The sequence below is a fragment of the Microbacterium sp. AK009 genome (assembly GCF_013410955.1).
Taxonomy (GTDB): domain Bacteria; phylum Actinomycetota; class Actinomycetes; order Actinomycetales; family Microbacteriaceae; genus Microbacterium.
Map to the genome: position 1 here is coordinate 531,033 of NZ_JACCCG010000001.1, position 230,686 is coordinate 761,718.

General features: G+C 69.9%; 196 protein-coding genes, 3 pseudogenes and 1 riboswitch (1 of these 200 running past the window's edge). Of the genes and pseudogenes, 111 read left to right on the forward strand and 88 right to left on the reverse strand.

The window, feature by feature from the left end:
* On the forward strand, positions 1-769 hold the 3' portion of the coding sequence (locus HDC37_RS02570; RefSeq protein ID WP_179558804.1) for an ATP-dependent DNA ligase. The gene continues 293 nt to the left of window position 1, outside the view; 769 of the gene's 1,062 nt are visible here — the last part of the coding sequence; its start codon lies beyond the left edge, outside the window; the stop codon is at positions 767-769.
* A 278-nt stretch (positions 770-1,047) separates the two neighbouring features.
* The gene (locus HDC37_RS02575) at positions 1,048-1,302 is read left to right on the forward strand and encodes a hypothetical protein (protein WP_179558805.1); all 255 of its coding nucleotides are present in this window, start codon (positions 1,048-1,050) and stop codon (positions 1,300-1,302) included.
* 180 nt (positions 1,303-1,482) lie between these two features.
* Here HDC37_RS02575 and HDC37_RS02580 read toward each other — a convergent pair whose 3' ends face one another.
* Positions 1,483-2,670, reverse strand: coding sequence for an AI-2E family transporter (locus HDC37_RS02580; RefSeq protein WP_179558806.1), 1,188 nt, complete (start codon positions 2,668-2,670; stop codon positions 1,483-1,485).
* 201 nt (positions 2,671-2,871) lie between these two features.
* Here HDC37_RS02580 and HDC37_RS02585 point away from each other — a divergent pair, with 201 nt between their 5' ends.
* Positions 2,872-4,173 carry an acyl-CoA dehydrogenase family protein gene (locus HDC37_RS02585; protein WP_179558807.1) on the forward strand — a complete coding sequence of 434 codons (1,302 nt, stop codon included), beginning with the start codon at positions 2,872-2,874 and terminating at the stop codon, positions 4,171-4,173.
* A gap of 3 nt (positions 4,174-4,176) precedes the next feature.
* On the opposite strand, the gene HDC37_RS02590 is transcribed toward HDC37_RS02585, so the two are convergent.
* Positions 4,177-4,851, reverse strand: coding sequence for a TetR family transcriptional regulator (locus HDC37_RS02590; protein ID WP_179558808.1), 675 nt, complete (start codon positions 4,849-4,851; stop codon positions 4,177-4,179).
* 126 nt (positions 4,852-4,977) lie between these two features.
* On the opposite strand from HDC37_RS02590, the gene HDC37_RS02595 reads away from it, so the two are divergent.
* Complete coding sequence (locus HDC37_RS02595) at positions 4,978-5,724, forward strand: FAD-dependent oxidoreductase (protein WP_179558809.1); 747 nt, start codon at positions 4,978-4,980, stop codon at positions 5,722-5,724.
* Between the two features lie 76 nt (positions 5,725-5,800).
* On the opposite strand, the gene HDC37_RS02600 is transcribed toward HDC37_RS02595, so the two are convergent.
* A complete protein-coding gene (locus HDC37_RS02600; protein WP_257021284.1) occupies positions 5,801-6,247 on the reverse strand; it encodes a small multidrug efflux protein in 447 nt (148 codons plus the stop codon).
* Between the two features lie 203 nt (positions 6,248-6,450).
* On the opposite strand from HDC37_RS02600, the gene HDC37_RS02605 reads away from it, so the two are divergent.
* The 7 genes from HDC37_RS02605 (at position 6,451) to HDC37_RS17480 (ending at position 13,239) form a co-directional block, all read left to right on the forward strand.
* Complete coding sequence (locus HDC37_RS02605; protein WP_179558811.1) at positions 6,451-7,686, forward strand: histidine kinase; 1,236 nt, start codon at positions 6,451-6,453, stop codon at positions 7,684-7,686.
* A complete protein-coding gene (locus HDC37_RS02610) occupies positions 7,683-8,285 on the forward strand; it encodes a response regulator transcription factor (protein WP_179558812.1) in 603 nt (200 codons plus the stop codon). The genes HDC37_RS02605 and HDC37_RS02610 overlap by 4 nt, the downstream gene beginning before the upstream one ends.
* A 195-nt stretch (positions 8,286-8,480) precedes the next feature.
* Positions 8,481-9,644 (forward strand): ADP-forming succinate--CoA ligase subunit beta, encoded by a 1,164-nt coding sequence (gene sucC, locus HDC37_RS02615; protein WP_179558813.1) that lies wholly within the window; start codon positions 8,481-8,483, stop codon positions 9,642-9,644.
* A 28-nt stretch (positions 9,645-9,672) separates the two neighbouring features.
* Complete coding sequence (sucD, locus tag HDC37_RS02620) at positions 9,673-10,575, forward strand: succinate--CoA ligase subunit alpha (RefSeq protein WP_179558814.1); 903 nt, start codon at positions 9,673-9,675, stop codon at positions 10,573-10,575.
* Positions 10,576-10,580: 5 nt separating this feature from the next.
* Complete coding sequence (locus tag HDC37_RS02625; RefSeq protein ID WP_179558815.1) at positions 10,581-11,030, forward strand: nitroreductase family deazaflavin-dependent oxidoreductase; 450 nt, start codon at positions 10,581-10,583, stop codon at positions 11,028-11,030.
* A gap of 80 nt (positions 11,031-11,110) precedes the next feature.
* Positions 11,111-11,647, forward strand: a complete 537-nt coding sequence (locus HDC37_RS02630; protein ID WP_179558816.1) for a hypothetical protein — start codon at positions 11,111-11,113, stop codon at positions 11,645-11,647.
* A complete protein-coding gene (locus tag HDC37_RS17480) occupies positions 11,644-13,239 on the forward strand; it encodes a polysaccharide deacetylase family protein (RefSeq protein WP_179558817.1) in 1,596 nt (531 codons plus the stop codon). The genes HDC37_RS02630 and HDC37_RS17480 overlap by 4 nt, the downstream gene beginning before the upstream one ends.
* A 36-nt stretch (positions 13,240-13,275) precedes the next feature.
* Here HDC37_RS17480 and HDC37_RS02640 read toward each other — a convergent pair whose 3' ends face one another.
* Positions 13,276-14,817, reverse strand: coding sequence for an NCS2 family permease (locus HDC37_RS02640; protein WP_179558818.1), 1,542 nt, complete (start codon positions 14,815-14,817; stop codon positions 13,276-13,278).
* Between HDC37_RS02640 and HDC37_RS02645 the strand changes: the two genes are divergently transcribed.
* From HDC37_RS02645 to purH, 3 genes are read left to right on the forward strand one after another with little or no spacing between them, the layout of a single operon-like run.
* Positions 14,816-16,273 carry a DUF6350 family protein gene (locus tag HDC37_RS02645; protein ID WP_179558819.1) on the forward strand — a complete coding sequence of 486 codons (1,458 nt, stop codon included), beginning with the start codon at positions 14,816-14,818 and terminating at the stop codon, positions 16,271-16,273. The genes HDC37_RS02640 and HDC37_RS02645 overlap by 2 nt on opposite strands.
* 4 nt (positions 16,274-16,277) lie before the next feature.
* Positions 16,278-16,904 (forward strand): phosphoribosylglycinamide formyltransferase, encoded by a 627-nt coding sequence (gene purN / locus HDC37_RS02650; RefSeq protein WP_179558820.1) that lies wholly within the window; start codon positions 16,278-16,280, stop codon positions 16,902-16,904.
* Positions 16,905-16,944: 40 nt separating this feature from the next.
* Complete coding sequence (purH, locus tag HDC37_RS02655) at positions 16,945-18,549, forward strand: bifunctional phosphoribosylaminoimidazolecarboxamide formyltransferase/IMP cyclohydrolase (RefSeq protein WP_179558821.1); 1,605 nt, start codon at positions 16,945-16,947, stop codon at positions 18,547-18,549.
* Between the two features lie 39 nt (positions 18,550-18,588).
* On the opposite strand, the gene HDC37_RS02660 is transcribed toward purH, so the two are convergent.
* Both HDC37_RS02660 and HDC37_RS02665 read right to left on the reverse strand, forming a co-directional pair.
* Entirely contained in the window at positions 18,589-19,089 is a 501-nt protein-coding gene (locus HDC37_RS02660) for a GNAT family N-acetyltransferase (RefSeq protein ID WP_218869270.1), read from the reverse strand.
* 309 nt (positions 19,090-19,398) lie between these two features.
* A complete protein-coding gene (locus HDC37_RS02665) occupies positions 19,399-20,832 on the reverse strand; it encodes an NAD(P)/FAD-dependent oxidoreductase (RefSeq protein ID WP_179558823.1) in 1,434 nt (477 codons plus the stop codon).
* Between the two features lie 255 nt (positions 20,833-21,087).
* Between HDC37_RS02665 and HDC37_RS02670 the strand changes: the two genes are divergently transcribed.
* From HDC37_RS02670 to HDC37_RS02715, 10 genes are all read left to right on the forward strand, one after another.
* Complete coding sequence (locus HDC37_RS02670) at positions 21,088-22,110, forward strand: LacI family DNA-binding transcriptional regulator (RefSeq protein ID WP_179558824.1); 1,023 nt, start codon at positions 21,088-21,090, stop codon at positions 22,108-22,110.
* A gap of 41 nt (positions 22,111-22,151) precedes the next feature.
* Positions 22,152-23,441, forward strand: coding sequence for an extracellular solute-binding protein (locus HDC37_RS02675; RefSeq protein ID WP_179558825.1), 1,290 nt, complete (start codon positions 22,152-22,154; stop codon positions 23,439-23,441).
* A gap of 103 nt (positions 23,442-23,544) precedes the next feature.
* Positions 23,545-24,429, forward strand: coding sequence for a carbohydrate ABC transporter permease (locus tag HDC37_RS02680; RefSeq protein WP_179559101.1), 885 nt, complete (start codon positions 23,545-23,547; stop codon positions 24,427-24,429).
* Entirely contained in the window at positions 24,426-25,265 is an 840-nt protein-coding gene (locus HDC37_RS02685; protein ID WP_179558826.1) for a carbohydrate ABC transporter permease, read from the forward strand. Before HDC37_RS02680 ends, HDC37_RS02685 begins: the two co-directional genes overlap by 4 nt.
* The gene (locus HDC37_RS02690) at positions 25,262-26,350 is read left to right on the forward strand and encodes a glycosidase (protein ID WP_374939123.1); all 1,089 of its coding nucleotides are present in this window, start codon (positions 25,262-25,264) and stop codon (positions 26,348-26,350) included. Before HDC37_RS02685 ends, HDC37_RS02690 begins: the two co-directional genes overlap by 4 nt.
* Before the next feature lie 28 nt (positions 26,351-26,378).
* Entirely contained in the window at positions 26,379-28,418 is a 2,040-nt protein-coding gene (locus HDC37_RS02695) for a hypothetical protein (RefSeq protein ID WP_179558827.1), read from the forward strand.
* A 198-nt stretch (positions 28,419-28,616) separates the two neighbouring features.
* Complete coding sequence (locus HDC37_RS02700) at positions 28,617-30,308, forward strand: DNA-3-methyladenine glycosylase 2 family protein (protein WP_257021237.1); 1,692 nt, start codon at positions 28,617-28,619, stop codon at positions 30,306-30,308.
* Positions 30,305-30,820 (forward strand): methylated-DNA--[protein]-cysteine S-methyltransferase, encoded by a 516-nt coding sequence (locus HDC37_RS02705; protein ID WP_179558828.1) that lies wholly within the window; start codon positions 30,305-30,307, stop codon positions 30,818-30,820. Before HDC37_RS02700 ends, HDC37_RS02705 begins: the two co-directional genes overlap by 4 nt.
* A gap of 257 nt (positions 30,821-31,077) precedes the next feature.
* Complete coding sequence (locus HDC37_RS02710; RefSeq protein WP_179558829.1) at positions 31,078-32,970, forward strand: ABC transporter ATP-binding protein; 1,893 nt, start codon at positions 31,078-31,080, stop codon at positions 32,968-32,970.
* The gene (locus tag HDC37_RS02715) at positions 32,967-34,784 is read left to right on the forward strand and encodes an ABC transporter ATP-binding protein (RefSeq protein ID WP_179558830.1); all 1,818 of its coding nucleotides are present in this window, start codon (positions 32,967-32,969) and stop codon (positions 34,782-34,784) included. The genes HDC37_RS02710 and HDC37_RS02715 overlap by 4 nt, the downstream gene beginning before the upstream one ends.
* A 199-nt stretch (positions 34,785-34,983) precedes the next feature.
* On the opposite strand, the gene HDC37_RS02720 is transcribed toward HDC37_RS02715, so the two are convergent.
* A complete protein-coding gene (locus tag HDC37_RS02720) occupies positions 34,984-35,436 on the reverse strand; it encodes a GNAT family N-acetyltransferase (RefSeq protein ID WP_179558831.1) in 453 nt (150 codons plus the stop codon).
* A gap of 177 nt (positions 35,437-35,613) precedes the next feature.
* Between HDC37_RS02720 and HDC37_RS02725 the strand changes: the two genes are divergently transcribed.
* Complete coding sequence (locus HDC37_RS02725) at positions 35,614-37,833, forward strand: NADP-dependent isocitrate dehydrogenase (RefSeq protein ID WP_179558832.1); 2,220 nt, start codon at positions 35,614-35,616, stop codon at positions 37,831-37,833.
* A 36-nt stretch (positions 37,834-37,869) separates the two neighbouring features.
* Here HDC37_RS02725 and HDC37_RS02730 read toward each other — a convergent pair whose 3' ends face one another.
* The 3 genes from HDC37_RS02730 to HDC37_RS02740 all read right to left on the reverse strand — a co-directional run bounded on the left by HDC37_RS02730 (position 37,870) and on the right by HDC37_RS02740 (position 40,985).
* Positions 37,870-38,838: an acetylxylan esterase gene (locus HDC37_RS02730; protein ID WP_179558833.1), complete on the reverse strand. Its 969-nt coding sequence runs from the start codon at positions 38,836-38,838 to the stop codon at positions 37,870-37,872.
* Between the two features lie 40 nt (positions 38,839-38,878).
* The gene (locus HDC37_RS17380) at positions 38,879-40,390 is read right to left on the reverse strand and encodes a L,D-transpeptidase (protein WP_308472059.1); all 1,512 of its coding nucleotides are present in this window, start codon (positions 40,388-40,390) and stop codon (positions 38,879-38,881) included.
* A 97-nt stretch (positions 40,391-40,487) separates the two neighbouring features.
* Complete coding sequence (locus HDC37_RS02740) at positions 40,488-40,985, reverse strand: hypothetical protein (protein WP_179558834.1); 498 nt, start codon at positions 40,983-40,985, stop codon at positions 40,488-40,490.
* A gap of 121 nt (positions 40,986-41,106) precedes the next feature.
* Between HDC37_RS02740 and HDC37_RS02745 the strand changes: the two genes are divergently transcribed.
* From HDC37_RS02745 to nagB, 6 genes are all read left to right on the forward strand, one after another.
* Positions 41,107-42,288 (forward strand): ROK family transcriptional regulator, encoded by a 1,182-nt coding sequence (locus HDC37_RS02745; protein ID WP_179558835.1) that lies wholly within the window; start codon positions 41,107-41,109, stop codon positions 42,286-42,288.
* A 71-nt stretch (positions 42,289-42,359) separates the two neighbouring features.
* Positions 42,360-43,598: an extracellular solute-binding protein gene (locus tag HDC37_RS02750; RefSeq protein WP_179558836.1), complete on the forward strand. Its 1,239-nt coding sequence runs from the start codon at positions 42,360-42,362 to the stop codon at positions 43,596-43,598.
* A gap of 77 nt (positions 43,599-43,675) precedes the next feature.
* Positions 43,676-44,671: a carbohydrate ABC transporter permease gene (locus tag HDC37_RS02755; RefSeq protein ID WP_179558837.1), complete on the forward strand. Its 996-nt coding sequence runs from the start codon at positions 43,676-43,678 to the stop codon at positions 44,669-44,671.
* Positions 44,668-45,549, forward strand: a complete 882-nt coding sequence (locus HDC37_RS02760; RefSeq protein WP_308472060.1) for a carbohydrate ABC transporter permease — start codon at positions 44,668-44,670, stop codon at positions 45,547-45,549. Before HDC37_RS02755 ends, HDC37_RS02760 begins: the two co-directional genes overlap by 4 nt.
* Positions 45,549-46,520, forward strand: coding sequence for an ROK family protein (locus tag HDC37_RS02765; protein ID WP_179558838.1), 972 nt, complete (start codon positions 45,549-45,551; stop codon positions 46,518-46,520). Before HDC37_RS02760 ends, HDC37_RS02765 begins: the two co-directional genes overlap by 1 nt.
* Positions 46,513-47,292, forward strand: a complete 780-nt coding sequence (gene nagB / locus HDC37_RS02770; protein WP_179558839.1) for a glucosamine-6-phosphate deaminase — start codon at positions 46,513-46,515, stop codon at positions 47,290-47,292. The genes HDC37_RS02765 and nagB overlap by 8 nt, the downstream gene beginning before the upstream one ends.
* Here nagB and HDC37_RS02775 read toward each other — a convergent pair.
* The 5 genes from HDC37_RS02775 to HDC37_RS02795 all read right to left on the reverse strand — a co-directional run bounded on the left by HDC37_RS02775 (position 47,280) and on the right by HDC37_RS02795 (position 52,404).
* Positions 47,280-47,693, reverse strand: coding sequence for an NUDIX domain-containing protein (locus HDC37_RS02775; RefSeq protein ID WP_179558840.1), 414 nt, complete (start codon positions 47,691-47,693; stop codon positions 47,280-47,282). The genes nagB and HDC37_RS02775 overlap by 13 nt on opposite strands.
* Positions 47,690-49,063: an FAD-binding oxidoreductase gene (locus HDC37_RS02780; protein WP_179558841.1), complete on the reverse strand. Its 1,374-nt coding sequence runs from the start codon at positions 49,061-49,063 to the stop codon at positions 47,690-47,692. Before HDC37_RS02780 ends, HDC37_RS02775 begins: the two co-directional genes overlap by 4 nt.
* Positions 49,060-49,467: a YrdB family protein gene (locus HDC37_RS02785; protein ID WP_179558842.1), complete on the reverse strand. Its 408-nt coding sequence runs from the start codon at positions 49,465-49,467 to the stop codon at positions 49,060-49,062. The genes HDC37_RS02780 and HDC37_RS02785 overlap by 4 nt, the downstream gene beginning before the upstream one ends.
* A 63-nt stretch (positions 49,468-49,530) precedes the next feature.
* A complete protein-coding gene (locus HDC37_RS02790) occupies positions 49,531-51,354 on the reverse strand; it encodes a glycoside hydrolase family 2 protein (RefSeq protein WP_179558843.1) in 1,824 nt (607 codons plus the stop codon).
* A 42-nt stretch (positions 51,355-51,396) separates the two neighbouring features.
* Positions 51,397-52,404 carry a LacI family DNA-binding transcriptional regulator gene (locus tag HDC37_RS02795; protein WP_179558844.1) on the reverse strand — a complete coding sequence of 336 codons (1,008 nt, stop codon included), beginning with the start codon at positions 52,402-52,404 and terminating at the stop codon, positions 51,397-51,399.
* 136 nt (positions 52,405-52,540) lie between these two features.
* Here HDC37_RS02795 and HDC37_RS02800 point away from each other — a divergent pair, with 136 nt between their 5' ends.
* Genes HDC37_RS02800 through HDC37_RS02815 form a run of 4 tightly spaced genes read left to right on the forward strand, consistent with a single transcriptional unit; the run spans position 52,541 to position 56,656 of the window.
* Positions 52,541-53,848, forward strand: a complete 1,308-nt coding sequence (locus tag HDC37_RS02800) for an ABC transporter substrate-binding protein (RefSeq protein ID WP_179558845.1) — start codon at positions 52,541-52,543, stop codon at positions 53,846-53,848.
* A complete protein-coding gene (locus tag HDC37_RS02805; protein WP_179558846.1) occupies positions 53,845-54,804 on the forward strand; it encodes a carbohydrate ABC transporter permease in 960 nt (319 codons plus the stop codon). Before HDC37_RS02800 ends, HDC37_RS02805 begins: the two co-directional genes overlap by 4 nt.
* The gene (locus HDC37_RS02810; RefSeq protein ID WP_179558847.1) at positions 54,801-55,715 is read left to right on the forward strand and encodes a carbohydrate ABC transporter permease; all 915 of its coding nucleotides are present in this window, start codon (positions 54,801-54,803) and stop codon (positions 55,713-55,715) included. Before HDC37_RS02805 ends, HDC37_RS02810 begins: the two co-directional genes overlap by 4 nt.
* On the forward strand, positions 55,712-56,656 hold the full coding sequence (locus HDC37_RS02815; protein WP_179558848.1) for a glycoside hydrolase family 43 protein: 945 nt from the start codon (positions 55,712-55,714) through the stop codon (positions 56,654-56,656). The genes HDC37_RS02810 and HDC37_RS02815 overlap by 4 nt, the downstream gene beginning before the upstream one ends.
* Positions 56,657-56,666: 10 nt before the next feature.
* Here the strand turns inward: HDC37_RS02815 and HDC37_RS02820 are convergent, their stop codons facing one another.
* Positions 56,667-58,196, reverse strand: coding sequence for a family 20 glycosylhydrolase (locus HDC37_RS02820; protein ID WP_179558849.1), 1,530 nt, complete (start codon positions 58,194-58,196; stop codon positions 56,667-56,669).
* Between the two features lie 187 nt (positions 58,197-58,383).
* On the opposite strand from HDC37_RS02820, the gene glyA reads away from it, so the two are divergent.
* The 3 genes from glyA (at position 58,384) to HDC37_RS02835 (ending at position 61,140) form a co-directional block, all read left to right on the forward strand.
* Complete coding sequence (gene glyA, locus HDC37_RS02825) at positions 58,384-59,658, forward strand: serine hydroxymethyltransferase (RefSeq protein WP_308472077.1); 1,275 nt, start codon at positions 58,384-58,386, stop codon at positions 59,656-59,658.
* A gap of 162 nt (positions 59,659-59,820) precedes the next feature.
* A complete protein-coding gene (locus HDC37_RS02830) occupies positions 59,821-60,705 on the forward strand; it encodes a bifunctional methylenetetrahydrofolate dehydrogenase/methenyltetrahydrofolate cyclohydrolase (RefSeq protein WP_179558851.1) in 885 nt (294 codons plus the stop codon).
* Positions 60,706-60,837: 132 nt separating this feature from the next.
* Complete coding sequence (locus HDC37_RS02835; protein ID WP_179558852.1) at positions 60,838-61,140, forward strand: hypothetical protein; 303 nt, start codon at positions 60,838-60,840, stop codon at positions 61,138-61,140.
* 143 nt (positions 61,141-61,283) lie between these two features.
* Here the strand turns inward: HDC37_RS02835 and HDC37_RS02840 are convergent, their stop codons facing one another.
* The 5 genes from HDC37_RS02840 to HDC37_RS02860 form a co-directional block, all read right to left on the reverse strand.
* Positions 61,284-62,018 (reverse strand): amino acid ABC transporter ATP-binding protein, encoded by a 735-nt coding sequence (locus HDC37_RS02840; protein WP_179558853.1) that lies wholly within the window; start codon positions 62,016-62,018, stop codon positions 61,284-61,286.
* Positions 62,015-62,866, reverse strand: coding sequence for an amino acid ABC transporter permease (locus tag HDC37_RS02845; RefSeq protein ID WP_308472061.1), 852 nt, complete (start codon positions 62,864-62,866; stop codon positions 62,015-62,017). The genes HDC37_RS02840 and HDC37_RS02845 overlap by 4 nt, the downstream gene beginning before the upstream one ends.
* Before the next feature lie 35 nt (positions 62,867-62,901).
* The gene (locus HDC37_RS02850) at positions 62,902-63,774 is read right to left on the reverse strand and encodes an ABC transporter substrate-binding protein (RefSeq protein ID WP_179558854.1); all 873 of its coding nucleotides are present in this window, start codon (positions 63,772-63,774) and stop codon (positions 62,902-62,904) included.
* A gap of 764 nt (positions 63,775-64,538) precedes the next feature.
* On the reverse strand, positions 64,539-65,090 hold the full coding sequence (locus tag HDC37_RS02855) for a hypothetical protein (protein WP_179558855.1): 552 nt from the start codon (positions 65,088-65,090) through the stop codon (positions 64,539-64,541).
* Between the two features lie 40 nt (positions 65,091-65,130).
* Entirely contained in the window at positions 65,131-65,928 is a 798-nt protein-coding gene (locus tag HDC37_RS02860) for a transglutaminase family protein (RefSeq protein ID WP_179558856.1), read from the reverse strand.
* Positions 65,929-65,993: 65 nt separating this feature from the next.
* Here HDC37_RS02860 and HDC37_RS02865 point away from each other — a divergent pair, with 65 nt between their 5' ends.
* Positions 65,994-66,755, forward strand: a complete 762-nt coding sequence (locus HDC37_RS02865) for an enoyl-CoA hydratase/isomerase family protein (protein ID WP_179558857.1) — start codon at positions 65,994-65,996, stop codon at positions 66,753-66,755.
* A 170-nt stretch (positions 66,756-66,925) separates the two neighbouring features.
* Here HDC37_RS02865 and HDC37_RS02870 read toward each other — a convergent pair whose 3' ends face one another.
* Positions 66,926-67,636, reverse strand: coding sequence for an IclR family transcriptional regulator (locus tag HDC37_RS02870; RefSeq protein WP_179558858.1), 711 nt, complete (start codon positions 67,634-67,636; stop codon positions 66,926-66,928).
* A gap of 168 nt (positions 67,637-67,804) precedes the next feature.
* Here HDC37_RS02870 and HDC37_RS02875 point away from each other — a divergent pair, with 168 nt between their 5' ends.
* The 3 genes from HDC37_RS02875 (at position 67,805) to HDC37_RS02885 (ending at position 72,628) form a co-directional block, all read left to right on the forward strand.
* A complete protein-coding gene (locus tag HDC37_RS02875; RefSeq protein ID WP_179558859.1) occupies positions 67,805-69,736 on the forward strand; it encodes an FAD-dependent monooxygenase in 1,932 nt (643 codons plus the stop codon).
* Between the two features lie 117 nt (positions 69,737-69,853).
* The gene (locus HDC37_RS02880; protein ID WP_179558860.1) at positions 69,854-71,326 is read left to right on the forward strand and encodes an NAD-dependent succinate-semialdehyde dehydrogenase; all 1,473 of its coding nucleotides are present in this window, start codon (positions 69,854-69,856) and stop codon (positions 71,324-71,326) included.
* A gap of 240 nt (positions 71,327-71,566) precedes the next feature.
* A complete protein-coding gene (locus tag HDC37_RS02885) occupies positions 71,567-72,628 on the forward strand; it encodes a winged helix DNA-binding domain-containing protein (protein WP_179558861.1) in 1,062 nt (353 codons plus the stop codon).
* Positions 72,629-72,640: 12 nt separating this feature from the next.
* On the opposite strand, the gene HDC37_RS02890 is transcribed toward HDC37_RS02885, so the two are convergent.
* Positions 72,641-74,104 (reverse strand): XRE family transcriptional regulator, encoded by a 1,464-nt coding sequence (locus tag HDC37_RS02890; protein WP_179558862.1) that lies wholly within the window; start codon positions 74,102-74,104, stop codon positions 72,641-72,643.
* Between the two features lie 115 nt (positions 74,105-74,219).
* On the opposite strand from HDC37_RS02890, the gene HDC37_RS02895 reads away from it, so the two are divergent.
* Positions 74,220-76,097: a phosphoenolpyruvate carboxykinase (GTP) gene (locus HDC37_RS02895; protein ID WP_179558863.1), complete on the forward strand. Its 1,878-nt coding sequence runs from the start codon at positions 74,220-74,222 to the stop codon at positions 76,095-76,097.
* A 109-nt stretch (positions 76,098-76,206) separates the two neighbouring features.
* On the opposite strand, the gene HDC37_RS02900 is transcribed toward HDC37_RS02895, so the two are convergent.
* Positions 76,207-78,153 carry an ABC transporter ATP-binding protein gene (locus tag HDC37_RS02900; protein WP_179558864.1) on the reverse strand — a complete coding sequence of 649 codons (1,947 nt, stop codon included), beginning with the start codon at positions 78,151-78,153 and terminating at the stop codon, positions 76,207-76,209.
* 23 nt (positions 78,154-78,176) lie between these two features.
* On the reverse strand, positions 78,177-78,392 hold the full coding sequence (locus HDC37_RS02905) for an AsnC family protein (protein ID WP_179558865.1): 216 nt from the start codon (positions 78,390-78,392) through the stop codon (positions 78,177-78,179).
* A 633-nt stretch (positions 78,393-79,025) separates the two neighbouring features.
* Between HDC37_RS02905 and HDC37_RS02910 the strand changes: the two genes are divergently transcribed.
* The 4 genes and pseudogenes from HDC37_RS02910 (at position 79,026) to HDC37_RS02925 (ending at position 82,358) form a co-directional block, all read left to right on the forward strand.
* On the forward strand, positions 79,026-79,967 hold the full coding sequence (locus HDC37_RS02910) for an ABC transporter ATP-binding protein (RefSeq protein WP_179558866.1): 942 nt from the start codon (positions 79,026-79,028) through the stop codon (positions 79,965-79,967).
* Between the two features lie 11 nt (positions 79,968-79,978).
* A pseudogene (locus HDC37_RS02915) lies at positions 79,979-80,841 on the forward strand (ABC transporter permease).
* A complete protein-coding gene (locus tag HDC37_RS02920; protein WP_179558867.1) occupies positions 80,838-81,659 on the forward strand; it encodes an ABC transporter permease in 822 nt (273 codons plus the stop codon). Before HDC37_RS02915 ends, HDC37_RS02920 begins: the two are co-directional and overlap by 4 nt.
* A gap of 69 nt (positions 81,660-81,728) precedes the next feature.
* A complete protein-coding gene (locus HDC37_RS02925) occupies positions 81,729-82,358 on the forward strand; it encodes a LysE family translocator (RefSeq protein WP_179558868.1) in 630 nt (209 codons plus the stop codon).
* Positions 82,359-82,361: 3 nt separating this feature from the next.
* Here HDC37_RS02925 and HDC37_RS02930 read toward each other — a convergent pair whose 3' ends face one another.
* From HDC37_RS02930 to HDC37_RS02960, 7 genes are all read right to left on the reverse strand, one after another.
* Positions 82,362-83,849 (reverse strand): MFS transporter, encoded by a 1,488-nt coding sequence (locus HDC37_RS02930; RefSeq protein WP_179558869.1) that lies wholly within the window; start codon positions 83,847-83,849, stop codon positions 82,362-82,364.
* A gap of 4 nt (positions 83,850-83,853) precedes the next feature.
* The gene (locus HDC37_RS02935) at positions 83,854-84,204 is read right to left on the reverse strand and encodes a Fe-S protein (protein ID WP_179558870.1); all 351 of its coding nucleotides are present in this window, start codon (positions 84,202-84,204) and stop codon (positions 83,854-83,856) included.
* A 115-nt stretch (positions 84,205-84,319) separates the two neighbouring features.
* A complete protein-coding gene (gene ribH / locus HDC37_RS02940; RefSeq protein ID WP_179558871.1) occupies positions 84,320-84,796 on the reverse strand; it encodes a 6,7-dimethyl-8-ribityllumazine synthase in 477 nt (158 codons plus the stop codon).
* Positions 84,793-86,067 (reverse strand): GTP cyclohydrolase II, encoded by a 1,275-nt coding sequence (ribA, locus tag HDC37_RS02945; protein ID WP_179558872.1) that lies wholly within the window; start codon positions 86,065-86,067, stop codon positions 84,793-84,795. Before ribA ends, ribH begins: the two co-directional genes overlap by 4 nt.
* The gene (locus HDC37_RS02950) at positions 86,064-86,708 is read right to left on the reverse strand and encodes a riboflavin synthase (protein WP_179558873.1); all 645 of its coding nucleotides are present in this window, start codon (positions 86,706-86,708) and stop codon (positions 86,064-86,066) included. Before HDC37_RS02950 ends, ribA begins: the two co-directional genes overlap by 4 nt.
* Positions 86,708-87,754, reverse strand: a complete 1,047-nt coding sequence (gene ribD / locus HDC37_RS02955; RefSeq protein WP_179558874.1) for a bifunctional diaminohydroxyphosphoribosylaminopyrimidine deaminase/5-amino-6-(5-phosphoribosylamino)uracil reductase RibD — start codon at positions 87,752-87,754, stop codon at positions 86,708-86,710. Before ribD ends, HDC37_RS02950 begins: the two co-directional genes overlap by 1 nt.
* A 69-nt stretch (positions 87,755-87,823) precedes the next feature.
* Positions 87,824-87,985, reverse strand: a riboswitch (FMN riboswitch).
* A gap of 36 nt (positions 87,986-88,021) precedes the next feature.
* Positions 88,022-89,041 carry a sugar-binding transcriptional regulator gene (locus HDC37_RS02960; protein ID WP_179558875.1) on the reverse strand — a complete coding sequence of 340 codons (1,020 nt, stop codon included), beginning with the start codon at positions 89,039-89,041 and terminating at the stop codon, positions 88,022-88,024.
* A gap of 116 nt (positions 89,042-89,157) precedes the next feature.
* Between HDC37_RS02960 and HDC37_RS02965 the strand changes: the two genes are divergently transcribed.
* The 3 genes from HDC37_RS02965 to glpK all read left to right on the forward strand — a co-directional run bounded on the left by HDC37_RS02965 (position 89,158) and on the right by glpK (position 93,348).
* The gene (locus HDC37_RS02965; protein ID WP_179558876.1) at positions 89,158-90,891 is read left to right on the forward strand and encodes a glycerol-3-phosphate dehydrogenase/oxidase; all 1,734 of its coding nucleotides are present in this window, start codon (positions 89,158-89,160) and stop codon (positions 90,889-90,891) included.
* Between the two features lie 113 nt (positions 90,892-91,004).
* The gene (locus HDC37_RS02970) at positions 91,005-91,763 is read left to right on the forward strand and encodes an MIP/aquaporin family protein (RefSeq protein ID WP_179558877.1); all 759 of its coding nucleotides are present in this window, start codon (positions 91,005-91,007) and stop codon (positions 91,761-91,763) included.
* 70 nt (positions 91,764-91,833) lie between these two features.
* Entirely contained in the window at positions 91,834-93,348 is a 1,515-nt protein-coding gene (gene glpK, locus HDC37_RS02975) for a glycerol kinase GlpK (protein WP_179558878.1), read from the forward strand.
* Between the two features lie 78 nt (positions 93,349-93,426).
* On the opposite strand, the gene HDC37_RS02980 is transcribed toward glpK, so the two are convergent.
* Genes HDC37_RS02980 through sdhC form a run of 10 tightly spaced genes read right to left on the reverse strand, consistent with a single transcriptional unit; the run spans position 93,427 to position 103,666 of the window.
* The gene (locus HDC37_RS02980) at positions 93,427-94,317 is read right to left on the reverse strand and encodes an Fpg/Nei family DNA glycosylase (RefSeq protein WP_179558879.1); all 891 of its coding nucleotides are present in this window, start codon (positions 94,315-94,317) and stop codon (positions 93,427-93,429) included.
* 32 nt (positions 94,318-94,349) lie between these two features.
* Positions 94,350-94,919 carry a GNAT family N-acetyltransferase gene (locus HDC37_RS02985; RefSeq protein WP_179558880.1) on the reverse strand — a complete coding sequence of 190 codons (570 nt, stop codon included), beginning with the start codon at positions 94,917-94,919 and terminating at the stop codon, positions 94,350-94,352.
* A gap of 19 nt (positions 94,920-94,938) precedes the next feature.
* The gene (gene trpS / locus HDC37_RS02990) at positions 94,939-95,943 is read right to left on the reverse strand and encodes a tryptophan--tRNA ligase (protein ID WP_179558881.1); all 1,005 of its coding nucleotides are present in this window, start codon (positions 95,941-95,943) and stop codon (positions 94,939-94,941) included.
* A 24-nt stretch (positions 95,944-95,967) separates the two neighbouring features.
* Entirely contained in the window at positions 95,968-97,869 is a 1,902-nt protein-coding gene (locus HDC37_RS02995) for a hypothetical protein (protein WP_179558882.1), read from the reverse strand.
* A 55-nt stretch (positions 97,870-97,924) separates the two neighbouring features.
* The gene (locus HDC37_RS03000) at positions 97,925-98,812 is read right to left on the reverse strand and encodes an exodeoxyribonuclease III (RefSeq protein ID WP_179559105.1); all 888 of its coding nucleotides are present in this window, start codon (positions 98,810-98,812) and stop codon (positions 97,925-97,927) included.
* A gap of 36 nt (positions 98,813-98,848) precedes the next feature.
* Positions 98,849-100,063: a YihY/virulence factor BrkB family protein gene (locus tag HDC37_RS03005; RefSeq protein WP_308472063.1), complete on the reverse strand. Its 1,215-nt coding sequence runs from the start codon at positions 100,061-100,063 to the stop codon at positions 98,849-98,851.
* Positions 100,064-100,121: 58 nt separating this feature from the next.
* Entirely contained in the window at positions 100,122-100,928 is an 807-nt protein-coding gene (locus HDC37_RS03010) for a succinate dehydrogenase iron-sulfur subunit (RefSeq protein WP_235014665.1), read from the reverse strand.
* On the reverse strand, positions 100,928-102,733 hold the full coding sequence (gene sdhA, locus HDC37_RS03015) for a succinate dehydrogenase flavoprotein subunit (protein WP_179558883.1): 1,806 nt from the start codon (positions 102,731-102,733) through the stop codon (positions 100,928-100,930). The genes HDC37_RS03010 and sdhA overlap by 1 nt, the downstream gene beginning before the upstream one ends.
* Positions 102,734-102,782: 49 nt before the next feature.
* Positions 102,783-103,235 (reverse strand): succinate dehydrogenase hydrophobic membrane anchor subunit, encoded by a 453-nt coding sequence (locus HDC37_RS03020; protein WP_179558884.1) that lies wholly within the window; start codon positions 103,233-103,235, stop codon positions 102,783-102,785.
* The gene (gene sdhC / locus HDC37_RS03025) at positions 103,235-103,666 is read right to left on the reverse strand and encodes a succinate dehydrogenase, cytochrome b556 subunit (protein ID WP_141937552.1); all 432 of its coding nucleotides are present in this window, start codon (positions 103,664-103,666) and stop codon (positions 103,235-103,237) included. Before sdhC ends, HDC37_RS03020 begins: the two co-directional genes overlap by 1 nt.
* A gap of 241 nt (positions 103,667-103,907) precedes the next feature.
* Here sdhC and HDC37_RS03030 point away from each other — a divergent pair, with 241 nt between their 5' ends.
* The 8 genes from HDC37_RS03030 (at position 103,908) to HDC37_RS03065 (ending at position 113,524) form a co-directional block, all read left to right on the forward strand.
* Positions 103,908-105,023, forward strand: coding sequence for a mannose-1-phosphate guanylyltransferase (locus tag HDC37_RS03030; RefSeq protein WP_179558885.1), 1,116 nt, complete (start codon positions 103,908-103,910; stop codon positions 105,021-105,023).
* A 179-nt stretch (positions 105,024-105,202) separates the two neighbouring features.
* Positions 105,203-106,315, forward strand: a complete 1,113-nt coding sequence (locus HDC37_RS03035; RefSeq protein WP_179558886.1) for a BMP family protein — start codon at positions 105,203-105,205, stop codon at positions 106,313-106,315.
* 82 nt (positions 106,316-106,397) lie between these two features.
* The gene (locus tag HDC37_RS03040) at positions 106,398-107,930 is read left to right on the forward strand and encodes an ABC transporter ATP-binding protein (protein WP_179558887.1); all 1,533 of its coding nucleotides are present in this window, start codon (positions 106,398-106,400) and stop codon (positions 107,928-107,930) included.
* Positions 107,927-109,288, forward strand: coding sequence for an ABC transporter permease (locus tag HDC37_RS03045; RefSeq protein WP_179558888.1), 1,362 nt, complete (start codon positions 107,927-107,929; stop codon positions 109,286-109,288). Before HDC37_RS03040 ends, HDC37_RS03045 begins: the two co-directional genes overlap by 4 nt.
* Positions 109,285-110,583: an ABC transporter permease gene (locus HDC37_RS03050; RefSeq protein WP_374939124.1), complete on the forward strand. Its 1,299-nt coding sequence runs from the start codon at positions 109,285-109,287 to the stop codon at positions 110,581-110,583. The genes HDC37_RS03045 and HDC37_RS03050 overlap by 4 nt, the downstream gene beginning before the upstream one ends.
* 71 nt (positions 110,584-110,654) lie before the next feature.
* A complete protein-coding gene (locus tag HDC37_RS03055; RefSeq protein WP_308472081.1) occupies positions 110,655-111,068 on the forward strand; it encodes a cytidine deaminase in 414 nt (137 codons plus the stop codon).
* The gene (locus tag HDC37_RS03060) at positions 111,065-112,375 is read left to right on the forward strand and encodes a thymidine phosphorylase (RefSeq protein ID WP_179558890.1); all 1,311 of its coding nucleotides are present in this window, start codon (positions 111,065-111,067) and stop codon (positions 112,373-112,375) included. Before HDC37_RS03055 ends, HDC37_RS03060 begins: the two co-directional genes overlap by 4 nt.
* Positions 112,376-112,408: 33 nt before the next feature.
* Positions 112,409-113,524 carry an adenosine deaminase gene (locus HDC37_RS03065; protein ID WP_179558891.1) on the forward strand — a complete coding sequence of 372 codons (1,116 nt, stop codon included), beginning with the start codon at positions 112,409-112,411 and terminating at the stop codon, positions 113,522-113,524.
* A 116-nt stretch (positions 113,525-113,640) separates the two neighbouring features.
* On the opposite strand, the gene HDC37_RS03070 is transcribed toward HDC37_RS03065, so the two are convergent.
* The 8 genes from HDC37_RS03070 to HDC37_RS03100 form a co-directional block, all read right to left on the reverse strand.
* Positions 113,641-114,081, reverse strand: coding sequence for a DUF559 domain-containing protein (locus tag HDC37_RS03070; RefSeq protein WP_179558892.1), 441 nt, complete (start codon positions 114,079-114,081; stop codon positions 113,641-113,643).
* A 591-nt stretch (positions 114,082-114,672) separates the two neighbouring features.
* Positions 114,673-115,488 (reverse strand): alpha/beta hydrolase, encoded by an 816-nt coding sequence (locus HDC37_RS03075; RefSeq protein WP_308472064.1) that lies wholly within the window; start codon positions 115,486-115,488, stop codon positions 114,673-114,675.
* 70 nt (positions 115,489-115,558) lie between these two features.
* Entirely contained in the window at positions 115,559-116,713 is a 1,155-nt protein-coding gene (locus tag HDC37_RS03080) for a mannitol-1-phosphate 5-dehydrogenase (protein ID WP_179558894.1), read from the reverse strand.
* A complete protein-coding gene (locus HDC37_RS17040; protein ID WP_257021239.1) occupies positions 116,710-117,147 on the reverse strand; it encodes a PTS sugar transporter subunit IIA in 438 nt (145 codons plus the stop codon). Before HDC37_RS17040 ends, HDC37_RS03080 begins: the two co-directional genes overlap by 4 nt.
* A 111-nt stretch (positions 117,148-117,258) precedes the next feature.
* Positions 117,259-118,815, reverse strand: coding sequence for a PTS mannitol transporter subunit IICB (locus HDC37_RS03085; RefSeq protein WP_257021240.1), 1,557 nt, complete (start codon positions 118,813-118,815; stop codon positions 117,259-117,261).
* The gene (gene ptsP, locus HDC37_RS03090; RefSeq protein WP_374939130.1) at positions 118,812-120,458 is read right to left on the reverse strand and encodes a phosphoenolpyruvate--protein phosphotransferase; all 1,647 of its coding nucleotides are present in this window, start codon (positions 120,456-120,458) and stop codon (positions 118,812-118,814) included. The genes HDC37_RS03085 and ptsP overlap by 4 nt, the downstream gene beginning before the upstream one ends.
* Positions 120,459-120,529: 71 nt before the next feature.
* Positions 120,530-120,805, reverse strand: coding sequence for an HPr family phosphocarrier protein (locus HDC37_RS03095; protein ID WP_179558896.1), 276 nt, complete (start codon positions 120,803-120,805; stop codon positions 120,530-120,532).
* A 43-nt stretch (positions 120,806-120,848) separates the two neighbouring features.
* Complete coding sequence (locus tag HDC37_RS03100; RefSeq protein ID WP_306457530.1) at positions 120,849-121,286, reverse strand: PTS sugar transporter subunit IIB; 438 nt, start codon at positions 121,284-121,286, stop codon at positions 120,849-120,851.
* Between the two features lie 120 nt (positions 121,287-121,406).
* Between HDC37_RS03100 and HDC37_RS03105 the strand changes: the two genes are divergently transcribed.
* Entirely contained in the window at positions 121,407-123,338 is a 1,932-nt protein-coding gene (locus HDC37_RS03105; RefSeq protein WP_179558897.1) for a transcription antiterminator, read from the forward strand.
* Between the two features lie 368 nt (positions 123,339-123,706).
* On the opposite strand, the gene HDC37_RS03110 is transcribed toward HDC37_RS03105, so the two are convergent.
* The 5 genes from HDC37_RS03110 to HDC37_RS03130 are packed head-to-tail and all read right to left on the reverse strand — an operon-like array spanning position 123,707 to position 129,506.
* Positions 123,707-124,966 carry a hypothetical protein gene (locus HDC37_RS03110; RefSeq protein WP_179558898.1) on the reverse strand — a complete coding sequence of 420 codons (1,260 nt, stop codon included), beginning with the start codon at positions 124,964-124,966 and terminating at the stop codon, positions 123,707-123,709.
* Complete coding sequence (locus tag HDC37_RS03115) at positions 124,918-125,502, reverse strand: GNAT family protein (RefSeq protein WP_308472065.1); 585 nt, start codon at positions 125,500-125,502, stop codon at positions 124,918-124,920. The genes HDC37_RS03110 and HDC37_RS03115 overlap by 49 nt, the downstream gene beginning before the upstream one ends.
* Before the next feature lie 43 nt (positions 125,503-125,545).
* Positions 125,546-126,961 (reverse strand): MFS transporter, encoded by a 1,416-nt coding sequence (locus tag HDC37_RS03120; RefSeq protein ID WP_179558900.1) that lies wholly within the window; start codon positions 126,959-126,961, stop codon positions 125,546-125,548.
* Positions 126,958-128,664, reverse strand: a complete 1,707-nt coding sequence (locus HDC37_RS03125) for a phospho-sugar mutase (RefSeq protein ID WP_179559109.1) — start codon at positions 128,662-128,664, stop codon at positions 126,958-126,960. The genes HDC37_RS03120 and HDC37_RS03125 overlap by 4 nt, the downstream gene beginning before the upstream one ends.
* Before the next feature lie 8 nt (positions 128,665-128,672).
* Complete coding sequence (locus tag HDC37_RS03130; protein ID WP_179558901.1) at positions 128,673-129,506, reverse strand: purine-nucleoside phosphorylase; 834 nt, start codon at positions 129,504-129,506, stop codon at positions 128,673-128,675.
* Positions 129,507-129,587: 81 nt separating this feature from the next.
* On the opposite strand from HDC37_RS03130, the gene HDC37_RS03135 reads away from it, so the two are divergent.
* Both HDC37_RS03135 and HDC37_RS03140 read left to right on the forward strand, forming a co-directional pair.
* The gene (locus tag HDC37_RS03135) at positions 129,588-131,042 is read left to right on the forward strand and encodes an NAD(P)H-quinone dehydrogenase (protein WP_179558902.1); all 1,455 of its coding nucleotides are present in this window, start codon (positions 129,588-129,590) and stop codon (positions 131,040-131,042) included.
* A 171-nt stretch (positions 131,043-131,213) separates the two neighbouring features.
* On the forward strand, positions 131,214-132,335 hold the full coding sequence (locus tag HDC37_RS03140; protein ID WP_179558903.1) for an alpha/beta hydrolase: 1,122 nt from the start codon (positions 131,214-131,216) through the stop codon (positions 132,333-132,335).
* Between the two features lie 182 nt (positions 132,336-132,517).
* Here HDC37_RS03140 and HDC37_RS03145 read toward each other — a convergent pair whose 3' ends face one another.
* Entirely contained in the window at positions 132,518-134,284 is a 1,767-nt protein-coding gene (locus tag HDC37_RS03145) for a biotin carboxylase N-terminal domain-containing protein (RefSeq protein WP_179558904.1), read from the reverse strand.
* A gap of 93 nt (positions 134,285-134,377) precedes the next feature.
* Positions 134,378-135,028 carry a nucleoside triphosphate pyrophosphatase gene (locus tag HDC37_RS03150; protein ID WP_179558905.1) on the reverse strand — a complete coding sequence of 217 codons (651 nt, stop codon included), beginning with the start codon at positions 135,026-135,028 and terminating at the stop codon, positions 134,378-134,380.
* A 50-nt stretch (positions 135,029-135,078) separates the two neighbouring features.
* Here HDC37_RS03150 and HDC37_RS03155 point away from each other — a divergent pair, with 50 nt between their 5' ends.
* The 4 genes from HDC37_RS03155 to HDC37_RS03170 are packed head-to-tail and all read left to right on the forward strand — an operon-like array spanning position 135,079 to position 139,362.
* Complete coding sequence (locus HDC37_RS03155; protein ID WP_179558906.1) at positions 135,079-136,386, forward strand: class I SAM-dependent RNA methyltransferase; 1,308 nt, start codon at positions 135,079-135,081, stop codon at positions 136,384-136,386.
* 9 nt (positions 136,387-136,395) lie between these two features.
* On the forward strand, positions 136,396-137,076 hold the full coding sequence (locus HDC37_RS03160; RefSeq protein ID WP_179558907.1) for a response regulator: 681 nt from the start codon (positions 136,396-136,398) through the stop codon (positions 137,074-137,076).
* Positions 137,060-138,313: a sensor histidine kinase gene (locus HDC37_RS03165; protein WP_179558908.1), complete on the forward strand. Its 1,254-nt coding sequence runs from the start codon at positions 137,060-137,062 to the stop codon at positions 138,311-138,313. Before HDC37_RS03160 ends, HDC37_RS03165 begins: the two co-directional genes overlap by 17 nt.
* Positions 138,310-139,362, forward strand: coding sequence for a hypothetical protein (locus tag HDC37_RS03170; protein ID WP_179558909.1), 1,053 nt, complete (start codon positions 138,310-138,312; stop codon positions 139,360-139,362). The genes HDC37_RS03165 and HDC37_RS03170 overlap by 4 nt, the downstream gene beginning before the upstream one ends.
* 253 nt (positions 139,363-139,615) lie before the next feature.
* Here HDC37_RS03170 and HDC37_RS03175 read toward each other — a convergent pair whose 3' ends face one another.
* The gene (locus tag HDC37_RS03175; RefSeq protein WP_308472066.1) at positions 139,616-139,888 is read right to left on the reverse strand and encodes an acyl-CoA carboxylase subunit epsilon; all 273 of its coding nucleotides are present in this window, start codon (positions 139,886-139,888) and stop codon (positions 139,616-139,618) included.
* Positions 139,885-141,483 carry an acyl-CoA carboxylase subunit beta gene (locus HDC37_RS03180; protein WP_179558910.1) on the reverse strand — a complete coding sequence of 533 codons (1,599 nt, stop codon included), beginning with the start codon at positions 141,481-141,483 and terminating at the stop codon, positions 139,885-139,887. Before HDC37_RS03180 ends, HDC37_RS03175 begins: the two co-directional genes overlap by 4 nt.
* 361 nt (positions 141,484-141,844) lie before the next feature.
* Here HDC37_RS03180 and HDC37_RS03185 point away from each other — a divergent pair, with 361 nt between their 5' ends.
* The 8 genes from HDC37_RS03185 (at position 141,845) to HDC37_RS17580 (ending at position 150,853) form a co-directional block, all read left to right on the forward strand.
* A complete protein-coding gene (locus HDC37_RS03185; protein ID WP_179558911.1) occupies positions 141,845-142,642 on the forward strand; it encodes a biotin--[acetyl-CoA-carboxylase] ligase in 798 nt (265 codons plus the stop codon).
* A 75-nt stretch (positions 142,643-142,717) separates the two neighbouring features.
* A complete protein-coding gene (locus HDC37_RS03190) occupies positions 142,718-143,302 on the forward strand; it encodes a PH domain-containing protein (RefSeq protein WP_179558912.1) in 585 nt (194 codons plus the stop codon).
* Positions 143,303-143,478: 176 nt separating this feature from the next.
* The gene (locus HDC37_RS03195; RefSeq protein WP_179558913.1) at positions 143,479-144,612 is read left to right on the forward strand and encodes a 5-(carboxyamino)imidazole ribonucleotide synthase; all 1,134 of its coding nucleotides are present in this window, start codon (positions 143,479-143,481) and stop codon (positions 144,610-144,612) included.
* Between the two features lie 413 nt (positions 144,613-145,025).
* Complete coding sequence (gene purE / locus HDC37_RS03200) at positions 145,026-145,493, forward strand: 5-(carboxyamino)imidazole ribonucleotide mutase (protein ID WP_179559111.1); 468 nt, start codon at positions 145,026-145,028, stop codon at positions 145,491-145,493.
* Positions 145,490-146,941, forward strand: coding sequence for an LCP family protein (locus HDC37_RS03205; protein ID WP_374939125.1), 1,452 nt, complete (start codon positions 145,490-145,492; stop codon positions 146,939-146,941). The genes purE and HDC37_RS03205 overlap by 4 nt, the downstream gene beginning before the upstream one ends.
* Positions 146,941-148,074, forward strand: a complete 1,134-nt coding sequence (locus HDC37_RS03210) for a glycosyltransferase (RefSeq protein ID WP_179558914.1) — start codon at positions 146,941-146,943, stop codon at positions 148,072-148,074. Before HDC37_RS03205 ends, HDC37_RS03210 begins: the two co-directional genes overlap by 1 nt.
* A 377-nt stretch (positions 148,075-148,451) precedes the next feature.
* Positions 148,452-148,766 carry a hypothetical protein gene (locus HDC37_RS03215; protein WP_179558915.1) on the forward strand — a complete coding sequence of 105 codons (315 nt, stop codon included), beginning with the start codon at positions 148,452-148,454 and terminating at the stop codon, positions 148,764-148,766.
* A gap of 824 nt (positions 148,767-149,590) precedes the next feature.
* A complete protein-coding gene (locus tag HDC37_RS17580; RefSeq protein WP_374939131.1) occupies positions 149,591-150,853 on the forward strand; it encodes an LGFP repeat-containing protein in 1,263 nt (420 codons plus the stop codon).
* A 61-nt stretch (positions 150,854-150,914) separates the two neighbouring features.
* Here HDC37_RS17580 and HDC37_RS03225 read toward each other — a convergent pair.
* Together HDC37_RS03225 and rfbB are read right to left on the reverse strand one after the other, a co-directional pair.
* Positions 150,915-151,466, reverse strand: a pseudogene (locus HDC37_RS03225) (dTDP-4-dehydrorhamnose 3,5-epimerase family protein); the annotation flags it as partial.
* 1 nt (position 151,467) lies between these two features.
* Positions 151,468-152,466 (reverse strand): dTDP-glucose 4,6-dehydratase, encoded by a 999-nt coding sequence (rfbB, locus tag HDC37_RS03230; protein ID WP_179558918.1) that lies wholly within the window; start codon positions 152,464-152,466, stop codon positions 151,468-151,470.
* 68 nt (positions 152,467-152,534) lie between these two features.
* On the opposite strand from rfbB, the gene rfbA reads away from it, so the two are divergent.
* Genes rfbA through HDC37_RS03245 form a run of 3 tightly spaced genes read left to right on the forward strand, consistent with a single transcriptional unit; the run spans position 152,535 to position 157,277 of the window.
* Positions 152,535-153,407 (forward strand): glucose-1-phosphate thymidylyltransferase RfbA, encoded by an 873-nt coding sequence (gene rfbA, locus HDC37_RS03235; protein WP_179558919.1) that lies wholly within the window; start codon positions 152,535-152,537, stop codon positions 153,405-153,407.
* Positions 153,408-153,426: 19 nt separating this feature from the next.
* Positions 153,427-155,400, forward strand: coding sequence for a rhamnan synthesis F family protein (locus HDC37_RS03240; RefSeq protein WP_179558920.1), 1,974 nt, complete (start codon positions 153,427-153,429; stop codon positions 155,398-155,400).
* Entirely contained in the window at positions 155,397-157,277 is a 1,881-nt protein-coding gene (locus HDC37_RS03245) for a rhamnan synthesis F family protein (RefSeq protein ID WP_179558921.1), read from the forward strand. The genes HDC37_RS03240 and HDC37_RS03245 overlap by 4 nt, the downstream gene beginning before the upstream one ends.
* 32 nt (positions 157,278-157,309) lie before the next feature.
* Here the strand turns inward: HDC37_RS03245 and HDC37_RS03250 are convergent.
* The 3 genes and pseudogenes from HDC37_RS03250 to HDC37_RS03260 all read right to left on the reverse strand — a co-directional run.
* Positions 157,310-157,981: pseudogene (locus HDC37_RS03250) on the reverse strand (DDE-type integrase/transposase/recombinase); the annotation flags it as partial.
* Between the two features lie 94 nt (positions 157,982-158,075).
* On the reverse strand, positions 158,076-158,927 hold the full coding sequence (locus HDC37_RS03255) for an NAD(P)-dependent oxidoreductase (protein ID WP_257021241.1): 852 nt from the start codon (positions 158,925-158,927) through the stop codon (positions 158,076-158,078).
* The gene (locus HDC37_RS03260) at positions 158,924-160,003 is read right to left on the reverse strand and encodes an NAD(P)-dependent oxidoreductase (RefSeq protein WP_179558922.1); all 1,080 of its coding nucleotides are present in this window, start codon (positions 160,001-160,003) and stop codon (positions 158,924-158,926) included. The genes HDC37_RS03255 and HDC37_RS03260 overlap by 4 nt, the downstream gene beginning before the upstream one ends.
* Positions 160,004-160,082: 79 nt before the next feature.
* Between HDC37_RS03260 and HDC37_RS03265 the strand changes: the two genes are divergently transcribed.
* The 4 genes from HDC37_RS03265 to HDC37_RS03280 all read left to right on the forward strand — a co-directional run bounded on the left by HDC37_RS03265 (position 160,083) and on the right by HDC37_RS03280 (position 164,389).
* On the forward strand, positions 160,083-161,300 hold the full coding sequence (locus HDC37_RS03265; RefSeq protein ID WP_179558923.1) for a glycosyltransferase family 2 protein: 1,218 nt from the start codon (positions 160,083-160,085) through the stop codon (positions 161,298-161,300).
* Positions 161,301-161,349: 49 nt separating this feature from the next.
* Complete coding sequence (locus HDC37_RS03270; RefSeq protein WP_179558924.1) at positions 161,350-162,270, forward strand: ABC transporter permease; 921 nt, start codon at positions 161,350-161,352, stop codon at positions 162,268-162,270.
* A 162-nt stretch (positions 162,271-162,432) separates the two neighbouring features.
* Positions 162,433-163,509 (forward strand): ABC transporter ATP-binding protein, encoded by a 1,077-nt coding sequence (locus HDC37_RS03275; RefSeq protein WP_306457531.1) that lies wholly within the window; start codon positions 162,433-162,435, stop codon positions 163,507-163,509.
* A gap of 127 nt (positions 163,510-163,636) precedes the next feature.
* On the forward strand, positions 163,637-164,389 hold the full coding sequence (locus tag HDC37_RS03280) for a glycosyltransferase family 2 protein (RefSeq protein ID WP_179558926.1): 753 nt from the start codon (positions 163,637-163,639) through the stop codon (positions 164,387-164,389).
* 7 nt (positions 164,390-164,396) lie between these two features.
* Here the strand turns inward: HDC37_RS03280 and HDC37_RS03285 are convergent, their stop codons facing one another.
* Positions 164,397-166,205, reverse strand: a complete 1,809-nt coding sequence (locus HDC37_RS03285) for a hypothetical protein (RefSeq protein ID WP_179558927.1) — start codon at positions 166,203-166,205, stop codon at positions 164,397-164,399.
* Positions 166,206-166,355: 150 nt separating this feature from the next.
* Positions 166,356-167,327: a glycosyltransferase gene (locus HDC37_RS03290; RefSeq protein WP_179558928.1), complete on the reverse strand. Its 972-nt coding sequence runs from the start codon at positions 167,325-167,327 to the stop codon at positions 166,356-166,358.
* A 115-nt stretch (positions 167,328-167,442) separates the two neighbouring features.
* On the opposite strand from HDC37_RS03290, the gene HDC37_RS03295 reads away from it, so the two are divergent.
* Positions 167,443-167,937 carry a GtrA family protein gene (locus HDC37_RS03295; RefSeq protein ID WP_179558929.1) on the forward strand — a complete coding sequence of 165 codons (495 nt, stop codon included), beginning with the start codon at positions 167,443-167,445 and terminating at the stop codon, positions 167,935-167,937.
* On the opposite strand, the gene HDC37_RS16900 is transcribed toward HDC37_RS03295, so the two are convergent.
* Complete coding sequence (locus HDC37_RS16900) at positions 167,926-169,077, reverse strand: glycosyltransferase (protein WP_218869273.1); 1,152 nt, start codon at positions 169,075-169,077, stop codon at positions 167,926-167,928. The genes HDC37_RS03295 and HDC37_RS16900 overlap by 12 nt on opposite strands.
* 1,070 nt (positions 169,078-170,147) lie before the next feature.
* Here HDC37_RS16900 and HDC37_RS03305 point away from each other — a divergent pair.
* From HDC37_RS03305 to HDC37_RS03325, 5 genes are all read left to right on the forward strand, one after another.
* Positions 170,148-171,095, forward strand: coding sequence for a glycosyltransferase (locus tag HDC37_RS03305; RefSeq protein WP_179558931.1), 948 nt, complete (start codon positions 170,148-170,150; stop codon positions 171,093-171,095).
* On the forward strand, positions 171,068-172,939 hold the full coding sequence (locus tag HDC37_RS03310) for a glycosyltransferase (protein WP_179558932.1): 1,872 nt from the start codon (positions 171,068-171,070) through the stop codon (positions 172,937-172,939). The genes HDC37_RS03305 and HDC37_RS03310 overlap by 28 nt, the downstream gene beginning before the upstream one ends.
* Before the next feature lie 78 nt (positions 172,940-173,017).
* Positions 173,018-174,154 carry a UDP-galactopyranose mutase gene (gene glf / locus HDC37_RS03315; protein WP_179558933.1) on the forward strand — a complete coding sequence of 379 codons (1,137 nt, stop codon included), beginning with the start codon at positions 173,018-173,020 and terminating at the stop codon, positions 174,152-174,154.
* Positions 174,155-174,178: 24 nt separating this feature from the next.
* Complete coding sequence (locus tag HDC37_RS03320; RefSeq protein ID WP_179558934.1) at positions 174,179-174,988, forward strand: ABC transporter permease; 810 nt, start codon at positions 174,179-174,181, stop codon at positions 174,986-174,988.
* A complete protein-coding gene (locus tag HDC37_RS03325) occupies positions 174,988-175,725 on the forward strand; it encodes an ABC transporter ATP-binding protein (RefSeq protein WP_179558935.1) in 738 nt (245 codons plus the stop codon). Before HDC37_RS03320 ends, HDC37_RS03325 begins: the two co-directional genes overlap by 1 nt.
* Before the next feature lie 85 nt (positions 175,726-175,810).
* Here the strand turns inward: HDC37_RS03325 and HDC37_RS03330 are convergent, their stop codons facing one another.
* The 3 genes from HDC37_RS03330 to HDC37_RS03340 are packed head-to-tail and all read right to left on the reverse strand — an operon-like array spanning position 175,811 to position 179,780.
* Positions 175,811-176,806 carry a glycosyltransferase gene (locus HDC37_RS03330; protein WP_179558936.1) on the reverse strand — a complete coding sequence of 332 codons (996 nt, stop codon included), beginning with the start codon at positions 176,804-176,806 and terminating at the stop codon, positions 175,811-175,813.
* A 50-nt stretch (positions 176,807-176,856) separates the two neighbouring features.
* Positions 176,857-178,182, reverse strand: a complete 1,326-nt coding sequence (locus HDC37_RS03335) for an O-antigen ligase family protein (protein ID WP_308472067.1) — start codon at positions 178,180-178,182, stop codon at positions 176,857-176,859.
* Positions 178,179-179,780 carry an O-antigen ligase gene (locus HDC37_RS03340; protein ID WP_179558937.1) on the reverse strand — a complete coding sequence of 534 codons (1,602 nt, stop codon included), beginning with the start codon at positions 179,778-179,780 and terminating at the stop codon, positions 178,179-178,181. The genes HDC37_RS03335 and HDC37_RS03340 overlap by 4 nt, the downstream gene beginning before the upstream one ends.
* A gap of 43 nt (positions 179,781-179,823) precedes the next feature.
* Here HDC37_RS03340 and manA point away from each other — a divergent pair, with 43 nt between their 5' ends.
* From manA to HDC37_RS03360, 4 genes are all read left to right on the forward strand, one after another.
* Entirely contained in the window at positions 179,824-180,978 is a 1,155-nt protein-coding gene (gene manA / locus HDC37_RS03345; protein ID WP_179558938.1) for a mannose-6-phosphate isomerase, class I, read from the forward strand.
* A gap of 181 nt (positions 180,979-181,159) precedes the next feature.
* Entirely contained in the window at positions 181,160-181,483 is a 324-nt protein-coding gene (locus HDC37_RS03350; RefSeq protein WP_124294400.1) for a WhiB family transcriptional regulator, read from the forward strand.
* Between the two features lie 95 nt (positions 181,484-181,578).
* Positions 181,579-184,455, forward strand: coding sequence for a glycosyltransferase (locus tag HDC37_RS03355; RefSeq protein ID WP_179558939.1), 2,877 nt, complete (start codon positions 181,579-181,581; stop codon positions 184,453-184,455).
* On the forward strand, positions 184,452-185,894 hold the full coding sequence (locus HDC37_RS03360) for a DUF5719 family protein (protein WP_179558940.1): 1,443 nt from the start codon (positions 184,452-184,454) through the stop codon (positions 185,892-185,894). The genes HDC37_RS03355 and HDC37_RS03360 overlap by 4 nt, the downstream gene beginning before the upstream one ends.
* A gap of 21 nt (positions 185,895-185,915) precedes the next feature.
* On the opposite strand, the gene HDC37_RS03365 is transcribed toward HDC37_RS03360, so the two are convergent.
* On the reverse strand, positions 185,916-186,353 hold the full coding sequence (locus HDC37_RS03365) for a metallopeptidase family protein (protein ID WP_179558941.1): 438 nt from the start codon (positions 186,351-186,353) through the stop codon (positions 185,916-185,918).
* 61 nt (positions 186,354-186,414) lie between these two features.
* Here HDC37_RS03365 and HDC37_RS03370 point away from each other — a divergent pair, with 61 nt between their 5' ends.
* Together HDC37_RS03370 and ahcY are read left to right on the forward strand one after the other, a co-directional pair.
* The gene (locus HDC37_RS03370) at positions 186,415-186,621 is read left to right on the forward strand and encodes a DUF3499 family protein (protein ID WP_124292740.1); all 207 of its coding nucleotides are present in this window, start codon (positions 186,415-186,417) and stop codon (positions 186,619-186,621) included.
* Positions 186,622-186,708: 87 nt separating this feature from the next.
* The gene (ahcY, locus tag HDC37_RS03375; RefSeq protein WP_179558942.1) at positions 186,709-188,217 is read left to right on the forward strand and encodes an adenosylhomocysteinase; all 1,509 of its coding nucleotides are present in this window, start codon (positions 186,709-186,711) and stop codon (positions 188,215-188,217) included.
* A gap of 106 nt (positions 188,218-188,323) precedes the next feature.
* Here ahcY and HDC37_RS03380 read toward each other — a convergent pair whose 3' ends face one another.
* Positions 188,324-189,229, reverse strand: coding sequence for an RDD family protein (locus tag HDC37_RS03380; RefSeq protein ID WP_179558943.1), 906 nt, complete (start codon positions 189,227-189,229; stop codon positions 188,324-188,326).
* Between the two features lie 16 nt (positions 189,230-189,245).
* Between HDC37_RS03380 and HDC37_RS03385 the strand changes: the two genes are divergently transcribed.
* From HDC37_RS03385 to katG, 3 genes are all read left to right on the forward strand, one after another.
* Entirely contained in the window at positions 189,246-190,241 is a 996-nt protein-coding gene (locus HDC37_RS03385; protein WP_179558944.1) for a stage II sporulation protein M, read from the forward strand.
* A 476-nt stretch (positions 190,242-190,717) separates the two neighbouring features.
* Positions 190,718-191,185: a Fur family transcriptional regulator gene (locus HDC37_RS03390; RefSeq protein WP_179558945.1), complete on the forward strand. Its 468-nt coding sequence runs from the start codon at positions 190,718-190,720 to the stop codon at positions 191,183-191,185.
* 74 nt (positions 191,186-191,259) lie between these two features.
* A complete protein-coding gene (katG, locus tag HDC37_RS03395) occupies positions 191,260-193,569 on the forward strand; it encodes a catalase/peroxidase HPI (protein ID WP_179558946.1) in 2,310 nt (769 codons plus the stop codon).
* Positions 193,570-193,670: 101 nt separating this feature from the next.
* Here the strand turns inward: katG and HDC37_RS03400 are convergent, their stop codons facing one another.
* The 6 genes from HDC37_RS03400 to HDC37_RS03425 all read right to left on the reverse strand — a co-directional run bounded on the left by HDC37_RS03400 (position 193,671) and on the right by HDC37_RS03425 (position 200,128).
* Positions 193,671-194,489 carry an aquaporin gene (locus HDC37_RS03400; protein WP_179558947.1) on the reverse strand — a complete coding sequence of 273 codons (819 nt, stop codon included), beginning with the start codon at positions 194,487-194,489 and terminating at the stop codon, positions 193,671-193,673.
* Positions 194,490-194,603: 114 nt separating this feature from the next.
* Positions 194,604-195,905: a DUF58 domain-containing protein gene (locus HDC37_RS03405; RefSeq protein WP_179558948.1), complete on the reverse strand. Its 1,302-nt coding sequence runs from the start codon at positions 195,903-195,905 to the stop codon at positions 194,604-194,606.
* Positions 195,906-195,907: 2 nt separating this feature from the next.
* Entirely contained in the window at positions 195,908-196,939 is a 1,032-nt protein-coding gene (locus HDC37_RS03410; RefSeq protein ID WP_179558949.1) for a MoxR family ATPase, read from the reverse strand.
* Positions 196,936-198,141 carry a DUF4350 domain-containing protein gene (locus tag HDC37_RS03415; protein ID WP_179558950.1) on the reverse strand — a complete coding sequence of 402 codons (1,206 nt, stop codon included), beginning with the start codon at positions 198,139-198,141 and terminating at the stop codon, positions 196,936-196,938. The genes HDC37_RS03410 and HDC37_RS03415 overlap by 4 nt, the downstream gene beginning before the upstream one ends.
* Positions 198,138-198,809, reverse strand: a complete 672-nt coding sequence (locus HDC37_RS03420) for a DUF4129 domain-containing protein (protein ID WP_179558951.1) — start codon at positions 198,807-198,809, stop codon at positions 198,138-198,140. The genes HDC37_RS03415 and HDC37_RS03420 overlap by 4 nt, the downstream gene beginning before the upstream one ends.
* Complete coding sequence (locus HDC37_RS03425) at positions 198,806-200,128, reverse strand: glycerophosphoryl diester phosphodiesterase membrane domain-containing protein (RefSeq protein ID WP_179558952.1); 1,323 nt, start codon at positions 200,126-200,128, stop codon at positions 198,806-198,808. The genes HDC37_RS03420 and HDC37_RS03425 overlap by 4 nt, the downstream gene beginning before the upstream one ends.
* 202 nt (positions 200,129-200,330) lie before the next feature.
* Between HDC37_RS03425 and mtrA the strand changes: the two genes are divergently transcribed.
* The 5 genes from mtrA (at position 200,331) to hpf (ending at position 206,049) form a co-directional block, all read left to right on the forward strand.
* Positions 200,331-201,011, forward strand: coding sequence for an MtrAB system response regulator MtrA (gene mtrA / locus HDC37_RS03430; protein ID WP_179558953.1), 681 nt, complete (start codon positions 200,331-200,333; stop codon positions 201,009-201,011).
* A 20-nt stretch (positions 201,012-201,031) separates the two neighbouring features.
* Positions 201,032-202,804, forward strand: a complete 1,773-nt coding sequence (mtrB, locus tag HDC37_RS03435) for an MtrAB system histidine kinase MtrB (protein ID WP_374939126.1) — start codon at positions 201,032-201,034, stop codon at positions 202,802-202,804.
* Positions 202,801-204,501 (forward strand): LpqB family beta-propeller domain-containing protein, encoded by a 1,701-nt coding sequence (locus HDC37_RS03440; RefSeq protein WP_308472068.1) that lies wholly within the window; start codon positions 202,801-202,803, stop codon positions 204,499-204,501. The genes mtrB and HDC37_RS03440 overlap by 4 nt, the downstream gene beginning before the upstream one ends.
* 88 nt (positions 204,502-204,589) lie before the next feature.
* Entirely contained in the window at positions 204,590-205,258 is a 669-nt protein-coding gene (locus tag HDC37_RS03445) for a ComF family protein (RefSeq protein WP_179558954.1), read from the forward strand.
* A gap of 131 nt (positions 205,259-205,389) precedes the next feature.
* On the forward strand, positions 205,390-206,049 hold the full coding sequence (gene hpf / locus HDC37_RS03450; protein WP_179558955.1) for a ribosome hibernation-promoting factor, HPF/YfiA family: 660 nt from the start codon (positions 205,390-205,392) through the stop codon (positions 206,047-206,049).
* A gap of 701 nt (positions 206,050-206,750) precedes the next feature.
* Here the strand turns inward: hpf and HDC37_RS03455 are convergent.
* Both HDC37_RS03455 and HDC37_RS03460 read right to left on the reverse strand, forming a co-directional pair.
* A complete protein-coding gene (locus tag HDC37_RS03455) occupies positions 206,751-208,100 on the reverse strand; it encodes a hypothetical protein (RefSeq protein ID WP_179558956.1) in 1,350 nt (449 codons plus the stop codon).
* Between the two features lie 101 nt (positions 208,101-208,201).
* Positions 208,202-208,780: a PadR family transcriptional regulator gene (locus HDC37_RS03460; RefSeq protein ID WP_179558957.1), complete on the reverse strand. Its 579-nt coding sequence runs from the start codon at positions 208,778-208,780 to the stop codon at positions 208,202-208,204.
* A 140-nt stretch (positions 208,781-208,920) separates the two neighbouring features.
* On the opposite strand from HDC37_RS03460, the gene secA reads away from it, so the two are divergent.
* The 3 genes from secA (at position 208,921) to HDC37_RS03475 (ending at position 213,505) form a co-directional block, all read left to right on the forward strand.
* Positions 208,921-211,743: a preprotein translocase subunit SecA gene (secA, locus tag HDC37_RS03465; RefSeq protein WP_179558958.1), complete on the forward strand. Its 2,823-nt coding sequence runs from the start codon at positions 208,921-208,923 to the stop codon at positions 211,741-211,743.
* Positions 211,744-211,821: 78 nt separating this feature from the next.
* Complete coding sequence (locus HDC37_RS03470; protein WP_179558959.1) at positions 211,822-213,048, forward strand: pyridoxal phosphate-dependent aminotransferase; 1,227 nt, start codon at positions 211,822-211,824, stop codon at positions 213,046-213,048.
* A gap of 109 nt (positions 213,049-213,157) precedes the next feature.
* A complete protein-coding gene (locus HDC37_RS03475; protein WP_179558960.1) occupies positions 213,158-213,505 on the forward strand; it encodes a hypothetical protein in 348 nt (115 codons plus the stop codon).
* A 12-nt stretch (positions 213,506-213,517) separates the two neighbouring features.
* Here the strand turns inward: HDC37_RS03475 and HDC37_RS03480 are convergent, their stop codons facing one another.
* A complete protein-coding gene (locus tag HDC37_RS03480; RefSeq protein ID WP_179558961.1) occupies positions 213,518-213,958 on the reverse strand; it encodes an Rv3235 family protein in 441 nt (146 codons plus the stop codon).
* A 129-nt stretch (positions 213,959-214,087) separates the two neighbouring features.
* Here HDC37_RS03480 and HDC37_RS03485 point away from each other — a divergent pair, with 129 nt between their 5' ends.
* A complete protein-coding gene (locus HDC37_RS03485) occupies positions 214,088-214,693 on the forward strand; it encodes a hypothetical protein (RefSeq protein WP_179558962.1) in 606 nt (201 codons plus the stop codon).
* 13 nt (positions 214,694-214,706) lie between these two features.
* Here HDC37_RS03485 and HDC37_RS03490 read toward each other — a convergent pair whose 3' ends face one another.
* Entirely contained in the window at positions 214,707-214,988 is a 282-nt protein-coding gene (locus tag HDC37_RS03490; RefSeq protein ID WP_179558963.1) for a helix-turn-helix domain-containing protein, read from the reverse strand.
* A 114-nt stretch (positions 214,989-215,102) separates the two neighbouring features.
* Between HDC37_RS03490 and HDC37_RS03495 the strand changes: the two genes are divergently transcribed.
* The 3 genes from HDC37_RS03495 (at position 215,103) to HDC37_RS03505 (ending at position 218,619) form a co-directional block, all read left to right on the forward strand.
* The gene (locus tag HDC37_RS03495; RefSeq protein WP_179558964.1) at positions 215,103-215,741 is read left to right on the forward strand and encodes a flagella basal body P-ring formation protein FlgA; all 639 of its coding nucleotides are present in this window, start codon (positions 215,103-215,105) and stop codon (positions 215,739-215,741) included.
* Positions 215,738-217,036 (forward strand): P-loop NTPase, encoded by a 1,299-nt coding sequence (locus tag HDC37_RS03500; protein ID WP_179558965.1) that lies wholly within the window; start codon positions 215,738-215,740, stop codon positions 217,034-217,036. The genes HDC37_RS03495 and HDC37_RS03500 overlap by 4 nt, the downstream gene beginning before the upstream one ends.
* Positions 217,037-217,134: 98 nt before the next feature.
* Positions 217,135-218,619 carry a sensor histidine kinase gene (locus tag HDC37_RS03505; protein WP_179558966.1) on the forward strand — a complete coding sequence of 495 codons (1,485 nt, stop codon included), beginning with the start codon at positions 217,135-217,137 and terminating at the stop codon, positions 218,617-218,619.
* Between the two features lie 195 nt (positions 218,620-218,814).
* Here the strand turns inward: HDC37_RS03505 and HDC37_RS03510 are convergent, their stop codons facing one another.
* The gene (locus tag HDC37_RS03510; RefSeq protein ID WP_124292764.1) at positions 218,815-219,063 is read right to left on the reverse strand and encodes a WhiB family transcriptional regulator; all 249 of its coding nucleotides are present in this window, start codon (positions 219,061-219,063) and stop codon (positions 218,815-218,817) included.
* A 210-nt stretch (positions 219,064-219,273) separates the two neighbouring features.
* Here HDC37_RS03510 and HDC37_RS03515 point away from each other — a divergent pair, with 210 nt between their 5' ends.
* On the forward strand, positions 219,274-219,681 hold the full coding sequence (locus tag HDC37_RS03515; protein ID WP_179558967.1) for a histidine kinase: 408 nt from the start codon (positions 219,274-219,276) through the stop codon (positions 219,679-219,681).
* A 12-nt stretch (positions 219,682-219,693) separates the two neighbouring features.
* On the opposite strand, the gene bcp is transcribed toward HDC37_RS03515, so the two are convergent.
* From bcp to aroA, 3 genes are read right to left on the reverse strand one after another with little or no spacing between them, the layout of a single operon-like run.
* Positions 219,694-220,164 (reverse strand): thioredoxin-dependent thiol peroxidase, encoded by a 471-nt coding sequence (gene bcp, locus HDC37_RS03520; RefSeq protein WP_179558968.1) that lies wholly within the window; start codon positions 220,162-220,164, stop codon positions 219,694-219,696.
* On the reverse strand, positions 220,161-221,252 hold the full coding sequence (gene rsgA, locus HDC37_RS03525; RefSeq protein ID WP_179558969.1) for a ribosome small subunit-dependent GTPase A: 1,092 nt from the start codon (positions 221,250-221,252) through the stop codon (positions 220,161-220,163). Before rsgA ends, bcp begins: the two co-directional genes overlap by 4 nt.
* Positions 221,253-221,259: 7 nt before the next feature.
* Positions 221,260-222,591 (reverse strand): 3-phosphoshikimate 1-carboxyvinyltransferase, encoded by a 1,332-nt coding sequence (gene aroA / locus HDC37_RS03530; protein WP_179558970.1) that lies wholly within the window; start codon positions 222,589-222,591, stop codon positions 221,260-221,262.
* A 37-nt stretch (positions 222,592-222,628) separates the two neighbouring features.
* On the opposite strand from aroA, the gene HDC37_RS03535 reads away from it, so the two are divergent.
* Both HDC37_RS03535 and HDC37_RS03540 read left to right on the forward strand, forming a co-directional pair.
* Complete coding sequence (locus tag HDC37_RS03535; protein WP_179558971.1) at positions 222,629-223,297, forward strand: sigma-70 family RNA polymerase sigma factor; 669 nt, start codon at positions 222,629-222,631, stop codon at positions 223,295-223,297.
* Complete coding sequence (locus tag HDC37_RS03540) at positions 223,294-223,536, forward strand: zf-HC2 domain-containing protein (RefSeq protein ID WP_179558972.1); 243 nt, start codon at positions 223,294-223,296, stop codon at positions 223,534-223,536. The genes HDC37_RS03535 and HDC37_RS03540 overlap by 4 nt, the downstream gene beginning before the upstream one ends.
* Positions 223,537-223,628: 92 nt before the next feature.
* Here HDC37_RS03540 and HDC37_RS03545 read toward each other — a convergent pair whose 3' ends face one another.
* Positions 223,629-227,372, reverse strand: a complete 3,744-nt coding sequence (locus HDC37_RS03545; RefSeq protein WP_179558973.1) for a multifunctional oxoglutarate decarboxylase/oxoglutarate dehydrogenase thiamine pyrophosphate-binding subunit/dihydrolipoyllysine-residue succinyltransferase subunit — start codon at positions 227,370-227,372, stop codon at positions 223,629-223,631.
* 177 nt (positions 227,373-227,549) lie between these two features.
* Here HDC37_RS03545 and HDC37_RS03550 point away from each other — a divergent pair, with 177 nt between their 5' ends.
* Positions 227,550-229,007: a GuaB1 family IMP dehydrogenase-related protein gene (locus tag HDC37_RS03550; protein ID WP_179558974.1), complete on the forward strand. Its 1,458-nt coding sequence runs from the start codon at positions 227,550-227,552 to the stop codon at positions 229,005-229,007.
* A 6-nt stretch (positions 229,008-229,013) separates the two neighbouring features.
* Here the strand turns inward: HDC37_RS03550 and HDC37_RS03555 are convergent, their stop codons facing one another.
* Positions 229,014-230,510: an aldehyde dehydrogenase family protein gene (locus HDC37_RS03555; protein WP_179558975.1), complete on the reverse strand. Its 1,497-nt coding sequence runs from the start codon at positions 230,508-230,510 to the stop codon at positions 229,014-229,016.
* Positions 230,511-230,686: the final 176 nt, after the last annotated feature.

Consider the following 230,686-nt stretch of genomic DNA (forward strand, 5'->3'; position numbering starts at 1 on the left):
CGCGGCGAGCCGCGTGAACCTCCTCGCCACCCAGACGCCGGCGTCGTTCATCGCCTTCGATCTACTGGCCCTCGGCGACGACGACCTCACCGGCCGCCCCTTCTCCGAGCGCCGGGCCCACCTCATCGAGGCGCTGTCGGGCGTCGAGCCGCCGGTCTACATCACTCCCGCGACGGGTGACCCTGCCGTCGCGCAGGAGTGGTTCGAGACCTTCGAGGGGGCGGGCCTGGACGGCGTGATCGCCAAGCCCCTTGACGGCACCTACCAGCCGAACAAGCGCACGATGTTCAAGATCAAGCACGAGCGCACCGCCGACTGCGTGGTCGCGGGATTCCGCTGGCACAAGTCCGGCCCGATCGTCGGCTCGCTGCTCCTCGGCCTCTACGGCGACGATGGCAGCCTGCATCACGTCGGGGTGACGGCATCCTTCCCCATGGCCCGGCGCAAGACCCTGCTCGATGACCTCGCGCCCTACCGCGATGTCGACCTCTCGGCGCACCCGTGGGGAGGCTGGGCCGAGCATGCCGCCGACGGCACGCAGCTCGCCGGGGCGGGCAGCCGGTGGAACGCCGGCAAGGATCTCTCCTTCGTGCCCCTGCGCCCCGAGCTCGTCGTCGAAGTCGCCTACGACCACATGGAGGGCGAGCGCTTCCGCCACATCCCGTCGTTCCGGCGCTGGCGCCCCGACCGCGACCCGCGCTCGTGCACCTTCGCGCAGCTGGAGGTGCCGGCGAGCTTCACGCTCTCCGACATCCTCCCCGGTCTCTGACCGCAGCGCGGCGCGCTCCCGCCGCCGTCGCCGCTCCCGCTCGGCCGCCCACGCGGAGCGGGTCGCTCCGCGCGTGAGCGGGTCGCTCCGCGCGTGTCCGAGAAGGTGCCGGATGCCGCGGCTCCACCACGCCGCTTCTGCGACACGCCCCACGGTGATGTCGCAGAAGAGCCGACCGGAGGCGTGGGAAAGCCGCAACTTGTGGGACACGGCGCGGTGGGTAGGGCCGGTGCGGCGGGCGGCGCGGCGGCGCGGCGGGCGGCGCGGCGGGGCGGCGGGTGGCGGCGGGTGGTGCCGCGGGCGCCGCGGCGGTGGACGGCGCGGCGGGGCGGCGGGTGGCGGGTGGTGCCGCGGGCGGCGCGGCGGTGGACGGTGCGGCGGGGCAGCGGGGCGGCGGGTGGCGGGTGATGCCGCGGCAGGGTGCGCGGGCGGGTCACCCCTGGGGCGTGTCCGAGAAGATGCGGGATGCCGCGGCTCTACCACGCCGCTTCTGCGACACGCCCCGCGGGGATGTCGCAGCAGCGGCGACGTGAGGCGTCCAGAGCCGCACCTTGTGGGACACATACGGTGGGCGGGGACGGTGGTGGCGGCGGCGGGGGGATGGCGGCGGCGGGGGGACGGCGGGGCGGCGGGGCGGCGGCGGCGGGGCGGGGCGGCGGGCGGCGGTCAGTGTAGGGCGGCCGTCGCGCGCCGGGCGGCGCGACGCGCCCCGATCATCCCGCCGGTTCGACCGCCTTCTTCTGCGCCCAGCGGGCGGGCTCGTTCGGCCCGTTCCACACCTTGATGATTCCCCAGACGACCGCCGTGATCGGCACGGCGAGCACCGCGCCGAGGATCCCGCCGAGTACGGTGCCGACGGTCAGGGCGATCAGGATGACGAAGGCGTGGAGCTTGAGCGTCCGCCCCATGAGGACGGGCTGGAGGAAGTTGCCCTCGAGCTGGTTCACGAGCACGACCACGCCCACGACGAAGAGGGCGTTGACCCAGCCGTTCGCGACGAGGGCGACGAGGGCCGCGAGGATGCCGGCCACCGTCGCCCCGACGATCGGGATGAACGCCAGCAGGAACACCAGCACCGCCAGCGGCAGCGCGAGGGGCACCTGCAGGATGACCAGGCCGATGCCGATCCCGACCGCGTCGACGAACGCGACCGCGGCGGTGCCGCGCACGTACGACCCGAGCGTCACCACCGTCTTGTCGCCGATGCGGCGCGCGCGCGCCTCGTTCTCGCCGCGGAAGGGGCGCAGCAGGAACTCCCAGAGCCACGGGCCGTCCTTCAGGAAGAAGAAGAGCACCACGATCATGAGCACGAGGCCGGTGACGAAGTTGGCCAGCGCGCTCACCCCGGCGATGGCGCCGGTGCCGAACTGCGCGCTCGTGATGAAGTCGATGATCTGGTCGCGCCACTGCTCGATCTGGTTGTCGGAGGGGGCGAAGGGCAGGGTGTTGATCCAGGCGAGAAGCTCCTGGAAACCCGCCTCGGCCTGCGAGTAGAGGTCATCCCACTGGTTGCGCACGGCCCAGACGATGAGCCACCCGGCCAGCCCCAGCACGACGACGACGGCGAGCAGGGTGATGAGGGTCGCGAGCACGGAGGGCACGCCGCCGCGGCGCAGCCACGACATCAGCGGCGCGAAGGCGCAGGCGAAGATGAGGGCGATGATGATGGGGATCCACACCACTGTCACCTGCTGCAGACCGAGGACGGCCAGCGTGGCGATGCCGATGACGATGAGGATCTGCAGTGCGCGGGTCGCGACCTTGCCGAGCCCGTCGGCCCACAGCCCGATGGCGACGGGGGCCTTGGCGGCCTTGGCGGCCGACGACGCGGCCTTCTCGGCGGAGTCGGATGCGCGAGGGTCGAAGCCGTGTGGGCGCGGAGCGCGGCGGAAGAGTCCCATGGCTGAACCCTACGGCCGGGCCCGGCGCACGCCCGGGTGCTTGCGCGGCACGTCGCGGGGGCCTAGGGACCCGTCCGTCGTCGGACCCTGGGGGCCGTCACGCGAACCCGTCGTCACGGTCACCCGCCAGGGCAGACCCTCCCGGACGACTCCGCGTCACACCGTTGAGACTCAGTGTCAGTTCATGCGAGACTCGATGTCATGACGTCTGCGCCGACCCCCACCGCGACCGACAGCACCGACAGCACCGACAGTACCGACAGCCCGGGCACCGACACCGGCGCCCTCCCGGGCGACCGCGCCGGCGCGTACCGGGTGACCGATCCGCTCGACACCGACTACTACGGCGTCTTCGCCGACATCGGCGGAGCCGAGCGCGACGCATGGTCGCGCGCCCGGGTGCTGATCTCGGAGTACGGCGACCGGTCGGCCGCGCAGTGGGATGCCGGGGAGTACGACGTCTCGATCGTGCGGCGCATGGGCGAGCTCGACCTCTTCGTCGACGGCATCGAACACGACGGGCTCACCGCCCTCTCACCGCTCGCGGCGGGGCTGGTCAACATGGAGATCTCGCGCGGCGACGGATCGCTCGGCACCGTGCTCGCCGTGCAGGGCGGCCTGGCGCTGCGCACCCTGGCGCTGTTCGGCAGCGATGCGCAGAAGGCGCAGTACCTGCAGCCGCTCGCGCGCGGCGAGGTGCTCGGCTCCTTCGCCCTCACCGAACCCGACCACGGCTCGGACTCCGTCTCGCTCGAGACCCGCGCGACGCGCGCCGCCGACGGCGGCTGGATCATCGACGGCGCCAAGAAGTGGATCGGCAACGGCGCTTCGGGCGGCGTCACCTTCGTCTGGGCGCGGGTGGAGTCTCCCGGCGCCGACGACCACGGCAAGGTGCGCTGCTTCCTCGTGCCGCAGGAGGCCGAGGGCTATCACGGCGCGCCCATCACCGGGAAGGCGTCGCTGCGCGGCATCCACCAGGCGCACATCACCCTGCGGGGCGTCCGGCTCCCCGCCGACGCGGTGCTTCCGGGCACTCACAGCTTCAAGGACGCCTCGACCGTGCTCTACGCCACGCGGTCGGGGGTCGCCTGGTCGGCGCTCGGGCACGCGACAGCCTGCTACGAGGCGGCCCTGCAGTACTCCCAGCAGCGCGAGCAGTTCGGCAAGCGCCTCGCGGGGTTCCAGATGGTGCAGGAGCGTCTCACCAAGATGCTGTCCGAGCTCACTGCGATGCAGCTGTACTGCCGGCACCTCGCCGACCTCGAGGCATCCGGGGGTCTGCGGCCGACGCAGGCGTCGCTGGCGAAGTACCACAACACCCGCACCGCCCGCCGGATCGCCGCCACCGCGCGCGATCTCCTCGGTGGCAACGGGATCCTGCTCGAGTACGGCGTGATGCAGCACATGGCCGACATCGAGGCGATACACACCTACGAGGGCACCGAGTCGATCCAGGCGCTCCTGCTCGGCCGCGACATCACCGGTGTGAGCGCGTTCGCCTGAGCGCTACTCCGACAGTGCGTCGCGCAGGCGCCGGGCCACCTCGGCGCTGGGCGTCCGGCGCGGGAACACCGCGACCACGAAGTCGTCCGGCGCCGGTGCCGACTCCTCGGGCAGCACTCCGAAACGCCGGCGCGCGTCCTCCAGCGCGCGCTTGAGCACCGACACCGGCACGCGCTTCGGACCGCGGATCAGCCGCCGCAGCACGTGGTTGTGCACGGCGGTGACGAGAGCGGAGAACCCCACTGCGTCGAGAGGGTCGAGCCCGGGTAGCGCCTGACGCAGGTACTCGTCGAAGAGGCGCTCGTAGCGGAACACCGTCACGATCTCGCGGTCGCGCAGCGCTGGGATCTGCCGCACCACGGCGTACCGCCGCCGGGCGAGCTCGGGGTCGGCGGCGAAATGCTGATACACCTGCACGGATGCGTCGCACACGGCCGCCCACGGGTCGTCATGGGGCTGAGCGAGAAATGCCCGGAGTTCTTCGAGCAGGCCCTCGTGGTCGGCGAAGACCACGTCTTCCTTGCCGCCGTACTGACGGAAGAACGTCGAGCGCGACATCCCCGCCGTCCGCGCGATCTGATCGACCGAGGTCTGATCGAACCCCTGGGTGTGGAACAGCTCGACCGCGGCCGCCACGACACCGGTGCGGCCGACGAACGCAGGATCGGCGTCGCTCACGGTCCGAGCTTAGCGGCGGGGTCCGGCGGGTGATGTGGACCCGGTGCAACAACCGGATCCAGGAGAACTGCGCGCGTGTTTGTCAAGGCCATGGTCCGGTTCGGTTCATGGTCCTTCACTGTGTTCATGTCTCTTTTCGCCGACGCCGTGAACACCACCGGTCAGGCGCTTCCGCGCGGTGAGCGCTACGACGTCGTGGTGGTCGGGGCCTCGCTCACGGGGCTTGTCGCGACCCTTCTGCTCACGCAGTCCGGTCGCCGGGTGGCCCTCGTCGAGGCCGGGGTGATCAGCCCGGCCCGGCCCGGTGCGGGCCGGGACGCGAACGAGGAGACGGCGCTGGCGGCAGCACTCGTCGCCGCCGGCGCGGCCCTGCATACCCGCACGTTCGTCCAGGCCGTGACCTCGGCGAGTCCCTGCCGGATCGACACCGAGCACGGTCCGCTCTTCGCCGACCAGGTCATCCTCGCCACCGGCGCACGCGACGCCGACTCCGTCTACCGCCCCGGCCCGACTCCGTCGCGCTGGCGCCCAGCGTCCTATCTGCTGCCGGCCGCGAGGTCGACGGCTCGGAACACGGATGCCGGGTCGCGGCGCATCTCCGAGGCCACCGCGTCGATCGGACCCGCGCCGACGGTGGGCAAAGCACCGCGTTCGCTCGGTCGCATCCGCTTCGTGACCTCCTGCCACGGACGGGGGCGGACGCGGGCGGCTCCTGCGGCGCTCGAGGTCGTCGCCGACATCCTGCAGCTCGCCCGTGTCGACCGGCCCGGGTGGAAGGTGACGCTTCAGAAGGCCCAGGCGGAGCAGAAGGCGCAGGTCGTGACGGCCGCCCGGAAACCCGACGCCCCGCCCGCGACCTCGTCGGTCGCGTAGCGGGGCAGCAGAGCTCTCGCGGAGCGGGGCGACGGAGTTTTCGCGCAGCGGGGCGTCAGGGTCGGCGAGCCCCCACTCAGCCGACGAGGGTGATCACACCGAGGATCCCGAGTGTGATGAGGGTCGTCCACATCGCGATCGCGACGGCCTGCCAGAACAGCACCCGGCCCGGGGCGACGCCGGTGGACACCAGAGCGGCGGCGGTGAACTGCGTCGGCACCAGCAGGGGGCCGAGGAGGCTCACGCCGGGGGTGCCGTAGCGCTCATAGGCGCGCATGATCTTCTGACGACGCGGCGACAGCTCCTGCGGCTCGCGCCCTCCGCGAGTGGTCACCGCGGTGCGCACGCGGGCGCCGGCGAAGACGATCACGGCGACGCAGAGGAAGTTCCCGGCGAAGGCGGCGATGGCGGCGACGACGGGGTGGATGCCACCGATGATGCCGATCGCCGAAGCGCCCTCGCCCTCGATGAAGGGCACGGCGCCGGCGAGGGCGACGATGAGCGGCCGGAGAAGCTCGGGCATCTGGGCGACGAGGTTCTGGAAGCCGAGAATGAGGTCGGCGATGGGGTTCACGGTGTCTCCTTGACTTTGCGGATGGGCGGTCATCGGACGGTGATTCCATCGCACGCGATCGCGGCCCGCAGCGGCAGTGTCGGAGCGTCACCTCCGCCCGGGAGGATGCCGTGGACGGGGGGTGACAAAAGTCATGGTCGTACTCTGGCGGTGTGAGCGATGCATCCCGTCCGACCGCCGCGCCCGCGCGGCATCCGGCCGCGCGCGCCCTCTCACGCGGGGTGACGGCGACCTGGTGGTACACGGCGGGGTCGGTGGTGCTGTTCCAGGCCATCACCCTCCTCTGGCTCGTGTCGGCGCTCGCCGACGGCAACGACCTGCAGGTTGCGATCTACCTCGCCGCGGCGGCGGTGTCGCTCGCCTCGAGCGTGCCGCTCCTGGCTCGCTACGGCCGTCGTCGGAGGGTCGACGACGGCGACGACGAGGAGCGGTTCTCGGCCACGGTCTTCTGGTCGTTGGCCGCCTCGGCGGCCGCGGCCGCGGTGATCGCGGTGATCACGGGATCCGTCCTGTCGGCTGCGGGGCTCGTCGCTCTCGCGGTGATGCTCCTGCGCTGGCGCTCGGGCGTGCGCATCCGTCTGCTGGGCGGGGTCATCGTCGTGATCGCCGCGATCTGGATCAGCGAACGCCTGCTCTCCGGTCCCGACCTCGGCGGCGATGCCCAGTTCGTCAACAACCTGTTCGCGCTGCTCCTGCCGCCCACGGCCGTGCTCTGCCTGTGGTGGTGGGACATCGTCCTCGCCCTTGATGAGGCCCGCGTCGCCGAGGGGCGGCTCGCCGCCGCGCAGGAACGACTCCGGCTCGCCGGAGACCTCCACGACCTGCAGGGCCACCACCTCCAGGTGATCGCCCTCCAGCTCGAACTCGCCGAACGGATGCTGCCGCGCAACCCCGAGGCCGCCGCCGAGCAGGTGCGGCTCGCGCGCGCGTCGGTCGACGAGGCCCGCTCGGGCACACGCGCCCTCGCCGCGCGATTCCGCGGCGTCCCGCTACCTGACGAGCTCGCCAACGCGGCCGATCTGCTTCGGGCGGCCGGCCTCGACGTCGAGCTCGAGGTCGATCCACGAGCCGGGGCCGCACCCGCCGAGATCCTGGGTCCGGTCGTGCGCGAGTCGACGACGAACATCCTCAAGCACGGAGGTGGCGCGCGGGCGCGGTTCCGTCTCGTCCTCGACGAGGGCGCCCACGGGCGGGTGTGGCGACTCGGCGTCAGCAATGACCTGCCCGCCACCGCCGCGCCGCCGCCCGCGGCGCCCGCGGGATCGGGGCTCCCGGGCATCGTCGAGCGGGTGGGATCGGTCGGTGGCGCCGCGGAGTGGGATGCCGCGCAGGAACGCTTCACCCTCGAGGTCAGCGTGCCCGCGGCATCCGTCGGCGGTCTGTCATGATCCGCATCCTCATCGCCGACGACGAGGACATGATCCGCTCGGCCCTCGCGGCGCTGCTGCGGCTCGAGGACGATTTCGAGGTCGTCGCCGAGTGTCGCGACGGCGAGGAGGCCGTGGCCGAAGCCGCGCGGCTGCGCCCCACCGTGTGCCTGCTCGACCTCGAGATGCCGGGGCTCGACGGCGTCGACGCCGCCGCACGCATCCGCCGGCAGGCGGGGTCGAAGTGCGTGGTCGTGACGCGGCACGCCCGACCCGGGGTGCTGCGCCGGGCGCTCAGCGCCGGGGTCGACGGGTTCCTTCCCAAGTCGCGCCCGGCGCAGGACGTCGCGGCGGTGATCCGCGACGTCGTCGCCGGCCGGCGCTACGTCGACCCCGAGATCGCGGCCGACGCGCTCACCGACGAGCGGAGCCCGTTGACCGATCGCGAGCTCGACGTGCTGCGCGCCGGATCGCGCGGTGAGACGATCGCCGAGATCGCGGCGACCCTGCACCTCTCGCCCGGCACGGTGCGCAACCACGTCTCGGCGGTGCTCGGCAAGCTCGGTCTCGCGACGCGTCAGCAGGCCGCGATCCTGGCGCGCGAGCGCGGCTGGATCTGACGCGGCGACACCGCCCTGCGCTGAGCACGGGGGCCGTGAGCGCCACCCGGCCCCGCATGTCGGAGAAGCCCGTCGTCGAGACACCCGGGATGAGGCGGTCCGCCGCCGGTAGTAGGGTAGGGGACTGGCTGATATCTCGATATCGAGATTTCTTCGGCCCACACACCCCACCGTTCGCCCAGCGAAGGACTCTCTGTGGATCTCTACGAGTACCAGGCCCGCGATCTGTTCGAGAAGTACGAGGTGCCGGTTCTCGCCGGCATCGTCGCCGACACCGCCGAGGAGGCGAAGGCCGCCGCCGAGAAGCTCGGAGGCGTGGTCGTCGTCAAGGCGCAGGTCAAGACCGGAGGCCGCGGCAAGGCCGGCGGCGTCAAGGTCGCCAAGACCCCCGACGAGGCCTACGAGGCCGCCCAGGCCATCCTGGGCCTGGACATCAAGGGCCACGTCGTCAAGCGCGTGATGATCGCCGCCGGCGCCCGCATCGCCCAGGAGTTCTACTTCTCCGTGCTGCTCGACCGCGCCAACCGCTCCTACCTGTCGCTGTGCAGCGTCGAGGGCGGCATGGAGATCGAGCAGCTCGCCGTCGAGAAGCCCGAGGCGCTCGCTCGCATCGAGGTCGACCCGCTGACCGGCATCGACCACGCCAAGGCCGTCGAGATCGCCCGCGCCGCGAACTTCCCCGACGACCTCGTCGAGAAGGTCGCGAACGTGTTCGTGAAGCTCTACGACGTCTACAAGGGCGAGGACGCCACCCTCGTCGAGGTCAACCCGCTCGTCCTCACCGAGGAGGGCGAGGTCATCGCCCTCGACGGCAAGGTCACCCTCGACGAGAACGCCGAGTTCCGTCACCCCGGCCACGCGCGTCTGGAGGACAAGGACGCCGCCGACCCGCTCGAGGCCAAGGCCAAGGAGAACGACCTCAACTACGTCAAGCTCGACGGCGAGGTCGGTGTCATCGGCAACGGCGCGGGCCTGGTCATGTCGACCCTCGACGTCGTCGCCTACGCCGGCGAGAACCACGGCGGCGTGAAGCCGGCCAACTTCCTCGACATCGGCGGCGGCGCCTCCGCCGAGGTCATGGCCGCGGGGCTGGACGTCATCCTCGGCGACCCGCAGGTCAAGAGCGTGTTCGTCAACGTCTTCGGCGGCATCACCGCCTGCGACGCCGTCGCGAAGGGCATCGTCGGCGCTCTCGCCGAGCTCGGCTCCACCGCCACCAAGCCCCTGGTCGTCCGCATCGACGGCAACCGCGTCGAGGAGGGCCGCCGCATCCTCCAGGAGGCGAACCACCCGCTGGTGACGCTCGCCTCGACCATGGACGAGGGCGCCGACAAGGCCGCCGAACTCGCCAACGCCTGACCCGCCGCATCCGGATAAGGAACAAGAAATGTCGATCTTCCTCACCAAGGACTCCAAGGTCATCGTCCAGGGCATCACCGGCGGTGAAGGCACCAAGCACACCGCCCTCATGCTGAAGGCGGGCACCGACGTCGTGGGCGGCGTCAACGCCCGCAAGGCCGGCACCACCGTGCTGCACAAGGACAAGGACGGCGCCGACGTCGAGCTTCCCGTCTTCGGGTCGGTGGCCGAGGCCATCGAGAAGACCGGTGCCGACGTCTCCATCGCCTTCGTCCCGGCCGCGTTCACCAAGGCCGCGATGATCGAAGCCATCGACGCCGAGATCCCGCTTCTGGTCGTCATCACCGAGGGCGTGCCCGTGGGCGATTCGGCCGAGGCCTGGGCCTACGCCACCTCGAAGGGCAACATCACCCGCATCATCGGGCCGAACTGCCCCGGCATCATCACCCCCGACGAGGCGCTGGTCGGCATCACCCCGGCCAACATCACCGGCAAGGGCCCGATCGGCCTGGTGTCGAAGTCGGGCACCCTGACCTACCAGATGATGTTCGAGCTGCGCGACATCGGCTTCTCCACCGCCATCGGCATCGGCGGCGACCCGATCATCGGCACCACCCACATCGACGCACTCGCCGCGTTCGAGGCCGACCCCGAGACGAAGGCCATCGTCATGATCGGCGAGATCGGCGGCGACGCCGAAGAGCGCGCGGCCGACTTCATCCGGGCGAACGTGACCAAGCCCGTCGTCGGCTACGTCGCCGGCTTCACCGCGCCCGAGGGCAAGACCATGGGTCACGCCGGCGCGATCGTGTCGGGCTCGGCGGGCACCGCCCAGGCGAAGAAGGAAGCGCTCGAGGCCGCCGGTGTCAAGGTCGGGAAGACCCCGTCCGAGACCGCCGCTCTCATGCGCGAGATCATCGAGGGGCTCTGAGTCCGGTGCCGCTGAAAGGCGAGTACAAGCCCAGCACCTCGCAGTGGGCGCGTGAGCAGGCCGAGCAGTACGAGGCCTCGGGCGGAACCGAGGCGAACCTCCTGCGCGGTGTGCCGATCATCGTGCTGACCACCGTCGGCGCGAAGAGCGGGGGACTGCGCAAGACGGCGCTCATGCGCGTCGAGCACGACGGCCGGTACGCGGTCGTGGCGTCCAAGGGCGGCGCCCCCGACGAGCCGGCGTGGGCGGCCAACATGCGCGCGCATGCGCACGTCGAGCTGCAGGATGGCGCGGTCAAGCGCGACTACCTCGCGCGCGAGCTCTCGGGCGACGAGTACACCGAGTGGTGGAACCGCTCGGCCGAGGTGTGGCCCGATTACAACGAGTACCAGAAGAAGACCGACCGGAAGATCGCGGTCTTCGTGCTCGAGCCGTTCGACCCGCCCGCGGAGTGAGCGCGCCGTAATCCCGAGAAAAATCCGAGGATGCCGCGCCGCGGCGCGGTGGCGCGAGGGGGCCGGTCTACGATCGGGCCGTGAAGTCGGAGACTGCTCTCGTGCTGGCGAGCGTGGGCGCTCTCGGCGCTGCAGCGGGGATCGGCCTCGCCGCGGCGGTCGCCATCCCGCCCAGCCTGGCGAACCTCAGTGCCACGGTGTACCAGACGCCGACCGAGGTGACGATCGCGGACGCCTCGGTCATGCTCACGGCGCCGGCGGGATGGGTGGTCCGGCGCCCGCCCTTCGACGGTGACGACCTGACACTCACCAGTCCCGACGGCCGACTCGAGATCGCGGTCACCGAACTGAGCGGGGGCTTCGACACCGCGTATGCGGAGCTCGTTCGCGCCAGTGGCGCGCAGGGCGCCGCGGCCGTCACCGAGACCCTGTCCTCGGGCTCGCGCACCCGGCACACCGAGGTCTCGGACGACGACGGCGGCGCTGTCCTCGCCGCCGTCGGTGACGAGCGCGGTCCGGTCAGCGCAGGGATCGTCGCGCGGGTCACCGACGGCAGCATCGGCGACTACCGCTACGCGATCGCCGAGGTGCTCGACACCGTGCGGGTGCCGTCGTGAGTCGGCGCTCCATGCGGCGTCCGGGGTCGCGCCGATCTCGCGGCAGGCGCGCCGCGCTCCCTGTCGTCCTGATCGGCGCGTTCGCGCTTTCCGCCTGCGCACCGGCGACGGATGCCGCGTGGCGGCCCGCCGCCTTCCCCGCCGCCCGGGTGGCGGTGGCGGAGTTCCCCGCCGCCATCGACCCGGCGGAAGTGCCGGCGCTACGTCCGATGCGTATTCGCAACGACGAGGTGGGGGTTCAGGCGCGGGTCGCTCTGCCTCCCGGACGGACGCCCCTGGGAGACCGCGTCATCGGCGCCGTGCGGGACGCGATCGGGGGCCGCGAAGCGGCCACAGGCCTCGCCTACACGCCGCAGGCGCACCCGCGCGGGGCGGGACTGGGCGACCGCGGGTGCATCGCCGGATCCACGCGGCTCGCGGCCGCCGAGCTGCTTGCCGACCCGCGACTGGGGCCGGCTAACGGATCGGGCACCGCGGTGGCCTGCGACATCGTCGCCGCCGCCGGACCCTACCTGGGCGTGCGGCTGCGTACGGTCTCGGGCGATGCGACGGCGATCAGCGGTGACACCTCGACCACCCTCTACACCGACCTCCGCACCGGCGAGACCGTTGCGGCCGACGCGCTCTGGACCCCCGAGGCCGGCCCCGCGCTGTGGGGCGACATCGTCGAAGCCCTCCGGCGCGACGCGGGCGCCCTGAGCCTTGCCCCCGTCCAAGCCCCCGATGAGGCAGGGCTCGCGGTCATCGGCGCGGCGCTCGCCCGCTCGGTGCCTGTCGGCGGCGCCGTCGTCATCGAGGTGCCGGCCGGGTTCAGCCCGCCTGAGCTGCAGGCGCTCGGGATCGCCGCGACGACCGAGCCGATGGCGGTCGCCGTGCCCCGGGAGGTCGCGACGCCGTATCTGACGCCGTTCGGAGCGGGTCTGGCCGGCGCCGTGGCATCCGCCCTGCCCTACGAGGCACCGACGACCGTCCCCGCCGGTGCCCAGGCGATCGACTGCGAGCTCGTGCCGTGCGTGGCGCTGACCTACGACGACGGTCCGTCGGAGTACACCGCCGGCATCCTGGACGAGCTGAGGGCACGCGACGCCGCCGCGACGTTCTACGTGCTCGGTCAGCTCTCCCGGCCGTACGCCGACACCCTCCGCCGCATGCGCGACGAGGGGCACGAGATCGCCAACCACTCGTGGAACCACCCGAGTCTTCCCTCGCTCACCGATGAGCAGGTCGCCGCCCAGCTGCGCGACACCAGTGCGGCGATCCAGAGCGTCGTGGGGACGCGTCCGACGAGCTTCCGGCCGCCGTACGGCGAGTACAACCAGAACGTGCTGCGCATCGCGGGACTGCCGGCGATCCTGTGGGACGTCGACACGTTCGACTACCAGCGACCCGAGGTCGACACGCTCATCGCGCGGGCTGTCGACGGACCCCGGCCCGGCTCGATCGTGCTCATGCACGACATCCACCCCGGCACCGCTGCCGCTGCCGCCGCCACCTACGACGGGTTGCTCGACCGCGGCTTCTCGCTGGTGACGGTGACGCAGATCTTCGAGGGCGCCATGCCCACGTCGGGAGCCTGGACCTCCGGGCGCTGACCTGCGGCACGGACCGGGAGCAACCTCCGGGGGATGTCAGGCGCCCAGGAAGGCCTCGATCGGTCCGCGGGCGAAGAAGACGACGAATCCGGCCGAGACGACCCACAGGAGGGGGCTGATCTCCCTCGCCTTCCCGGCGAAGACCCGCACGATCACCCAGGAGACGAAGCCCGCGCCGATGCCGTTGGCGATGGAATAGGTCAGGGGCATCACCGTCACGGCGAGGAAGACGGGCAGGAGCACCGAGAAGTCGCTGAAGTCGATCGCCCGGATCTGCGACATCATCAGGGCGCCGACGATCACCAGAGCGGCCGCCGCGACCTCGGTCGGGACGATCGACACCAGCGGGGTGAAGAACATCGCGACGAGGAAGAGCCCACCGGTGACGAGGTTCGCCAGCCCCGTGCGGGCTCCCTCCCCGATGCCGGCGCCGGACTCGATGAAGACCGTGTTGGACGACCCGGACGTGTACCCGCCGGCGACCGCTCCCACCCCCTCGACGACCAGTGCAGAGCGCAGACGCGGGAAGTTCCCGTGGGCGTCGGACAGCCCCGCCTCTTTCGCCAGGCCCGTGAGGGTGCCCATGGCGTCGAAGAAGTTGGTGAAGACCAGGGTGAAGACGAGCATGAGGGCGGCGAGGACGCCGATGCGGGCGAATGCGCCGAACAGATCGACCTGACCGACCAGCGCGAGGTCGGGCAGGCTCACCCACTGCGCGGGGAGCTCGGGCACCGAAAGCCCCCAGCCGCCCGGAGCGTCCACGGCCGAGCCGAGATTCCACACCGCCTCGACGATGACCGCGACGACGGTGCCGCTGACCAGTCCGATGAGGATGCCGCCCCTCACCCGGCGGGCCATCAGGATGCCGGTGAGCAGCAGCGTGAACACGAACACCAGCGCCGGCACCGTGGCGATCGACCCCTCCACGCCGAGTCCGACCGGGGGTGAGCCGACACCGGTCGCGGTGACGAACCCGGCGTTGACGAATCCGATGAAGGCGATGAACAGGCCGATGCCGACCGTGATCGCGAGCTTCAGCTGCAGGGGCACGGCGTCGAAGATCATGCGGCGCAGACCCGTTGCGGCCAGGAGCACGATGATGAGGCCGTTGATGATCACCAGGCCCATCGCCTCGGGCCACGTCACCTCGCCGACCACCGACACGGCGAGGAAGGAGTTGATGCCGAGGCCCGCGGCGAACCCGAAGGGGAGCCGGGCGACGAGGCCGAACAGGATCGTCATCACGCCCGCCGTCAGCCCCGTCACCGCGGACAGTTGAGCGAAGTCGAGGCTGTTGCCGTCGACGTCGACGCCGCTGGAGAGGATGATCGGGTTCAGGATGACGATGTAGGCCATCGTCACGAACGTGACCACCCCGCCGCGCACCTCCGCGGCGACCGACGAGCCCCGCTTGCTGATCTCGAAGAACCGGTCGAGCCGGTTCTTCGCGGTGCCGTCGTCGTGCCGGTTCGATGTTGCGGCGCCGATCGTCGGCGCGTCGGATCTGTTGCTCACTGAGACCTCCCCCTCGACGTTAGCGGGTTCCGCCGACGCCGATCGGTAGGGTCGTTGAGGCATGCAACGCTTCGTGGTCGCTCTTCTCGCCGCCGTCGACGCCGCAATCGCGGCGGCGGTCGGCCTTGCGCTGATCCTTGCGCCGGCGACGCTGCTGTGGGTGTTCGGCTTCGGCGCCCAGGCCGACTGGTCGGCGCTGTGGGCTGCGACGACCTCGGTGTGGCAGCTCGGTCACCTCGTGCCGCTGGATGTCACGCTGCCCCCGATCTACCTCACCGCCAGCGGCATCGACGAAGCCGCGGCATCCTTCTCGCTCTCGCTCGCACCGCTCGCCCTGGCCGCCCTCACCGCGGGCCTGGCGGCGCGCATGGGCGTGCGGGCCTCGCGATCGGAGGCGTGGGGGAGCGGGCTCATCGGCGGGATCGTCGTCTTCACGGCGCTCGCCGCCGGCATCGCGCTCACCGGAGCGAATCCGCTCGCGGCCGCGCCGACGTGGCTCGCGATCGCCCTCCCGGCCCTCGTCTTCGCGATTCCCGCGACTCTCGCCGCGGTCGTCACCGAGTGGCGGGAGGCTGATGTCGGGCTGATCGCCCGCGGTCGCGATGGGCTGGAGGGCCGCATCGGCGAGTCGGGCCTCGCGGCGGTGTCGGAGACGACTCGCGGGGTGGGAATCGTCGTCACCGGATTCGTCGGGGCGGGCGCGGCGCTGCTCACCGTGGCGCTGGTCGCCCGCGGGCCGCAGGTGGTCGCGCTGTCTCAGGCCGGCAATGCCGACGTGCTCGGCGCGAGCGTGATCGCGCTCGGCCAGCTCGCGTACCTGCCGACCTTGGTCGTCTGGGCGGCGTCGTTCATCGCCGGCCCCGGCTTCGCCGTCGGCGCGGCGACGACGGTCGCCCCGGCCGGCACGCAGGTGGGGGTGCTCCCTCCGGTGCCGCTGCTGGGCGTCATCCCCGAATCGACGACCTCGTGGCTCCTTCTCCTCGCCCTTGTACCGGTCGCGCTCGGCGCGCTCGCCGGATGGATGGTGCGCTCGCGCCTGGTCGCCGACCATCCGCGTGCGATCGCCGACGGCTGGGGCCTGCGCGCCGTCATCGCCGGATCCATCGCGGTGCTCTCCGGGGGTGCCGCGGCGCTTCTCGCTCAGCTCGCCGGTGGGTCGATCGGGCCGGGCGCACTCGCGCAGGTCGGACCGGTTCCCGGCGCGGTCGGTCTCGCCGTCGGCGTCGAGGTGCTCATCGGGGCGGCGATCCTGCTGGCGCTGCCGTCCGGGCGGGAGCGCGGTGACGACGCGGATGCCGACGAGTGGGGGGTGTGGGAACCGGAGCCGTCGGGCGAGTCCGAGACCCCGACGACGGATGCCGCGGCGGATACGGCTCCCGTCGATGACGCCCCGCGCGTCGAGCCGCCCGAGCCGCCCGAGCCGCCCGAGAGTCCCGAGCCGCCCGAGAGCCCCGACCAGACCGACACTCAGCCGCTGTTCCCGCACCCCCGGCGCGGCGGGGGGTCGCCGCTAGACTGAGCCGGTGCTCACCGTCGCGGTCCTCATCTCGGGCGCGGGGTCCAATCTCCGGGCGCTGCTGGAGGCAGCGGGCGAGTCCGACTACCCGGCGCGAATAATCGCCGTCGGCGCCGACCGCGAAGCAGACGGGTTCGCCCACGCCGAGACCTTCGCTGTGCCGACCCTCCTCGTGCCCTGGCGCGGCGCCGCCGAGCGGGAGGCGTGGGGAGCCGAACTCGACGCCCAGCTGCGCGTCTGGAACCCCGATCTCATCGTGCTGAGCGGGCTCATGCGCCTGCTTCCCGCCGCGTTCGTCGAGGCGTGGAGCCCCCGCATCATCAACACCCACCCCGCGTATCTCCCGGAGTTCCCGGGGGCGCACGCGGTGCGCGACGCACTCGCCGCCGGGGCGACCGAGACCGGCGCCAGCGTCATCCTCGTCGACGCCGGCGTCGACACCGGGCCGATCCTCGCCCAGGAGCGCGTGCCGATCCTCCCGGGTGACGACGAGCGCCGCCTCCACGAGCGCATCAAGCCCGTCGAGCGACGCCTGATGATCGACGTGGTGCGCCGAATCGCCACCGGCGAGCTCGACCTCGCTCGCGCTGCGGCGACCGCGACGCCGGCGTCACCGACATCCGCTCCTGCCTGAACCCCCGCACCCCATCCCGCACGCCTCGAGAAGGAGACCCATGGCCGGCCCGAGTCACGACCCGTCCCTGTACCGCGACCGCGACGTCGTGCCGATCCGCCGCGCGCTGGTGTCGGTGAGCGACAAGACCGATCTGCTGCCGCTGGCCGAGGCGCTCGCCGCGTCCGGTATCGAGATCGTCTCGACCGGGTCGACGGCGGCGACGATCCGCGACGCCGGGTTCCCCGTGACGGACGTCTCGGCGGTCACCGGCTTCCCCGAGTCGCTCGACGGGCGCGTGAAGACGCTGCACCCCGCCGTGCACGCGGGTCTTCTCGCCGACCTGCGGCTGGAGGACCACGAGCGTCAGCTCGGCGAACTCGGCATCGCCGCGTTCGAGCTCGTCGTGGTGAACCTCTATCCCTTCGTCCAGACCGTCGCGTCGGGCGCTGAGGGCGACACGGTCGTCGAGCAGATCGACATCGGCGGCCCGGCGATGGTGCGCGCGTCGGCGAAGAACCATGCCAACGTCGCCATCGTCGTCTCGCCGGAGTCGTACCCCGCGATCATCGAGGCCGTCCGCGGCGGCGGCACCACACTGACCCAGCGGCGCGAACTCGCCGCCCGCGCTTTTGCGCACACCGCGTCGTACGACACCGCTGTGGCGGCCTGGTTCGCCGAGGGGACCCTCGCCGAGGAGGACCTCCCGGCCCACCTGACGATCAAGGCAGAGCGCCTGGCCACCCTCCGCTACGGCGAGAACGCGCATCAGCGCGCGGCGATCTACACCCGCGTCGGCGGGCACGGTATCGCCCAGGCCACGCAGCTGCAGGGCAAGGAGATGTCGTACAACAACTACGTCGACGCCGACGCGGCGCTGCGTGCGGCGTTCGACATGGTCAAGCCCGCGGTGGCGATCATCAAGCACGCCAACCCCTGCGGCATCGCCGTCACGGCGCCCAACGCGCTCGACCCGATCGCCTCCGCGCACCTGCGCGCACACGAATGCGACCCGGTGTCCGCGTTCGGCGGCGTCATCGCCGCCAACCGCACCGTCACGCTGAAGATGGCCGAGAACCTGCGCGACATCTTCACCGAGGTCATCGTCGCGCCCGACTTCGAGCCGGCGGCGCTGGAGGTGTTCCGGCTGAAGAAGAACCTGCGCATCCTGCAGCTGCCCGCCGACTGGCGGCAGGAGCGGATGGACGTGCGCCTGGTCTCCGGCGGTCTGCTGCTGCAGGACGCCGACCGGTTCCCCGACGACATCGAGTCGGTCGCGAAGGACTGGCAGCTGGTGTCGGGGGAGCGCCCCGCAGAGGAGGAGATGACGAACCTCATCTTCGCCTGGAAGGCCTGCCGCGCGGTGAAGTCCAACGCCATCGTGCTGGCGAAGAACTCCGCCACCGTCGGCATCGGCATGGGACAGGTCAACCGGGTCGACTCCTGCCGTCTCGCCGTCGAGCGGGCGGGCGACCGCGTGACCGGGTCGGTCGCGGCATCCGATGCCTTCTTCCCCTTCGCCGACGGACCGCGCGTGCTCATCGACGCCGGCGTCTCGGCGATCGTGCAGCCCGGCGGGTCGGTGCGCGACGACGAGGTCATCGCCGCTGCCCGCGATGCCGGCGCGACGATGTTCTTCACCGGCGAGCGGCACTTCTTCCACTGAGCCGCGGGCGGGCCAGCCGAGCTTGTGCTCACCGGCCGTCTACGCGGGATGGAGTTCCAGGGCCCACACTCGAGTGCGGAGAACGGTGCCGCGGAACGGGAAATCACGCTCACCGTGATCAGCGAAACCCGCGGAGCGGCACAGAGCGTTCGAAGGGGCGTTGTCGACGGACGGGTAGGCGTACGCGCGCGGGAGAGGCGGCACGTCCGAGCGGAGAATGTCGACCACGATGCTGAGTGCTTCGCGTGCGATCCCGCGACCCTGCCATGCGGGGAGAACGTTCCACCCGACTTCGTATGCCGCTTCGCCGTCGTGCTCCGTCGTCCAGAAGCCGATGCCGCCGGCCCCCTCGCCGTCGGCCTCGATGGCGAACATCCACTCCTGCCCGCCGTCGCGCGACCGGAGGTAGTTCTGGTGTCGACGCAGGACGGCGTCCTCACCCTCAGACCCGCCGAGGAATCGCGTCATGTCCGCGGTGTCGGCAGCCAGGAGCAGCGGAAGGTGCTCGGGGGCCCAGGGCCGGAGGATCACGGTCGCCATCGGGGCAGTCAACCACACCGCGCCGACCTCGATCACTCCGGTCAGCGACCTTTCGTCGACGGTCCTGCTCGTGGCATCCGCCCCGCCCTTCACCGAGAGACCACGCTTCCGCGGAGACCCGGCTCAGCGCGGGAGGTCTCGACGGAGATGCGGCTTCTCGGCGGGCCCGGGACGGGTCGCACGCCTCGAGCCGCCGCGATCGTGACGACCCACCCCGCCAGGTCGGGTGGCTCGACGCGATGAGGGTGGCTCGGCGAGGGTGAGGTGCCGTGTGCGGATGCTGCCGGGGAATCGCGCCCCGACGCCCCTTCAGCCCGCCGTCGGGCGGCCGTACTCCTCGAGGAAGCGCAGCCACACCTCGCTCACCGTCGGATACGACGGCACGGCGTGCCAGAGGCGCGACAGCGGCACCTCCCCGACGACGGCGATGGTGGCGGAGTGGAGGAGCTCGGCGACATCGGGCCCCACGAAGGTCGCGCCCACGAGAACCTCGCGCTCGGTGTCGATGACCGCCCGCGCGCGGCCGACGTAGTCGTCCGACACGGTCGACGCACCCGCGACCCACGACAGGTCGTAGTCGATGACGCGCACCGGCAGACCCGCCCTCTCCGCCGCCGCGGCGGTGAGGCCGATGGAGGCGACCTCGGGGTCGGTGAAGGTCACCTGCGGCACCGCCGCGTGATCGGCCGTCGCGACGTGCACGCCCCAGGGCGCGTCGTCGACCGGCGCGCCCTGCGCGCGCGCGGCCATCACGTCGCCGGCGGCGCGCGCCTGGTACTTGCCCTGGTGGGTGAGGAGGGCGCGATGATTGACGTCGCCGACCGCGTAGAGCCAGTCGGTGCCGCGCACGAGCATCGTGTCGTCGACGTCGAGCCACGTCCCGGGCTCGAGGCCGACGCTCTCCAGCCCGAGGTCGGTGGTGCGCGGCACCCGCCCCGTCGCGACGAGCACGCGCTCCGCAGCGACCTCGGACCCGTCCGACAGCTCGAGCACGGCCAGGCCGTCGTCGGCGGCGCGGGCCCCGACGACGTCGACGCCCGTCCGCACGTCGACCCCGAGCCCGCGGAGCGCCTCCTCCACCATCTCACCGGCGAAGGGTTCGGTGCCTCCGAGGAGCCCCGACCGGGCCACCAGCGTCACCTCCGTGCCGAAGCCGGCGTAGGCGGTCGCCATCTCGGCGCCCACGACTCCGCCGCCGAGGACCGTCAGGGACGCGGGCGGATGCTGCACCGCGGTCGCATCGCGACTGGTCCACGGTTCGACCTCGCGAAGCCCCGGGATGTCGGGGAGGAGCGCCGCGGATCCCGTGCAGACGGCCACGGCGTGCCGCGCGATGAGGATCGTGTCGATGCCCTCGTCGTCCGTCACCACGACGCGCTTCTCTCCGTCGAGGCGTGCGTGACCTCGCACGAGGTCGATCTTCGCTTTGTGGAGCCAGGCGACCTGTGAATCGTCGTTCCACTCGTGGGTGATGCCGTCGCGACGACGGAGTACCCCGGAGACGTCGAGGTCTCCGGTCACGGCCTGCTTCGCGCCATCCACCGCCTGCGCCGCCCGCAGCGCCGCTGCGCTTCGCAGCAGCGCCTTGGACGGCATGCACGCCCAGTACGAGCACTCGCCGCCGACGAGCTCCTTCTCGACGATGGCGGCCGACAGGCCCCCCTGCACTGCGCGGTCGGCGACGTTCTCGCCGACCGCCCCGGCGCCGATGACCACGACGTCGTACTCGCGGGTGATCTCCATGGTCCCGACCCTAACGCCGTGCGCCCGCCCGCGGGTGGCTGTGACGGGACAGGTCCGTCCCTCACAGAATCGCGCGAACGTCACAGCGATCGCGCGCGAGAGTGTGGCGAAGCGGTGATTCTGTGAGGATGACGCGCCCTGTCCACACGGCGAGAGGGTTGACCGCGCGCCTAAACCGATTTAGGATTCAGTTTGAACCGGTTTAGACGCGGTGGGTGCCGCGCAGCGCCGCACGACGACACGAAGAGGTGACGGATGACGCAGCAGGGCCGCCCCACCATCGCCGACGTCGCGCGCCGCGCGGGCGTCAGCAAGGGCCTTGTGTCGTTCGCGCTGAACGGCCGGGCCGGGGTCGCCCCGGACACCCGCGAGCGCATCCTCTCCGCCGCCGCCGAGCTCGGCTGGAGCCCGAACCTCCGCGCCCGGTCGCTCAGCGTCGGCCGCGCCTTCGCCTGCGGCCTGGTGATCGGCCGCAGCCCCGACGTCATCGCCGCCGACCCGTTCTTCCCGTCCTTCATCGCGGGCGTCGAAGACGAGTTCTCGGTGTCGGGCCAGGTGCTCGTCCTCGCCGCGGCCACCCCCGGTCGACAGGAAGCCGAGACCTACCGGGGTCTCGCCGCCGACAGGCGCGTGGACGGGGTCATCCTCTCCGACCTCCGCGCTGACGACGAGCGCATCGCGCTCATCACCGAACTGGGCCTCGCCGCGGTGACCCTCGGCGTCCCCGACGTCGACAGCCCGTTCACCTCGATCTCCGTCGACGACGGCGCCGGCATCCGTCTCGCCGTCGACCACCTCGCCGACCTCGGTCACACCGATATCGCTCACGCGGCCGGCCCCTTCTCGATGCTTCACGGTCGGCACCGCGCCGCGGCGTTCGAAGACGCGGCGGCGGCCCGCGGCATCCGCTCCCGCATCATCGAGACCGACTTCAGCGCCGCCGACGGCGCCCGCGCGACCGAAGAGCTGCTGGATGCCGCGACGCCGCCGACCGCGATCGTGTACTCCAACGACAACATGGCCATCGCCGGCCTCGGGGTCGCCCAGCGACGCGGGCTCGACGTGCCGCGCGACCTGTCGATCACCGGATTCGACGACACCGAGATCGGCCGTCACCTCCACCCCGCCATCACGACCGTCTCGACCGACGCGCGCGGCTGGGGTGCGGCGGCGGCGCGGGCGCTCCTCGACGCCATCGCCGGCGCCGAGGCCCGCGCGATCGACCTCCCCGACCCCCGGCTCGTCGTGCGTGCCTCCACCGGCACGCCGCGCGCCTGACACCACCCGCGGGCATCGCCCGCACGCACAAGGAGATGAACATGCGACGACGCATCATTCCCGTGGCGGGAGCCGCCGCGGCCATCCTCGCTCTGAGCGCCTGCAGCGGCGGTGGCGGCGGTGGCGGCGCCGGCGGCATGGACAGCCGCGGCGACATCACCATCTGGTACTCCAACAACGAGGCCGAGATCGCCTGGGCCGAGCAGATGGTCGAATCGTGGAACGCCGAGAACCCCGATGAGCAGATCACCGCGCAGGAGATCCCTGCGGGGTCCTCCAGCGAGGAAGTGATCAGCGCAGCCATCACCGCCGGCAACGCCCCGTGCCTGATCTTCAACACCTCGCCCGCGGCGGTGCCGGAGTTCCAGCGCCAGGGGGGACTGGTCGACCTCACCGACTTCGAGGACGGCGAGGACTACATCACCGAGCGCTCGGGTGACCTCGCCGAGCAGTACCGCTCGGAGGACGGCGGCTTCTACCAGATGCCCTGGAAGAGCAACCCGGTGATGATCTTCTACAACAAGGCGCTCTTCGCCGAGGCGGGCCTCGATCCCGAGAACCCGTCGCTGTCGACCTACGACGAGTTCCTCGAGACCGCCCGCACCCTCAGCGAGGCGGGCGTGGCCGAGTACGCCATCAACCCCGCCCCGACGAGCGAGTTCTTCCAGTCGTGGTTCGACTTCTACCCGCTCTACGCCGCCGAGACCGGCGGCACGCAGCTGGTCGAAGACGGCGCCGCGACCTTCGACAGCCCTGAAGGCGAAGCGGTGTCCGACTTCTGGCGCACCCTCTACGCCGAGGGCCTGGCCGGTCAGGAGCAGTACCAGGGCGACGCGTTCGCCGACGGCTACGCTGCTATGGCGATCGTCGGCCCGTGGGCGATCTCGGTCTACGGCGACACGGTGGACTGGGGTTCGGTCCCCGTTCCGACCTCCGGTGGCACCGCGCCCGAGGAGACCTGGACCTTCAGCGACGCCAAGAACGTCGGCCTCTTCACCGCCTGCGAGAACAAGGGCACCGCGTGGGACGTGCTGAAGTTCGCCACCAGCGAGGAGCAGGACGGGCTGTGGCTCGAGGCCACCGGGCAGATGCCGCTCCGACAGGACCTCACCGGCACCTACCCCGACTACTTCGCGGCCAACCCCGCCTACGAGCAGTTCGGCGACCAGGCCTCGCGCACCGTCGAGGTGCCCAACGTCCCGAACTCGGTCGAGATCTGGCAGGCGTTCCGTGACGGCTACTCGGAGGCGGTGATCTTCGGCGAGGGCGAGATCCCCACGTTCCTCTCCGACACCGCGACCGAGGTCGACGGCCTGGCGGCGGGAGACTGACGTGACCTCCTTCACCGGCACTCCCGGTCGGGGCGCCGCAGCGCGCCCCGACCCGGGGGTGCCCGGGCGCGGCGGTGCGGAGAGGTCTGACCAACCGAAGGGGATGCTGCGCCGCATCCTGGGCTCGCAACCCCTCGGCCTCGTCTTCGCTGCGCCCTACCTGATCTTCATCGGGGTCGTCTTCGCCTACCCGATCGTGTTCGCGGTGTGGATGTCGTTCCACGACTACTTCTTCGCCGCGCCCGGGGCGGTCGTCGACCGCCCGTTCGTCGGGTTCGACAACTACGTCGCGGTGCTGAGCGACCCCGACGTCTGGCGGTCGTTCGGCAACGTCGGGATCTTCCTGATCATCAATGTGCCGCTGACCGTGGCGCTGTCGATGCTGCTTGCGACAGCGCTCGATCGCGTCGCGCGAGCGAAGACCTTCTTCCGGGTCGCCTACTACGTCCCCTATGTCACCGCCTCGGTGGCCGTGGTCGCGGTGTGGCTGTTCCTCTTCTCGGGCAACGGCCTGGTGAACAACCTCCTTGGACCCCTGGCTCCCGAGCCGTCGTGGCTGATCAACTCCGCCCTGGCGATGCCGACCATCGCGCTGTTCGTGACGTGGAAGGGGCTGGGGTTCTACATCCTGCTCTACCTCGCGGCGCTGCAGAATGTGCCGCGCGAGCTCTACGAGTCGGTGTCGATGGACGGCGGTGGCCGCATCCGGCAGTTCTTCTCCGTCACGGTGCCGAGCGTGCGCCCCGCGACCCTGCTCGTGGTGCTTCTCGCGACCATCACCGGCGCGAACCTCTTCACCGAGCCCTACCTGCTCACCGGTGGGGGCGGACCCAACGGTGCGTCCACCTCACCGGTGCTTCTGATCTACCAGCGCGGCATCGAGCAGGGGAACCCCGACATCGCCGCGGCGATCGGGGTCATCCTCATCGTCTTCGTGCTGATCATCGCGGCGCTCCAGCGCCGCTTCGTGGGAGGGGAGGACCGATGAGACGCGCCCTCGGCAGTTCCGCCGCGATGTACGTCGTGCTGAGCCTGGGTGCTCTGGCGTTCCTCTTCCCCTTCTACTACATGGTGATCGGGTCGCTGCAGACGACGGTGGACCCGTCGCCGTCGGGGGCCTTCCCCGCGCCGGGGAATCTGACCCTCGACAACTACGGCGCCATCAACGCGCGGATCGACCTGCTGCAGGGACTGGCGAACTCCGGGATCTTCACCGGCGGGGTGATCCTCGGCACCGTGGTGTTCGGCGTACTCGCCGGCTACGCGCTGGCGGTGCTGCACTGGCGGGGGAGGAGTGCCACCTTCTCGCTCGTGCTCCTGGTTCAGGTCATCCCGTTCCAGCTGCTGATGATCCCGCTGTACGTGATGATCGCGCGCGACTACGGACTCGCCGATTCCTACGCCGGCATGATCCTGCCGTTCTTCATCAACTCCACCGCGGTCATCATCTTCCGTCAGTACTTCCTGCAGCTGCCCAAGGAGCTCTTCGACGCCGCCCGCATCGACGGTGCGGGGGAGCTGCGTCTGCTGTGGAACGTCGCTCTGCCGCTCGTGCGGCCGGCGCTGCTGACGGTGGTGCTGCTGACTTTCATCGGCCCGTGGAACGAGTTCCTCTGGCCCTTCCTCATCACGAAGGACGCCTCGATGCAGCCCCTCGCTGTGTCGCTGGCGAACTTCCTGTCGAATGTCGCCGCGTCCACCGCCAACCCGTTCGGCGCGACCCTTGCGGGTGCCGTCGTGCTCGCCGCCCCCGCCGTCGCGCTGTTCCTGATCTTCCAGCGCTACTTCACCAGCAACGACCTCGGATCCGGAGTGAAAGGATGACCATGACATCGCCCCTGACCACCGTTCCCTATCGGATGACCCGTGTCGGCGTCGTGATGACGCCGACCCCCGGCGACACGCAGGAGGCCGAGGGGGTGTTGAACCCCGGCTCGGGTCGGGGACCCGACGGCACCCTGTACCTCCTGCCCCGACTCGTCGCCGAGGGCAACGTCTCGCGGGTCGGCCTCGCGCGTGTCGTGATCGACGGCGGCGTACCGGTGGGGGTCGAGCGCGAAGGCGTCGTCCTCGAGCCCGACCGCGGGTGGGAGCGGGGCGCCGACAACGCCGGAGTCGAAGACCCCCGGGTCACCTGGATCGAGACCCTCGGGCTGCACGTCATGACCTACGTCGCCTACGGCCCACTCGGACCGCGGACGGCGCTCGCGGTCTCGCCCGACCTCCGCCGGTGGCGGCGCCTGGGCCCCGCGCTCTTCCGCTACGACGAGGCGCTGGACATGGACCTCAACCTCTTCCACAATAAGGACACGGTGTTCTTCCCCGAGCCGGTGACCGCGCCCGACGGCACGCTCGCCCTCGCGGTGCTGCACCGCCCCATGTGGGACCTCGGCGAGACCAAGCCCGGCCAGGGCGTGCGGGTACCCGCCGGTGTCACCGACGAGCGCCAGTCGATCTGGATCAGCTACGTGCCCCTCGACGCCGTGCGCGAGGACATCGCGAACCTCGTGCTGTGGGAGCAGCACCGCTTCGTCGCGGGGCCGGAGTTCCCCTTCGAGGAGGTCAAGATCGGCGGCGGCCCGCCGCCGCTCCGCGTGCCGGAGGGGTGGCTCGTGCTCCACCACGGGGTCACCGGCGTCATCGACAACGCCTTCTCGCAGCAGCAGAAGGTCAACTACGCCGCCGGGGCGCTGCTCCTCGACGCCGACGACCCGAGCCGGGTCGTCGCGCGGACCCCCGAGCCGCTCTTGAAGCCCGAGACCGACGACGAGCGCAGCGGCATCGTGCCGAACGTGGTGTTCCCCACCGCGATCGAGGAGATCGACGGGCGCCACTTCGTCTTCTACGGCATGGCCGACTCGAAGATCGGCGTCGCGCTGCTGGAGCGCACCGACGTCTCGACCGACTGACCGCCGAAGGATCGAGAAGGAGAAGCACATGAACACGCACGCACGACGGGGTGCGCGCTGGGCCGTCGCCGGCGCCGCCGTGATCGCCCTGACCGTGGGGCTCGTGAGCCCGGCGGCGGCGACCGCGCCGGCACCGGCGGAGGCCGCGGCCGCGGCATCCGTCCCCTCCGCCCCGCTGACGAACCTCTCGCACCTCGACTTCCTGCTCGACCAGGCGACCCCGCCCGCGGGTGTCGAGGGGCACACCACGTATCGCCTCGCGGAGGAGCCGACCCTGACCTTCCCGTGGACGTACGCCGACGCCCGGGGCGGCGGCACGTTCGAGCGGGTCGGGGGCGGCCCCCTCGACCCCGAGACCGGATACTGGGGCCAGGGCGCGTACAACGCCGACGACATCTCCCGCGCCGCGGTGGTGTACCTCCGTCACTTCGCGCAGACCGGCGACGAGGCGAGCGCCGACACGGCGTACGAGCTCCTGCGGGGCCTCACCTACATGCAGACCGTGACCGGCGAGAACGCCGGCAACGTGGTGCTGTGGATGCAGCCCGACGGCACCCTCAACCCCTCGGCCGAGCCGATCGAACTGCCCGACCCGTCGGACTCGGGCGCCAGCTACTGGCTCGCCCGCACGATCTGGGCGCTCGGTGAGGGCTATGCGGCCTTCGTCGACGTCGACCCGGCGTTCGCGGAATTCCTCGACGAGCGGCTCGACCTCGCGATCGAGGCGCTCGACCGTCAGGTGCTCTCGCGCTACGGCGAATGGACCGAATCCGATGGACTGCGCGTTCCGGCGTGGCTGATCGTGGACGGAGCGGATGCCTCGGCCGAGGCCGTGCTCGGACTGGCGGCGCGGGTGGCCGTCGGCCCCGACGCGCCGAAGGCGCGCGACGCGCTGGCGAAGCTCGCCGAGGGGATCGCGGCGATGTCGGTCGGAGACGAGGGGGAGTGGCCGTACGGCGCCGTGCTGCCGTGGGCGCAGTCGCGCAGCATGTGGCACGCGTGGGCGTCGCAGATGCCGGCGGCGCTCGCCGTGGCATCCGAGGTCCTGGACGACCCGTCGCTGCTCGAGCCGGCCGTCGCGGACACCGCCGTCTCCACCCCGACGCTGCTGACCGCCGGCGGGGCCGACAACGGGTGGTTCCCGAGCCCCACCGACCGGGTGCAGATCGCCTACGGGGTCGACTCGCGGGTGCAGTCGCTGCTGGCGGTCGCGGATGCCACGGGCTCGGCCGGTCTCGAGACGCTCGCGGGCGTGCAGGCGGCCTGGTACTTCGGTGCGAACCGGGCGGGGGAGCCGATGTACGACCCCGCGACCGGTGTCACCTACGACGGGCTCCAGCCCGACGGCACGATCAACCGCAACAGCGGTGCCGAGAGCGCGATCCACGGACTGCTGACGATGCTCGCGCTGGACGCGCATCCGCAGGTCGCGGCAAGGGCGACGGCGCTGACCTCCGTCACCGCGCAGGACGGTCTGCGTGTCGTCGAAGCCGAAGACGCCGTGGCCACCGACGGCACCGTCACCACGCCGGAGTCGTGGACGGGGGAGTCGAGCTGGTCAGGCGACGCGCTGACGCTCGCTCCGGGCCAGGAGGCGACGTGGGATGTCGGCACCGCCGACACGCGGCGCTGGCTGGAGCCGGTGGTCTGGACGGAGCCCGGTGAAGCCTCGAGGTCGACCTGGCGGCCGGGTGGGCAGCTGAAGGTCGCCGGGCCTGCGCAGGGCATCTCGCCGGCGCCGGGCGTGCTTCTGCCGTGGGCGCTGACCGCGCCGCTGTCGGCGAATCGCGATGAGGTCAGCGTGAAGGCGCTGAGCGGCGAGCTGATGCTCGACGCGATCCTCGTTCGGCCGTGGCTCTCGCGACTCGTCCTCGAGGGCGACGGCGCGCGCACCGAGCTCGTGCAGTCGACCGCGACCGGCACGCAGCGCGCGACGCTCGGCGCCGACGGGGTCGCCTCGACGATCCGCGTGTACGACGAGGACGGCGAGCTCGTGCGCACGACGTCTGTCACCGGCGAGGCGGACGTGGTCGTCCCGCGCGGCGGGTTCGCGCTCGCCGAGGGCTGAGCTCGGCGCGGTCCGCTCCGCTCGGCGGCACACAGGAGGACATCGGCACGTGGGAGGCGGCGACGGGGGGTCGTCGCCCTCCCGTGTGTCGATCTCCTCCCATCGCCGCGCGCCCCGCGCCGCGGGGCGCGCGGCGGCCACTACGCCCGTGTCCGATTTCCGCCGGAACCCCCGGGCGTCTCGTGACAGGCTGGGTTCATGACCACGTCCGCGACCACGCACGCGACGCCCCGTGACATGGGCTTCACCGAGCGCTACCGGGTCATCCAGTCGCGCGACCGGCGCTTCGACGGCCAGTTCGTCACAGCGGTGCGGTCGACCGGCATCTACTGCCGGCCGAGCTGCCCCGCCCGCACACCCAAAGAGCAGAACGTCACCTTCTTCGCGACCTCGGCCGCCGCGCACGAAGCGGGCTACCGCGCATGCAAACGCTGCCTGCCCGAAGCGGCACCCGGATCGCCCGCTTGGGACGTCCGCGGCGACCTCGCCGCCCGCGCGATGCGCCTCATCATCGACGGCGTCGTCGACCGTGAGGGAGTCCCGGGCCTCGCGCGGCGCCTCGGCTACTCCCCGCGCCATCTCACCCGACTGCTCACCGCCGAGCTCGGCGCGGGCCCTCTGGCCCTCGCCCGCGCGCAGCGCGCGCACACCGCCCGTACCCTGCTCGTCGGCACCGACCTGTCAACGGCGGATGTCGCGTTCGCCGCGGGATTCACCAGCGTCCGTCAGTTCACCGACACCATCGGCGAGGTGTTCGGGATGCCGCCGCGCGACCTCCGCGCCCGGCGGCACCGCTCCGCGGGGCCGGCCCCCGCCCCGGGGGCGATCGATCTGGCCCTCTCGCTGCGCGGACCGATCGACACCGCGGGACTGTTCGGCTGGATGCGCGCGCACGCCGTTCCCGGTGTGGAGCGCGGCGACGCGACATCCTTCGCCCGGGTCGTGCGGCTGCCCGCCGGACCCGCGTGGTTCGAGGTGCGCGAGGATGCCGGCCGACTGCGTCTGCGCGCGAGACCGTCGTCGCTGCACGACCTCAGTACCCTCATCGCCCGGGTGCGGCGGCTGTTCGACCTCGACGCCGACCCGCTGGCGGTGGATGAGGCGCTGTCGGTTCACCCCGAGCTCCGCGGGGCGGTCGCAGACATCCCCGGGGTGCGCGTTCCAGGGGCGATCGACGCCGACGAGATGCTGCTGCGGGCCATGATCGGCCAGCAGATCAGCGTCGCCGCCGCGCGCACGATGCAGGGGCGGCTCGCCGCGGCGCTCGGCACCACGGTCGACACCCCGGACGGGCCGATGACGCTGTTCCCCGACCCGGCGGTCATCGCCGAGCGTGGACACGAGGTGCTGCGGGGCCCGGCAGCGCGCGTGCGGGCCGTCATCGCCGCCGCCGCGGCGCTCGCCGACGGCACCCTGGCGCTCGGCCCAGGCGACGACAGGGCCGAGCAGCGCCTCCGGCTGCTCGCCCTCCCGGGCATCGGGCCGTGGACGGCCGACTACGTGCGCATGCGGGTGCTGGGCGACCCCGACGTGCTGCTTCCCGGCGACGTCGCCGCCCGCACCGGGGCCGCGGCCCTCGGCCTTCCCGGCGACACCCGGGGCTTTACGGCGTGGGCCGAGCGCACCGCGCCCTGGCGCAGCTACGCGATGGCCCACTTCTGGTATGCGGCGCCCGTGACACGGGCGTGGCGCGCCGACGCCCGCCCCGGGGAGATCCCCGACAGCCCCGACGCCCGCATGGCCGACGCCCGCCCGGGGGAGATCTCCGACAGCACGGACGCCCGCATGGCCGACCCCGCGCCCGGTGCCTCACCCGCCCCACCCGTCGCCCTGCGCCCCACCGATCCTGCATCCGTCACCGCACCGACCCGCCGGAGGACCGCCTCATGAGCACCGCGATCATCCAGACCCTCGACACCGCCGACGGCCCCTTCACGATCCTCGAGCGCGAGGGTTTCGTCGAGGCCTCGGGGTGGACCGCCGACCATGCCGCCCTCCTCGCCCGCCTCAGTCCTGCCCACCGTCCCGACGCGGTCCGCGAGGGCGACACCGAGGCGGCGGCCGCGGTCACCGCCTATTACGACGGCGACTCCGCGGCCATCGACGCCGTCCCCGTCCGCCAGCACGGCACGGCCCTGCAGCACGCCGGTTGGGAGGCGCTTCGCGGGATCGCACCGGGGCAGCCGCTCACCTATGCCGCGTTCGCCGCCCGGCTCGGCAGCCCCCGCGCGGTCCGCGTCGCGGCCTCGATCTGTGCGCGCAACGCGCCGGCGCTCTTCGTCCCCTGCCACCGCGTGCTCCGCTCCGACGGCACCCTCGGAGGCTTCGCCTGGGGGCTCGACGTCAAGCGCTCGCTCCTTGATCGCGAGACCCGATTCGCCCTGGCGCGAACTGGGTCTTGATCTCAGCCTCCTCCCAGGTTTAGTCTGGAGGGCTGTCGCGATCGCGGCGGCTTCGGACCACCCCACACCTGGAGGATGCCATGTATCAGGTCGACCACGTCGCGAAGATCGCCGCCATCCTCCCCGCGGCGCGGTAGCTTGCACTACCCGGGTTCTCTTCCGGCATAACCGCCGCGCTTCGAGCGTTTCGTTCGAGCAGCGCTTCTTCCCGCGCCTCGCCACGAGTGAGCGCCTTCCGCCACGTCCCATCAAGGATCATGACTTCCTCCGCTCCGCCCGCGTCCTCCGCGAAAGCCCATCTGTCCACCCCTCGCGCGCTCGCGCGGCTGATGCCGTTCGTCCGCCCCGTGCTCCCGCGTCTCTCGCTCGGCGCCGGCAGCGCGCTCATCGCCAGCCTTCTCGCCCTCGGCATCCCCCTGGTGCTGGAGGCGATCATCCAGGGGCCGATCAGCTCCGGCGACCTCGGCCTCATCGGCTGGGGAGCCGCCGCGATCCTCGGGCTCGGCCTCGCCGAAGCGGCGATGGTGTACCTGCGTCGCTGGTTCGTGCTCGCCCCCGCCACGATGGTGGAGTACGAGCTGCGACAGACGTTCTACTCGCGCCTGCAACGCCTCCCGGTCGCCTTTCACGATCGCTGGCAGTCGGGGCAGCTTCTGAGCCGGATGATGCAGGACATCAGCACGCTCCGCCGCTGGTTGGCCTTCGGCCTGGTGCTGCTCGTCGTGAACGTGCTGACCATCGTGGTCGGCACCGCGCTGCTCTTCCGCTGGCACTGGCTCCTCGGCACCGTGTTCCTCGTGGTGTCGGCGCCGCTGTGGTACGCCGGCTACCGGTTCGAGAAGGCCTACGGCACCCTCGCCCGGCAGAGTCAGGACCAGGCGGGCGACCTCGCCACGTCCGTGGAGGAGAGCGTCCACGGCATCCGGGTTCTGAAGGCCTTCGGTCGCGGCAAGCACGCCCTCCAGAAATTCGCCCGCCAGGCCGAGACCCTGCGCCAGACCGAGCTGCGGAAAGCCGGCGCGGTGGGGTGGATCTGGTTCTGGCTGGTCATCCTCCCCGACATCGCCTTCGCGCTGTGCCTCGGGACCGGCATCTACCTCGCCGCGACGGGGCAGCTCGAGGTCGACGCCCTCATCGCGTTCTTCGCCATGACGACGGTGCTCCGCTGGCCAATGGAGTCGATCGGGTTCCTCTTCTCGTTCACCCTCGACGCGCGGACGGCGACCGACCGCATCTTCGAGGTCTTCGACGAGGAGAACACGATCACCGATCCCGCCCGACCGGTGCAGCTGACGAACGTACGCGGTCAGCTTGCCTTCGAGGACGCCCACTTCCGCTACCAGGACGCCGGCTCCCACGAGGCGGACCTCCTGAACGGCATCGACCTCGTGCTCGAGCCGGGGGAGACGATGGCTCTCGTGGGGCTGACAGGGAGCGGCAAGACCACGCTCACCACCCTGCCGACGCGTCTCTACGACGTCACCGGCGGGCGGGTGACCCTGGATGGGACGGATGTCCGCGACCTCACGCTGAAGGATCTGCGGCGCCACATCGGCATGGCGTTCGAAGACGCGACGCTGTTCTCGCAGACCGTCCGGGAGAACATCCTGCTCGGGCGCGAAGACCTCGAGCCGGGCTCGGACGAGGCCGAGCGGATCCTCCACGAGGCGCTCGGGGTCGCGCAGGCGAGCTTCGTGTACGACCTTCCCGACGGCGTCGACACCGTCATCGGCGAGGAGGGACTGAGTCTCTCGGGCGGTCAGCGCCAGCGTCTCGCGCTCGCGCGCGCCGTGGCGGCGCGCCCCCGCGTCCTGGTTCTGGATGACCCGTTGTCGGCGCTCGACGTCGACACCGAGGCGCTCGTCGAGGATGCGCTCCGCGTCGTGCTCAAAGACACCACCGCCCTCGTGGTGGCGCACCGCCCCTCGACCGTCATGCTCGCCGACCGCGTCGCGCTGCTGGAAGCAGGACGCGTCACGGCGGTCGGCCGCCACTCCGACCTGCTGCGGGAGAGTGAGCACTACCGGCACGTCATCTCCAGCCTCGAGCTCGCGGAGCGCGAGGCGCGTGACCCGTCGGACGTGCTCGGCACCCCGGCCGCCGGCCGCGAGGAACCCGTGGATGCCCTCGAGAAGGAGGTGACCCGATGAGCACCACCACCGTCACCGGAACCAGCGGCGAAGACCGCTCCGACTACACCCGGGAGGAGAGCCGCGCCATCCGGCGTCGTTCGCTCCGTCTTCTCGGGTCGCTGATCGCGCCCGTGCGCTGGCAGCTGGTGCTCGCTGCGGCGGTGCTCGTCGTGTCCACGGCGCTGCGCGTCGCCGGTCCTGCGCTCATCGGATTCGGCATCAACAACGCCCTGCCCGCTGTCATCGATCAGAACGACTGGATGCCCACCATCGTCGTGGTCGGTCTCTACCTCGTCAGCGGCATCGGCGGGGCCGCCCTCATCGGCTGGTACGTGGTGGTCGCCGCGCGCCTCACCCAGGCGGTCATGCTCGATCTCCGCAAGCGCATCTTCCTGCACACCCAGAAGCTGAGTCTGGAGTTCCACGAGTCGTACACCTCGGGCCGCATCATCTCGCGGCAGACCAGCGACCTCGACACGATCCGCGAGCTCCTGGACGGCGGGCTCAACGAGCTCGTCTCGGGGATCCTCTTCGGACTGTTCACCCTCATCGCTCTGCTGCTCGTGGACTGGCAGTCCGGCGTCATCCTCATCATCATGGGGATTCCGCTGTTCCTCCTCATGCGCTGGTTCTACAAGCGCTCGCAGATGGTCTACCGCCAGTCGCGGGTCGTCAGCGCGTCGGTGATCGTGAAGTTCGTCGAGTCGATGACCGGCATCCGCGCGGTGAAGGCCTTCCGGCGCGAGGAGCGCAACGACAAGGACTTCGGCGACCTGGCCCTCAGCTACCGCGACGTCAACATCCGCTCGATCCGCCTGTTCGGCACCTTCGAGCCGGGTCTCATGGCAGTCGCCTCGATCGCAATCGCGATGGTCGTGCTGTGGGGCGGTATCCGGGTGTCGACCGGGGCGCTCGGGCTCGGGTTCCTGCTGTCGGCGGTGCTCTACGTACGGAACTTCTTCTCGCCTCTGCAGGAGGTGGCGTTCTTCCTGAACTCCTACCAATCCGCCGTCGCGGCGCTGGAGAAGGTGTCCGGCGTGCTCGAGGAGCGGCCGACGGTGCCGGACCCGAAGCGGCCGGTCGACCTGTGGCAGGCGCGTGGGCACGTGAGATTCGACGGCGTCACCTTCGGATACGGGGATGACCGCGTCATCCTGCCCGACTTCTCCCTCGACATTCCCGCGGGTCAGACCATCGCGCTCGTCGGGACGACCGGGGCGGGGAAGTCGACGCTGGCGAAGCTCGTCTCGCGGTTCTACGACCCGACGATCGGGTCGGTGTCGCTCGACGGCGTCGATCTGCGCAATCTGCACCCGAAGGATCTGCGTCGCGCGATCGTGATGGTCACGCAGGAGGCGTACCTGTTCAGCGGGACCGTCGCGGACAACATCGCCCTCGGCAAGCCCGACGCGACGCTGGACGAGATCCGCGCCGCAGCGCGGGCGGTCGGCGCCGATGCGTTCATCGAGAAGCTTCCCGACGGCTACGACACCGACGTGAACAAGCGCGGCGGCCGGGTCTCGGCGGGGCAGCGTCAGCTGATCTCGTTCGCCCGCGCCTTCCTCGCCGATCCCGCGGTGCTGATCCTCGACGAGGCGACGGCGTCGCTCGACATTCCCAGCGAACGCGCGATCCAGGAGGCGCTGCAGACCCTGCTCGCCGATCGGACGGCGATCATCATCGCGCACCGCCTCTCGACGGTCGCGATCGCCGACCGGGTGCTGGTGATGGAGCACGGACGCATCATCGAGGACGACACCCCCGATGCGCTGATCAGCGGCGACGGCAAGTTCGCGCAGCTGCACAGGGCGTGGCGGGAGTCCCTGGTCTGACGCGCGCGTCGGTCACAGAATCACGTCGATATCACAGACATCCGCCGAGATTCTGTGACGTCGGCGTGATTCTGTGGCTGTCGCGGACTCGGGCGCGCGGCGCGGCACCGCGCGCGCGCCGCGGCGACCCCGCGACCCCGCCCGCGGCGCGGCATGGCCAGCCCGCGGCGCGGCGTGGCCAGCCCGCGACGCGGCGTGGCTAGAGGGACACCTCGGCGATGACCTCGCCGTACTCGGTCTCGCCGACGGGGGAGAAGCCCATGCGCCGGAAGAAGGCCTCCGGTCCGCCCTCGCCGGCCTCGTAGATCACGTTGACCGACGACATGCCGCGCGACCGAGCCTCGGCGAGCAGCTGCTCCACCGCGAACCGGCCGACACCGCGGCCCTGATCGTCGGCGTCGACGTTGATCCGCCACAGCACCGAGCGGAAGTGCTCCTGCGGGAAGTCGGGGTCGAAGTTGGCGCTGACGAACCCGACCACCTCGTCGCCGTCGAGCACGACGCGCTGCCACGACGTCTGCGGGTTGACCACGGTCGCGGCGATGCCGTAGCTCACCGGGGAGAGGTACTCCTCCTGACCGGGCTTCAGCGACATGTTGTTGACCGCGACGATCGTGGATGCGGACAGTTCCTCGAGGCGAAGTTCGGCCATACCCGACAGGCTAGCGAGAAAGGTCACCCCCCGCGCGCCGAGGTCGCTCGATGACGCGACGGAACAGCCGAGGAAGTATCTCGACGTCAAGATACTTCGGCCGCTTGGGATAGGGTGGGATGCGACGTGAACGACAGTCGAACGACGGCCGGCAGCGGCCGCATGAAGGACAGTGACGTGACGGAATCCACCATCATCTACACCTACACCGACGAGGCGCCGGCGCTTGCGACGGCCTCTTTCCTGCCCATGGTGCAGGCGGTGACGCGTACCGCGGGTGTGGACATCGAGACCCGCGACATCTCGCTGGGAGGCCGCATCCTCGCCGCCTTCCCGCAGAACCTGACGCCCGAGCAGCAGGTCGGCGACGCCCTCGCCGAGCTCGGCGGCCTTGCCACGCTCCCCGAGGCCAACATCATCAAGCTCCCCAACATCTCCGCCTCGATCCCGCAGCTGAAGGCCGCGATCGCCGAGCTGCAGAGCCAGGGCTACGACATCCCCGCCTATCCCGACGAGCCGAGCACGGTCGAGGAGAAGGACATCCGCGCCCGTTACGACCGCATCAAGGGCTCCGCGGTCAATCCGGTGCTGCGCGAGGGCAACAGCGACCGCCGCGCCCCGCTGTCGGTGAAGAACTACGCGCGCAAGCACCCGCACCGCAACAAGCCGTTCGCCGACGGGTCGAAGACCCGGGTGGCGACCATGGGCCACGACGACTTCCGCTCGAACGAGAAGTCGGTGCTGATCCCCACCGACGACGTGCTGACGATCCGGCACGTGGCGGCCGACGGCACCGAGACCGTGCTGAAGGACGGCGTCAAGGTGCTCCCGGGTGAGATCGTGGATGCCACGTTCCTCTCGGCGAACGCTCTCGACGCCTTCCTCGCCGAGACCATCGAGGCCGCGCAGGCCGATGACGTGCTCTACTCGGTGCACCTCAAGGCGACGATGATGAAGGTCAGCGACCCGATCATCTTCGGCCACGTGGTGAAAGCCTTCCTCCCCGAGGTCTTCGCGCGCCACGGCGCGGCTCTGACCGCAGCCGGTCTCACCCCGAACGACGGGCTCGGCGCGATCCTCGCCGGTCTGTCGAAGGCCGACGGCGGCGACGAGATCGCGGCGGCCATTCGCGCCGATCTCGAGGGCGGCCCGCGCCTGTCGTTCGTCAACTCCGACAAGGGCATCACGAATCTCCACGTCCCCTCCGACGTGATCGTCGACGCCTCGATGCCGGCGCTCATCCGCAACGGCGGCAAGCTCTGGGGCGCCGAAGGCGGCGAGGACGACACGCTCGCCGTCATCCCCGACTCGTCCTACGCCGGCGTCTACCAGACGGTCATCGATGACGTCATCGCTCACGGCCCGCTCGACCCGGCCACGATCGGCACCGTTCCCAACGTCGGCCTCATGGCCCAGGCGGCCGAGGAGTACGGCAGCCACGACAAGACCTTCGAGATCGCCGCGGCCGGCACCGTGCAGGTCGTCACCGCCGCCGGTGACGTGCTCCTCGAGCACGAGGTGCAGCCGGGCGACATCTGGCGTGCGATGCAGACCAAGGATGTCGCCATCCGCGACTGGGTGAAGCTCGCCGTCTCGCGCGCACGCGCCACGGGTGTCCCCGCGGTGTTCTGGCTCGATGAGACCCGGGCCCACGACGCCACCCTCATCGAGAAGGTGCACGCCTACCTCGCCGACCACGACACCGAGGGTCTGACGATCGAGATCCTCGCCCCGTCGGAGGCGACGCAGTACTCGCTGGACCGCCTCCGCCGCGGTGAGGACACCATCTCGGTCACCGGGAACGTGCTGCGCGACTATCTCACCGACCTCTTCCCGATCCTCGAGGTCGGCACGAGCGCGAAGATGCTGTCGATCGTGCCGCTCCTGGCCGGCGGGGGTCTGTTCGAGACGGGCGCCGGCGGCTCGGCGCCCAAACACGTGCAGCAGCTCGTCGCCGAGAACTACCTGCGCTGGGACTCGCTGGGCGAGTTCTTCGCCCTCGCCGCGTCGCTCGAGCACCTGGCCGCGGTCACCGGCAACGGCAAGGCGCAGGTCCTCGCCGACACCCTGGATGCCGCGACCGGCACCTTCCTCGAGAACGACAAGTCGCCCGGCCGTGCTCTCGGCACCATCGACAACCGGGGCAGCCACTACTACCTGGCGCTCTACTGGGCGCAGGAGCTGGCGCGCCAGAGCGTCGACCCCGAGCTGGCCGCCGCGTTCGCCCCGATCGCCGACGCCCTCGCCGAGAACGAGCAGCGCATCGTCGACGAGCTCATCTCCGTGCAGGGCTCGCCGGCGGAGATCGGCGGCTACTACCGTCCCGACCCCGAGCGGGTCGCGCAGATCATGCGGCCTTCGGCGACGCTGAACGGGATCATCGACGGCATCGCCTGACGCCGCAGAGATCCCGCTGCGACGAGGGCGGGCAGCCTACATTCGCTCGCGCAGGAACGCCGCCTGCACGAGCCACTGGTAGGACTGCCCGCCCTCGTGCTCGTTGAACGGGTACACCTCGATGGCCTTGTCGGCGACCGGGACGCGGTTGTAGGCGGCGAAAACCGTCGACGGCGGACAGATCATGTCGTGCAGGGCCGCCGAGAACAGCGCCGGCGCCGAGATCCGCGCCGCGAAGTTCACGCCGTCGATGTACGACAGCGTACGGAAGACCCGTTCCTCGGCCCCGCGATGGACCCGCAGGTAGCGCACGATCTCCTGGTAGGGGTCGGCGTCGGTGAGTCCGACGGCGCGCTCGAAGTGGCAGAGGAACGGGACGTCGGGCATCACGGCGCGAAGTCCCTCCACGAGTCCGCCGACAGCGATCGCAATCCCTCCGCCCTGGCTGCCGCCGGTGACGGCGACGCGGGCGGGGTCGACCTGGGGGAGTCCGCGCACCGCGTCGACGGCGCGGACGCCGTCGGTGAACAGGCGCCGGTAGTAGGACGTCGCGGGGTCGTCGATGCCGCGGGTCATGAATCCGGATGCCGCGGGGCCCGACCCGTGCGGGTCGGGTGTCGCGCCGCCCGATCCCCAGCCGCTTCCCTGCCCGCGGGTGTCCATGAAGAGGTGCGCGTAGCCCGCGTTCGCCCAGGACAGGCGCTCGTGGGGGAGGCCGCGACCGCCGCCGTAGCCGTTGAACTCCACGACGGCCGGAAGGGGGCCGTCGGCGCCACGCGGCACCCACAGCCACGCCTTGACGGGGTCGCCCGCGAAGCCCGGGAAGGTCACGTCGTAGGTGTCGATGAGGGTCAGCGGCGTCGCGACTGGGGTGATGACGACCTCACCGCCTGCGGCGCGGGCTGCACCGATCGTGCCGGTCCAGAACTCGTCGAAGTCGGCCGGCTCGGCCACGGTCGGGTGGTACGTCGACAGCTCGACGGGGCTCAGATCGAAGCGGGGCACCGGGTCAGCGTAGCGCCCTCCCGGTGTCGATCGCCGAGACTCAGGAGTAGACGCTGACCTCGGTGCCGGTGGCGGTCCACTCGTAGATGAAGCGTGCGGCGTCATCCCACATGTTCACGCAGCCGTGGCTCTGCGGGTAGCCGAGCGAGGAGCGGAAGTTCGAGGCGCCGTGGAACGCGATGTCGGGAGCGAACCAGGTGATGTAGGGCACGTCCTCGGTGCAGTAGCTGTTCACCGCGTTCGGGTTGTAGCACAGCGCGCCCATGTCCTGAACGCGGGTGTAGGCGAAGACGGTGAAGTTGCCGGTCGGCGTGGGCGTGGCGGCCGTTCCCGAGGAGATCGTGAACGACTCCACCATGTTGCCGTTCTCGAACAGGTAGGCCCGCTGCGCGCTGAGATCGACCTCGACCGATCGGGCGAGTGCGACCGTGGTGAACGGGGTCTCGGTCACGCCGAGCTCGATGACGCCGTCGCCGGCGGCCAGCTGCGACGCGGCGTCGGCTGCGAGCCCGTCGGTCGACTCCAGCGCCCGGCCGTTGACACCGGCGACGTCTTCGCGCAGGACGGTGCCTGCTCTGTTGGTGATGACCGTGGCGTTCACGGCCTCCCTGTCGACCAGTCCTGGCAGCGTGTCGACGACCGACTGGATGCCGGCCTGGTCGACCTCCACCGAGATGGTGCCGCGGTCACCGTCGCCGAGGGTGATCCACGACGCGACGACGGCGCGGTCGAGCGGCACGGTCCGCTCCTCGCCGATGTAGAAGCCCGCGGTGTCGAGCATGGCATTCAGCCGCGACGCGGTCGCCTCCGCGATCGTCGTGGTGGTCTCCGCCTCCACGGCGGCCAGGGAGGGCGCGACCTCGACACGCTGCTGGCCTGCGAGGAACGCCTCCTGCAGGCTCTGGCGCACCGCGTCGGCGTCGACGCCCTCGCCCGGGACGGCGGGTGTGACCTGGTAGCTCGCGGAGGCTGCGTCGAAGGCGACCACAGCATCGACGGCCGCGACGGAGAGGTCGGGGGCGGCGGCGAGCAGCGCCTCGGCGGCCAGCACCGGGTCGATCTGCACCTCCGCGTCGATCGGAGAGGGGAACCAGCCGGTCGGGTTCCACATCGGGTGCTCGGCGAACGCGGTCTCGGCGAGGGTCTGCGCGTCGACAGTGGCGCCGAGGTCGGCGCCGGTCAGCTCGGCGTCACCCCCCGGCCCGGTGAGGACGACCGTCGTCTCGGCGAGTCGGGACTCGATGGCGGCGGCGGCGGCGCCCGGCGTCATGAAGCCCACAGGGACGCCGGCGACCGCCGTTCCCGGGGCGATGAGGAAGACGGATGTCACGGCCATGCCGATTGCGGCGGCCGCCGCGGTCACGCCGATCCACAGGCCCCAGCGACGCTTCTTCGGAGCGGGTTCGGCGGGAGCCCACGCGTAGGTCGGCGCGTCCCCGCCCGGGACGTCGGACGTCGGCGCGACGCCATCGGCAGCTGGAGCGTCGTCGGTGGTCGGCGGCTGCGGCTCAGCGGCCCCGTCGGCGTCCGGCCGGGTCACAAGGTCAGTCACGCGGTCCCCCCGACTGCGTCGATGTCGTCGTTACATGCTAAGGGACGCCACCGCGGGTGAGGGCAACGGTCTTATCACGACCCGGGAGCGGGCACGCTCAGGGCGCGCAGAGCTCTTGGAATTTCGTCACGGTCACCTGGAACGACTCGCCGATCTCGGCGGCGTCCCCGACCTGCGAGAGGTCACCGCTGGCGACGGAGTCCATCACCTCTGCGGTCTGGGTGAACATGTCCTCGAGCTCCGGCAGGAGCGCGGCGATCTCATCGTTCGTGATCTGGGATGCCGCGGAGGCCAGGCTGTCGGCGGCGGCGCGGGCCGCGTCGGCGACAGCGCCGGGGTCTTCGGCGGAGGCCTCCTGGAACTCGGTGGTCGCCTCGGTGATGCTGTCGGAGATGAGCAGGCACGCGTCCTGGGTGGACTGACCGTCGTCGCCCGAGGTGTCGGAGTCGCCCGAGGTGTCCGAGGATCCTCCGTCGGCGGTGCCCTGCGAGGCCGCCGAGTCCTCCGCGGGGGAGGTGGCGGGCGCACCGGTGCACCCGGCGAGAACCAGCACGGCGAGCAGGCTCAGGGTGCCGATGGCGGCTGTGGATCGCATGGCGACCTCCTTCGTCGACATCCACCCTAGGTCAGTCCTCAGATCACGAATTCGTAAAGACTCCGAGCAAATGCGCACTAATCCTTGCGGAGGACTTAGTTCGTAAGGTGTACTAACAAACATGACCCCGGTCGACACCTCCCCTCCGTCCGTCGACGGCGCTCCCGCCCCGGCTCAGACTCTGCCGCCGCGGGGGCGTCGCCAGACAGCGAAGGTGCTGCCCGAGCAAGCGCGCCGGCACAACCGCTCCCTGGTGCTGCAGACGCTCTTCCACGGCGGAGCGATGAGTCGCGCCGACCTCGCTCGTGAGACCCGGCTCACCCGGGTGACCATCTCCGACCTCGTCGCCGAGCTGATCGCTGACGGCTTCCTGGCCGAGTTCGGCACTCGCGAGGCTGCCGGACCCGGGAAGCCCGCGATCCTCGTCGACCTCGATCGCGCGGGTCACCGGATCGTCGGCCTCGACCTCTCCGGGAGCGAGACCTTCATCGGCGCGGTCCTCACGCTGGACGGCGAGATCGTCGCTCGACACGAGGTGCCCGCTCCGGCCGCGGCCGCCGACGTCGTCGACACGGCGGTCGCCCTCGCCCGGGCGCTCGTCGCCGATGCGCACGCCCCCGTCCTGGGTGTCGGGGTCGGCACTCCCGGTGTCGTCGACGAGCACGGGGTGATCCTGGCCGCGCCCAATTTCGGATGGGTGGGGTTCGACCTGGAACGCGCCCTCACCGAGGCCCTGCAGCTGCCGGTGCTGGTGGCCAACGACGCCAATGCGGCCGTCCTCGCCGAGTACACCCTGGGTGGAGCTGCCGACGACGTGATGCTCATCAAGGTCGGCCGCGGTGTCGGGGCCGGGCTTCTCACCGGCGGGACGCCCCTCCGCGGATCGCGCTTCGCCGCCGGGGAGATCGGCCACGTCACCGTCGGTACGGACGGCGGACCGCAGTGCGCGTGCGGGAAGATCGGATGCCTCGAGGCGTGGCTGTCGGTGCCGTCCCTTCTGGAACGCCTCGCCGCGGCATCCGATGAGGACGCCCGCCGGGGTGTCCTCCACGACGCGGGGGAGCGGCTCGGCATCGCGCTCGCACCGATCGTGGCCACCCTGGATCTGTCCGAGATCGTCCTCTCCGGCCCCCCGGAACTCCTCGACGGCACCCTCGCTGCCGCCACCCTCGAGACGCTGCGCGCCCGCACCCTCGCTCCCTTCCACGAGGGGGTGCGCATCCGCATGACCGCGCACGGTCAGGACATCGTGCTGCGCGGCGCCGCCGTCATGGTGCTCTCCGGCCAACTCGGGGTGTCCTGATGACCTCCTCACTCTTCCTGTCCCCGCACACCCGGTCGGGTTTTCCGACCCCATCCAGAAGAAGGAACGCTATGAAGAAGACGCTCGTGAGCGCCGCCCTGCTCGGGGTCGGCGCCGTGGTGCTGGCCGGCTGCGCCGGCGGCACGGGCTCGGCAGGCTCGGCCGATGGCGCGGAGATCCGCGTGTGGCTGGTCGGTGCCGACACGCCGCAGGAGGCCCGCGACTACCTCGTCGAGACGTTCGAGGAGGACAATCCCGGCTCCACCCTGGTGATCGAGGAGCAGAGCTGGGAGGGGCTGGTCGACAAGCTCACCACGAGCCTGTCCAGCTCCGACAGCCCCGACATCGTCGAGTTCGGAAACACCCAGGCTCCCGCATTCACCTCGGTCGGCGCCCTCCTCGACCTCAGCGACGAGTACGAGGCACTCGGCGGCGACGATCTGCTCCCCGGCTTCGTGGAGGCCGGATCGTATGACGGGGCGTTCTACGCGCCGCCGCTGTACTCCGGCGCCCGCGTGGTGTTCGCCGATCCGGCGCTCGTCATCGAGGCACCCGCGACCCTCGACGACTACATCACCTCGGCCACCGCCCTCGCCGAGGCGAACCCCGGGAAGTCGGGCATCTACTTCGCCGGGCAGGACTGGTACAACGCCCTCCCCTTCATTTGGGAGAACGGCGGCGAGATCGCCGTCGAGTCCGACGGCGAGTGGGATGCGCAGCTGAGCTCCGACGAGTCGGTCGCGGGCCTGCTGCAGGTGCAGGAGCTGATGACGACCGCGTCCGTTGCGCCCAAGGACGGCGACAACGCCGAGCCCTGGACCCCGTACTGCGAGGGCTCGGCGATCCAGTTCTCCGCGCCGAACTGGGCCCTGGGTCTGGCAAGCGCCTGCGAGACCGAGAACCCGCCGGCCGCGCCGCTCGTCTACGCCCTTCCCGGCATGGACGGCGGACCCGCACAGGTGTTCGCCGGCGGCTCGAACATCGGCATCTCGGCAAGGTCGGCGAACCCCGACCTCGCCAAGGAGGCGCTGGCGATCATCCTCAGCGACGAGTTCCAGACGATCTACGGCGAGAACGGTCTGATCCCCGCCAAGAAGTCGCTGGCCTCCACGCTCGGCGACACCCCCGAGGCCGCCGCCTTCGCCGAGGCCGCGAGCAACGCCAAGCTGACGCCCGCGTCGCCCAACTGGGCCGAGGTCGAAGCATCTCGCGTGCTGGAGGACTTCTTCGTGAAGATCGCCCAGGGCGGCGACGTCGCGGCCCTGGCAGCCGAGGTCGACACCCAGATCGAAGAGATCCTCAACGGCTGATCCGGCTGCGCCGCCTCTCCGGGCCGGCGGTCCTCGCACCGCCGGCCCGGCCCACGACCACACTTGGGAGACCCGCCATGTCGACGCTGCACAGCGACGTCAGCCCCGCCGTGAGCGCGGTCGACGGTGAACGCCTCGTCGCCCCCGCACCGCCGCCGAGCTCCGGAAGGCGCCGGGCGCTGCGCCCCGGCACCTTCACCCCCTACGCGCTCCTCACGCCGGCGCTGATCGTCCTCGCCGCCATCACCGGGTGGCCGCTCGTTCAGCTGGTCGTCATGTCGTTCCAGGAGTTCGGCCGGGCGCAGGTCTTCGGCGCCCCGCCGGAATTCATCGGCCTGGGGAACTACATCGGCATCCTCACCGATCCGCAGTTCTGGCAGGTGCTCACCCGCTCGCTGCTGTTCGCAGCGGTGTGCGTGGTCGTGACGATGGTGCTCGGCATCCTCATCGCCCTCCTCATGCGGCGCCTGGGCGCCGTCATCCGCACCCTCGTCTCGATCGGACTGCTGCTGGCGTGGGCCATGCCGCCGCTGTCGGCGACCATCGTCTGGGGGTGGATCTTCGACACCCAGTACGGCGTGCTGAATCAGGTGCTCTCCCAGGTGTTCGGCCTCGAGCAGTTCGCGGGGCACTCCTGGCTCATCGAGCCGCTGAGCTTCTTCTTCGTCGCGACGATCATCATCGTCTGGGGTGCGATCCCGTTCGTCGCCTTCACCGTCTACGCCGGCCTCACCCAGGTCCCCGACGAGGTGCTGGAGGCGGCCCAGCTCGACGGGGCGGGTGCGACGAAGCGCTTCTTCCTCGTCATCGTGCCCTTCATCCGCCCGATCCTCGTGGTCGTCACGATCCTGCAGGTGATCTGGGATCTGCGGGTGTTCACGCAGATCTACGCGCTGCAGTCGATCGGCGGGCTGGCGGAGCAGACCAACACCCTCGGGGTGTACATCTACCGGGTCTCGCTCGGTGCCGGCGACTTCGGTGTGGGCGGGGCCATCTCGGTCATCGTGGTGCTGCTGCTCGTGGCGCTGTCGATCTTCTACGTCCGCCGCAATCTCCGGGAGGAGTCGCTGTGACCACGCTCGCTCCCTCGCGGACCGTGACCTCCCCGCGCACCCGCCGTCGCGTCGCATCCGTCCTCGCCGCCATCGCGGGCCTGATCGTCTTCGCGTGCTCGGTGTTCCCGGTGTACTGGATGGTCAACACCTCGCTGCAGCCCAATGGCCAGGTGCGCGGGAGCACCCTGCGCCTGTGGCCCGAGAACGCCACTCTGGAGAACTATCTCGGCGTGATCTTCGACCACGACCGCGCGCCGTTCCTCCCGGCGCTCGGCAACTCCCTCGCCGTGACCCTGCTCACGGTCGCGGTCTCGCTCGTCTTCGCCTTCCTCGCGGCGCTCGCGGTGACCCGCTTCCGGTTCCGCAGCCGCGCGGCGTTCATCGTGACGATCCTCATCATCCAGATGATCCCCGCCGAGGCGCTCATCATCTCGGTGTTCCGCCTCATCGACGGATGGCAGCTGCTGAACACCGTCATCGGGCTCACCGCCGTCTACCTCGCCACCGTCCTGCCCTTTACCATCTGGACCCTCCGCGGTTTCGTCAACGGTGTGCCGATCGAACTGGAGGAGGCGGCGATGATCGACGGTCTGAGCCGGTCGCAGGCCTTCTGGCGGGTGACCTTCCCGCTGCTTGCCCCCGGCCTCGTCGCCACCGGCGTCTTCGGGTTCATCCAGGCCTGGAACGAGTTCGTCTTCGCGCTCGTGCTGAACCCCCGCCCCGAGGCGATGACCCTGCCCGTGTGGCTGCGCACCTTCCTCGACCCCAACGGCGGCATCAACTGGGCCGAGCTCATGGCAGGATCGACGCTCGTGTCCATCCCGGTCGTGGTGTTCTTCCTCATCGTCCAGAGCCGGATGACCTCGGGTCTGGTGTCCGGGGCGGTGAAGGGCTGATGCGGGTCGGACTCGACGTCGGCGGCACCAAGACCGAGGCGGTCGCCCTGGATGGCGCGGGCACGGTCATCGCTCGGGTGCGCCGCCCCACCGCGCTCGGCCCCGATGGTGTCATCGCCTCGATCCACGCGGCGGTCGACGAGGTGAGTGCACGGACCGGTGGGCGCGCGACATCGGTCGGGATCGGGATGCCGGGGCAGATCGTCCCCGGATCGGGGATCATCTCCCACGCGGTCAACCTCGGCGTGCGCTCCCTCGACGTCGCCGCGGTGGTCGGCACCGCCCTCGGTGTCCCTGTCGACGTCGAGAACGACGTCAAGGCCGCCGCCCTCGGCGCCGCCGTGCTCCGTAGCGCCGTGGTGCCAGCCACCACCGCCACCGCCACGGCCACCGTCACGCCGGGCCTGGCCTACCTGAACCTCGGCACCGGGGTCGCTGCCGGGCTCGTCACGGGCGGCGCGCTGTGGCGGGGGTCCCGCGGCGCGGCCGGCGAGATCGGGCACCTGAGCGTCGACCCGGCCGGCCCCCGGTGCCGCTGCGGTCAGCGCGGATGCATCGAGGCGCTCGCCGGCGGCCGCGCCGTCGCCGAGCGGTGGGGGAGACCCGCAGTGCTCCCCGTCGCCGACGTCTTCGACTGCGCCGATGGGACAGACCTCGACGGCCCTGTCCGCGCGCGAGCGCGCGAGCTCCGTGAAGACGTGGTGCGCGGAGTGGCGGCGGCCGTGCGCGTGCTCGTCCTCACCGCCGACGTGGACGTCGTCGTGCTCGGCGGCGGTCTCACCGCCCTCGGCGACCGGCTCGTCGCGCCGGTGCGCGCGGCACTGCGGCGAAGCGGCGAGACCTCGCCCTTCCTGCGGTCGCTGCATCTGGACGAGCGGATCGAGCTCCTCCCGGCCGGATCCCCGGCCGCGGCGCTCGGTGCGGCCCTCCTCGGCGCCGAACGGGGCGAGGAGGTGCTGACCGTTGGCTGAGATCGTCATCGTCGACAGCGCCGACGCCGCCGGCGCCCTCGTCGCCGGGGAGATCGTCCGTCTCATCGGTGAAAATCCGCGAGCGGTGCTGGGGCTGGCCACCGGGTCGACCCCGCTCCCGGTCTACCGGGCCCTCCGGGAGCAGTCGGCGGGGATCGACCTCTCCGGCGTCCGCGGATTCGCCCTCGACGAGTACGTGGGGATCGCACCCGACCATCCCGAGAGCTACGCCTCGGTCATCCATCGCGAGGTCGTCGATCCGCTCGGTCTCGACCCGGCTCTGGTCCACGTGCCCGACGGCGACCCGGCGCGGATCGCCGTCTCGGGAGAGCAGTACGAGCGGGCGATCGATGCCGCCGGCGGGGTCGACCTCCAGATCCTCGGGATCGGCACCGACGGCCACCTCGGCTTCAACGAACCGGGCTCGTCCTTCGCGTCGCGCACGCGCGTGAAGACCCTCACCGCCCAGACCCGACAAGACAACGCCCGATTCTTCCCAAGCCTCGACGACGTGCCCCGGCACTGCATCACCCAGGGCCTCGGGACGATCCTCCGCGCCCGCCACCTCGTGCTCCTCGCGTTCGGCGAGGGCAAGGCCGCCGCCGTCGCCGGGGCCGTGGAGGGCCCGCTCACCGCATCGCTTCCGGCGTCGGCGATCCAGCTGCATCCGCATGCCACGGTCGTCGTCGACGAGGAGGCGGCGTCGCAGCTGCGAATGGCGGACTACTACCGGTACGCCTGGGAGAACAAACCCGACGGTCAGGGCCTGTAGACCGCCCCCCACACCAGCGGCAGCAGCACGACGCAGAGCGGAGCGAGGGGAGTCTGTGCGGCATCCTCCGCCGTGATCCACCGCGCCTCGGCGATCTCGGCCCGGGGGGCCGCGTCGGCCGGATCGATCTCGAGTCGGAACGCGTCGGCGATCACGTCGTGGCCCGGTTCGTTGGCCGCGGCGGTGCGGAAGACCCCGAGCGGATGCAGCGACGCGGCCGTGACCGACAGGCCGAGTTCCTCGTGGAGCTCGCGGACGAGAGTCTCTGCGGGATTCTCACCCGGTTCGGGCTTGCCCCCGGGGTTCATGAACAGCCGTGTGCCCGACTTGCGCACCAGGAGCGCGCGGCCCGCGGCATCCGTCACCACCCCCGCGCTCACCCGGATCTCGCGCGGATTCACGCGAACACTTTGCCGGGGTTGAGGATGCCCTGCGGGTCGAAGACGCGGGTGATCTCGCGCTGGAGCCGCCACTGGTCGTCGCCGAGCTCATCGGCGAGCCAGCGGCGCTTGAGGACCCCGACACCGTGTTCGCCGGTGAGCGTGCCCCCGAGCCGGAGGGCGGCGCGGAACAGCTCGTCGGCGGCCGCCCACACCTCGGCGGGCACCTCACCCGGACCGGGGTAGATGAAGTTCGGGTGGAGGTTCCCGTCGCCCGCGTGGGCGACGGTGGGGATGGTCATGCCGTACTCGCGCTCGATGCGCGCGATCTCGTCGAACATCGCCGGAAGGGCGCTGCGGGGCACCGAGACATCCTCGATCAGGGTGGTGCCGAGGCTCTCCATCGCCGGATGCATCGACCGGCGGATCGTCAGCAGCCTCTCGCCCTCCTCGGGATCGTGTGAGAGCGCGACGGTTCCGCCTGCGGCGGTGAGGACCGCGGCGATCTGCTCGGCCTCGGCGCGCGCGGCTGCCCCGTCGGTCTGGATGGTCAGCTGCGCGGCGCCGGGCGTCGGATGGGGAAGGTCGAGGAGGGCGTGGACGGCCGCCAGGGACGCGGCATCCATCAGCTCCATGATCGCGGGCTGGATGCCCGCCGCCGTCACCGCCGCGGAACCGCCGGCGGCCGCGCGCACGGTGGGGAAGGTCGCCGCGATCGTGCAGATCTCCCCGACGGCGAGGCGGCGGAGCTTCAGCGTGGCCCCCACGATCACGCCGAGGGTGCCCTCCGAGCCGATGAAGAGCGAGGTGAGGTCGAGGCCCGTGACCCCCTTGACGGTACGGTGCCCGAGGGAGAGCAGGCGGCCGTCGGCGAGGACGACCTCGAGGCCGAGCACCGCGTCACGGACGACGCCGTACTTCGCGCAGAGGAGGCCGCCGGCACCGGTGGCGATGTTGCCGCCGACGGTCGAGATGGCCCGGCTCGCCGGGTCGGGAGCCCACCACAGGCCGTACGGGGCGAGGGCGGCGTTCAGATCGGCGTTGAGGATGCCGGGCTCGACGACCGCCGTCAGGTCGTCGGCGCGCACCTCCAGGAGGCGGTCCATCCCGCGGACCGAGAGAGCGATCTCACCTGGCCCGGCGTTCGCGCCGCCGGCGAGGCCGGTGCGCGCCCCCTGGGTGACGACGGGGGTTGCGGTCTGGCTTGCGATGCGGAGGGTGGTCTGCACATCGGCGACATCGCGCGCGTGGACGACGGCCAGGGGCGGTCCGGCGGCGGCGTGGCCGGACTTGTCGGCGCGTGCAGCCTCGCGAGCGGCGTCGGAGACGTCGACGCGATCGCCGAGCGCGGCGCGGAGCGCGTCGAGCGCTGCGCCGGCGTCCGCGGTCACGACGACAGCTGCCGCCGGCCGGCGAACACCCCGGCGGTGACGGCGATGATGCCGAAGCCGATGCCGACCCAGACCGCGCCGAGGTCCCACCAGGCGAGGACGGCCGCGGCGTAGACGAGCAGCTCGACGAACGCCCGGACGAACGGATGCACCGCGAAGACCGCGCGGGGGGAGACGAACAGCGCCCAGATGAGGATCGCGATCACCGGGGCGCCGATGCCGGCCACGATGTTCCAGGGGAGGGGCCAGGCGACGAAGCCCCAGAAGGCCAGCGAGACGAAGGCGAACAGCTCGCACACGAAGGCGAGGATGTCGATTCCCGACAGCGGCGCCCGGGTGCCGGCGGGACGCCCCTCTTCCGGAGCCTGCGGCTGCTGCGGTACGACGTTCGGTGTCTCGGACACGCGGGCAAGTTTACCCGCCGCCCGCCGGCGCAGCGCGCGGGCCGAGGAGCGCGGACGGCGCGGTCAGGACTCACCCCGGACGATCGCACGGATCATCTCGGTCGGCAGCTTGGGCACGCGGTTCTCGTCGACGAGCCCGTTGGCCTCTTGGAGCGTGTCCGTCAGCTGCGTGTAGCAGTACCCCCCGAGCACCTTGCTGGCCTGCAACGCTCCGAAGACGCCGCGCAGGCGGCGTTCGAAGTCGTCCGACGATTCGGCGACGGCGTATCCCCAGGTGTCGATCTCCGCGTCCGGCGCATAGGTGACGCCGCCGAACTCGCTGACGACGACAGGCGCCGAGGAAAGGAGCGGCGCTTCGCCCTCGGCGAGGAGGGTCATCCGACGTCCGGCCGGCCCGATGCCGGTGATCGTCGCGGTGACGGCGTCCGCATCGCGGTAGGAGGCGGACAGGATCTCGGGGTCGTTCTCGTAGTCGTGAACGGTCAGGAGCGAGGAGTCGGTGTGCTCCCAGCCGTCGTTGGAGATGACCGGGCGTGTGCTGTCGAGCGCTCTGGTCAGGTGGAACAGAGCGCGGACGAAGTCGCGCTGGCGGGGATCGTGTGCCACCTGCTGCACACCCCAGCTCTCGTTCACCGGGACCCAGGCGACGACGGAAGGGTGAGAGCGGTCCCTGGCGATCGCCTCGGTCCATTCCCTGCTCAGTCGCGACACCGACGTCGTCGAGAAGCGATAGGCGCTCGGCAGCTCCTCCCAGACCATCAGCCCGAGTCGATCCGCCCAGTACAGGAACCGCGGGTCCTCGATCTTCTGATGCACGCGAGCGGTGGTGAAGCCGAGGTCTTTGATGAGCTGGACCTCCTCGCGGAGGGCCGCGGCGTGGGGGGCAGCCAGGTGGGACTGCGGCCAGTATCCCTGTTCGAGCACGGCCACGATGGGGGTCGGTCGATCGTTCAGGAGGAAGCGCGCGCCATCGACCGCGACGCTGCGCATCCCGAAATAGGAGGCCACCGTGTCGCCCGCACCGGCTGGCGTGCGGACCGTGAGGTGCGCGTCGACCAGGCGCGGATGCTCGGGCGTCCACAACAGGGTTTCGTATCCCTGCCCGTTCGTCAGCGACGGCAGCGGGATGACGACGCGGGAGCGGGGTTCGCTCACCGACGTGCTGATGCGCGCGAGCGCCGCGCTCTCGAAGGACAGGACGATGTCGATCTCGACGCCGACGGGAGGTCGGCGATTCACTTCGATGTCGGCGCTCACGGTGCCGGCCGCCAGGTTGGTCTCCCAGGCCAGATGTGTCACGTGGAGGGTGGGAACGGTCTCGAGCCAGACGGTCTGCCAGATGCCGGTCGTGCGGTGGTACCAGATGACGTGCGGGTCGGCGAGCCAATCCTGCTTGCCGCGCGGTTGCTCGAGGTCGCCGGGATCGTCTTCGGCGCGCACCACGATCTCGAAGGGGCCGTGCTTTGCTGCTGCGGTGGCGTCGAGGGTGAAGGGCGTGTGACCGCCCTCATGCGTTCCGAGCAGGTGTCCGTCGGCCCAGACCGAGGCGCGGTAGTCGACGGCGCCGAAGTGGATGAGCAGGCGCTCACCCTCTTTCCATGCGGCGGCGGCGAGGTCCTCCTCGGTGATGTCGCGGCGGTACCACACCACCGGATGGTGGCCGGTGTCGCCGATTCCCGACAGAGCGGATTCGGGCGGGTAGGGAACGGTGATGGTCTGGGACGTCGACCGGCCGGGCGCGCTCCAGCACTCGGTCAGACCGGTGTCGGCGTCGTCGTACTCGAATCCCCACGCACCGTCGAGACTGTGCCACGCCGGGCGGGTCAGCTGCGGTCGCGGGTAGGTGCCGTCCTGGCGGCTCGGTCGGGAGAAGACGTCTTCGGCCATGACGACATCATGACGTAGGTTTTCAGCGCTGTAAAGCGCGCCTCAGGCCGGCGTCGACTCGCGTACGGAGAGGGAGTGGGGAACGATGCGATGGCGACCGACGCCCTTGTGCCCCTCGATCCGTTCGGACAGCAGCGCGAGCGCCGTCTGCGCCAGGGCGCGCTTGTCCGGCGCGATCGAGGTCAGGGCGGGGGAGCTGTAGCTCGCCAGGTGGGTGTCGTCCCACCCGACGACGGCGACGTCAGCAGGAACGGCGCGCCCGGCCGTCGCGAGGGCCTTGAGAGCGCCGATCGCGAACTTGTCGTCTCGGCAGAGCACGGCGTCGAAGTCCACACCGCGGTCGATGGCGCGAAGGAGCGCATCCCGGCTGTCCTCGATGGAGAACCCGTCGACCGGGAGGATGAGATCCGGGCGGGGAGTGAGCCCCGCGGCGATGAGCCGATCCTGGTAGCCGAGCAGTCTCTGGCCGGTGGACCCGGTGATGTCGTCCCGGACCGTACCCAGGAACGCGATCCGCTTCCGACCGGCGCTGAGGAGCAGGTCCACCCCGTCGGCGGCGGCGGCGACGTTGTCGATCATGACGTGGTCGGTCGTGACAGGCATCGCGGCCTCTCCCAGCAGAACGAGCGGCACGTCCGGCGCCAGCCGCGCGATCTCCAACGTCCCCATCTGGACGGGATGGAAGATCACCCCGTCGACCAGACCCGCCTCGCGATCGTGCAGAACGGCGCGCTCTGCCGATGCGTCGCTGAGGGTCTGCTCGAAGATGACCCGATAGCCGAGCCCCGTGGCCTCCTCGGCGATCCGGCGCGAGAGCTCCGAGAAGTAAGGATGGTCGATCTCGGGTATGGCGAGGGCGATCATCCCGGTGCGCCCGGTCGCGAGACGCCGCGCGGTCAGATTCGGCCGATACCCGAGCTCGTCGATGGCTGCCTGCACGCGGGCGCGCAGTGCCGGCGCGACGTGCGGGTAGTCGTGGATGACGTTGGAGACGGTCTTCATGGACACGCCGGCGCGCTCGGCCACATCGATCAGACGAACTCGCCGCATGGGGCCTCCTTCGTCGCCATCCTAGGGTCCGACCTTCGTCGTCGCTCTAGCGGAATGGTTTACAGCGCTGTACAGTAGCTCGTAACGTGGCGATCACAGCTGAGCCGCGCAATGCGTTTTCAACGAGGAGGACTCCATGACTAGGCCACATCGACGGGCACGGGGCCGGGCGCTGCTCGCCGCCTCGGCGACCCTCGCGACCGCGCTGGTGTTGAGCGCCTGCGGCGGCGGCGGCGCGCCGTCCACGGGCGGGGAATTCACCGGCGAGTACGACGGGCCGGAGGTGACCCTCTCGTTCTGGAACGGCTTCACCGGCGGTGACGGACCGTTCATGCAGCAGATGGTCGACCAGTTCAACGAGGAGCACGACAACATCACCGTCGAGTCCAACACGATGCAGTGGGCCGACTTCTACCAGCGCCTTCCTGCGGCGGTGACGGCCGGCGAAGGCCCCGACGTCGGCGTGATGCACTTCGACCAGCTCGGGTCGAACGCCGCGCGACAGGTCATCCTCCCCCTGGACGACATGGTCGACGAGCTCGGGCTCAGCGGCGACGACTTCACCGAGACGGTGTGGGAGGCCGGCGAGTACGACGGCCAGCGTTACGGGATCCCCCTGGATGTGCACTCGCTGGCGATGTACTACAACACCGAGCACTTCGCTGCGGCGGGCATCACCGAGGCGCCCACCGATGAGGCGTCGTTCATGGCTGCACTCGATGCGCTCAAGGCTGCCGGGTACGACACCCCGTTCTGGATGCCCGCACGGTGGCCCGGACACCTCATGTTCATGACCCTCGACTGGCAGTTCGGTGGCGAGCCCTATGCGCAGGACGGGTCGGAGGCGACCTTCGCCGACGAGTCGGGCGTGCAGGCGCTGGAGTGGATGCGCGGCATCGTGGACGAGGGGTACAGCCCCGAGGATGTCGCGATCGATGCGCAGTATGTGGCCTTCAAGAACGGCGAGACGTCCATCACGTGGGATGGCATCTGGCAGTTCAACGACCTCGAAGAGTCGGGCCTGCCGTACGCCGGCGCTCCCGTCCCGAACATCGGCGGCCAGGAGTCCACGTGGGCATCCTCGCACCAGTTCTTCCTTCCCCGTCAGGATGACGAGAACCGCATGAACGCGGCCAAGGTCTTCATCGCGTGGATGAGCGAGCACTCCGAGGATTGGGCGGGAGCGGCGATGATCCCCGCCCGTCAGTCGGTCCTCGACGACGGCGCGCTGGAGGGAATGCCGCAGGCGCCGATCGCCGACGCGCTGGACAGCATGCGCTTCACGCCCACGGCGCCCGGAATCGGAACGGTGACGACCGAGACGCTGGAGGTCGCCGTCGCCGACGGCGTCTTGGGCGCCGGCGAGCCGGCCGCGGTGCTCGAAGAGGCACAGGGCCGCGCCACGCAGCTCATGGAAGAGAACCTGGCCACCTTCGGGCAATGAGCCAGACGACCCTTCCCACCAGCGCGGGTGCGCTCGCTTCGGCGAGCGCGCCCGCGCGGCGGCTGCGCGATCACGGTCCGGCAACGCCGTGGCTGTTCCTCGCCCCCTACCTCCTGCTGTTCACGGGGTTCGTCATCATCCCGGTGGTGCTCGGCCTCTGGATGAGCCTGCACCAGTGGGATTACACGCTCCCGTTGAAGCCCTTCGTGGGTCTGGACAACTACGTCGACCTGTTCACACCGGGCTCGACCACGTCGGGCATCTTCTGGCAGGCGATGCAGGCCACCGCGATCTTCACCGTCGCGAGCGTGCCCTTCCTGCTGGTCATTCCGCTGCTGGTCGCCCTGCTGATGAACGCGAAGTTCCCGGGACGCAACTTCTTCCGCGCGGTGTACTTCGCGCCCTACGTCCTGGGCGTCGCCGTGGTGGCGGTGCTGTGGCGGTACCTGCTCGACAACAACATCGGGCTGGTCAACTACTACCTCGGGGTGCTCGGGCTCCCCGATGACACCGCCTGGCTGACCTCCACGCCTGCGGCCTGGGTCGCCCTCGTCGGCGTCACGGTGTGGTGGACGCTGGGATTCAACGCCATCATCTACCTCGCGGCCCTCCAGGACATCCCCGCCGAGCTCTACGAAGCAGCGCGGATGGACGGCGCGGGCCGCTGGCAGCAGTTCCGTAACGTGACCCTGCCGGGGCTGCGACCCATCCTGACCTTCGTGACCATCAACACCCTCATCGCCTCGGCGAACATGTTCGGCCAATCCTATCTGATGACCCAGGGCGGGCCGGGGCGCGAGACGCGGACGGCGATCTATCAGATCGCCGAAACCGGTCTTCGCAACTTCCAGATGGGGGATGCCGCAGCGATGAGCTACATCCTGACGCTCTTCCTCATCGGATTGAGCGTCGTGGTGTTCTGGCTGTTCCGCGAGCGCAAGGGAGCGCGCACATGACCACCGTCCGATCCGCGCCCGCGGGCGCGGCAGCCGTTCCCTCGAAACCCGGGGAGGCCATCCCGAAGCGGCGCAAAGCGAGCGCAGGACAGCGAGTCCGCGGCATCCTCCGACTGATCGCGCTCGTCGCGATCGCGCTGGTGTTCATCAGCCCTCTCGTGTTCATGCTGGTGACCTCGTTCAAGACGCGTGCGGATGCCACCAGCGTGCCGCCCAGCTGGATCCCCGAGGAGTGGACCCTCCAGGCGTACCAGACGATCCTCGGCTCGGCGTCGACGCCGGTGTTCACGTGGTTCGTGAACAGCGTCACCGCGGCGGTGGCGAATTCCGTCCTCGTCGTCATCACCGCCTCGCTGGCCGCTTACCCCTTGGCGCGCATGCAGTTCCGCGGCAAGAACCTGGTCTTCGGCGCGATCATCGCGACGCTCCTTGTACCGCCCGTCATCCTCGTCATCCCGAACTACCTCATCGTCAGTGAGCTGGGCTGGCTGAACTCCCTGGTCGCGGTGATCGTACCGACGGCCGCCGGGGCGTTCGGGGTGTTCCTGATGAGGCAGTTCTTCCTCTCCATTCCGGTGGAGCTCGAAGAGGCGGCGCGCCTGGACGGCGCGAACCGGTTCCGCACCTTCGTCAGTGTGATCCTGCCTCTGGCCAAGCCGGCGCTCGCCACTCTCGGGCTCCTGGCGCTCCTGACGAACTGGAACGACTTCCTCTGGCCGGTCTACGTCCTCTTCAGCCCCGAGGTGCAGACGCTGCCCGCCGGTCTATCGACCCTGCAGTCGGCCAACGCGGTGCGATACGACCTGCTCATGGCGGGCGCGGTCATCGCCAGCGCCCCGGTCGTGCTGCTCTTCGTGGCGTTGCAGCGCTTCATCGTCGAGGGCGTGTCTCAGTCGGGGATCAAGGGATGACACGGCGCCGCGTCGTGGCTTCGGCCCTCTGTCTCGCTCTCGCCCTCACCGCGAGCGGGTGTGCCGGGGGGCCGGATCTCACGCCGGTCCTGCGGCAGAACTTCGCCGATCCCGATGTGCTCCAGGTGGATGGCGCGTACATCGCGTACTCGTCGGATGGGAACAGGCGGAATGTGCCGGTCGCGACGTCCGACGACCTCCGTTCATGGGAGATGCAGGACGACGCGCTTCCCGACCTGCCGTCGTGGATCATTCCGGGCAAGACCTGGGCGCCGGAGGTCACCGAGATCTCTCCGGGCAGATTCGTCATGTACTTCACCGCGACGAACTTCCAGCCCACCTTCCAGTGCATCGGGGTCGCCGTCGCCGACGATCCTCTCGGGCCCTTCACGGTGCAGGGCGATGAGATGCTCGTCTGCCCGCCCGAGGAGGGCGGTGCGATCGACGCGACGACCGTCGAGGTCGACGGGGAGTGGCACCTGGTGTGGAAGAACGACGGGAACGCGGTCGGTGTCGACACCTGGATACAGACCGCCCCGCTCACGTCCGACGGCCTCGCCCTTGCCGGTGAACCGGTGAAGATGCTCAAGCAGGATCAGGCCTGGGAGGGCGACCTCATCGAGGCGCCGACCGTCGTCGCCCACGAGGAGGGCGGCTTCACGCTGCTCTACTCCGCCAACTCCTACGGGGGCGACGAGTACGCGATGGGGTACGCCGTCGCCGACGAGCTCGCCGGGCCCTGGGAGAAGGCGGACGGGCCCTGGGTCTCGACCGAGTCGCTCGACGAACAGGTCCGCGGCCCGGGCGGGCAGGACGTCGTCACGGGACCCGACGGAGAGTCGTGGCTGGTGTTCCATGGCTGGGACGCGTCGTACACCTACCGGATGCTCCACGCCGCGCCGCTGACCTGGGAGGAGCGCGCGCCCCGTCTGGGCGGATGACCGGCGGGGGCTACTCCTGATCCCAGGAGATCTGGCCGTCGGGGTGGAACGCGATCCCCTGTCGCCGCCAGAGCGGGCCGAGCCCGCCGACGCGGCGACGGAACGACTCCCACGAGCGTTCCGGAGTGGAGCCGAGGGGCGCCGACCAGGCTGCCTCGGCGGCGGCCGCCAGACGCGGGAACATCATGGCGTCGAGCCCCGCGAGGTCGTCGATGGTCTCGGTCCACACGGCCGCTTCGACGCCGAGGATGTCGTCGTCGGCGATCTCGTCGATGACCGACGACGGCTCCCACTCGTACGCCCGCCGCACGCTCGTGGGCCCGTTCGCCCAGGTGAGGCCGCGAGGAGTGTCGTCGTCGTACTTCATGTCGAGATAGACCGCGTCGGCGGGGGACAGGATGACGCCGCTCGCGCGGCGGACGAAGGCGAGAGCGGCATCCGCGCCCTCGGTGTCGGGGGTCGTGAGGCCCCAGTACTGTCCGATAGTCTCGGGGGCGACTTTCGCGCGGCCGGCGTCGTGCCAGGCCACCGGAACCTTGCCGAGGTCGGCGACGAGCTGCGTGACGCGCGCGAGGAAGGCGTCGTACTCGTCCGGAGCGGTGCCGAACGCCTCGTCGCCGCCCACGTGCAGGTAGGGGCCCGGAGTGAGGTGCGCGAGCTCGCCGAGCACATCGGCGACGAAGTCGAACGTCGCCTCGTCGTCGAGGCGGAGCGAGGAGAACCCCACCCCGAGCCCGGTGTAGGGCGTCCCCGCCGCAGGGAGGGCCTCCCCGCGTGCGGCCGCTTCGGCCGTGAGTGCGGGGGTCACGACGGGGTCGGCTGCGAGATGCGGGTAGGCCAGGCCGACGGCGTGCGTATGCCCCGGCAGGTCGATCTCGGGGACGACGGTGATATGCCGGGTGGCGGCGTAGGCGACGATCTCTCGATAGTCCTCGCGCGTGTAGAACCCACCCGGTGCGCCGCTGATCGCCGAACCCGAGGCGGCGTCGGTAAGGGCGGGGTGCGCGCGCAGCTGCAGACGCCACCCCTGGTCGTCGGTGAGGTGGAGGTGCAGGTGCGTGAGCTTCAGGCTCGCCGCCCGATCGATCACCGCGCAGACATCGCTCACCGCGAAGAAGTGGCGCGCGACGTCGAGCATGACCCCGCGGTAGGCGAAGCGGGGTGCATCGTCGATGCGGATGGCGGGGACGAGCCATCCCTCGGACGTGGGGGTGACCAGCTGCGCCAGCGTGTGCAGGCCCGCGGCGAGGCCGGCGGAGTCGGAGGCCGAGATCTCCACGCCGGTGTCGGCGGCGGTGAGCCGGTAGCCGCCCGGCAGCGCGATGTCGGAGGTGCGCGCGAGGGTGATCGCGGAAGAGGAGGGGAGGGGGTTCGTCGGGAGATCGAGTGCATGCGCCGTTGCGGCGGAGAGGATGCGGCGGGCCTCCGCCGCAGCATCCGGATCCCCACGCAGCGGGGTCTGCGTGGACAGCTGGAACGGGGCGGTCTCGATGGTCGCCACGGAGCGGGGAAGGGGAACGAGGGCGGGGATCGCCGACATGTAAGGATCCTTTACAAATAGCGGTGCGACCAGCCTAGCGCTCGTCATCCACTATGCTCGGGGTGTCGCGACTGGCGTTGAGGTGGGACACCACCGGGGAGCGACCGGGAGTCATCCGTCCGACCGCAGAGCATCCGACCGCACGCCTGGGCCGATGTCCGATCCGCCGCTGTGGAAGGAGACCGTCGTGTCCGATCCGTTCTTCAACGCCCCTCTCGCCGAGGTCGACCCCGAGATCGCCGACGTCCTCGAACGCGAGCTCGAGCGCCAGCGCGGATTCCTCGAGATGATCGCGTCCGAGAACTTCGTTCCGGTCTCGGTGCTGCAGTCCCAGGGCTCGGTCCTCACCAACAAGTACGCCGAGGGATACCCCGGCCGCCGGTACTACGGCGGCTGCGAGGTCGTCGATGTCGCGGAAGAGCTCGCGATCGAGCGTGCCAAGGCGCTGTTCGGTGCCGGATTCGCCAACGTCCAGCCGCACTCCGGCGCGACCGCGAACGCGGCGGTGCTCCACGCCATCGCCCGCCCCGGTGACACGCTCCTCGGTCTCGCGCTCGACCAGGGGGGGCACCTCACGCACGGGATGAAGATCAACTTCTCCGGTCGGCTGTTCGACATCGTCGCCTACGGCGTCGACCCCGAGACCTCTCTCATCGACATGGACGAGGTGCGGCGCCTCGCCGTCGAGCACAAGCCGAAGGTCATCATCGCCGGCTGGTCGGCCTACCCTCGTCAGCTGGATTTCGCCCGGTTCCGAGAGATCGCCGACGAGGTCGGCGCCTACCTGTGGGTCGACATGGCGCACTTCGCCGGTCTCGTGGCCGCGGGCGTTCATCCTTCGCCCTTCCCGCACGCGCACGTGGTGTCATCCACCGTTCACAAGACCATCGGCGGACCGCGCTCGGGCATCATCCTCACCGACGACCCCGACCTCGCGAAGAAGATCAACACCGCCGTCTTCCCCGGTCAGCAGGGCGGGCCGCTCATGCACGTCATCGCCGCCAAGGCGACCGCGTTCAAGCTGGCGGCGACGCCCGAGTTCCGCGAGCGTCAGGAGCGGGCGGTGCGCGGAGCGAAGATCCTCGCCGAGCGCCTCATGCAGCCCGATGTCGCCGCCGCCGGCGTCTCGGTGCGCTCGGGCGGCACCGACGTGCACCTCGTGCTCGTCGATCTGCGCGAGGCGGAGATCGACGGCAAGCAGGCCGAAGACCTCCTCCACGACATCCGAATCACCGTCAACCGCAATGCCGTGCCGAACGACCCGCGTCCCCCGATGGTGACCTCGGGTCTGCGGATCGGCACCCCCGCGCTCGCGACCCGCGGGTTCGGCGACGCCGAATTCACCGAGGTGGCCGACATCATCGCCCTCGCGCTGCAGCCGGGCGCGGATGTCGAGGCGCTCCGCGGGCGCGTCGCGGCGCTGGCTGACGCGTTCCCGCTGTACCCCGGCCTGACCCAGTAACCCCGCACCGCCCGGTCGCAGAATCCCACTCACCGGGCACGCGCCCCCTGCCACCCCGCGCCTCCCCGCGAGAATGCATCTGGACGCCGAGGATGCGGGGTCACCCCACACCCTCGGCGCGCAGATGCACTCTCGCCGCAGGGACGCAGAAGGAGAGACGACATGACGGCTCAGAAGCTCGACGGCAAGGCCGCCGCCGCGGCGATCCGCGCGGAGTTGACCGGAAGGGTCGCGGCGCTCAAGGAGCGCGGCGTCACCCCGGGTATCGCGACGGTGCTGGTCGGCGCCGACCCCGCCTCACAGCTCTACGTGGGCATGAAGCACAAGCAATCGGTGGGCATCGGGATGAACTCGATCCAGCGCGAACTGCCGGCGGATGCCACGCAGGAGGACGTCGAGGCCCTCATCGACGAGCTGAACGCCGATCCCGAATGCCACGGCTACATCGTTCAGCTGCCGTTGCCCACGCACATCGACACCGACCGTATCCTCGAGCGGATCGATCCGGCGAAGGACGCCGACGGCCTCCACCCGACGAATCTCGGCCGCCTGGTGCTGAACGTCAACGCGCCGATCACGACGCCCCTGCCCTGCACGCCGCGCGGCGTCATCGAGCTGCTGCTGCGCAACGGCTACGACCTGAAGGGCAAGCACGTCGTGGTCGTCGGCCGCGGCGTGACGATCGGGCGGTCGATCGGGCTCCTCCTCACCCGCCGCGAGATCAACGCCACGGTGACTCTCACCCACACCGGAACCCCCGACATCCCGTCCTTCCTCCGCCAGGCCGACGTCATCGTCGCCGCCGCAGGGGTGAAGCACCTGGTCCGTGCCGAGGACGTCAAGCCCGGTGCCGCCGTCCTCGACGTCGGCGTGACCCGCGAGGACGACCCCGAGAGCGGCGCGCAGCGCGTCTACGGTGACGTGCACCCGGATGTCGCCGAAGTCGCCGGCTGGCTTTCGCCGAACCCCGGCGGGGTCGGGCCGATGACCGTCGCGCTCCTCATGACCAACGTCGTGGAGGCGGCGGAGCGCTCGCTGGAGGCCTGAGCCGCGAGATCCGTCCCGCCGCACTGTCCCTCCGCAGCGTCCCGACCCCACTGTCCCCTCCGCACCGTCCCCACCCCACCGTCACCACACCGCGCCGAGCCCGCCCCCCGCGCGCCGGATTAGCGTAGGACCATGGACGACACCGCGCGGCGCGCGATCGACCGGGCGCTCATGCCCCTCGTCGTGTCGACGGGGGCGTGGGGTGTCGTCGACGCGCACTGGCTTCCCGGTCCGGACGGCACGCCGGTGGTGTGGCTGCGCACGCGCACCGAGATCGAGCGGGTCGCCCTCGAAGCACAGCCCTGGGTGGAGGCGCAGGTGCGGGTCATCCTCACGAGGCTGAGCGTGGACTACCCGATCGTCGCCCGCACCCGCTTCGAGGTCACCTCCCTCGAGCGGCAGGGCACGCTCTTCGGCGACGGGCTCCCGGCGTGACACCCGACCCGCGCCGGTGCCCGACCTGCGGCGACCCGCTGCGGTACGAAATCCTCGATGACGAGCGCTTTCTCGTGGCGTGGTCGTGTCTGCTGTGCGGGATCATCCGCACGACCGAACCCGCGTGAGGCGCGGCCGGCGGGTCAGGTGGTGAACCGCGAGAGGAACCGGCGCGTCCGCTCTTCGCGCGGCGACACGAGCACCTCGCTCGGCGGCCCCTCCTCGACCACGCGTCCCTCGTCGAGGAACAGCACGCGGTGCGCGACGTCGCGCGCGAACGCCATCTCGTGCGTGGCCATGAGGATCGTCGCCCCCTCCTCGGCGAGCGACGTGACCAGCTCGAGCACCTCGCCGACGAGCTCGGGGTCGAGGGCGGAGGTGATCTCGTCGAGGAAGAGCACTTCGGGGTCGGTCACGACCGCGCGCACGATCGCGGTGCGCTGCTGCTGGCCTCCCGAGAGGCGGTCCGGATGCTCGCGCGCCTTGTCGGCGAGCCCGATGCGCTCGAGGAGCGCCATCGCCTTCGCTTCGGCGTCGCGTCGCGGCATCCGATGCACTTTCCGCGCCGCGAGCGTGACGTTGTCGATGACCGACAGGTGCGGGAAGAGGTTGTAGTTCTGGAAGACGGCACCGAATCGCGCTCGCACCCGATTGCCGTCGACGCGCGGGTCGGAGATGTCGTCGCCGCCGAGGAGGATGAGACCATCGTCGATCGTCTCGAGGAGGTTCAGACATCGCAGCAGCGTCGATTTGCCCGAGCCGCTCGCCCCGATCACCGCCACCACCTCGTGGGCGGACAGGTCGAGCGAGACGCCGCGGAGCACCGCGCGGTCGCCGAACGACTTCCAGATGTCCTCGGCGTGCAGGAGCGCGGTCACAGGATCGATCCCATCTGCTCGCGCCGGTGCAGACGCGCGGTCCACCAGTCGGCCAGTCGGATGGTGGGGATCGCGAGCAGCACGAACAGCACCGCCGCGACGATGTACGGGGTGAAGTTGTACGCCAGCGAGGTTTCGATCTGCGCGGCGCGGACCGCGTCGACGGCGCCGATCACCGACACGAGTCCGACGTCCTTCTGCATCGCGACGAAGTCGTTCATCAGCGGGGGTGTCATCTTGCGAAGCGCCTGCGGCATCACGACGAGACGGAGCGACTGGGCGTAGCCGAGACCCATCGCCCGCGCGGCCAGCCGCTGCGAGGGGTGGACGGCCTCGATTCCCGCTCGGATCACCTCGCTGACGTACGCCGAGTAGGTGATCGTGATGGCCGCCGTGCCGAGGACGACCGGCGGGATGCGTTCGTTCACGAGCCCCGGGATGCCGAAGCCGACGAGGTAGAGCACGATGATCAGCGGGATGCCGCGGAAGACGTCGGTGTAGCCGGCCGCGAGCGCCCGGAGGGGGAAGAACACCGCGCCCCGCAGGGTGCGAAGGAGCGCGAGGACGGTCGCTCCGATCGCGACGGTGATCACCGAGAGCCCCAGCACCTGCAGGTTCAGCAGGAATCCCTCCCACACGCGCGGGAGGGAGGCGAGAGCCGTCTCGGGGTCGAAGAACGATCGCCGGACCGACTCCCACCCGGGGGTGTTCACCACGGTGAGCCACACCACCACCGCGAAGACGACGGTGGAGATGACGGCGATCAGCACCGACCGGATCGACTGGCGCGCGCGGTATGCGCGACGCTCCCGCTCGAGCGCGCTCGGCTGATGGATGTCGACGCTCACCCTTTCGACGCTAGCCGACCGCCCAGGGCCGGGCCTCACTCCAGCAGCGTGACGCCGGCACCTTCGCCCAGCCACTCCTGGGTGATGGCCTCGAGCGTGCCGTTCTCGCGCAGTGCGTCGACGGCGGCGGTGACCCGTTCGGTCAGCGGCGAGTCCTTCGCCAGCACGAGACCCCACTCGTCGGGAATGCCGGCGGTGGGGAGCTCGCCCACGATGAACGAGTCGTCGATGTACACGCCGGTGGCGTAGTACGCCGTCGGCAGGTCGAGCACGAGACCGTCGATCTGGCCGGCCTCGAGCGCGGCCTTGGCGTCTTCGTTGGTGTTGTACAGCTGCGCGGGGGTGTCGGGCTGGACGACCTCTTCGATCGTCTGCGCGCTCGTCGACCCGACCATGGCGCCGAGCAGCAGACCCTTGGTGTCGGCGAGCGAGGAGACCCCTTCGGCGGCTGCGTTCCCCTCGATGGCGACGATCGCCTGACTTGCGGCGTAGTACGGCGAGGAGAAATCGACGTTCTGGGCTCGCTCCGGCGTGATCGAGTACTGCTGGATGTTGACGTCGAAGTCCTTCGGCCCCGGCGCGATGGCTGCTTCGAAGGTGGTCCGCACCCACTCGACATCCTCGGGGGCGAAGCCGAGCTCTTCGGCGACGGCGTACGCGATCGCCGCCTCGAAGCCCTCGCCCGAGGCGGGGTCGTCGTCGATCACGTACGGGAAGTACGCCGGCTCGCCCGTGGCGAAGGTGAGCTTGCCGGGCGTGATGTATCCCTCGTCGGCGGGAGCCGAGGATGCGTCGGAGCCGGCGTCGGCGTCGGAATCGCCGGAGCCGGTGGCGCATCCGGTGAGGGCGAGCGCGGCGACGGCGACGCCGGCCAGGGCCAGGCGCAGGCGGGAACGGGTGCGGGACATGGCTGCCTCCAGGTGCGGGATGACGCGCCGCGTGCTGCCGCGGACGTGCGCCTCTCCATCATCCTGCGAGACAGCGGATGCTGCGCCCTCCCGCGTCGCTTTGTTACACGCTCTTCATGCGCGGCCTTGGGCGGCGCGAGGATACGCGCGCGGAGGTTGGCGGGTCGCGCGGAACCCGCGTTCGCGAGGAGATCCACCTTCACGCGGATGCTGCGGGGTGATTCGGTCCTCAGGAGCGCGGATCTCCGCGCAAGCGCGAGAATCCAGCGGCCGGGGAGGGCGAACGGAGGGTGCGGAGCGGGACGCGCGGAGCGGGGGCTCGCGAAATCCGCGTTCGCGAGGAGATTCTCCTTCACGCGGATGCGGCGGGGTGATCTGGTCCTCAGGAGCGCGAATCTCCGCGCGAGCGCGAGCGCGAGAGTGCAGCGGGCCGGGGAGGGGCAGGGAAGGGCGAGGAGCGGGCGCGGAGCGGGAGGGAGCGGAGCGGAAGAACATCCCGAAACCCGCGTTCGCGAGGAGATTCTCCTTCACGCGGATGCTGCGGGGTGATCCGGTCCTCATGAGCGCGGATTTCCGCGCGAGCGCGAAATTGCAGCGGAGCGGGAGGGCCGCGCCGGATCCGCGTTCGCGAGGAGATTCTCCTTCACGCGGATGCGGCGGGGCGATCTGGTCCTCAGGAGCGCGGATCTCCGCGCGAGCGTGAAAGTGCAGCGGCCGGGGAGCGGCCACGACGCGGAGAGGGGGGCGCGGCGCGGGAGGGCGCGTCAGAGCTCGTCGAGCATGCGGCGCTGCTCTTCGGTCAGGCCGTCACGCAGTTCCTTCCGGCCCTGCGCGGTGGCGCGGGAATCGCCGACCGCGGGGCGCGGGGCCGTGGCATCCGCTCCTGTCGTCTTCGTGCGCGTGGCGCGGTCGTACAGGGCGCCGGCGTGCGCCTCGACCCGGTCGTCGATGACGTCGTAGATCGCCCAGCCGATCATGAGCACCACGGGCGGCAGGATCCACCCCCAGAACCACCCGCCGATCGACACACCCGAGAACAGCACCGTGGCGATCCAGACGAGGAAGGCGACGGCGAAGGCGACGAAGAACTCCGCCACCTTCTCGCCCACCCGCGTGCGTCGGTCGGCGGAGCGTGCCGCCATCCCGCCGAACCACCGGGACAGCAGCGGCTTGATCCAGATCACGATCGCGGTGAGCACGATGCCTGCCCACAGGGCCGCCCACCCGACGCGTGCGGGGGTGAGGAATCCGATCACCAGCAGCACCGCGATGTTGAACACCAGCAGCGAGACGAACCGCACGACCCACTTCTTCATGGCTCCAGCGTGCCACGCCCGGTGGGCGGGGGCTACCGGGTCACCCCAGGGGCACGAGCTCGGTCACGTCGTCGTCGGGCAACGCGTCGGCGATGGCGGTCACCGTCATGCGGCCGAGCGTGACGGCCCCCGAGATGGTGGTGAGGAAGGCGGTGTCGGCGGCGTCCCGGCCCGTCGCGATGCGCACGAGCGTGCGGCGAGGAGCGAGGGTCGTCGCATCGACGACGTACCAGGCGTCGTCGATGTGAGCCTCGGCGACCGCGTGGAAGTCCATCGGATCAAGCCCCGGGGCATACACCGACACGAGGCGGGCCGGCACGTTCCGGGCCCGCAGCAGCGCGACGGTGAGGTGGGCGAAGTCGCGGCAGACCCCCTGCCGGGCAAGGAGTGTGCGCATCGCGCCGTCGGTCGGAAGGCTCGATCCGCTGACGTAGGCCAGGTGTGTGCCGACCCACGACGAGACGGATGCGAGCAACTCGGCCGGGTCGGTGATACCGGCGAACTCGGCGGCCGCGGTGGGGACGAGGGCGTCCGACTCCGCGTACCGGCTCGGGCGGCGGTAGCGCACGAGCTCCGCTGCGCTCGCGGGGGCAGGCTCGGCCCGGCCGACGACCGTCGCGGAGTAGTCGAGCACGAGGGTGCCGGGGCGCGCGACGACACGGTGCAGGCGCGTGCCGTGCTCATCCTCCAGCTCCTCCGTCTCCACGGGTTCCTCGTCCAGGGTGACGCTGAGATGCTCGCGCTCGCGCGGCACCCCGGCGGCGATGGCGACGGAGAACACCAGCTCCGACGCCTCGGTGACTTCGAGCTCCAGGTTCGCGCCCACATCCCGCTGCATGCGCTCCACTCTCGCGTGCGCGGGCACCGCTCACAACCGCGGAGGCGGTGTGGTACGGATGAAGGGTGATCACCCTCACCCTCGACGACGGCGTCGCGGAGATCGTCCTCGACGCTCCCGAACGACGAAACGCCCTCACTCTCGACGATCTGGCCGAGCTGGATGCGGCATACCGACGCGCCGCGGAGACCGACACCCGTGCGCTCGTCCTCCGCGGCGAAGGCCGCGTCTTCTGCGCGGGCCGCGACATCTCCGGCGTCGACCCCGAGACCGACGACGTCGCGGGGTATCTCGGAGCCGTCGAACGGCTGATGCGCCGGATGGCGGAGCATCCCGTTCCCACCTTCGCCGCCGTGCAGGGCGCTGCGCTTGGTGTCGGGCTCGGCCTGGCGATCGCCACCGACGTCGTCTACGTCGGCGAGGCGGCGAAGGTCGGCTCCCCGTTCGCGCAGCTCGGGGCTCTGCTCGACTCCGGCGGTCATGCGCTGCTGTTCGATCGGCTCGGCGCGCATCGCGCGCTCGACCTCATCTACACCGGCGACCTGCTGAGCGGGGCAGAGGCCGTGGCGGCGGGACTGTTCAGCCGCGCGGTGCCGGATGACGGGCTGCTGGCGTTCACGCGCGAGAAGGCGCGGCTCGCGGCATCCGGTCCGACTCAGGCGTTCCTGGCATCCAAACGCCTCATCGCCTCGCTCCGCGACGAGCGCCTCTGGCCGGTGATCGCCGCCGAGACGGCCGGGCAGGAGGCGCTGCGCGCCACCGCCGACTACCGCGAGGGCTTCGCGGCGTTCCAGCAGAAGCGGCGGCCCACCTTCCGCGGCGACTGACCCGCGCCCGGCCCGCGCCACCCCCGTCCGGCCGCACCGCGCGGACTCGTGCCACCCCCCGGCCGCCGGGTTCGGGGCGGGATCGTTCGTCTGGGGCGCGAACGGCCCGCCCCGAACGGAAGAAGCCGCCCCGAACGCTCGACGGGCGGGAGAGCGGCCCCCCCGCGGCCTCACCCGCCGAGCGCGTCGCGGATCGCCTCGGCGGAGCGGGCCAGCCGCGCCGCGATGATCGAGGGCTCCGTTCCGCCCGCGACGTGGACCACGGCGATCGTCGCGGGCGGTCGGGACCGCAGCGTCAGCGGCACGGCGACGGCATGGACGCTCGGCAGCACCTCGTCGTGGCTCGTCGCGAAGCCGCGGGCGGCCGCCTCCGATATGTCGGCGACGACCGGGGCGGGCAGCGACCGCGGCCAGGCCCGCTCGGGCAGCTGCGCGAGGATCGCCTTGCCCGGCGCCCCGACGGTGACCGGATGCCGCGTGCCGGGGCGCTGCGCGACGGCGGCGACGGAGTGACGCGGCTCGACGCTGACGAGCGTGACGCACTCCTCGTGATCGAGGACGGCGAGGAAGCACGTCATCCCGAGGTCGTTCGCCACGGCGGTGAGCTCGGGCAGGGCCTCGGCCTGCAGATCGTGGGCGACTCCGGCCGCGAGCGCGGCCATCCGCGCGCCCAGGGTCAGCCGCCCGCTGCGCTCGCGGACGATGAGTCCGTGCTGCTCGAGCGTGCGCACGAGACGATAGGCGACCGAGCGGTGCACCTCCAGTCGCTCCGCGACCTCGTCGATCGTGAGGGGCTCCCGGGCATCGGCGAGCGTCTCCAGGACCCGGATGCCGCGGCTGAGCGTCTGCGAAGCGGGGACACCCGGCGCCGCATCCGTCATGAGTCCTCCCCCACGGGCGCTTTGTCTCTCACGCGCCCTTGCCCCATCATCGCGCAGTCGTATACGATCCGTTCAATAGTAGAACGACGTGTTCGAATATAGAACACCCACCTACTTCTCGCCAGCGCACCGCCGCGCCACCCCGGACATCGGCGTCAAGGAGAATCCATGCAGTTCCACCACCACGGCTACGTCTCGGGTGACCCCCGCGTTCAGCCCGCCGCCGGCACCGGGATCGATCGACCTGATGATCTGCCCGACGTCGTCGACGTGCTCATCGTCGGCTCCGGCCCTGCCGGCATGCTCCTGGCCGCGCAGATGTCGCAGTTTCCCGCCGTCACCACCCGGCTCATCGAGCGCCGCAACGGGCGCCTGCCGCTCGGGCAGGCCGACGGCATCCAGCCGCGAAGCGTCGAGACCTTCCAGGCCTTCGGGTTCGCCGAGCGCATCATCGCCGAGGCCTACAACATCGGCTGGATGAACTTCTGGGGCCCCGATCCCGCCGACCCGTCGCGGATCACGCGCACCGCGCGCACCGAAGACTACGGCTACAAGATCAGCGAGTTCCCGCACCTCATCGTCAACCAGGCGCGGGTGCTCGACTACTTCGCCGAGGCGGCGGCGCAGGGTCCCGCCCGGATCGCACCCGACTACGGTGTGGAGTTCGTCGGCCTCACCGTCGAGGAGTCCGCGGGCGACGCCGACCACCCCGTCGAGGTGCGCGTGCGCCACGTGGCGGGGACCCGTGCGGGGGAGGAGCGCACGATCCGGGCGCGCTACGTCGTCGGATGCGACGGTGCGCGCAGCCGCGTGCGCGAGGCGATCGGACGCACCCACGTCGGAAGCACCGCCCAGCACGCCTGGGGCGTCATGGACGTGCTCGTCGACACCGACTTCCCCGACTGGCGCATCAAGTGCGCGATCTCGGCGGAGGCGGGCAACATCCTCCACATCCCCCGCGAGGGCGGCTACCTCAGTCGGATGTACATCGACCTCGGAGAGGTCGCCGCCGACGACAACCACCGCGTCCGCGAGACCCCGATCGAGGAGATCATCCGTCGCGCCAACGCCATCCTCCACCCCTACACGATCGACGTGAAGCAGGTCGCCTGGCACAGCGTCTACGAGGTCGGCCACCGGGTCACCGACGGGTTCGACGACGTCGCGGCGGGAGAGACCCGCGACCCGCGCGTCTTCCTCACCGGCGACGCCTGCCACACGCACAGCGCGAAGGCGGGGCAGGGGATGAACGTGTCCATGCAGGACGGGTTCAACCTGGGCTGGAAGCTCGGTCACGTGCTCACCGGGCTCGCCCCGGCATCGCTCCTGCGCACCTACGACGCCGAACGCAAGCCCGTCGCCCAGCAGCTCATCGACTTCGATCGCGAGTGGTCCTCGCTCATGGCGCGGAAGCCCGCCGAGATCTCCGACCCCCAGGACCTTGCGACCTACTACCTGGGCACCGCCGAGTTCCCGTCGGGTTTCATGACGCACTACGCGCCGTCGCAGATCGTGGCGGATGCCACCCACCAGCATCTCGCGGAGGGTCTCCCCGTGGGCATGCGGTTCAAGAGCTCCGAAGTCGTAAGGGTAGTCGACGGCAACGCCGTCCACCTCGGCCACCACGCCAAGGCCGACGGGCGCTGGCGCATCTACGCCTTCGCCGATCGACCCGCCGCCGGCGAGCCGTCGGCGCTCGCCGCATGGGCGGAGCAGGTGGCCGCCCCCGACGGGCCGGTGCGCCGACTCACGCCCGTGGGCGCCGATGTCGACGCCGTCTTCGATGTGAAGGTGATCTACCAGCAGTCGTTCGAGGACGTCGAACTCGCCGCGGTGCCCGAGATCTTCCGGCCCCGCTCGGGCCCCCTCGGCCTCGTCGACGGCGAGAAGGTGTTCGCCGCGGCGCCGAGCGCCTGGACGCGCACCGACATCTTCGACGAGCGCGGTCTCTCGCGCGACGGTGTCGTCGTGGTGGTGCGTCCCGACCAGTATGTCGCCGCGGTCCTGCCGCTTCAGGCCCTTGCCGAGCTCGACGCCTTCCTCTCCGGCGCCTTCCTGCCACAGCGCGAGGTCGCGGGCGCGGGTGCGACGGCGCGCTGACGCATCCATCCACCCCTGAGCACACCACCGGTGCACCGACTGTACGTCGTGTATATCGGAGCCTCTGCCGCCACCCGGGCACAATGACCACGACCGCCCCCGATCCCGAGGAGTCCGATGACCGCCGATCGTGAAACCGCCCTGCTCGCCGAGGTGCCCGACGGGCTATTCATCGGAGGCGCTTGGCGTCCCGCCGCGGAGGGGCGCACGCTCCGCGTCTTCGACCCCGCCACCGGGGAAGCGGTGAAGACGATCGCCGACGCCTCGGTCGACGACGGCAAGGCAGCCCTGGATGCCGCCGTGGCGGCGTTCCCGGAATGGTCGCGCACCCCGGCACGCGAGCGCGCCGAACTGCTGCGGCGCACCTTCGACCTCGTGCAGGAGCGCAAGGAGGACCTGGCGCTCCTCATGACGATCGAGATGGGTAAGCCCCTCGCCGAGGCGCGCGGCGAGGTGATGTACGGCGGGGAGTTCATCCGCTGGTTCAGCGAAGAGGCCTCGCGTGTGCAGGGGCGCTACGGAGCGAACCCCGAGGGCACCGGGCGGATGATCGTCTCGCAGCACCCGGTGGGGCCGTGCTACCTCATCACCCCCTGGAACTTCCCCCTCGCGATGGCCACCCGCAAGATCGCGCCGGCGCTCGCCGCGGGCTGCACCGTGGTCATCAAGCCCGCCGAGCTCACACCGCTGACGACGCTGTTCTTCGTCAAGCTGCTCGAGGAGGCGGGGCTCCCGGCGGGTGTCGTCAACGTCCTCACCACCTCCAGCTCGGGCAAGGTCTCCGAGCCGATCATCCGCGACCCGCGCCTGCGCAAGCTCTCCTTCACCGGCTCGACGCCGGTCGGGCAGAGGCTGCTCGAGCAGGCCGCGGAGGGGGTGCTCCGCACCTCGATGGAACTCGGCGGCAACGCCCCGTTCGTCGTCTTCGACGACGCCGACCTCGACAAGGCGGTCGACGGCGCGATGGCCGCGAAGTTCCGCAACATCGGGCAGGCGTGCACCGCCGCGAACCGCTTCATCGTGCACCGCTCGGTCGCCGACGAGTTCGCGCGCCGCGTCACCGCGCGCGTGCAGGGCTTCCGCATCGGCCGCGGCACCGAGGAGGGCGTCACCATCGGCCCGCTCATCGATGACCGCGCAGTTGCCAAGGCCGCGGCGCTGGTCGACGATGCCGTGAGCCGCGGCGCGGAGCTGCGTACCGGCGGCAAGGCCCTTGAAGGCCCCGGCACCTTCTACGAGCCGACGGTGGTCTCGGATGTGCGGCCGGGCAGCGACATCCTCCGCGAAGAGATCTTCGGACCGGTGCTGGCGATCATCCCGTTCGACGACGAAGACGATGCCGTCCGCATCGCCAACGACACCGAGTACGGCCTGGTCTCGTACGTCTACACCGAGAACCTCGCCCGCGGGCAGCGCATGATCGAGCGGCTCGAGACCGGCATGATGGGCCTGAACATGGGGGTCGTCTCCAACGCCGCCGCCCCGTTCGGCGGCTGGAAGTTCTCGGGTCTCGGCCGTGAGGGCGGCGCCGAGGGCATCCACGAGTACCTGCAGACGAAGTACACGCTCACCCCGAACCCGTTCGCCTGAGCGCCGTGGGCGGCGGCGCCGCTCTCTCCCCGCGCCCCCCGATCCCGACGCTGTGCGTCCCACAAGGTGCGCGGACCGACGCCGTTGCACGCTTGTTCTGGGACACCCGTATTCGGGTGTCCCAGAAGGCGGTGGGTGAGCGCGTCGGAAGCCCCTCCTTGTGGGACATGGCCGCTGATGACGCGGGGCCGACGACGTCGCCGGGGCGCGGCTGTCGGGGGAGCGCGGGAGGATGACGGGGTGACGACGTCACCGCTCCTCGCGCGCCGCCTGCGCTCGCACCGTCTGAGCGCCCCTGCGGCGACGCTGGAGAGCGCGGCGCGGTGGATGCTGGCTGTCCAGTCGCAGGACTTCGTCGGCGGCCGGTGGGCGCTGGCGACACGCACGCGTGCTGCGCCCTCGCTCTCCGACGTCGATGCGCTCTTCGACTCCGGGTGCCTGGTGCGCTCGTGGACGATGCGGGGGACGCTCCACATCGTCCCCGCCGCAGACCTCCGCTGGATCCTGCGGGCCACGCGGGTGCAGCAGGTGCGTCGAGCGGCTCCCGTGCTCCGGCGCGAGGGGGTCGACGGCGCCGTGCTGGTGCGTGCCGAGAGTGCCGCGCGCCGAGCGCTCGCGGAGGTGAAGCGGATGAGCCGCGCCGACCTCTTCGCCGCGTGGGATGCCGCGGGCATCCCGACCGCGGGGCAGCGCGGGTATCACCTGCTGTCCGCCCTCTCGGTGCAGGGGATCCTGTGCCTGGGAGCGGTGACGGAGCGCTCGCGCGGCGGTGCGCGCGAGCAGAACGTCGTCCTCGTGGATGACCTGAGGACGGATGCCACGGCACCGGCCGACCCTCTCATCGAGCTCATCGTCGGTTACGTCCGCGGCCATGGGCCGGCCTCGGCGCGCGATGCCGCGTGGTGGTCGGGGCTGCCGCTGACGACCGTCCGCGCGGCGCTCCAGGAGGCGGGCGACCGAATCGCGCTCTGGGCCGGATCACGCGCGGCCGAGGCGCTCTTCGTCGCTCCCGCCACCCCTCGTGCGACGGTGCACGGCGACGCGCTGGCCCTGCCGCCCTTCGACGAGTACTACCTCTCGTACGACGACCGCTCCGGCACCTGCGCGCCGGAGCATCTCGACGGGGTCGGACCGTCGAAGAACGGCATGGTCCGCGCCATCCTCGTTTCCGACGGCCGGGTGGCAGGAACCTGGACGCCCGCTCGCGGGGCTGCCGGCATCGATCTGTTCGACGTCGCCGGCCTCACCGAAGATCACGCCCGCGCCGCGGTCGCACGATTCACCGCATTCCGCTCCGGGTGACCCGCCGGCGGACTACTCAGCCGGCGAGTGCCGCTCCAGGAAGGCGTACACCTCGGTGTCGTCGACGCCCGGGAAGGCGCCGCGGGGGAGCGGGGAGAACATGTGCTGGTGCACGCGCGCGCTCGGCCAGGCCTTGCCGCTCCAGCGCGAGGCGACGTCGGCGGGGGGACGGCGGCAGCACGACTCGTCAGGACAGGTGGATGTCGCCCGGGTGGCCGTCTCACGGCCGCGGAACCACTTGGCGTCGTCGAAGGGCACGCCGACGGTGATCGAGAACTCCCCGTCCCCCGTCACGCCCGTCTGCGTCGAACACCAGAATGTGCCCGCGGGGGTGTCGGTGTACTGGTAATGCTCGGTGGTGCGGTTCTGCTCTTCGAATGCCGAGCGCGCCGACCATTGCCGACAGACGATCTGCCCCTCGACCGAGCCTGTGACATCCATCGGCACCGGGAGGTCGTCGTTCTCGTACACCCGGGAGATCCCGCCGTTGCCGTCCACGCGCAGGAAGTGCAGTCGGATGCCGAGGTGGTGGGTGAGCAGGTTCGTCAGTCGCATCGCGGCGGCCTCGTGGGTCACCCCGAACGCGTCGCGGAAGTCCTCGACAGCGAGATTCCGGTCCTTCTTCGCCTGCTGGAGGAAGGACACCGCGGCGGTCTCGGGCATGAGGCAGCACGCCGCGTAGTAGTTGATCTCCAGACGCTGCTGCAGGAAGTCGGCGTAGTCGGTGGGCCGCTTGTGCCCCAGCAGTCGGTGGGCCATGGCCTGCAGTGCCATGGAGCGCAGGCCGTGTCCGCCGGGGATCGAGGCGGGCGGGAGGTAGATGCGGCCGTGCTCGAGGTCGGTGACCGAGCGCGCCGAGTGCGGGAGATCGTTGACGTAGATGAGCTCGAAGCCGAGCTGCTCGGCCATGATGCTCACGGTGCGGTGGGTGAGCGCCCCGGAGACGTGGCCGGCGGCTTTGAGCTGCTTCTCGGCGAGGCGTTCGATGTCGGGGAGGTAGTTGTCGACGTCGCGCATCCGCACTCGAAGCTCCGTGTTCGCCCGACGCGCTTCCTCCGGTGTCGCGATCGCCTCGCGCTCGCGCCGCTGCAGCTCGCGATGCAGGGCCAGGATCGATTCGAGCGCCTCATCGGTCATGGACTTCGTGACCTTGATGGGCGCGACCCCGAGTTGGCGGAACACGGGACTGGCCTGCGCCTGCGCGAGCTCGATCTCCAGCGCCGCGCGCCGGTTGGGCGGCTCAGCGGAGAGGAGGTCGGTGACCTCGACGCCGGTGGCCCCGGCGATCGCCTGCAGCAGCGACAGCTTGGGCTCCCGCTTGCCGTTCTCGATCAGGCTCAGCTGGCTGCCGGCGACGCCGACCTGCTCTCCGAGCTCGTCGAGGGTGAAACCGCGAGCGAGCCGGTGGTGTCGGATCTGGTGGCCCAGCGTCGTGAGGTGCAGCGGTGCGGTCGAGCTCGCGGTGGGAAGCGCCATGATTTGAGGATAGCGAAAGAATTACGGTTCTTGCGCGCTCGTTTCCCTTAAACGCGCCGCTCGAGGCCGCAATAGTGGAGGAATACCAGGTTCATGCTCAGCTGAGGGAGCTTCCATGGCTATCGCCGACATCTTCTCGCGCACCACGTCTGCCCCGATCGACGCCGGAGACTCCCGTGCGTACGGCGCCCGCCCCACGATCGTCGGCGACGGGATGGCGGAGCTGGAGGCCTGGGTCGAGGAGATCGCCACGCTCACTCAGCCCGACCGCATCCACTGGGTCGACGGGTCGCGCGGTGAGAACGATGCGCTGCTTCGCCAGATGGTCGACGAGGGGAAGCTGATCAAGCTCAACCCCGAGTGGCGTCCGGGTTCGTACCTTGCCCGCTCGCACCCGAGCGATGTCGCGCGCACCGAGGCGCGTACTTTCATCGCGTCCGAGCTCGAAGAAGACGCCGGCCCCACGAACAACTGGGCCCCGCCCGCGGAGATCCGCGCCACGATCACGCCGCTGTTCGAAGGCTCGATGCGCGGGCGCACGATGTACGTCGTGCCGTTCTCGATGGGTCCCGTCGGCGGTCCGCTGTCGCACATCGGGGTTCAGGTGACCGACAGCGCCTACGCCGTGGCATCCATCGGAATCATGACCCGCGTGGGCACCCAGGTGCTGCGCGAGATCGCGGCCGGCAAGCCCTGGGTGAAGACCGTGCACTCGGTGGGCGCTCCGCTCAAGCCGGGCGAGCCCGACGTGGCGTGGCCGTGCAACGACGAGAAGTACATCGTGCACTTCCCCGACACCCTCGAGGTCTGGTCGTTCGGCTCGGGGTACGGCGGCAACGCGATCCTGGCGAAGAAGTGCTTCGCGCTGCGGATCGCCTCGGTCATCGGCCGCGACGAGGGCTGGCTCGCCGAGCACATGCTGCTCATCCGTGTCATCGACCCGTCCGGCCGCGCCTACCACGTCGCCGCGGCGTTCCCGTCCGCCTGCGGCAAGACGAACCTGGCGATGCTGCGGCCGACCATTCCCGGTTGGCGCGTGGAGACCCTCGGCGACGACATCGCGTGGCTTCGCCCCGGCGACGACGGACGCCTGTGGGCGATCAACCCCGAGGCCGGCTTCTTCGGTGTCGCCCCCGGCACCGGCGAATCGACCAACGTCACCGCGGTGGAGACCCTCTGGGGCAACACGATCTTCACCAACGTCGCGCTCCGCCCCGACGGCGATGTCTGGTGGGAGGGCCTGACCGACACCCCGCCGGCCGAGCTCATCGACTGGGAGGGCAACCCCTGGACGCCCGGAAGCGGCCGGCCGGCCGCCCACCCCAACTCGCGCTTCACCGTCGGCGCCGCCCAGTGCCCCCAGATCGCCGAGGACTGGGACGCCCCGCAGGGCGTGCCGCTGGATGCGATCCTCTTCGGCGGCCGTCGGGCCACGAACGTCCCGCTCGTCGTGGAGGCGACCGACTGGACGCACGGCGTGTTCATGGGCGCCACGATCTCGTCGGAGCGGACGGCAGCCGCCGAGGGGACGGTCGGCGAGCTTCGCCGCGACCCGTTCGCGATGCTCCCGTTCTGCGGCTACAACATGGCCGACTACTTCGGGCACTGGCTGAAGGTCGGCCAGAAGCTCCGCTTCGACCGCGCGCCGCGCATCTTCCAGGTCAACTGGTTCCGGAAGGGGCCCGACGGGCGCTTCCTCTGGCCCGGATTCGGCGACAACGCGCGGGTCATCGACTGGATCATCCGCCGCATCGAGGGCGAGGTGCCCGCGGTCGACAGCCCGGTCGGGCGCCTGCCGCGCATCGAAGATCTGGACGTCGACGGCATCGACGTCTCGACAGAGGACCTGCAGCGCCTCTTCGCCATCGACCCGCAGTCGTGGCTCCAGGAGGCCGACCTCACCGACGAGTTCTTCCGCACCTTCGAGGGACGGATTCCGGCGGCTCTGTACGCCGAGCTCGCGGCGTTGCGCTACCGCCTCCAGCGGCCCTGAGGTCGCCGGCTCTGCGACGGATGGCCGGTCGACCGTCGGGCGCCCGCCTCGTCCGCCCCGGGAGGTGACATCAGCCCCACGGGCCTTGCATCCGTAGCCCGAAACGGCGTCACACGAGCAGCTGGTGGCGCGCGAGGTCGCGATAGAGCGGCGTCGTCTCCACCAGCTCGCCGTGCGTGCCCTGGCCGACCACGCGACCGTGGTCGAGCACCACGATGAGGTCGCTGTCGACGACGGTCGACAGCCGGTGGGCGATCACGATAAGGGTGCGGCCGGAAGCGACCGCGTCGATCGCGTCGCGCATGCGTTGCTCATTCAGCCCGTCCAGCGACGAGGTCGACTCGTCGAGGAGGAGGATGGGGGGCGCGGCCAGCAGGGCCCGGGCGATCGCGAGGCGCTGGCGCTCGCCCCCGGAGAGCATCACGCCGCTCTCGCCGACCGGGGCGTCGAGGCCCAGGGGGCTCCGCTCGAGCACCTCACCGAGGTTCACCGCCCGCAGGACTCGCTCGCACTCGGCGTCGGAGGCGTCGGGGGCGGCAAGTCGCAGATTCTCCGCGATCGTTCCGGCGAGGGTCGGGGCGTCCTGCTCGACGTACCCGAGCTGAGCGCGCAGCGCCGCGCGGTCCAGAGCCCGGACGTCCTGGCCGTCGAGCAGGATCGCCCCACCGGTCGGGTCGTAGAAGCGCTCGATGAGGGCGAGGGTCGTGCTCTTTCCCGCTCCCGACGGACCGACGAGCGCGACCCGCGCGCCGCGCGGCACGCGGAACGACACTCCGCGCAGCACCTCGCCGTCGGCCCCGCCCGGCGCGGACGCGGCGCTCGCGGCATCCTGTTCCTCGTCGCGGACGACCTCGATGGCGGAGGTGCCGACATGCGCCGACTCGAGGAGGGCCTTCGCCTCCCGCTCGGCGCTTCGCCGTGCCGCGATGACGTTCTCCGGATAGGAGAAGCGCACATCGACGAACTCGATCGCCGCGGGCGAGGCCGCCTCGGCGGAGGACGGCGAGCCGGCGGTCAGGCTTGCCGCGAGGCGGGCGTCGTCGGCGGTCTCGGTGGGGAGGTCGAGTACTTCCTGGATGCGCCCGAGCGCGCCCAGCGCCTGGTTCACCGAGGTGATGGCGCCGAAGAACGTCGCGAGCGGGCCGACGAGGAGGAAGAGGAAGATGACGAAGGTCACCAGGCTCGCCACCGAGATGGCGCCCGAGGCCACGCGGAACCCGCCGAGCCCGAGGACGACGAGGAGCGAGACCTGGAGGGCGATGCCCGCCACCGGCACGACGAGGGCCGAGACCTTCGCGATGCGCACCCCGACGTGGTACACCTCGGTCGCGACGCCGGTGATCGCATCCGTCTCCCGTTCGGTGGCCCCGGCTGCGCGGACCGTGCGGATCGATCCGATGGCCCGCTCCACGCCCGAGGCGAGTTCGCCCACCTTCTCCTGCTGCTCCTGCGTGGCCCGGCGGATCCGACCGCTGAGGATCCCCACGGCCGCCACCGAGACCCCGAGGACGAGGACGATCGCCCCGAGGAGAGCGGGGTCGATGATCGCCATGCCGATCACCGCCCCGACGAAGATCAGCGAGTTGCCGACGGCGTCGGCGAGCCCCTGGGTGAGGACGGCGTAGAGGAGGGTGGTGTCGGTGCCGACCCGTGAGACGAGGTCGCCCGTGCGGCGCGAGTCGAATTCGCTGATCGGGAGGCGGAGGATCCGTGCGACGAGTTTCCGTCGGCTGGAGTACACCACCGCTGTCCCGGTGCGCTGGAGGAGGTAGTGCTGGTAGCCGCCGATGATCGAGGCGGCGACGACGAGCGCCACGATCCCCCACACGAGCAGACCGAGCGTCTCGCCGGCCTGCACCCGCTCGATCACCTGTCCGACGAGCACCGGCTGGCCGAGGGTCGCCACCGCGCCGATGATGCTGAGGATCGCCACGACCACCAGCACGCCCCTGTGCTCGAGGAGGAAGGGGATCAGCTGCTTCAGGCTCGCGCGAGGGCCTTCCTGGGTCGCTCCGCGGCGGCCGCGGCGGCGGGATGGGCGGGTGGTGTCTGACATGAGGATGCTCCGGGGGATGAGGCTCAGCTACGACCGTACTTCTTGTGGGCTGCCTGTTTGCTCACACCGAGCGCCCCGGCGATGGCCTGCCAGGAGTATCCGAGCGTGCGGGCGCGACGCACCTGCACCTCCTCCGCCCGGGTCAGCTCGGTGCGCACCCGCGCGAGGCGCTGGAGTTCGGCGATCGGCTCAGGATCGGGCGCGTACCCGATCAGCGTGCGCAGGTCGTCGCTGGACACGGTTTCCCTCCCTCTCGGCCGCGGCGCGGCATCCGTCGTCAACCGTAGGTGACGTTCTCCGCGCTGTCAACCGATGTTGACGCGTGCGCGCCCGGGTCCGCCCCCCGACCCCAACCCCCTCACCTTGTTCCTTCGTCGCAGATGTACGCGATCGACCGGGATAGGCGTGCATATGCGACGAGCGAACGGGTGCCAGGGGTCCCGGGTGACCTGAGCCAACCGCCGCCACCACCACCGGCTCGACCCTCGAGTCGCCGTCCCCTGCTTCGTTCGTCGCAGATGTACACGTTCGAGCGGGATAGGCGTGCATTTGCGACGAACGAGTCGGATAGGGCGGGTTCGACGCTCATGCGCCGGCTCTCACCCCCGCCGCGCCCCACCCAGCCGCCCGGGGCCCCGCCCCCGGCCACCCCCACGCGACTTCGTTCGTCGCAGATGTACGCCGGAGGGCGCCCGTGGCGTGCATAGGCGACGAACGAAGCGGGGAACGAGGGAAGAGGGCGGCGAACGAAGCGGCGGAAGCAGGGAAAGGGAATGGATGCCGCGGCGCGGCGGGAAAGCAAGAGAACGGATGCCGCGGAGCGGCCGATCCGGCACGACAGCAGTGTCGGAGGTCGCGGGTAGGGTGGTCCGGTGCCTGAGCCCGTGATCCGCGCCGAGAACCTCGTGAAGACGTACTCGTCGAAGGGGAAGCCCGACTTCGTCGCCGTCGACGGGCTGTCGTTCGAGGTGGCGCCGGGCGAGTCCTTCGGGCTCCTCGGGCCGAACGGTGCGGGCAAATCCACCACCATGAAGATGGTCGGCGCGGTCTCGACGCGCACGCGCGGGGAGCTCAGCATCCTGGGCCTCGACCCCGACCGGTACGGTCCCGAGATCCGCTCGCGCCTGGGCGTGGTGCCGCAACAGGACAATCTCGACGCCGAGCTGAACGCTCGCGAGAACCTCTACATCTACGGACGGTACTTCGGGCTGCCGAGCAAGGTCTGCCACGAGAAGGCCGACGAGCTGCTGGCGTTCGCGCAGCTGGAAGACAAGGCGAAGAACAAGGTCGAGCAGCTGTCGGGCGGGATGAAGCGGCGTCTCACGATCGCCCGCGGCCTCATCAACGACCCGCGGATCCTGCTGCTCGACGAGCCCACGACGGGCCTTGACCCGCAGGCGCGTCACGTCCTGTGGGACAGGCTCTTCCGCCTCAAGGAGCGCGGCACCACCCTCGTCCTCACCACGCACTACATGGATGAGGCCGAGCAGCTGTGCGACCGCCTCATCGTGGTCGACAAGGGGCGGATCATGGCCGAGGGGACGCCGGCCTCGCTCATTCGCGAGCACTCCAGTCGTGAGGTGCTCGAGGTCCGCTTCGGCTCCGACCGGAACGAGCAGGTCGCACCGCAGCTGGAGGGCCTCGGCGACAGCGTCGAGGTTCTGCCCGACCGCATCCTCATCTACACCGACAACGGTGAGCGCGCTCTCGAACGAGTGACGCAGCTCGGCTTCGAGCCGATCACGTCGCTCGTCCGTCGCTCCAGCCTCGAAGACGTCTTCCTGCGCCTGACCGGAAGGTCGCTGATCGAATGAGCGCGGAGCCGATGAGCGGCCCGGCGACAGCGAAAGCGCCGCAGCCGAGCCTGGACGAGCTGCGCGCCGAAGCGATGGCCTGGGGACGCAAGCCCCGCGCCTATGGTTCGTGGTACGTCACCGAGCACATGGTGCGCGCGATGCGCGCCTACGGGTGGACGATCGTCGTCGGTGCCCTCGGGCAGCCGATCGTCTACCTGCTGGGCCTGGGCTTGGGCCTCGCGGCGCTGATCGAGGCGCCGGTGTCCGACGGCGGCGTCACCGTCAAGTACGTCGTCTTCGTCGCGCCCGCTCTCCTCATGACCGCCACGATCGCCGTCGCCAGCGAGGAGTTCACGTATCCGGTGATGGCGGGCTTCAAGTGGCGCCGGTACTTCTACGGCTTCAACGCCTCCGCGCTGTCCTCCCCGCAGATCGCCCACGGCGTCATCCTCGGAGCCACCGCCCGCATGATCGTGGTGGGTGCGGCGTACTACGTGTTCCTCGTGCTCTTCCAGGCGATCCCGAATCCCGAGACCGGCTGGATCTCGGTCTTCATCTCGATCCTCGCAGGCCTCGCCTTCGGCGTCCCGATCATGGCTTACGCCGGATCGATCGAAGACGACAAGGGGCAGTTCGCCCTCGTGCAGCGCTTCATCTTCATGCCGATGTTCCTCTTCTCGGGCACGTTCTACCCGCTGTCGACGCTCGGCTGGCTGCAGGTGATCGGATGGATTTCCCCGCTCTGGACGCCACCGAGCTCGGCCGCCTGGTCACCTACGGCCGGCCCGAGAGCATGCTGATGGTCGGGGTGCACGTGGTGTACCTCGTCGCCCTCACCGTCGGCGCCGCATTCCTCGCGCGCCGGATCTTCGTGCGGAGGCTCGCGAAATGACCGCCACCGCCCTCGAGCCGCAGACCCGCGCCGGCGGCGTGCGGTCGCTCTGGGCCGGAAACCCGCAGGCGGTCGTGCAGCGCGGTCTCATCGCGGCGCGCTCGTCGAACTGGATCGTCGTGCTCTCGGGCTTCTTCGAGCCCGTCTTCTACCTGCTGTCGATGGGCGTGGGGCTCGGCGCGCTCATCGGCGATGTCACGACCGCCTCCGACCTGGAGGTGTCGTACGCCGCGTTCATCGCCCCCGCGCTCCTGGCGGTCTCGGCGATGAACGGCGCGGTGTACGACTCCACCTGGAACGTCTTCTTCAAGTTCAACTACGGCAAGCTCTACGAGGGCATGCTGGCGACCTCGCTCGGCCCGCTCGACGTGGCACTGGGAGAGATCCTCTATGCGCTGCTGCGAGGACTCGTCTACGCCAGCGGGTTCATGGTGATCATGCAGTTCGCGGGGTTGAACCTCGCCTGGACGGCGATTCTCGCCATCCCCGCGGTCCTCCTCATCGCGTTCGGGTTCGCAAGCCTCGGGATGGCGATCACGAGCTACATGAAGGCGTTCCAGCACATGGACTGGATCAACTTCGTGATGCTGCCCATGTTCCTGTTCTCGGCGACGTTCTATCCGCTGAGCGTCTACCCCGACTGGCTCGTCCCCGTCATCCAGGCCCTCCCGCTCTGGCACGGCGTCGAGCTCATCCGCGGCCTCACCCTCGGCGATCTCAGCTGGGGGATGCTCTGGCACGTCCTGTACTACGTGGTGATGATCGCCGTCGGCCTGATCTTCACCACGAAGCGCCTGCGCGCCCTCTTCCTCGACTGAGAACGGGCGCCGCAGTACACTCGGCGCCACTGTTCACCCCAGGACCGTGCTGTCACGGAAGGGACGCCCGTGGACCTCGCCACCCTCCTCGCCTTCTCCCTCGCCGCGGTGGTCGCCATCGCGATCCCCGGGCCCACGGTCCTGCTCGCCCTCGCGAACGGCTCCCGGTACGGCGTCAAACGCGCCACCGCCGGGATGCTCGGTGCCGTGGCATCCGATGTCGTCCTCGTCGTCGCGGTGGGCATCGGGCTCGGTGCCCTGCTCCTCGCGAGCGAGCTGGCATTCACCGTCGTGAAGTGGGTGGGGGTGGCCTATCTCGCATTCCTCGGGATCCGGATGCTGCTGTCCCGCGGCGCACTTCTCCACGGCGACCCGGCCGCCGACCCGCGCGGCTCGCGCCGCGCACTGTTCCTCCGCAGCTTCCTCGTCGCGGTGACGAACCCGAAGGGGTACCTCTTCGTCGGCGCGCTCCTGCCGCAGTTCGTCGACCCCGCCGCACCGCCGCTGCCGCAGTACCTGCTCATCGGCGTGGTGTTCTGCGCGCTCGACTTCGCGATCATGCTCGGCTACGCCGTCCTGGGGTCCGGTGCCGTGCGCCTCCTCAAGCGACGGGGCGCGGTGTGGCTCGAACGGGTCTCGGGCGCTGTGCTGCTCGGGCTCGCCGCGTGGCTGGCGACATCTCGACGGGTTCCCGCCTGAGTCTCAGAGCGATCCGGTGGCTCCGACCCCGAGGTCGGCGTCGTAGTCGACGTCCTTCGTCTCGGGCGCAAGTGCCAGGGCGATGAAGGTGAGCACCCCCATCGCCGAGAGGTAGAGCCCCACGAGCCAGGGATTCCCGTCGCCCAGCTGCCACAGGGCCACGGCGATGATCGGCGCCACGGCGGCGCCCAGGATCGACGAGACGTTGTATGCGATCGCCGAGCCCGAGTAGCGCACATTCGTCGGGAAGAGCTCCGGGAGAACCGCGCCCATGGGCCCGAAACTCCATCCCATGAGCATGAAGCCGAAGATGAGGAACGCCTGGGTCAGCGCACCGGTGAACTTCGGGTCGGCAGAGGGCAGCAGGAAGACCGAGAACGACAGCCCGAACACCACGATGAGACCGGTGACCCACATCAGCAGGGTCCGCCGTCCGATCGCGTCGGCGATCGGACCCGACAGCAGGGTGAAGATGCCGAAGAAGACCACGCCGATGATCTGCATGATGACGAAGTCGGTGTACCCGAAGCCAAGCCCCGGATAGAACTGCGCGGCGAAGGCGGCCTCGTCGAAGGCGCGGCCGGCGGACTCCGCGGCCGCCCGCGCCGCGGCGCTCGCGGACTCCAGGTCGGCCGGCTTCGTCCCGTAGGACAGCGTGAACTGCGTCATCAGGTAGAACAGCACGTAGGTCGCCAGCATGATGAACGTGCCGAGGATCGCCTGCCGCCAGTAGCGGCGAAGCACCGTGCCGACGGGGAAGCGGCGGATCACGCCCTTCTGCTCGGCCTTCACGAACGTGTCGGATTCCACCAGCCGCAGGCGCACCCACAGGCCGATGATCACCATCACCGCCGAGAACAGGAACGGCACGCGCCATCCCCACGCCAGGAACGCGTCCGAGCGCAGCGCGGGGTCTTCCGGGTGCGGGAGGAGGAAGTAGATCGTCAAGAACACCGAGTTGGCGATGATGAAGCCGAGCGGTGCTCCCAGCTGCGGGAACGTGCCGTACCAGGCCCGCTTACCCGCCGGTGCGTTCTCGGTGGCCACCAGCGCCGCCCCCGACCACTCGCCGCCCAGGGCGAAGCCCTGCGCGAGCCGCAGGATCAGCAGCAGCAGCGCCGCCCACAGACCGATGTCGTTGAAGGTCGGGAGGCACCCGATGAGGAAGGTCGCGATCCCCATGGTGAGAAGGGATGCCACGAGCGTGGCCTTGCGCCCGAAGCGATCGCCGAAATGCCCGAAGATGACCGCACCGAGCGGCCGGGCGACCATCGCGGCGCCGAAGACGCCGAACGACGCCAGGAGCGAGGTGGTGTCGTTGCCCGTGGGGAAGAAGAGCAGCGGGAAGACCAGCACCGACGCGGTGGCGTAGACGTAGAAGTCGTAGAACTCGATCGTCGTGCCGACCAGGCTCGCCGTGATGACGCGCGAGCGGGGGTTGGCCGGGGCGGCGGGCGAGGAAGCGGCGGCGGAGTCGGTGGCCTGGGTCATCGCCTCACCACAGCACCGCGATGGCGGCGTTGGCGAAGGTGAGGACGCCGATCGACCAGAAGAGGGCCGGCGGCGTGGCATCCGTCTTCCGCTGGCGGGCGCGGGCGATGCCGATCACCGCGCCGATCGCGAGGAGGATCACGAGCTTCACGCCGATCTTGGCGTAGTTCAGCTCGATGCCCGCCGGCCACGGCGCGGCGAGGATGAGTCCCGCGACACCGGCGATGAGGAGGCCCCAGTCCATGACCCGAGTGGCCTGACGTCGACGCGAGACGGCCTCGACGACCCAGGCGCCGAAGAGCACCGCGAACCCGGTGAGGTGGACGAGCACGACGAGGTGGCGCAGGAATTCCATAGCTCAGAGGGTAGGGGGCGCCTCGCCGCCTCGCCAGGAAGGCGCGCCTGAGCCTCCGCTCAGACCCCACCCCGCGCCCCCTCTCAGCGGAGCAGGGGTCGGGGGAGAGAGGAGGTCAGCCGCGCAGGGCGCGGAGGACGATCGCTGTGCGGAGAGCGGCGTCGGCCGCCTCGGCCCCCTTGTCCTCCTTCGAGCCTTCGAGCCCCGCACGGTCGAGCCCCTGCCGCTCATCGTCGAGGGTGAGCACGCCGAACCCGACGGGTTTGCCGGTGTCCAGCGCCACCCGCGTGAGCCCGTCGGTCGCGGCGGCCGAGACGTACTCGAAGTGCGGGGTGCCGCCGCGGATGATCACCCCGAGGGCCACGACGGCGTCGGCTCCGGCCTCGAGCGCCGCCTTCGCGGCGACCGGCAGCTCGAACGAGCCCGGAACGCGCACCAGGCGGTAGTCGGCGCCAGAGGCGTCGAGCACCCGCTCGGCGCCCGTGATCAGGCCGTCGCTGATGGCCGCGTGCCACGTGCCGGCGACGACGACGACCTGCAGGCCGGTGCCGTCGATCTCGTCGACGGCGATCGGTGCTCCCTTGCCGCTCATGCGACCCCCTCCTTCATGTGGGCGATGGCTTCGGCCAGATCGCCCTCGTCGATGATGTGACCCATGCGGTCCCGCTTGGTGGCCAGGTACTGATGGTTGTTGGGACCGACCCCGACGAGGAGCGGCACCTGTTCGACGATGTCCAGGCCGAACCCGCGCAGCTGCGCGACCTTGTCGGTGTTGTTGGTCAGCAGCCGCACCTTCTCGATTCCGAGGTCGGCGAGGATGCCGGCTGCGGCGGCGTAGTCGCGGGCATCGGCCGGGAGGCCGAGGGCGAGGTTCGCGTCGACGGTGTCGAGTCCGCGCTCCTGCAGGCTGTACGCGCGCAGCTTGTTGATGAGTCCGATGCCCCGACCCTCGTGGCCGCGCATGTAGATGACCACGCCGCCGTCCTGCTCGATCGCATCCAGCGCCGCATCCAGCTGCGGGCCGCATTCGCACTTGAGCGAACCGAAGGCTTCGCCGGTGAGGCATTCCGAGTGCACCCGCACGAGCGGGGCGTCACCGGTGAGCTCGCCCGAGATGACCGCGAGGTGGTCGGTGCCGGTAACCCGGTCCTTGTACGCGCGGAAGCGGAACTCGCCGTGCGAGGTCGGCACCGTCGCCTCGGCGCGCAGGCTCACCCGCCGGCGCTGGGCCGCGTGCGCGGCGGCGTCGACGGGGTCGACCTCGTCGAGGTGGGCGATGAGCTGCTCGATGGTGATGAGCGGGATGCCGTCGCGGGCGGCGAGTTCGACCAGGCCCGGCATCCGCATCATGGATCCGTCTTCGGCGACGACCTCGGCGATCGCGCCGACCGGGGGGAGCCCCGCGAGCTTCATCAGCTCCACGGCGGCCTCGGTATGCCCGGCGCGCTCGCGCACGCCCCCGTCGACGGCGCGCAGCGGCAGGACGTGCCCGGGGCGGATGACCGAGGTCGGCGTGGATGCGACATCGGCGAGCACATTCAGGGTGTGCGCCCGGTCGCTCGCGCTGATGCCGGTGGAGACGCGGTCCGCAGCGTCGACGCTCACGGTGTAGGCGGTGCCGCGGGCGTCTTCGTTCACCTCGACCATCGGTGGGAGGTCGAGCCGATCGGCCCAGTCGGCGGGCATCGGCGCACAGACGAAGCCGCTGGACCACCGCACCGTCCAGGCCACCCATTCGGGGGTCGCCAGCTGCGCGGACAGGATGATGTCACCTTCGTTCTCGCGGTCCTCATCGTCGACGACGATGACGGGCTTGCCCGCGCGGAGCGCATCGAGGGCGTCGGAGAGGGGGGAAAGGCTCATCGGGAGCCTCCTTCTTTCGGGACGGCGACAGCCGTCGGGGGGAATGCGAGAAGGCGCTGCACGTGCCGCGCCAGGATGTCGGTCTCGAGGTTGACGGCGTCGCCGGCGTCTCGGGAGCCGAGGGTGGTGGCCTTGAGGGTCTCGGGGATGAGGGACACCTCGAACCACGGCTCGGCCGCCCCGGGCGCACTCACGGCGCTGACGGTGAGCGAGACCCCGTCCACGGCGATCGAGCCCTTGTCGACGACGAGGGGGGCGAGGTGTGCGGGGAGGGCGATGCGGACGACGCGCCACTGGGCACCCGGGCGCACCTCGACGACGGTCCCGGTGCCGTCGATGTGCCCCTGCACGATGTGGCCGCCGAGCCGCCCGTGCGCGGCGGTCGCGCGCTCGAGATTCACGGGGCGTCCTGCGGCGACGCCCGCGAGAGTCGACATGTCGAGGGTCTGACGCATCACGTCAGCGGTGAACCAGTCGTCTCCGCGGTCGACGACGGTGAGGCACACGCCGCTGACGGCGATCGAGTCGCCGTGCCCGGCGTCCGACACCGCCTTCGGGGCGCGCACCGTCAGTCGCAGTCCGTCGCCGGACGGGGCGACGGCGGTGACGGCGCCGATCTCTTCGATGATTCCGGTGAACATCAGCTGTCCTTCTCATTCGTGGCGGAGGAGGTCGTCGCCGGACGCGCGACGAGCAGGACGTCGTCGCCGAGACGTTCGACGCGGGAGAGGGTGAGGCGCACGGCCGCACCGATCGTCTCGACGCCGATGTCGTCGAGCGCCAGACGCGGACCGCCGAGGAGGGTGGGGGCGATGTAGGCGATGACCTCGTCGACGAGGCCCGCGCGCACGAACGCCGAGGCCAGCGTCGGCCCGCCCTCGACGAAGACGCGCTGCACGCCCTCGCGACGCAGGTCGTTCAGCACCCGGGGGAGGTCGTGCGAGGAGAAGAAGAGGGGGCCCTGCGGATGCCGCCGCACGGCCGCATCGGCAGGGGTCGCGCGCTGGCCGATGACCACGGGACGCGGCTGGCGGGCGAGGAGGGAGCCGTCGACGTCGCGGGCGGTCAACGACGGGTCGTCAGCCAGCACGGTGCCGGTACCGACGACGATCGCGTCGGCCATCGCCCGGCGTCGGTGCACATCCTCCCGCGCGGCGGGACCGGTGATCCACTGGCTGGTGCCGTCGGAAGCGGCGACGCGGCCATCGAGGGACTGCGCCCACTTCACCGTGACGTGCGGGCGGCCGAGGCGCTGCACGGTCAGCCAGCGGGAGAGGAGTTCTCGACCCTCGTCGCCGAGCACGCCGGCCTCGACCTCCACGCCCGCCGCGCGCAGGGTGCCGGCGCCGCCGGCGGAGGCGACGCCGGGATCGTCGACGGCGTAGAGGACGCGCGAGATGCCTGCGGCCAGGAGCGCCTGGCTGCACGGCCCCGTGCGTCCGGTGTGGTTGCAGGGCTCGAGGGTCACCACGGCCGTGGCGCCCTCCGCCTCACCGGGGGAGAGGCGGGACAGCGCATCGACCTCGGCGTGAGGAGTGCCTGCGCCGCGATGCCACCCCTCGGCCAGGATCCGGCCGTCGGGCGCGAGGATGACCGCTCCGACCTGGGGGTTGAAGCCCGCGGGGCCATTCAGCGCCAGCGCGAGCGCCCGACGCATCGCGTCGCGCTCGACGTCTCGCACCGTCATCCGTCTTCCCTCGTCCGTCCGATCGACCCTCACGGGCACCGGGGCGCGGGAACGACAGGCGCGGACGCCTGACGTGCTTCTCCCATCCGGACTCGCGAAGATGTTCCTTCGCATCACCGTCGGTTCCGGAATTCCACCGGATCAGGTCGGGCTGCACCCTTTCGGATGCGATGCCGTCGCTCGCGGACTGTCACCGCCGGTTCGGAATCTCACCGACCCCGGAGCACGTTGCTGCTCACGAGTGTAGTCAACGCGCTCGCCGCGGTTTCATTCCCGCGCATGGGCGTTCCCGGGACCGGCGTCGGGCGGCGTCACGGCGAGGTCGCGCGCGGTGGATTCGTCGAGGATGACGTCGGTGATGAGCCCTGCACGCAGCGCGCCGCGAAGGCTCGGCACCTTCGCTCGGCCGGCGACGATTCCGACGCGCCGGGGAGCCCGGCGGAGGACGGAGAAGTCCGGCCCCGTCGCACGTTCGTTCAGCGGGATGCCGTCGCTCGAGCCGTCGGCGCGGTAGAACACCGTCGCGACGTCGCCGACGACGTGCTCGCGGCTGAGGGCGCGGTAGTCCTCCGCGTCGAGATAGCCGCCCTGGTAGACGTGGCTCGGCACTTCGGCGAAGGGGGAACCGACGCCGAAGACCGCGAGGTCGAGGCTCGCCTGCATCTCCAGCACCCGCCGGATCGAGCGCTCGCGCCAGAACGCGCGCTTGGTGGCCGGGTCATCGAAGAAGGCCGGCACGGGGAACTGGTGCACCTGTGCGCCGAAGGCGTCGCCGAACCGGCTCAGCAGCTCGCTGGCGTACATGATGCCCGTCGTGCGCATGTTGCCGGCGCCGTTGAGCTGGACCACATCGGTGTTGTGTGTCACACGCCGCGGCAGGTGGCGGCTGACCGCGCCGATCGTGGATCCCCAGGCGATGCCGACGCTCTGGTTGGAGTCGACCCAGCTCGCCAGGGTCCGCGCAGCCGACAGGGCGACGCGGTCGAGGCGCTCGACGTCGCTCGCGCGGTCGGGAACCGGGACGATGTGGGCGGTCACTCCGAACCGGTCGCGGATGTCGGCGGCGAGCCGGGACGGGCCCTCGAGGGGGGAGTGGATGACGATCTCGACGAGGCCGGTCTCGCGCGCCTGACTGAGCAGGCGCGAGACGGATGACCGCGAGGTGCGCAGCTCCCGGGCGATGGCGTCCATCGTGAGGTCCTGCATGTAATACAGCTGCGCGGCGCGGAGAGCGTCACGCGTCCGCTCGGGAAGGACGGTCTCCGAGATGTCGGCCGATTTCGGCATCATCCTCTCCTTTGCACATATGTGCAAGATGATTGCACTGACGTTCGGGCGGGGTCAGGATGTATTCATCCAGATAATGCGGTGCCGCGCAAGGGGACATCGCGAGAGGAGTCCCGGTGAGCAGCCAGCCCGCTACATCAGAACCCACGTCGCAGCGCGCCGAGGTGCGCGCGATCGCCGCGGATCCGACGGCCGACGTCGTCATCATCGGCGGCGGCATCAACGGCATCGCGACCTTCCGAGACCTGGCGCTGCAGGGCGTGAAGGTGATCCTCGTCGAGCGCGATGACTTCGTCTCCGGTGCCTCCAGCGCGTCGTCGCACATGATCCACGGCGGCATCCGCTACCTCGAGAACGGCGAGTTCCGCCTGGTGCGCGAGTCGGTCGTCGAGCGCAACGCCCTCATCAAGTCCGCGCCGCACTACGTCCGGCCGCTCCCCACGACGGTGCCGATCTTCTCCACCTTCTCGGGTCTGTTCTCCGCTCCCCTCCGCTTCCTCACCCATAAGCAGGGCAAGCCCTCGGAGCGCGGCGCGCTGCTGATCAAGGTGGGCCTGACGATCTACGACTTCTTCTCGCGCGACGGCGGCGCGGTGCCCCGCCACCGGTTCTACGGTCGCAAGCGCTCGCTCTCGGAGCTCCCGGCGCTCAACGGCGATGTGAAGTACACCGCCACCTACTTCGACGCCAGCATGCACGACCCCGAGCGGCTCGCCCTCGACGTCCTCTACGACGGCCTGGCCGCCGGACCCCACGCCCGGGCGGCGAACTACCTGTCGGCGGTCGGGATGTCCGCGTCCGGTCTGCGGGTGCGCGACGAGGTGACGGGGGAGGAGTTCGAGCTCACCTCCGACGTTGTCGTGAACGCCTCCGGCCCGTGGACCGACCTCACCAACGAGTCGCTTGGTCGCGACACCGCGTACATGGGCGGCACGAAAGGGTCGCACATCGTGCTCGACAACCCGGCGCTGCTCGAGGCCACGGGTGGCCGCGAGATCTTCTTCGAGCATGAAGACGGCCGCATCGTCCTCATCTACCCCCTCAAGGGCCGCGTGATGGTCGGCACCACCGACATCGACCACGACATGCGCGCCCCCGCCGTGTGCACGGAAGAGGAGGTCGACTACTTCTTCGATCTCGTCGCGCACGTGTTCCCCGACATCTCCGTCGACCGCTCCGAGATCGTCTACCGGTTCGCAGGGGTTCGCCCGCTGCCGCGCCACGACGACACCCAGCCCGGTTTCGTCTCGCGCGACTACCGCGTCGAACAGGCCACGGCCTCCGGTCGCCCGCAGACGACCGTGCTGAGCCTCGTGGGCGGCAAGTGGACGACGTTCCGGGCTCTCGGCGAGCAGCTCTCCGACCGCGTGCTGGGGATTCTCGGACGTCGACGGGTGCGCAGCACCGCGGGCCTCATGATCGGCGGCGCCGAGGGGTACCCCCGCACGCAGCGCGCCCGCGCCACCTGGGTCGAGAGCCACCGGGGTCACCTCGACGCCGCGCGCGCCGACCAGCTTCTGGAGCGCTACGGCACCCGCGCTGCCGCGCTCATTGAGGCCCTGCCCGAGGACGACCGGCCGCTGCGGACCCTGCCCGACTACAGCACCGGCGAGATCACCTACCTCACCCGCACCGAGTACGTCGTGCACCTCATCGACGTGCTGCTGCGGCGCACGAGCGTGGCGTTCGTGGGATCGGTCACGATGCCCGTCCTGCAGGAGCTCAGCGAGGTCGTCGGCGACGCGCTCGGCTGGGACGCCGAGCAGCGCGCTGAAGAGGTCGCCGCCAGCGCCCGCCTCCTTGCGGAGCGGCATGGTGTCGATCTGACGCAGGACGCCGTACTCTCATGATCGTCATGACCGGCGCTGCGGCGTCGGTCATGTCGCCCCGGTCGTCGGGGGGCGCGGTTCCCGGCGACCATCCGTGACGCGGCATTGGGGCCGCACGACGAAAGAAGGTCAATGTGGACAATCTGGGTATCGTCTTCATCTCGGAGGTGATCGGCACGATGCTGCTCACCCTTCTGGGTTGTGGCGTCGTCGCCAACGTCGCCCTGACGAAGACAAAGGGCTTCGCCGGCGGATTCCTGCTGGTGAACTTCGGCTGGGGCCTCGCGGTCTTCGCCGGTGTGACCGTCGCCTACGTCTCCGGCGCGCACCTGAACCCTGCGGTGACGCTGGGCCTGGTCGCCAACGGCGCGACGGAGTTCGGTCAGGGTGTGCCGGTCGGACCCCTCTCGATCCTCGTGTACATCGGCGCGCAGATGATCGGTGCCTTCATCGGTGCCGTGCTGGCCTGGGCGGGTTACAAGAAGCACTTCGACGCCGAGGAGGACGCAGCCACCAAGCTCGGCGTCTTCTCCACCGGCCCCGCCATCCGCACCTACGGCTGGAACCTCGTCACGGAGATCATCGGCACCTTCGTGCTGGTCTTCGTGGTGATCGGCTTCGGCCGCAACGGCGACCCGTCGGGTCTGGCCGCCCTCGGCGCCCTCCCCGTCGCCCTCCTCGTCGTCGGCATCGGCGCGTCGCTCGGTGGCCCGACGGGGTACGCGATCAACCCCGCGCGTGACCTCGGGCCCCGCATCGCCCACGCCATCCTTCCGATCAAGAACAAGGGCGGAAGCGACTGGAGCTACTCCTGGGTGCCGATCGTCGGACCGATCATCGGCGGTGTCCTCGCCGGTTTCGCCGCGATCCCGCTGATGCCGATCCTGGGCTGAGTCCCGGCATCCGCTGCACGCCATCACACGCACGACGAACCATCCGCAACGAGACAAAGGAGTATCACGCATGGCCGACTACATCCTCGCGATCGACCAGGGCACGACGTCCACCCGGGCGATCATCTTCGACAAGTCCGGCAGCATCATCCAGAGCGGTCAGCTCGAGCACGAGCAGATCTTCCCGCGCGCCGGCTGGGTCGAGCACGACCCGATGGAGATCTGGCGCAACACCCGTGAGGTGATCGGACAGGCGCTGTCCAAGGCCGACCTCACCCGCCACGACATCGCGGCGATCGGCATCACGAACCAGCGCGAGACGGCGGTGGTCTGGGACAAGAACACCGGTGAGCCGGTCTATAACGCCATCGTCTGGCAGGACACCCGGACGCAGGGCATCGTCGACAAGCTCGCCGCCGACGGCGGCACCGAGCGGTTCAAGTCGGTCGTGGGTCTTCCGCTGGCGACCTACTTCTCGGGCACCAAGATCGTCTGGATCCTCGACAACGTCGAGGGTGCCCGCGAGCGCGCCGAGCGCGGCGACCTCCTGTTCGGAACCACCGACACCTGGGTGCTGTGGAACCTCACCGGCGGCGTCGACGGCGGTGTGCACGCCACCGATGTGACTAACGCCTCGCGGACGATGTTCATGGACCTGGAAACCTTGTCGTGGCGGGAGGACATCCTCGACACGTTCGGCGTGCCGCTGTCGATGATGCCCGAGATCCGCAGCTCGTCCGAGGTCTACGGTCACGCCGAGAGCTCGAGCCTGCTGCGCGAGACGCCGATCGCCGGCATCCTCGGCGACCAGCAGGCCGCGACCTTCGGGCAGGCGGCGTTCGAGCAGGGGGAGGCGAAGAACACCTACGGCACGGGCAACTTCATCATCTTCAACACCGACACCGAGATCGTCCACTCGCAGAACGGGCTGCTGACCACCCTGGGCTACAAGCTCGGCGACGAGCCGGCCCACTACGCCCTGGAGGGTTCGATCGCCGTGACCGGGTCGCTCGTGCAGTGGCTGCGCGACAACCTGGGCATCATCTCCTCGGCGCCGGAGGTGGAGACCCTCGCCGCCAGCGTCGAGGACAACGGCGGGGCGTACTTCGTCCCCGCGTTCTCGGGCCTGTTCGCGCCGTACTGGCGTCCCGACGCCCGCGGCGCGCTGGTGGGGCTCACCCGGTACGTCAACAAGGGGCACATCGCGCGCGCGGCGCTGGAGGCCACGGCCTTCCAGACCCGCGAGGTGATCGATGCGGTCAACGCCGACTCGGGGGTGCCGCTGACGGAGCTGAAGGTCGACGGAGGCATGATCGCCAACGACCTGCTGATGCAGTTCCAGGCCGACATCCTCGGCGTCCCGGTCGTCCGCCCGGTCGTCGCCGAGACCACCGCCCTCGGCGCGGCCTATGCGGCGGGTCTCGCGGTCGGGTTCTGGTCGGGCCTGGACGACCTGTCCAAGAACTGGCAGGAAGACCGCCGCTGGGAGCCGAAGATGGATGACGCCGAGCGCGAGCGTCTGCTACGCAACTGGAAGAAGGCTGTGACCAAGACCTTCGACTGGGTCGACAAAGACGTGTCGTGAGTTTCGCGTGAACAACGGGGAGGTCGCTCGGGCGGCCTCCCCGTTGCCGTGTCAGCGGGGCGTCACCTCAGCGCGCGCTCATTTCAGCAGGCGTGAGAGGCGTCGATCGGCGAGGATCTTGCCGCCCGTCTGGCAGGTGGGACAGTACTCCAGGGAGTTGTCGGCGAAGAACACGCTGCGCACCTCATCACCGCAGACCGGGCACGCCTCCCCGCGACGGCCGTGCACCCGCATCCCGCGTCGCTTGGCGTCCTTGAGATCGGCCGGTGGTTTTCCGGATGCCGCGGCCAGCGCCTCCGCGAGGGTGTCGGTCATCGCCTGGTACAGGCGGTCGATCTCGGCGTCGTCGAGCCCGGCCGCGAGAGCGTACGGCGACATCTTCGCGGCGTGGAGGATCTCGTCGGAATAGGCGTTGCCCACTCCCGCGATGATCGACTGGTCGCGAAGAACGCCCTTGATCTGCGTGCGGCGGCCGGCGAGGAGCGCGGCGAAGGCATCGCGGTCGAAGGCGGGGTCGAGCGGATCGGGTCCGAGACGGGCGATGCCGGGAACCTCCCCGGGGTCGCGGACGACCGAGACGGCGAGCGACTTCTTCGTTCCGGCCTCGGTGAGGTCGAAGCCCGAGCCGTCGTCGAACCCGACGCGAAGGGCGATCGGAGTCTTTCCGGGGCGGATGACCGTCGACGGCAGGGCGTCGTACCACCGCAGCCAGCCGGCTTTGGCGAGGTGGAAGACGAGGTGCGGGGCCACGGCACTGTCCGTGTCGGCTGCCGCGGCGGCGGTGGCGATGTCGATGAACTTGCCGTGTCGCTCCACGCCGGTGACGGTCGCGCCGACGAGCGCGGTGATCGGCGGGTCGTAGGTCTTCAGGGCGGCGATGTTCGCGACGGTCGCGCGGGTGATGGTGTGGTCTTTCAGGCGGCCGTGGAGGAACTCCACGAGTCCCTGCACCTCGGGCATCTCCGGCATCCCCTCATCCTGGCACGCAGGAAGGGCTGAGGTCAGGGGTGGAGCACCGGCCAGGGGACGGGAGTGCGGTCGTCGGTGCGGAGGATCCCGGCGACCCAGCCGTCATCGCGTCCGGCGGGTCCGACGAGAGCCTGGCGGAGCAGCCCCTCATAGCGGAAGCCCACGGCGCGGGCCGCCGACGCCGAACCGACGTTGCCGGCGACCGCTCGCCATTCGACGCGGACGAGGTCGAGGCCCTGCGGCGCGAAGGCGAAGTCGAGCACGGCCGTGGCGGCCTCGGCGAGCAGGCCCCTGCCGCGGAAGGGCGCGGCCATCCAGAACCCGATCTCGCCGCATCCCTGGGTCGCGCCGAGTCGGTGCATGCCGATCATTCCGGCCAGGGCCCCATCATGGCGGATCGCCCAGTTCGTCGAGACCCCCTCCGCCCACTGCGTGGGGACGAGGTCGATGAACTTCTCGGCGTGCTCGCGGACGTACGGCCGGGGCACGGTGGTGTATCGCTGGATGTCGGGGTCTTGGCAGGCGTGGAACACAGCGTCGGTATCGGCCCGGGTCGGCAGCGACAGCACCAGCCGACGGGTGCGAAGGATGGCGGGCTGCATGCCGCCACCCTACGGCGGGTCAGGCGCGGCGCAGCAGCCCCACGCTGTCGTACACCTTCGACAGCGTGTCGTCGGCGACCTCGGCGGCGCGTGCCGCGTTGATCGCCAGGACGCGGTCGAGCTCTGCCGGGTCGCTCAGCAGCTCCATCGCGCGGGCCCGCACCGGCTCGAACTCGGCGACGACGATCTCGGCGAGACCCTTCTTGAAGTCTCCGTATCCGCGGCCGGCGTACTCGTCCTCGATCGAGGCGATCTGGCGCCCGGTGAGGGCGGCGTAGATGACCAGCAGGTTCGACACACCGGGCTTGTTCTCCCGGTCGAAGCGGACGGCGCCCTCGCTGTCCGTGACGGCGCGCATGATCTTCTTCGCGCTCACCGCCGGGTCGTCCAGCAGCCACAGCACGCCCGCCTCCGACTCCGCGGACTTCGACATCTTCGCCAGGGGGTTCTGCAGATCGTAGATGCGAGCGGTCTCCTGCTGGATGACCGGCATCGGCACGCGGAAGACCTCGCGGTAGCGGCTGTTGAAGCGCTCGGCGAGATCCCGCGTGAGCTCGACGTGCTGCTTCTGGTCATCACCGACCGGCACGATGTCCGTCTGGTAGAGCAGGATGTCGGCGGCCATCAGCACCGGGTAGGTGAAGAGCCCGACCGATGTCGCGTCCGACCCGTAGCGCTGCGTCTTGTCCTTGAACTGGGTCATGCGCCCGGCCTCACCGAAACCGGTGATGGTCGACAGGATCCAGGCGAGTTCGGCGTGCGCCGGTACGTGCGACTGCACGTACAGGGTCGACTTCGACGGCTCGATGCCGGCGGCGATGTACTGCGCCGCCGTGCGGCGGGTCTTCTCGCGGAGTTCGGCCGGATCGTTCGGCTGCGTCAGTGCGTGCAGATCGACCACGGAGAAGAAGGCGTCGTAGTTCTCCTGCAGGTCTCGCCACTGCATGAGGGCCCCGATGTAGTTGCCGATCTGGAGGGAATCGGCCGAGGGCTGCATGCCGGAGTAGAGACGCGCTTTCTTCACCCGTCAATCCTAGGCGCCACCGTCTCACCCGCCGTCGGTGAAGGGGGCGACCGGCACAGGGGGCGCGGCACCGACGAAGGCGACGATCTGGTGTCCGCCGGGATTGGTCTGCTGGGGCACCTGTTCCCAGTTGTTCATGACCCAGACGTTCCCCGACGGGTCGACCGCGATGCCGGTGCTGCGTGTCAGTCCGTCGAAGGCGTAGCCGGTGTCGTCCGGCGAGATGCCGTCACCGGTGCCGAGCCCGCGCGGACAGACCGCCGGGTCGGCTCCGCAGAACGCCGACACCCGCTGCCCGTCGAAGTTCGCCACCCAGACGTTGCCGACGCCATCGATCGCCAGACCCCAGGGGAGCACCACTCCGCCGCCGGTGAAGGGGCCGATCGTCGACGAGCCGTCGGGTGCGATCATCGTCACCGACGGCACGCCCCGACCCTCCTCGACCCGGTCCGGGCAGGGGAGGGTGATGCCGCCGGAGTTCGCCACCCAGACGTTCCCCGCCGCGTCGGCACCGAGTCCCATCGGGCGATCGAACGCACCGGTGAGGGGCGACCCCGCGATCGGCGTTCCGTCGTACTCGACGACCGCGACGGCGCTGTTGACCATGGCGCTGACGAACATGAGTCGACCGTTGTCGATCACGGTGAAGGGCTGCTCCAGGCCGAGGCTGCCGAGGTTCCGCGCCTGTTCGGGGTCGCCGTCGGGATAGACCGCGACGGTGTCGTTGCCGCAGTTGGCGATCCAGACGTCGCCGTTTCGGGCGACCTCGATCCCCTGCGGCCAGCTGAGGTCGCCCTGCGTGAAGCCCGTGTCGGGGGAGAGGAAGTCGCCGTCGTCGAAGAGGGTCATGCTGTTGTGGAGCGGCTGCTGGTCGGCCGGACATCCCGGCTCCGGTGCCGCGAAGCCGTAGTTGCTCAGCCAGAGCCGCCCCTCGGCATCGAAGTCGATGCCGAAGCCCGAACCGCTGAGTCCGCCGCCGCTGTAGGTGCCCACGAGCTCGCCGTCGGGGGCGAACTCGAACATCTCGTCGCTGCCGCAGACGGGCACCGTCGGGTCGTCGCCGTACTCGTAGTTGTTGTTGATCCAGATGTGACCGCGCGGGTCGATCGCGAAGTTCCCCGGTCCGTCGAGGGACTCGCCGTCGCCGTCGAAGCGCAGCGCGAGCGTCCAGGCAGCGGGGGGATCGGAGAGACCGGGCTCAGTGCCGGCGGCGTCCTGGGCCAGCTCGAACAGGGCTTCGGGCTCCGCCGATGGGTCGCGTGCGATGGCGGCGAAGGCGGCGGCGGCCGAGGTGACGGATGACGTGCCCGCAGCCGTCTCGAACAGCGCCACGCACGCCGACTCGTCCACAAGACACACCGACAGCATCGCCGTCAGGGACGTGAAGGCCGCCAGGGTCTCGGTCTCCGATCCGTTCGGCGAGGACGTCAGGACCTCGCTGTACTCGCCCGTGGCGAAGTCGGCGAGGTTCGCGGCCATCGCGGCGGCGTTGGCGATCGGCATCTCCTCGCCTGCCGGCTGGGCGTCGCCGAAGAACTGCGCCATGCCGTAGCCCGAGGCCACCGTCGTCCGCTCGTTGAGCGTCACCTCCCCGGTGCCCTCGGCGATGACACCTGCCAGCAGCGGCGCCTCGCCCCCGGCCGGGCGCGCGTCGACGAAGACCGGGCGGCGGATGTCATCCGCGAGGTCGAGCGTGAAGGCGCCGTCCTCCCCGGCGGTGACCGACGCGATTTCGCGCGCCTCGGCGTCGGCGATCTCCCACGCGGTCACCTCCCAGTCGACGGCATCGACGCCGTCGGTGACGGGGGCGATCGCGCCGGAGACGGAGGAGGCGTCGGTTGGGGGAGCTCCGGTGCAGGCCGAGACGACGAGGCCCGAGAGCCCGAGCACCGCCGCGAAGACCAGGATGTGTGGGCGCCACGCCATCGATCCCTCCGATCGTCAGGCGCAGTCTAGCGAGCCACCCCGGCCGGGCAATCGGTCAGAGCCCGAGGGCGTAGTCCGCGATGACCGGTGAATGATCGCTCCACCGCGAGTCCCACGACGGCGCGCGCACGACGCGGTAGTCGCTCGCTCTCTCCGCGAGCGCGGGGGTCGCCAGGTGGTAGTCGATCCGCCATCCCGAATCGTTGTCGAAGGCCCGCCCCCGCATCGACCACCACGTGTACGGGCCGTCGATGTCGCCCGCGGCGCGGCGTCCGACATCCACCCACCCGAGCCCGGTCCCCACCGAGCCGTCATTCGCGGTGACCTCCTCGCCCGCGGGCCCCGTGAACCGGTCGAAGTAGGCCCGCTCCCGCGGCAGGAAGCCGGCCTTCTTCAGGTTGCCCTTCCAGTTGCGGATGTCGAGGGTGCGGTGTCCGACATTGAGGTCGCCCATGATGAGGCTGAGGGGAGAGGATGCGGCGAGCTGCGGCATCCGTTCTTCCATGGCGTCGAGGAACGCCCACTTCGCGTCCTGACGGGGGGTGTCTGCCTCACCGGTGTGCACATAGGCGCTGACGACGGTGAGACGCTCGCCGTCGATGTCGAGGTCTGCTTCGATCCAGCGCCCGGCCCACTCGGTGCGGTCGTCGCCGCCGGGGCCGAGCCCGCGGCGCACGTCGACGGCGGGAACCTTCGTCGCGATCGCGACCCCGGCGCGGCCCTTGGCCACGGCCTCCTCGTTCACGATCTGCCAGCCGGGGAGCGCGGCGGCCAGCTCGTCGGCGGTCGCCCGCACCTCCTGGAGAGCGAGAACGTCGATGTCGGCGCCGGCGAGCCACTCGGTCATCCCCTTCCGGACGGCGGCGCGGATGCCGTTGACGTTGACGGTGGCGATACGAACGGGGCGAGACACGCCTGCCAGCCTAGGCGGCGCCTCCGACATCGCCGCCCGGCGCCGCAATGCCACTCGACAGCGGTCTCACTCGAGCAGCAGCGAGCGCTTGATGGGCGGGGGAGGGGAGGACTCCAGCGCGGACAGATCCTCTTCGGCCCGGCGGAGGGCGCGGGTCGCGTTCCAGCGGCGGAACCACGGCGCTGCGGTCAGGTCCTCCTGCGCGTCGCGCACCCGCACACGGGCGGCGACGACGAGCGCCTCCCACTCGTGCTGGCGCCGCTCCTCTTCGCTCAACTCGGCGAGCGCGACGTTGCGATCGGCTGCGGCGACGGCGATCCACGCACCCGCCACGAGGATGACGATGCTGTTCAGTCGGAACCAGAGCAGGAAGCCGATGAACACCGTGAAGGTCGTCAGGAGCGGGTTCGACGGTGTGTAACGCAGCAGCAGGCCCGCACCGATCTGCAGCACCACGATGGCCGCGCCACCGAGCATCGCTCCCGGCCAGATGCGCCGCCAACCCAGAGCGGCGCCGGTGAGGAAGCGGATGAGCGCGGCGAGAGCGGCGGCGTTGATCGCGAAGGAGACGCTGAGCGAGAGCAGGCGGGTGAGCAGATCGGTCACCAGGCTCAGCGCCGCGAGGCCGAGGAGGTCGAAGACCCCTTCGAGCGCCCAGACTGCGAAGCTGCTCAGCGAGGCCCCCGCGAGAAGGGCGACGCCGAAGATCACCGCCGCGACGAGGTCGCGGGCCTTCAGCAGCACGTAGGGACGACGGTCGAAGGGCAGACCGAAGATGTCGCGCACCGCGCGGCGGGTGAAGGTGATGAAGCCGATCGCGGTCCAGATGACCACGACGAGCGCGATCGCACCCGTGATCCCGAGGGCGCCTGCGGACTGATTGGCGACCTCTCCCACCTGCTCGGGCGTGACCAGGCCGTTCTCGCTGATGAGGTTCGGAATGTACTCGTTGATGATCTCGATGGCGCGCTGGATCGCGGAGCTGGACGCCCCGAGACACAGCCCCACGATCGCGAAGGCGAGGTAGATGACACCGAAGATCGCGAAGAGGGACTGGTAGCTCACTCCGGCGGCGAGGAGGAAGCCGTTGTGCTGGAGGAAGTGGCGCCACACGCGCACGGGAAACCAGGCGAGCGTCCGCCGGGTGAGTTCCGTCGCACGTGTCAGGGGCACGTCGAAGCGTTCACGCAATCGCCCCTCGGTGTCAGACCACCGCTGAGCGGCCGTCGGCGACCCGGCGCCCGGAACGGCGCGCTCGGCGTCATCCGCTGCTCTGGTCACAGGCCCACTGTATCGAGGGGCGCCGCGACCGAATCGCCGCGGAGACCGCGCCGACGGGTCAGCGTCCGCGCAGGACCGCCTGCTTCACCTCGGCGATGGCCTTGGTGACCTCGATGCCGCGGGGGCACGCCTCGGTGCAGTTGAAGGTGGTGCGGCAGCGCCACACCCCCTCCTTGTCGTTGAGGATGTCCAGACGCACATCGCCGGCGTCGTCGCGGGAGTCGAAGATGAACCGGTGCGCGTTGACGATCGCCGCGGGGCCGAAGTACTGCCCGTCGGTCCAGAACACCGGGCACGACGAGGTGCACGCCGCGCACAGGATGCACTTGGTGGTGTCGTCGAAGATCTCGCGGTTCGCGATCGACTGGATGCGCTCCTTGCCGGGCTCGGGCGTGGAGTTTGCGATGAGGAACGGCTTGATCTCTCGGTAGGAGGCGAAGAACGGCTCCATGTCGACCACGAGGTCCTTCTCCAGCGGCAGACCCTTGATGGCCTCGACGTAGATCGGCTGCGAGATGTCGAGGTCCTTGATGAGGGTCTTGCACGCCAGCCGGTTGCGACCGTTGATGCGCATGGCATCCGACCCGCAGATCCCGTGCGCGCACGACCGGCGGAAGGTCAGCGAGCCGTCGACCTCCCACTTGATCTTGTGCAGGGCATCCAGCACGCGGTCGGTGGAGTAGAGCTCCACGTCGTAGTCGACCCACCGCGGCTCGTCATCGACCTCGGGATCGAAGCGCCGGATGTTGAAGGTGACCAGGAACGACTGGATGCCGGTGTCTTCGGGCGCCTGCTCGACGCGGTCTTCCCCGTCGGCGACGCGGTCGCCTGCGGCATCCGTCCGGGTGTCGAGAACCGTCGACATCAGTACTTCCTCTCCATCGGCTGATAGCGGGTGATGACCACGGGCTTCCACCCGAGCGTGATGTGATCGTCGGCGTGGGACGACGTGGGGTCGCCCGTGAGGTAGGCCATCGTGTGCTGCATGTAGTTCTCGTCGTCGCGAGTGGGGAAGTCGTCGCGCATGTGTCCGCCGCGGCTCTCCTTGCGGTTGCGCGCGGTGACGACCACCACCTCGGCGATGTCGAGGAGGAAGCCGAGCTCGACCGCCTCGAGCAGATCGGTGTTGAACCGCTTGCCCTTGTCGTCGACGTGGATGTTCTTGTACCGCTCGCGGAGGTCGGCGATGACGTCGAGGACGTGGGCGAGCGACTCCTCGGTGCGGAACACCTGCGCCCCCTTGTCCATCTCCTCCTGCAGCTTCTTGCGCAGCACCGAGATGCGCTCGGTGCCGGCGTTGTTGCGCAGGCCCTCGATCATCTCGCGGACGGCGCGGGCCGGGTCCTCGGGAAGCGGAACGAAGTCGGCGGTCTGGGCGTACTCGACGGCGTAGCGACCGGCGCGCTTGCCGAAGACGTTGATGTCGAGCAGGGAGTTCGTCCCCAGGCGGTTCGAACCGTGCACCGACACGCACGCGCATTCGCCGGCGGCGTACAGGCCCGGCACGACGGTGTCGTTGTCGGCCAGCACCTCGGCCTTGATGTTCGTGGGAATGCCGCCCATGGCGTAGTGGGCGGTCGGCATCACCGGCACCGGCTCGACGACCGGGTCGACACCGAGGTAGGTGCGCGCGAACTCGGTGATGTCGGGGAGCTTGGTCTCCAGCACCTCGGCGCCCAGGTGCGTGCAGTCCAGGAGCACGTAATCGCGGTTCGGGCCGGCGCCGCGGCCCTCGGCGACCTCCTGCTGCATGCAGCGGCTGATGATGTCGCGGGGCGCGAGGTCTTTGATGGTGGGCGCGTAGCGCTCCATGAAGCGCTCGCCCGAGACGTTGCGGAGGATCGCGCCCTCACCGCGTGCGCCCTCGGTGAGGAGGATGCCGAGACCGGCGAGGCCGGTCGGGTGGAACTGGAAGAACTCCATGTCCTCCAGCGGGAGGCCCTTGCGCCAGACGATCCCGACACCGTCGCCGGTGAGGGTGTGCGCGTTGGAGGTCGTCTTGTAGATCTTGCCGAAGCCGCCGGTGGCGAACACCACGGCCTTGGAGTGGAAGACGTGCAGCTCACCGGTCGCGAGGTCGTAGGCGACGACGCCGGCGGTCTGGGTCTTGCCCTCGGCGTCCTTCACGGTGAGCAGGTCGAGGACGTAGAACTCGTTGAAGAAGTTGATGCCGAGCTTCACGCAGTTCTGGAACAGCGTCTGCAGGATCATGTGCCCGGTGCGGTCGGCGGCGTAGCACGCGCGGCGCACCGGGGTCTTTCCGTGGTCGGCGGTATGTCCGCCGAAGCGGCGCTGGTCGATCTTGCCGTCGGGGGTGCGATTGAAGGGCAGCCCCATGTTCTCGAGGTCGATGACGGCGTCGATGGCCTCCTTCGCCAGGATCTCGGCCGCGTCCTGGTCGACGAGGTAGTCGCCGCCCTTGACGGTGTCGAAGGTGTGCCACTCCCACGAGTCCTCTTCGACGTTGGCGAGGGCCGCGGCCATGCCGCCCTGGGCCGCGCCGGTGTGCGAGCGGGTGGGGTAGAGCTTGGAGATGACCGCGGTCTTCGCGCCCGAGCCCGCCTCGATCGCCGCCCGCATGCCCGCGCCGCCGGCGCCGACGATGACGATGTCGAACTGGTGGTAGTGGACGCCGTCGCGAACGACGCTGTCGGAGGTCTGCGTGCTCACTGGAGGGTGTCTTCCGTTCTGGTGAGGGGGCCGTGAACCGCAGCGCCGGTCAGGCGCACAGCTCCTGCAGCCAGTCGGCGCTGGTGCTGCTCAGGCCCAGGCACGGGTCGAAGGTGAACACCACGAGGGTGCCGAGGAGGATGAGGAAGGCCGCGGACGCCCAGAGGCCGTAGACCAGGACCTTGCGGGTGGTCTCGTTCGCGACGTAGTCGTTGACGATCGTGCGCATGCCGTTGGTGCCGTGGATCAGCGCGAGCCAGAGCATCGCGACATCCCACCACTGCCAGAACGGGGTGGCGAACTTGCCGGCGACGAAGGCGAAATCGATGCCGCGGATGCCCTCGCCCACCATGAGGTTGACGAAGAGGTGCCCGAAGATGAGGACGATCAGCAGCACGCCGGACGCGCGCATGTAGATCCAGCCCCACTTCTCGAGGTTGCCGCGGCGACGCTGGGTGGCGGAGCGGGGGCTCCGGGGCGGGGCGAGCAGGTCGGTGGTCATCAGTTCCCTCCGAGCTCGGCGAAGACGTTGATCAGGTGACGCGGGGTGAAGGCGAGCATCGTGACGACCCACAGGCCGAGCACGCCCCACCACAGCTGCCGCTGGTGGCGGGTGGCCCAGCTCCAGAAGTCCACGAGGATGATCCGAAGGCCGTTGTAGGCGTGGTAGGCGATCGCTCCCACGAGGGCGACCTCACCGACTCCCATGACGGGGTTCTTGTAGGTGCCGATGACCGCGTCGTACGCCTCGGGGGAGACCCGGATGAGCGCGGTGTCGAGGATGTGGACCAGGAGGAAGAAGAAGATGGCCACACCGGTGATGCGGTGCAGGACCCACGACCACATGCCCTCACGGCCGCGGTAGAGCGTTCCGCGTGGGACGGTCGAGGTGGTCTCCGAAACCGTCGGCGTGACGCGTGCTGGTGCTGACACGGTCGTCCTCCCTGGGTCGAACACGTTGCGGGGCAGGCATTGCCCCTCGCGGGACACGGGGCCCTCACGGCGTCACACGGGCGCACCGCAATCCTATGGCGGGAGGTGTTCGGGCGGCGATGAGGCGAACCTAATTGTCTCGATATCGAGACAAGGGGATGCCGCCCCCGCGGCCTCCTCGCCGGCTCGCCGCGGGCGCTGTGAGACCGGATCGGAAACACGGGCCGGATACCCTGTCGCCATGCCTGAACCCATCGCCGACTTCTACGCCGTGATCCCCGCCGGCGGTATCGGCAGCCGGCTGTGGCCGCTGTCGCGGGCCGACGCCCCCAAGTTCCTGCACGATCTCACCGGGTCGGGGCAGACGCTGCTGCGCGACACCTGGGACCGGCTCGAGCCGCTGAGCGGACCCGACCGGATCGCGGTGGTCACGGGTCGCGCCCACCGCGCCGCCGTCGAGCGGGAGCTCCCGGGGATTCCCGACAAGAACGTCTTCCTGGAGTCCGAGCCCCGCGACTCCACGGCCGCGATCGGCCTCGCCGCCGCCATCCTCGTCCGCCGCGAGCCCGACGTCATCATCGGCTCGTTCGCCGCCGATCACGTCATCCGCCCCGCTCACCTGTTCGACTGGGGAGTCCGGCAGGCGATCGCCGTCGCGCGCGAGGGCTACATCTGCACCCTCGGGATCCAGCCGACCGAGCCGTCGATCGGGTTCGGCTACATAAAGAAGAGTTCCGAGCTCATCGTCGAGGGGGCCCCCGAGGCCGCGCTCGTCGAGCGCTTCGTGGAGAAGCCCGACCTCGACACTGCGCGCGAGTACTTCGCCGACCGCTCCTACCTCTGGAACGCCGGCATGTTCATCTCGCGTGCGGACGTGCTTCTCGCCGCGATCGAGGAGAACCGTCCGGAGCTCCATGCGGGGCTGATCGAACTCGCCGAGGCGTGGGACGACCGGGAGCGCCGGGGCCCCGTCGTCGACCGGGTGTGGCCGACACTTGAGAAGATCGCCATCGACTACAGCGTCGCCGAGCCCGCGGCCGCGGCGGGGCGCCTGGCCGTCATCCCCGGTCACTTCGACTGGGACGACGTGGGCGACTTCGCCAGCCTCACCAAGCTCAACTCGCACGGACGCGGCAACGACCTGGCGATCCTGGGCGAGAACGCCCGGATCCTCGCCGACACCTCGAGCGGAATCGTGGTCTCGCAGACCCAGCGGGTCATCAGCGTCATCGGCGTCAAGGACATCGTCATCGTCGACACCGATGACGCGCTGCTGGTCACCACCAGCGAGAACGCGCAGCGGGTGAAGGGCGTCGTGGACGCCCTGAAGCTCACCGGACGCGGCGACGTCCTCTGACCGCGGCGGCCGCCCTCGCGCGGCGCCGGGGCGCGGCATCCGCCGGTTTGGTCACGCGCGTATTGCGTCTTTGTAACCTTTGGGTACGCCGGGCTCAGCACGTCTACCCGCGCGCTGTCACAGTAGGTAACTTTGTGCAGTCCCCGTGAAGGACGCGGGGCATCGATGTGGAGGCTGAGTTGACCATCTCACGCACCAAGAAGCTCGCTGGCGCCGCCGCCGCCGCGGGCCTGCTCGTGGCCCTGGCGGGCTGCGGCGCCGCACCCGAAGCAGCGCCGTCCGGAGAAGCATCCGGTGGGGGCGAGGCGACGTCCGACTTCAAGGCCTGCATGGTCTCCGACGCGGGCGGGTTCGACGACAAGTCGTTCAACCAGCTGGGTCTCGAGGGCCTGACCGCCGCGTCCGAGGACCTCGGCTTCGAGATCGCGACGACCGAGTCGCAGTCCGAGAGCGATTACGCCGCGAACCTCGACAACCTCGCCGCCGAGGGCTGCAACTTCATCGTCTCGGTCGGCTTCCTGCTGTCGGCTCCGACCGTCGAGGCCGCCCTGGCCAACCCCGAGATCGAGTACGCCATCATCGACGACTACGCCGACAACGACTTCGACGGCGAGACCGACGCCCCGAACATCAAGCCGCTCGTCTTCGACACGGCGCAGGCCGCCTTCCTCGCCGGCTACGCCTCGGCCTCGTACAGCGAGTCCGGCATCGTCGGCACCTTCGGTGGCGCCAAGATCCCGCCGGTGACCATCTTCATGGACGGTTTCCAGATGGGCGTGGAGTACTGGAACGAGCAGAAGGGCGAGGACGTCCAGGTCGTCGGCTGGGACATGGAGACCCAGGAGGGCCAGTTCACCGAGGAGTTCCTCGCGAACGACACCGCCAAGCAGGTTGCGCAGGGTCTCATCGACCAGGGCGCCGACGTGCTGCTGCCGGTCGGTGGCCCGATCTACCAGTCGGCCGCTGAGGCCATCCGCGACTCGGGCGGCAACATCGCGCTGCTCGGCGTCGACGCCGACGTCTACGAGACCGACCCGAGCGTCGCCGAACTCCTGCTGGTGTCGGTCCTCAAGGGCATGGACGTCGCCGTGAGCGAGGCTGCGACCGAGGCGGCGAACGGCGAGTTCGACCCGACCCCGTTCATCGGCACGCTCGAGAACGACGGTGTCGGCATCTCCTCGTTCCACGACTTCGAGTCGCTCGTCGACCCGGCGCTCGCGGACGAGCTGGAGGAGATCCGCGCGGGCATCATCGACGGGTCGATCGACGCCCGTTCGCCGGCATCGCCGTAACACCTCTTTCGATACACACCGGGCGGCCGGACAGATGCGTGCATCTGTCCGGCCGCCTCACGACTCCATTAGATTGGCGGCTATGACCCTCGAACTTCGGGGCATCACCAAGCGGTTCGGCGCCCTCGTGGCGAACGACCACATCGACCTGGTGGTCAAGCCCGGAGAGATCCATTGCCTGCTCGGCGAGAACGGCGCCGGCAAGTCGACTCTCATGAACGTCCTCTACGGCCTCTACACCGCCGATGAAGGTGAGATCCTCCTCGATGACGAGGTGCAGAACTTCACCGGACCCGGCGACGCGATGGCCGCGGGAATCGGCATGGTGCACCAGCACTTCATGCTCATCCCCGTCTTCACCGTCGCCGAGAATGTCATGCTCGGACACGAGGACACCCGGTTCGCCGGAGCCCTCGACCTCGACAAGGCCCGCGCCCACGTCCGCGAAGTGGCGGCACGGTTCGGCTTCCAGATCGACCCCGACGCCCTCGTCGGCGATCTCCCCGTCGGCGCCCAGCAGCGGGTGGAGATCATCAAGGCGCTGTCGCGCGACGCCAAGGTGCTCGTCTTCGACGAGCCGACGGCGGTGCTGACCCCGCAGGAGACCGACGAGCTCATGGCCATCATGCGTCAGCTGCGCGACGACGGCACCGCGATCGTCTTCATCACCCACAAGCTCCGCGAGGTCCGCGAGGTCGCCGACCGCATCACCGTCATGCGTCTCGGGAAGATCGTGGGGGAGGCCGAGCCCACCGCCACCAACGCCGACCTGGCGAACCTCATGGTCGGCCGCGCCGTCGAGCTCACCGTTCAGAAGCAGCCGGCCAGCCCTGCGCCGGGAGGTCTCGTCGTGGAGAGTCTCCGCGTGCTCGATGACCACGACCAGATCGTCGTCGACGACGTCAGCTTCGAGGTACGGCCCGGAGAGATCCTCGCGATCGCCGGCGTGCAGGGCAACGGCCAGACCGAGCTCACCGAGGCGATCATCGGACTGCAGCGGAAGGTGACCGGCTCGATCCGCCTCGACGACACGGAGCTGCTGGGCAAGTCGGTCAAGAACATCATCGACGAGGGAGTCGGGTTCGTGCCCGAGGACCGCAAGGTGGAGGGCCTGGTCGGGGAGTTCAGCGTCGCAGACAACCTCATCCTCAACCGCTCCAGCGGCGCCCCCTTCTTCTCTGCGGCAACGCTCCGTCGCGGCGTGCTGCGCGCCTTCGCCGAGGAACGGATCGCGGAGTTCGACATCCGCACGCAGGGTCCCGACCTCGCGGCGGGCCGGCTCTCCGGAGGAAACCAGCAGAAGGTCGTGCTCGCCCGCGAGCTCAGCCGCGACCTGAACCTGTTCGTCGCCTCGCAGCCGACCCGCGGCATCGACGTCGGGTCGATCGAATTCGTCCACAAGCGCATCGTCGCCACCCGTGACGCGGGGGTGCCGGTGATCGTCGTCTCCACGGAGCTCGACGAGGTCTCGGCCCTCGCTGACCGCATCGCGGTGATGTACCGCGGCAAGATCGTCGGCATCGTGCCCGGCGACGCCCCGCGCGAGACCCTCGGCCTGATGATGGCGGGCGAGATGCCCGCCGAGGCCGCGCGCGCCGAGGAGGTGACCGCATGAGCACGCTTCCTCCCGAAGGGACCGGACTCGGCCCGGGCGTCGACCCCGGCATCACGCGTACCGCACAGGGTGAACCGGCGCAGCAGACGCCGGTCGCCGAGATCCCGCCGCCCCCGCGGCAGAACCAGATCATCCGAGAGATCCTGCGCAGCAACGCCGTGGCGACGATCCTCGCCATCGTGCTGGCGATGCTCATCGGCGGCGTGCTCGTCGCATTCACAAACCCCGAGGTCCAGCGGACGTCGGGCTACTTCTTCGCTCGCCCGCAGGACACCCTCGCGGCGATCTGGGACGCCGTCGCCGGCGCCTATGCGGCGCTGTTCCGCGGCGCGATCTGGAACTACGAGGCGGAGACCTTCGTCCGCGCGATCAAGCCGATCACCGACACGCTGAACTTCGCCACGCCTCTGATCGCGGCGGGCCTCGGCGTGGGTCTGGCCTTCCGCGTCGGACTGTTCAACATCGGCGCCCGCGGCCAGATGCTCATCGGCGTCACCACCGCCGCGTTCGTCGCGACCGGGTTCAGCGCCCCGCTGTTCATCCACCTCCCGCTGACGATCGCGGCCGGCATCGTGGGCGGCATGATCTGGGGCGGCCTGGTCGGTCTCCTCAAGGCGCGCACCGGGGCGAACGAGGTGATCCTCACGATCATGCTCAACTTCGTGGCGTTCTACTTCCTCTCCTGGCTGCTGAACACCCCGGGTCTGCTGCAGCGGCCCGGTGGGTCGCAGCCCATCTCGTCGCCGACGCCGGCGTCGGCGCAGTTCCCGAGCCTGTTCGGCGCGCCGCTGACGGTGAACTGGGGATTCATCGTCGCGATCGCAGCGACGGTCTTCGTGTGGTGGCTCGTCGAGCGCTCGAGCCTCGGGTTCCGGATGCGGGCGGTCGGTGAGAACCCCTTCGCCGCTCGCGCGGCCGGGATCAACGTCGAGCGGATCATCATCTACGCCATGGCCTTCGCCGGGGGACTGGCCGGACTCGCCGGGGTCAACCAGATCTCCGGCACGATCACCAGTGGCTTCGGCAACGGCATCGACGCCGGGATCGGCTTCGACGCGATCACCGTCGCGCTGCTGGGTCGCAGCCGGGCGTGGGGCGTCTTCGCCGCCGGCATCCTGTTCGGAGCGTTGAAGGCAGGCAGCTTCACGATGCAGGTGTCGGAGGGGATCCCGGTCGACATCGTCGTGGTCGTTCAGGCGCTCATCGTGCTCTTCATCGCCGCACCGCCGCTGGTCAGGACGATCTTCTTCCTCCCGAAGGATCCCGGTGAGCTCCCCGCGAGCCGGCGCGCGCGCCGCGCCGCGAAGGCCGCGGCGAAGAACCCGTCCGCTCCCGCACGCAAGGAGGTGAACGCGTGAGCACCGACACCGTCACTCCCGCCGCCCCCGCGCAGTCCGACAGCGCCATCACCCGCCAGACCGTGCGCCAGCGGCGTTGGAAGCTCGCGATCTCGCTCGCCGTCACCACCGTCCTCATCGGCATCATGGCGTTCGCGTTCCCGCGCGACGGCATCAGCACCTATCGCCTCGGCGACCGGACGTCGACGGTCGATCTCGGTGACATCGGTCTCCCGACCTTCGCCACCGTCGCGGTATGCGTCGTTCTGCTGGTGATCATGACCGGCTACGCGGTGTGGGCCGCCTACACCTACCGGCGCCCGGGGCTCTGGCTCCCGATCGTCTTCGCATTCGTGGCCGTCTTCGCGTTCCTCACCTGGTCCGCAGCCGACGGGCTGGTCCCCGTGACCGGTCTACTCTTCGGCGCGGTCTCGCTGTCGGTGCCGCTGGTCTTCGGCGCTCTCGGCGGGGTCATCGGCGAGCGTGCGGGCGTGGTCAACGTCGCCATCGAGGCGCAGTTCCTCTTCGCGGCGTTCTCGTCGGCGATCGTCGCCTCGGTCACCGGATCGTTCCTCCTCGGACTCGTCGCGGCGATGCTGGCGGGCGCTCTCGTGGCCTCGGTGCTCGCGGCGTTCTCGATCAAGTACCTCGTCGATCAGGTGATCGTCGGTGTGGTGCTCAACGTCCTCATCACGGGTCTCACGAGCTTCCTCCACGGTGCGCTCCTGACCCCCAACTCCGAGGCGCTGAACTCCCCGCCGCGCTTCCCGCGCTGGGCGATCCCGTTCCTCTCCGACATCCCGGTCATCGGGCCCGTCGTGTTCAACCAGACGCTGATCGTCTACATCATGTACGTCGCCGTCCCGCTCGTGGCGTGGGGGCTGTACAAGACGCGCTGGGGGCTGCGCCTGCGCGCGGTCGGCGAGCATCCGCAGGCGGCCGACACCGTCGGCATCCGCGTGAATCCGACCCGCTTCTGGAACGTCCTGCTCGCCGGCGCCGTCGCCGGCATCGGCGGGGCGTACTTCACGCTCGGCTCGGTGGGGTCGTTCGACAAGGAGATGACCGGAGGCCTCGGCTTCATCGCCCTCGCCGCCGTCATCTTCGGCGGCTGGGACCCGGTGAAGGCCTCCCTGGCGGCGCTGCTGTTCGGGTTCGCCACGAACCTGCGGACGCTGCTGACCAACCTGGGATCACCGATCCCGTCGGAATTCATGGCGATGCTGCCCTACGTCGTGACGGTCCTGGCGGTGGTCGGCTTCGCCGGCCAGGTGCGCGGACCCGCGGCGGCCGGCAAGCCGTACATCAAGGGGTGAGTGTGGCACGACGATCAGGACGCGGCTGGGACGCGTCGTCCGACGACCATGACGATCAGGTCCCGGTCGACATCGACTGGGACCATTTGAGAACCGTCGCCATCGGGGCGGCATCGCGGGCCTACGCCCCGTATTCGCGCTATCGCGTCGGTGCGGCGGCGCTCGTCTCCGACGGACGCGTGGTGGCGGGGTGCAATGTCGAGAACGCCTCCTACGGCGTCACCCTGTGCGCCGAATGCGGGCTGGTGTCCGAGCTGCACATGTCCGGCGGGGGTCGGCTCGTTGCGTTCGTGTGCGTCAACGGCGAGAGCGAGACGATCATGCCGTGCGGGCGCTGCCGGCAGCTGCTGTTCGAACACGCGATCCCCGGGATGCTGCTGGAGACCGTCTCGGGCATCCGCACCATCGACGAGGTGCTGCCCGATGCCTTCGGCCCGCGCGACCTCGACGCGCGACCGGGCCGCGAGTCGGAGTCGGCGCGATGAGCGGCACCGCCGCGCCCGAGCCCTTCGACGCCGTCGACGTCATCCGCGCCAAGCGTGACGGGGGCGCCGTTCCCGAGGATGCGCTTCGCTGGATGATCGACGCCTACACCCGTGGGTTCGTCTCGGACGCGCAGATGTCGGCGTTCACGATGGCGGTGCTGCTCAACGGCATGTCGCGGGATGAGATCCGCGTGATGACCGACGCGATGATCGCCTCCGGCGAGCGAATGACCTTTCAGGGCCTCGGCAAGACCACCGTCGACAAGCACTCCACGGGCGGCGTCGGCGACAAGATCACCCTGCCGCTCGCGCCGCTCGTCGCGGCGTTCGGCGTGGCGGTTCCGCAGCTCTCGGGTCGCGGGCTCGGCCACACCGGCGGCACCCTCGACAAGCTGGAGTCGATCCCCGGATGGCGCGCCGCGCTGACGAACGATGAGCTTCACGCGCAGCTGCGCGACGTCGGAGCGGTCATCTGCGCGGCGGGTTCGGGGCTGGCGCCGGCGGACAAGCGCCTGTACGCCCTCCGGGATGTCACCGGGACCGTCGAGGCTATTCCGCTCATCGCATCGAGCATCATGTCCAAGAAGATCGCGGAGGGGACGGCCGCGCTGGTGCTGGACGTGAAGTTCGGCTCGGGAGCGTTCATGCAGGACATCGACCGGGCGCGCGAGCTGGCGCGCACGATGGTCGGACTCGGCACCGATTCGGGGGTCGCGACGACGGCGCTCCTCACCGACATGGACACGCCGCTGGGCCTTGCGATCGGCAACGCCAACGAGGTGCGCGAGTCGGTCGAGGTGCTCGCCGGCGGCGGGCCTGCCGACGTCGTGGAGCTGACGGTCGCGCTGGCGCGGGAGATGCTCGCCCTCGCCGGGCAGCCCGATGCCGACGTGGCGGCGGCCCTGCAGGACGGTCGGGCGATGGATGTCTGGCGGGCGATGATCCGCGCGCAGGACGGCGACCCCGACGCCCCGCTCCCCACGGCACGCGAGACGCACACGGTCACCGCGCCGCGCAGCGGCATCGTCGGCCGTATGGAGGCCCTGCCGTTCGGCATCGCCGCGTGGCGCCTGGGTGCGGGCCGCGCCCGCGCCGAGGACGCCGTCGTCCATGCGGCCGGCATCGACCTGCACGTCAAGCCCGGCGACCGGGTCGCCGAAGGCGCACCCGTCTTCACCCTCTCTGCCGATGACCCGGCGCGTTTCTCCCGGGCACTGGACGCCGTCGAGGGGGCGTGGGACATTGGCGAAGACGCGCCTCCCGCGTCATCCCTCGTTCGCGAACGCATCACCGCCGACTCGATCTGATTCGCCGCTCGCCCCAACCCCCGGAGGAACACGATGGCCATCGATCAGCACGGTGACGCCCAGCTGGAGGGTGTGTCTCTGCGGAGCCTGCCCAAGATCTCCCTGCACGACCACCTCGACGGCGGGCTGCGGCCCGCGACGATCGTGGAGCTCGCCGACGACGCCGATGTCGACCTCCCCGAGGACGACGCCGACGCACTGGGGGAGTGGTTCGCCGAGAAGAGCGACTCGGGGTCTCTGGTGGAGTACCTCAAGACCTTCGACGTCACGCTGTCGGTGCTGCAGACCCGCGAGGGTCTCACGCGGGTGGCACGCGAGTTCGTCGAGGACCTCGCGGCCGACGGTGTGATCTACGGCGAGGTGCGGTGGGCGCCCGAGCAGCACCTGGGCGGCGGCCTGACCCTCGACGAGGTCGTGGAGGCGGTGCAGGACGGCATCGAGGAAGGCGAGGATCTCGCCGCTGACGCGGGGCGCGACATCCGCGTCGGCCAGCTCATCACCGCCATGCGCCACACCGATCGGTCGCACGAGATCGCACGGCTCGCGGTGGAGTGGCGGGGGCGCGGCGCCGTGGGGTTCGACATCGCCGGCCCCGAGGACGGCTTCCTCCCGTCGCGGCACCGCAAGGCGTTCGACTACCTCGCAGGACAGTTCTTCCCCGTCACGGTGCATGCCGGCGAGGCGGCGGGGCTGGAGTCGATCCGGTCGGCGCTCCTCGACGGCCGGGCGTTGCGGCTGGGGCACGGCGTGCGCATCGCAGAGGATCTCGACATCGTCGAGCGCTCGGGCGAAGAGGTGCTCGTCGAATTCGGCGACCTCGCCCGGTGGGTGCGCGACCGCGAGATCCCGCTGGAGCTGTCGCCCTCGTCGAACCTGCAGACCGGGGCGATCCAGCGGTGGGGTACCGACTTCGAAGACCACCCGTTCGACCTCCTCTACCAGCTGGGTTTCGCGGTGACGGTCAACGTCGACAACCGGCTCATGAGCCGCACGTCGCTGACGCGCGAGCTCGCGCTGCTGGCCCAGGCCTTCGACTACGGGCTCGACGACCTCGAGGCGTTCCAGATGAACGCCGCTGCGGGCGCCTTCCTCCCCGTGGAGCAGCGCGAGGAGCTCATCGACCTCATCTCCGAGGGCTTCGACCGCTAGGCGAGGCCGGTCGCCTGCGTGCCGGGTGCCCAACTCCTGCAGAATCCACGGCCGCGGCCCCGAAACCCCCGTTTTCGGGCTTGTCACCCGCGATGTGCAGGAGTTAGGGACACGCGTCAAGGCGCTCGGCGTTTGAGAACGACGGTTCGGAGAGCGGTTGCTGTGGCGTCGTAGGCGTAGAGGAGATCTTCGGCCAGCGGGCGAATGGTGGTGTAGCCGAGTGATGCCGCGGCGATATCACGGCGCCGGTCGCGTCGCTGAGCGTCCCACCCCGCGTGATGAGCCTTGCTGTCGCATTCAACGATGAGCCACCCGTCCACGACGAAGTCCACCCTTCCTACGCCGGGGATATCCACTTGGATCTGAACGTCGCGGCCCAGCCCGCGAAGGAGGAGCCGCATCAGGGTCTCAGGGCCCGATTCGCTGCGGCGATCGAGGAGTCGGCGAAGATGCCGATAGCGACGGGGGAGGAGAGCGAAGATCTCGGCGATGTCGATCTCCGAAATGAATCCGAGGTGCCAGGCGCTGTCGAGCGTGGCGACTGCGTCGCGAGGCATCTGACATTTCACGGCCTGGGCGAGGGCCTCGATCAATGGCGCTGACATCGACGCTCGTGGCTGACGGGATACCCGCCAATGCGGGGTGACGGTGCGGGGTCGTGCGGGAAGTCGACTTGCGCCGAGATCGAATTGGACGTGGATCCCCGTCGACGTTCGCACGAACGCGCCCAGGAGCGAGAGCAGGGAAACGCAGTCCAGACGGCCCCCGTATCGCGCTGCCTGCTGGAGCTCGGCGCACATCGCAGAGTTGACATACCTGTCCCGTCGGACTCTGATCAGCCGGCCTTCCTGCAGCAGCCGGTCGACGCCGTGGCGACTGACCCCGCGCTCCGCCAGACCCCGCGCGCTCAGGAACGTCGCGGAGAGAATGTGCGTGGCGAAGCCGTTGTCACGTTGCATGACCTCTAGCAGAAGCGCCACGGTGCGGGTCTGGACGGCCGCGTCCCGCATCGGTGTACGGATCAGCGACCGGCGGTCTTGTGCAGGAGAGGACGCGACCTGCATAACTCCGCAGAATCTACGCTGACAGCGCCGGAATGACCCTGGTTCGGGTCTTCGCACGCCAAATGTGAGGAGTTGCGCCGCGGGTCAGCGGGGGAAGGCCGCGACGAAGGGGGCGAGGAGGCCCGCCAGCTCGGATCGCATCTCGGGCAGCGTAATCGTCGCCTCATTGTTGCCTGCCTGCGGGCCGTAGGCGCCGAAGGCGGCGTGGTTGGCGCCCTCGATCTCCGCCATCACGGCGTCCTCCGGCAGCAGCGGCCGCGCGTCGGCGATCTGCTCGGGTGTGGACAGGCCGTCGTCGCTGCCGGCGATGCTGATCACCGGCAGGTCCGACTCAGAGATGTCGCCCGCACAGTACGACGCGAAGAGCGCCAGCGCGTCGGCATCACCGACGAGCTGGCACGCCCTCACGCCGCCGAGGGAGTGGCCGCCGACGATCCACTGTTCGACTCCGGGCACGAGGTCGGTGAACGCCGACAGAGGGCGCAGGTCGAAGAAGGCGAGGTTCAGCCAGGGCTTCGTGATGACGACCGTCACCCCGTCCTCCGCCACGACGTCGGCCATGGTCGCCGCGTATGCCGCGGCCTCGACCTTCGCGCCGGGGATGTAGACGAGGCCCACCTCTCCCGGCCCGCCGGCGGGCTCGAGGATGACGGCGGTCGAGGTGTCGGTGAAGGTGACTTCGGGATTGCTCTGCACGTCCGCGAGCGGACCAGCCTCGGCCTGCATCACACCGACCTGGCTCCACACGACGAGCCCCCCGACAGCGAGAAGGAGGAGCAGAGCAAGCGATGCGAGCACCCACGCCAGCACACGCCGCCACCGGCGCCGCGGCCGGGGCGCCGTGGCACCGGACGGGTCGGCAGACCGCTCCGCTGACCTGTCGGCAGACCCCGATGACACTCCCTGAGCGTACCGCCGCCGGCCCACCGACCGACCGCCCGCGTGCCCGACCGGGCCCACCGCGCCGCGATCAGCCCGCGAGCGCCGCCTGCCGGGCGGCGACCGCATCCCGAACGCGCTCGTACAGCGGGTGCGCGGCCTCGAGCCCGGTGACGGCGGTGGTCACCGCGTCGGCGTCCTGCGTGCGCAACATGGCCTGCAGCTCGACCGCTTGCGGGTCGTCGGGATCGTCGAACGCCAGCGCCGCCCCCATCGCCGCAACGAGCGCGTCCACGGACAATCCGCGTTCTGCGGCCTCCGCCGCCGGTCCGACGAATCGCTCGTTGCGCGAGAGCTTCCGCAGCGGCTGCCGTGCCACGCGACGCACGTGATCAGGCAGGGCGGGGTTGGCGAACCGGGCGAGGATCGTCGCGCGGTACTCGGCCAATTCCTCGGGAGAGAACTCGTGCTTGGCGATGAGCACCGCCGAGGTCTCCTTCAGCGCGGCCGCCACCGCCGAGGCGATGGAAGGGTCGGCCAGCGCGTCCGCGATCCGCTCGACCCCCGCCTGCGCGCCGAAGTACGCCGTCGCCGCGTGCCCGGTGTTCACGGTGAACAGCTTCCGCTCGATGTACGGCGCGAGGTCGTCGACGAAGTGTGCGCCCGGGATCGTGGGCGGGTGGTCGCCGAAGGGATGCCGCTCGATCGCCCACTCGAAGAACGGCTCGACCGTGAGATCCACCCCGGCACCTGCGGGCTGCTCGGGCACGATCCGGTCGACCGCGGTGTTCGCGAACACCGCGCGGGCCTCCAGCGCCCCCCAGGCCTCGCCCGCGGCCTGGATCATCTCCTCGCGCAGCAGATCGGTGGCGTTGATGGCATTCTCGCAGGCCATGATCTGCAGCGGCGGCGAGGAGGGGTCGCGCAGCGCCAGCCCCGCGACCAGGTGCGGAGCGACGAAGCGCAGGATGGTCGGGCCGACCGCCGTGGTCACCACGTTCGCTCCCGCGACCTCCTCGATGACCTCGTCGGGGTGCTCGGCGCTGTTGATCGCGCGGAACCCGCTGACGACGTGATCGCGGCCGCCCTCCCCGACCTCGTGCACGGTGTACTCCGATACGTCGTTGATGGCGTCGACGAGCGCCCCCGCGACATCCGAGAACACCACGTCGTAGCCGCCCTCGTGCAGCAGCAGGCCGACGAAGCCCCGCCCGATGTTGCCGGCGCCGAAGTGAACCGCCTTCATTCCACGCCCGCCGCGACGGCGTCGTACAGCTCCTGCGCGGTCGACGTCGTCTTCAGCCGTGCCACGTCATCCTCCTCGGAGAACAGCAGCGCGATCCGCGAGAGGATCTCGAGGTGCTCGTCGCCCTTGCCGGCGATGCCGATGACGAACGTGACCTGCTCGCCGCCCCAGTCGACGCCGCCGTCGTAGCGGACGACCGACAGACCGGACTCGAGGATGGTGTCCTTGGTCTCGTTCGTCCCGTGCGGGATGGCCAGCTCGTTGCCCATGTAGGTCGAGACGGTCTGCTCGCGCTGCTGCATCGCGTCGAAGTAGGCGCCGGTGACGGCGCCGACCGACTCGAGGATCTCGGCGGCTTCGCGCATCGCCTCCTCGCGCGTCGCGCTGCCGGCGTGGATGCGGACCTGCCCCGGGGTGAGGACCTCACGTGCCATGATTTCGCCTTTCGGTCGTGTCGTCGTGCGTCGTTGTCGCAGGTGGTGATGACGGATGCCGGGAGCTGCGCGTCCACGCGTCGGCCCCCGGCATCCTGGTTCGGCAGATGCTTACGCACCATCCTTGTGCTGATCGCGCACCAATTCCACGACCTCGTCGTAACGGGGCGAGTTCATGAAGTTGTCCACCGACACGTGGATCGCGTTCGGCGTCTGGCGGCGCGCGCGATCGGTGAGCTGGTTCTGCGTGATCACCAGGTCGGCGGACTCATCGAGCGCAGCGACGGCCTTGTTGACCACCGTCACGTCCTCGATACCGGCCTTCTTGATCTTGTTGCGCAGGACGCTGGCGCCCATGGCCGAGGAACCCATGCCGGCGTCGCAGGCGAAGACGATGCTCTTCACCTCGCGCTCGGTCATGACCGCCGGCTCCACGCCGCCGCCTGCCTGGGTGGCCGCGCCGCCGCGCAGGTTCGACAGCGCGTCGGAGGACTTGCCCTTGGCCGCCTCGGTCTGGGTGATCGCCGCGCCGAAGGCGTCGTCGGTCGCCGCGAGGGCCTCGAGGTCGCGCTTGCGCGAGGCCCGGAGGATGACCGCGGCGATGAGGAACGTCACGCCCGCCGACAGGATGACCGAGAGGATGACCGCGAAGTAGGCGCCGTTCGCGGTCTGCAGCATCACGGCGATGATGCTTCCGGGAGCCGCCGGCGCGCGAAGCGCGCCGCCGAGAAGCATGTTGGTGGTGACACCGGTCATGCCGCCGGCGATCAGGGCGAGGATGACGGCCGGCTTCATCAGCGCGTAGGGGAAGTACACCTCGTGGATGCCGCCGAAGAACTGGATGACCGCGGCACCCGGCGCCGAGGCGCGGGCAGCGCCGAGTCCGAAGATCGCGAACGCCAGCAGGAGGCCGAGACCCGGTCCGGGGTTGGCCTCGAGGAGGAACAGGATCGACGCGCCCTGCTCGTCGGCCTGCTGGATGCCGAGCGGGGTCAGCACCCCGTGGTTGATGGCGTTGTTCAGAAAGAGCACCTTCGCCGGTTCGATGATGATGCTCGTCAGCGGCAGGAGGTTCGCCTCGACGAGGAAGTCCACGGCGTTGCTGAGGGTGGTCATCAGGCCGTTCACCAGCCACGCGATGGGGTAGAACCCGACGACGGCCATCACGAAGCCCCAGATGCCGGCCGAGAACATGTTCACGAGCATCTCGAAGCCGGCGCGGATCTTGCCGTCCCACAGGCTGTCGAGCCACTTCATCGTGTACGCCGCCAGCGGCGCCATGATCATCGCGCCGATGAACATGTGCACCTCGCCGAGCTGGTTGTCGGCGGGGAGGGTCGCGTTGATGTCGGCGATCAGCTTGTCCGACCCGGCGATGGCCCCCATGACGGCGATCGAGGCGACCACGCCGCCGCGCACGCCGTAGACGATCGTGCCGCCGGTGTAGGCGATGATGATCGGCAGCAGGTAGTGGATGAAGGGGCCGACGATCGTCGCGAGGTCGGCGTTGGGCGTCCATCCGACCTCGATGAAGAACGCGGTGAAGATGCCCCATGCGATGAGCGCGGGGATGTTCGGCATGATCATGCCGGACAGGAACGTTCCGAAACGCTGAACGCCGACTCGCACTCCTCCCGGCTTCTTGGCCGGGGCAGACGTCGTTGTCATTGCTGTGTCTCCTTCGTTGTGGTCGCGGCCCCGCGTTCGGTGGCGAGGAGGGCCGCATCTCGGGCTGCCGCGGCACTGTCCGCGGCGAGGGAAGCCTCGGCGATCGCGCGTGCGTCGTCGAGGGTGTACTGCAGGAGGGTGGCGCGCACGTCGGCGAGGGCGCTCGGCGCCATCGACAGGCTCGTCGCACCGAGCCCCACCAGCACGACCGCCAGCAGGGGGTCGGCGGCGGCTTCGCCGCAGATCCCCACGGGCTTGCCGTGGGCGCGTCCGGCATCGCCCACCTCGCGGATGAGGCGGAGGACCGACGGATGCCACGGGTCCTGGAATCCCGCGACCGAACCGAGCAGCCGGTCGGCGGCGAGGGTGTACTGGGTCAGGTCGTTCGTGCCGATCGAGGCGAAGTCGGCGTGGGCGAGGATGCGGTCGGCGAGGAGCGCCGAGGAGGGCACCTCCACCATGACGCCTGCGGTGCGGATGCCGTACTCCTTCGCCAGCGCCGTGAAGTACGTCGTCTCCTCGACGGTGGCGACCATCGGCGCCATGACCCACAGATCGGCCGGGCCCTCGGGGGATCGCCGCGTCGCGGCATCCGCTTCCGCCAGGGCCGTGAGCTGCTCGCGCAGGATGTCCTCGCTCGCGCGGAGCGCCCGCAGGCCGCGGAGCCCGAGCGCCGGGTTCTCCTCGTGCGCGTCGTTGAGGAACGGCAGGGGCTTGTCGGCGCCGGCGTCGAGCACGCGGACCACGACCTTCTTCCCGGGGAACGCCCGCAGCAGCTGTTCGTAGCTGGCGCGCTGCTGCTCGACCGTCGGCGCCGAGGAGGCGCTGAGGAAGAGGAACTCGGTGCGGAACAGGCCCACGCCCTCGGCGCCGAGGGCGACCGCCTCGGCGGCGCCGTCGGGTTTGCCGAGATTCGCCAGGAGCGGCACGGGTGTACCGTCGGCCAGGGCGCCGTTGGTGATCGGTGCCGACGCGGCGTTCGTCCGGGCATCGGCCCGCACGCGCGCCCGCTGGAGCTCGTCGTCGGTGGGGTCGGCGGTGACCACGCCGGCGGCGGCGTCGACGATCACGCTCTGCCCCTCGGCGAGCGCGGCGGCGCCGGCGGCGCCGACGACCGCGACGATCCCCTTCTCTCGGGCGAGGATGGCGGTGTGCGAGGTGGGTCCACCCTCGGTGGTCACGAGGGCGAGCACCTGGTCGAGATCCAGCAGCGCGGTGTCGGCGGGGGCGAGGTCCTTCGCGACGAGGACGAACGGATGCCCTGGCTCGGGCACGCCCGGAGCTGCGACGCCCCGCAGACGAGCGATGACGCGCTGCGCGACGTCGTCGAGGTCGGCTGCCCGCTCGCCGAGATAACCGCCGACGGCGGTGAGCTGATCGCGGAACGCGGCGAACGCCTCGAACACCGCGCGCTCGCCCGTCTTGCCCTCGGCCAGCCGGGCGCCGATCTCGTCGGACAGGGTCGGGTCTTCGGCCATCATCGCCTGCGCCTCGAGCACGTCCTGTGCGGCGCCGCCGGCCTGCTCGGCGCGCTCCTCCAGCTCACGGGCGACCGCGGCGACAGCCTCATCGACGCGCGCGCGCTCGGCGGCCTCGCCGATCGTGCTCGGCTCGTCGGTGGGGGCGGGAAGGGGCTCGGCCATGCGGGCCACCGGGCCCTGGGCGACGCCCAGCCCGATCCCGACCCCGCGGATCTCGGTGCGTGCCACGGTGCTCACGCCGCGTCGTGGTCGGTGGTGAGCAGCTCGCTCAGCGAATCGAGCACGCTCTCGGCGTTGTCTCCGTCGGCGGTGAGCGTGACGTAGTCGCCCTGGTCGACGCCCAGCGAGATGACGCCGAGGATGCTCGCGGCGTTCACCGGCTCGCCCGAGCCCTTGGCCACCGTGATGGGGATGCCGGCCTCCTTCGCCGCCTGTGCGAAGAGCTTGGCGGGGCGGGCGTGCAGCCCGTGCGACGATCCGATGCGCACCGTGCGGGTCAGGGGGGCCATGGGGTTTCCTCTCCTCGTTTTTCGTGAGCCGACTCGTAGGGAGTCAGGTGTGCGCGGGGTCTTCGGCCCCGGCATCCGTCGAGACGCCCGACGCTGTGACGTCCGACGCGGTGACGTCCGACGCGGTGACGGCGACCGCGCGACGGACCAGGTCCAGCGTGCGGGTGCCGTCGAGGTCGGCGAAGATGTCGTCGGGCAGCAGAACCACCGTCGTCATCCGCGCGCCCGCCGCCTGCTCGATGCGCGGGAGCGCATCGGCCAGGTGCGGACCGACGAGGATCACGTCGCCGGCATCGAGGTCGATCGGGAACGACTGCTCGGTCCCGGCGATGGCGGTCCAGGGCAGTCCCGCATCCTGTGCGGCGCGACGCACACGCTGCGCCACGAAGGTGCTGGACGCACCCGCTCCACACACGACAAGGATCCGCATCGATCCGCCCTCCTCGTGAGCGATTCTTGTGAAGGCGCTGAGTGCCGACAAGTCACGCATTCTTCCGCCCGGGCGGAAACCCCTGCCTGCCGCCCCGGCCTGGCGGACCCAGGCGTGGTTGACTGGTGCTCGATCCGGACCGCGGCACGGCGGCCCGGCGGAGGGGTGGCTGTGACCAGAGCCAGGCAGGATCGCCTGCTGACGCTGCTGCTGCGGGACGGCACCTGGGCGACGGCGGCGACGCTGGCCGACGCGCTCGGGGTCACGCCCCGCAGCATCCGGTCGTACGTCACCTCCATCAACGCCCGCATCGCCCCCGGCATCGCGATCGAATCGGGTCCGCTCGGCTACCGGGCAGGACCCGAGGGTGCCGCGGCCCTGCGGGCGGGCGGGGGGACGGATGCCGGGACGCCGCGCGATCGCCTGCACACCGTCATCCGGGGCCTGCTCGACACCGACGCCGGGATCGACCTGTTCGACACCGCGATGCAGCTGCACGTCAGCCCCGCCACGCTCGAGGCCGACCTCGCCCGGGTGCGGGGTCTTCTCAGCGGCACCGAACTCACGCTGGAGCGCTCGGCGTCGACGGCGCGACTGCGCGGGGGTGAGATGGCCCGGCGGCGCCTGCTGAGCAGGCTCGCGCACGACGAGATGGACGCCGGGGCCTTCGACCTCGGCGCCCTGCGGCGGAGCCTCGCCGGCACCGCGGTCGACGCCGACGCGTTCGGCGCGTTCAAGTCCGACCTCGTGACCGAGCTCGGGGGCCTCGGGTACTACGTCAACGAGCTCGGCATCGCCGACGTCGTCATGCACATCGCCATCGCCGCCGACCGGGTCGCCCACCGGCATCCGCTCTCTCATGATCCTGCGGCGGGCGAGGTCGCCGGTGCCGACGTCGCGGCCGTGATCGAGCGCCTCGTGCAGCAGCACTTCGGTGTGCGGCTGGGAGAGGGCGACGTGCAGCACCTCGCGGCGCTCGTGCTCACCCGCGTCATCGCGCCCGGCGGCGAGGCCGTGCAGACGCGGGCGCGGCCGTCGCTGGACCCGCAGGTCGAGGCGGCGGTGCGGACGGCGGTGGGGAGGGCGGCGCGGGAGTTCCTCGTCGACATCGACGACGAGGACTTCATCACCCGGCTGGCGCTGCATGTGCAGAACCTGCGGCACCGCGCACAGGACCAGGCGTGGTCGCGGAATCCGCTCACCCGGTCGCTGAAGTCGACGTACCCGATGATCTTCGAGCTCGCCGTCTACATCGCCGGCGAGCTCGACGCCGAGCTCGGCTTCCCCCTCCCCGACGACGAGATCGCCTACATCGCGATGCACGTCGGAGGCCGACTCGAGCGGAGCCGCCAGAACGCACAGCTGCTCACCGCGACGATCGTCTGCCCGGGGTACTACGAGCTGCACGAGCTCCTCCGATCGAGCGTGGACCGTTCGCTCGGCCAGGCGATCGAGGTCGTCGGCGTCGAGACGCGGGTCGACCCCGACTGGGAGAACCTGGGCACCGACCTCGTGCTCACGACGATCGACGCGCCGGTGGCGGGGGAGCGGATCGTTCGGATCCAGCCGTTCCTCACCGACGCCGACGTCGAGCGTGTGCAGGCCGCGGCGGGCCGGGTGCGGCGCGCACGACGCCTGGCGCGGCTGCGCACCGAGCTCGAGCGGTACTTCCCCGCCGACGCCTTCGTGCGTGGGCTCGAAGTCGACGGCACCGGCGAGGAGGGGGTCATCCGCCGTCTCGGCGGCATGCTCGTCGCGCAGGGCGTCATCGACGACGACTACGTCGAGCGGTCGATCCAGCGGGAGCGGATGTCGTCGACGGCGTTCACCGATGCGCTCGCCGTGCCGCACGCGATCGGGATGACCGCGACGCGCACCGCCATCGCGGTCGGGGTCGCCGAGGGGTCGATTCCCTGGGGGGACTCGCGGGTGCAGGTCGTGGCTCTCGTGGCCTTCTCCGAGGAGGACCGCGAGGCCTTCCAGACGGTGTTCGAGCAGCTGGTCGAGGTCTTCTCCGAGCGGGAGAGTGTGTCGCGGATCGTCCGGCGGGGCACCGACTTCCCTGCGTTCCTCGACGAGCTCGTGGCGGTCATCGACGGCTAGGGACTCCCGCGGGCCCGCCGGTCCGCCCGTCGGCGTGCCGGCCTGCCCGCCGGCGCCCGCCCGCCCCGGGGCACCTTCCGGGTTCCTTCCCGGATTTTTGGGGCGGATTTCTCCGTTTGGGGCGCGACGTTTCCGCCCCGAACGGAACGGGGCGCCCCGAGCGCTCCGCGTCCGTCTCCGCACGCCCCCGCCTCGCCTTTCCCCAAGGTTTGGGGCGGATTCCTCCGTTTGGGGCGCGACGTTTCCGCCCCGAACGGAATGACCCGCCCCGATCGGCGAGACGAACCCGCCCCGATCGGCGAGACGAGGTCGCCCGGGTCGGCGAGACTAGGCCGCCCGGGCCGGCGAGATGAGGTCGCCCCGGTTCGTCACCGCGGAGGGGAGATCCCGAACTGCGCGAAGCGCCGGCCCAAGTCGCGCGCCGTGCCGATGTGCGGCCACCCGTACCGGACGAAGCGACTCTGCGTCACACCGCGCACAAGGTCCTCGCGCTGCTTCTCCGTGTCGAGGATGTCAGCGGCGGAGCGTCCACGCGTGAGCGAACCGTCCACATACTTGATCGTGCCGTCGAACTCGGTGAGCGCGTCGACCTCGGGAAGTCCGATGTCCACGTAAAAGCGGCCCCTCGCGGTGAGGATGGGAACCTGCAGGATGAACTGACTGAACCCCAGCTCCCGCATGCGCACGCGGCCCACACTCTCGCCCGGCAGCTGGGCTCTTCCGTCCGCGAAGCCCAAGACACGCTCGGCGCGCCACGCGCCGTGGGCGGACTGTCGTGCAATCGCAAGGCACGATTCTTTGAAGGCCGCCGCGGCGTCGATGTCATAGCTGCCCGGTCCCGTGACGAAGCGGAGTCTCAGCGCGGCGTCCGCGATGGTCACCGCGCGGTCGAACGCCAGAGTGCGCGCCGAGTCGGCCACAGTGCGTTCGAGGGACGTGCACAGCACCGCGCAGCGCTCAACGACGTCGGTATCGGCGATATCGCCGCGGTGACGGACGACGCCGAGCGGCGATCCGGGCCTGTGCTCCGGACTAATGACGTGCACGCGGTCGGTGGCAGGAAGATACAGGCCGAGACCATGGAGGGCAGCGGCCGTTTCGCCACTGAAGAGCGGACGACTGCGAGAGGAGCGGTCAAGCGCTGTTGCGAGCGTCACGACCCGGCATTCCGGCGTGGCAGATCGCCACGCCTCATCCTGGACGAAGAGACCCGGGCGAACCTTCACGCACCGCCCCTCCCGCAACATCCGGTCCAAAGCATGGCGGGAGACGCCGGACTCCCGCAGTTCGGGCCAGGAACGGATGTCCAGAGGCGACGGCACCGTTGAAGTCTTCGCGGTCGCGGCGCCTGGCGCGGTTCTCGGCGCCCACTCGTGGACAACTCGCACCGCACCCGTGGTTGTGCAGGAGAGGTGTGTCGCCCTGAGCTCCCGGCACCGTGCCCGTTCGGGGCGGGTGCGTCCGTTCGGGGCGAAATCGACGCGCCCCGAACGAAAAGATCCGCCCCAAACCCGGCCGGACCCGGCAGAGACGGAGCAGGGCGCGCCGTGGCGGAGCGGGCGCAGCGGCGAGGCCTGGGTCAGCCGCGGCGCAGCCGCGCCTGCAGGCCCAGCCGTGCGGCCGGCCACTCGTGCGGGAGGATCGAGTACACCGCGGTGTCGCGCAGCGACCCGTCGGGGCCGAGGCGGTGGTTGCGCAGGATCCCGTCGAGTTTTGCGCCGAGCCGTTCGATCGCTGCGCGCGACTGCCGGTTGTGGAAGTGGGTGCGGAACTCCACGGCGATCGCGTCGCACGCCTCGAAGGCGTGCCCGAGCAGGAGCAGCTTCGCGGCCGTGTTCACCGCCGTGCGCTGCGCCGCAAGGCCCAGCCAGGTGTAGCCGATCTCCACGTGTCGGTTGGCCTGATCGATGTTGCAGAAGGTGGTCATGCCGACGGCCACGCCGATGTCGGCGCGAAGGATCGCCCAGGGGTTCATCTCTCCGCGATCGCGCCACGCCACCCGCTGTGCGATCTCGGCGTCCACGCCCGACGGGGAGGGGACGGAGGTATACCACGCATGCTCCAGGCCCTCGGCGGCGCGACGCAGATCGGCGGCGTGCTCCATCGCCAGGGGCTCGAGTCGAACGTGAGGGCCTTCGAGGACGACGGAGTCGGTCAGCAGCACGCCCGTCAGCCTACGCGCGCGCATCCGTTGACGGCTTCGTTGCCTACGCGCGCTCGCCCACGTCGCCGTCGCGGCCACCGGCCCCGCCCCTGTCACCGTCGCGGCCGCCGGCCCCCGAGGCTTCACCCATCGCGGCCTGGACCATCACGGCCCCGGTCGCCGGATCCGGTGCACGGGATGCCGCCCGTGCGGCGACGATCGCCCGGCGCCCCGCCGGCACGGTGACCGCCAACCCGATGACGATGAACGTCAGCACACCCGCGGCCACCAGGAGGGTCTCGATCGGCACCCGGTCGGCGAGAGGACCGAAGAACACCATCCCGATCGGCATGGCCACGGCCATGACGATGCCGACGAAACCGAACACGCGGCCCTGCCGCTCGGGTTCGACGGTCTCCTGCAGGAGGGTCATCGACGGGGTCGAGAAGAACGGCACCGCCAACCCGACGAGGAACATGAAGCCGAAGAACACCCACACGTTCGGCGACAGTCCGAGGCCCACCGACAGCCCGCCGAACACCAGCGACGACACCACGATGAGGCCGATCCGGCTCCGCCGTGCGAAGAAGGTGGCGACCACGACGCCGCCCAGAGTCATCCCGATGCTGAAGGCGATCTCGAGCACCGCCAGATTCACGACGTTCTGCTGCTCACCCGCGTCGAACGAGCGCACGAGCATCAGCGGGGTCAGGTTCGACGGGGCGACGGTGAGCAGGAAGATGATCGCGAAGACGATCAGCAGCCACCGCACGAACGCGTGATGGGCGATGTAGCGCACTCCGTCGACGAGGTCGGCGAAGTACGCCGTCGGCGCTCCCTCCGCCCGCCTCACCGCCCGCACCGGGATGACAGCCAGCAAGCCGATCCCGATGACGGCGGTGACGACGTCGATGAAGAAGATCGGGACGAGGGATGCCGCTGAGCCGCCGGTCGCTGCGGACGACCAGGCGTAGATCGCGCCGGCCGCGGCGGGGGCGAGCAGCGCCATCGCCGACTGGATCGACCCGTTGAGGCCGTTGACCCGCATGAGGTGACGCGTCGGGGTGATCTGCGGGATGAGCGCCGACACGGCCGGCATCTGGATCCCGGCGCCGGCGGAGCGGATCGCCAGGGCGAGGAAGACCAACCACAGGTCGTCGTACCCGGTCAGCATGATCAGCGCGAGCCCGAGCGTGGTGGCCGCGATGGCGGCATCCGCCCCCATGATCAGGAATTTCCTGTTGTGCCGGTCGGCCCACACGCCGCCGAAGATCGACACGATCGCCTGCGGCAGGAAGCCGAAGACGGCCGCTAGGGTCATGATGAGCCCCGACTCGTACGTGATCGTGAGGTACCAGAAGACGGCGTATTGCACGAGCATCGAGCCGAAGAGGCTCGCGGTCTGGCCGCTGAGGAAGAAGATGACGTTCTGCGGCCAGCGCGGTGCGTCTGCGGGGTCGGCGGCTGCGTCGGACGTCATCGCCCCTCGATCTGCGCGAGAAGTGCGCGGGCGCCCGCGGCGAGGTCGGCGACCTGCGCGGCGGCATCGGCGGACGAGGAGCCGCGGACATCCAGGTAGAGCTTGAGCTTCGGCTCGGTGCCGCTCGGCCGCACGATGACCCGGGCGCCCTGGGCGAGCCACAGTCTCAGCACATCGCCGGGCGGCAGATCACCGACGCCCTGGCTGAGATCTTCGAAGCGCTCGACGGCGATCGTGCCGATGCGGGCGGGGGGGTCGGCGCGCAGCGCCGCCATCACCCGGTCGATCGCCCCGAGGTCGTCCACCCGCACCGAGATCTGGTCGCTGGCGAAGAAGCCGAAGGTCTCGTCGAATTCGCGCAGCACGTCGGCGAGCGTGCGGCCTTCGGCGCGCGCGTCGGCGACGATGCCGAGCAGGGCGACCGCGGCGGAGATCCCGTCCTTGTCGCGGACGGTCTCGGGGTTGACGAGGTATCCGAGGGCCTCCTCGAAGCCGTAGACGATGCCCGGCGCTCGCGAGATCCACTTGAAACCCGTGAGGGTCGCGTGGAAGTCGAGGCCGTAGTGACGGGCGACGGTTTCGAGGCCGGGAGAGGAAACGAGCGAACACGCGAGGGATGCCGCCGGCTCGCACCCCGCGTCGGCCGCCGCCGCGCGCGCGGCCCGCCACCCGAGCAGCAGCCCCACCTGGTTGCCGGTGAGCCGGCGCCACCCGTCCTCGGCGGTCGGGTCGGGCACGGCCACCGCGAGCCGGTCGGCGTCGGGATCGTTCGCGATGACCAATTCCGCGCCCGCGGCGCGCGCCGTCTCGAAGGCCAGATCCATGGCCCCGGGCTCTTCGGGGTTGGGGAAGGCCACCGTCGGGAAGCGCCCGTCGGGGGCCGTCTGCTGCTCGACGAGGATCGGCGCCGGGTAGCCCGCCGCGGAGAGGATCTTCGACAGCGTCTCCCACCCGACGCCGTGCATCGCGGTGTAGACCCAGCGGAGCCCGGACGCACCCGGCCCGGCCGGCGCGACCCGTGCGGTCGCGGCGATGTAGGCGTCGACGGTGTCCTCGCCGGCGAGCTCCCACCCGTCCGAGCGCGGCAGCTCGTCGACCCGCCGGGTGTCGGCCACGCGCTGGATCTCGGCGGCGATGAGGGCATCGGCGGGCGCGACGATCTGCGATCCGCCGTGCGAGCCTCCGAGGTACACCTTGTAGCCGTTGTCGTTCGGCGGATTATGGCTCGCCGTGACCATGACGCCAGCGTCGGCGCCGAGGTGGCGCACGGCGAAGGCGAGCACGGGGGTGGGAAGGAGCCGGGGGAGGACGACGACGCGCACACCCATGCCCGCCATGATCTCGGCGGAGTCGCGGGCGAAGACGTCGGAGTTCCGACGCCCGTCGTAGCCGATCACGACCAGCGGGGCAGCGCCCGCAGCACCGGCCGCTCCGCCGGCCTGCGCGAGCACGTACGCCCCGAGCCCCGCCGCAGCCTGCGCGACCAGCACCCGGTTCATCCGGTTGCTGCCTGCGCCCAGCTCACCGCGAAGACCCGCCGTGCCGAAGGCGAGGCGTGCGCCGAAGCGGTCGTGCAGCTCGGCGTCCGCTGCGTCGTCGCCCGCCTCGGCGCGCGCGATCAGGCCGTCGAGCTCGGCGCGGGTCTCGTCATCGGGATCCTGGTCGCGCCAGGCGCGTGCCAGCGCGATCACCTCCGGTGCCACCGGTGGGGTCACAGCTTCTCCACCACCCGCGCGAGGAGGGAGGAGATCACCGGCTCGGCGTCACGTCCGGCCTCCAGCACCTCCTCATGGCTGAGAGGCGTGGTCTGGATGCCTGCCGCGAGGTTGGTGATGAGCGAGAAACCGAGGATCTCCATCCCGGCCTGCCGCGCCGCGATCGCCTCGAGCGCCGTGGACATCCCGACGATGTCTCCGCCGATGCGCTCGGCCATCCGGACTTCCGCCGGGGTCTCGTAGTGGGGACCGCGGAACTGGCAGTACACGCCCTCGTCGAGGGTGGGGTCGATCGAGCGCGCGATTTCGCGCAGCCGCGCCGAGTAAAGGTCGGTGAGATCGACGAACGTCGCGCCCTCGAGCGGCGAGGCGGCCGTGAGGTTGATGTGGTCGCTGATGAGCACAGGCTGGCCCGGGCTCCACGACCGGCGGATGCCGCCCGCGCCGTTGGTGAGCACCATGATCCGCGCCCCGGTCGCCGCGGCGGTGCGGACGCTGTGAACGACCCGGCGCACCCCGTGGCCCTCGTAGAAGTGGGTGCGTGCTCCGATGACGAGCACCCGGCGCCCCGCCGGGGTGAGGATGCTGCGGATCGTCCCCACATGACCCTCCAGCGCCGGGCGGCTGAACCCGGTCACCTCGGTGGCGGGGACGGTCGCGACGGTCTCGCCGAGCAGGTCGGCGGCCTTCCCCCACCCGCTGCCGAGGGTGAGGGCGATGTCGTGGTGGGCCACACCCGTGAGGCGGGCGATGTCGTCGGCCGCCTGTGCGGCGACGGCGAACGGATCGGCGTTCGGGTCGTCGAGCGGATGGTCGTGGCGATGATGCATGAGATCACGATACGGACCAGATCCGACACCCTGCCACCGCCCTGCCCCCGGGCAGGGCCCCGCGGCTGTTTGAATGGTCATATGTCGTTGAGCTTCGAGCGGACCCAGAGCGTGGCGATCCTGGGCGGCGGTCCCGGCGGATACGAGGCGGCCCTGGCCGCCGCACAGCTGGGCGCCGAGGTGACCCTCGTCGAACGCGCTGGCGTCGGCGGGTCGGCCGTCATCACCGACGTCGTCCCCTCCAAGACCCTCATCGCCACCGCCGACGCCGCCGTGGCCATCTCGGAGGCCAGTGATCTCGGCGTGCAGCTGTTCGCGCGGGGCGAGAGCGGAAAGCCCCTCAAGCCCGAGATCGCGATCAACCTCGCCGCCGTCAACAAGCGGGTGCTCTCCCTCGCCCGCCAGCAGTCCGACGACATGCGGGCCTCGCTCGTCGAGGCGGGGGTGCGCATCATCTCCGGCCACGGTCGCCTGGAGGGGCGCAACGAGGTCATCGTCTCCACCGACATCGGCGGCACCGATTTCGACCGGGTCGAGGCCGACACCCTCGTCGTCTCGGTCGGCGCGTCGCCCCGTCAGCTTCCGAGCGCCAAGCCCGACGGGCAGCGCATCCTCACCTGGACCCAGCTCTACGGCATGGGCACCCTCCCGGCGCACCTCATCGTCGTGGGGTCGGGGGTCACCGGGGCCGAGTTCGCGTCGGCCTACATGAACCTCGGGGCCCAGGTCACGCTCATCTCCAGCCGCGACCAGGTGCTCCCCGGAGAGGATGCCGACGCCGCGACCGTGCTCGAGAAGGTGTTCAAGCGCGGCGGGATGACGGTGCTGTCACGCTGTCGCGCCGAGAGCGTCGAGAACACCGGCGACGGCGTCCGGGTGACGCTCGGCGACGGCCGCGTGGTGGAGGGGAGTCACTGCCTCATGGCGGTCGGCGCCGTTCCGAACACGGCCGGCATCGGCCTCGAAGAGGCCGGGGTGCAGATGACCGACTCCGGTCACATCCAGGTCAACCGGGTCGCGCGCACGAGCGTGCCGAACATCTACGCCGCGGGCGACTGCACCACCTTCATTCCGCTCGCGTCGGTCGCCTCGATGCAGGGCCGCACCGCCGTGTTCCACGCCCTCGGCGACGTCGTCATCCCGCTCGAGCAGCGCCGCATCACCTCGAACATCTTCACCGCTCCCGAGATCGCCACGGTCGGATTCCAGGAGAAGGATGTCACCTCCGGCGACGCCGACGGACTCGTGCTGAAGCTTCCCCTCTCGGCCAACCCGCGGGCGAAGATGATGGGCGTGCGCGACGGGTTCGTCAAGCTCATCGCCCGCCGCGGGAGCGGCACGGTCATCGGCGGCGTCATCGTCGCCCCGCGTGCCTCGGAGCTGATCTACCCGATCGCGATCGCCGTGGAGCGCCGCCTCACGGTCGATCAGGTCTCGCGGGTGTTCGCGGTCTACCCTTCGCTGTCGGGAAGCATCACCGACGCCGCGCGCGCGATGCACATCGTCGACCGCCCGATGGACGCCGCCCAGGTCTGACCCGGTCGCTGAGCGCGCGGGACGCGTTTCGTCTCGTCGCTTCGCTCCTCGCTCAACGACCGGTGGGTTACGCCACCCTCCTCGGTCGTTGAGCGAGCGCAGGGAGTCGAAACGCTCCTCGCCCAACGACCGGGAGGTCGAAACGCCCCGGCCCGCCTCTAGACTGCCCCCGTGCCGATCAACCCCGCGGCGCGCTCGCTGTCGAGCGCCGACGCCGCTCCCGCAGCATCCGGTCCGATCGATCCCTCGCTGCTGTCGATTCCCGACGGCCAGGTCGATGTCACCGTCGTCCGCGAGATCGACGGACTGAGCTACATCGATCCGGACGACCCGGCGATGCCCTCCTACCGGGTGATCGCCAACAACCGCCAACCTGTGGCGCTGCGCGACATGATGATCCTCCCGGTGCGCACCGGCTACATCGGGCAGGACCGGGTCAAGCCCGACCCCGACCTCGTGCCGCCGACCGGCGCGGAGGCGGTTCCCGACGTCGACGTCGACACCGTGTACCTGCCCGTCCGCGACGGGGTCGCGTCCGCCCTGGTGTACCGCCCGCGAGGCGTCGCCGCGGGCGACGCGCTCGGCGTCATCCTGTACGTCCACGGCGGGGGGTTCACCGTCGGCTCCGCGGCCGACACCGACTACATCACGCGGCGCCTCGCGAAAGACAACGGGGTGATCGTGGTCTCGGCCAACTACCGGCTCGCGCCGGAGTACCCCTTCCCGACTCCGCTCGACGATGTCGCCGACCTCTACGCGTGGCTGCGCACCGACGCGCACCGGCTCGGCGGCGATCCGGCGTGGGTGGCGGTCGCGGGCGACTCGGCGGGATCGAACTTCGCTGCGGCGCTGCCCCTCCTCGCACGCGAGCGCGGGCTCGCCGCCCCCGACGCGGTGCTGATGTACGGCGCGTTCGTGGATTTCGCGCAGGAGCGGTGGCCGTCGTTCCAGGCGCAGGCGCCGCGCGGGATCGTCTACGACAGCGCGTTCTTCGGGTTCATCCGGGGGGCCTATCTGCCCACGACGCCCTGGAACGACCCGCTCGCGAGCCCCATCTACGGCGACCTCACCGGCTACCCGCCCACCTTCCTCGCCACCGGGACCCACGACCCGATCGTCGACTCGGCGAGGGCGTTCGCCGAGGCGCTCGCCGCCGAGGGCGTCGCGGTCGACGGCTACTTCCCCGAGGGGATGCCCCACGGGTTCTACTTCTTCCCCGACGTCCAGGTGCCCGAGGGCGATGTGGCGTTCGAGCGCACGGTGGCATTCCTGGCAAAGCTCCGCGCAGGGTAGCGGGTCCCACCGCGCGCCGTCCCCGTGCGTTCATCCCGGGTTCGGGGCGGACTATTCCGTTCGGGGCGCGATCGTCGCGCCCCGAACGGAGAAATCCGCCCCAAACGCGCCGGACAACGTGCCGGACGCGGGCGGGAGGGAGGGTGGGATGCCGCGGCGCGGCGGGCCGCGCAGGTGCGGCGCTACGCGATCGTCAGCAGCTGGTGCCCGGCCGCGACGGTCGTGCCCGGGTCGGCGTTGATGGCGCCGACGGTGCCGTCCTTGTGCGCCTGGATGGGCTGCTCCATCTTCATGGCCTCGAGCACCACGACGAGGTCGCCCTTGACGACCTGCTGCCCCTCGGTCACGGCGATCTTCACGATCGTCGCCTGCATCGGCGCCTTCACCGCGTCGCCCGAGGCGCCCGCGACGGCTGAGGCGGTGTGCGATCGCCGCGACGGCGGCACCGCTGCCGGCCGACCGGCCGTGTGCGAGGTGGTGGCGACGCGGTCGGGGAGGCTCACTTCGAGGCGCTTGCCGGCGACCTCGACGACGACCGTATGACGGCCCTCGCCGGGGGCGGGGGCGTCGAGCTCGCCGTCCCACGGCGGGATGTCATTGTCGAACTCCGTCTCGATCCACCGCGTGTACACCCCGAACGCGCCGTCCTCGGCGGTGAAGGCGCGGTCGCGCACGACCTTGCGGTGGAACGGCAGGACGGTGGGGAGTCCCGCCACCTCGAACTCGTCGAGGGCGCGCCGGGCGCGTTCGAGCGCCTCGGCGCGGTCGCGGCCGGTGACGATGATCTTCGCCAGCAGCGAGTCGAAGGCCCCCGAGACGCTGTCGCCGGCGGTGACGCCGGAGTCCAGGCGCAGGCCCGGGCCGCCGAAGGTCTTGAAGACGTGGATGGGGCCCGGCTGGGGGAGGAAGCCGCGCCCAGGGTCCTCGCCGTTGATGCGGAACTCGATCGAGTGCCCCACCGGCGCCGGGTCGTCGTAGCCGAGTTCCTCGCCCTCGGCGAGGCGGAACTGCTCGCGCACGAGGTCGAGCCCGGTCACCTCCTCCGAGACGGGGTGCTCCACCTGGAGACGGGTGTTGACTTCGAGGAAGGAGATCGTGCCGTCGGCCCCGATCAGGAACTCGCAGGTCCCCGCGCCGAGGTACCCCACCTCGCGGAGGATCGCCTTGGACGCGTCGTACAGGATGCGGTTCTGCTCGTCGGTGAGGAACGGTGCGGGGGCCTCTTCGACGAGCTTCTGGTGCCGGCGCTGCAGCGAGCAGTCGCGGGTGGAGACCACCACGACGTTGCCGGCGCTGTCGGCGAGGCACTGGGTCTCGACGTGCCGGGGCTTGTCGAGGTACTTCTCCACGAAGCACTCGCCGCGGCCGAAGGCCGCGATCGCCTCGCGGGTCGCCGACTCGAACATCTCGGGCACCTCGTCGAGAGTGCGCGCGACCTTGAGGCCTCGCCCGCCGCCGCCGTACGCGGCCTTGATCGCGATGGGGAGCCCGACCGACTCGGCGAAGGCCACGACCTCGTCGGCGCCGGCGACCGGCCCCGGCGTGCCGGGAGCCAGGGGAGCGCCGACCTTCTCGGCCACGGCGCGTGCGGTGACCTTGTCGCCCAGGGCCTCGATCGCTTCGGGCGACGGCCCGATCCACACCAGGCCCGCCGCGATCACGGCGCGGGCGAAGTCGGCGTTCTCGGCGAGGAATCCGTACCCGGGGTGCACCGCGTCGGCGCCCGAGCGGCGGGCGACCGACAGGATCTTCTCGATCGACAGGTACGTCTCCGCGCTGGTGGTGCCTTCCAGGGCGTAGGCCTCGTCGGCGAGGCGGGCATGGAGGGCGTCGCGGTCCTGGTCGGCGTACACGGCGACGGACGCCTTCCCGGCGTCGCGGGCGGCACGGATGACGCGGACGGCGATCTCGCCGCGGTTTGCGATGAGCACCTTGGCGATTCGAGGCATGATGGCCAGCCTACTCACGCGGATGATCGGTCATTTGACTGGTTCGTACAAGAACCGAGGAGAAACGTGGGCGTCCAACGACAACGCGGCGCGTCACCCGGACGTCGCCCAGAGCGAGGTCCAGCTCACGCCGTGGCGCGTGATGAGCCGTCGCAGGGTCGACAGCGACATCCCGACCACCGTCGACGGGTCGCCCTCGACGCGCTCGATGAAGGGCCCACCCAGGCTGTCGACGGTGAAGGCTCCCGCGACCTGCAGCGGCTCCCCGGTGGCGACGTACGCGTCGATCTCGTCGTCGGTGACGTCGGCGGCGAAGCTCACCGACGCCTCGGCAACGGCGTGCTCTTCGTGTGCGGGCGCACCGGGGGCGAGGCGGAACACGCTGTGTCCCGAGTGCAGCACGCCGGTGCGCCCGCGCATCTCGCGCCACCGCGCGACCGCCACCGCGGGCTCGTAGGGCTTGCCGAGGATCTCGCCGTCGAGCTCGAACATGGAGTCTCCGCCGATCACCAACCCCGTGAACGAGGGATCGTCCGCGACCACGCGCGCCGCGACATCCGCCGCCTTCCGTCGCGCGAGCAGCAGGACGTGCTCCTGCGGGGTGAGCGTGCGGCCCTCTCCGGCCTCGACCGCGGCGATGACCGCTTCCTCGTCGACGTCGGGAGCGAGGGTCTCGGGTTCGATGCCGGCGCTGCGCAGCAGCATGAGACGGGCCGGTGACGTCGAGGCGAGGAGCACGCGCATGACACCACGCTAGCGAGGGCACGTGGCCCGGTCGGTCATAGGCTTGAGGGATGGATGTCGGTGACGAGCTCGATCTCCGCATCGACGACGTCGCCCACGGAGGCGTTTTCGTCGCCCGCCACGGCGCGGGAGAGGGGGAGCGGGGCCGGGTCGTGTTCGTTCCCGACACGCTTCCCGGCGAGGAGGTCCGTGTGCGGCTCGTCGACACATCGAAGAAGGCGTTCTGGCGCGCCGAGGTCGTCGAGGTCGCCCGTGCCTCATCCGATCGACGACCCCACGTCTGGGCCCAGGCCGATCTCGCGACGCCCCCGGCGAACCGCCCCGGCGGCGCCGACTTCGGTCACATCGCACTCGAGACGCAGCGGGCGCTGAAGAAGCGCGTCGTCGAGGACGCTCTTCGCCGCGTCGGGGGCGCCGAGCGCGAGGTCACGATGGCGCCGGCAGGCACCTCGACCCGAGGAGCGGAAACCCCGGATGCCACACGCTGGCGCACGCGCGTGAGCCTTCATGTCGACGCCCGCGGCGCCGTGGGGCCGTACGCCGTGCGCAGTCACCGGGTGGTGCAGGTGACCGAGCTGCCGCTCGCGACGGCCGAGATCGAGGAGGCGCTGGGATCGCTCGGACGCCCCGCACCGGGGAGGGTCGACCTCGTCCAGCCCTCCGACGGGCGGGTGCGCGTCATCCCCCGTCCGGAGCGCACCCGCCGCGGCCCGGCGATCGCGGCCGACCCTTCCGCCCACGAGGTGATCATCGAGCACGTGGGCGAGCGCGCGTTCCGCGTCGATGCGGGCGGCTTCTGGCAGGTTCATCGCCTGGCCGCCGAGACCCTCACCGATGTCGTCACGACGGCACTGAGCCGGTCGGGCGCATTCGACCCCGGCGCCCTGCACCTCGACCTCTACGGCGGTGTCGGGCTCTTCGCGGCGGCTCTCGGTGACCTCGGAGGTCCGCGCACCCGGACGATCAGCGTCGAGTCCGACCGCCGTGCCACCGATCATGCCGTGCGGAACCTCACCGCATGGCCGGCCATGCGCGCCGAGACCGGCCGCGTCGACCGCTGGCTCCCGCGCTTGGCGCAGGGGCTCGGACGCGCCGACGCTGAGGCCCTCGCGCGCGGCACGATCCTCCTCGACCCGCCGCGGGCCGGCGCCGGGCGCGACGTCGTCGACGCCGTCGCGGCGCTCACCCCCGCCGCCGTGGTCTACGTCGCGTGCGACCCCGTCGCGCTCGCGCGGGACCTCCGCACCTTCCGCGACCACGGCTACGACACCGCCGTCGTCGAGGCGATCGACCTCTTCCCCCACTCCCACCACGTCGAAGCGGTGGCGGTGCTCACCGGCGAGGGGCGGCGTGGATAGAGTGCTGACATGACCCGCGTGGCACTCATCGACGATCACGAGTCGGTGCGCCTCGGGCTCGAGGCCGCCTGCGCCCGCGTCGGCGCGCAGACCGTGGTGTTCTCGGGCAGTTCGGTGGCCGCGTACCTCGACTGGCGGGCCTTCAGCGCCTCTTCGCCCGCCGACGTCGTCGTGCTCGATCTCACCCTCGGCGACGGAACGACGGTGTCCGAGAACGTGCGCCGGCTCGTCCGCGACGGCTCGAGCGTCATCATCCACAGCGTCGCCGACCGGCCGGAGGCGGTGCGCGAGGCGCTGCTGGCGGGAGCCGCGGGAATCGTCAGCAAGTCCTCGCGCATCGACGATGTCACCGCCGCCATCGACACGGTGTCCCGCGGCGAGCCGCTCAACAACGTCGAGTGGGCGAGCGCCATTGAAGGGGACCGGGCGTTCGCCGACGCCCAGCTGTCGGCGCGCGAGCGCGACGTCCTGCGCCTGTACGCGGCGGGACTGCCGCTGCGTGCCGTCGCCGAGCGGCTGGGGGTGGCGTACTCCACGGCCAAGGAGAACATCACGCGCGTGCGGGTGAAGTACGTCGAGGTCGGGCGCCCGGCGCCCACCAAACTCGACCTCATGCGCCGCGCGATCGAGGACGGCATCCTGACCCCGCCGGCGGCGGACGGATCGGTCGGCCATGAGCGTCGGCGCTGAGGCGCAGCGCGCGGCGCCCCCCGAGGCCGTCGGGCGCATTCCGCAGGGACCGGAGGGCGCGGCATCCCTCGGCTCCTTCACCCGGCAACGGGTCGAACGCATCCTCACCATCGCGATCGCGCTCGGATGCCTGATCCTCGGCGCCCAGGCCTTCTTCAGCGCACTCAATCCGAGCGACGAGGCCCCCGGGTGGCATTTGCCGCTGATGATCCTCACCTTCGGCCCGCTGGCGGCGATGCTCATCGCGTGCGCGCTCGGGCGGGCGGTGCGGACCTTCGCCGCCCTGTTCTGCGTCTGCTACGTCGTCGCCCTCGCACTCTGGCCCGCAGCCACCGTTGGTCAGCCGTCCGACCCGACCACGCAGCCCTGGATCTGGTACCTCGTGAATGTCGCCACGGTCGCCTCGGTCGTCGTCGTGCCCTTCATGTGGCAGGTGGCGTGGACGCTGATGGTGCCGATGTTCTTCGGCTCGGTCCGCATCCTCCAGACCGACGCCGCGCCCCAGCTGTGGATTCCGCTGGTGCTCGACGTCTCCTTCGCCCTCATCCTCGGGATGATGCTCATCACCCTCGGCCGGGTGTTCCGGCGGATCGCCGCCGACGTCGACGCAGCCCGCACCACTGCTGTCGCCAGCTACGCCCGCGCCGCGGCCGCCAATGCCGCGGAGGAGGAGCGGATCGCCGTGGCCGCTCTCATGCACGACAGCGTGCTGGCCGCCCTCATCGCCAGCGAACGCGCCGACACCGAACGCGAGCGCACCCTTGCTGTGGCGATGGCTCGTGAGGCGCTGACCCGCTTCGCCAACACCGAGCAGGGGGTGGAGGAGGGAAGCGACGAGCCCACCGACGCCGCCGCACTCGCCGACGCCGTCGAACGCGCCGCCGAGAACCTCGGCGCGACTCCCGAGCGCCGTCGTGACATCGACCCGGCCACCCCGCCGTTACCCGGACGTGTCGCCCGCGCCCTCACCCTCGCCGCGACCCAGGCCGTCGCCAACGCCGTGGAGCACGCGCGCGGCGCGGGTCTCGGTATTCGCGTGTCGGGGCGGGCCGACCGGATCGCTGTCACCGTCTCCGACGCCGGGGAGGGGTTCGACCTGCACGCGATCCCCGACGACCGGCTGGGGATCCGAGCGTCGATCGTCGCCCGCGTCGCCGCCGTCGGCGGGATCGCCACCGTCGAACCGACCCCGCAGGGGACCACGGTCACGCTGGAATGGCGGCCGGTGTCGTCATGATCAGCGTCCGCGGCATCCTGCTCGGCCTTGCCTTCGCCTTCACCGCCTACCTCGCAGGGCGAGGGCTCTGGTGGACCGAGGACGTTCAGAACCCGTCGCTCGTGATCGCGGCGCTGCTGCTGTATCTCCCGACGACCTGGCTCTGCATCTTCTGGGAGCCCCGGCTCACCGCCGACGACCCCGTCGACGCCTCGGTGACCGCGGGCGTGCGCGGACCCACGCGCCTGCCGGTGTGGATCGCCCTCCTCGCGATCGCGAACGCGGTCATCGTGCCCGCCGCCATCTCGATGGGGGTCGCCGCCGACATCCGCACCGAACCTTTCGCCACCTGGTATCTCGGCGGCATCGGGGCACTGATGACGATCGTGATGGCCCGTCGCCGCGCGATCTACGCCTGGGTCGGCACCGGAATCCTCGCGCTCCTGTCCTCGCTGTGGATGGGACCGATCGCCGCTCTCCAGCTGGGCCTGGTCGGATCGGTGGTGTGGGTGGTCGTCGCTCAGCTGCTCATCCGCGGGCTCGACCGAGCGGCGCGTGACACCGCGCAGCTCGCCGAGCTGCAGCGGGTGTCGTCGGCCTGGCAGGCCTCGCAGCTCACCCGCCAGCGGGAGCGGCGCATCCAGGTCCAGCGCGCCCTCGCGATCGCCGGACCCCTCCTGACCCGCACCGTGTCCACGGGCGGCCGGCTGACACCCGAGGAGCGGCTGCAGGCACGCCTTGCCGAGGGGCGGCTCCGCGACGACATGCGAGGGCCGCGCCTGCTGGATGACGACGTGCGCACCGAGGTCGAGCGCCTGCGGCGCCGGGGGGCGTCGGTGACGATGCTCGACGAGGGCGGCCTCGACGGCATCGACGAACGCTCGCTCGCGGTGATCCGCGCGGAGCTCGCCGAGACGCTCCGTGCGGCCACCTCGGACCGGCTGTACATCCGCACCTCGCCGCACACGCGCGTGGCGGTCACCGTCGTGGGGCGCTCGGGCACCGACAACGGACTGTCCGACGAGGATGCCGTCGACCTGTGGCGGGAGATCGACCACCCCGGTCGGTGACCTCGCCGCACCGGCTTTCTCCGGGCCTCATCTCCGGGAGGGAGAGGAGGCGAGGGGCGGCGAAGCCGCCCGCCCCTCGCCTGAGCGAACGGTTACCCGAAAACCGTTCGCACAGCCAAACCGCTTGGACCGTCGAAGAGACGACGGGCGGTCGGGCCGAACGCAGAGCGTTCCAGCTCCTCCAGTATGCAAGGTCGGAAACGGTCTGTCTGTAGGTAGTTTGGGGGACAAATCCACTGATCTCGAGCAGGCCTCAGCCCGCGTACCGACCCCACCCGACGTCGCGACGAAGCGGCTGGCGCAGCCCGCGTTGCGAGATCGACCAGGCGCTCCGGCAGACGCGGTCATCGGCGACGGCGCCCGCCGATTCGGCCGCGTACTCCTCGCTGACCACGGCGATGAGCGCGGCGAGCTCCTCCTCGGTGGGTGCCCCGCGGCGCACGTCGATCGCGACGGGGGGCAGGGTCTCGCCGGAGGCGTCACCGGGCCCGCCCGGGGCGCCGTGCGGGTCGCTCGTCGCGTTCACAGCGGGATGTTCCCGTGCTTCTTCGGAGGAAGGCTCGCCCGCTTGCCGCGGAGCGAGCGTAGTGCCTTGGCCACGGCGACGCGCGTCTGCGCGGGCTCGATGATCCCGTCGAGTTCACCGCGCTCCGCGGCGAGGAAGGGCGACGCGACGTTGTAGGTGTATTCGTTGGCGAGGCGAGTGCGCACCGCCGCGACATCCTCGCCTGCGTCCTCGGCGCGCTTGATCTCGCCGCGGTAGAGGATGTTCACCGCGCCCTGACCGCCCATGACCGCGATCTCGGCGGTCGGCCAGGCGAGGTTGACGTCGGCGCCGAGCTGCTTGGAACCCATCACGATGTAGGCGCCGCCGTAGGCCTTGCGCAGGATGACGGTGACGAGCGGCACCGTGGCCTCGGCGTAGGCGTACAGCAGCTTCGCACCGCGACGGATGACGCCCGTCCACTCCTGGTCGGTGCCGGGGAGGTAGCCGGGCACGTCCACAAGGGTGAGGATCGGCACCGAGAAGGCGTCGCAGAAGCGCACGAACCGGCTCGCCTTCTCACCGGCGTCGATGTTCAGGGTCCCCGCCATCTGCGAGGGCTGGTTCGCGATCACCCCGACCGTACGCCCCTCGACCCGGCCGAAGCCGATGACGATGTTGGGGGCGAAGAGGGGCTGCACCTCCAGGAAATCACCGTCGTCGACGAGGTGCGCGATGACCCCGTGGATGTCGTACGGCTGGTTGGCCGAGTCGGGGATGACGGTGTTGAGGCTCCGGTCGGCGTCGGTCGTCTCGAATTCGAACGCCGTCTCGTAGACCGGCAGCTCCGACATGTTGTTGTCGGGGAGGAACCCCAGGAGCGTACGGGCGTAGTCGATCGCATCGTCCTCGTCCTCGGCGAGGTAGTGCGCCACGCCCGATCGGGTGTTGTGCGTGTGCGCGCCGCCGAGTTCTTCCATCCCGACGTCTTCGCCGGTGACAGTCTTGATGACGTCAGGACCGGTGACGAACATCTGGCTGGTCTTGTCGACCATGATGACGAAGTCGGTGAGGGCGGGGGAGTACACCGCGCCACCGGCGGCGGGCCCCATGATGATCGAGATCTGGGGGATCACGCCCGACGCGGCGGTGTTCAGGCGGAAGATCTCGCCGTACTTCCCCAGCGCGACCACGCCCTCCTGGATGCGAGCACCCCCGGAGTCGAGGATCCCGATGATCGGGATGCCGCCGCGAAGGGCGAACTCCATGATCTTGATGATCTTGTCGCCGGCGACCTCGCCGAGCGAACCGCCGAAGGTGGAGAAGTCCTGCGCGTAGACCGCGACCGTCCGGCCGTGGATCGTGCCGGTGCCCGTGACGACGGAGTCGCCGTAGGGGCGGGACTTGTCCATGCCGAAGGCCGTGGTGCGGTGGCGGACGTACTCGTCGAACTCGACGAACGAGCCGGTGTCGACCAGCAGCTCGATGCGTTCGCGGGCGGTGAGCTTGTGCTTGGCGTGCTGCTTCTGCTGCGCCGTCGCCTCGGCGTCGAGAACGGCCTCCTGATAGCGGGCCCGAAGGTCTGCGATCTTGCCGGCGGTCGTGTAGAGGTCGGGCTGATCGGTCACGGGTTCCACCCTATCGGCGGGGGCTGATGAGCCCTTGGAGGGTTCGCACAAGCGGTCGGCGGTTCCGCTGTGTGGCGCGCGACACGCGCTCGCTGCCCCGGGTGCCCGGCTCCGTCCCTCGGTGGTGCCCTTGGCGGGTGTCTCCGCCGCCGTGCTGGGTGTCGTCGCCGCCTTGCTTGGTGTCGCACACGGTGCGGCCACAGCGGCGCCAGGTCGCAGTTTTTAGGACACCGTCTGGGCGACGTCCGAGAAGGTGTCGCCTGCCGCGGTGTTCCACGCAGCTTCTGGGACACGCAGCGGACACGCAGCGCCGGCCGCCCCGCCGCGCAAGCCCCCCGCGCACCCGACCGCCCGCCCATAGGGTGAAGGCATGCCGATCCCCACCGACGGGTATCCCCGCGCCGCCGCCGTCAGCCCTCGCGTCCAGATCACCGAGTCCACCGACTCCACCAACGCCGACGTTCTCGCGGCCGCCGGCGCCGACCCCGCCGGCTGGCCGCACCTGTCGGTCCTCCTCACGACAGACCAGCGCGCGGGGCGCGGCCGCCTCGACCGCAGCTGGACCACCCCGCCCGGCACCGCCCTGGCGATGTCGGTCGTGGTCCGCGTCCCCGAACTCCCGGTCGCCGCGCGCGGATGGATCCCGCTCGTCGCCGGCGCCGCGATGGCACGCGCGGTCGGCGCACAGCTGCGCGGCACGCCCCACTCGGCGACGCTGAAGTGGCCGAACGACGTCCTCATCGACGGCCGCAAAGTCTGCGGCATCCTCGCCGAAGTCGTCCCGGGCGATCCCGACACCGTCGTCGTCGGTGCCGGCGTGAACACGCGGATGACGCGGGCCGACCTCCCCGTCGACACCGCCATCTCCTTCGCCGCCCTCGGTCTCACCTGCGACGACGACCACCTCCTCGCCGATTTCCTCTCCGCTCTCGACGAGCAGCTCACCGCCTTGGTCGTCGGGCGCGGGGATGCCGCGGCATCCGGTGTTTTCGGAGAGGTCAGCGCCCTCTGCTCCACCCTCGGCGCCGAGGTCGCCGTGCAGCTGCCCGACGGCACCCGCCTCACCGGCCGAGCCGCCCGGCTCGACGCCGACGGGCGGCTCGTGGTGGAAGACGCCACCGGCCTCGAGACCGCCGTCTCGGCCGGGGACGTCGTGCACGTGCGCTGACCCGATTCCGAGTGGGAGCGGCGCTCACCGGGTGTGGTGCGCCGGAATGTCGCACCCTGCCCCGACAATGGGTGCATGACGCACCCGACCAGCTTCGCCGGGCGTCCTGCCACTCCCGCACCGGGGGTGCCGGCGCCCGAGCTGCGGATCGCCCGGGTGCGCTCACACGCCAGGAGGCTCTTCTGGTCGGCGCTCATCCTCATCGCCGTCGCCGGCGCGGCCGGTTTCCTCTGGGGGAACCTTCCGGCGCCGTTCGAGAATTGGATGCTGCTGACCGCCGCCGCCGTGGTCGTGTTCCTCCTCGTGCTCCTGCCGTTCCTGGCGTGGTGGAGTCGCGTCTACACGATCACGACGCGACGGGTCATCGAGCGTTCCGGGATCTTCTTTACCCGGCGCCGCGACCTCTCGCACGTGCGGGGATACACGATCGAGGTGCGTCGCGGGATTCTGCAGCGGATGTGGGGGGCCGGGACCCTCACCCTCTCCAACGGCGCCGACGAGCCGCTCCGGATGAAGAACGTCCCCGGCGTGGTGCTCGTGCACGAGGTGCTCGTCGACCAGGTCGAGGTCAACCAGATCCTCGCGCATCGAGATGCGCAGTCCTCGGTGTCGGGGCCCTACCCGCCCGGACCACCGCCGCCCCTGCCGCAGCTCGGCTGAGATCGTCGGGTCCCGCCGGGGGGTGGGGTGTCGGTCGCCGGTGCGCCCGCGACGTCTGCGCGAACCCGCTGACTGCGCGAAGATGGCCACGGCGCGAAAACGGCCACGGCGCGTAGAAGAGGCACGGCGCGACAGGGCCACGGCGCGCAAGAAGCAGTCGAGCGGAAGGACATCCCATGGCGTTGCGAGTAGGAGTCGTCGGCGGAGGACAGTTGGCGCGCATGATGATCGCGCCGGCCGTCGAGCTGGGTGTCGAGCTGCGGGTCCTCGCCGAGGACGACGGGATGGCTGCCGCGCTCGCCGCCACCGCCGTCGGCGACTACCGCGACGCCGATACCGTGCTGCGGTTCGCCCGCGACGTCGACGTCGTCACCTTCGACCACGAGCACGTGCCTCAGGATGTCCTCGGCGCCCTCGTCAGCGCCGGTATCGCGGTGCGCCCGGGACCGCACGCCCTGGAGTTCGCCCAGGACAAGCTGCACATGCGGCGGCGCCTCGCCGAGCTCGGCATGCCCCAGCCCAACTGGGCAGCGGTCAGCGACGCCGCCGGGGTCGCCGCCTTCCTCGCCGATCACGGCGGTCGTGCCGTGGTGAAGACTCCGCGGGGCGGCTACGACGGCAAGGGTGTGCGCGTGGTGTCGTCGGAGCACGACGCCGACGACTGGTTCACGGCGCTCGCCGAAGACGGTCGCGGCGGCGAGCTCCTCATCGAGGAGCTGGTGCCCTTCACCCGCGAACTCGCCCAGCAGGTCGCGCGACGCCCGTCGGGCGAGGTGCGGGCGTACCCGCTCGTCGAGACGGTCCAGCGCGACGGCGTCTGCGCCGAGGTGCTCGCCCCGGCCCAGCGCACCGGGGAGCGCGAGCAGCAGGTCACCAGCGAGATCGCCGTCGGCATCGCCGAAGGGCTGGATGTGTCCGGGATGCTGGCGGTCGAGCTGTTCGAGACCGCCGACCGTGTGCTCGTGAACGAGCTTGCGATGCGCCCCCACAACAGCGGCCACTGGACGCAGGACGGCGCGGTCACCAGCCAATTCGAGCAGCACCTGCGCGCGGTGCTCGATCTGCCGCTCGGCGACCCCTCGCCGAAGGCGCCCTGGACGGTGATGATCAACATCCTCGGAGGCCCCGCCGAGGGCGGCCTCACCGACCGCTTCGCCGACGCGATGGCCCGCCACCCCGAGGCCAAGGTGCACACCTACGGCAAGTCGCCGCGACCGGGTCGCAAGGTGGGGCACGTCAACGTCTCGGGCGACGACCTCGATGACGTCGCCTACGCCGCGAGGGCGGCGGCGGCGGTGTTCCTGGACTGACCGGCGCGGCAGCGCCGCGGCCCGGGTCGGGGTCTTCGCGCCGCAGGCGCGGTCTCGGCGGTTTCGTCGCTCCCGCCGAATCGGGGTGGCGGAGATGGTCTGCTTTCAGGGCCGTGGGCGACCAATCACGCCACTTCGTTCGGGGTTGGCGGATCGAGGTGGCGAAGATTGTCGTCTCCCGGGGCCGTGAGCGACCATTTGCGTCACTTCGTTCGGGCGTGCAGCACCGGCGCTTGCGCGCCGACAGCACCTTCAGCACCGGCGCTTGCGCGCCGTTGCGGGCTTCTTCCAGTTCGGCGCCCTAGCCTTGTCGGGTGACTGGGTCTTCCGCGAGCGCTGAATCCGACGCGCGCACCGCGCCGCTCCACGACACCCCACTGCACGCGGCCGCCGACCCGCTGGTCGGGGTGGTCATGGGGTCCGACTCCGACTGGCGGGTCATGAGCGACGCCTCCCAGGTGCTCACCGATTTCGGCATCGCGCACGAGGTGGAGGTCGTCTCGGCCCACCGCACGCCCGACAAGCTCATGGCCTACGGCCGCGCGGCGCGGGCCCGCGGCATCCGAGTGATCATCGCCGGCGCCGGCGGCGCCGCACACCTGCCGGGCATGCTGGCCTCCGTCACGGCCCTGCCCGTCGTCGGCGTTCCGGTGCAGCTGGCGACTCTCGATGGACTCGACTCGCTCCTGAGCATCGTGCAGATGCCCGCCGGCATCCCCGTCGCGACCGTGTCGATCAACGGGGCCAAGAACGCCGGGCTCCTCGCCATCCGGATCATCGGAGCGGGCGACCCTCGCGTCGCCGAGCAGGTCGAGGCGTACGCCCGCGACCTCGAGGCGGCCGTCGAGGAGAAGAACCGCCGCCTGAAGGAGTCGCTGTGAGCGTGTCGAGTCCGCCGCGGATGGCGACGCGCGGATCGTCCGCCGCCCGCGGCCGTGTGCTCGAGGAGCGGCCGCTCCGCTTCCCCGACGCCGGCTCGACGGCGATGATGACCAAGCGCGGCTGGTGGCTCGTGGGACTCAACTTCCTGCTCCCGGGGTCGGCGCAGGTCGTCGCCGGCAACCGCCGGCTCGGCCGGGTCGGCATCGCCGCGACCCTGGTGTCGTGGCTTCTCGCCGTCGGCGCGGTGCTCACCTCCGCGTTCGCGCAGACCTTCTTCCTCACCCTCGCGACCAATTGGTTCGTGCTCCTGCTCATCCAGGTGATCCTCATCGCGTATGCCGCCCTGTGGATCGTGCTGACGATCGACACCCTCCGGCTCGTCCGCCTGGTGCGCACCGGACGCGGCGCCCGTTTCGGCATCGCCGCAGTCGCCGTCGCCCTGCTCGTCGTCGCGAGCGGCACCGTCGGCTACGCCGCACAGGTCACCGGCATGGCTCGCGACACCCTCGGGGCGATCTTCGGCGTGAGCGGCCCCTCCGTTCCTCCCTCCGACGGCTACTACAACATCCTGCTCCTGGGCGCCGACAGCGGCGAGGGTCGGGATTCGATGCGGTTCGACAGCATCTCGGTCGTGTCGGTGAACGCCGACACCGGTGCGACGACGATCACCGGCATCCCTCGGGACATGCCGCACTTCCCGTTCGCTCCGGGACCCATGCAAGACCGCTATCCCGACGGCCACCAGGGCGTCGCCGACCCGAACTGCGGGTGGGGGAGCGGCATCAACCAGCTCCGCACCGAGGTGGAGGTCTGCCAGGACGGCGACGCCCTCTATCCCGACGCCGTCGCGAACGGTTCGGCTCCCGCCATCGAGGCGACGAAGGATGCCGCCGAAGGCATACTCGGGATCGAGATCCCGTACTACGTCTTCATCGACATGCACGGCTTCGCCTCGCTCGTCGACGCGCTCGGCGGCGTGGAGATCGAGGTCGCTGAACGGCTGCCCAAGGGCGGCGGGCCCGCCTACGACGGTCAGCCCGCCGAGGAGTGGGCGATCGGGTGGATCGAGCCCGGGCTGCAGCGCATGGACGGCGACACCGCTCAGTGGTACGCCCGGTCGCGGTACACCACGAGCGATTTCGACCGGATGCAGCGCCAGCGCATCCTGCAGCAGGCGATCCTCAACCAGTTCACTCCTCAGACGGTGCTGACGCGGTTCCAGGACATCGCCGCGGCCGGTGCCGACATCGTCCAGACCGACCTGCCGCAGTCGCTGCTGCCCTACCTCGCCGACCTGGCGCTGAAGGCCCAGGAGCAGCCGGTCACGACGATCGAGCTGATCCCCGAGTTCGGCATCGACGAGTACGACCCCGACTACGCCTACGTGCAGGAGCTCGTGCGCACCGCCCTTCATCCGCCCACCCCGACGCCCACGCCGGAGGGGTGATGACCGCCACGCTCCGAGTCATGCTCGACCAGGTCGCGGTGCCGACCGACAACGACCTCGCCGAGGCATCCCGCGAACTCGCCCGGGCACTCGTCGCCGGGGCTCCGTCGGGAACCGAGGTCGAAGCGATCGTGCCGGCGCAGACGGATGCCGCGGCGCTGCGTGCCGCCGTGCCCGGCCTTGCGGGGGTTCATCCCTCGGCGCTGCCGCGCCGCGAGCTGTCGGTGGCCGTGCAGCTGGGTGCCCCCACGGGTATCGGCGCGGGGATGATCCACTCTCCGACGCTGATGGCGCCGCTCGTCCGCCACGACCGGGTGCACAACCACGACCAGACCGTCGTCACCGTCTGGGACAGCCGCGCGTGGGATGCGCCGGGCGAGCTCTCGCGCGGCGCGCTGTCGTTCCAGCGGGCGATGATCAAGCGCGCCGCGAAGCACGCCGACGCCGTCGTGGTGCCCACGCACGCGCTCGCACGCCGGATCGCGGGGGTTGTGAACCTGGGGGAGCGGATCCGCGTGATCCCCGGCGCGGCGCCGCTCGGCTTCGCCGTGCCGAACGACGAGGTCGGCCGGCGGCGCGGGCTCGACCTTCCCGAGGGGTTCGTGCTCCTCGCCGGTTCGGCATCGCGCGCGTCGGACGGGCTCGCGGTCGCGCTGGCCGCGGTGGCGCGATCGGGTGTGGACCTGCCCGTCGTCGTGATCGATGCGCCGGAGGGGGAGGAGCCGGCGATCGCCGACCTCGCCGAGGGCGCGGGGCTTCCGGAGCGACGCCTGCACGTGCGCGGGGCGCTGGAGACCTGGGACCGTGCAGCGGTGTTCGGCGCGGCGCTGGCGTTCCTCGCGCCGTCGCGGCGCGAGGCGTTCCCGTGGCGCGTGGTCGACGCGCTGACCCTCGGTGTGCCGGTTCTCGCCGCGGCATCCGATTCGCACGCCGAGGTGATCTCGGACGGTGGCCAGCTCATGGACGAGGCGGATGACGCGGTGCTGGGCGAGGCGCTCGGGTCTGCGTTGGCGGAGGCGCTCGGGTCGGTGACGGCCGCGGAGCGGCTCGGTGTGCTCGCGGCGGACCGTGGACGGGCGTTCTCGTGGGCTGAGGCGGCCGATAAGGCTTGGCACCTGCACGCTGACCTCTGAGCGGCTGAACGCCAGCCGCGCATCGACTGTGATCGGCGTGTCGTCACACGAGTCACAGAGATCACTTGGTAATCAGACGCCTCATGGGCCACAATCGTCCCATGCTTCGTCGCGGTGATTCGCATCCCATGGGCGGTCGCGGTCCTTTCTCGCGGGATAGTCCTCGATTGATCGCGGTGGTGATCGCTGTCCTGGCGGTCGGCGGGGCCTCGACCGGGTGTGTGCCCGCGCCGGCGGATCGACCTAACGTCGTTTCGTCGTCGCCGTTACCCGAACCTCATTCGCCCACGCCGACGGTCGATGCGCGGAGTGAGTCACCTGCCCCGGTCGCTGAGGAATCCACAAGGCCGGTTGAGTCGCCCAGCACGGGGACTGATATGAGCGCGCCAACGGCCGACCCGTTCAATGGGGAGGTCCTCATCGTTACCTCCGACGTCATCGGCCAGGCGATCGAAGTCACCGCGATGGTGCCCGGGGTCTCGGAAGACACCGGATCCTGCATGCTCGAAGTGCTCGGGGTGGGGACGTCCTCGGCCGTGACAGGAGCGCCGAGCAATGACGTGACGTATTGCGGCGTCATGTCCGTCCCCCTCGTCTCGGGGGGAGGAGACGGGTGGAACATCCGAGTCACTTACTCCTCGCCGTCCCACCGGGCGGAGTCAACCACCATCATGCTGGAGGCAGGATCATGACTAGTGGTTCGACTACTCGACGGCTGGTCGGTTTACTTGCTGCGGTGCTCGCCGTCAGCGGCCTTCTGGTCGCCATTCCCACGAGTGTCGGACCTGCCCCGGCAGCGTCGGCAGCGTCGGCATCGGACTGGAATGCCGGCAACATCATCTCGGATGCCGTCTTCTATAACGCGCAGACCATGGACGCCGGTCAGGTACAGACCTTTCTGAACGGAAAAGTCAGCCGCTGCGCGACCGGGTCGACGTGTCTGAAGGACTACCGACAGAACACCGACAATCGACCGGCTGACCGTTATTGCAACGGCTATACGGGACGTGCGAACGAGTCAGCCGCTGAGATCATCGACCGGGTCGCCCGCTCGTGCGGCGTCAATCAGCAGGTTCTCCTCGTCCTCCTCCAGAAGGAGCAAGGCCTGATCACCTCGACCGCGCCTTCCGCGCGGATGTACGCGGCGGCGATGGGGCAGGGGTGTCCCGACACCGCGCCGTGCGACTCAGCTACCGCCGGCTTTTTCTATCAGGTGTACTACGCGGCACGCCAATACGAAATCTATAGACTCAACCCCACCTCGTTCGGCTACCAAGCAGGACGGTGGAACAACATCCTGTACCACCATGAGCAAAGCCGGAACTGCGGATCTGCGCGGGTGTACATCGAGAATCAAGCGACCGCGGGGCTCTACATCTACACCCCGTACGTCCCGAATGCCGCAGCCCTTTCCAATCTCTATGGAACCGGCGACTCGTGTTCGTCCTACGGGAATCGCAATTTCTGGCGGCTCTTCACGGACTGGTTCGGGCCTACGACTTCACCAGGACCAGCGATGATCGATGCCAAGTACGCCTCCTCGGGAGGCGCGGCAGGTTGGCTCGGACAAGCCCGATCCGACGTCAATTGTGGGCTTCGCGACGGAGGGTGCTTCCGCGCCTACGCGAACGGCCAAATCCACTGGTCCTCCTCGAGCGGCGCGTTCGCCACGGGAGGGGGCATCAGATCAGCGTGGGTCAGGTCGGGAAGTGAGAATGGACCGGTGGGGTACCCCGTCAGCGACGAGCGGTGCGGACTTCCTGCGCAGGGGTGCTATCAGGACTTTCAGTCGGGGAAGATCTACTGGAGCCCCGCGACCGATGCGCGCTCGGTTCGATCTCCTATCCTGGCTGGTTGGGCTCGACACAGTTATGAGCGGGGCTTTCTCGGGTACCCGACTGAGGAGATGGGGTGCGGTCTGCAAGGAGCTGGCTGCTATCAAGACTTTCAGGGTGGAAAGATTCACTGGTCAGGCGTGACCGGTGCGTGGGCCACGAGGGGGTCGATACTCCAGGCGTGGGCGGCGAACGGGTATGAACGCGGATCACTGGGATACCCGACTGGCCCGGAGGGCTGTGGGCTCCCCGGCGAGGGGTGTTACCAGGAGTTCCAGCGCGGAAAAGTCCACTGGTCAGCCGCGACCGGTGCACACATCACGAAGGGCGCGATCGGGGCGGCGTGGGCGCGGTCAGGGTCCGAACGTGGCGCGCTCGGATATCCGACCTCGGCGGAGGAGTGTGGCCTGGCGAACGCTGGGTGCTCACAGACGTTCGTCTACGGGACCTTCTTCTGGTCAGCCCGCACCGACGCCCGATCTGTTCGCGGGGAGATTTTGGCGGAGTACCAGCGGCTCGGAGGTCCTGCGGGCAAGCTCGGGTACCCGGTCCAAGAACAAGGTTGTGGCCTCCAGGGTGACGGGTGCTACCAGGACTTCCAGGGTGGGAAGATCCATTGGTCTGCAGCGACAGGAGCGCACGCAACGTGGGGTGGCATCCAGCAGGCGTGGGCAGCATCAGGATGGGAACGGGGCCCGTTGGGGTACCCGACCGGTCCTGAGGCATGCGGGCTAGCGCAACAGGGCTGTTCTCAGACCTACGAGAAAGGGACGGTCTACTGGACCGCACTGACGGGGGCGCACGCTGTTTCGGGTGCCCTCTTGACGGCGTACGTCGGAGCCGGTGGACATGCGGGTTCCTGGGGCTATCCAGTTGCTCCGGCCATCTGCGCTCCGGGCGGCGCCTGCTCGCAGCAGTTCCAGGGTGGCACCTTGACCCCCTGAGAAGGCGTCCCCTGAGCAGGGGCGCGCGCCGGGATCCGACCCTCGGTGGTCAGAGTGAGAAGGGAACCACATCCGCCAGATATGGATGTGAACGATCCTTCTCGGACATTTCAGCCGCTTCCAGCGGGATCGGCCAGGCTATTCGCACGGTATCGTCCGCGAGGTTGAGAAAGGTGTATTGAGCATCCGCCCGCCAGTGGTCATTCACCAGATACGAGTAGGCCGTATTCTCTTCGAGCGTCTGAAAGGCATTTCCCACCCCGCGTGGGATGAAGATGGAGCGCGACGGGTCGATTCTGGTCGTGTACACCTGCCCGAACGTGTCGCCCGCCCGCAGGTCTACCCAAGCGCCGAACACACTGCCGTTCGCGACCGAGATGTACTTGTCCCAGGGCTCGGCATGGATGCCGCGCGTCGTTCCGGCGGAGCGGTTGAACGAGATGTTGTTCTGAACCGGTCCGAAGTCGGGGAGACCGATCGCCAGCATCTTCTCCCGCTGCCAGTTCTCCTTGAACCACCCGCGGTTATCACCGTGGACGGGGAGTTCGAAGACAAGCACACCAGGAATCGGAGTTTCCAGCACAGAAAGGGTCTTGCCGTACTCAATCACCATGTCACTGACCCGTCAATTCATACTTGGCTTCGGTCGACGCCTTCTGGGGGCGCCACCACTCCTCGTTCGCTCGATACCATGCGATAGTGTCCGCGATGCCGGACTCGAAATGCCGGTACCGGGGTTCCCAGCCGAGCTCGTCACGGATCTTGGTCCAGTCGATGGCGTAGCGCTTGTCATGCCCTGGGCGATCGGTCACGAGGTCATACGCATCGGTAGGCTGGTCCATCGCTCTGAGGATGATCTCCACGACTTCGCGGTTCGACTTCTCTCCGTCGGCGCCGATCAGATACGTCTCTCCGATCACCCCTCTGTCGAGGATTGCGAGGACGGCGGACGAATGGTCATCCGCGTGGATCCAATCTCGAACGTTCCGGCCGTCGCCGTAAAGGCGGGGCCGGATGCCGTCGATGACGTTGGTGATCTGTCGGGGAATGAACTTCTCCACGTGCTGGCGCGGGCCGTAGTTGTTCGAGCAGTTGCTGATGGTGGCCGCCACGCCGAAGGACCGGACCCACGCACGCACGAGAAGGTCAGAGCCGGCCTTCGTGGATGAGTACGGGCTAGACGGGTTGTAGGGGGTTTGCTCGGTGAACCGCTCAGGGTCGTCCAACTCCAGATCCCCGTAGACCTCGTCGGTCGAGATGTGGTGGTACCGGATCCCGGACCGGCGAGCGGCTTCGAGCAGTGTGAACGTGCCGACCACATTCGTCGCCACGAAAGGCTCAGGGCCGGTGAGTGAATTGTCGTTGTGTGACTCGGCCGCATAGTGCACGACCGCATCGTGCTCGGCGAAGAGGCGATCTACGAGGGGAGCGTCACAGATGTCGCCGATCACGAGCCGGAAACGCTGGGGGTCGAGGCCGTCCAGTGAACGTGCGTTGCCCGCGTAGGTCAGTTTGTCCAGTACCGTCACGTAGTCGTCGGTATGCTCCATCACGTAGTGGACGAAGTCCGAACCGATGAAGCCGGCACCGCCGGTGACCAGGAGTCTGCGCATCCCTCAAGGGTACTGTGATGTCATCGGCGAGTTTTGTCGTGGCCGCGGCATAGCGGAGACTAGAACCCATGCGTGGCATCATCCTGGCCGGCGGGACCGGCTCTCGCTTGCACCCGATTACACTCGGCGTGTCCAAGCAGCTTGTACCCGTCTACGACAAGCCGATGATCTACTATCCGCTGTCTACGTTGATACTCGCCGGCATCCGCGACATCCTCGTCATCACCACGCCGCACGACGCAGACCAATTCTCACGCCTTCTCGGCGACGGATCCCGGTTCGGTATCTCCCTGACCTACCGCACCCAGCCCTCACCTGACGGCCTGGCTCAAGCGTTCATCCTAGGAGAAGACCACATCGGGTCAGAGTCCGCAGCGCTCGTGCTGGGTGACAACATCTTCTATGGCCAGGGAATGGGCTCGCGACTGAGGCGCTATGCGGAGTTGGAGGGAGGCGTCGTCTTCGGATACTGGGTCGACGACCCAACAGCGTACGGCGTGGTCGAATTCGACGATCATGGCAACGTCGTCTCCCTGGAGGAGAAACCGCTCCAGCCGAAGAGTAACTACGCGGTCCCTGGCCTCTACTTCTACGACAACGACGTGATCGGCATCGCGAAGAATCTGAAGCCCTCCCCGCGAGGCGAGTTGGAGATCACGGACGTCAATAAGGCCTATCTGGAGCGGGGACGATTGAAGGTCGAATTACTGCCTCGCGGGACAGCGTGGCTGGACACTGGAACGTTCGACTCGCTGAGCGAGGCCACCGACTTCATCCGCACAGTGGAGCGCCGACAGGGTCTGTCCATAGGCTGCCCTGAGGAGGTGGCGTGGCGCATGGGCTTCCTGACGGATGACGAGTTGCGGCAGCGCGCCGAGCCGCTCGTGAAGAGCGGATACGGTCAATACCTACTGAGTGCCCTCGCGCAGGGCTCGCGCTGAGCCGTCGTCCGGAGACTGTGTGACTGACATCTCTTCTGCCATTCCCCTTCGTCCAGAAGTCTTCCCGGCTGGCGGGAGGCGCGTGATCTTCTACCTCTTTCACGATTCCCGTGGCGAAGTAGACGACTACATCCCGTACAAGCTCGCGAAGCTGCGCTCACACGCCGCGCACATCTTCGTCGTGGTCAACGGCCCGCTCACCGCGACCGCAAGGTCGACCTTGAGGGGGGTCGCGGACACAGTCTGGGAACGGGAGAACGTGGGCTTCGACGTGTGGGGTTACAAGGAAGCCCTCGAACGGTTCGGTGAGGAGCGACTCGCCCAGTTCGATGAGGTCATACTCATGAACTACACGTGGTTCGGTCCGATTCGCCCGTTCGAGCCGGTCTTTTCGCGCATGGAGAGTGAACGGCTCGATTTTTGGGGCATGACCGATCACGGGGGAAAGACGCCTAACCCCTTCACGGGAAAAGGGGTGATGCATCGTCACCTGCAGTCTCACTGGATCGCTGTGCGTCCGAGACTGTTCCGCAGCCAGGCCTGGCTGGATTATTGGCGTGACATGCCGATGATCACCCATTACACGGAGTCGGTCCTCAACCATGAGTCGCGCTTCACACACCACTTCAGTGAACTCGGCTTCCGGGGGCAAGCAGCATTCCCGCTGGACGACTATTCCACCGAGCACCCCGCGCTTCTCGAACCCGACCGGTTATTGGCCGCTGGTTGCCCCGCGCTGAAGCGCCGGATCTTCTTTCACTACCCGCCCTTCATGGACCGCAACGCCGTGATCGGCAAATGGACGCTTCGGCGTGTGGAAGAGTTCGGATACCCAATCCGTATGGTGTGGCAGAACCTCGCCCGAACGACGCCGCCCAAAACCCTCAACGCTAACGCCGCGATGCTCGAGGTCCTGCCCGATGTCGACGTCTCCTACGACGCGTCACGGCCGTTCCGCATTGCGGCGCTCGTCCACATCTTCTACGAGGATATGACGGATGAACTGCTCGATCGGCTGGCCATGCTGCCATCGCCGTACGACGTATACATCACGACGACAGACCACGAGAAGGCGGAGGACATCCGTGGCATCCTGGCCCAGCGCCAGGACCCGCTTCTTCGGCGCAGCGAGGTGCGGGTGCTGGAATCCAATCGGGGTCGCGACCTCAGCGCATTCTTCATCGGCTGCCGAGACGTACTCCGCAGCGGCGCCTACGACCTGATCGTCAAGCTGCATTCAAAGAAGACGGCTCAGCAATCATTCAATGCGGGTCGGATGTTCGCCCGACAGCAGATGGAGAACGTTCTGAGCTCCCCGGGGTATGCCGCGAATCTCGTGGCCCTCTTCCAGAAAGAGCCGGGGCTCGGGATTGTGTATCCCCCGATGATCCACATCGGCTACCCGACGATGGGGCGCGGCTGGTTCGCCAACCGCCAACCGACCGAGAAGCTCGCCAAGAAGCTCGGTATCACCGTCCCGTTCGACGAGGTGTCGCCGCTCGCACCATTCGGTTGCATGTGGGTCGGCCGTCCCGAAGCGTTGCGCCTCGTCGCAGATGTGGACTGGACGTATGACGAGTACGCCCCGCCGCAGGAGCATCGCGACGGGAGCCTCGCCCATGTTCAAGAGCGCATCATCTCCTACGCAGCTGCCGAACTCGGCTACCACACGAGGACTGTGCTCAACAGCGAGCACGCGTCGATAAGTCACACTGCGCTGGAGTACAAGCTCGATCAGATGTCGTCCACAACGCCCGGTTATCCCTTGGAGCAGATTCAGTTACTCCATCGTGCAGGCTGGTTCGGATCGGGTGGGTTCCTCCAGTTCAGCCGCATGTATGTCCGGCTGAACCAGCCGCGAGTAGCCAAAGCCCTGTTGCCTCTCTTCCGGTTGGCGCGACACGGCGTGTATGCCGTCCGAAGACTGAGGCACCGCCGCGTGTGGGCAGACACGCCGACAGCCGACACTCCGAGCGAAAGCACCTCCGCATGACCGCTCCGTCCCCGGCGCCGCTGGAAGACTCGGCACGTCGCCTCATCGTCTATGCAATATCCGACCGCCGGCGGGAAGTCGACGACTACATTCCTCACGCATTGCGGGCTTTGCGGCCGTACGCCGATCGTATCCTCGCGGTGGTCGACGGCGGTTTGACGCCCCAGAGCAGTGCATCGCTTGAGGGGGTCGTGGACGAGATCCTCGAAACCGAGCGCACGCCGTTTCATCTCAAGGCCTACCAAGCTGCAATCCGACACCTCGGCACTCGGATCGAAGGGTACGACGAGGTGCTTCTCGCCGCCGACACATGGTACGGGCCGATACGCCCGTTCGGGCCGGTCTTCGAGCGGATGAATGCCACCGCAGTTCATTTTTGGGCGATGACCGATCGAGCAGCCGAGGTGCCGAACCCGTTCACCCATGAAGGTGAACTGGCACAGCATCTACAGCCGCACTGGTTCGCGGCGAGATCGCCATTGATCTCCTCCGCTGCGTGGCGAGCGTACTGGGACGCTCTCGAGGTCCCCGACGACTTCGCCCCGACCGCGCTGCTGCACGACAGCGAGCTGACCCTCGCCTTTCGGCGGGCCGGGTTCACGGATGCCACCGCTTTTCCGGCAGAGGAATACCCGACGGCGGACCCCTCCCTAGAGAATGCAGATTTGCTTCTCGACGACGGGTGTCCGCTCCTGCGTAGACGACCGTTCGCGGACTGGCCGCCGTTTCTGGATCGGCACGCGATCATCGGGCGTTGGACGATGGAAACCGCGCGTCGCCATGGCTATCCGGCCGGCCTCCTCCTCCAGAACCTCGCCCGAAACGTTCCTCCCAAAGTGTTGAATACCGATGCGAGTCTGCTCGAGGTACTGCCGGATGTCGAGACTATGTATGACCGATCGGCACCTCTCTCACTGCTGGTCGTCGCGCACATCTTCTACGAGGAGATGACCGAAGAGATTCTGCAGCGGGCCGACATGCTTCCCGAACGCTACGATCTGGTGATCACCACTCCGAACGAAGCCAAGGCTCGGCGCATCCGCGAACGCATCGAAGCTGTTGCGCACTCTGCACTGTCCGTCGACATCCGTGTCGTTGATTCAAATGAAGGGCGTGATCAAAGCGCATTCCTGATCGGTTGCCGGGACATCCTGCTCGCCGGTGATCACGACCTCGTCGTCAAGATCCACTCGAAGCGCACCGTGCAGGACGGCCTGAATGTCGGGGAGCACTTCCGCATCCACCAGTTCACGAACCTCCTCCACACACCGGGATACGCCGCCAACCTGGTCGCTCTGTTCCAGCGCGAAGAGGGGCTGGGTCTGGTGTTTCCTCCCATGATTCACATCGGAGCGGCCGCTATGGGGCGAGGATGGGCGACGAATAAGGACGGCTTCGCCATCGTGGCTGGTGCGTTGGGCGTCCGAGTCCCGCTTGATGATGTTTCGCCCCTTGCCCCTTTCGGATCGATGTTCGTGGCCCGTCCAGCTGCCCTTCGCCTCATGCTCGAGCACAGCTGGGCCTACGCCGATTTCGGCGGCGCGCATGAGTATCGCGACGGCAGTCTGGCACACATCCTCGAGCGAATGCCGGCGTATGCCGCAGGGGAGCTTGGCTTCCATGCCCGCACGGTGATCAACCACGATTACATGTCACTGAGCCATACAGCGCTCGATTTCAAGTTGGACCAGATCTCGGCGACGACGATCGGCTACACCAATGAGCAGATCGAGTTCCTCCGCCGGGCCGGCTTCATGGGGGACGGCCAGTTCCGCGATCTCGCCATGATGTACCTCCGCCTCAATCACCCGCGGCTTGAATCGCGAATAAGGAAGATCTTGCCTGCTCCCCGCAGGCGGAAGTCGCAAGGGCGCTAGCCCGTACTGACTTCGACCGTTGTTGATTCGGTCCCGTTTGTCCAGGGGCAGTGCAGGCGGATGAACTTCTGGGTGATGTCGTGCGCTTCGAGCACGGCGCGGAACGCGTGGGAGCGGCGGTAGACGATCGCGTTGTCGGTGATCACTCGCTCGACGCGGACGCCGACGGAGCGGTAGAAGCTGATCGCGCGCTCCAGGAACCGGCGGTGGTGATTGCGCGTTCGTCGGCGTGGATCTCTGCATACGCGACCCTCGAGTGGTCATCGATCGCGGCGTGGACGTAGTCGTAGCCGATCCCGCGTCCCCGGACCTCCTCGCTGCGGCCGTGCGCCCGCCAGCCGCCGCCATCAGGGATGCGGCCGAGCTTCTTCACGTCAATGTGAATCAGCGACCCGGGATGGTCGTGCTCGTAGCGATTCGCGGAGCGAGGTGTCGCACGGATCACCGTCCCGGTCACCGGATCCAGCTCGCGCAGCAGCGGCATCCGATGCACGGTTCGGTTCGCGACGGATGCGCCCTCGCGACGCTGGAGCGGTCCACGAGCCCCGCAGAGCCGTGCTCCCTAAACCGGCGCCACCACCGCCATGCCGCCGTCCGAGATATCCCCATCTCAGCCGCGACGTGCGCAACGACACGCCCGACTGGATGCGCTGGACCATGATCAACCTGCCGGCCGGAGTCAGCCGGGCATGAGCATGGGGCACGAGAAGCCTCCGTGTGCTCGAGCTGCAGAACTAGACAGCTCCAACTCGACACCGGAGGCTTCTCCTACGTCAACGACGATCCGCGTCAGTACAGCTAGACCTGCTCGATGGACCTGAGAATGTTCTTGATGCGCGTCGCGTCCCCCCACACGCCAGGCGAGTCGTAGGGACGGTCGGGAAACGCGCCGTACTCGAGTGTGATCGGCAGGCGGTTCTCGGTGATGAACTGCTCGACCTTGTCAGCCAGTGACACTGGCTCGCCGCTGCAGCAATTGATCACTCCCGTTTCTTCGGCGGCGGAGAAGACGGCCGCGATCTGACGACCAAGATCTTCAACTCGGATGAAGTCGTAACGGTTTCGGCCGGTTGTGAACGGGAAGGACTCACTGCCTGCGTCAACCGCATCCAAGATCTTCTTGAAGACTGAGTTGTTGCGCCGGTCGTCGCCATAGATGTAGTAGCACCTGACCCAGGCCATGCTGGTGTCGGTGAGGGCGAGCGGAAGGGAGCGCCGAAGCGCGTCCTTGGCAATCCCGTATTGGTTCAGCGGATTGGTTGGTGTCTCCGCGTTGATCGCACCCTCCCAATAGCCCACTTCATGCATGGTGCCGAGAGTCACGATTCGAGGACAGCCGCGCGCAGCAGCGCCCGTGACGAACCGATAGTGGGAAGAAACCTGAGACATGTGCGCGGAGGAATTGTGTGCAAAACCGTCTTGCCACGCGAGGTGGACAAGTCCCTCAGCGTGCTCGAAGATGTCGAGTTCTACGTCGTCCGCCAGGATGTCCATCTCGATGAGCGTCGCCCGCGGGTCGAGTCGCGCAACGGAGCCAGGGCGCACCACCGCAGCCACGGAGTGCCCAGTATCGAGTAGCGCCTTGACCACGTGGGGGCCGATGTATCCACCGGCCCCTGTGACGATGACCGCTCCGTTCGACATGCTCATCCCCTCGCTTCTGCGGATTCGAGGACCCAACGCGCGTATTCGGCGATCCCTGTCTCCCAGGGAACTTCCGGACGCCAGCCCAAGGTGTCCGCAGCCTGGTCCGTCGAGCACCACGCATGGCGTACGTCGCCATCGCGGAAACGGCCGCTCACTCGCGGCATAGGGCCACCGACGACGTCGGCAACGAGTCTGGCCACTTCTAGAACGGTGGCTGGGCGACCGCATCCGATGTCGGTGACTCGGCTTACATCCGGAGGATGACCGACGGCATCCGCGAAAGCTCGCGCTACGTCGTCGATGTGAACGAAGTCGCGCGACATCAAGCCGTCCTCGTAGACGTCGATCGCCTGTCCTCTCGCGGCCGCTTGCGCAAATAGCGGCAGAATGCCCGTGTAGGGGTTGATCAGCGACTGTCCTCGGCCGTACACGTTCTGTAGGCGAAGGGCGGTGAACGGCACGCCCCGTCCGCCGGCCCACGCCGACATCATCGATTCCTGTGCGAACTTGGTTGCCCCGTAGATGCTCGTCGGCCGGACGGCTGTGTCGGATGACGCGGAGGCCATCGGCGTCGCCCCCGGAAAGTCCCACTGCCCGCGGGCGAGTTGCCCGTGCGTACGCTGGCCAGGCGTGAAGACATGACCTGTCGATTGTTCACGCCACTGACCTTCGCCGTACACGGCGCGTGTCGAGGCGACCAAGAGGTGGCTGGGCAGGATGTCGGCTTCGCCGAAGGCATCGAGCATGATGGCCGTACCCGTCGCATTCACGTCGCTGAATCGTGTGACCGCGTTCAGCGACAGCCCGGTGTCGGTCTCGGCGGCAAGGTGAATCACAACCTCGGGTGGCACATCGGAGACGACACGTCTCCAGACGCTCGCATCCCGGATGTCTCCCACCACAAGTGTCGCGGCCTCGTGCAATTGCGCGGGCCTTTCTGGCGAAGCGTGGACGCGCGGATTCAGCGAGTCAACCGCGATCCAGCGTTCCGCAAGCGGGGCCAGCATCTGCGAGAGGGCGCACCCGATGAAACCGGCACCGCCAGTCACCACGACGGTTCCGAGACTCTTGCCAGTCAATCTGCCCCCTCCGGATGTTCGAGCCCGATCAGCCTACCCGGAGGCCATGGAAGCCCCGACGGGGCGCACGATTTTTGGAATGGCAGCCACCACCATGCCAAGATTGCACGGAACAAGAAGCAGGCGAGCCCGGCGCCTGCTCGTGAGCAAGGATGCACGTGTGCGCATAGTCATGACCCTCATGGTTCGCGACGAAGCGGACATCGTCGGCGCGATGCTGGAGCATCACAAAGCGCAGGGCGTTGACCATGTCATCGTCACGGACAACGCCTCACATGACGGCACAACGGAGATCTTGGAGTCTTTCGCCGCTGACGGTTTCGTCACACTCTGGCATGACCCCGAGCACCGGAAACAGCAGTACCTCGTCGTCACTCGGATGGCGCGCCATGCTGCCACGCAGGAGCGTGCGGATTGGGTCATCAATGCCGACGCAGACGAATTCTTCGTCCCCCAACGGGGTGGCGCGAGTACATTACGAGACTGCCTCGAGCGCCTCGATGAGCGGGTCCAGTACATCAACGTCCCCGTGGTGAACCTCACAGGGAGACCGGCCATCGATGGATCCGGCCTCGAGCGGTTGGTGTACCGCGATCACCGCTCACAAGAGGAGTTGAACGCATCGGGTATTCCGTTCCATCCGACTTCTGATGCAGTGCATCGGGCCAATCCCCTTGTAGAGATCGCTCAAGGGAACCACTTCGTCACTGCACCCGGTTGGGGGGATGGCGCGGACAGCGAGACCATCGAGGTGCTTCACCTTCCGTGGCGATCGTGGCGGCAGTACGAGGGCAAGGTGCGCAAGTCGGGACAGGCCTATGAGGCCAACCCGGAGCTGTTTCCTAGCCCGCGCCACCACGGCATGCAAGATTACCGACGCTGGAAGGCCGGGCGCCTGGAAGCCCTGTACGTGGCCAAGCACCCGAGCCCCGATGAGATCGAGTCCATGGTCGCGAGCGGCTCGCTCGAGCCGGAGCTCAGATTGACCAGTCTGGGCGGAGTTTCAGATCGGGGTGTGCGCGAAGACGTGAGGTACTCGGACGCCCGCCTCCACGAGCTGTCGCATTGGGGACGTCAGCTCGCGGCCGTCGAAAGTGACAGTGAGAACCGACTGCAGAAGCTTCGTGAGGAGCAGGACCGCGAGCGAGCTCTCTGGGTGGCCCACAACGTCAAGACCGCCGATCAGATCGACGCGCTCCGGGCAGAAGTCACTTCGCTCAGCGAAGAACTGGCCGCTCATGCTGCTCGTCGAGCCCGGTGGCAGCGATGGCGCATCCACCATCGCACTGAGTCCTGAGCCGCCCGCTCGGCAAGGTCCCAGCGACTCCCCAATTAGGATGGGGATGATGTCCGAAGCCCCTGATTCCGCTGCTCTGGCCCGTTACGCACGGCTCGAAGCCATCCCGCTACGGCCCGTGGGTGCGTCGACTGGTTTGAATCCCCGCGACTGGTGGACTTCGCTTAGGGAACTCTTCGCTCGGCGCGAGATGCTCGATTTGCTGGTTCGACGCGACCTCAAGGCGAAGTACAAGGACTCGACGCTCGGCTTCTTCTGGTCGCTTGCGCGTCCAATCATGTTGCTTGCGATCTACTTCGTCGTCGTCGGGCAGTTCCTCGGTGCGGCCCGCGGCATCCCCGACTTCGGTATCTACATCTTCACCGGTCTGACGGCGATCGGCTTGTTCACCGAGATCGTCGTCAGCGCAACAGGGGCGATCGTGGTGAACAGCGGGCTCGTGAAAAAGGTTTACGTCCCTCGCGAGCTGTTTCCACTTGCGAGCGTCGGCTCCGCTCTGTTCAACTTCGCCGTTCAGTTCACGCTGCTTCTTGGTGTGACGGTCATCGCGGGCGCGTTTCCGTGGCACCCGCAGATCCTCTATCTCATCCCTTCCTTCCTCGTGCTGCTCGTCTACGGCACCGCCCTCGGCCTGCTCTTTTCCGCACTGAATGTCTACTTGCGGGACATCCAGTACCTGGTCGAAGTCGGGACGATGCTGCTGTTTTGGGCGAGTCCTGTCGTGTACTCCTGGCAGATGGCCAGCGACATCATCGCATCGCCTGTGTTGCTGTCCGTCTTCACGAACAATCCCCTCACGCTGGCTGTGATCGGTTTTCAAGAGGCGCTATGGCTCGGAGCCGACAGTCTGTCGCAACCGGACAACCTCCTTCTTCGCCTCCTCATCGCCCTCGGCGTCGGAGTGGTGCTGCTGCTCGTGAGCCACCGCGCCTTCCTACGACTCCAGGGCAACTTTGCCCAGGAACTCTGATCGGACCCGCCGATGAGTATCACCCCCTCGTCCTTCCCGCCGAAGGTCATCGCCGTCGAAGCCGTTTCGAAGCGCTTCACCATTCGCCGCGACTCCTCTATCAAAGAGCGCATCGTTACCCTGGGGCGCGCCGGACGCCGGCACCGCGAAGACTTCTGGGCATTGCGAGACGTCTCGATCGATATTCGAGCAGGAAGCACAGTCGGACTCATCGGCCACAACGGCTCGGGCAAGAGCACGCTGCTGAAGGTGATCGGTGGAATCATCGATCCCACCAAGGGCACGGTGAGCCAGCGTGGACGGATCGCCGCACTTCTGGAGCTGGGGGCGGGATTCCATCCCGACCTCACCGGGCGTGAGAACGTGTATCTGAACGCGTCTGTGCTCGGAGTCTCTCGCGACGAAGTCGAGCGCCGGTTCGACGACATCATCGCGTTCTCCGGCATCGGCGAGTTCATCGATACACAGGTGAAGTTCTACTCTTCTGGCATGTACGTGCGTCTTGCGTTCGCGGTCGCAGTACACACCGATCCTGACATCCTCCTGGTCGACGAGGTGCTCGCGGTCGGCGACGAGGCATTTCAGCGGAAGTGCCTCGACAAAATCAGGACGTTCCAGGAGGAAGGTCGAACCATCGTGATCGTGAGCCACAGTCTCGGCCAGATCACGGAGCTCTGCGATCGCGCGGTTCTCCTCAACTCCGGCCAGGTTGTCTTCGACGGCGACCCGAACACCGCCGTCGCGAAGTTCCGAGATCTCCTCGAGGACCGGCGCGTCGCAGAGACCGAGTCGGATGGTGAGATTGAAGAGGAGCCGAGAATCGTCGAGGCGACACTCGATGTCATCGGGGGGAACGAGGACGGCGCGGTGCTCCCCGGTAGCGACCTCCGCGTTACGGTGGACGTCGAATTCCCTGCACCGCTGGAGAACTGGCGATGCGCGTTGCAGATCGATACCGTCATGGGAACCGCCGTGTACGGAACGACCAACGCGCGGATGGGAGTCCACCCTCCCGCCGTCATCGGGCGTCGTCGCGTTGAGTTCCTGTTGCGCAACGCCCGCTTCGGTGAGGGCAAGTACTTCATCAACATCTCCCTCATGGACAACGCTGGCAGGCACCTCGATGATGCGAGACAGGTGTGCTCCTTCAACGCCGCTGAATTCCCGCTCGCCGCGGGTTCGCTTTACATGGAGCCCGAGTTCGTCGACTTAGGGGCGCCTTCGGGAGAGAGTCGCTGACATGCTTCTGCGCGCCCGACTGGGCGGCGTTGTCGGTCGCGTCCGGGGGCTCCGAGTCCCCGAGCGTCTTCGTCGCCTCCACCGCAGGGTTCTTGCTGAACGAGGTGGTGTCCGATGGAAGGCCCGGATGCTGCGCGAACTGGCGTCGCCGAGGAGATTCGAGCTGCTCGCGGGTGAGGTGCGCCCCGATTCGATCCTCGTTGTGATCTGCCTTTACAACCGACCCGACCGCATCGATGCCGTTCTGGCGCAGCTTGCGGCCCAGCGCGGCTCTCCTTCCATTCGGCTCGTTATGTGGAACAACGCGCCGCGAGATGACGGCCATTACCGTGCTCGCATCCGTGCCATGGGTGCCTGGGATGCGCTTGCGAGCGTCGAGTACCGGTCGAGCCCCAACATCGGCGGTATCGCGCGTTTCATCGTCGCTCGGCGCCTTCTCGGCGGGAGGGCAGGCGTGCCTTTCGTGATGATCGACGATGACCAGGACTTCGACGAGTCCTTCGTCGCTCAGCTACTCTCCCGCCACGCTCCGCGCTCCTTCTCGGGTGTCTGGGCCTTCTTCATCCTCGGGAGCTACTGGGCACGCATCGAGGCAGAGGCGGACGGGGGTGCTTCGTACGTCGGGACCGGGGGATCGGTATGCGACGCCGCCCTCGTACGAACGCGAGGCTTCTTCTGGCGCCTCCCGGGACGCTACGGATTCATCGAGGACCTGTGGGCGAGCATGTTCGCCGGGTCCCGCGGGTGGGATCTCACCCGCGCCGCTGTCCCGGTGAGGTTCGTGGGGGAGGAGATGAACCAGTATCACAAACTGACGAACCTGAAGCCGGAGTTCTACGACTATCTCATCGCGCAGACGCGGCTGGGAATGCCGCTGTAGCGACCCACTACGGAACGGCGACCTCATAGATGTAGTGTTGCCGACCCGACCAGGGCAGCTCGTCGATGAGCGCCAGGCATCCATCGGTGAGCGGCTGGGATGAGACGACGTTCTTGAGTTCCGGGATCCTGTCCGCCACGACGCACGGAGAGCCGGAAATGACGACCATGTCAGGGGACGGCATCGACCATTCCAGAGCGGCCGAATCGGTCCAATCGAACTGGATGTGGAGCCCGCCGCGATTCCACATATCCTCGTGCTCACCCGTGGGATCCAGCCGCATCCAATTCTCCACGTTCGGGCCGATCTGCTGGCGGGACGAAAGCGAGGGCGTTGCTGTTGACATCAGCAGTGCATCGACATACCCATCGTCACTCGCCCACACCGTCCCTTCCGCACGGGCTGTGTCGCCCCACGCGAGGAATTCCTTCGCCGTATCACTGTCCCTTAGATCACCCAAGCCGAACAGAACAGGCGTAGCCGTCGCCGTCATCGCAACGGCAGCCAATCCTGTCAAGAGCGGCGGGAGCCAGGACGTCGGCCATCTCACGAGCAGGAACACGGCTCCGGCCGTGATGATCGCGCTCACCCAAACCATGAGATTCGTGAGCCCGGGCAGCATCTCGAGTTGCAGGGACGATCCGGCGTACGCGGAGATGCCGCCGGCGACGGCGGCGGCGGTGAGGGGCACAGCTACCCGACGCGACGGGCGCCACTGCGCCATGAAGAGGCAGAAGGCTATCGTCGCGAGGAAGCCCGCGCCCTGCGCCGCGCGGAAGTCCGGCACACGGTTGATGATCGGCAGAAGCTCGCCCACCGGCCCCCACGAGATGGTGCACCAGCTCAGCCAGAACAAGGTTGCCGCGACTATGGGGATCGCGGCGCCAGCCTGCATTCGTCCTCCGCGCCATCTCCGCGCGGTGAACAAGAGAACGACGATGACTATCAGGACGTTGAAGGAGGTTGCCAATTCCGTCTCGAATGTCGCGCCGGAGGGGCCGACTGCTTCGAGCCACGCATAGTTGGTGCCACCGAATACGCGGCCGAACTCAACCGGACCCCCGGTGCTTCTCCGATCACCGGGGTACAGCGTCGACAGCCCCGCCGCAACCGCGTCGCGCGCTTCCCAGAACAGCAGTCCGGTCCAGAAGAGCCCGGACAGCACGATCGCACCGAGGCTCACAAGGCGATGTCGCCATGACGTGCGGAGGCACAGGATGACGACTGCCGTCGCGACGACGACGGGTACCCCGATGACGATCGCGAGCGGTTGGTAGTAAGTGGGCAACCGGGCGAGGAGCACTCCGGCCCCCAGGACGGCGACAACACCCCTTGTCCACCATCGTCGTTCGAATGCATTCGTGGCGAAAATGGCAAGAGCACAGCCAGCCGCGACGAAGCCCAGGGTGTTGACGGGGCGACCCGACCACCACATGCTGGCGGGTGCGAAGAAAATGAGGACCGCCGCAAGGTAGCCCCACCGCAGCTGGCCGGTGATCTGCCGGAACCACACCGGCAGGCCGATGAACAAGAGCAGCGATGGAAGCCACCACTTCATCGCGAAGAGCATCTCGTGAGGCAAGAGATTCCCGAGGCGGAGGAGAGTTCCGTCGAGGAAGACGATCGACGAGAAAATACCGCTCGGGATTTGCGCGAAGAAGGCGTTGGATACTGTGAGCGGGTTGAGTGCGCTCTCTCCACCTCTCGCCATCTCGCTCAGCCAGATGGGTGACTCGGTGCCGTACTCGTCTGATCGCACGGCCTGAGATTGTCCGAACTGGAGACCCAACGGTTCGGCGGGGTTCTCCCGCAGCATCCAGACGCCGATGTTGGCGTTGGTGACGCCGAGGAGAACGAGGATGATGTACGCAATGGTCGGTCCGGCGAAGACCGCCCGTGGTCCCCAGACCTGCCACCATTCCCGCACGGTGTTGCCGCGCGGCGTCTCTCGCCGGTCCACTCTTTGTCAGGCTTTCGGCGTCGACGGAGGCAGGGCGGTACCTGCCGGGACCGGACCTGGCGCCTCAAGACGCAGGTAGTTGAGCCGACTGATCTCACGCCGTGCTTTCAGTACTCCGTCGAGGACGAGCCCGATCATCCACGACATGAACGCCATGATCGAGATCCCGATCGCGAGGACTGCGGTCGGGAAACGGGGAACAAGCCCCGTCTCGAAGTACTCGATCACAACCGGGGTTCCGATGATCACCGCAAGGAGGGCGAGAAGCAAGCCAACCACACCATAGAACATGAGCGGTCGCTCGTGACGGATGAGGCCGATGATCAACGACAGAATTCGGAATCCGTCGTGATACGTGCGCAGTTTGCTCTCGCTGCCCTCGGGGCGGTCCTTGAAACCCACCGGCACTTCGATCTGGGGGACCCGGAGACTCATGGCGTGGACAGTGAGTTCCGTCTCGATCTCGAATTCCCGCGAGAGTGCGGGGAAGCTCTTCACAAAGCGGCGGGAGAAGACGCGGTATCCGCTCAACATGTCATTGACCGGGCTCTTGAACACGCTGGTGACGAACCAGTTGAATCCCTTGTTCCCGAGTTCGTGTCCGGGGCGATAAGCACCGACGTGGCTCTGCTGACGGACCCCCAGCACATGATCGTAGGGGCCTGAGAGCAGCGCTTCGATCATCTTCGGCAGGTCCTGTGCCGCATAGGTGTCGTCGCCATCGATGAGCACGTACACATCGGCGTCAACGTCCGCGAAGGCGCGACGGACGACATTTCCTTTGCCCTTGGAGTGCTCATGCCGCACGGTCACCCCTGCGGCAGTGGCCACCTCCACGGTGCGATCCGTACTGGCGTTGTCGTAGACGTAGATCTCGAGTTCAGGGACAGCAGCGCGAAGGTCGGCTATCACCTGGCCGATCGCCGCTTCCTCGTTGTGGCACGGGATGATCGCGGCGATCGAAAGGTCGTCGGACATCGTCCTCGCTACTCCTTCAGGCACGGTGAAGCATCGCCTGTGAGGGGATGCGCGCCGTCCAAGTTATCATGGCATTCCGGGGCAGCCCGGATGCCGGGAACCGGGAAGGACTCACATGGCGGAAGCGACCGGCGTGGTCGGACTGGTTCGACGAGGCGGCGCGTTCCTCGTTGTCGGAGGAGTCGCCTTCCTGGTCGATGCGGTGACTTTTAACCTCTTGACCTTCGGCTTCGCCTTGTCGGGTCAAGGACCTCTGTACGATCTCCCGCTGGTGTCCAAGTCGATCGCCATCGTTCTCGCAACGGTCGTCACATACGTCGGAAATCGCTACTGGACTTTCAGTGCGCGGCACCTCGAGCGTCGCTTCTCGCGCTACGCGCTGTTCGTCCTGCTCAACGTCGTCGCCATCGGCATCCAACTCGGTTGTCTCGCGTTCTCGCGGTACGTTCTGGGACTTGAGGGAGTGGTGGCCGACAACATCTCGGGGACGCTGGTCGGCCAGGCCCTTGCGACGGTATTCCGCTTCGTCACCTACGACAAGTGGGTGTTCCCCGATGAGACGCCGGAGGTTGAAGGCGTTCCCCATCGGGCGGCGCAATCAGCGGGCTAAAGTTCCGATCGCCGCATCCAGCAACACTTGCGCTCGCGCGTCGAACGAATCCTCCATGCGCACGCGCCGGGACACCGCGTCGAGCTTCTCGTAGGACGGGAAAAGATCGTCAAGATCGCCGCGTAGCATACCGATCAGCTCGCTCGTAGAGTCGTAGGTGCGCACAGCCCCGCCGAAGTGCTCCTGTAGACCCTCGACTGTGTCGCTGATGACACGGCCTCCCGCGGCAACGACGTCATAGGCTCGGTTCGAGATGAACCCCTCTTTCTGCATCGCGGGCCAGTGATCGTTGAGCACGACCGCGGCGCTCTCGTATCGAGCGGGCAGGTCGGAATGCGAGATGCCGGATGCCCGGATGAACCGGCCAGGGATGAACCGCCGCCAGTCCGGACCGTAGACGGTGACGTCGACGCCTGCTTCGATGGGCGCGACGACGGATGGTCGCGCTATTCCTCTGGCTGTCCCGACGAAGACGATGTCCTTGCCTCGTGGAATCCCTTGGGGGCGGAACAGGACAGCATCGGTGCATTGAAGGAGTGGCGTGATCGAGTGTCCGAGTCGGGCCCCCGCTCGCGCGGCCCACGGGATGGATGCCGCGAAAATACGGTCATACTTCGAAAGCTCGTCGGAAGTGATCTCGTCTGGATGGCTGATGATCCACAGTAGCGAGCGGCCATGGGCGGGAGGGTCTATGCGACGCGGGCCCCGGAGGACGAGCGACACATCGTCGATGGCGGAGGTCGCGCGGTTCCGCGCGGCGAAGGCGTCGATGACGACCTCCTGCCCTAGCCTTCGAAGCGCCTCTGCGAGGCCATTGGCGAAGTGCGTGTCGCCCCAGGCCAACCCCTCATGTCCGGCAGGGGCCGCGATCTTGATAGCCCACCGCAGGCAGGCTACCGAAGTGCCGTCCGCGAGACGCGCTTGGCGGGGCGGTCTGGTGAGGACCGGACCCTCGTCGCTCCAGCCCGCGAACCGGAGCGAGGATGCGGCAAGGACTTCACTGATATCCGAGTCGCCTCCGACACCTATCGGCGCGAGGAGGCCTTCTGCCGACACCGCCGATGCCGTGAGGAGAGTGCGATATGGCGCAACCGTCTCTTCTCTTGGGAAGGCGCGAGTCACGGCGCCGGGGCCGGCCACCTCGATCGTCTCGCCCAGCGCCCTGGCATCCTCAGCAGGATAGCCGGTGAGCAGATGGGCGGCTCGGTCTCCATATGTCACGACGCCTGCGGAGGCCACGATGCCGTCGTCGGTCAGCAGGAGAGGTGATACGGGCCCGTCCTGCCCTAAGCGAGCGAGCGCGAAGATGGAGGAAGCGTCGATGCGCTCGCCAGCACCACGCACAACGACGACCTCGGTGTCGGGGGTAGCGTCGGCGACTTTGGCAGCCCACTCGACCGCGTCCGCCACTACTTGTCGGACGACCTGGACCTTCGGACTCCAGAGCTCGAGCAGTGACGCCTGCACCCAGGTGTCCGGTTGCACCCACCTGCCGGAGCCGGGAGTGACAGCCAGCGTCGTCGAGCATTCCAGCGCGTCGGTCACCTCGGCGGCTACGCCGAGAGCCTCGTCGGAGAACGCCTCGTCAGAAGCGACGACCACCGCCAGATGGACCGCTGCTCGCTCTTGTCGTAGCAGCTCCGGTCGGGGGATCGCTGCACTCGGGTCGGAACGAGCAGCGCGGGCGGCGACGACAGCCCGCGCATGAACGACGGTCCACGGCAAGGCGCTTGCGCGAGGGCCGATACCCATCTCGAACTGGCCAGAAACGCGGGCTGACCGCCAAGCGTGACCCAGCGGCCCCGCTGGGTCATCCGCGGCGTCCGGATGGCGATCGTCGTAGGCCGCCGCATCCCAGTTAGGACTGACCTGCATGCGCCCACGGGCGTTCACAAGGTATGCGTAAAGCGCCGGAACCCGATCACGCTCGGGCAGTTGACGCGCGATCGTCCGCTCGCATGCAAGCGGATTGAGTGTCATTCCCTCTGCGTGGCCCCCACGCACATATGCGCGGACCGCCCGCCTGGAGCTGACTGCCGTTCCCAGCTGAGCCGCGACGAACTCGTCGTCGACGATGTCCGCGCGTCGGATGACGCGGGCCCACCATGCGCGATCGGCAGTCCTTACGATGGGCCCGACAACCGGCCACGAACGGGCGCGCCGCCACTGCTCTCGGGCGGCCCTCAGCATGAGCCCCAGTATATTTGTGAATGTCCCTGCCCCGCTCGGGCGTGATGCGCTCACCACGAAAGGATGCCGTGGCGGAAGTCCCCGCTCGTGTCGGAATCGTCGTCCGAACGAAGAACCGGCCATGGTTTCTCAGCCGCGCGCTCACTGACATCTCGGGGCAGTCGTACGACCTGTGGTCGATATGCATCGTCAACGACGGCGGCGACGCAAGAGAGGTGGACAGTCTGATTGCGGGCGTCGCACCGCTGGTTCGTGACCGCGTGAGCGTTATTCACAATCCGCGGACCCGCGGCCGCGCGGCCGCGGCCAACACGGGTATCACGGCGCTCGAGACCGAATTCGTCGTGCTGCACGACGACGATGATCTTTGGCATCCGAGGTTCTTGCAGGAGACGGTCGAGTGGCTCGATGCGCACCAGCGCGACTCGGGTGTTGTCGTGCGCACGGACATCGTGTATGAAAAGCGACAGGCGAGCGGCTACGTCGAGGTCGGACGAGAGCCGATGTGGCCGGGACTTTCGGAGATCCGGTACAGCGATCTCCTCCGCATCAATAGAGCCGTTCCCATCTCCCATCTGTACCGTCGCTCGCTCCACGACGACATCGGCGGGTATCGCGAGGACCTAGACGTGGTGGAGGACTGGGAGTTCAATCTCCGGGCCACGCTGCACCATCACATCGGCTTCATCGATGGTGAACCACTTGCGTTCTGGATGCAGCGGGCGGGTGTGTCCGGCGATCAAGGCAACAGCGTTGTGGCTCTTCTCGGAGAGCACAGTCGTTTCGACGCGTTGGTGCGTGACGAGGCTCTCCGGGCTTGGGTCGCCGACAACGGGCCGGGGTTGCCGCTCTTCTTGACGAGGTACATCCAGGACGAGGTCGCCCGCCAGCTCGACCTGCGACGCACCCTGGGGCAACGGCTTGCCGAAGCCGTCCGTCAATGGCGGCGCGCGCGCCGGATGCAATGACCGGCGCGATGGCCGACAAATCGTTCGGCACCACCGTCCAGCGCCTTGTGCGCATCGACGGCGATAAACCGACAGGACTCGGGATCCTCGCGGACGAAGCCGACGGGGTCACCCTCGTTCGATCAGGACGACGCGCCTCCTTCGGTTCGTACTTCAATGCTTTCCCGGCTGCTTACTGGAACCGCTTCACCGACGCGACGGCGGTGCGGCTGCTGGTGACCGTTGCGGGTTCGGGGGTTCTGGAGGTCAAAGTGTCCGACGCGGAAGGAGTCGCGCGGACCTTCGCGAGGATGCCCATCACTGATGCCCAGGCCTCCGTCGACCTTCCGCTGGACTCTTTCGACGATGGAGGCATGGCCTGGTTCGATGTTGTCGCGGGACGAGATGATGTGCTCGTGCTGGACGCTGAGTGGCGCGTTCTCGGTCTGCAAAGCGACGTGGCGGCGCCCTCTGTCGGGATCGCGATTGCAACCTACAACCGTCCCATCGCTTGCATCGTTCAGCTGCGCGCGGTCGCGGCCCAGATCGCTGACGGCGCTGCCGTTTCCCGCGTCGTCGTCGTCGATCAAGGCGAGAAGCGCCTCGAGGACGCGGAGGGGTTCGCGGAGGTTTCCGCAGCGCTGGGCGAGCGGCTTGCCGTCATCCAGCAGGAGAATTTGGGTGGCTCCGGGGGCTTTACCCGCGGAATCATGGAAATCCTGGAGTCGGATTGTGATCTGATCCTGCTCCTCGACGACGACGCTGAGCCGGGACCCGAAGCCATCCATCGCGCGGCCACGTTCGCGGGGGCAGCCACCCAGCCGGTGATCGTGGGTGGCGGGATGCTTCACCTCGACCGCCCTGCCACGCTGTACACGCAGGGGGAGCTCTGGATGCCGGCGCGGTCGTGGATGACCACGGCGTCACCAGACGGCTACGACGTCGACCTTCAGCGCGGCGTAATGGACGTTCCAGGGATGCACCGGATGGTGGAGGCGGATTACACGGGGTGGTGGTTCTGCCTGTTCCCCCGCGAAGTGGTTTCCCGCGTCGGCCTCCCGCTACCTCTCTTCCTCAAGTTCGACGACGCCGAGTTCGGGCTGCGTGCGCGCGCCGCCGGCATCCCGACGATCGGATTGCCCGGCGTCGCGGGGTGGCACGAGGGGTGGGCATCGAAAGACCCCACGCGCACGTGGGAGGGGTTCTTCATCCTCCGCAACCAGATCATCACCGGTTTGCTTCATTCCCATCAGCGCCGTGGCGGCGTTCTTCCTCTCCGCATACTCCTCGGCGACATCCAGCTTCTGCTACGCCTCCAGTACGCGGCCGTCCGCCTCCGTCACGAAGCGATCCGTGACACGTTCCGGGGACCGGACAATCTGCCACGAAGCATCCGCACCGCCCAGGCCACGGTCCGGGCGCTTCAGTCCACCTATCCGGACGGCCGGGTGGTCGTGGGGGATGACCTCGCGGCAAGCCCGACGCGTTCGCTCGCGCAGCCAACCGGCGCTTTCTCGAAAACGGCATGGTTGGTGTCGGAGTTGGGGCGCCACCTGTTGATTGAAGCTCGTTCCGACAGCCGGCGCCGCGCTGAGGACCGTATTCCACTGCGCGAGTCCAAGTGGTGGAGATTCCGTGGACTGGACTCTGCTTTGGTCGAGTCCCCGAACGCCGCCGGTTGGACTTTCGCTCAACGGGATCGACGGCGCACACTCGAGTCTCTGCGCAAGAGCATCTGCTTGACGTGGAGACTGAGCCGGGATTGGCCGAAACTATCGCGCGAGTATCGCGAGGCCACAGTGCATTTGTCTAGCCCTGCCTCTTGGCAGGCCCTGCTGGGAATCGACGAGGAAGCTCCTCGCTAGACTGTTCCCAGAGCCTGTGCCGTTCCCACCCGCTGTGGCGCCGGCCGCCCGGAAATCGGCTGAGCAGAAAGCATCTCCATGGATCTTCTCGTCGTCGGTTCCGGGTTCTTCGGTCTGACCATTGCTGAACGCGCGGCCGCGTCCGGTCGGCGCGTTACGGTGATCGACCGCCGTACGCACATCGGCGGGAACGCCTATAGCGAAGATGAGCCAGAGACCGGGATCGAGGTCCACCGCTACGGGGCCCACTTGTTCCATACCTCAAACCCCGGCGTGTGGAACTACGTGAACCGCTTCACGACCTTCACCAGCTACGTGCACCGCGTCTACACCAATCGCCGGGGCGTGGTCTATCCGCTACCCATCAACCTGGGCACCATCAATCAGTTCTTCAGCGCTGCCTACTCGCCGGCAGAGGCGCGTGCGCTTGTCCACGAGCAGGCTGGTGAGCTCGATGTGAATGATGCCGAGAACCTCGAGGAGAAGGCGATCGCGCTCATTGGTCGCCCGCTGTACGAGGCATTCATCCGGGACTACACCGGGAAGCAGTGGCAGACCGATCCGAAGGCCCTTCCGGCCGATGTGATCAGCAGACTTCCCGTTCGCTATACATACGACAATCGCTATTTCAGTGACACGTGGGAAGGGCTGCCTACAGACGGCTATACGGCGTGGCTGGAGCGAATGGCCGATCATCCGAACATCGAAGTGAAGCTCGGCATCGACTTCTTCGACGACGGTCAGCCGCTGAACCGCACCGCGACGGTCGGCCACGTTCCGATTGTCTACACCGGACCTGTCGATCGCTACTTCGACTACTCCGAGGGGGCACTGTCATGGCGCACGATCGACCTCGAGCAGGAGGTCTTGCCCATCGGCGACTTCCAAGGCACGTCGGTGATGAATTACGCCGATGCCGAGGTTCCTTATACGCGGATTCATGAGTTCCGACATTTCCACCCAGAGCGTGCCGACCGGTATCCGAGCGACAAGACCGTGATAATGCGTGAGTACTCCCGCTTCGCACGTCAGGATGACGAGCCTTACTACCCGGTCAACACTCCACGTGATCGAGAGGTGCTCCTCGCTTACCGTGGACTGGCCAAGGGTGAGAAAAATGTCTACTTCGGGGGTCGCCTCGGCACCTACAAATACCTCGACATGCATATGGCCATCGGCGCGGCACTGTCGATGTGGGCTAATCAGATCGCCTGATTGCCCGATCGTAGACTCATCATCGTGACCACAGCGACCGTCGGTGCCCCCGGGTCCCCGAGGCGTTACCTCCACTCGTTGTGGCTGCTCTCTGCACGCGACCTCCGGGTTCGCTACGCCACAAGTGCGCTCGGCTACCTCTGGTCGGTGCTCGATCCGCTGGTGATGAGCCTCATCTACTGGTTCGTCTTCACGCAGGTGTTCCAGCGCACCGTCGGGCACGAGCCGTACATCGTCTTCCTCATCACGGCTCTGCTGCCATGGGTGTGGTTCAACGCGGCGGTGTCGGACTTCACACGTGCGTTCAACAAAGACGCCCGCCTGGTCCGGTCGACGGCGATCCCGCGATCAATCTGGGTCAACCGCATCGTGCTCAGCAAGGGCGTCGAGTTCCTCTGCTCGCTTCCGGTGCTGGTCGGATTCGTCATCGTCGCCGCCTTCACCAGCAGTACGCCGGTCTCCCTGAACTGGGGCCTCCTTCTCTTCCCGGTCGCGATCCTGCTGCAGACGATGCTCCTCGTCGGCCTGGGGCTGATCGTCTCGCCTCTGTGCGTGCTCTACTCCGACCTCGAGCGCACGACCAAGCTCATCCTCCGCGTGCTTTTCTACGCCTCGCCGATTATCTACTCCGTCTCCGACCTGCCGGGGATCTTCCCCCAGCTCGCCGCCTTCAACCCGCTGTCGGGCATCTTCACGCTGTACCGCGTCGGCTTCTTCCCCGACGTGTGGGACACCCTTTCGGTGGTCGTCGGGGTCACGATGAGCGTCGGCATCCTCGCGCTGGGGCACTTCGTGTTCCGCCGGCTCGAGCGACCCGTGTTGAAGGAGCTGTGATGCCGAACGCGATCGAGGTGGCCGATCTCGGGGTCCGGTTCCGGCGGAACCGCCGCGGGCGGCGCAGCTTCAAAGACCTGTTCGCCGGCTCGAACCGGCGCTCGAGGCCCGGCGAGTTCTGGGCGCTTCGCGACGTGAGCTTCACCGTCGCACCTGGCGAGTCGATCGGTGTCGTGGGACGGAACGGCCAGGGCAAGTCCACGCTGCTCAAACTCGTCGCCGGCGTGCTCCTGCCCGATGAGGGTTCGGTGCGGGTCAACGGGGGAGTTGCCCCGCTGATCGAGATCACCGGCGGATTCGTCGGCGACCTGACCGTCCGCGAGAACGTGCGTCTGACCTCGGGATTGCACGGGATGCCGCGGGCCGAGGTCTCGCGCCGATTCGACAGCATCATCGACTTCGCCGAGCTCGACGACTTCGTCGATACTCCATACAAGCACCTGAGCAATGGGATGAAGGTGCGCCTGGCCTTCAGCGTCGTCTCACAGCTCGAGGAGCCGATCCTGCTCGTCGACGAGGTGCTCGCCGTCGGCGACAAGGCTTTCCGCGAGAAGTGCTACACACGGATCGACGAGCTGCTGGCCGACGGACGGACCCTCTTCTTCGTCTCGCACAGCGAGCGGGATCTTCGCCGCTTCTGCCAGCGGGGGCTCTATCTCGACAAGGGGCGGCTGTCGATGGACGCGTCGATCCACGAGGTGCTCGACCGGTACAACGCCGACTACAACGGCGGGTGAGGCGGTTCGACTCGCTCCGCTCGGTCAACGACCGGGCGGGCGTTCTCGCTTCGCTCGCTCAACGACAGAGTGGGCGCTGCGATCCTCAGCGGGTGGGGGCCGACAGCGGCGGCATCGGCGACCAGGAGCGGTCGTTGGCGATCTTCCGGCCGTCGCGAAGGCCGCGGAACAGGTGCGAGGTGCCGCGCACCGTGCGCTCCACGAAGAGCAGCCGGATCAGCTCCTTGCCGAACGTGAGCGCGGTGCCGAGACCGAACAGGACCGGGCTGTAGACCCCGAGCGAGCGGTAGTAGCGCTTGATGTGCGACCGGTTCCGCATGATGTAGTACCGGTAGGCGTTGCTCGAGGCGTTCATGTGGCGGATGCCCATGTCCCACTGCTTGATCTCGCGCGTGCGACGCAGGACGAACTCGTCCACGATCACGGAGGTGGTGACGCGCGACGCCAGCCAGCCGTACATCTGGTCGTCCCAGTAGATGAAGAACCGGGGGTCGGGGAGGCCGATCTCGGTGACGATGTCGCGGTGGATGAACATCCCCTCGAAGCATCCCGAGTTCATCTCTTTGAACCCGGAGGCGTCGAAGCTCGCTGGGGCGAAGGGGATCGGGATGGCGAGGGGCTCGGCGATCCGGTACTGCCAGTAGAACTCGCTGCCGTCGTAGTCGTAACGGCGGCCCTGGATGCTCTTGAAGCGGGGCGCCCACTTGCCCATCTTCGCCAGACCGTCGGGGATGACCTCGACGTCGTCGTCCATGAGCCAGATCCAGGTCGAGCCGAGGTCGTAGGCGACCCGCATGCCCTCGCTGAAGCCGCCCGAGCCGCCGGTGTTCGTGTTCATCCGGCGATAGACGAGCTCGGTGCCCAGGCGCTCGCGGAACGACTCCACGACGACACCGGTGTCGTCGGTCGACGCGTTGTCGACGACCACGATGTGGCCGGGCTTGGGGTCCATCCGCTCGATGCTCTCCAGGAGCCGGGAGAGCAGGCCCGAACGGTTGAAGGTCACGATGGCGATGGTCGCCGTCGCCGGGGAGAACTGTTCAGTCACGGTCTGTTCCGGGCGTGCGTCGGCGAGTGTCATGGCGCGAGGATTCTAACAGCGGCGCATCCGAACTCCGGGTGAACGCCCCGTTACCGCGGCACGTCGAAGACGGGCAGCCCCGGGCCGACATCGTCGGGGGCGTCCAGGCGCTCGCGCCAGGAGCGGGAGTGGCCCGCGCGCACGGCGCACAGGACGAGCACGAGCCATCCGATCCCGAACAGGGTGAAGCTCTCGAACAGCGAGTCGATCAGCAGCGCCACGAGGATGAGCGGCGTCCAGGCGTAGATGACCGACCGGCGCTCGCTGGCGTCGAGCCACGCGCGCACGAGGGCGGTGGCGCAGAACGCCAGGAACAGCAGGAGCCCCACCCACCCGATCTGCAGCAGCACGTCGAGATACGCGTTGAGCCCCGTGGCGTGGTTCGTCCCCGTCAGGCCGTTCAGCGCGTTGAAGGGCCACTCGTCGTCATCCCACGGGCCGTACCAGCCCTGCCCCTGCACCGGGCGGAAGCGCATGAGATCGACCATCCGGTTCCACAGTTCGACCCGGATGGAGAAATCGGTGCCGGCGCCGAGGAAGGTGACGATCGGCTGCCGCGCGACGTATCCGACGCCGATCCCGATCACCACCAGCGCGCCGAGTGCCCACTGCACCGCCCCGCGGCGGGCGGGCGGGGTGTGGCGGACGAGCGCGAGGGCGGCGGTGGCGAGCCCCACTCCGACGGCCAGGACGAGCACGGTGGGGGAGTCGCTGAGCGCGGCCAGGGTTCCGGCGAGGATGACGGAGTACAGCGACATCCCGGGCCTCACCGACTGCGTGCGGTACTCGATGAGGAAGGTGATGAGGGCGAGCACGGCGACGAAGCCGAGCACGTTGCGGGTGCCGAAGACGCCCTGGATGGGGCCGAGCTGGGCGATGTTCCCCTGGATGCCGAGAAATCGGAAGGGGGTGTCCAGAAGGATGCCGCTGAGGATCTCCACTCCCAGTGACACCGTCAGCAGCACGCGGAGCACGTCGCCGAGCGCTCGGGCGGTCTGCAGGGTGTCGCGCACGTGCCCGAGGGTGACGGCGAGGAACGCGATGGCGACGAAGGACAGCCACCCCCAGAACGACCCGGTGGGGTCGGAGCTCCAGAAGATGCTGACGAACGCCCACCCCGCCAAGAGGACCAGGGTCGTCGGCACGAGCCGCAGCAGCGAGATCTCGCCGCGACGGACGAAGAGCATCGCGCCGCCGAGCAGGCAGAGCACCGCGAGGATCGTGACGTAGGTGACGCGTCCGGTCATCCGCTCGATGAGGAAACCGGAGAACACCGCGCCGAGGACGCACAGCGAGTACGCGCGGGCGAACGCGGCCGATTCGAGGAGATGCGACGCCCACCCGCGGTGCGGCACGCCCGCCTCCGCTGCGGTCACGGTGCCGGCTTCACGTCGGTCTTCGATGCCACGGTGCCGGGTGAAGCGGTGCCCGGCGAAGCGGTGCCCGGCGAGTCGGCGCCGGGTGAGGCGGCGCCGGATGCCGGATCGCTCGGCGCGGAGTCCGTCACCGCGCTGGTGACCGCCCTTGAGGGCGTGGCGACCCGTCCCCGCGGCCGCGGGGTGTCGGTGCGGAGGGTGTCGATCATCAGCTCACCGCGCTCGATGGCGAGGGACTGCTCGGTCGGACCGACCCCGACGTGCGGGGTCTGCTTGATCTTGCCGCCGAGCATGACGAGGAACATCCAGCCCCACATCAGCAGCGGTGTGGATTCGGCGACCCCCTGGACGAGGAGGATGGCGCCGACGAGGGTCGGCAGCAGCGTGAGGGGGGAGTAGGGGCGGTCGGCGCGGAGGTCCCACCGCGGCCGGTCGACGGCGAAGAACCACGCCCGCCAGATGAAGGCCAATAGGGCCGCGGCGAAGATGACGACGCCGATGATGCCGAGCTGCAGGTAGACGTCGAGCCACATGTTGTGCGCCTGCATGACGGTCTCGCCGTGATCGACGATCCATCGGTCGAACTGCGGCTCGGACGGCAGCCAGGGCGTGGCGAAACCCCACCCGACGACGGGACGCTCGTTCGCCCGCTCGAGCACCGCCTGCCAGATGCCCTGGCGTCCGGTGAGGTCGCTCTCTCGCCCGACGGCACGGAACAGCGCATCCCGGAACACCCACAGCGACACCGCGCCGCCCATCGCGATGACGGCGTAGGCGATGTACCAGCGCGTGCGCTCGCCGGGCCGCCGGGTGCGGCGCATGAGCTGCACCGTGATGAGCACGACCAGGGCGAGCGCGCCGGCGAGGAACGCCGTGGCAGAGGCCGCCCGCACGTAGAGGAACGCGGCCAGCGCGATCCAGCCGATGAGCAGCACCCGGCGCGGAGCGCGGACGGCGAAGCGGATGGCGAAGACGATGATGCCGAGGAGCGCCACGGGGCCGAGAAGATTGGCGTTCCCCATGAGGCCCTGCAGGCGCCCGCCGTCGAACAGATTGTCGCGCGACCAGTAGACGATGGGGTCGTAGTCCACACCCGGGTCGGGGAGGACGAAGCCGGGCAGAAGCGGCCCCTGCACGAAGAGCGACACCGCCAGCTCGAACAGCAGCGACAGCCCGAGGACCCACTTCAGCGCCGAGGCGACGGCACGGATGATCTCGCGCCACGTCAGCATCGCCGCTACGAAGAGTCCCTGCAGGGTCGTGAGCGCGAGCAGGAGCCAGGTGAGGACGGATGTGCCGAGCCAGGCCGACCACGTCAGCGACAGCGCCGCCCAGGCCACGTAGCCGAGGGCGATCCACGGGAGTCGTCGCCACTGGAAGGGCGGACGGATGACCACCCAGGCGATCACCGACACCACGCCGGCGGAGATCATCAGCACCCCGGCCCCGGCGTCGCCGAGCGCGTTGACCCAGCCGACACTTGCGAGCATCGAGGCGAGCACGAAGATGCACCAGGCGCGAAGGAGCAGGTGCCCTGTCTTCTCGCGCACGGGCGGGCCGGGGTGTGCCGCGACCGGATGCTTCGTGTGGACGGCCATGGTGCATTCAGGCTACCGGCGGCCGGGCTCCTAGGCTGGACCCATGCTGGTGCCGATCGCGAACGACCCCCGTGACTACGCCTGGGGATCGACCACCCTGCTGGCCGAGCTCGAAGGTCGCGAGCCCTCGGGCCGCCCTGAAGCGGAGGTGTGGTTCGGAGACCACCCGGGGTCGCCGGCGCGGGTCGTCGGCGGCCGGTCGCTGGATGAGTGGCTGGCCGACGAGGGCCGCGCGGTCGGCGCCCCGGCCAGGCTTCCGTACCTGCTGAAGCTGCTGGCCGCGGCATCCGCGCTCTCGATCCAAGCCCACCCGACGATCGCGCAGGCGGAGGACGGGTTCGCGCGGGAGGATCAGGCGGGCATTCCCGTGGACGCCGCGCACCGCACCTACCGCGACGTGAACCACAAGCCCGAGCTCATCGTCGCCGTCTCCGACGAGTTCGTCGCGATGGCGGGGCTCCGCGACGTCGCGGCCACCCGGCGGCTGCTGGCGGCGCTCGGCGAAGCCGCCGCTCCGCTGGAGGCGGCGCTGGCGGCATCCGATCCCGAGGCGGGTCTGCGCGCGGGGCTGAGCTGGGCTCTCTCGGCCGCCACGCCGGACGATCTGGCCGCCCTGCTCACGGCGGTGTCGTCGGCGCGCTCGGAGGAGTTCGCCGCGGAGCTCGCCAACGCCCGGCAGCTGATCGCCGATCACCCCGGCGACCCGGGCGTCGTCGTGGCGCTGCTGATGAACCTCGTCACCCTCCGCCGCGGAGAGGGGCTGTTCGTCGACGCCGGTGTGCTCCACGCCTACGTGCGAGGGCTCGGCGTGGAGATCATGGCCGCGAGCGACAACGTGCTGCGCGGAGGGCTGACACCCAAGCACATCGACGTCGACGAACTACTCGCCATCGTCGACACCACCCCGGGTCCGGCGCGCGTGGTGCGCCCCCGACCCGACGGCCCCGGCATCGGTCGCTATGACGTGCCGGTCGGCGACTTCGCGCTGACCGCGGCGGAGGTGCGGGGGAGCGCGGTGGAGGTGCCGCTGTCCGGCACCGCGGTCGTCGTGGCCACCGAGGGAGATGTCACCGTCGCCGGCGGCAGCGGTGACGCGGTACCTCTCCGGCCCGGCCGGGCGGTTCTCGTCGCCCCCGACGAGCCCGCGATCGTGCTGCACGGCACCGGTCGCGTGTTCCTCGCCGAACCCGGTCGGTGAGAGTTCTCTCATCTGCGCCGGAATCACCGGGGGCGTGATCGAACCGCGACACGCCGACGGCGCGTCGTGAAGATTCACCCGCCGGTTGAGGGTTTACGATCTGCGACTTGACCGCGGGGAACTACACGGGTGTAATTACTCGTACACGCAGCAGGGCGTGGGTGACAGGTGGGAGAACGAGATGGCGGCGCAATACCGTTCCGGCGTTCCCGACAATTGGTTCGTCGATCCTGTTCAGCTGGGGGTCCCGGGCGTTCGTCGCCCCGTCGTCGAAGACGAAGAGACCCAGCTCGGCTGGCAGACCGACGCACTGTGCTCGCAGACCGATCCGGAGGCGTTCTTCCCCGAGAAGGGCGGCTCGACCCGTGATGCCAAGCGCATCTGCTCCTCGTGCGACGTGCGCACCGAGTGCCTGGAGTACGCGCTGCAGAACGACGAACGGTTCGGCATCTGGGGCGGGTTGAGCGAGCGGGAGCGCCGCAAGCTCAAGCGGCGGGCCGGCTGACGACGACAACGAGGGGATGCTACGGCGTCCCCTTCGTCGTCTGCGCGGCGCGTGCGACCGGGCCCGCCGGCTTCGCCGCCTAGGCTGACCAGGTCATGCCCGCGAGAGTCCACGCCTTTCTCGTCGTGCGCCCCGACGGGCGGACGACGGCCGCCCCCCACCTGCGTCGCACGCTGGCGGCGCTGCGGCAGCAGTCCCGCCCCGTTGACGCGCTGACGATCGTGCTGTGCGGCGAGAGCGCCGGCCTGTCCGAGATCGCGGCGGCCTCCGGTGCCGAGTCGGTCATCACCGCCCCGGCGTCCACCGGGTTCGCGGCCGCCACGGCGCTGGCCTCCCACCGGCTCGACGGCGATGCGGTCTGGCTTCTCGCACAGGACACCGCGCCCGAGCCCGAGGCGCTCCGGCAGCTCGTCGGCGCGCTGGAGCTCGCGCCGTCGGTGGCGTTCGTGGCTCCGAAGCTCGTGCGGTGGGATGACCGCAGCGAGATCGTCTCGCTCGGTGTCACGCTGACCCGGCTCGGTCGGACGGTGGGGCTGGCGGACGGCGAACTCGATCAGGGCCAGCACGATGCCCGGCAGGATGTGCTCGGCGCGGATGTGCGCGGCCTCCTCGTCCGCGCCGACGCATGGCGCGAACTCGGGGGCCTGGACCCTGGGCTCAGTGGAGCCGACGAAGGTCTCGACCTCGGCATCCGCGCCCGCCTCGCCGGCTCCCGGGTCTCGATCGTCCCGTCGGCGCTCGTCGCCACCGAGGGCGACGGCGTCGCCGGCCTTCCCGCACCGACCACGGCGCGCCGACGTCGGCGGCGCGCCTTCGCCACCCGCGCCGCCGAACTGCATCGCCGGCTCGTCTACGCCCACCCCGCGGCGGTCTTCGCCCTCTGGCTGACGATCCTCCCGATCGCGGTGTGGCGGACCGCCGCCCACCTGGTCACCAAGCAGCCCGAACGCGTGCTCCCCGAATGGTGGGCGACCGTGGTCGCACTCGTCCGCATCCCCCCTGTCGTGCGGGCCCGCCGCCGCATCCGTCGCACCCGCCGGGCGCCGTGGCTGCAGTTGGCCGCCCTCCGCATCTCGCAGAGCGAGCTCAGGGAGCGCCTCGACGACGCGGCCGACGCCGAGGCGGCCACTGACTCGGGTGTCTATGTGCGCCCTGACCTGCATTTCTTCACCGGCGGCGGCGCATGGCTGGTGCTCGGTGCTCTGGTTCTCTCGGTCGCAGCCTTCACCGCGCTCCTGGCCTGGCCTGTGATGGGCGGCGGTGGCCTGCTGCCGCTTCGCTCGACGCTGACCGAACTCTGGCAAGACGCGTCCTTCGGTCGGCGCCAGCTCGGTCTCGACGTCGTCGGACCCGCCGACCCGTTCGCCACGATCCTCGCGATCATCGGGAGCCTGTGGCCGGGAGATCCCTCGCGGGCCCTGGTGCTGCTGTGGGTTCTCGCCCTCCCGCTGGCTGCCGCAGGCGGCTGGTTCGCCGCCACACGGGTCACCGAGCGCGCGGGGCTCCGGCTGCTCGGCGGCGCGCTGTGGACGCTCTCCCCGGCGTTCCTGGCCGCCCTCACCGACGGGCGGCCGGCGGCCGTCATCCTTCATCTCCTTCTGCCGTGGCTCTTCTACGCCGGCGCCGTCGCGCATCGCTCGTGGGCAGCGGCGGGGGTCGCCTCCCTGCTTCTCGCAGCCGTGATCGCCTGCGCGCCGTCGCTGGCCCCGGCGTTCATCGCCCTGTGGGTGCTGGCGCTGCTGCTGGCCATCGTCGCGCGTTCCGGTCGCGGGACCGCGCAGCTGGTCTGGACGCTCGTTCCGACGGTGATCATGGCCGCACCACTGGTCTGGTGGCAGGGGATGGCGGGTCAGTGGTGGGCTCTCGTAGCCGACCCGGGCCTACCGTGGCCCGGCCCGCAGGTCGGTGCCGACGTGGTCGGAAGGAGCCTCCTCATCGCCGGACTGCCCTCGCCCGATGCCGGCGGATGGGCGACGATGCTCGAGGGGGTCTGGGTGTGGTGGGTGCCCCTCCTGGTCGCCCCGCTCGCCGTCCTCGCGCTCCTGGCCCCGCTCACACCGCGCTGGGCCACCGGGATCAGCCTGCTCGTCATCACCGCGCTCGGCATCGTCACCGCCTTCGTCGCGGTGGGGATCTCGGTCTCGGTCGTGCACGGGCAGAGCGTGCCGCTGTGGCCGGGGCCCGGACTGAGCCTGGCGTGGATCGGCCTCGTCGGCGGGTCACTCGTCGCCCTGGACGCCGGTTTCGCTCCGCGGATGCGCACCGCACGGGTCGCCGTCGCCGTCACCGCGGGACTGGCCATCGCCGTGCTCGCCGTCCCTCAGCTCACCGCCCTCACGCGGGGTGCGTCGGAGCTCACCAACGGACCCGACAGCACGCTCCCCGCCTTCATCGCCGCCGAGGGGGGCGACGACCCCGATATCGGAACTCTCGTGCTCACCCCGCAGAACGCCGGCGGGGTCGCCGCGGCGGTGGTGTGGGGCGAGAGTGAGACGCTCAGCGGGCAAAGCACCCTGGCGGCCACGCGAGCCACCCCCACGACCGCCGATGCGACCGTCGCGGCCCTGGCCGTGGACCTCGTCTCCACGACCGGTGAGGGGGCGGTCGCCGAGCTCGCCGGTCGCGGGATCGGCTTCGTCGTGCTCGCGCCGGCTGCCATCCCCGAGTCCGACGCCGCCCGTGCGTTCCGACTGGACGCCGTCCTCGCCCTCGACCAGCGGAGCGGGCTGGACAACGCCGGTGCCACCCCGAAGGGCGAGCTGTGGCGCGTGACCGGCGATGTCGCCGAGCGACCGGGTCTGCCGGCGTCCGCCGCCGACCTCTCACGCCTCATCCTGTGGGCGAACCTCGCCGTGCTCGCGATCGCGCTCCTGCTCGCCGTCCCGACGCGGGCGTCGCGGCGCGCGGCGCGGCGCACACCCCGCATCGTCGGCTTCGGCACGAGCGGCCCGGGCCCGTTGGAGGAGCGATGAGCGATCGCCGCAGGTTCCGCTGGGCCGCCACGAGCGCCCGGATGCTGGCGGGCACGCTCGCCGCGACCGGATTCGTCGTCGGTATCGTGACCCTGTCGGCCGTGCCGTGGCCGACGGTCGACCGCGCGCCGCTGGCGCTCTCGGTCACCCCCGAGCCCGACACCGTCACCCTCGCATGCCCCGGCGGCCTGATCTCCCTCGGCCGCACCGCCGAGGATGCGCTGGGACTGAGTCAAGCGGCCGTCGCCACGGTGACCAGCGGAGTGACCGGCGGCGGGGGACCGGATGCCGGTGCCGCCGAGCCTCGCGTCCTCGAGACCGAGGTGCCCGACGCGGTCGGACCCGAGGCGTTCACGGCGGAGCCGGCGAACCGCGAGGCCGCGGCTCTCGCCGCCGCAGGAGCGGCGACGGTGTCGGACCCCGACCTCTCCGGGTTCGCCGCATCGGCGTGTCGTCCGCCGCTCACGGAATCGTGGCTGGTCGGCGGGTCGGGAACGACCGGCGCGGCCGACCTCGTCATCCTCACCAACCCCGGCTCGGTCCCCGCGACCGTGCAGCTGACCCTGTTCGGCGCGTCAGGGGAGCAGCAGCCCGCCGGCGGCGCCGACATCGTGGTGCGGGCGGGGGCGCAGCGTGTCGTGCCCCTCGCGGGTCTGCTCCTGGGAGAGCAGAGCCCGGTCATCCGGGTCACCGCCACCGGGTCCCCCATCCAGGCCTCGCTCCAGACCAGCGTGACGCGTACCCTGCAGGCGGCCGGAATCGATCAGATCGGCCCGATCGTGGCGCCCTCGTCCGAGCAGGTCATCGCCGGCGTCGCCGTGCCCGCCGCGACGGAGGGTGAGGGCGCCGATGAGGGCGCCGAGACCATCGTGCGCGTCATGGCGCCCGCCGCCGACGATGCCGGCCCGATCTCGGCGACGGTCACCGTCACCGATGCCGCGACCGGGGCGAGCATCGGGGCGCCCGTCGTCGTGCCGCTCGAGCCCGGTGTGCCGCTCGAAGCGGAGCTGACCGGTCTCACCGAGGGCGAGTACGTGGTGCGCGTCGAGGCGAACGCCCCGGTGGTGGCCGCCGCCTGGCACACGAGCGGGTTCTCGCAGGGGAGCGACTTCGCCTGGTTCACCCCGGGTCCGGCCCTCGGCGCCACGGCTCTCGTGGCGGCGCCCGCGGGCCCCGTGCCCGTGCTCACGCTCGTCAACACCGGCGAGGAGACGGCGAGTGCCTCCGTCTGGACGTTGGAGGGCGCCGTCATCCAGACCGTCGATCTGCCCGCCGGCGAGTCGGCCGTCGTGCCGCTCGAGCCCCGTACGGTCGCGGTCATCGAGACCTCGGGAGGCGTGATCCACGCGGGGCTGTCGCTGTCGGGCGACAATGCGCTCGCCGGCTACCCGGTGTGGCCGTCGGACGCGGCAGCGCCGCCGACGGTCGTCTACCCCTGAGGTGGGCTCGGCGGGAGACGCTCAGAGGAAGCGGAAGCGCTCCGGACCCAGGTCCCACGGGTCGCGGTCGAGGTATTCGGCGGCGGCGCGGAACACGCAGCTCTCGATCATCATGCGTCGATGCAGATCGTCGTTGCGGTGCAGGTGACCGAGGCGCTCGATGGGGATGCGGTAGAGGATGATGCGCTTGCGGTCGCGGGAGACGACCCAGCGGGGGATGCCGTCGGCGTCGGTCGCGGGAGGCATGTCGGCCATCTCGAAGCTCACTTCGCGCAGCTCGGGCCAGGCGGAGCGGAGGAATTCGGCCACCGAGCCCACGGCGAGGTCGAACCGCTCGACCCGGGTGTCCAGCGGCGGAAGCGGTGGCCGGACCACGGGGCTGCGACCCTCGCGGCCATGTCGTCCGTGCCGGTCGGGGCGGGAGTACGCCTGCGCGCTCCGTGCTCGACGCCAGGCCATGCGTTCATCCTACGGCGCGGCATCCGCTCGGTGTCTGAAGTCGTGACTAGCGTGAGGGGCGATGCGCGACAGACTCTGCTCCAAGGTCGGCTGCGCCCGTGAGGCGACGTCGACACTGACCTTCGATTACGGCGACCAGATGGCGGCCCTCGGGCCGCTCGGGCGCACCGGCGATCCCCACGCGCACGACCTCTGCGCGATCCACACCGAGCGGATGTCGGTGCCGAAGGGCTGGGTCGTCGTCCGGCACGAGACGCTGCGCGTCTGACGGGTCGGCCCGCACCGCCGCCTCCGGCGGGCGCCGCCGGAGGGCCACGCACGTCGGTCCCGCGCAGGGCCATGGGAGAATGGGGCAATGGCCACTCCCACCGTCGCCGCCGCGCCCGCGGCATCCGATTCCGCCGACGCCACTGTCGACGCCCGCTCGATCGAGTACTCCGTCGCCGACCTGTCGCTCGCCCCGGCGGGGCGCCACCAGATCCGCCTCGCCGAGAACGAGATGCCCGGTCTCATGGCGCTGCGGGAGGAATTCGGTCCGTCTCAGCCGCTGAGCGGCGCCCGCATCGCCGGGTCGCTGCACATGACCGTGCAGACCGCAGTGCTGATCGAGACCCTCGTCGCCCTCGGCGCCCAGGTGCGGTGGGCCAGCTGCAACATCTTCTCCACCCAAGACGAAGCCGCCGCCGCGGTCGTCGTCGGGCCGAACGGCACGATCGACAGCCCCGCGGGGGTACCCGTGTTCGCCTGGAAGGGCGAGACGCTGAAGGAGTACTGGGCGTGCACCGACCGCATCTTCGACTGGTCGGCCGAGGGGTTCGCGGGTCCGAACCTCATCCTCGACGACGGCGGTGACGCCACGCTTCTCGTCCACAAGGGCGTCGAGTTCGAGAGGGCCGGCGCTGTGCCCGAGCCGGAGGGGCCGGCGTCGGCGGAGTACCGGATCGTCCTCGAGACGCTCCGTCGCAGCCTCGACCGCGACCCGCAGCGGTTCACCCGGATGGCCGCCGACCTCATCGGCGTCACCGAGGAGACGACCACGGGTGTGCACCGCCTCTACGAGCTCGCCGCCGCCGGCACGCTCCTCTTCCCCGCGATCAACGTCAACGACTCGGTGACGAAGTCGAAGTTCGACAACGTCTACGGCATCCGCCACTCGCTGCCGGATGGCCTGAACCGCGCGACCGATGTGCTCATCGGCGGCAAGGTCGCCTTCGTCGCCGGATACGGCGATGTGGGCAAGGGCGCCGCTGAGGCGCTGCGTGGCCAGGGAGCCCGCGTGATCGTCGGGGAGATCGACCCGATCTGCGCGCTGCAGGCCGCGATGGACGGCTTCCAGGTGGCGCGCCTGGAGTCTGTGCTCGGCCAGGTCGACCTCGTCGTGACCGGAACCGGCAACACCGGCGTCGTCACCGTCGAGCACCTGCTGGGGCTCAAGCACTTGGCGATCGTGGCGAACGTCGGCCACTTCGACGACGAGATCGACATGGCGGGCCTGGAGTCGCTCGCGGGCGCGGAGCGCGTGGAGATCAAGCCGCAGGTGCACGAGTGGCGTCTGCCGAACGGGCGGAGCGTCCTCGTCCTCAGCGAAGGGCGCCTGATGAACCTGGGCAACGCCACGGGGCATCCGTCCTTCGTCATGAGCGCGTCGTTCACCAACCAGGTGCTCGCCCAGCTGGAGCTGTACACCCGCCCTGAGAAATACCCGACGGGCGTGTACGTGCTCCCCAAGGCGCTGGACGAGAAGGTCGCACGCCTGCACCTTCCTGCGCTGGGCGTCGAGCTCACCGAGCTCTCACCCGCGCAGGCGGCCTACATCGGCGTGCCGGTCAAGGGTCCGTACAAGCTGGATCACTACCGGTACTGAGTCGGCACCGCCGCGCCGGCGCCGGCGGCGCTGCGCGGCTGAGCGGATCGAGTGAGCGGACCGGGTGAGCGGATGTCGCGGGTTCGCTCTGCGCGGATGACGCGGGTCACCGCTGGGGGAACCCGCGCGGTGCCGCGGTCTCACCCGCGGTGAGGGAGGCCACTCGTCGCGCCTCCAGCACGAGCGCGCGGTACTCGCGGTCGCGGCGGATGCTCGCCACCGCCCGCAGAAGCGTCTCGGGGTCGGTGGGTGGCAGCGGCGAGACGTGCACGGCCACCTCGTTCGCCAGCGACATCGCCACGCGTGCGCGGGCGGCGGGCTCGAGGTTCGCGGCGTTGCGGACGAACTGCGCGATGCGTCGCGTGAGCGGGTCGGGCAGCCGCGCGACATCCGCGATCGTCGCCCAGCCCTCGAGCGCGGGCGGCATGCCGGGCGCAGGCGCGGGCAGGCGCGGCGTGCGGGTGCGCTCGGCATAGGTGCCGGCCAGCAGATCGCCGAGCCGCTGCGAGCGCGGGGTGAAGGCGCCCACGATGGCAGCGAGGGCCCCGACGGTGAACCAGATCTCAAGGACGCCGACGAGGGCGCGGATGAACGCCTGCCTGAATCCGGAGGCGCCGCCGTCGCTTCGGACGATGCGCCCGCCGACGACGAGCTTTCCGACGCTGCGGCCGCGGGTGGCGGTCTCCACCACCGTGGGGAGGACGACGAGCACGAGCACGATGACCGCGATGGTGAGGATCGGGGTCACCACCGGGTCGAGGACGCCGGAGGCGGTGAGCCACCCGGCGGCGATCGCGAACAGGATGAGGATCGCGGCGCCGATGAGGACGTCGATCAGCGTGCCGAGGGCTCGGAGGAAGAAGCCGATCGGCTGCACGTCGAGGGCGACGGCCTCGCCGGTGAGGATCTCGTCCTGGTCGATCTCGACGATCTGCGGGCGGGTCGCCGCGCTGTTTCGCGGATCGGTCCCGGCGCGCGGAGAGGACGTGGTCGCCGAGCCGTCGGAGGGCATGACTACAGTGAAACACATGGACCTCGACGCCCTCACCGCTGCGCGGCGGGAGGAGTGGGCGCGACTGGACGAACTCAGCAGGCGCCGTCGCCTGACCGGGGCGGAGGTCGACGAGCTCGTCGACCGGTACCGCGCGGCGTCGGCGGATCTCGCCGAGATCAAGACGACGGCCGGGCGAACACCCGAGGGCGACCACGTCTCGACGATCCTCGCCCGGGCGCGGCTGCGGCTGACCGGTGGGCGGGAGAACCCGCTCCGACAGATCCCCCGGTTCTTCCTCCTGCAGCTGCCCGCAGCGCTGTACCGGCTGCGCTGGACGACGCTCGTGATCGCACTGTCCTTCATCGCCGTCGGCGCGGTCGTGGCGTTCTGGATCTCCTCCGACCCGGCGCTCGTGGCGACGCTCGGGCCGCAGGCGCAGCTGGAGTACTACGCCGAGGAGCAGTTCACCTCGTACTACAGCGAGAACCCCGCCGCCGCCTTCGCCGGGACGGTCTGGACCAACAACGCCTGGATCGCGGCCCAGTGCGTCATGTTCGGGATCACCGGGATCTGGCCCGTGATGGTCCTGGTGCAGAACGCCGTCGCCGTCGGCACAGCCGCAGCGATCATGCTCGCGTTCGACCGCGGCGACGTCTTCATCCTGTTCATCCTTCCGCACGGGCTGCTCGAGCTGACCTGCATCTTCGTCGCCGGCGCGGCGGGACTCCACATCTTCTGGGCGTGGGTGGCGCCCGGCCGTCGGCCGCGAGCCGAGGCGCTCGCCGCCGCGGGGCGCTCGCTCGCGACGGTGGCGATCGGCCTCGTCATCGCCCTGGCCGTCGCCGGCGTCATCGAGGGCTTCGTCACGGCGCAACCCTGGCCGTGGCCGGTGAAGATCGGCATCGGTGCGCTCGCGCTCGGCGCGTTCCTGGCCTACATGCTCGTCGTCGGCCGCCGCGCCGAGCGGCTCGGAGAGACCGGTGACATGACCGAGTTTGAAACCGGCACGCCCACGCTCGTCGCCGGCTGAGCCCCTCGCCGCGGGGCGCAGCGCGGCGAAGGTGGCGCAGATGTTGGCCTTGGGCGACTGGAGGTCGCCATGTGCGCCACTTCCTTGTCGGGCGGGGGCGCGAAGGTGGCGCAGATGGTGGCTTTGCGCCTCTGCAGGTCGCCATGTGCGCCACTTCCTTGTCGGGCGGGGCGGCGAAGGTGGCGCAGATGGTGGCCTTGGGCGACTGGAGGTCGCCATGTGCGTCACTTCGGTGGGAGCGGATGCGACCGTGTGGCGAGATTGGTCGCGTGGCGGGGCGCGGGGCGACCATCTGTGCCACCCCGATGGCGTCGAGCTGATCGAGGTGGCGAAAGTGGTCGTGGTGGGGGTGCGGGGGCGACCATTTGTGCCACCCCGATTCAGCACGGGCGAACGAGGTGGTTCCTTGGCCGAAAGGGGAGGGAGCCGCCGCGCGTTGTTTTGAGTCAGTCAAAAGAACGTACTAGGGTGGAGGAGTGACTTCGCCCGCCGCACCGACCTCCGCCGACGCGCTCCGCGCGGCGGGTCTGCGGGTCACCGATTCGCGGCGGGCGGTGCTCGACGCACTCACCGAGGCACCGCACTCCAGCGCCGACGAACTGTACCGCCGCGTCGCCGCGCACGCCCCGCAGACGAACCTGCAGTCGGTGTACAACGCCCTCGCCGACTTCGTTGCGGCGGGTCTCGCGCGGCGGATCGAACCGGCCGGCCACCCGGGCCTCTACGAACGCCGCGTCGCCGACAATCATCATCACCTCGTCTGCACATCGTGCGGCGCGGTCGCCGACGTCGACTGCGTCGTCGGCGAGGCGCCCTGCCTGCACCCGTCGGCGGCCGCCGGCTTCGCCGTGACATCGGCCGAGGTCACCTTCTGGGGCCTGTGCGCGGCCTGCGCCGCCGCTGTCGAACCCTCGTCTCCCACCACCCCGCCGACGCAGTTCTGACGCGTCGCCGCTTCGCGCCCCCGAGGGGGTGCGCGGCCGCGCGGTGCCCAGTCCACCCCTCAGGAAGGAAACACATGACGCATCACGACGACGTCACGACCGCCATCGACACCGACATCGACACCGCGACGGGAATCGGCGGCGAGACCGAGGTCGACCAGGCCGTCACGGTCACCGACGAGCCCGAACAGCAGGGCGGCTCCTGCCCCGTCGTGCACACCGCCCTGCCGCACCCCACCGCGGGGTCGGCGAACCGGGTGTGGTGGCCGAACCAGCTGAACGTGCGGATCCTCGCGAAGAACCCCACCGAGCGCGACCCGCTGGGGGCCGACTTCGACTACCGCGCCGCGTTCGAGGCCCTCGACCTGGCCGCCGTCAAGCGTGACATCGCCGAGCTGCTCACCACCTCGCAGGACTGGTGGCCCGCCGACTTCGGACACTACGGTCCGCTGATGATCCGCATGGCCTGGCACAGCGCCGGCACCTACCGGGTCACCGACGGACGCGGTGGCGGCGGCGCCGGTCAGCAGCGCTTCGCGCCGCTGAACAGCTGGCCCGACAACGTCAACCTCGACAAGGCTCGTCGCCTCCTCTGGCCGGTGAAGAAGAAGTACGGCCAGAGCATCTCGTGGGCCGACCTCATGATCCTCGCCGGCAACGTCGCGCTCGAGGACATGGGTTTCCCGACCTTCGGCTTCGCCGGCGGCCGTGCCGACGTGTGGGAGCCCGACGACGACGTGTACTGGGGCGCCGAGACCGAATGGATGGGCAGCGACAAGCGCTTCTCGGGTGAGGGGCGCGAGCTCGACAAGCCGCTCGGCGCGACCCACATGGGCCTCATCTACGTCAACCCCGAGGGCCCGGAGGGAAACCCCGACCCGATCGCGGCGGCCCGCGACATCCGTCAGACCTTCGCCCGCATGGCGATGAACGACGAGGAGACCGTCGCGCTGATCGCCGGCGGCCACACCTTCGGCAAGACCCACGGTGCCGCGCCGGACTCGGCGCTCGCCGACAACCCCGAGGCCGCGCCCCTGGAGGAACAGGGCCTCGGATGGCGCAGCTCCCACGCCAGCGGCAAGGGCGATGACACCATCACCTCGGGCCTGGAGGTCACCTGGACCTACCACCCGACGCGCTGGGACAACGAGTTCTTCCACATCCTCTTCGCCTACGAGTGGGAGCTGATGAAGAGCCCGGCCTGCGCCCACCAGTGGCGTCCGAAAAACGGTGCCGGCGCCGACATGGTGCCGCTCGCCCACGACGCATCGAAGCGGCGCGAACCGCGCATGCTCACCACCGACCTGGCGCTGCGCATGGACCCCGAGTACGAGAAGATCTCGCGCCGGTTCCTCGAGAGCCCCGAGGCCTTCGCCGACGCGTTCGCCCGTGCCTGGTTCAAGCTCACCCACCGCGACATGGGCCCGCGTGACCGGTACCTGGGCGCCGAGGTTCCGGATGAGGTGCTGCTGTGGCAGGACCCCGTCCCCGCGGTCGACCACGAGCTCATCGATGCCGCCGACGCGGCGGCGCTGAAGGCCGACATCCTCGCTTCGGGCCTGACGGTCTCGCAGCTCGTCGGCACCACGTGGGCGGCGGCATCGACCTTCCGCGGCAGCGACAAGCGCGGCGGCGTCAACGGCGCGCGCATCCGCCTCGCCCCGCAGAAGGACTGGGCGGTGAACAACCCCGCGCAGCTCGCGGAGGTGCTCCCCGTCCTCGAGGGCATCCAGCAGCGCTTCAACGAGGCGCAGACCGGCGGCACGCGCGTCTCGCTCGCCGACGTCCTGGTGCTCGCCGGCAACGCGGGTGTGGAGAAGGCCGCGGCCGATGCCGGGGTCGCCGTCGAGGTGCCCTTCCGTCCCGGGCGCACCGACGCCACCCAGGAGATGACCGACGCCGACTCGTTCGCCTGGCTCGAGCCCGTCGCCGACGGCTTCCGCAACTATTACGGACCCGACGCGACGCTCCCGGCCGAGTACCACCTGCTCGACCGCGCCAACCTCCTCACCCTCACCGCGCCGGAGATGACGGTGCTCGTCGGGGGCCTGCGGGTGCTCGGCGCGAACTGGGACGGCTCGGACCACGGCGTCTTCACCGACCGGCCGGGTGCCCTCACGAACGACTTCTTCGTGAACCTGCTCGACCTCGGGGTCACCTGGAAGCCGCTGGACCCCGGCTCGCACGCGTTCCAGGGACGCCGAGACGGCAGCGGCGAGTCGGTCGGCATCGGCACCCGCGTCGACCTCGTGTTCGGCTCGAACTCCGAGCTGCGCGCGCTCGCCGAGGTTCACGCCAGCGACGACGCCACCGAGAAGTTCGTGCGCGACTTCGTCGCCGCCTGGACCAAGGTCACCGAGCTCGACCGCTTCGACCTCGTCTGACGGTCGCCACGCGGCATCCATAGGAACCGGGCCCGCTCTCCTCACGGAGGGCGGGCCCGTCCTCGTGGCGGAGCGGGGAGAGCGGATGACGCGGGACGGCGTCAGCGCGTCCGCGCCTCCTTCTGCGCCGGCGGCGCAGGAGTCTTCTCGAACAGCGCCCGGTGCAGGAGGCCGGCGAGAAGGCCGCCGACGATCGGGAACACGATGAAGACCCACAGCTGCAGGAAGGGCTCCGCTCCGCCGTAGACGGCGGTCGCGATCGAGCGCGCGGGGTTGACGGAGGTGTTGTCGATCGGGATCGTCGCGAGGTGGACGAGGGTGAGCGTCAGTCCGATGGCGAGCCCGGCGAACCCCGCGGTGCCGCGCTGCGGGTGGGTGACGCCGAGGATCACGATGACGAAGATCGCGGTGAACAGCACCTCGGCGATGATCGCAGCTCCCAGGCCGAAACCGCCGGGGGAGAGCTCGCCGAAGCCGTTGCTGGCGAACCCGCCGTCCTGGGCCTGGGCGAGCCAGTCGCCGGGGCCGAACAATCCGATGAGGACGATGAGGGTCGTGCCGACGAGCCCGCCGACGACCTGCGCGATGAGGTATGGGGGCACGTCACGCCAGGCGAAGCGCCCGGCGGCGGCGAGCCCCAGGGTGACGGCGGGGTTGAAATGGCCGCCCGAGATCGGGCCGAAGGCGTAGATGCCGGCGATGAGCGCCAGGCCGAACGCCAGCGAGACGCCGACGAACCCGATGCCGAGCGAGGCGCCGTTCTCACTCGCGCCGAGATCGGCGGCGAAGAGTGCCGCGGAGATCGCGCTGAAGACGAGGAGGAAGGTCCCCAGCGCTTCGGCCACCAGCTTGGCGCTCGTCGAGGGCACGGCATCGAGCGCAGCGGGGTCGAGCCCGGGCGAAGGTGATGCGTCCGGCATGTCGGATTCCTTTCGTCGCGCCGAGCGTAGCGTCGCCCGGGGCCGTGTGTGACCCGCACACGCGGCTCATGCGCGGGCTCACGCTGCGCCGAGGGTTGCCGCGTCAGCGGCCGGTCACAGCCGACCCGCGGCTTTCAGGGCGAGGTAGCGATCGGCGACGGCAGGCGGCAGATCATCGGGTGAGGCGGCGATCGACTCGGCACCGGCGCGACGGACCGCGGCTGCGACCCGTTCGGCATCCCGCGCCGCCCGCGCGTACGCCGCCTGCCGGTAGAGCTCGTCGGCGTCGGGTCGGGGGTCGGCGGGCGCGGGGTCGTCGGTGACCGAGGCCACCACGACGCGGGTGCGAGCGGTCAGCGCCGGGAGCGACCCGAGGAATCCGCGAGCGGCCTCGGGGGCGTCCTGTGCGGTCAGCAGCACCACCAGCGAGGGGCGTGAGGTGAGGCGGCGCACCTGCGCGATCGCGGCGTCCCAGTCGGTGTCGATCAGCTGCGGGTCGACCGGGGCCATCGCATCGACGAGGGCGGGAAGGAGCCCGGGGCCGTCGACCCCGGTCACCCGGGCCCGCACGAGCCGATCGAACATCACCAGGTGCACGTGGTCGCCCGCCCGCGACGCGAGGGCTGACAGCAGGAGCGCGGCCTCCATCGCCGCATCCATCCGCACCCCGTCGCCCACGCGCGCCGCCGCGGTGCGCCCGGTGTCGATGATGATGACCACGTGCCGGTCGCGCTCGGGCCGCCAGGTGCGGAGCATGGTCGTCCCGGCGCGGGCGGTCGCCCGCCAGTCGATGGAGCGCACGTCGTCGCCGCGGACGTACTCGCGCAGGCTGTCGAACTCGGTGCCCTGCCCGCGCACCTGGACGCTGGTGTTGCCGTCGAGTTCGCGCAGTCGGGCGAGGCGGGAGGGGAGGTGACGCCGAGAGGTGAAGGGCGGAAGGACCCGCAGGGCGCCCGGAGCGTCGAGGCGCCGCTGCCGGCCGGCGAGTCCGAGGGGACCGGCGCTGCGCACCACGAGGAAGCCGGTGCGCAGTTCGCCGCGCCGGCGGGGGAGGAGCGGCACCCGCACCCGGCGGGATTCGCCGGGCGGGATCTCGACGGCGAGGCGCTCGAGCGGGGCCCCGGCCGTCGGCTGCCAGGCGTCGCGCACCCGCCCCCGGAGCGTCCGTGCACCGCCGTTGCGGAGGGTCACGCCGGTGTCGACCGGCTGTCCGAGGAGGCTCCGCCGGGGGATGTCGCGAACGACGTCGAGCCGGCGCGGATCGGGCGCCGCCGCAGCATCCGCCGACGCCAGCGTGAACGAGAGCAGAGCCCACCCCACCATCGCCAGCCACGCGTCGACACCGGCGATCGAGAGCAGCACGACCGGCACCACGCCGAGACCGACGAAGAGGGGGAGGCGCCCGGTGACGTACACGCTCAGACCGGCACGCGCGTCTGCTGCACCACCGCGGTGAGTACGGCGTCGACCGACACGCCCTCGAGCTCGGCGTCGGGGCGCAGCCGGATCCGGTGCCGCCAGGTGGGCACGAGCAGGGTCTGCACGTGGTCGGGGGTGATCGCGGGGTAGCCGCCGAGCCAGGCCCAGGCCTTGGCCGCCGCGAGGAGCGCGGTGGTCGCGCGGGGACTGACGCCCAGCTGCACCGACGGGCTCTGGCGGGTCGCCTGGGCGAGGTCGACGACGTAGCCGAGCACGTCGTCGGTCACCGTGACCCGCGCCGCGGCGTGCTGGGCTTCGACGATCTCCTGCGGGTCGATGACCCGCGCGAGCCCTGCGGCGCCGAGGTCGCGCGGGTCGAACCCTTCCGCGTGACGCCGGAGCACCGCCAGCTCCGCGTCGCGCGGCGGGAGGTCGACGATGAGCTTCAGGAGGAACCGGTCGAGCTGGGCCTCGGGGAGGGTGTAGGTTCCCTCCTGCTCGATGGGGTTCTGGGTCGCCGCGACGAGGAACGGGGACGGCAGCGGCCGGGTGACGCCGTCGGAGGAGACCTGTCGCTCCTCCATCGCCTCCAGCAGCGCTGCCTGGGTCTTCGGCGGGGTGCGGTTGATCTCGTCGGCGAGCACGATGTTGCTGAACACCGGGCCCGGTCGGAACTCGAACTCGCCGGTGCGCGCGTCGTACACCAGCGATCCCGACACGTCGCCGGGCATCAGATCGGGGGTGAACTGGATGCGCTTGGTGTCCAGGCCCAGGGCGGTGCTGAACGCGCGCACCAGCAGGGTCTTCGCGACCCCGGGCACGCCCTCCAGCAGCACATGACCCCGCGCGAGAAGGGCGATGAGGAGGCCGGTCACCGTGCCGTCCTGGCCGATGACGGCCTTTCCGACCTCGGTGCGCACCCGGTGCATCGCGTCGCGGAGCGCCGCGTCGTCGATCGTGGCTGCAGCGGCGGGGGCGGGGGTGGACGCGGGGGCGCCCTCGGGAGCGGGGGCGGACGGCTGATCGGTCATGGGCGGTTCCTTTCGGGACGGACGGCGTCGCGGAGCGCTGCTTCCAGGTCGCGCAGGCGCGAGGCGATGACGGTGAGCTGGGCGTCGTCGGTCGGGACATCGTCGAGGAGGATGCCGCGGACGACCCGTCGATCGGCGGAAAGGCGGTCGGCTGCGGCATCGGCGATCTCATCGGCCGCGGCGTTCGGGCCGAGGCCGAGAAGGCGCGCGATGCGCCGAAGGGCGGCGATGCGGAGATCGTCGGCGGCGTGGCCGGCGTCGCGTGTCTGCGCGTAAAGGCGGGCGCGGCCCTCGGCGGTCTCGGCGGCGCGCACGGTGACCGGCAGGCGCTCGCGCACCAGCGGGCCGAACCGCCGGCCGCGCCAGACCGCGGCGGCCACGGCGGCGAGTAGGAGGAGGACGATCGCGGGACTCACCCACGGCGGAGTGGACTCGCCGAGCGAGGGGTCGGTGTTCTCCAGATCGGTGTCACCGACCATCGGGTCGTACCAGACCACGAGCGGATGCCGCGCGAGCAGGTTCACACCGAGGGCGACGTTGCCGTCCTCGGCCAGCACCTCATTGACGAGCAGTGCGGTGCCGTCGAGGGCGGCGACGCGCCGACCGTCGAGCTCGGCGACGACGAGGCCCGCCGCGCCGTCGGGCGTGAGGTAGCAGCCGTCGGCGCCGTCCCCGGTGTCGAAGACCGCGCCGGGACTCACCGGCCCCGACCGCTCGGCCTCCGGGAGGCCGCACTGCGGGTCGAGCAGTGTGTCGGCGCGCCCGCCGATGCCCGTTCCGGGAAGGAAGAGGCGCAGGGTCCGCGACCGCGGCTCGATGAGGACGAGGTCGTCGGCCGGTGCGGCGAGGGCAGTGAGGCCCTCGTCCGAAAGCGCGGGAGCGTCGGGGAGCACGAGCGTCGCGCCGCCCGAGGCGCCGTCGAGGGCGCGGGTCGCATCCGCACGGCTGCGAGCGACCTCGACCTCCACCCCCTGGTCGCGCAGCACCTCGACGAGGGCCCGTGTTCCGGTGGGGCCGGCGGACTCGGGGTCGAGCGCGTCCCGTTGGGCCCAGTCGCCGAGCCCCGACAGTGCGGCGCCGACACTGCCGACGACGAGGAGGGCGACGGCCAGCGCGATCCACCCGGCGACCCGCCGTCGCCGCGATGCGGCGGGACCGGCGGCGCGCGCGCCGAGCTCGGTGAGGGGCGAAGAGGCGCTCATGCGTCCATCCCGACCCGGACCGGGGCGGCCGGGCGAGCGGCGATGAGCTGCTCGTCGAGGCGGCGGAGCCGGGCGTAGTCGTCGCGAGAGCCCGGCCGGCGCAGGTAGCGGACATCGTCGAATGCCGAGGCACCGGCCTCGAGTTCGGCAGCGGCGCTCGGAAAGACACGTCCCGCCGACCGCGCGAACGCGTGCACCGTGGCGCCTGGCGGCGTGGTCACGACCCCGCGCTCGGCGAGGCCGCGCGCGAGCGCGCGGAAGCGCAGGATGAGGGCTTCGTCCCACTGGGCGGCGTCGGCGGCGGATGCCGCGGCGCGACGCAGATCGTCGGCGGTGCGTTCCTCGGAGTCGCCGAACAGGGTCGCGACCGGGGCCGCCGCCCGACGCCTCGCGCGAGGAAGACCCCACACGAGGACGGCGACGATGATCAGAGCCGCCACGGCGATCGCCGCGATCAGGGCGACGGCCGACCCCAGCCCACCGGAGACGTCGGTGGCGAAGAGGCCGCCGAGGAACTCGCCGATGGCGCGGGCGATCCGATCGAAGGCCGTCGGCTCCGCCTCGGCGTAGACCGGATTCGACAGCTCCCGCTCCGCCCACTCCCGCGCCTCGTCGCCGTCAGGGGTGACGGGTGTCGCGACGAGCATCCGCGCGACGTCGGAGGTCACGGCGCGTCGCGATCGGCGGTGTCGCCGCCGGGCTTGTCGCCGGGTGCCGCCCAGGTCGTCGGCGTGTCGCCGGCGGGGGGCGCCGGCTGACCAGGGGGCGCGGCCGGCGGTGCGGCGTACCCGGGCGGCGGGCCGTACCCCTGCGGTGCGGGGGAGCCCTGCGGCGCGGGGTACCCCGGGGGCGGGCCGTACCCCTGCGGCGCCGGATACCCGGGCGGCGGGCCGTACCCCTGCGGAGCCGGGTACGGGGGATAGGCCTGCGGGGTCGGTCGGGGCGCGATGGCACGGCCGACGTGCAGGCGGTAGGGGTCGGGAAGGTCGGTCCGCCCGGCGTCGCGCTGCTCGACGTAGCTCTGGAGATCGAGGTCGAGGCCCTCTCGACGCATGCGGCAGTCGATGTAGACCAGCGCCGACGCGGTGGACTGCACCACGACGGCCACAGCCTGGATGAGCAGGGTCACGACCTGAGTGAGGACGAGCCCGAAGATGAGAGCCACGATCGCGCCCGGCTCGGGGTCGCCGGTGGGGGAGATGATCGTCGAGACGCCGCTCGTGAGGAGGCTGAACGGCACGCTCACCACCTGCGCCAGCACCGAGAAGGTGAGGGAGACCAGCACGAGCACGCCGAGGCCCACCCAGAACCGGCCGCGGATGAGGGTCCACGACCGCACCACGGCCCCGCGGATGGTGGCGTGCTCGAGGATGATCGCAGCCGGCGCGAGCATCAGCTTCGTCGACAGCCAGAGCACCAGCGGGATCGCGCCGAGCACCGCCAGCACGCTCAGGACGATGGCGACCGGGAGCACCGCGAACCCGACGGCGACGAGGACGAGCACGACGAGGGTCACCGCGACGACACCGGCCGCCGCGAGCAGGAACGCGTAGCCGATCAGTCGCCAGACCACGGGCTTCAGCTGGACCCAGATCGCGCCCAGGGTCGGCTTCTCGGCGACGGCTCCCCGAGCGACCTCCGTGACCACCACGCCCTGGACGATGACGCCGACGGCGCCCGCGAGAAGTCCCAGCACGATCCCGGCGACCACCACGAGGGCGATGGACCCGGCGAGCACCGTGTCGAACTCCTCCGACCCCGGCCGCAGGGTGTCCAGGCGCGAGAACGCGCCGATGGCGATGGCGCCGATGGCGACGATCACCACGATGTAGGTCACCGCCTGGATGCCCAGGGCGAATCCGAGCAGCACCTTCGGGTTGTGCCGCAGTGCCGTGAACGACCTGCCGAGGATCGTTCCGAAGGTGAGCGGGTGCAGTGGGATGATGCCGGGCCGGGATGCCGGCGTCCACGCCGGATACGACGTCACGGGGCGGTCCTCCTCGCGTGTGCGGCCATGCGGTCGCGGTCGCGCCGCACCGATCCCATCGTGTCATACCGGCGCGCGGCCGCCTCCGGACTTGCTGGTGATGCTCGGTGCGTCTCCAGGGAGCGTCGACTAGTGTGGCTCACAGCGTTCGACACCCGTGGCGTCGCACCGAGCCCGACCGGACCGAAGGATGAAAGACCCGATGACATCACGGATCCTGGTTGTCGACGACGACACCGCTCTGGCAGAGATGATCGGGATCGTGCTGCGCACGGAGGGCTTCGAGACCGCGTTCTGCGCCGACGGTGCGCGCGCGGTCGACGCGTGGCGCGACGAGCGGCCCGACCTCGTGCTGCTGGACCTGATGCTCCCCGGCATGGACGGCATCGAGGTGTGCACGCGCATCCGGGCCGAATCCGGCATCCCGATCATCATGCTCACCGCCCGCACCGATACGGCCGACGTCGTACGAGGGCTGGAATCGGGTGCCGACGACTACATCGTCAAGCCCTTCAACCCCAAGGAGCTGGTCGCCCGCATCCGGACCCGGCTGAGGCCCGCCTCCCAGACGACGCCCGATGTGCTGCGCATCGGCGACCTCACCGTCGACGTCTCGGCGCACGAGGTGAGGCGCGGCGAAGAGCCCATCGCGCTGACGCCCCTGGAGTTCGAGCTGCTCGTGGCCCTCGCGTCCAAGCCTCAGCAGGTGTTCTCGCGCGAGATGCTGCTCGAGCAGGTGTGGGGTTATCACTACAAGGCCGACACGCGCCTGGTCAACGTCCACGTGCAGCGCCTGCGCGCCAAGGTCGAGAGCGACCCCGACAACCCGCGGATCGTGACCACCGTGCGCGGGGTCGGCTATCGCGCGGGCGCCGTTGCGTGACGGTCTGACATGAGGGCCCCATGACCACCGGCTCGGGTCCGCGTACGGCGACGAGCGCCGCGCCGACGATCGGGACGAACACCGGTTCCACCGCGATCGGCCGACGCATGGCGCAGTGGCGGGACTGGCGCTCGTGGCCCGATCGCCTCACGAACCTCTGGCGACGCTCCCTGAGATTCCGCACCGTCCTCATCACCCTCGCCCTCACGGCGCTGACGATCCTCATCGCCTGCGTGTGGATGGCCCTCGCGATCCAGCACGACCTCTTCACCGCCGGACGCGACCAGGCGACCGGTGGGGCACTGCGGGCGACCCAGTCCGCTCAGGAGCGACTGGACTCCGCTGAGCCCGGGAACGACCCCGTGCAGCTGCAGCTGCTGATGACAACCCTGAGCACCGACCTCGCCGAGCAGTCGGGCAGCGACCGGATCGCGATCTTCCGCATCGACCGGGCGTCCCGTATCGCCCCGCAGGACCTGGTGACGCAGGGCCTTCCCGAGGACGTGCTCAGCGAGGGTCTGCGCCAGAAGGTCCGGGCCGACGGCGACGTGCAGCAGTGGTGGCAGTCGGTGGCGCTCGAGTCCGAGAACGGCGGCACCGTTCCCGGCATCGTGGTGGGCCAGCAGCTGTCGTTCCCCGTCGTCGGCGCGTACGAGGTCTACATCGCCTACGACCTCGCCGGCGAGTCGCAGATCCTCAGCTTCATCCAGGGGACGCTCTGGGCGGTCGGCGTCGGCCTGGTCGTCCTCATCGGGCTCATCGCGTGGTTCGTCCTCCGCTCGGTCACCACGCCCATCGGGGAGGCGGCCGACACCAGCGCGAAGCTCGCCCGCGGAGAGCTGAACGTGCGGCTCCCGGTGCGGGGACAGGACGAGCTCGCAACCCTCGGCCAGTCCTTCAATGCGATGGCCGACAGCATCGAGTCGCAGATCAAGGAGCTCGCCGAGCTGTCCCTCGTGCAGCAGCGCTTCGTCTCCGATGTCTCCCACGAGCTGCGGACCCCGCTCACCACCATCCGGCTCGCCGCCGACATGATCAACGATCAGCGCGACTCGTTCGACCCCGCCACGGCTCGTGCCGCCGAGCTGCTGAACGCGCAGGTGCAGCGCTTCGAGACCCTCCTCACCGACCTGCTGGAGATCAGTCGCTACGACGCCGGGTCGATCCAGCTGGAGCTCGAGCCCACCAGTCTCGCGCACCTCGCGGGCGACGTCATCGAGTCGATGAGTCATCTCGCCGAGCAGCACGGATCGGATGTCCGCCTGGTGGCTCCCGGGGGATACTCCCCGGTCGACATGGATCCCCGGCGGGTGCGGCGGATCGTCCGCAACCTCCTCGGCAACGCCATCGAACACGGCGAGGGGCGCCCGATCGTCGTCACCGTCGACAGCGACCATCAGGCGGTGGCCCTCGGGGTCCGCGACTTCGGGCTCGGGATGCGACCGGAAGAGGTCGAGCACGTGTTCGACCGGTTCTGGCGTGCCGACCCGTCCCGTAAGCGCACGATCGGCGGCACCGGTCTCGGCCTGTCGATCTCGCTCGGCGATGCGCGTCTGCACGGCGGCGAGCTGGCGGTCTGGTCGGAGCTCGGCCGGGGGTCGCACTTCGTCCTGACCCTGCCGCGCCTGGCGCAGGGTCTCCAGGGCGCTTCGCCCATCGCCGTCGTCCCCGGGGAGGACAACACCGCGCCGCTGGATGCCCTCGGGCTCACCCAGCCGATCCAGGTGCTGTCCGAGAGCGCCGCCGGCGCGGCATCCTCCGGTGACGGACGTCCGTCGCAGGGAGCGTCGTGACCGGCGCGGGGCAGGCCGTCCGTGCGATGCGCGCGCTCGCCGTCGCCGTCATCGCCGTCCTGGCGCTCACCGCGTGCGCGGGGCTGCCCCTCACCGGAACGGTGCAGGGCGGGCGATCGGTGGGGGAGCAGCTCCCCGGGCCCGACTTCCTGCGTCTGCCCGACCGGCCGCAGCCGGGTGCGACACCGGAAGAGATCGTCGACGGATTCCTCCGCGCCGGGGCGGGCCCGGTGAGCGACTGGGCGCGGGCGCGCGAGTTCCTCACTCCTGCGCTGCGGGACACGTGGGATCCGACGGCCGGAGTCATCATCGAGCCGACCGGCACGACCCGCACCCCCGTGGCCGTCGGTGAGAACGCCGTCGAGGTGGCGGTCGCCCCGACGGCGACGGTGGACGCGACCGGGGTCTACGAGCCGGCGACCGGCGGCACCCTGCCGCTGCGGTTCGAGCTGCTCCAGCAGGAGGACGGCGAGTGGCGGATCAGCCAGGCGCCCGACGGCATCGTGCTCGACCGCGATTCATTCGTCACCGCCTTCAACCGGTACACGCTCGCTTTCTTCGACCCGACCTGGGAGTACCTCGTCCCCGACGAGCGGTGGTTCCCGACGACGAACGCTCCCACGCGCATCGCCGCCGCCCTCGTCGACGGCTCGCCGGTGGAGTGGCTGGCAGGCTCGGTGGTGTCGGCCTTCCCCGACAGCGTGGCGCTCAGTCCGACCGCCGTCCCCGTATCGCTCGGCGAGGCGCAGGTGAGCCTGAACGAGGCGGCGCTGACGGTGGAACAACGCACGCTCGACCGGATGCAGACCCAGCTCGATGAGAGCCTGGCATCCGCCGGGGTCACCCGCGTGCAGATGCGGGTGGGATCCGCCGACGTCGACGCGGGAACGGTCGCCGTCCGGTCCACCCGTGTCGCGGCCCAGCCGCTCGTGGCCACCGCCGACGGCTTCGGCTTCCTCACGGGCGACGAGCTCGACCCGGTGCCGGGGCTTTCCGATGCGCTGGCGCAGGCCGCGGCCGTCGACGCGCTGCAGCTGTCGCCCGACCGCGTGTTCGCGGCCGCGCGCTTCGCCGGAGACGGGTCGACAGGTCGGGTCGACGCCGACGGCGACGTGCAGGTCTTCGATCAGCGTCCCGGCCTCGTCGCACCCACCATCGATCCGTTCGGCTACGTCTGGACCGTGCCCGAAGCGACCCCGGCGGCGTTGCGCGCGTGGGTGCCGAGCGGACCGGTCGAGATCGCCAACGCCTGGCCGGGCGCGGCCGCCATCTCGGCGATGGCGCTGTCGCGGGACGGGACGCGCCTGGCCGCGGCGGTGACCGTCGGCGGGCGCACGACCCTCAGTGTCGCCGGGGTGATCCGCGATGGCGATGGGGTGCCGAGCGGCCTCGGCGACCCGGTCGTGGTCGGCGACCTCGACGGCCCGGTGTCGTCCGTCGCCTGGCTCGACGATTCCTCCGTGGCCGCCCTCGTCGACACCGGCGCCGGGCCGCGCCTGCGGGAGCAGGTGGTGGGGGGCGAGGGGACGGAGTCGGCGGTGCCCGCCGGGGCCGACACCCTCGCCGGGGGCAACTCCGCCTCGACGCTGCGGGTCCACACCGATCAGGGCGGCCTGTTCATCCGTCGCGGCGCGAACTGGACTCAGACTGCGGAGGGCATCGACGTCCTCGCGACCCAGCAGGGGTCACCGCGCTGACTCCTCCCCAGGCGCGCGCGTCGCGAGGTTGTCCACCGATCACCGGGCGCCGGCCCGGGTCCCCGCGCCGACGCGCGAGGCTGGCGGAATGTCGATCCTGTCCGTCGTGTCCGAGTCGCTCGCCGACGCGCTCGCCCTCCTTCTCCCTGTCGAGTGCGCCGGGTGCGACACCGAGGATCAGGCGCTCTGCGCGGGATGCCGCGGAGCGCTCGTCCCGCGGCCGACGCGGCGTCTGCTGGACGGCGGGGTCGAGGTGCACAGCGCCCTCGCCTTCGAGGGGGTCGCGGCCCGTGTCATCCGCTGTCTGAAAGAGGACGGCCGCACCGGGCTCGCCACACCGCTCGGCAGCGCGCTGCGCGCCGCCGTCCTCGCCGCAGGCGTGACCGAGGATGCCGTGCTCGTCCCGGTGCCGTCGTCTCGCGCGGCGATGCGTCGCCGCGGCTTCGCGGTGGCGCCGCTCCTGATCCGCCGTGCCGGTTTCCGCGGGGTCACCCTGCTCGCGCCCGCGCGTGCGACCGCCGACCAGCGAGGGCTCGATCGCGATGCCCGGGCCCGCAACGTCGCAGGGAGCCTGAGGGTTCGCATGGGACGCGCCGCGCGTATGCGCGATCGCCCCATCGTGATCGTCGATGACGTCCTCACCACGGGGGCGACCCTCCTCGAGGCCGCGCGGGCGCTCCGGACAGCGGGGCTCGTCGTCACGGGCGCGGCCACGGTCGCCGCGACTCCTCGGCGTTCGTCCGCAACTCACAGGTGATCGGGTGGTCCTCGAACGTGACAGGCGCGTCGCCCCGGCACTACGTTGGGGAACACACGCACACTGCCGTGTATACAGAGGCGACTGGTGGTCCGCCCTTGTCCGGGCGGACCGGATCAAGGAGGTCTGACATGGAGAGCAGCATCGTCGGCGTAGGGGTCGGTATCACCGATCGGTTCCGCTCGGTCGTCGAGGAGAAGGCGCCCCGGATCGAACACCTCGCGCCGCGAGCCCAGCGCCTGGACGTCAAGGTCACGCATCGCACGTACCGCAACGGTCACGTCGAGGACCACACGGTGGAGCTCACCGTCACGGGCAAGGGCCCGATCGTGCGGGCCGAGGCGACCGATGCCGACAAGTTCACCGCCCTCGATCTCGCGGTCGACAAGCTCTGCGAGCAGTTGCGCCGCGCGAAGGACAAGCGGGTCGACGCGCGCAACCACCCGCGCGGGCCGAAGTTCGAAAAGGGCACGGGAGCACTCGAGGGGATCGACGTCGAACCCGCATCCGTCGACGTGCTCCGTGCCGTCGCCACCGGCGAGGTGCCGATCGTGACCGGCGAGGCCGAGGAGGAGGACTACACCCCCGTCGTCATCCGCACGAAGGAGTTCGAGGCGGAATGGATGACCGTCGAGGATGCCGTGGACCGCATGGAACTGGTCGGACACGACTTCTTCCTCTTCATCGATGTCCGCACCGATCACCCGAGCGTGGTCTACCGCCGCAAGGGCTGGGACTACGGCGTGATCTCGCTGACCACGCAGGCGCAGCCGGCGCAGCTGGTCTCCTGACCCCTGACGAAGAAACGGATGCCCCGGGCGAAGGTCAGCCCGGGGCATCCGCTCTTTCCGCGCCGCGCTCGTGCGGCGCCGCGGGTCATCTGGAGCCGGGTCGGTCCGGACACCGGCTGTCGCCGCCTTTCGCTCCCTGCCTCGACTCCCGGGCGCCGCGCGCCACTCGCTCGCCACCTCGCGTCTCGCGCGCCGCCGCCTTCCGGTCGCCACCTCGACTCCCGGCGCCGCCGCCTTCCGTTCGCCACCTCGACTCCCGGCGCCGCCGCCTTCCGGTCGCCACCTCGACTCCCGGCGCCGCCGCCTTCCGTTCGCTGCCCCGCCTCCCGGCGCCGCCGCCTTCCGCTCGCTGCCTCGCTTCCCGGGGATGTCGCAGAAGAGGCGCGCGTCGAGGGCCTCAGCGTCACCTTCTGGGACGCACTCCTCAGCGTGTCTCAGGAGAGGCGCAACGGGGGTGTCGTGGCGACATCAACTGAGACACCGAGATCCGCGCGGAGGCGGGGCGGCGGAGGGCGGGGCGACCGAGCGCGGCGCGGGCGGGGCGGGCGCGGGGGCGCGGCGGAGGGCGGGGCGACGGAGCGCGGCGCGGGCGCGGGGGCGCGTGCGCGGCGCGGGCGGCGCGGGCGCGCGGGCGCGGCGGAGGTCGTCGAGGGCGGAGCGGCCGGGGCGGCGGAGTGGGCGAGGCGAGCCCCGCAGTGCCGTCAGTCGATGAACCCGTCGAGAAGGCTTCCGATCACGAGGCCGCCGAGGATCCCGCCCATCAGGCCGCTTCCCCCGCTGTTGCCGCGACCGCCGCCCCAGCCCCCGCCCCACTGGTCTGGACCGTTCTGCGGGCGGGATGCGTCGATGTCGCGCTGGGCGAGCTGGAGGGCTTCGCTGGCGAGGTGCGCAACGCGCCGCGACATCGTCATGGCCTGCTCGCGGTGATCCTCGTCGATGTCGATGGCCGCGGAGGCGGAGGTTCCGAGATAGCGGTCGAGGTCGATGCGGATCCGCTCGGCCTCGGCGATCCGGGTGCGCGCGTCCGCGCCGATCCACCCGCGGTGGCCGGCGATGACATCGCGCGCGACGGCGAGCTGCCGGTCGGCGTCGTCGATCGAGTGCCGCACGTGCGCGATGTCGGGGATCGGCCGCGCTGCGCGCTCGCGCGCCTTGGCGACCGCCTCGTCGAGGGCGATGTTCGCCGCACGCAGGCGCGTCAGCTGCGCGAACGGATCGGTGTTGACGCCGGCGGCGGGAAGGGCGGCGAGGGCCGCCTGCAGCTCGCCCATCGCCTCGGCCACGCCCGCGGTCTGCGGTGCGGTGCGCGCCGCGATGAGGTCGCCGCGGGAGTCCTCCACGACCGCGGCGAGGGTCGACTCGGCCCGCAGCGCCTCGACCTCGAACGTCTCGACGGCGTCGATGAGGGTCTCGGCGCGGCGCACCGCCTCGGTGCAGGCCTCGAGGGCGAGATTGGCCTGCTCCCGCTGGCCGGCCTCGCGGCGCCGCTCGGCGATGCCGGCGCTGTGCTCGGCGAACCCGAGGAGCTGCTCGGCCTCTGCCGGGTTGGCCTCGATCTGACGGAGGGCTTCGTCGGAGTAGCGGGCCCCCAGGCGCGTCACGGTCTCGCGGGCATGCGGCAGTCGCCCGCGCAGCCATCCGGCGTCGCGGCGGACACCGGCGATGATCTCCGGCGCCCGGCGTGCACGGGCGATCGGCTCCGCGAGCGCTTCGGTGCGGTCATCCAGCAGCTCTTCGGCCCACTCGCACAGCTGCACGATCCGGGCGTTACGGGTGCGGAGCTCTTCGGGGGTGTCGGGGATCTCGTCGTGATTGAGCTGGTGGAGGTGGAAGGCCTCGCTCATGTGCGTGCGCACCGACTCCAGCGCCTCGCGGAGGTCGGCGGTGGGGCCGCCGCCGAGCTCGGCCTCAGCGAAAGCGAGCTCGTCGGTGGTGACGCGGATGCGCTCGTCGGTGGCGACCAGGGAAGACTGCGCCCGGCGGGCGAGATCGGCGTCCTGCGCCGCGAGTTCTTCGCGTTCCTTCTTGCGACTGCCCCAGAATCCGGCCATGGACCGATCCTACGGTTCCTGATCGGGCGGGCCGCTGGGCAACGGCTGGGGAACCCCATCCGGCAGGGAGGCTTCGCCCAGGGCGTAACCGGTCCCGGCGGTCAGGGCCGCGGCGGACGGCCTCGGCGCGGTCGCTGGATCGCCAGCGCCATGGCGAGCGCATGATCCGGATGCCGGGCGATCACCGCCGCCGCATGATCGAGCCACCGCACCTCTGCCTCGAGCGCCTCGCGCCGGGCGGCGAGGACGAGGGTGCGCGGGAGGGCGCCGACCCGTTCGGCGGCGCCGAGCTCGTCGCGCACCCGCGTCAGCTCCGACTCCGACGACCGACGCTGCCCGGCCAGCACATCGTCGACGTCGACCCCCGGAAGGCTCGCGGCGAGGACGACCTTCGCCGCGACATCCTCTTTTCCCGTACGCGCCCGGGGAGCGGGAGAGGCGAACCACTCCGCCACGGCGGCGGATCCCGCCGGAGTGATGCTCCAGTAGATGTGGCCCTGCGCATCCGGCTCGCCGCGGGCGACGAGGCCGTCGCGCTCGAGCCGCTCGAGGGTGCGGTAGATCTGGCCGACGTTCAGCGGCTGCTCCGCGCCGGTTCGCCGTTCGTGCTCGGCACGCAGCTGGTAGCCGTAGCAGGCACCCTGGTCGAGGATCGCGAGGAGACTCTGCGGTACCGACATCCGTCTCTCGCTTTCGCTGCAGGTGCGGCTCGAGTATATGCATACCCGGCAACGTCTTCGCCGCTGTGGGCCTCGCCCAGCCCACGCCAAGGTCACGGGTGGATAACATGGGGAGGTTCGCCCGACAGTATGGAGATTTCGTGGCCAATCCTCTCGAGAAACTGCTCCGCGCCGGCGAGGGCCGGATCCTGCGGCAGCTGCAGCGGATCGTGAAGGCGGTGAACGCCCTCGAAGAGGACTACGCGCAGCTCACCGACGAGGAGCTGCGCGGCGAGACCGCCGAGCTGCGCGCCCGCCATGAGGCCGGCGAGACCCTCGACCAGCTGCTGCCCGAAGCCTTCGCCGCGGTGCGCGAAGCGGCCAAGCGCACGCTCGGCCAGCGGCATTACGACGTGCAGATCATGGGCGGCGCCGCCCTTCATCTGGGCAACATCGCGGAGATGAAGACCGGTGAGGGGAAGACCCTCGTGGCAACCCTCCCCGCGTACCTCAACGCGATCGCCGGCAAGGGCGTCCACGTCATCACCGTCAACGACTTCCTCGCCAGCTACCAGTCCGAGCTCATGGGCCGCATCTTCCGTGCCCTCGGCATGACGACCGGGACGATCGTCTCGGGCCAGAACCCGCAGGTGCGCCGGGAACAGTACAACGCCGACATCACCTACGGCACGAACAACGAGTTCGGCTTCGACTACCTGCGCGACAACATGGCGTGGCGCAAGGAGGACCTCGTCCAGCGTGGCCACTCCTTCGCCATCGTCGACGAAGTCGACTCGATCCTCATCGACGAGGCGCGCACGCCGCTGATCATCTCGGGGCCGTCCTCCGGCGAGGCGAACCGCTGGTTCACCGAGTTCGCCAAGATCGCACGGACGCTCGAACCCGGCGTCGATTACGAGATCGACGAGAAGAAGCGCACCGTCGGTGTGCTCGAGCCCGGTATCGAGAAGGTCGAGGACTACCTCGGCATCGACAACCTGTACGAGTCGGCGAACACTCCGCTGATCTCGTTCCTGAACAACTCGATCAAGGCGCTCGCCCTGTTCAAGCGCGACACCGACTACGTCGTCATGAACGACGAGGTCATGATCGTCGACGAGCACACCGGCCGCATCCTCGTCGGTCGTCGCTACAACGAGGGCATCCACCAGGCGATCGAAGCCAAGGAGGGCGTGCCGGTCAAGGCCGAGAACCAGACCCTCGCCACGGTGACGCTGCAGAACTACTTCCGCCTGTACGACAAGCTCTCGGGCATGACCGGAACCGCCGAGACCGAGGCGGCCGAGTTCATGTCGACCTACAAGCTCGGGGTCGTCCCCATCCCCACGAACAAGCCGATGGTCCGCAAGGACCAGTCCGACCTCGTCTACAAGAACGAGGAGGCGAAGTTCGCCCAGGTCGTCGAGGACATCGTCGAGCGTCATGCCAAGGGCCAGCCGGTGCTCGTGGGAACCGTCAGCGTCGAGAAGAGCGAGTACCTCTCCCGGCTGCTGGCGAAGAAGGGCGTCAAGCACGAGGTGCTCAACGCCAAGAACCACGCCCGCGAGGCCGAGATCGTCGCTCGTGCCGGGCTCCTGGGCGCCGTCACCGTGGCCACGAACATGGCCGGTCGCGGCACCGACATCATGCTGGGCGGCAACGCCGAATTCCTCGCCGTGCAGGAGATGAAGGCCAAGGGCCTGGACTCGCTCGAGACCCCCGATGAGTACGAAGCCGAGTGGGACGGCGTCTACGAGGCCGTGCGCGACCGCGTCGCCGAAGAGGCGGCGAAGGTCGTCGAGACCGGAGGCCTCTATGTGCTCGGCACCGAGCGTCACGAGTCCCGCCGTATCGACAATCAGCTGCGCGGTCGGTCGGGTCGTCAGGGCGACCCTGGCGAGAGCCGCTTCTACCTGTCGCTCACTGATGACCTCATGCGACTGTTCCAGTCGGGTGCGGCCGAGGCGATCATGGCGCGGACCAACTTCCCCGATGATGTGGCGATCGAGTCGGGCATGGTCTCGCGCGCCATCAAGAGCGCGCAGTCGCAGGTCGAGGCGCGAAACGCCGAGATCCGCAAGAACGTGCTCAAGTACGACGACGTCCTGAACCGGCAGCGCGAGGCGATCTACGCCGACCGCCGTCACATCCTGCAGGGCGATGACATCGCCGATCGGGTGCAGCACTTCATCGAGGACGCCATCAACGCCGTCATCGACGACCACACCTCCTCGGGTCACACCGAGAGCTGGGACTTCGACGCCCTGTGGACGGAGCTCAAGACCCTCTACCCCGTGAGCGTGACGATCGACGAGGTCGTCGCCGAGGCCGGGAACAAGGGCCGCATCACCCCCGAGGTGCTCAAGCGCGAACTGCTCTCCGACGCCAAGATCGCCTACGACAACCGCGAGCAATCCCTCGGGTCGCCGGCGATGCGCGAACTCGAGCGCCGCGTCGTGCTGCAGGTGCTCGACCGCCGCTGGCGCGACCACCTCTACGAGATGGACTACCTCAAGGACGGCATCGGCCTGCGGGCGATGGCCCAGCGCGACCCGCTGATCGAGTATCAGCGCGAGGGCTACCAGATGTTCCAGGCGATGATGGGCCAGATCAAGGAGGAGTCGGTCGGCTACCTCTACAACCTGGATGTCGAGGTGCGGCGTGCCGGCGAAGGCGACCAGCCGGCCGAGGTCGAAGCCAAGGGCCTGGGCGCGGTGCCCGTCGAGGGGGAGCGGCTGCAGTACTCCGCAGCCAACGACGCCGGCGAGGTCGAGGTCCGCAACGACCGTGGGCAGGTGCAGCAGGCCGCGACCAATCGCATCCGTCAGGCCGCCGCCGCAGCGACAGCCGTGGCCGAACCGCCGCAGCCCGAGGCGCCGCGTGGAGCGTTCGGGCAGCGGACCGGCGGCGACGCCGCCGGAGGGGGCTCGAAGCCTGCGCCGCAGAATCGGGCTGAGCGTCGGGCGGCGGGCAAGAAGCGCTGACGCCGGCGGTCCACGGACCGTGGATTGGACGGCTGCGGCGGTCGATGACGGCCCCTCCGCCGCCGCTATCCTGAACCGATGACGCTCCTTCGCCCGCTCGACCAATCGCGCAAGCTCCGCGACGTCCTCTACGAGATCCGCGGTCAGGCACTGGTGGAGGCGCAGCGGCTGGAGGCCGAGGGCCACAACATCCTGAAGCTGAACACGGGCAACCCCGCCGCGTTCGGGTTCGACGCGCCTTACCAGATCGTCCGCGACATGATCGACGCGGTTCCGCACGCGCACGGATACAGCGACAGCCGCGGAATCATGTCCGCGCGCCTCGCGGTGGTGTACCGCTACGAGCAGACGCCGGGGTTCCCGCAGGTCGACCCCGACGACGTCTACCTCGGCAACGGTGTGTCCGAACTCATCACGATGACCATGCAGTCGCTCCTCGACGAGGGCGACGAGGTGCTCATCCCCGCGCCCGACTACCCGCTGTGGACCGCGATGACGAGCCTCGGCGGCGGAACGCCGGTGCACTACCACTGCGACGAGTCATCGGGGTGGCAGCCCGACCTCGAGGACATCCGCGCCAAGATCACCGAGCGCACGAAGGCGATCGTCGTGATCAACCCCAACAACCCCACGGGGGCGGTATACACCCGCGAGGTGCTCGAGGGGATCGCCGACATCGCCCGCGAGCACTCGCTCCTGCTCCTTGCCGACGAGATCTACGATCGCATCCTCTTCGACGACGCCGAGCACATTCCCCTGGCGGTCGTCGCCCCCGATCTGCTCTGTCTCACCTTCAACGGGTTGAGCAAGACCTACCGGGTCGCGGGTTACCGATCAGGTTGGCTCGTCATCACGGGTCCGAAGGACCACGCGTCGGGTTTCCTCGAGGGCATCACCCTGCTCGCCTCGACGAGGCTCTGCCCGAACGTCCCCGCACAGCACGCGGTGCAGGCGGCGCTCTCGGGCGTCCAGTCGATCGATGCGCTGATCGCACCGACCGGACGCCTGCACGAGCAGCGGGATGCGGCGTGGGAGGGGCTGGAGGCGATTCCCGGGGTGACCTGCGTGCGCCCGGCAGGTGCGCTGTACGCCTTTCCGAGGCTCGATCCCGACGTGTACGAGATCCGCGATGACGCCAAGCTCGTCTACGACTTCCTCGTCGCCGAGCACGTCCTCCTCGTGCAGGGCACCGGGTTCAACTGGCCGACGCCCGACCACGTCCGCATCGTCACCCTGCCCGAGGCGCGGGTGTTGAGCGAAGCGATCGAGCGCCTCGGCAACTTCCTGTCGTCGTACCGCCAGTAGGCCAGGCGTCCCGCATGCGGACTCCGGGGGCGCGTGCGGCCGGAGTGCCTTTCCTCGCGGAACCGTCAAGGCCCTCCCGGACCCGGATCGTGCTGCCTACCATGGCGACATGGCGATCGAGTTGAACGAACCTGCACTGCGCCACGCCCGTTCCCTCGTCCGGGACGGGAAGGTGGTCCGTGACGAACGAGACGACTGGTCGGAGGCGGCGCCGAGCGCCGACGACGAGAACGCGTTCATCGACAAAGAGGGCTGGACGCAGTACTCGCACTGGCACCTCGGCATCGACAGGACGGAGAACAGCGAGACGAAGAAGGCCTACTCATTCCCGTTCGGTGACTTCCGCCGCGTTCATCGGTCGGGAGTCATCTCCGGTGAGAGCCGGGCAGGACAGTACGACCACACCGAGATCCGCGACGCGCTGAAATCGCTCCTGGAGCTGATCGACGAGGGCTGACGATCGCCGGCGTCACAGCAGAGCGAGCGACGTCGTCCGCCAGCGGCCGTCCATACCCTCCAGCCGCACGGCCACGGCCCGGGTGCGGGCCGGGCCCGCGACCACCACGACACCCTCCACGATGCCGTCGGCGGGCGAGGAGTGCCGGATGGTGAGGATCTGGTGCACCGGGCGCTTGGCGGGGACGCCGCGGGCGCTCCGGGCTCGGGCTGCGAGATTCGCCCGCGTCAGGAGCTTGCGGTACGCGTCCTCCGTCAGCCAGCGGGCGAGCTGCTCAACCTCGCGCACGCCGGCGAAGACTTCGAGCACGCCCCGGGTGAGGTTCTCGATGAAGACCTGCGGATCGGGCAGCGCCTCGGTCGAGGTGCGCTGAGGCGCGAAGTACTCCGAAAGCTCTCGCGCACCCGTGGGTGGTTTGGGTGCACGGGCCGGAGCCGGCGGCGTCGGTGCCATCTCTCGCCAATCTCGTCAGGACATCGGTTGCCGAGAAGTACAACACACGGACAACTCTCAGAAAGAGCCCGCAGAGCCCCTGGGGATAAGTTCTCATCGACTCCTCACGTTCTGCTCTAACCTCACGAGGTGCAATGGGACCGCTTCTTCGATGATCTCGAAGACCAGCTCGCCTCCGAGTGGGAGGCCGAGCGCGCCGCTCTGGATACCGAGGCCGAGCGGCTGCGGCTGTCCCGTCTGGAGATGCGTCAGCGTCTGACGGCCCTGCAGGCGACGCCATCCGCCGCCGCGGTGTCGTGGGAGCTGAGCGACGGCTCTTCGTTGCGGTCCGACCTCGTCGGCGTCGGAGCCGACTGGGTGGCGCTGCGCGACGAAGCCCGGCGGATGGGGATCACCCTGGTTCCCCTTTCCGCGATCGTCGGAATCGGGGTGAGCCAGGCCGACCTCCTCCGCACCGCGCGCGCCGACGGCGCCGCGCCCTCGGGCCTGGCGGGTCGGATGACCTTCGGCTTCGTCGTCCGTGATCTCGTGCGACGCCGCGCGGCGGTGGCGCTGCAGCTGTCATCCGGACGCGGGATGACGGGGACGATCGACCGGGCCGGAGCAGACCACCTGGACATCGCCCTCCACGATCCCGGCTCGCCGCGACGGACAGGCGAGGTGACGGGATACCGGATGGTGCCCTTCTCCGCTGTGGCATGGCTGCGGGCCGAGGAGGGGGTCAGCGTCCTCTGACGCCCGCGGCGCCTCAGTCGGGGTTGCGGACGAACCCGGTGCCCCACAGCTCGGGGAAGCTCGCCTCCTGCGACTGGTGCCACAGCGCGATCCGCCGCGCTTCTTCAGCCTGATCGTCGAGGTAGTCCGTGACGCTCTGCTCCTCCACACGCCAGCGGGCGGGCGATCCGACCCGGGCGCCGCGGAGTCGGCGCTCATGGACGAGCGCGATCACCTCGTCCACCGACACGCCCAGCACCTCGGCGACCTGCGCGGGTGCGAGCATGCGCACGTCGGCGGACGGGGATTCGGGCATGCCCCCATTATCGTCGTGGGCTCCCGCGTGCCGATGAGCCCGCGCGGCGCTGTGGATAACGGCGGCTGTGGATAACGCGCGGGCCCGTTCGGCGGCCTGAGCGAACATGGCCTCATGACCGCTGTGGACACCGGCCGCCGCCACCGCGCCTTCTGGGCCGACGCACGCTTCCTCCTCGGCATCCTGCTGATCGTGGCCTCCGTGGCCGGCGTCTGGTTCGTCGTCTCGGCTGCGCGGCAGACGGTGCCCGTCTTCGTCGCCGCTCGCACGATCGTCTCGGGGGAGGTCGTGTCGGCCGAGGACGTGCGCGTCGAAGAAGTGGCTCTTGGCGCGCTCGAAGGGGCGTACCTCGATCCCGCATCGTGGGAGGGGTCACTGGAGGAGGGGGTCGTGGCCACGCGCACCATCGCCTCCGACGAACTCGTCCCCCGCAGCGCCGTGGAGTCCGCCGACGCGGTGCGCACCACCACGGTCGTGCTCCGCAGCTCGGTCGATGTCCCGGCGGCGGTGGAGGCGGGATCGGTGGTCGAGGTGTGGGCGGCGCCGCTCGTGGAACCGGGCACCTACGACGTGCCGCGAATCCTCGTCGCGGACGCCACGGTCGCCTCCGTCACGCGTGACGACTCGATGATCGGCGGCGGCGCTGCGGCCCTGGAGATCGTCATCCCGCGCGCAGACGTCGCTGTCGTGCTCGAGGCCATGTCCGACGAATCCGCGCTCTCGGTCGTGCCGGCCGTCGGGGGCTCGCGATGAAGGTGTTCGTCGCCGTGGATGAGCCGCGGGGCACCGACCTCGCGCACCAGCTCGCGTCGGAGGACATCGAGGTCGTGGCGGTCGTCGCCGCGGATGCGTTGGCTCTCGCCGGCGAGGATGCCGCCTACGGCGGCGATGCCCGCATCACCGCGGTGGCGCTCGGTGAGGTGGAGGCTGTCATCCTTCAGGCCGATCGGCGGACGATGACCGCCGCCGCGGTGGCGCTCTGCGATCGGCACGGCGTCCGTATCGTGGCGTTGTGCGCGAAGGACGCCGACCGGCCCCTGGTCGACGCCTACGGGCTGTCCTCGACGCTGACGCTGACCGACCCGGGATGGCGGATCGCTGAGGCGCTGACGCTGGCCGGCCTGACACGCGGCGCGACCGCTGCCGTGACCGACGGCGGCGCGGGGGGAGCCTCGGGTGATCGGACGACGCCCCAGATCATCGCCGTGTGGGGCGCTGCTGGGTCGCCCGGTCGATCCACGGTCGCCGTCGAACTCGCCCTCGAACTCGCCCGCGGCGGACGACGCGTGGCGCTCGTGGATGCCGATGCGCACGCCCCCGCTCTGGCGCTCGCCCTGGGGCTCGCTGACGAAGGGCCCGGGTTCGCTGCCGCGTGCCGTCACGCGGGCCGCGGCGAGCTGACCGTCGCCGAGCTCGAACGCATCAGCACGCCGCTGGGTCGCACCGGCGTGCGCGTTCTCACCGGCATCAACCGTCCGTCGCGGTGGCCCGAACTGTCGCACGCCCGAGTGGCGGCCGCGCTGGAAGCCTGCCGCGCCTGGGTGGAATACACCGTCGTCGACGTCTCCTTCTCGCTCGAGCGCGACGAGGAGATCGTCAGCGACCTCGAGGGGCCGCGCCGCAACGCTGCGACGCTCGCCGCGCTCGAGGTCTCCGACCGTGTGGTCGCGGTCGCGGCGGCAGACCCCGTGGGCATCGCCCGATTCCTCCGCGGCTACGCCGAACTGCGCGCGACCGTCGGGTCGACTCCCGTCGCCGTACTGGCGAACCGGCTGCGCCCCGGGGCCCTCGGCATCGACGCGCGGGGGCAGGTGCGCCGCACCCTCGACCGGTTCGCCGGCATCCGAGACGTGTGGTTCGTCCCGTACGACGCGCGCTCCGCCGACGCCGCGCTGCTCGCGGCGCGACCCATCGCCGAGGTCGCACCGCGCTCGCCGTTCGCCGCGGCGATCCGGCGGTTCGTGGGCGAGACCCTCGTGCGACCGGCGCCCGGCGTCTCGCGGCGCGCGCAGCGCCGCGGAGCGGCCGCCGTCTCCGGGACGCGCTGAGCCGCAGCATCCGTCCCCTCATCGCACGGCACGCCCCCGCGCCGCACCGCCACCCCGCACCGCCGCCCCGCACCGCCGCCCCACATAGGCTGGGAGCCGTGTCGACGCTCAGTGATCTCGTGTACGCGCAGGGCCGCTCCCGGTCGGAGGAGGTCGAGTGGCTCCACCGCCTCGCCGGCGACGGCCAGCTCCTGGCCGACCTCGCCTTCGCCGACATCGTGATCTGGGTGCCTACCGCCGACGACTCGTTCGTCGCGGTGGCGCACACGAGGCCGAGCGGGGCGGCGACGCTGTTCTACCGCGACATCGTCAGCGACCGGGTCCGGCCGCAGTGGGCGACGCAGGTGCGCGATGCCTTCGTCTCAGGTCGCATCGTCGACTCCGCCTCACCGGACTGGTTCGAGGAGACACCCACCCGCGTGCGGGCCGTGCCGATCGTGCGTCGAAGCGGCGAGACGGTCGAGACGGTCGGGGTTCTCACCCGTCACACCAACCTCGGCGAGACCCGCACGCCGTCGAGACAGCAGATCACGTTCAACGACTGCGCCGACGACCTGTTCGGCATGATCGCCTCGGGGGAATTCCCCGACCTGGCGACGCCGACCGCGCCGCGTCGCGGTGCACCCCGCGCGTCGGACGGGCTCATCCGCATCGACCCGGCCGGCGTCGTCACCTTCGCCAGCCCCAATGCGCTGTCCGCCTTCAACCGGATGGGCTTCGACGACGAGCTCGAGGGTGAGTCGCTGGTGGAGGTCACCACCCGCATCCTCACCACCCGTCGTGAGTTCGACGAGTCGCTGCCGCTGGTGGTCACCGGCCGAGCACCGTGGCGTGCCGACATCGAGGCGCAGGGGGTCACGGTGTCGCTGCGGACCATCCCCCTTCGCGACCGCGGCACCCGCATCGGCGCGATCGTGCTCTGTCGCGATGTCACCGAGCTCCGGCACCAGGAGCAGGAGCTCATCACCAAGGACGCCACGATCCGCGAGATCCACCACCGGGTGAAGAACAACCTGCAGACGGTGGCCTCGCTGCTGCGGATCCAAGCACGGCGCTCGCATTCGGACGAGGCTCGTGAGGCGCTCACGCAGGCCATGCGCCGGGTGTCGGCCATCGCGGTGGTGCACGACACCCTGTCGGAGGGACTCACCCAGAGCGTCGACTTCGACGACGTGTTCGCGCGCGTGCTGAAGCTCGTCGCCGAGGTCGCCGCCGCACCCAACACCCGTGCGCGCACGCGCTCCACCGGTCGGTTCGGCACCCTGCCGAGCGCCTACGCGACCCCGCTCGCCCTCGCGCTGACAGAACTCGTCACCAACGCGGTCGAGCACGGACTGGCGGGCCAGGAGGGCGATGTGGAGATCATCGCCGACCGCACCGACGAGCGGCTCGAAGTGCGGGTCCGTGACAACGGCGTGGGTCTGCCGGAGGGCCTGGTCGGACGCGGGCTCGGCACGCAGATCGTACGTACGCTCATCCAGGGCGAACTCGGCGGCACGATCGACTGGCACACATTGGTCGGAAGCGGCACCGAGGTCACCATCGAGATCCCTCTGCGATACATCGAGCGGATGGAGGGCTGAGGCGCCCCGCGTCAGTCGCCCTCACGCCTTTGGGCGTTCACAACGGCGGGGATTCGTCGCGACGCGCGGGTGCAGGGCCTGGTTCGGCGGGGTGCCGCATCACAGAGCCGCCGCTGTGAACGGCGGGTCGGCGGGGGGAGAGCCGAATTCCGTCGGCGGGGGCAGCCGCGATCAGTCGGCGGTGAGAGGCCGGACTCAGCTGGCGCGGCGCGCGCGCGCGGCGCGACGCTTCAGGGCGCGACGCTCATCCTCGGAGAGGCCACCCCAGACGCCGGAGTCCTGTCCGCTTTCGAGGGCGTACTGCAGGCAGGTCTCGGTGACGGTGCACCGGGCGCACACGGACTTCGCCTTCTCGATCTGGTCGACAGCGGGACCGGTGTTCCCCACGGGGAAGAACAGCTCGGGGTCGACAGTCAGGCAGGCGGCCTTGTCGCGCCAATCCATAGGGGTGCTCCTTGATGCAGAATGGGTGGGGGGAATGGTATGTCCCGGAATCGGGGCCGATACCCTGTGGGGGTGCGAGCGGTAGCTCGCCCCACGTCGCTGTGGGAGCACACGGCTTGTTCAATGTTCCCATAGCACATGAAGGGAATCAAGAGTCGACGTCGTGGTTTCGGCGAGGTTTCCTTCCGCCCCCCGGAACGAGAGAGGGTCATGCGCGACATCATCGCTCACCGGATGGCCGGTCTCCTGTTGGCTCTCGAGGGCATCGGGCTTCTGGTCCTCGTCGGGTGGCAGGTGGTCGCGCTCGTCGGCGGCGACACCGGCATCCTGACGACCGCGCTCGCGCTCCTCGTGCTCACGCTCGCCGGCGCGGCGATCGTCCTCGCCTTCGCGGGTGCCGCGTGGCGGCGGATCTCGTGGGGGCGATCGGGCGGGATCGTCACTCAGCTGCTCATCCTCGCCGTCGCTCTGGGGGCGGCGACGGGTGCATACGCGCAGCCGTTCTCGGCGCTGCTCCTGGCGGTGCCGGCGGTGGTCGTCCTCGCCACCCTCGTCTGGGCGACGCGCACCTCGGCACCCCGGGAAGCCTCCGACGAGGGGACAGGCCCCGAAGCCTGAACCCGGGGGACCTCAGGCAGCGAGGCCCAGGATGCTCCGCACCCGAGCGACGTGACCGGTGGCCTTGACGTTGTAGAGGGCGTGCGCGACGCGGCCGTCGGGGTCGATCACGAAGGTCGAGCGGATGACGCCCTGCACGGTCTTGCCGTAGTTGGTCTTCTCGCCCCATGCGCCGTAGGCGTCGTGGACGGAATGATCGGGGTCGCTGAGAAGCGGGTAGGTCAGGCCGTCGCGCTCGCGGAACTTCTGCAGCGTCGCCGCGTCGTCGCGCGAGATGCCGAGCACGGCGTAGCCGGCGGCCTGCAGCGGGGCCAGCGAGTCGCGGAAGTCGCACGCCTCGGTGGTGCACCCGGGTGTCATCGCGGCGGGGTAGAAGAAGAGCACCACACCGGTGCCGCGGAAGTCTGCGAGCGAGACCGGGGTGGAGTCCTGGTCGTCGAGGGTGAAATCGGGGGCGAGGTCTCCGGGTTCCAGACGCGTCATGATTCCAGCCTAGGGCGAACCGGATGCCGCGGTGCGGCCCGATCGCCGCGGTCGGCGAAGGTGGTGAGAAGCCGCTGCAGCGAGTCCAGCCGCGCCGGCCCGGTGGGCCCGAGTCGTCCGTCGGCGACCGCCTCGACGAGGGCGCAGTCGGGGGCGTCGGGAAGGTGCGTGCACCCCCGCGGGCACTCCTCGGCGATGTCGGCCAGTTCGGTGAAGGCGCGCAGGATGTTCGCGGGGTCGACGTGACCGAGCCCGAAGGAGCGGACGCCGGGGGTGTCGATCACCCACCCCGAACCCGCCGCTCCGCGGTAGCGCAGCGACACCGTCGAGCTGGAGGTGTGACGCCCACGGCCGGTGACCTCGTTGACGTGCCCGGTGGCCCGATGCGCGTCGGGCACGAGGGCGTTCACCAGGGTCGACTTGCCGACGCCGGAGTGCCCCACGAACACGGTGGCGTGCCCCGAGAGCGACGCGCCGATGCGTTCGACCGGCATCTCGCCGCGCGCGCTGGTGAAGACCTCGAGGTCGAGCCCCTCGAAATGGCTGAGGAACTCGGCGGGGTCGGCGAGGTCGGTCTTCGTCACGACCAGGAGCGGGCGGATCCCGGCGTCCAGCGCCGCGACGAGATAGCGGTCGACCAGCCGTTCCCGCGGCTCGGGATCGGCCGCGGCGACGACGACGAGCATCTGGTCGGCGTTGGCCACGATGACCCGCTCGACCTGATCGGTGTCGTCGGCGCTGCGGCGCAGGAGCGAGGAGCGCTCCTCGATGCCGACGATCCGGGCGAGGGTGCCCTCGTTCCCCGAGGTGTCTCCCACGAGCCGCGCGCGGTCGCCCGTGACGATGGGGACCTTCCGCAGTTCGCGCGCGCGCATCGCGATGATCTCGTGCTCGTCGTCGCCGTCTTCGTCGACGAGCACGGCGTACCGGCCCCTGTCGACGCCGAGCACCCGGCCGATCTGCGCATCCGCGTGCGCCGGGCGTCGTTTGGTACGCGGGCGGTTGGCTTTCGGGTTCGGCCGGACGCGCACATCGGCCTCATCGAAGTCGAGGTCGTCGTCGTCGGCGGCGTCGTCCAGCCAGCTCACGGTCGGGTCATCCCTCCGTGGCGCCGGCGAGCATGCGCACCCAGAGCTCCGGGAACTGGGGCATCGTCTTCGCCGTCGTGCCGATGTCGTCCACCGACACGCCCCTCACACGCAGGCCGATGAGGGCGCCGGTGGTGGCGAGGCGGTGATCGTGGTGGGCGCGCCAGAGGCCTCCCTCCAGCGGCCGGGGAACGATGCGGATGCCGTCCGGGAGTTCGTGCGCCTCGCCGCCGAGCGCGCGGAGGTTGTCCACGAGCGCGGCGATGCGGTCGGTCTCGTGCCCCCGGATGTGTCCGATGCCGTACAGGGTCGTCGGCGCCCCGGCGAAGGCGGCGAGGGCGAACAGGGTGGGGGTCAGCTCGCCCGCGGCGGAGAGGTCGAGGTCCACGCCCGCGATGGACTCTCCGGCGGTGACGGTCAGAGCCCCCCCTCGGCGGACCACGCGTGCCCCCATGAGGGACAGGATGTCGCTGAGCATGGCGCCGGGCTGGGTGGAGTGCAGCGGCCATCCGGTCACCGACACCGAGCCGCCCGCGATCATGGCCGCGGCCAGGAACGGGGCCGCGTTGGACAGGTCGGGTTCGATCGCGACGTCCTTCGCCCGGATGGGTCCCGCGGGGACGACCCACTCACCGGGAGCGGGGCGCTCGACGTGGACCCCTCGTCGTGCGAGGGCTTCGACCGTCATGTCGATGTGCGGGATGCTCGGGAGCCGACCCCCGGAGTGGATGAGGTGCAGTCCCACGTCGAAGCGCGGAGCGGCCAGGAGCAGCCCCGACACGAACTGGCTGGACGCACTGGCGTCCATCGTCACCTCGCCGCCGCGCACATGACCGCGGCCGCGCACCAGGAAGGGGAGCGACCAGTGGCCGCCGTCGTCGATGTCGACACCGACGTCGCGAAGGGCGTGGATCATCGCCCCCATGGGGCGGTGGAGTGCCGTCTCGTGTGCGGTGACTTCCACGTCGTTGTCGGCGAAACCGGCGACGGGACTGATGAACCGCATCACGGTGCCGGCCTGACCGCAGTCCACCGCACCGCCTCCGTGCAGCGGCCAGGTGGGGGTGATGAGCAGGTCATCGCCGAAGTCACCCTCGCCGGGTTCGGTCTCGACGGAGACTCCGAGCGCTCGCAGGGCATCGATCATCCGAGCGGAGTCGTCGCTGTGCAGCGGGGCGGTCAGCCGGCTGGGGCCGTCGGCGAGGGCGGCGAGGACGAGTTCGCGGTTGGTCAGCGATTTCGACCCCGGCACCGTGACGACGGCGCGCAACGGTGCCACCGCCGTCGGGGCAGCCCACGCGCGGACGTCGGAGTCGGGGGAATACCCGGGCGGTGTCATCGGGTTCTACCCTAACGAACCACCGAGAGGAGCCGGGATGATCGCCACGCTCGAACGGTCTGACGCACAGGCTGTCGAGGAGATCGCCGCCGTAGACTGGCGCGTGATGTCTGACCAGCCAGCCTCCGCCGAGGACACGCGTACGCAGTTCGAGCAGCAGGCGCTGCCGTTCATGGACCAGCTGTACGCCGCGGCGATGCGGATGACGCGCAATCCGGCCGATGCCGCCGACCTCGTCCAGGAGACGTTCGTGAAGGCGTTCGCGTCGTGGAAGAGCTTCACCCAGGGCACGAACCTGAAGGCGTGGCTCTACCGGATCCTCACCAACACGTACATCAACACCTACCGGAAGAAGCAGCGCGAGCCCTTCCAGGGGGCGATCGACGAGCTGGAGGACTGGCAGCTCGGCGGAGCCGAATCGACGACGGCGATCAGCACGCGCTCGGCCGAGGCCGAGGCGATCGATCACATGCCGGCGTCGGTGGTGAAGGATGCGCTGCAGGCGATCCCGGAGGACTTCCGGCTGGCGGTGTACCTCGCCGATGTGGAGGGCTTCGCCTATCAGGAGATCGCCGACATCATGAAGACCCCAATCGGCACGGTCATGAGTCGTCTGCACCGAGGCAGGCGGATGCTGCGTGACCTCCTGGCCGATTACGCGAAAGAGCGCGGCATCGACACTGCCGCCACGGGAGCAAAGAAATGACGGACTGCGGCTGCGAGAAGGCACGGCGCGACCTCGAGGAGTACCTCCGCAACGAGGTGTGCAAGACCGAGCACACGGACATCACCGAGCACCTGGACAACTGCCCCGGATGCCGCGACGAGGCGCTGGTCGCCCGGACGCTCACCGAGGTCGTGGCCCGGGCGTGCAAGGAGACTGCGCCCGAGGAGCTGCGCGACCAGATCCTCGCGCGGCTGCGCGCCGCCCAGGCCACGCACTGATTCGCGTCGACCGCTGATCCCCTTCACCGCCGTGCACAACGGCGGGGATGCGCCGTGACACGCCGCCGGGCGCGGTTCGGTCCGCTGAGCGGTCAGATCGTCAGAGCCGCCCGCATGATCTCGGCCTGTTCGGCCGCGTGCACCTTCGGCGATCCGGTCGCGGTGGAGGCCATCGCGGGGCGCGAGATCAGCGCGATGTCGCGGCCGTCGAGGTGCTTGCTCAGTTCGAGGGCGATGAAGGGCCACGCGCCCTGGTTCTCGGGCTCGTCCTGCACCCACACCAGGTCGGCACCGGGGTATCTGGCCAGCACGCGGTGCAGCCCTTCGACGGGCGAGGGGTAGAACTGCTCCAGACGCACCAGGGCGATCCGCGGGTCGGGCTTCTTGTCCAGTTCGGCGCGCAGATCCCAGTGAAGCTTCCCGGAGTGGAGCAGCACCCGCTCCACCTTCGACGCCTCGATGCCGCGGTCGTCGTCGAGCACCGGTTCGAAGCGACCGGTGAGGAAGTCCTCGACCTTGCTGGTCGCTCCGCGCAGGCGCAGCATCGCCTTCGGAGTGAAGACGATGAGCGGGCGGCGGGGCCGTGCGTATGCCTGGCGACGCAGCAGGTGGAAGTACGAGGCGGGAGTCGACGGGCGAGCGACGATCATGTTGTCCTGCGCGCACATCTGCAGGTACCGCTCGATCCGCGCCGACGAGTGATCGGGCCCCTGACCCTCATACCCGTGGGGGAGGAGGAGCGTGACGCTGGACTGCTGGCCCCACTTCTGCTCGGCGGAGGAGATGAACTCGTCGATGACTGACTGGGCGCCGTTGGCGAAGTCGCCGAACTGCGCTTCCCACAGCACCAGCGCATCGGTGCGCTCGACCGAGTAGCCGTACTCGAAGGCCATCGCGGCGTACTCGCTGAGCAGGGAGTCGTAGACCCAGAAGCGGCCCTGGTTGTCGGCGAGGTTGGCAAGCGGGATCCACTCCTGGCCGTTCTGGCGATCGTGCAGCACCGAGTGGCGCTGCACGAAGGTGCCCCGCCGGGAGTCCTGACCCGCCAGGCGCACCGAGGTGCCCTCGACCAGCAGCGAGCCGAAGGCGAGGAGCTCGGCGAAGCCCCAGTCGATGTTGCCGTTCCGGCTCATGTCCAGGCGCTTGTCCAGCAGCTGCTGGAGCTTGCCGTGCACGGTGAACCCCTCGGGCTTGTTGACGAAGGCGTCGCCGATGAGGTGCACCATGTCGCGGGAGACACCCGTCGTGTCGAGCTCGCCCGCGGGCGTGGCCCCCGCGTCATCCGCATCCGGACCGACGGTCGGAGAAGACCCGGTCTCGGCCGCGTGCGTCTCGGCGAAGGCGATCTCCAGGCGGTTCTGGAAGTCGCGCTTGGCCTGTTCGTACTCTTCCTCGGTGATGTCTCCACGACCGACGAGAGCCTCGGTGTAGAGGCGGCGCACCGAGCGCTTGGCCTCGATGAGATTCGTCATCAACGGCTGAGTCATCGAGGGGTCGTCACCCTCGTTGTGGCCTCGGCGGCGGTAGCAGACGAGATCGATCACGACATCGCGGTGGAACTTCTCGCGGTAGGCGAAGGCGAGCTGCGCCACGCGGACGACGGCCTCGGGGTCATCGCCGTTGACGTGGAAGATGGGCGCCTGGATCGTCTTGGCGACATCGGTGGCGTACACCGAGGTGCGCGCATCGGTGGGCATCGTGGTGAAGCCGACCTGGTTGTTGACCACGATGTGCACGGTGCCGCCCGTGCGGTAGCCGCGCAGCTGCGACATCTGCAGCGTCTCGACGACCACGCCCTGTCCGGCGAAGGCCGCATCGCCATGGATGAGGACCGGCAGCCACGAGAACGTGCCGACGGGCTTGCGGTCCTGCCGGGCGCGCACGATGCCCTCCAGCACACCATCGACGGTCTCGAGGTGCGAGGGGTTGGCGGCGAGGTAGACGGGCAGCTCGCTGCCGTCGTCGGCGACGAAGGTGCCCTCCGTGCCGAGGTGGTACTTCACATCGCCCGAGCCGCGCTTGGCGCCCACGGCGACCGAGCCCTCGAACTCGCGGAACACCTGTCCGTAGGTCTTGCCGCCGATATTGGTCAGGACGTTCAGGCGGCCGCGGTGGGCCATGCCGATCGCCGCGCCGTCCAGGCCCGCCTGCGCGGCACCCTGCAGCACCTCGTCGAGCAGCGGGATGAGCGACTCGCCGCCTTCGAGGCTGAAGCGCTTCTGCCCGACGTACTTCGTCTGCAGGAAGGTCTCGAAGGCCTCGGCCTGGTTCAGCTTCGACAGGATGCGCAGCTGCTCGTCGTGGCCGGGCTTGGTGTACTTGACCTCGACGTTCTGCTGGAACCACAGCCGCTGCGCGGGGTCCTGGATGTGCATGTACTCCAGGCCGATCGTGCGGCAGTACGAGTCGCGGAGCACACCGAGGATCTCTCGGAGCTTCATCAGGCGCTTGCCGCCGAAGCCACCGGTGACGAACTCGCGGTCGAGATCCCAGAACGTCAGCCCGTGCTGCTCGATCTCGAGGTCGGGGTGGGTGCGCTGGACGTACTCGAGGGGGTCGATGTCGGCCATGAGGTGACCGCGCACGCGGAAGGAGTTGATGAGCTCCTGCACGCGAGCGGTCTTGTCCACGCGCTCGGCGATGTCGACGTTGATGTCGCTGGCCCAGTGGATCGGCGCGTAGGGGATGCGCAGTGCGGCGAAGATGTCGTCGTAGAAGCCGCGCTTGCCGATGAGCAGCTCGTGGATGATCTTGAGGAACTCGCCCGAGCCGGCACCCTGGATGACGCGGTGGTCGTAGGTGCTGGTGAGGGTGATCGTCTTGCCGATCGCCATCTCGTTGAGCGTCTTCTCGCTCGCACCCTGGAACTCGGCGGGGTAGTCCAGCGCGCCCGCGCCGACGATGCAGCCCTGACCCTTCATCAGGCGAGGCACCGAGTGGACGGTGCCGATGCCGCCCGGGTTGGTGAGGGAGATCGTGGTGCCCTGGAAGTCGCCGGCGGTCAGCTTGTTGCCCCGGGCGCGGGTGACCAGATCCTCGTACGAGGCGAGGTACTCGCTGAAGGTGAGGCTCTCGGCGCGCTTGATGCTGGGAACCAGCAGCGACCGGGTGCCGTCGGGCTTGGGCAGGTCGATGGCGATGCCGAGGTTGATGTGCGCGGGGGCGACCACCGAGGGCTTGTCATCGACTTCGGCGTAGAAGACGTTCTGGCTCGGGAACTCCTTCAGTGCCTGGATCATCGCCCAGCCGATGAGGTGGGTGAAGCTGATCTTGCCGCCGCGTGTGCGCGCCATGTGGTTGTTGATGACGATGCGGTTGTCGATCATCAGCTTCGCGGGCACCGTGCGCACGCTCGTCGCCGTCGGGACGGTCAGCGACTGGTCCATGTTGGCCGCGAGGGTCTTCGTCATCCCCTTGAGGACCGTGACCTTGTCCTCGTCGGTCTGCTCCTGCGCCGCTGACGGCGTGACCTTCGGAGCCTGCGCCGGAATCGGCTGCGGGGCGGCGGGCTTCGCGGTCGTGCGCGCGACCGGCTGAGCGCCGATCACGGGTACCGGTGCGGTGATCGGGTGGGCGTCGTTGGCGTGGGCGGGAGGGGCCGGCTCAGGGGATGCCGCAGGCGCGGCGTCGGCCGCAGGCGTCGCCTGCGAGCCGGCGTCATCCGTGTTCTCGCCGTCCACTTCGACGGGGTGATAGGCCTCGAGGATCGGCCACCACTCCTTGTCCACGGAGTTCTTGTCGACCTTGTACTGCTCGTACAGTTCATCGACCAGCCATTCGTTGGCCCCGAACTCTCCCTCGCTCGACACCCCGACGCCGGTCACCTGGCTCGACACGCTCGATCGCCTGCTTTCATCGCCGAAATTCGTCTGTCGTACAGGTCTCGGTACGGCCCGCACGCACGATTGTTAAGACTAACCCAGTCTGCGCGGGCCGTTTCGGGTCCACTTCCGCCCAGTGGGCCGAGAATCGCCTTTCTTCACCTGGCCGCAAAGGTCTCTAGGATCGGTGCAATGGAGTTCTACGGCGAGAAACCGCAGGTCGACCTCACCTACTCGGACGTGTTCCTGGTTCCCCGCCACTCGGCGATCACGAGCCGGCTCGACGTCGATCTCGCGCCCGCGGACGGCACGCCCGCGACCCTCCCGCTCGTATCGGCCAACATGAACTCGGTGACGGGGGCGCGGCTGGCGGCCACCCTCGCGCGGCGGGGCGGGCTGGGCGTCCTGCCGCAGGACCTGCCCCTGCAGGAGCTCGACGCGGCGATCCGGTGGGTCAAGGCGCAGCCCGTGCCGTGGGACACCCCGCTGGTGCTGCCCTCGTCGGCGACCGTCGCCGACGCCGCTCGGCTCCTCCCGGCCACCGAGGGACACGGCATCGTCGTCAGCGATGCGCCCGCCGGACGCGCGCACATCGACGACGTCCACGGCGTGGTTCCCGCTCGCAGGCTGGGATCCGCTCTTCCCGATGCGCGCCTCGGCGATCTCGCCCGCGGGCATGCCGCGTCGATCGATGCGGACGACGTCGACGACGCCCGGCATGCCTTCGATCTCATCGTGGGCGCCGACGCCGAGACGGTGTGCGTGCTGCATCACGGTTTCGTCATCGGCACGCTGTCGCGGCGCAGCGCGCTGCGTACCACGCTCTACCGCCCCGCCGTCGACGCCGCGGGGCGCCTCGCCGTCGCGGCGGCCGTCGGCATCAACGGCGATGTCGCGGCGAAGGCGCGCGCGCTCGTGGCGGCCGGTGTCGACGTCCTCGTCGTCGACACCGCGCACGGTCATCAGGACGGCATGCTCCGGGCCCTCCGTGCGGTGTCGGCCGCGAACCTCGGTGTGCCGATCGTCGCGGGCAACATCGTCACCTCCGACGGGGTCGCAGACCTCGTCGATGCCGGGGCGACCATTGTGAAAGTCGGCGTCGGCCCCGGTGCGATGTGCACCACGCGCATGATGACGGCCGTCGGTCGCCCCCAGTTCTCCGCCGTCCTCGAGACCGCCGAGGCCGCGCGGGCCCGCGGCGCGCACGTGTGGGCCGACGGCGGGGTGCGCTACCCCCGCGACGTCGCTCTGGCGCTGGCGGCCGGGGCCGCCTCGGTCATGATCGGCTCCTGGTTCGCGGGCACGATCGAAGCCCCCGGTGAGCTGCTGCGGGATGACGCGGGCCGGGCGTACAAGGAGTCGTGGGGCATGGCGTCGACCAAGGCGGTGCAGGAGCGCTTCGGCCGCCTCGATCCCTACGAACGAGCACGCAAGGAGCTCTTCGCAGAGGGGATCTCGTCGTCGAAGATCTACCTCGACCCGCTCCGCCCCGGACTCGAGGACCTGCTCGACATGATCACCTCGGGCGTGCGGTCGTCCTTCACCTACGCGGGCGCGCACACCGTGGCGCAGTTCCACGAGCGCGCCCGCGTGGGCCTGCAGTCCGCCGCCGGGTACGAGGAGGGCAAGGCGCTCCCCGTCAGCTGGTGAGGCTGCTCACAGCGGGTACTGTCCCGGCTCCCGCCGCATCGTGATCCAGCGGGTCTCGGTGAACGCGTCGATGTTCGCCTGCGCACCGCCGTGACGCGACCCGGTGCCCGAGGCGCCGATGCCGCCGAACGGGGCGTTGGCCTCGTCATTGACGGTCTGATCATTCACGTGCACGATCCCCGACGGGATGCGCCGCGCCATCTCCCAGCCCGCCATCGCATCGGCGGTGACGATACCGAGCGACAGGCCGTACTCGGTGTCGGAAGCCAGGGCCACCGCCTCCTCATCGGTCGCGAACGACACCACCGACGCGACCGGGCCGAAGACCTCGTCGCAGTAGGCGGCGGCGTCTTTCGGCGGGTTCGCGAGCACCGTCGGGCGGTAGAAGAGGTCCTCGTACGTGCCACCCGCCGCAAGGCGTGCACCCTGGGCGACGGCGTCCTGCACGAGGGTGTGCACGCGGTCGCGCTGGACCTCGTCGATGAGGGGCCCGAGGTGCACCTGCCCCGCGGCCGGATCGCCGACGACCATCGACTCGGCCTTGGCGGCGAGCTTTTCCACGTAGGCGTCGAAGAGCGACTCGTGCACGATGTGGCGGCCCACGGTCATGCAGATCTGACCCTGGTGGAGGAAGGACCCCCACGTGGCCAGATTGACCGCTTCGTCGACGTCGGCGTCGTGGCGGATGACGAACGCGGAGTTGCCGCCGAGCTCGAGGTGCGCCCGGGTGAGGTGGCGCCCGGCGAGCTCGCCCACCGCACGCCCTGCGCGGGTGGAGCCGGTGAACGCCACGACCCGCACGCGCGGGTCGGCGACCATCGCCTCGCCGACATCGGCGCCACCGGGCACGAGCTGCAGCAGGCCCTTGGGCAGACCCGCCTCCTCGAAGATGCGCACCATGCTGACCCCGCCAGTGATGACGGTGCGGGGGTCGGGCTTGAGCAGCACGGCGTTGCCGAGGGCGAGCGCCGGGGCGACGGCGCGGATGCCGAGGATCAGCGGAACGTTGAAGGGCGAGATGACCCCCACCACGCCGACGGGGACCTGCTGAGCCAGAGACAGCCGAGGCTCCTCGCTGGCGAGGATCGAACCGAGGGGAGCCGAGGGGAGCGCTGCGGCCTCGTAGCACTCGGCGGCCGTGACGTGCAGGGCGAAGCCGGCGAGGGGCGGGATGGCGCCGACCTCGCGGACGTTCCAGCCCATGATCTCCTCGGCATGCTGCTCCCACAGCTGCGCCGCCTTGCGCAGAACGCCGGCGCGCACCGGGTGCGGGGTGGCCGCCCACTCCCGCTGGGCGCGCGCGGCTCCCTCGGCCGCTTTCGCGACATCGGCGGGCCCGGCCATTCCGACCATCGCGAGCGTGTCGCCGGTCGCGGGTTCGACGGAGGCGATCCGACCTCCGTCGCCGGGCACCCAGGCTCCGTCGATGTGGATGAGCCCGGCGAAGACGTCGGGGTCGATGAGGGGCGAGGTGGTGGTGAGAGAGTCGGTGACGGTCGACATCGTTGTTCCTTCGTCAGGTGCGCGCGTCCAGCGGATGGATGCGCATGAATGCGTGTGGGGAAGCGTACGACGATCGGGGCCGCCCGGGGAGCGGGAATCCCACTCATCGGCACATCCCTCCCCGGGACGATCGACCACGTCCTGCCGTAGACTTCTCGGCGAGATGGACGACCCTC

What these genes read in the sequence shown, in the direction of transcription:
- HDC37_RS02600 (WP_257021284.1), bottom strand. Translation starts at nt 6,247, where the DNA reads ATGCCCGAGCTTCTCCGGCCGCTCATCGTCGCCCTCGCCGGCGCCGTG.
- HDC37_RS03310 (WP_179558932.1), top strand. Translation starts at nt 171,068, where the DNA reads ATGGCGGCGCGCGCGCCGGATGCAATGACCGGCGCGATGGCCGACAAA.
- HDC37_RS02690 (WP_374939123.1), top strand. Translation starts at nt 25,262, where the DNA reads ATGACCATGACATCGCCCCTGACCACCGTTCCCTATCGGATGACCCGT.
- HDC37_RS02675 (WP_179558825.1), top strand. Translation starts at nt 22,152, where the DNA reads ATGCGACGACGCATCATTCCCGTGGCGGGAGCCGCCGCGGCCATCCTC.
- HDC37_RS02685 (WP_179558826.1), top strand. Translation starts at nt 24,426, where the DNA reads ATGAGACGCGCCCTCGGCAGTTCCGCCGCGATGTACGTCGTGCTGAGC.
- HDC37_RS02995 (WP_179558882.1), bottom strand. Translation starts at nt 97,869, where the DNA reads ATGGCGTGGCGCCCACACATCCTGGTCTTCGCGGCGGTGCTCGGGCTC.
- HDC37_RS03370 (WP_124292740.1), top strand. Translation starts at nt 186,415, where the DNA reads ATGCGCGACAGACTCTGCTCCAAGGTCGGCTGCGCCCGTGAGGCGACG.
- HDC37_RS02720 (WP_179558831.1), bottom strand. Translation starts at nt 35,436, where the DNA reads ATGGCCGAACTTCGCCTCGAGGAACTGTCCGCATCCACGATCGTCGCG.
- mtrB (WP_374939126.1), top strand. Translation starts at nt 201,032, where the DNA reads ATGACCACCGGCTCGGGTCCGCGTACGGCGACGAGCGCCGCGCCGACG.
- bcp (WP_179558968.1), bottom strand. Translation starts at nt 220,164, where the DNA reads ATGACGCGTCTGGAACCCGGAGACCTCGCCCCCGATTTCACCCTCGAC.
- HDC37_RS03380 (WP_179558943.1), bottom strand. Translation starts at nt 189,229, where the DNA reads ATGCCCTCCGACGGCTCGGCGACCACGTCCTCTCCGCGCGCCGGGACC.
- HDC37_RS02880 (WP_179558860.1), top strand. Translation starts at nt 69,854, where the DNA reads ATGACCGCCGATCGTGAAACCGCCCTGCTCGCCGAGGTGCCCGACGGG.
- HDC37_RS17040 (WP_257021239.1), bottom strand. Translation starts at nt 117,147, where the DNA reads ATGGCACGTGAGGTCCTCACCCCGGGGCAGGTCCGCATCCACGCCGGC.
- HDC37_RS03210 (WP_179558914.1), top strand. Translation starts at nt 146,941, where the DNA reads ATGACCGCCACGCTCCGAGTCATGCTCGACCAGGTCGCGGTGCCGACC.
- mtrA (WP_179558953.1), top strand. Translation starts at nt 200,331, where the DNA reads ATGACATCACGGATCCTGGTTGTCGACGACGACACCGCTCTGGCAGAG.
- HDC37_RS02935 (WP_179558870.1), bottom strand. Translation starts at nt 84,204, where the DNA reads ATGGAATTCCTGCGCCACCTCGTCGTGCTCGTCCACCTCACCGGGTTC.
- HDC37_RS03195 (WP_179558913.1), top strand. Translation starts at nt 143,479, where the DNA reads ATGGCGTTGCGAGTAGGAGTCGTCGGCGGAGGACAGTTGGCGCGCATG.
- HDC37_RS02640 (WP_179558818.1), bottom strand. Translation starts at nt 14,817, where the DNA reads ATGCCTCAACGACCCTACCGATCGGCGTCGGCGGAACCCGCTAACGTC.
- HDC37_RS03480 (WP_179558961.1), bottom strand. Translation starts at nt 213,958, where the DNA reads ATGGCACCGACGCCGCCGGCTCCGGCCCGTGCACCCAAACCACCCACG.
- HDC37_RS03070 (WP_179558892.1), bottom strand. Translation starts at nt 114,081, where the DNA reads ATGCCTCGCGACGCAGTCGCCACGCTCGACAGCGCCTGGCACCTCGGA.
- HDC37_RS02855 (WP_179558855.1), bottom strand. Translation starts at nt 65,090, where the DNA reads ATGAAGAAGTGGGTCGTGCGGTTCGTCTCGCTGCTGGTGTTCAACATC.
- HDC37_RS03145 (WP_179558904.1), bottom strand. Translation starts at nt 134,284, where the DNA reads ATGCCTCGAATCGCCAAGGTGCTCATCGCAAACCGCGGCGAGATCGCC.
- HDC37_RS03400 (WP_179558947.1), bottom strand. Translation starts at nt 194,489, where the DNA reads ATGCCGGACGCATCACCTTCGCCCGGGCTCGACCCCGCTGCGCTCGAT.
- HDC37_RS03165 (WP_179558908.1), top strand. Translation starts at nt 137,060, where the DNA reads ATGAGCGTCGGCGCTGAGGCGCAGCGCGCGGCGCCCCCCGAGGCCGTC.
- glpK (WP_179558878.1), top strand. Translation starts at nt 91,834, where the DNA reads ATGGCCGACTACATCCTCGCGATCGACCAGGGCACGACGTCCACCCGG.
- HDC37_RS03150 (WP_179558905.1), bottom strand. Translation starts at nt 135,028, where the DNA reads ATGCGCGTGCTCCTCGCCTCGACGTCACCGGCCCGTCTCATGCTGCTG.
- HDC37_RS02695 (WP_179558827.1), top strand. Translation starts at nt 26,379, where the DNA reads ATGAACACGCACGCACGACGGGGTGCGCGCTGGGCCGTCGCCGGCGCC.
- HDC37_RS03020 (WP_179558884.1), bottom strand. Translation starts at nt 103,235, where the DNA reads ATGACCACCGACCTGCTCGCCCCGCCCCGGAGCCCCCGCTCCGCCACC.
- HDC37_RS17580 (WP_374939131.1), top strand. Translation starts at nt 149,591, where the DNA reads ATGATCGATGCCAAGTACGCCTCCTCGGGAGGCGCGGCAGGTTGGCTC.
- HDC37_RS02755 (WP_179558837.1), top strand. Translation starts at nt 43,676, where the DNA reads ATGTCGACGCTGCACAGCGACGTCAGCCCCGCCGTGAGCGCGGTCGAC.
- HDC37_RS03040 (WP_179558887.1), top strand. Translation starts at nt 106,398, where the DNA reads ATGACCCTCGAACTTCGGGGCATCACCAAGCGGTTCGGCGCCCTCGTG.
- HDC37_RS03500 (WP_179558965.1), top strand. Translation starts at nt 215,738, where the DNA reads ATGAAGGTGTTCGTCGCCGTGGATGAGCCGCGGGGCACCGACCTCGCG.
- HDC37_RS03060 (WP_179558890.1), top strand. Translation starts at nt 111,065, where the DNA reads ATGAGCGGCACCGCCGCGCCCGAGCCCTTCGACGCCGTCGACGTCATC.
- HDC37_RS03010 (WP_235014665.1), bottom strand. Translation starts at nt 100,928, where the DNA reads ATGTCGACGGTTCTCGACACCCGGACGGATGCCGCAGGCGACCGCGTC.
- ribH (WP_179558871.1), bottom strand. Translation starts at nt 84,796, where the DNA reads ATGAGCGGCAAGGGAGCACCGATCGCCGTCGACGAGATCGACGGCACC.
- HDC37_RS02700 (WP_257021237.1), top strand. Translation starts at nt 28,617, where the DNA reads ATGACCACGTCCGCGACCACGCACGCGACGCCCCGTGACATGGGCTTC.
- HDC37_RS02595 (WP_179558809.1), top strand. Translation starts at nt 4,978, where the DNA reads ATGTCTCTTTTCGCCGACGCCGTGAACACCACCGGTCAGGCGCTTCCG.
- ribA (WP_179558872.1), bottom strand. Translation starts at nt 86,067, where the DNA reads ATGAGCCTTTCCCCCCTCTCCGACGCCCTCGATGCGCTCCGCGCGGGC.
- HDC37_RS02980 (WP_179558879.1), bottom strand. Translation starts at nt 94,317, where the DNA reads ATGCCGGAGATGCCCGAGGTGCAGGGACTCGTGGAGTTCCTCCACGGC.
- HDC37_RS02710 (WP_179558829.1), top strand. Translation starts at nt 31,078, where the DNA reads ATGACTTCCTCCGCTCCGCCCGCGTCCTCCGCGAAAGCCCATCTGTCC.
- HDC37_RS03470 (WP_179558959.1), top strand. Translation starts at nt 211,822, where the DNA reads ATGACGCTCCTTCGCCCGCTCGACCAATCGCGCAAGCTCCGCGACGTC.
- HDC37_RS02930 (WP_179558869.1), bottom strand. Translation starts at nt 83,849, where the DNA reads ATGACCCAGGCCACCGACTCCGCCGCCGCTTCCTCGCCCGCCGCCCCG.
- HDC37_RS02960 (WP_179558875.1), bottom strand. Translation starts at nt 89,041, where the DNA reads ATGCCGAAATCGGCCGACATCTCGGAGACCGTCCTTCCCGAGCGGACG.
- HDC37_RS03170 (WP_179558909.1), top strand. Translation starts at nt 138,310, where the DNA reads ATGATCAGCGTCCGCGGCATCCTGCTCGGCCTTGCCTTCGCCTTCACC.
- HDC37_RS02790 (WP_179558843.1), bottom strand. Translation starts at nt 51,354, where the DNA reads ATGGCCGAAGACGTCTTCTCCCGACCGAGCCGCCAGGACGGCACCTAC.
- HDC37_RS02815 (WP_179558848.1), top strand. Translation starts at nt 55,712, where the DNA reads ATGACACGGCGCCGCGTCGTGGCTTCGGCCCTCTGTCTCGCTCTCGCC.
- HDC37_RS03475 (WP_179558960.1), top strand. Translation starts at nt 213,158, where the DNA reads ATGGCGATCGAGTTGAACGAACCTGCACTGCGCCACGCCCGTTCCCTC.
- HDC37_RS03095 (WP_179558896.1), bottom strand. Translation starts at nt 120,805, where the DNA reads ATGGCCCCCCTGACCCGCACGGTGCGCATCGGATCGTCGCACGGGCTG.
- purH (WP_179558821.1), top strand. Translation starts at nt 16,945, where the DNA reads ATGGCCGGCCCGAGTCACGACCCGTCCCTGTACCGCGACCGCGACGTC.
- HDC37_RS03340 (WP_179558937.1), bottom strand. Translation starts at nt 179,780, where the DNA reads ATGGCCGTCCACACGAAGCATCCGGTCGCGGCACACCCCGGCCCGCCC.
- HDC37_RS03330 (WP_179558936.1), bottom strand. Translation starts at nt 176,806, where the DNA reads ATGACACTCGCCGACGCACGCCCGGAACAGACCGTGACTGAACAGTTC.
- HDC37_RS03285 (WP_179558927.1), bottom strand. Translation starts at nt 166,205, where the DNA reads ATGCTGCGGGAGAACCCCGCCGAACCGTTGGGTCTCCAGTTCGGACAA.
- HDC37_RS02950 (WP_179558873.1), bottom strand. Translation starts at nt 86,708, where the DNA reads ATGTTCACCGGAATCATCGAAGAGATCGGCGCCGTCACCGCCGTCGCC.
- HDC37_RS02585 (WP_179558807.1), top strand. Translation starts at nt 2,872, where the DNA reads ATGACGTCTGCGCCGACCCCCACCGCGACCGACAGCACCGACAGCACC.
- HDC37_RS02645 (WP_179558819.1), top strand. Translation starts at nt 14,816, where the DNA reads ATGCAACGCTTCGTGGTCGCTCTTCTCGCCGCCGTCGACGCCGCAATC.
- HDC37_RS03270 (WP_179558924.1), top strand. Translation starts at nt 161,350, where the DNA reads ATGTCCGAAGCCCCTGATTCCGCTGCTCTGGCCCGTTACGCACGGCTC.
- HDC37_RS03415 (WP_179558950.1), bottom strand. Translation starts at nt 198,141, where the DNA reads ATGAGCGCCTCTTCGCCCCTCACCGAGCTCGGCGCGCGCGCCGCCGGT.
- HDC37_RS03130 (WP_179558901.1), bottom strand. Translation starts at nt 129,506, where the DNA reads ATGCATCATCGCCACGACCATCCGCTCGACGACCCGAACGCCGATCCG.
- HDC37_RS03255 (WP_257021241.1), bottom strand. Translation starts at nt 158,927, where the DNA reads ATGAGCATGTCGAACGGAGCGGTCATCGTCACAGGGGCCGGTGGATAC.
- HDC37_RS03410 (WP_179558949.1), bottom strand. Translation starts at nt 196,939, where the DNA reads ATGACCGATCAGCCGTCCGCCCCCGCTCCCGAGGGCGCCCCCGCGTCC.
- HDC37_RS02875 (WP_179558859.1), top strand. Translation starts at nt 67,805, where the DNA reads ATGCAGTTCCACCACCACGGCTACGTCTCGGGTGACCCCCGCGTTCAG.
- HDC37_RS02795 (WP_179558844.1), bottom strand. Translation starts at nt 52,404, where the DNA reads ATGCGGCGAGTTCGTCTGATCGATGTGGCCGAGCGCGCCGGCGTGTCC.
- HDC37_RS03265 (WP_179558923.1), top strand. Translation starts at nt 160,083, where the DNA reads ATGGCAGCCACCACCATGCCAAGATTGCACGGAACAAGAAGCAGGCGA.
- HDC37_RS03535 (WP_179558971.1), top strand. Translation starts at nt 222,629, where the DNA reads ATGATCGCCACGCTCGAACGGTCTGACGCACAGGCTGTCGAGGAGATC.
- HDC37_RS03080 (WP_179558894.1), bottom strand. Translation starts at nt 116,713, where the DNA reads ATGAAGGCGGTTCACTTCGGCGCCGGCAACATCGGGCGGGGCTTCGTC.
- HDC37_RS03385 (WP_179558944.1), top strand. Translation starts at nt 189,246, where the DNA reads ATGGACCTCGACGCCCTCACCGCTGCGCGGCGGGAGGAGTGGGCGCGA.
- HDC37_RS03460 (WP_179558957.1), bottom strand. Translation starts at nt 208,780, where the DNA reads ATGTCGGTACCGCAGAGTCTCCTCGCGATCCTCGACCAGGGTGCCTGC.
- sucD (WP_179558814.1), top strand. Translation starts at nt 9,673, where the DNA reads ATGTCGATCTTCCTCACCAAGGACTCCAAGGTCATCGTCCAGGGCATC.
- HDC37_RS02665 (WP_179558823.1), bottom strand. Translation starts at nt 20,832, where the DNA reads ATGGAGATCACCCGCGAGTACGACGTCGTGGTCATCGGCGCCGGGGCG.
- manA (WP_179558938.1), top strand. Translation starts at nt 179,824, where the DNA reads ATGCTGGTGCCGATCGCGAACGACCCCCGTGACTACGCCTGGGGATCG.
- HDC37_RS02900 (WP_179558864.1), bottom strand. Translation starts at nt 78,153, where the DNA reads ATGTCAGACACCACCCGCCCATCCCGCCGCCGCGGCCGCCGCGGAGCG.
- HDC37_RS03540 (WP_179558972.1), top strand. Translation starts at nt 223,294, where the DNA reads ATGACGGACTGCGGCTGCGAGAAGGCACGGCGCGACCTCGAGGAGTAC.
- HDC37_RS02820 (WP_179558849.1), bottom strand. Translation starts at nt 58,196, where the DNA reads ATGTCGGCGATCCCCGCCCTCGTTCCCCTTCCCCGCTCCGTGGCGACC.
- HDC37_RS03350 (WP_124294400.1), top strand. Translation starts at nt 181,160, where the DNA reads ATGGCGGCGCAATACCGTTCCGGCGTTCCCGACAATTGGTTCGTCGAT.
- HDC37_RS02830 (WP_179558851.1), top strand. Translation starts at nt 59,821, where the DNA reads ATGACGGCTCAGAAGCTCGACGGCAAGGCCGCCGCCGCGGCGATCCGC.
- HDC37_RS02660 (WP_218869270.1), bottom strand. Translation starts at nt 19,089, where the DNA reads ATGGCGACCGTGATCCTCCGGCCCTGGGCCCCCGAGCACCTTCCGCTG.
- HDC37_RS03325 (WP_179558935.1), top strand. Translation starts at nt 174,988, where the DNA reads ATGCCGAACGCGATCGAGGTGGCCGATCTCGGGGTCCGGTTCCGGCGG.
- HDC37_RS03290 (WP_179558928.1), bottom strand. Translation starts at nt 167,327, where the DNA reads ATGTCCGACGACCTTTCGATCGCCGCGATCATCCCGTGCCACAACGAG.
- HDC37_RS02765 (WP_179558838.1), top strand. Translation starts at nt 45,549, where the DNA reads ATGCGGGTCGGACTCGACGTCGGCGGCACCAAGACCGAGGCGGTCGCC.
- HDC37_RS02870 (WP_179558858.1), bottom strand. Translation starts at nt 67,636, where the DNA reads ATGACGGATGCGGCGCCGGGTGTCCCCGCTTCGCAGACGCTCAGCCGC.
- ahcY (WP_179558942.1), top strand. Translation starts at nt 186,709, where the DNA reads ATGGCCACTCCCACCGTCGCCGCCGCGCCCGCGGCATCCGATTCCGCC.
- HDC37_RS03515 (WP_179558967.1), top strand. Translation starts at nt 219,274, where the DNA reads ATGCGCGACATCATCGCTCACCGGATGGCCGGTCTCCTGTTGGCTCTC.
- HDC37_RS02895 (WP_179558863.1), top strand. Translation starts at nt 74,220, where the DNA reads ATGGCTATCGCCGACATCTTCTCGCGCACCACGTCTGCCCCGATCGAC.
- HDC37_RS03305 (WP_179558931.1), top strand. Translation starts at nt 170,148, where the DNA reads ATGTCCCTGCCCCGCTCGGGCGTGATGCGCTCACCACGAAAGGATGCC.
- HDC37_RS02860 (WP_179558856.1), bottom strand. Translation starts at nt 65,928, where the DNA reads ATGCAGCGGGATGTGGGCGCGAACCTGGAGCTCGAAGTCACCGAGGCG.
- HDC37_RS02800 (WP_179558845.1), top strand. Translation starts at nt 52,541, where the DNA reads ATGACTAGGCCACATCGACGGGCACGGGGCCGGGCGCTGCTCGCCGCC.
- HDC37_RS03155 (WP_179558906.1), top strand. Translation starts at nt 135,079, where the DNA reads ATGGATGTCGGTGACGAGCTCGATCTCCGCATCGACGACGTCGCCCAC.
- HDC37_RS02835 (WP_179558852.1), top strand. Translation starts at nt 60,838, where the DNA reads ATGGACGACACCGCGCGGCGCGCGATCGACCGGGCGCTCATGCCCCTC.
- HDC37_RS02680 (WP_179559101.1), top strand. Translation starts at nt 23,545, where the DNA reads ATGCTGCGCCGCATCCTGGGCTCGCAACCCCTCGGCCTCGTCTTCGCT.
- HDC37_RS03245 (WP_179558921.1), top strand. Translation starts at nt 155,397, where the DNA reads ATGACCGCTCCGTCCCCGGCGCCGCTGGAAGACTCGGCACGTCGCCTC.
- HDC37_RS02805 (WP_179558846.1), top strand. Translation starts at nt 53,845, where the DNA reads ATGAGCCAGACGACCCTTCCCACCAGCGCGGGTGCGCTCGCTTCGGCG.
- HDC37_RS02850 (WP_179558854.1), bottom strand. Translation starts at nt 63,774, where the DNA reads ATGTCCCGCACCCGTTCCCGCCTGCGCCTGGCCCTGGCCGGCGTCGCC.
- HDC37_RS02580 (WP_179558806.1), bottom strand. Translation starts at nt 2,670, where the DNA reads ATGGGACTCTTCCGCCGCGCTCCGCGCCCACACGGCTTCGACCCTCGC.
- HDC37_RS03160 (WP_179558907.1), top strand. Translation starts at nt 136,396, where the DNA reads ATGACCCGCGTGGCACTCATCGACGATCACGAGTCGGTGCGCCTCGGG.
- HDC37_RS02985 (WP_179558880.1), bottom strand. Translation starts at nt 94,919, where the DNA reads ATGCAGCCCGCCATCCTTCGCACCCGTCGGCTGGTGCTGTCGCTGCCG.
- glf (WP_179558933.1), top strand. Translation starts at nt 173,018, where the DNA reads ATGGATCTTCTCGTCGTCGGTTCCGGGTTCTTCGGTCTGACCATTGCT.
- ribD (WP_179558874.1), bottom strand. Translation starts at nt 87,754, where the DNA reads ATGACGGTGCGAGACGTCGAGCGCGACGCGATGCGTCGGGCGCTCGCG.
- HDC37_RS03360 (WP_179558940.1), top strand. Translation starts at nt 184,452, where the DNA reads ATGAGCGATCGCCGCAGGTTCCGCTGGGCCGCCACGAGCGCCCGGATG.
- HDC37_RS03495 (WP_179558964.1), top strand. Translation starts at nt 215,103, where the DNA reads ATGACCGCTGTGGACACCGGCCGCCGCCACCGCGCCTTCTGGGCCGAC.
- HDC37_RS02610 (WP_179558812.1), top strand. Translation starts at nt 7,683, where the DNA reads ATGATCCGCATCCTCATCGCCGACGACGAGGACATGATCCGCTCGGCC.
- hpf (WP_179558955.1), top strand. Translation starts at nt 205,390, where the DNA reads ATGGAGAGCAGCATCGTCGGCGTAGGGGTCGGTATCACCGATCGGTTC.
- HDC37_RS03135 (WP_179558902.1), top strand. Translation starts at nt 129,588, where the DNA reads ATGTCGTTGAGCTTCGAGCGGACCCAGAGCGTGGCGATCCTGGGCGGC.
- HDC37_RS03000 (WP_179559105.1), bottom strand. Translation starts at nt 98,812, where the DNA reads ATGTCGGAGGCGCCGCCTAGGCTGGCAGGCGTGTCTCGCCCCGTTCGT.
- HDC37_RS03550 (WP_179558974.1), top strand. Translation starts at nt 227,550, where the DNA reads ATGGAGTTCTACGGCGAGAAACCGCAGGTCGACCTCACCTACTCGGAC.
- HDC37_RS03445 (WP_179558954.1), top strand. Translation starts at nt 204,590, where the DNA reads ATGTCGATCCTGTCCGTCGTGTCCGAGTCGCTCGCCGACGCGCTCGCC.
- katG (WP_179558946.1), top strand. Translation starts at nt 191,260, where the DNA reads ATGACGCATCACGACGACGTCACGACCGCCATCGACACCGACATCGAC.
- HDC37_RS03555 (WP_179558975.1), bottom strand. Translation starts at nt 230,510, where the DNA reads ATGTCGACCGTCACCGACTCTCTCACCACCACCTCGCCCCTCATCGAC.
- HDC37_RS03030 (WP_179558885.1), top strand. Translation starts at nt 103,908, where the DNA reads ATGCCTGAACCCATCGCCGACTTCTACGCCGTGATCCCCGCCGGCGGT.
- HDC37_RS03365 (WP_179558941.1), bottom strand. Translation starts at nt 186,353, where the DNA reads ATGGCCTGGCGTCGAGCACGGAGCGCGCAGGCGTACTCCCGCCCCGAC.
- HDC37_RS03455 (WP_179558956.1), bottom strand. Translation starts at nt 208,100, where the DNA reads ATGGCCGGATTCTGGGGCAGTCGCAAGAAGGAACGCGAAGAACTCGCG.
- HDC37_RS03120 (WP_179558900.1), bottom strand. Translation starts at nt 126,961, where the DNA reads ATGACGTCCGACGCAGCCGCCGACCCCGCAGACGCACCGCGCTGGCCG.
- HDC37_RS03490 (WP_179558963.1), bottom strand. Translation starts at nt 214,988, where the DNA reads ATGCCCGAATCCCCGTCCGCCGACGTGCGCATGCTCGCACCCGCGCAG.
- rfbA (WP_179558919.1), top strand. Translation starts at nt 152,535, where the DNA reads ATGCGTGGCATCATCCTGGCCGGCGGGACCGGCTCTCGCTTGCACCCG.
- purE (WP_179559111.1), top strand. Translation starts at nt 145,026, where the DNA reads ATGGGGTCCGACTCCGACTGGCGGGTCATGAGCGACGCCTCCCAGGTG.
- rfbB (WP_179558918.1), bottom strand. Translation starts at nt 152,466, where the DNA reads ATGCGCAGACTCCTGGTCACCGGCGGTGCCGGCTTCATCGGTTCGGAC.
- HDC37_RS03510 (WP_124292764.1), bottom strand. Translation starts at nt 219,063, where the DNA reads ATGGATTGGCGCGACAAGGCCGCCTGCCTGACTGTCGACCCCGAGCTG.
- HDC37_RS03280 (WP_179558926.1), top strand. Translation starts at nt 163,637, where the DNA reads ATGCTGCGCGAACTGGCGTCGCCGAGGAGATTCGAGCTGCTCGCGGGT.
- HDC37_RS03190 (WP_179558912.1), top strand. Translation starts at nt 142,718, where the DNA reads ATGACGCACCCGACCAGCTTCGCCGGGCGTCCTGCCACTCCCGCACCG.
- HDC37_RS02670 (WP_179558824.1), top strand. Translation starts at nt 21,088, where the DNA reads ATGACGCAGCAGGGCCGCCCCACCATCGCCGACGTCGCGCGCCGCGCG.
- HDC37_RS02920 (WP_179558867.1), top strand. Translation starts at nt 80,838, where the DNA reads ATGACCGCCACCGCCCTCGAGCCGCAGACCCGCGCCGGCGGCGTGCGG.
- HDC37_RS03355 (WP_179558939.1), top strand. Translation starts at nt 181,579, where the DNA reads ATGCCCGCGAGAGTCCACGCCTTTCTCGTCGTGCGCCCCGACGGGCGG.
- aroA (WP_179558970.1), bottom strand. Translation starts at nt 222,591, where the DNA reads ATGACACCGCCCGGGTATTCCCCCGACTCCGACGTCCGCGCGTGGGCT.
- HDC37_RS02740 (WP_179558834.1), bottom strand. Translation starts at nt 40,985, where the DNA reads ATGCGATCCACAGCCGCCATCGGCACCCTGAGCCTGCTCGCCGTGCTG.
- HDC37_RS03215 (WP_179558915.1), top strand. Translation starts at nt 148,452, where the DNA reads ATGAGCGCGCCAACGGCCGACCCGTTCAATGGGGAGGTCCTCATCGTT.
- HDC37_RS03045 (WP_179558888.1), top strand. Translation starts at nt 107,927, where the DNA reads ATGAGCACGCTTCCTCCCGAAGGGACCGGACTCGGCCCGGGCGTCGAC.
- HDC37_RS02715 (WP_179558830.1), top strand. Translation starts at nt 32,967, where the DNA reads ATGAGCACCACCACCGTCACCGGAACCAGCGGCGAAGACCGCTCCGAC.
- HDC37_RS03085 (WP_257021240.1), bottom strand. Translation starts at nt 118,815, where the DNA reads ATGACAACGACGTCTGCCCCGGCCAAGAAGCCGGGAGGAGTGCGAGTC.
- HDC37_RS03295 (WP_179558929.1), top strand. Translation starts at nt 167,443, where the DNA reads ATGGCGGAAGCGACCGGCGTGGTCGGACTGGTTCGACGAGGCGGCGCG.
- ptsP (WP_374939130.1), bottom strand. Translation starts at nt 120,458, where the DNA reads ATGGCCGAGCCCCTTCCCGCCCCCACCGACGAGCCGAGCACGATCGGC.
- HDC37_RS02705 (WP_179558828.1), top strand. Translation starts at nt 30,305, where the DNA reads ATGAGCACCGCGATCATCCAGACCCTCGACACCGCCGACGGCCCCTTC.
- HDC37_RS02890 (WP_179558862.1), bottom strand. Translation starts at nt 74,104, where the DNA reads ATGGCGCTTCCCACCGCGAGCTCGACCGCACCGCTGCACCTCACGACG.
- HDC37_RS02810 (WP_179558847.1), top strand. Translation starts at nt 54,801, where the DNA reads ATGACCACCGTCCGATCCGCGCCCGCGGGCGCGGCAGCCGTTCCCTCG.
- HDC37_RS03065 (WP_179558891.1), top strand. Translation starts at nt 112,409, where the DNA reads ATGGCCATCGATCAGCACGGTGACGCCCAGCTGGAGGGTGTGTCTCTG.
- HDC37_RS03185 (WP_179558911.1), top strand. Translation starts at nt 141,845, where the DNA reads ATGCCGATCCCCACCGACGGGTATCCCCGCGCCGCCGCCGTCAGCCCT.
- HDC37_RS02745 (WP_179558835.1), top strand. Translation starts at nt 41,107, where the DNA reads ATGACCCCGGTCGACACCTCCCCTCCGTCCGTCGACGGCGCTCCCGCC.
- HDC37_RS02750 (WP_179558836.1), top strand. Translation starts at nt 42,360, where the DNA reads ATGAAGAAGACGCTCGTGAGCGCCGCCCTGCTCGGGGTCGGCGCCGTG.